The 217248-nt window shown below is 62.6% G+C and carries 184 protein-coding genes, 4 tRNA genes and 3 pseudogenes (1 of these 191 cut by a window edge); 86 read left to right on the plus strand and 105 right to left on the minus strand.

All coding sequences use genetic code 11. From position 1 onward, the window contains the following. Both ACIQYU_RS21050 and rfbC read right to left on the minus strand, forming a co-directional pair. Positions 1 to 1558, minus strand: partial view of an ATP-binding protein gene (locus tag ACIQYU_RS21050; RefSeq protein WP_063914472.1) — the 5' portion only. The gene continues 257 nt to the left of window position 1, outside the view; the window shows 1558 of its 1815 coding nt (coding positions 1-1558); its start codon is at positions 1556 to 1558; the stop codon falls past the left edge of the window. 42 nt (positions 1559 to 1600) lie between these two features. Continuing rightward, on the minus strand, positions 1601 to 2146 hold the full coding sequence (rfbC, locus tag ACIQYU_RS21055) for a dTDP-4-dehydrorhamnose 3,5-epimerase (protein WP_063914607.1): 546 nt from the start codon (positions 2144 to 2146) through the stop codon (positions 1601 to 1603). A gap of 280 nt (positions 2147 to 2426) precedes the next feature. Between rfbC and aguA the strand changes: the two genes are divergently transcribed. Together aguA and ACIQYU_RS21065 are read left to right on the plus strand one after the other, a co-directional pair. Next, positions 2427 to 3533, plus strand: coding sequence for an agmatine deiminase (gene aguA, locus ACIQYU_RS21060; RefSeq protein WP_233688064.1), 1107 nt, complete (start codon positions 2427 to 2429; stop codon positions 3531 to 3533). A gap of 186 nt (positions 3534 to 3719) precedes the next feature. Next, entirely contained in the window at positions 3720 to 3917 is a 198-nt protein-coding gene (locus ACIQYU_RS21065; protein ID WP_082888390.1) for a hypothetical protein, read from the plus strand. A 132-nt stretch (positions 3918 to 4049) separates the two neighbouring features. Here the strand turns inward: ACIQYU_RS21065 and ACIQYU_RS21070 are convergent, their stop codons facing one another. Continuing rightward, complete coding sequence (locus tag ACIQYU_RS21070; RefSeq protein ID WP_402801978.1) at positions 4050 to 6149, minus strand: TonB-dependent receptor; 2100 nt, start codon at positions 6147 to 6149, stop codon at positions 4050 to 4052. A gap of 505 nt (positions 6150 to 6654) precedes the next feature. Between ACIQYU_RS21070 and ACIQYU_RS21075 the strand changes: the two genes are divergently transcribed. After that, positions 6655 to 7974, plus strand: a complete 1320-nt coding sequence (locus tag ACIQYU_RS21075; protein ID WP_063914475.1) for an OprD family porin — start codon at positions 6655 to 6657, stop codon at positions 7972 to 7974. Between the two features lie 134 nt (positions 7975 to 8108). Here ACIQYU_RS21075 and ACIQYU_RS21080 read toward each other — a convergent pair whose 3' ends face one another. From ACIQYU_RS21080 to ACIQYU_RS21090, 3 genes and pseudogenes are all read right to left on the minus strand, one after another. Then, positions 8109 to 9773, minus strand: coding sequence for an FMN-binding glutamate synthase family protein (locus ACIQYU_RS21080; protein ID WP_402801982.1), 1665 nt, complete (start codon positions 9771 to 9773; stop codon positions 8109 to 8111). A gap of 115 nt (positions 9774 to 9888) precedes the next feature. Continuing rightward, positions 9889 to 11277 (minus strand): annotated as a pseudogene (locus tag ACIQYU_RS21085) (ATP-binding protein). Between the two features lies 1 nt (position 11278). Then, the gene (locus ACIQYU_RS21090; protein WP_207833154.1) at positions 11279 to 11998 is read right to left on the minus strand and encodes a response regulator; all 720 of its coding nucleotides are present in this window, start codon (positions 11996 to 11998) and stop codon (positions 11279 to 11281) included. 140 nt (positions 11999 to 12138) lie between these two features. Between ACIQYU_RS21090 and ACIQYU_RS21095 the strand changes: the two genes are divergently transcribed. Next, complete coding sequence (locus ACIQYU_RS21095; RefSeq protein ID WP_402801985.1) at positions 12139 to 14436, plus strand: TonB-dependent siderophore receptor; 2298 nt, start codon at positions 12139 to 12141, stop codon at positions 14434 to 14436. Positions 14437 to 14866: 430 nt separating this feature from the next. On the opposite strand, the gene ACIQYU_RS21100 is transcribed toward ACIQYU_RS21095, so the two are convergent. After that, on the minus strand, positions 14867 to 15073 hold the full coding sequence (locus ACIQYU_RS21100) for a DUF3079 domain-containing protein (RefSeq protein WP_135002100.1): 207 nt from the start codon (positions 15071 to 15073) through the stop codon (positions 14867 to 14869). A gap of 177 nt (positions 15074 to 15250) precedes the next feature. Between ACIQYU_RS21100 and ACIQYU_RS21105 the strand changes: the two genes are divergently transcribed. After that, a complete protein-coding gene (locus ACIQYU_RS21105; RefSeq protein WP_063914480.1) occupies positions 15251 to 15604 on the plus strand; it encodes a type II toxin-antitoxin system HigB family toxin in 354 nt (117 codons plus the stop codon). 46 nt (positions 15605 to 15650) lie between these two features. Further along, a complete protein-coding gene (locus ACIQYU_RS21110) occupies positions 15651 to 16124 on the plus strand; it encodes a type II toxin-antitoxin system HigA family antitoxin (protein ID WP_108481720.1) in 474 nt (157 codons plus the stop codon). A 430-nt stretch (positions 16125 to 16554) separates the two neighbouring features. On the opposite strand, the gene ACIQYU_RS21115 is transcribed toward ACIQYU_RS21110, so the two are convergent. The 5 genes from ACIQYU_RS21115 to ACIQYU_RS21135 form a co-directional block, all read right to left on the minus strand. Continuing rightward, on the minus strand, positions 16555 to 17622 hold the full coding sequence (locus ACIQYU_RS21115) for a hypothetical protein (RefSeq protein ID WP_402801993.1): 1068 nt from the start codon (positions 17620 to 17622) through the stop codon (positions 16555 to 16557). Between the two features lie 259 nt (positions 17623 to 17881). Further along, the gene (locus tag ACIQYU_RS21120; protein WP_402801996.1) at positions 17882 to 18514 is read right to left on the minus strand and encodes a hypothetical protein; all 633 of its coding nucleotides are present in this window, start codon (positions 18512 to 18514) and stop codon (positions 17882 to 17884) included. Continuing rightward, on the minus strand, positions 18489 to 19070 hold the full coding sequence (locus tag ACIQYU_RS21125) for a DUF6036 family nucleotidyltransferase (RefSeq protein WP_063914483.1): 582 nt from the start codon (positions 19068 to 19070) through the stop codon (positions 18489 to 18491). The genes ACIQYU_RS21120 and ACIQYU_RS21125 overlap by 26 nt, the downstream gene beginning before the upstream one ends. Before the next feature lie 198 nt (positions 19071 to 19268). After that, a tRNA-Thr gene (locus tag ACIQYU_RS21130) sits at positions 19269 to 19344 on the minus strand. Between the two features lie 98 nt (positions 19345 to 19442). Further along, complete coding sequence (locus ACIQYU_RS21135) at positions 19443 to 19691, minus strand: hypothetical protein (RefSeq protein WP_135003131.1); 249 nt, start codon at positions 19689 to 19691, stop codon at positions 19443 to 19445. 575 nt (positions 19692 to 20266) lie between these two features. On the opposite strand from ACIQYU_RS21135, the gene ACIQYU_RS21140 reads away from it, so the two are divergent. Further along, a complete protein-coding gene (locus ACIQYU_RS21140) occupies positions 20267 to 20557 on the plus strand; it encodes a DUF3077 domain-containing protein (protein WP_207833166.1) in 291 nt (96 codons plus the stop codon). Positions 20558 to 20908: 351 nt separating this feature from the next. Here the strand turns inward: ACIQYU_RS21140 and ACIQYU_RS21145 are convergent, their stop codons facing one another. The 5 genes from ACIQYU_RS21145 to ACIQYU_RS21165 all read right to left on the minus strand — a co-directional run bounded on the left by ACIQYU_RS21145 (position 20909) and on the right by ACIQYU_RS21165 (position 25217). Next, positions 20909 to 22114, minus strand: coding sequence for a methyltransferase (locus ACIQYU_RS21145; protein ID WP_402802003.1), 1206 nt, complete (start codon positions 22112 to 22114; stop codon positions 20909 to 20911). Between the two features lie 126 nt (positions 22115 to 22240). Beyond that, positions 22241 to 22930 carry an ABC transporter permease gene (locus tag ACIQYU_RS21150; RefSeq protein WP_063914486.1) on the minus strand — a complete coding sequence of 230 codons (690 nt, stop codon included), beginning with the start codon at positions 22928 to 22930 and terminating at the stop codon, positions 22241 to 22243. Next, positions 22930 to 23622: an ABC transporter permease gene (locus ACIQYU_RS21155; protein WP_063914487.1), complete on the minus strand. Its 693-nt coding sequence runs from the start codon at positions 23620 to 23622 to the stop codon at positions 22930 to 22932. The genes ACIQYU_RS21150 and ACIQYU_RS21155 overlap by 1 nt, the downstream gene beginning before the upstream one ends. A gap of 54 nt (positions 23623 to 23676) precedes the next feature. Beyond that, positions 23677 to 24432 carry an ABC transporter substrate-binding protein gene (locus tag ACIQYU_RS21160; RefSeq protein WP_402802008.1) on the minus strand — a complete coding sequence of 252 codons (756 nt, stop codon included), beginning with the start codon at positions 24430 to 24432 and terminating at the stop codon, positions 23677 to 23679. An 11-nt stretch (positions 24433 to 24443) separates the two neighbouring features. Continuing rightward, positions 24444 to 25217: an ABC transporter ATP-binding protein gene (locus ACIQYU_RS21165; RefSeq protein WP_003257472.1), complete on the minus strand. Its 774-nt coding sequence runs from the start codon at positions 25215 to 25217 to the stop codon at positions 24444 to 24446. A 664-nt stretch (positions 25218 to 25881) separates the two neighbouring features. On the opposite strand from ACIQYU_RS21165, the gene gabP reads away from it, so the two are divergent. After that, positions 25882 to 27267, plus strand: coding sequence for a GABA permease (gene gabP / locus ACIQYU_RS21170; protein WP_013970487.1), 1386 nt, complete (start codon positions 25882 to 25884; stop codon positions 27265 to 27267). A 179-nt stretch (positions 27268 to 27446) separates the two neighbouring features. Here gabP and ACIQYU_RS21175 read toward each other — a convergent pair whose 3' ends face one another. After that, positions 27447 to 27890 carry a hypothetical protein gene (locus tag ACIQYU_RS21175; RefSeq protein WP_402802012.1) on the minus strand — a complete coding sequence of 148 codons (444 nt, stop codon included), beginning with the start codon at positions 27888 to 27890 and terminating at the stop codon, positions 27447 to 27449. 239 nt (positions 27891 to 28129) lie between these two features. On the opposite strand from ACIQYU_RS21175, the gene ACIQYU_RS21180 reads away from it, so the two are divergent. Next, the gene (locus ACIQYU_RS21180; RefSeq protein WP_207833169.1) at positions 28130 to 28363 is read left to right on the plus strand and encodes a hypothetical protein; all 234 of its coding nucleotides are present in this window, start codon (positions 28130 to 28132) and stop codon (positions 28361 to 28363) included. Between the two features lie 56 nt (positions 28364 to 28419). Here ACIQYU_RS21180 and ppk2 read toward each other — a convergent pair whose 3' ends face one another. The 6 genes from ppk2 to ACIQYU_RS21210 form a co-directional block, all read right to left on the minus strand. After that, positions 28420 to 29400, minus strand: coding sequence for a polyphosphate kinase 2 (gene ppk2 / locus ACIQYU_RS21185; protein WP_233694729.1), 981 nt, complete (start codon positions 29398 to 29400; stop codon positions 28420 to 28422). A gap of 76 nt (positions 29401 to 29476) precedes the next feature. Then, on the minus strand, positions 29477 to 29605 hold the full coding sequence (locus tag ACIQYU_RS21190; protein WP_402802018.1) for a hypothetical protein: 129 nt from the start codon (positions 29603 to 29605) through the stop codon (positions 29477 to 29479). 220 nt (positions 29606 to 29825) lie between these two features. Continuing rightward, positions 29826 to 29901, minus strand: a tRNA-Phe gene (locus ACIQYU_RS21195). Between the two features lie 90 nt (positions 29902 to 29991). Beyond that, entirely contained in the window at positions 29992 to 30264 is a 273-nt protein-coding gene (locus tag ACIQYU_RS21200; RefSeq protein ID WP_003257478.1) for an oxidative damage protection protein, read from the minus strand. Further along, complete coding sequence (gene mutY, locus ACIQYU_RS21205) at positions 30261 to 31328, minus strand: A/G-specific adenine glycosylase (RefSeq protein ID WP_207838022.1); 1068 nt, start codon at positions 31326 to 31328, stop codon at positions 30261 to 30263. The genes ACIQYU_RS21200 and mutY overlap by 4 nt, the downstream gene beginning before the upstream one ends. Then, a complete protein-coding gene (locus ACIQYU_RS21210) occupies positions 31325 to 33571 on the minus strand; it encodes an AsmA family protein (protein WP_233694728.1) in 2247 nt (748 codons plus the stop codon). Before ACIQYU_RS21210 ends, mutY begins: the two co-directional genes overlap by 4 nt. Before the next feature lie 284 nt (positions 33572 to 33855). Between ACIQYU_RS21210 and ACIQYU_RS21215 the strand changes: the two genes are divergently transcribed. From ACIQYU_RS21215 to hisF, 6 genes are all read left to right on the plus strand, one after another. Then, positions 33856 to 35517, plus strand: a complete 1662-nt coding sequence (locus ACIQYU_RS21215) for an OFA family MFS transporter (protein WP_402802024.1) — start codon at positions 33856 to 33858, stop codon at positions 35515 to 35517. 246 nt (positions 35518 to 35763) lie between these two features. After that, positions 35764 to 36357, plus strand: a complete 594-nt coding sequence (gene hisB, locus ACIQYU_RS21220; protein WP_003255736.1) for an imidazoleglycerol-phosphate dehydratase HisB — start codon at positions 35764 to 35766, stop codon at positions 36355 to 36357. After that, the gene (gene hisH, locus ACIQYU_RS21225; RefSeq protein WP_063914495.1) at positions 36358 to 36996 is read left to right on the plus strand and encodes an imidazole glycerol phosphate synthase subunit HisH; all 639 of its coding nucleotides are present in this window, start codon (positions 36358 to 36360) and stop codon (positions 36994 to 36996) included. It begins immediately after the preceding gene. Beyond that, positions 36997 to 37257: a DUF2164 domain-containing protein gene (locus ACIQYU_RS21230; protein ID WP_046614499.1), complete on the plus strand. Its 261-nt coding sequence runs from the start codon at positions 36997 to 36999 to the stop codon at positions 37255 to 37257. A gap of 27 nt (positions 37258 to 37284) precedes the next feature. Continuing rightward, a complete protein-coding gene (hisA, locus tag ACIQYU_RS21235; RefSeq protein WP_003257484.1) occupies positions 37285 to 38022 on the plus strand; it encodes a 1-(5-phosphoribosyl)-5-[(5-phosphoribosylamino)methylideneamino]imidazole-4-carboxamide isomerase in 738 nt (245 codons plus the stop codon). A 10-nt stretch (positions 38023 to 38032) separates the two neighbouring features. Continuing rightward, positions 38033 to 38803, plus strand: a complete 771-nt coding sequence (gene hisF / locus ACIQYU_RS21240; RefSeq protein WP_025337372.1) for an imidazole glycerol phosphate synthase subunit HisF — start codon at positions 38033 to 38035, stop codon at positions 38801 to 38803. A 36-nt stretch (positions 38804 to 38839) separates the two neighbouring features. On the opposite strand, the gene choV is transcribed toward hisF, so the two are convergent. From choV to choX (ACIQYU_RS21255), 3 genes are all read right to left on the minus strand, one after another. Beyond that, the gene (choV, locus tag ACIQYU_RS21245; RefSeq protein WP_063914497.1) at positions 38840 to 40018 is read right to left on the minus strand and encodes a choline ABC transporter ATP-binding protein; all 1179 of its coding nucleotides are present in this window, start codon (positions 40016 to 40018) and stop codon (positions 38840 to 38842) included. After that, entirely contained in the window at positions 40015 to 40863 is an 849-nt protein-coding gene (gene choW, locus ACIQYU_RS21250; RefSeq protein ID WP_172827548.1) for a choline ABC transporter permease subunit, read from the minus strand. Before choW ends, choV begins: the two co-directional genes overlap by 4 nt. Positions 40864 to 40943: 80 nt before the next feature. Then, positions 40944 to 41891 (minus strand): choline ABC transporter substrate-binding protein, encoded by a 948-nt coding sequence (choX, locus tag ACIQYU_RS21255; RefSeq protein ID WP_063914499.1) that lies wholly within the window; start codon positions 41889 to 41891, stop codon positions 40944 to 40946. Between the two features lie 453 nt (positions 41892 to 42344). Between choX (ACIQYU_RS21255) and ACIQYU_RS21260 the strand changes: the two genes are divergently transcribed. Together ACIQYU_RS21260 and ACIQYU_RS21265 are read left to right on the plus strand one after the other, a co-directional pair. Next, positions 42345 to 43721: an L-serine ammonia-lyase gene (locus tag ACIQYU_RS21260; RefSeq protein ID WP_207838029.1), complete on the plus strand. Its 1377-nt coding sequence runs from the start codon at positions 42345 to 42347 to the stop codon at positions 43719 to 43721. Positions 43722 to 44219: 498 nt separating this feature from the next. Further along, the gene (locus ACIQYU_RS21265; RefSeq protein ID WP_025337376.1) at positions 44220 to 45326 is read left to right on the plus strand and encodes a GlxA family transcriptional regulator; all 1107 of its coding nucleotides are present in this window, start codon (positions 44220 to 44222) and stop codon (positions 45324 to 45326) included. 119 nt (positions 45327 to 45445) lie between these two features. Here the strand turns inward: ACIQYU_RS21265 and ACIQYU_RS21270 are convergent, their stop codons facing one another. From ACIQYU_RS21270 to choX (ACIQYU_RS21290), 5 genes are all read right to left on the minus strand, one after another. Then, positions 45446 to 45703: a hypothetical protein gene (locus ACIQYU_RS21270; RefSeq protein WP_046614493.1), complete on the minus strand. Its 258-nt coding sequence runs from the start codon at positions 45701 to 45703 to the stop codon at positions 45446 to 45448. 324 nt (positions 45704 to 46027) lie between these two features. Next, complete coding sequence (locus tag ACIQYU_RS21275) at positions 46028 to 46504, minus strand: thioesterase family protein (RefSeq protein WP_207838031.1); 477 nt, start codon at positions 46502 to 46504, stop codon at positions 46028 to 46030. Between the two features lie 10 nt (positions 46505 to 46514). Then, positions 46515 to 47480 (minus strand): L-carnitine dehydrogenase, encoded by a 966-nt coding sequence (locus ACIQYU_RS21280; protein WP_063914502.1) that lies wholly within the window; start codon positions 47478 to 47480, stop codon positions 46515 to 46517. Between the two features lie 18 nt (positions 47481 to 47498). Further along, positions 47499 to 48383, minus strand: coding sequence for a 3-keto-5-aminohexanoate cleavage protein (locus ACIQYU_RS21285; protein WP_063914503.1), 885 nt, complete (start codon positions 48381 to 48383; stop codon positions 47499 to 47501). Between the two features lie 121 nt (positions 48384 to 48504). Further along, a complete protein-coding gene (gene choX / locus ACIQYU_RS21290) occupies positions 48505 to 49449 on the minus strand; it encodes a choline ABC transporter substrate-binding protein (RefSeq protein ID WP_063914504.1) in 945 nt (314 codons plus the stop codon). A gap of 147 nt (positions 49450 to 49596) precedes the next feature. Between choX (ACIQYU_RS21290) and ACIQYU_RS21295 the strand changes: the two genes are divergently transcribed. Then, the gene (locus ACIQYU_RS21295; protein ID WP_233694675.1) at positions 49597 to 50541 is read left to right on the plus strand and encodes a GlxA family transcriptional regulator; all 945 of its coding nucleotides are present in this window, start codon (positions 49597 to 49599) and stop codon (positions 50539 to 50541) included. 97 nt (positions 50542 to 50638) lie between these two features. On the opposite strand, the gene ACIQYU_RS21300 is transcribed toward ACIQYU_RS21295, so the two are convergent. After that, positions 50639 to 51040 (minus strand): lysozyme inhibitor LprI family protein, encoded by a 402-nt coding sequence (locus ACIQYU_RS21300; RefSeq protein WP_087501963.1) that lies wholly within the window; start codon positions 51038 to 51040, stop codon positions 50639 to 50641. A gap of 286 nt (positions 51041 to 51326) precedes the next feature. Here ACIQYU_RS21300 and ACIQYU_RS21305 point away from each other — a divergent pair, with 286 nt between their 5' ends. The 7 genes from ACIQYU_RS21305 (at position 51327) to ACIQYU_RS21335 (ending at position 60568) form a co-directional block, all read left to right on the plus strand. Next, positions 51327 to 52304, plus strand: coding sequence for a dipeptidase (locus ACIQYU_RS21305; RefSeq protein ID WP_023382781.1), 978 nt, complete (start codon positions 51327 to 51329; stop codon positions 52302 to 52304). 77 nt (positions 52305 to 52381) lie between these two features. Continuing rightward, on the plus strand, positions 52382 to 52912 hold the full coding sequence (locus ACIQYU_RS21310) for a DUF5943 domain-containing protein (protein WP_046614486.1): 531 nt from the start codon (positions 52382 to 52384) through the stop codon (positions 52910 to 52912). A gap of 15 nt (positions 52913 to 52927) precedes the next feature. Continuing rightward, positions 52928 to 54988: a dimethylglycine demethylation protein DgcA gene (gene dgcA, locus ACIQYU_RS21315; protein ID WP_170027867.1), complete on the plus strand. Its 2061-nt coding sequence runs from the start codon at positions 52928 to 52930 to the stop codon at positions 54986 to 54988. A gap of 187 nt (positions 54989 to 55175) precedes the next feature. Further along, positions 55176 to 57128, plus strand: a complete 1953-nt coding sequence (gene dgcB / locus ACIQYU_RS21320) for a dimethylglycine demethylation protein DgcB (RefSeq protein WP_207837957.1) — start codon at positions 55176 to 55178, stop codon at positions 57126 to 57128. Continuing rightward, positions 57128 to 58360: an electron transfer flavoprotein subunit alpha/FixB family protein gene (locus ACIQYU_RS21325; RefSeq protein WP_233688035.1), complete on the plus strand. Its 1233-nt coding sequence runs from the start codon at positions 57128 to 57130 to the stop codon at positions 58358 to 58360. The genes dgcB and ACIQYU_RS21325 overlap by 1 nt, the downstream gene beginning before the upstream one ends. Before the next feature lie 10 nt (positions 58361 to 58370). Then, positions 58371 to 59141 (plus strand): electron transfer flavoprotein subunit beta, encoded by a 771-nt coding sequence (locus ACIQYU_RS21330; protein WP_343587662.1) that lies wholly within the window; start codon positions 58371 to 58373, stop codon positions 59139 to 59141. 683 nt (positions 59142 to 59824) lie between these two features. Continuing rightward, entirely contained in the window at positions 59825 to 60568 is a 744-nt protein-coding gene (locus ACIQYU_RS21335) for an RHS repeat-associated core domain-containing protein (RefSeq protein WP_402802042.1), read from the plus strand. Between the two features lie 46 nt (positions 60569 to 60614). On the opposite strand, the gene gbcA is transcribed toward ACIQYU_RS21335, so the two are convergent. Further along, positions 60615 to 61907 carry a glycine-betaine demethylase subunit GbcA gene (gene gbcA, locus ACIQYU_RS21340; RefSeq protein ID WP_207837965.1) on the minus strand — a complete coding sequence of 431 codons (1293 nt, stop codon included), beginning with the start codon at positions 61905 to 61907 and terminating at the stop codon, positions 60615 to 60617. Between the two features lie 294 nt (positions 61908 to 62201). Between gbcA and gbcB the strand changes: the two genes are divergently transcribed. Then, the gene (gbcB, locus tag ACIQYU_RS21345; protein WP_063914511.1) at positions 62202 to 63302 is read left to right on the plus strand and encodes a glycine-betaine demethylase subunit GbcB; all 1101 of its coding nucleotides are present in this window, start codon (positions 62202 to 62204) and stop codon (positions 63300 to 63302) included. Positions 63303 to 63437: 135 nt separating this feature from the next. Here the strand turns inward: gbcB and ACIQYU_RS21350 are convergent, their stop codons facing one another. After that, positions 63438 to 65063 carry a methyl-accepting chemotaxis protein gene (locus tag ACIQYU_RS21350; RefSeq protein WP_207837968.1) on the minus strand — a complete coding sequence of 542 codons (1626 nt, stop codon included), beginning with the start codon at positions 65061 to 65063 and terminating at the stop codon, positions 63438 to 63440. A gap of 275 nt (positions 65064 to 65338) precedes the next feature. Here ACIQYU_RS21350 and ACIQYU_RS21355 point away from each other — a divergent pair, with 275 nt between their 5' ends. The 4 genes and pseudogenes from ACIQYU_RS21355 to ACIQYU_RS21370 all read left to right on the plus strand — a co-directional run bounded on the left by ACIQYU_RS21355 (position 65339) and on the right by ACIQYU_RS21370 (position 67978). After that, positions 65339 to 65569: a hypothetical protein gene (locus tag ACIQYU_RS21355; RefSeq protein WP_025337390.1), complete on the plus strand. Its 231-nt coding sequence runs from the start codon at positions 65339 to 65341 to the stop codon at positions 65567 to 65569. Then, positions 65566 to 65868 carry a cell division protein ZapA gene (locus ACIQYU_RS21360; protein ID WP_402802047.1) on the plus strand — a complete coding sequence of 101 codons (303 nt, stop codon included), beginning with the start codon at positions 65566 to 65568 and terminating at the stop codon, positions 65866 to 65868. The genes ACIQYU_RS21355 and ACIQYU_RS21360 overlap by 4 nt, the downstream gene beginning before the upstream one ends. A gap of 217 nt (positions 65869 to 66085) precedes the next feature. Continuing rightward, positions 66086 to 67114: pseudogene (locus ACIQYU_RS21365) on the plus strand (cache domain-containing protein); the annotation flags it as partial. Between the two features lie 135 nt (positions 67115 to 67249). Further along, positions 67250 to 67978, plus strand: coding sequence for a methyl-accepting chemotaxis protein (locus ACIQYU_RS21370; RefSeq protein WP_402802199.1), 729 nt, complete (start codon positions 67250 to 67252; stop codon positions 67976 to 67978). Between the two features lie 106 nt (positions 67979 to 68084). Here ACIQYU_RS21370 and ACIQYU_RS21375 read toward each other — a convergent pair whose 3' ends face one another. Next, entirely contained in the window at positions 68085 to 69125 is a 1041-nt protein-coding gene (locus ACIQYU_RS21375) for a low specificity L-threonine aldolase (RefSeq protein WP_207837970.1), read from the minus strand. Between the two features lie 338 nt (positions 69126 to 69463). Here ACIQYU_RS21375 and ACIQYU_RS21380 point away from each other — a divergent pair, with 338 nt between their 5' ends. The 7 genes from ACIQYU_RS21380 (at position 69464) to fdhA (ending at position 78500) form a co-directional block, all read left to right on the plus strand. Beyond that, positions 69464 to 70717 carry a serine hydroxymethyltransferase gene (locus tag ACIQYU_RS21380; RefSeq protein WP_207837971.1) on the plus strand — a complete coding sequence of 418 codons (1254 nt, stop codon included), beginning with the start codon at positions 69464 to 69466 and terminating at the stop codon, positions 70715 to 70717. Between the two features lie 15 nt (positions 70718 to 70732). Continuing rightward, on the plus strand, positions 70733 to 71983 hold the full coding sequence (locus ACIQYU_RS21385) for a sarcosine oxidase subunit beta family protein (RefSeq protein WP_063914518.1): 1251 nt from the start codon (positions 70733 to 70735) through the stop codon (positions 71981 to 71983). 14 nt (positions 71984 to 71997) lie between these two features. Beyond that, positions 71998 to 72333 carry a sarcosine oxidase subunit delta gene (locus ACIQYU_RS21390; protein ID WP_039613194.1) on the plus strand — a complete coding sequence of 112 codons (336 nt, stop codon included), beginning with the start codon at positions 71998 to 72000 and terminating at the stop codon, positions 72331 to 72333. Beyond that, entirely contained in the window at positions 72330 to 75347 is a 3018-nt protein-coding gene (locus tag ACIQYU_RS21395) for a sarcosine oxidase subunit alpha (RefSeq protein ID WP_063914519.1), read from the plus strand. The genes ACIQYU_RS21390 and ACIQYU_RS21395 overlap by 4 nt, the downstream gene beginning before the upstream one ends. Positions 75348 to 75529: 182 nt before the next feature. Further along, the gene (locus ACIQYU_RS21400) at positions 75530 to 76162 is read left to right on the plus strand and encodes a sarcosine oxidase subunit gamma (protein WP_015268660.1); all 633 of its coding nucleotides are present in this window, start codon (positions 75530 to 75532) and stop codon (positions 76160 to 76162) included. Positions 76163 to 76173: 11 nt separating this feature from the next. Next, entirely contained in the window at positions 76174 to 77031 is an 858-nt protein-coding gene (purU, locus tag ACIQYU_RS21405; protein ID WP_207837974.1) for a formyltetrahydrofolate deformylase, read from the plus strand. A gap of 269 nt (positions 77032 to 77300) precedes the next feature. Continuing rightward, positions 77301 to 78500 (plus strand): formaldehyde dehydrogenase, glutathione-independent, encoded by a 1200-nt coding sequence (fdhA, locus tag ACIQYU_RS21410; RefSeq protein ID WP_039613198.1) that lies wholly within the window; start codon positions 77301 to 77303, stop codon positions 78498 to 78500. Positions 78501 to 78646: 146 nt separating this feature from the next. On the opposite strand, the gene ACIQYU_RS21415 is transcribed toward fdhA, so the two are convergent. From ACIQYU_RS21415 to ACIQYU_RS21425, 3 genes are all read right to left on the minus strand, one after another. Next, positions 78647 to 78916, minus strand: coding sequence for a DUF3077 domain-containing protein (locus ACIQYU_RS21415; protein WP_402802059.1), 270 nt, complete (start codon positions 78914 to 78916; stop codon positions 78647 to 78649). 150 nt (positions 78917 to 79066) lie between these two features. Further along, positions 79067 to 79306: a hypothetical protein gene (locus ACIQYU_RS21420; RefSeq protein WP_402802062.1), complete on the minus strand. Its 240-nt coding sequence runs from the start codon at positions 79304 to 79306 to the stop codon at positions 79067 to 79069. 90 nt (positions 79307 to 79396) lie between these two features. Next, positions 79397 to 80368 (minus strand): RHS repeat-associated core domain-containing protein, encoded by a 972-nt coding sequence (locus ACIQYU_RS21425; RefSeq protein ID WP_402802065.1) that lies wholly within the window; start codon positions 80366 to 80368, stop codon positions 79397 to 79399. Between the two features lie 169 nt (positions 80369 to 80537). Here ACIQYU_RS21425 and ACIQYU_RS21430 point away from each other — a divergent pair. Then, positions 80538 to 81392, plus strand: a pseudogene (locus ACIQYU_RS21430) (IS5 family transposase). Positions 81393 to 81462: 70 nt separating this feature from the next. On the opposite strand, the gene ACIQYU_RS21435 reads toward ACIQYU_RS21430, so the two are convergent. Next, entirely contained in the window at positions 81463 to 82413 is a 951-nt protein-coding gene (locus tag ACIQYU_RS21435) for an RHS repeat-associated core domain-containing protein (protein ID WP_402802068.1), read from the minus strand. Positions 82414 to 82577: 164 nt separating this feature from the next. On the opposite strand from ACIQYU_RS21435, the gene ACIQYU_RS21440 reads away from it, so the two are divergent. Then, entirely contained in the window at positions 82578 to 83153 is a 576-nt protein-coding gene (locus tag ACIQYU_RS21440) for a DUF2780 domain-containing protein (protein ID WP_207837976.1), read from the plus strand. Between the two features lie 77 nt (positions 83154 to 83230). Here ACIQYU_RS21440 and ACIQYU_RS21445 read toward each other — a convergent pair whose 3' ends face one another. Together ACIQYU_RS21445 and ACIQYU_RS21450 are read right to left on the minus strand one after the other, a co-directional pair. After that, positions 83231 to 84580, minus strand: a complete 1350-nt coding sequence (locus ACIQYU_RS21445; RefSeq protein WP_343582586.1) for an APC family permease — start codon at positions 84578 to 84580, stop codon at positions 83231 to 83233. Between the two features lie 245 nt (positions 84581 to 84825). Further along, on the minus strand, positions 84826 to 85713 hold the full coding sequence (locus tag ACIQYU_RS21450; protein WP_402802073.1) for an acyltransferase: 888 nt from the start codon (positions 85711 to 85713) through the stop codon (positions 84826 to 84828). Between the two features lie 182 nt (positions 85714 to 85895). On the opposite strand from ACIQYU_RS21450, the gene ACIQYU_RS21455 reads away from it, so the two are divergent. Then, a complete protein-coding gene (locus ACIQYU_RS21455; protein WP_003257529.1) occupies positions 85896 to 86396 on the plus strand; it encodes an ATP-dependent zinc protease in 501 nt (166 codons plus the stop codon). A 114-nt stretch (positions 86397 to 86510) separates the two neighbouring features. Here ACIQYU_RS21455 and ACIQYU_RS21460 read toward each other — a convergent pair whose 3' ends face one another. From ACIQYU_RS21460 to aceE, 5 genes are all read right to left on the minus strand, one after another. Further along, positions 86511 to 87134 carry a glutathione S-transferase gene (locus tag ACIQYU_RS21460; protein ID WP_402802077.1) on the minus strand — a complete coding sequence of 208 codons (624 nt, stop codon included), beginning with the start codon at positions 87132 to 87134 and terminating at the stop codon, positions 86511 to 86513. A 3-nt stretch (positions 87135 to 87137) separates the two neighbouring features. After that, entirely contained in the window at positions 87138 to 87806 is a 669-nt protein-coding gene (msrA, locus tag ACIQYU_RS21465; protein WP_402802080.1) for a peptide-methionine (S)-S-oxide reductase MsrA, read from the minus strand. Positions 87807 to 87971: 165 nt separating this feature from the next. Beyond that, on the minus strand, positions 87972 to 90662 hold the full coding sequence (locus tag ACIQYU_RS21470; protein WP_233694681.1) for a bifunctional diguanylate cyclase/phosphodiesterase: 2691 nt from the start codon (positions 90660 to 90662) through the stop codon (positions 87972 to 87974). A 494-nt stretch (positions 90663 to 91156) separates the two neighbouring features. After that, complete coding sequence (gene aceF, locus ACIQYU_RS21475) at positions 91157 to 92794, minus strand: dihydrolipoyllysine-residue acetyltransferase (protein ID WP_284382512.1); 1638 nt, start codon at positions 92792 to 92794, stop codon at positions 91157 to 91159. Positions 92795 to 92807: 13 nt separating this feature from the next. After that, on the minus strand, positions 92808 to 95453 hold the full coding sequence (gene aceE / locus ACIQYU_RS21480; protein ID WP_207833928.1) for a pyruvate dehydrogenase (acetyl-transferring), homodimeric type: 2646 nt from the start codon (positions 95451 to 95453) through the stop codon (positions 92808 to 92810). A 383-nt stretch (positions 95454 to 95836) separates the two neighbouring features. Between aceE and glnE the strand changes: the two genes are divergently transcribed. The 8 genes from glnE to ACIQYU_RS21520 all read left to right on the plus strand — a co-directional run bounded on the left by glnE (position 95837) and on the right by ACIQYU_RS21520 (position 105954). Next, a complete protein-coding gene (glnE, locus tag ACIQYU_RS21485) occupies positions 95837 to 98770 on the plus strand; it encodes a bifunctional [glutamate--ammonia ligase]-adenylyl-L-tyrosine phosphorylase/[glutamate--ammonia-ligase] adenylyltransferase (protein WP_402802084.1) in 2934 nt (977 codons plus the stop codon). Positions 98771 to 98993: 223 nt separating this feature from the next. Further along, positions 98994 to 100043, plus strand: a complete 1050-nt coding sequence (gene waaF / locus ACIQYU_RS21490) for a lipopolysaccharide heptosyltransferase II (RefSeq protein WP_063914530.1) — start codon at positions 98994 to 98996, stop codon at positions 100041 to 100043. After that, on the plus strand, positions 100044 to 101102 hold the full coding sequence (waaC, locus tag ACIQYU_RS21495) for a lipopolysaccharide heptosyltransferase I (RefSeq protein ID WP_207833956.1): 1059 nt from the start codon (positions 100044 to 100046) through the stop codon (positions 101100 to 101102). Further along, positions 101102 to 102226: a glycosyltransferase family 4 protein gene (locus ACIQYU_RS21500; RefSeq protein ID WP_013970538.1), complete on the plus strand. Its 1125-nt coding sequence runs from the start codon at positions 101102 to 101104 to the stop codon at positions 102224 to 102226. The genes waaC and ACIQYU_RS21500 overlap by 1 nt, the downstream gene beginning before the upstream one ends. Further along, positions 102223 to 103029 carry a lipopolysaccharide core heptose(I) kinase RfaP gene (gene rfaP / locus ACIQYU_RS21505; RefSeq protein ID WP_207833964.1) on the plus strand — a complete coding sequence of 269 codons (807 nt, stop codon included), beginning with the start codon at positions 102223 to 102225 and terminating at the stop codon, positions 103027 to 103029. Before ACIQYU_RS21500 ends, rfaP begins: the two co-directional genes overlap by 4 nt. Next, positions 103029 to 103763 carry a lipopolysaccharide kinase InaA family protein gene (locus tag ACIQYU_RS21510; protein ID WP_233688027.1) on the plus strand — a complete coding sequence of 245 codons (735 nt, stop codon included), beginning with the start codon at positions 103029 to 103031 and terminating at the stop codon, positions 103761 to 103763. The genes rfaP and ACIQYU_RS21510 overlap by 1 nt, the downstream gene beginning before the upstream one ends. After that, entirely contained in the window at positions 103760 to 104512 is a 753-nt protein-coding gene (locus ACIQYU_RS21515; protein WP_207833974.1) for a lipopolysaccharide kinase InaA family protein, read from the plus strand. Before ACIQYU_RS21510 ends, ACIQYU_RS21515 begins: the two co-directional genes overlap by 4 nt. Beyond that, a complete protein-coding gene (locus ACIQYU_RS21520; RefSeq protein WP_333957109.1) occupies positions 104512 to 105954 on the plus strand; it encodes a lipopolysaccharide kinase InaA family protein in 1443 nt (480 codons plus the stop codon). The genes ACIQYU_RS21515 and ACIQYU_RS21520 overlap by 1 nt, the downstream gene beginning before the upstream one ends. Here the strand turns inward: ACIQYU_RS21520 and ACIQYU_RS21525 are convergent. The 8 genes from ACIQYU_RS21525 to ACIQYU_RS21560 all read right to left on the minus strand — a co-directional run bounded on the left by ACIQYU_RS21525 (position 105915) and on the right by ACIQYU_RS21560 (position 117131). After that, positions 105915 to 108734 (minus strand): dermonecrotic toxin domain-containing protein, encoded by a 2820-nt coding sequence (locus ACIQYU_RS21525; protein WP_402802093.1) that lies wholly within the window; start codon positions 108732 to 108734, stop codon positions 105915 to 105917. The genes ACIQYU_RS21520 and ACIQYU_RS21525 overlap by 40 nt on opposite strands. 65 nt (positions 108735 to 108799) lie before the next feature. Beyond that, entirely contained in the window at positions 108800 to 108979 is a 180-nt protein-coding gene (locus ACIQYU_RS21530; RefSeq protein ID WP_063914538.1) for a hypothetical protein, read from the minus strand. Continuing rightward, positions 108976 to 110088 carry a PepSY-associated TM helix domain-containing protein gene (locus ACIQYU_RS21535; protein WP_402802095.1) on the minus strand — a complete coding sequence of 371 codons (1113 nt, stop codon included), beginning with the start codon at positions 110086 to 110088 and terminating at the stop codon, positions 108976 to 108978. Before ACIQYU_RS21535 ends, ACIQYU_RS21530 begins: the two co-directional genes overlap by 4 nt. A 56-nt stretch (positions 110089 to 110144) precedes the next feature. After that, positions 110145 to 112550, minus strand: a complete 2406-nt coding sequence (locus tag ACIQYU_RS21540) for a TonB-dependent siderophore receptor (RefSeq protein WP_402802098.1) — start codon at positions 112548 to 112550, stop codon at positions 110145 to 110147. A gap of 219 nt (positions 112551 to 112769) precedes the next feature. Continuing rightward, complete coding sequence (locus ACIQYU_RS21545; protein WP_402802100.1) at positions 112770 to 113726, minus strand: FecR domain-containing protein; 957 nt, start codon at positions 113724 to 113726, stop codon at positions 112770 to 112772. Continuing rightward, positions 113723 to 114241 carry an RNA polymerase sigma factor gene (locus tag ACIQYU_RS21550; protein ID WP_063914542.1) on the minus strand — a complete coding sequence of 173 codons (519 nt, stop codon included), beginning with the start codon at positions 114239 to 114241 and terminating at the stop codon, positions 113723 to 113725. The genes ACIQYU_RS21545 and ACIQYU_RS21550 overlap by 4 nt, the downstream gene beginning before the upstream one ends. Positions 114242 to 114486: 245 nt before the next feature. Then, positions 114487 to 115197, minus strand: a complete 711-nt coding sequence (locus ACIQYU_RS21555) for a PolC-type DNA polymerase III (protein ID WP_402802104.1) — start codon at positions 115195 to 115197, stop codon at positions 114487 to 114489. Then, on the minus strand, positions 115194 to 117131 hold the full coding sequence (locus tag ACIQYU_RS21560; protein ID WP_233688021.1) for a putative nucleotidyltransferase substrate binding domain-containing protein: 1938 nt from the start codon (positions 117129 to 117131) through the stop codon (positions 115194 to 115196). Before ACIQYU_RS21560 ends, ACIQYU_RS21555 begins: the two co-directional genes overlap by 4 nt. Before the next feature lie 116 nt (positions 117132 to 117247). On the opposite strand from ACIQYU_RS21560, the gene ACIQYU_RS21565 reads away from it, so the two are divergent. Further along, positions 117248 to 117787, plus strand: coding sequence for a response regulator (locus tag ACIQYU_RS21565; protein ID WP_207834010.1), 540 nt, complete (start codon positions 117248 to 117250; stop codon positions 117785 to 117787). A 147-nt stretch (positions 117788 to 117934) separates the two neighbouring features. Here ACIQYU_RS21565 and ACIQYU_RS21570 read toward each other — a convergent pair whose 3' ends face one another. After that, a complete protein-coding gene (locus ACIQYU_RS21570) occupies positions 117935 to 120112 on the minus strand; it encodes a malate synthase G (RefSeq protein ID WP_207834012.1) in 2178 nt (725 codons plus the stop codon). A 452-nt stretch (positions 120113 to 120564) separates the two neighbouring features. Between ACIQYU_RS21570 and ACIQYU_RS21575 the strand changes: the two genes are divergently transcribed. Continuing rightward, positions 120565 to 121083 carry a glycine cleavage system protein R gene (locus ACIQYU_RS21575; protein ID WP_207834021.1) on the plus strand — a complete coding sequence of 173 codons (519 nt, stop codon included), beginning with the start codon at positions 120565 to 120567 and terminating at the stop codon, positions 121081 to 121083. Between the two features lie 255 nt (positions 121084 to 121338). Here the strand turns inward: ACIQYU_RS21575 and rarD are convergent, their stop codons facing one another. The 5 genes from rarD to ACIQYU_RS21600 form a co-directional block, all read right to left on the minus strand. Beyond that, positions 121339 to 122226, minus strand: coding sequence for an EamA family transporter RarD (gene rarD / locus ACIQYU_RS21580; RefSeq protein ID WP_233688020.1), 888 nt, complete (start codon positions 122224 to 122226; stop codon positions 121339 to 121341). A 158-nt stretch (positions 122227 to 122384) separates the two neighbouring features. Continuing rightward, complete coding sequence (locus ACIQYU_RS21585) at positions 122385 to 124865, minus strand: hypothetical protein (RefSeq protein ID WP_207834026.1); 2481 nt, start codon at positions 124863 to 124865, stop codon at positions 122385 to 122387. Between the two features lie 374 nt (positions 124866 to 125239). Continuing rightward, a complete protein-coding gene (locus tag ACIQYU_RS21590) occupies positions 125240 to 126214 on the minus strand; it encodes a serine/threonine protein kinase (protein ID WP_207834044.1) in 975 nt (324 codons plus the stop codon). Positions 126215 to 126376: 162 nt separating this feature from the next. After that, complete coding sequence (locus ACIQYU_RS21595) at positions 126377 to 127141, minus strand: TOBE domain-containing protein (protein ID WP_207834053.1); 765 nt, start codon at positions 127139 to 127141, stop codon at positions 126377 to 126379. Positions 127142 to 127262: 121 nt separating this feature from the next. Next, entirely contained in the window at positions 127263 to 127994 is a 732-nt protein-coding gene (locus ACIQYU_RS21600; protein WP_233688019.1) for a ComF family protein, read from the minus strand. A gap of 89 nt (positions 127995 to 128083) precedes the next feature. Between ACIQYU_RS21600 and bioB the strand changes: the two genes are divergently transcribed. The 9 genes from bioB (at position 128084) to ACIQYU_RS21645 (ending at position 138646) form a co-directional block, all read left to right on the plus strand. After that, positions 128084 to 129142, plus strand: a complete 1059-nt coding sequence (gene bioB, locus ACIQYU_RS21605) for a biotin synthase BioB (protein ID WP_013970556.1) — start codon at positions 128084 to 128086, stop codon at positions 129140 to 129142. 1 nt (position 129143) lies between these two features. Continuing rightward, entirely contained in the window at positions 129144 to 130316 is a 1173-nt protein-coding gene (gene bioF, locus ACIQYU_RS21610) for an 8-amino-7-oxononanoate synthase (protein ID WP_207834057.1), read from the plus strand. Further along, complete coding sequence (locus ACIQYU_RS21615; protein WP_207834059.1) at positions 130309 to 131040, plus strand: alpha/beta fold hydrolase; 732 nt, start codon at positions 130309 to 130311, stop codon at positions 131038 to 131040. The genes bioF and ACIQYU_RS21615 overlap by 8 nt, the downstream gene beginning before the upstream one ends. Next, a complete protein-coding gene (gene bioC / locus ACIQYU_RS21620) occupies positions 131033 to 131851 on the plus strand; it encodes a malonyl-ACP O-methyltransferase BioC (protein ID WP_207834061.1) in 819 nt (272 codons plus the stop codon). Before ACIQYU_RS21615 ends, bioC begins: the two co-directional genes overlap by 8 nt. A 10-nt stretch (positions 131852 to 131861) precedes the next feature. Then, positions 131862 to 132542, plus strand: a complete 681-nt coding sequence (bioD, locus tag ACIQYU_RS21625; RefSeq protein WP_233688017.1) for a dethiobiotin synthase — start codon at positions 131862 to 131864, stop codon at positions 132540 to 132542. A gap of 230 nt (positions 132543 to 132772) precedes the next feature. After that, positions 132773 to 133069 (plus strand): hypothetical protein, encoded by a 297-nt coding sequence (locus tag ACIQYU_RS21630; RefSeq protein WP_025337434.1) that lies wholly within the window; start codon positions 132773 to 132775, stop codon positions 133067 to 133069. Positions 133070 to 133355: 286 nt separating this feature from the next. Further along, entirely contained in the window at positions 133356 to 135161 is a 1806-nt protein-coding gene (locus tag ACIQYU_RS21635) for a phenylacyl-CoA dehydrogenase (protein WP_133970035.1), read from the plus strand. Between the two features lie 299 nt (positions 135162 to 135460). After that, positions 135461 to 136744, plus strand: a complete 1284-nt coding sequence (locus ACIQYU_RS21640; protein WP_207834072.1) for a diguanylate cyclase — start codon at positions 135461 to 135463, stop codon at positions 136742 to 136744. A gap of 123 nt (positions 136745 to 136867) precedes the next feature. Continuing rightward, on the plus strand, positions 136868 to 138646 hold the full coding sequence (locus ACIQYU_RS21645) for an acyl-CoA dehydrogenase C-terminal domain-containing protein (protein ID WP_207834074.1): 1779 nt from the start codon (positions 136868 to 136870) through the stop codon (positions 138644 to 138646). A gap of 280 nt (positions 138647 to 138926) precedes the next feature. On the opposite strand, the gene ACIQYU_RS21650 is transcribed toward ACIQYU_RS21645, so the two are convergent. Beyond that, entirely contained in the window at positions 138927 to 139850 is a 924-nt protein-coding gene (locus ACIQYU_RS21650) for a LysR family transcriptional regulator (protein WP_004375209.1), read from the minus strand. 210 nt (positions 139851 to 140060) lie between these two features. Between ACIQYU_RS21650 and ACIQYU_RS21655 the strand changes: the two genes are divergently transcribed. Together ACIQYU_RS21655 and ACIQYU_RS21660 are read left to right on the plus strand one after the other, a co-directional pair. Further along, on the plus strand, positions 140061 to 141341 hold the full coding sequence (locus ACIQYU_RS21655) for an aspartate aminotransferase family protein (RefSeq protein WP_402802121.1): 1281 nt from the start codon (positions 140061 to 140063) through the stop codon (positions 141339 to 141341). Between the two features lie 139 nt (positions 141342 to 141480). Further along, on the plus strand, positions 141481 to 141639 hold the full coding sequence (locus ACIQYU_RS21660) for a YqaE/Pmp3 family membrane protein (protein ID WP_009681539.1): 159 nt from the start codon (positions 141481 to 141483) through the stop codon (positions 141637 to 141639). A 208-nt stretch (positions 141640 to 141847) separates the two neighbouring features. Here the strand turns inward: ACIQYU_RS21660 and ACIQYU_RS21665 are convergent, their stop codons facing one another. The 9 genes from ACIQYU_RS21665 to ACIQYU_RS21705 form a co-directional block, all read right to left on the minus strand. Beyond that, entirely contained in the window at positions 141848 to 143671 is a 1824-nt protein-coding gene (locus ACIQYU_RS21665) for a prolyl oligopeptidase family serine peptidase (RefSeq protein WP_402802122.1), read from the minus strand. After that, positions 143637 to 144797 carry a pyrroloquinoline quinone biosynthesis protein PqqE gene (gene pqqE / locus ACIQYU_RS21670; RefSeq protein ID WP_207834087.1) on the minus strand — a complete coding sequence of 387 codons (1161 nt, stop codon included), beginning with the start codon at positions 144795 to 144797 and terminating at the stop codon, positions 143637 to 143639. Before pqqE ends, ACIQYU_RS21665 begins: the two co-directional genes overlap by 35 nt. Further along, positions 144769 to 145044 (minus strand): pyrroloquinoline quinone biosynthesis peptide chaperone PqqD, encoded by a 276-nt coding sequence (gene pqqD / locus ACIQYU_RS21675; RefSeq protein ID WP_402802126.1) that lies wholly within the window; start codon positions 145042 to 145044, stop codon positions 144769 to 144771. The genes pqqE and pqqD overlap by 29 nt, the downstream gene beginning before the upstream one ends. After that, positions 145041 to 145796, minus strand: coding sequence for a pyrroloquinoline-quinone synthase PqqC (gene pqqC, locus ACIQYU_RS21680; RefSeq protein ID WP_003255592.1), 756 nt, complete (start codon positions 145794 to 145796; stop codon positions 145041 to 145043). The genes pqqD and pqqC overlap by 4 nt, the downstream gene beginning before the upstream one ends. Before the next feature lie 153 nt (positions 145797 to 145949). Continuing rightward, positions 145950 to 146861: a pyrroloquinoline quinone biosynthesis protein PqqB gene (pqqB, locus tag ACIQYU_RS21685; protein ID WP_061303871.1), complete on the minus strand. Its 912-nt coding sequence runs from the start codon at positions 146859 to 146861 to the stop codon at positions 145950 to 145952. Positions 146862 to 146939: 78 nt separating this feature from the next. Continuing rightward, a complete protein-coding gene (pqqA, locus tag ACIQYU_RS21690) occupies positions 146940 to 147011 on the minus strand; it encodes a pyrroloquinoline quinone precursor peptide PqqA (RefSeq protein ID WP_003243383.1) in 72 nt (23 codons plus the stop codon). 159 nt (positions 147012 to 147170) lie between these two features. Beyond that, on the minus strand, positions 147171 to 149471 hold the full coding sequence (gene pqqF, locus ACIQYU_RS21695; RefSeq protein WP_402802132.1) for a pyrroloquinoline quinone biosynthesis protein PqqF: 2301 nt from the start codon (positions 149469 to 149471) through the stop codon (positions 147171 to 147173). Positions 149472 to 149615: 144 nt separating this feature from the next. After that, the gene (locus ACIQYU_RS21700) at positions 149616 to 150410 is read right to left on the minus strand and encodes a carbon-nitrogen hydrolase family protein (RefSeq protein ID WP_207834118.1); all 795 of its coding nucleotides are present in this window, start codon (positions 150408 to 150410) and stop codon (positions 149616 to 149618) included. 14 nt (positions 150411 to 150424) lie between these two features. Further along, entirely contained in the window at positions 150425 to 152107 is a 1683-nt protein-coding gene (locus ACIQYU_RS21705) for a flavin monoamine oxidase family protein (RefSeq protein WP_402802135.1), read from the minus strand. A 601-nt stretch (positions 152108 to 152708) separates the two neighbouring features. On the opposite strand from ACIQYU_RS21705, the gene ACIQYU_RS21710 reads away from it, so the two are divergent. Then, positions 152709 to 152999, plus strand: a complete 291-nt coding sequence (locus ACIQYU_RS21710) for a hypothetical protein (RefSeq protein ID WP_233688014.1) — start codon at positions 152709 to 152711, stop codon at positions 152997 to 152999. A gap of 13 nt (positions 153000 to 153012) precedes the next feature. Here the strand turns inward: ACIQYU_RS21710 and ACIQYU_RS21715 are convergent, their stop codons facing one another. Continuing rightward, complete coding sequence (locus tag ACIQYU_RS21715; protein ID WP_015268712.1) at positions 153013 to 153474, minus strand: Lrp/AsnC family transcriptional regulator; 462 nt, start codon at positions 153472 to 153474, stop codon at positions 153013 to 153015. Between the two features lie 358 nt (positions 153475 to 153832). Here ACIQYU_RS21715 and ACIQYU_RS21720 point away from each other — a divergent pair, with 358 nt between their 5' ends. Further along, positions 153833 to 154360, plus strand: a complete 528-nt coding sequence (locus ACIQYU_RS21720) for a DUF2442 domain-containing protein (protein ID WP_233694695.1) — start codon at positions 153833 to 153835, stop codon at positions 154358 to 154360. 58 nt (positions 154361 to 154418) lie between these two features. Here ACIQYU_RS21720 and ACIQYU_RS21725 read toward each other — a convergent pair. The 10 genes from ACIQYU_RS21725 to rpsU form a co-directional block, all read right to left on the minus strand. Further along, a tRNA-Ser gene (locus ACIQYU_RS21725) sits at positions 154419 to 154486 on the minus strand. 287 nt (positions 154487 to 154773) lie between these two features. Next, on the minus strand, positions 154774 to 155700 hold the full coding sequence (locus ACIQYU_RS21730; RefSeq protein WP_402802140.1) for a hypothetical protein: 927 nt from the start codon (positions 155698 to 155700) through the stop codon (positions 154774 to 154776). After that, a complete protein-coding gene (locus ACIQYU_RS21735; RefSeq protein ID WP_402802143.1) occupies positions 155700 to 156800 on the minus strand; it encodes a DUF3696 domain-containing protein in 1101 nt (366 codons plus the stop codon). The genes ACIQYU_RS21730 and ACIQYU_RS21735 overlap by 1 nt, the downstream gene beginning before the upstream one ends. Further along, on the minus strand, positions 156793 to 157983 hold the full coding sequence (locus ACIQYU_RS21740) for a DUF262 domain-containing protein (protein WP_402802146.1): 1191 nt from the start codon (positions 157981 to 157983) through the stop codon (positions 156793 to 156795). The genes ACIQYU_RS21735 and ACIQYU_RS21740 overlap by 8 nt, the downstream gene beginning before the upstream one ends. Positions 157984 to 158407: 424 nt before the next feature. Then, the gene (locus tag ACIQYU_RS21745; RefSeq protein ID WP_402802149.1) at positions 158408 to 159307 is read right to left on the minus strand and encodes a tyrosine-type recombinase/integrase; all 900 of its coding nucleotides are present in this window, start codon (positions 159305 to 159307) and stop codon (positions 158408 to 158410) included. A 126-nt stretch (positions 159308 to 159433) separates the two neighbouring features. Further along, positions 159434 to 159510, minus strand: a tRNA-Ile gene (locus ACIQYU_RS21750). 16 nt (positions 159511 to 159526) lie between these two features. Continuing rightward, positions 159527 to 163270: an EAL domain-containing protein gene (locus tag ACIQYU_RS21755; protein ID WP_207834138.1), complete on the minus strand. Its 3744-nt coding sequence runs from the start codon at positions 163268 to 163270 to the stop codon at positions 159527 to 159529. 172 nt (positions 163271 to 163442) lie between these two features. Further along, on the minus strand, positions 163443 to 165293 hold the full coding sequence (rpoD, locus tag ACIQYU_RS21760) for an RNA polymerase sigma factor RpoD (RefSeq protein ID WP_207834148.1): 1851 nt from the start codon (positions 165291 to 165293) through the stop codon (positions 163443 to 163445). Positions 165294 to 165360: 67 nt separating this feature from the next. Next, entirely contained in the window at positions 165361 to 167343 is a 1983-nt protein-coding gene (gene dnaG, locus ACIQYU_RS21765) for a DNA primase (protein ID WP_241106186.1), read from the minus strand. 302 nt (positions 167344 to 167645) lie between these two features. Next, the gene (gene rpsU, locus ACIQYU_RS21770; RefSeq protein WP_003255575.1) at positions 167646 to 167861 is read right to left on the minus strand and encodes a 30S ribosomal protein S21; all 216 of its coding nucleotides are present in this window, start codon (positions 167859 to 167861) and stop codon (positions 167646 to 167648) included. A gap of 204 nt (positions 167862 to 168065) precedes the next feature. Here rpsU and tsaD point away from each other — a divergent pair, with 204 nt between their 5' ends. Next, entirely contained in the window at positions 168066 to 169091 is a 1026-nt protein-coding gene (tsaD, locus tag ACIQYU_RS21775) for a tRNA (adenosine(37)-N6)-threonylcarbamoyltransferase complex transferase subunit TsaD (protein WP_063914574.1), read from the plus strand. A gap of 3 nt (positions 169092 to 169094) precedes the next feature. Here the strand turns inward: tsaD and plsY are convergent, their stop codons facing one another. Next, entirely contained in the window at positions 169095 to 169664 is a 570-nt protein-coding gene (plsY, locus tag ACIQYU_RS21780; protein WP_063914575.1) for a glycerol-3-phosphate 1-O-acyltransferase PlsY, read from the minus strand. A 74-nt stretch (positions 169665 to 169738) separates the two neighbouring features. On the opposite strand from plsY, the gene folB reads away from it, so the two are divergent. Both folB and folK read left to right on the plus strand, forming a co-directional pair. Beyond that, on the plus strand, positions 169739 to 170095 hold the full coding sequence (gene folB, locus ACIQYU_RS21785) for a dihydroneopterin aldolase (RefSeq protein WP_009682799.1): 357 nt from the start codon (positions 169739 to 169741) through the stop codon (positions 170093 to 170095). Then, positions 170086 to 170595, plus strand: a complete 510-nt coding sequence (gene folK / locus ACIQYU_RS21790) for a 2-amino-4-hydroxy-6-hydroxymethyldihydropteridine diphosphokinase (protein WP_207834159.1) — start codon at positions 170086 to 170088, stop codon at positions 170593 to 170595. Before folB ends, folK begins: the two co-directional genes overlap by 10 nt. Positions 170596 to 170704: 109 nt before the next feature. On the opposite strand, the gene ACIQYU_RS21795 is transcribed toward folK, so the two are convergent. The 11 genes from ACIQYU_RS21795 to ACIQYU_RS21845 all read right to left on the minus strand — a co-directional run bounded on the left by ACIQYU_RS21795 (position 170705) and on the right by ACIQYU_RS21845 (position 184730). After that, positions 170705 to 171811 (minus strand): multifunctional CCA addition/repair protein, encoded by a 1107-nt coding sequence (locus ACIQYU_RS21795; RefSeq protein ID WP_207834168.1) that lies wholly within the window; start codon positions 171809 to 171811, stop codon positions 170705 to 170707. 55 nt (positions 171812 to 171866) lie between these two features. Next, positions 171867 to 173435 (minus strand): SpoVR family protein, encoded by a 1569-nt coding sequence (locus ACIQYU_RS21800; RefSeq protein WP_063914578.1) that lies wholly within the window; start codon positions 173433 to 173435, stop codon positions 171867 to 171869. After that, positions 173432 to 174706 (minus strand): YeaH/YhbH family protein, encoded by a 1275-nt coding sequence (locus tag ACIQYU_RS21805; protein WP_046614422.1) that lies wholly within the window; start codon positions 174704 to 174706, stop codon positions 173432 to 173434. The genes ACIQYU_RS21800 and ACIQYU_RS21805 overlap by 4 nt, the downstream gene beginning before the upstream one ends. A gap of 130 nt (positions 174707 to 174836) precedes the next feature. Next, positions 174837 to 176759, minus strand: a complete 1923-nt coding sequence (locus tag ACIQYU_RS21810; protein ID WP_015268718.1) for a PrkA family serine protein kinase — start codon at positions 176757 to 176759, stop codon at positions 174837 to 174839. Between the two features lie 283 nt (positions 176760 to 177042). After that, entirely contained in the window at positions 177043 to 177372 is a 330-nt protein-coding gene (gene glpE, locus ACIQYU_RS21815) for a thiosulfate sulfurtransferase GlpE (RefSeq protein WP_233694697.1), read from the minus strand. Between the two features lie 14 nt (positions 177373 to 177386). After that, positions 177387 to 178253, minus strand: a complete 867-nt coding sequence (locus ACIQYU_RS21820; protein WP_207834176.1) for a symmetrical bis(5'-nucleosyl)-tetraphosphatase — start codon at positions 178251 to 178253, stop codon at positions 177387 to 177389. After that, positions 178253 to 178633: a Co2+/Mg2+ efflux protein ApaG gene (gene apaG, locus ACIQYU_RS21825; RefSeq protein ID WP_207834185.1), complete on the minus strand. Its 381-nt coding sequence runs from the start codon at positions 178631 to 178633 to the stop codon at positions 178253 to 178255. Before apaG ends, ACIQYU_RS21820 begins: the two co-directional genes overlap by 1 nt. 206 nt (positions 178634 to 178839) lie before the next feature. Then, positions 178840 to 179640, minus strand: a complete 801-nt coding sequence (gene rsmA, locus ACIQYU_RS21830) for a 16S rRNA (adenine(1518)-N(6)/adenine(1519)-N(6))-dimethyltransferase RsmA (protein WP_196179102.1) — start codon at positions 179638 to 179640, stop codon at positions 178840 to 178842. Then, entirely contained in the window at positions 179637 to 180626 is a 990-nt protein-coding gene (pdxA, locus tag ACIQYU_RS21835) for a 4-hydroxythreonine-4-phosphate dehydrogenase PdxA (protein ID WP_402802163.1), read from the minus strand. The genes rsmA and pdxA overlap by 4 nt, the downstream gene beginning before the upstream one ends. Next, a complete protein-coding gene (locus ACIQYU_RS21840; RefSeq protein WP_207834189.1) occupies positions 180623 to 181942 on the minus strand; it encodes a peptidylprolyl isomerase in 1320 nt (439 codons plus the stop codon). Before ACIQYU_RS21840 ends, pdxA begins: the two co-directional genes overlap by 4 nt. Then, positions 181923 to 184730 (minus strand): LPS-assembly protein LptD, encoded by a 2808-nt coding sequence (locus ACIQYU_RS21845; protein ID WP_233694698.1) that lies wholly within the window; start codon positions 184728 to 184730, stop codon positions 181923 to 181925. The genes ACIQYU_RS21840 and ACIQYU_RS21845 overlap by 20 nt, the downstream gene beginning before the upstream one ends. A gap of 130 nt (positions 184731 to 184860) precedes the next feature. On the opposite strand from ACIQYU_RS21845, the gene ACIQYU_RS21850 reads away from it, so the two are divergent. From ACIQYU_RS21850 to ACIQYU_RS21860, 3 genes are read left to right on the plus strand one after another with little or no spacing between them, the layout of a single operon-like run. After that, on the plus strand, positions 184861 to 185880 hold the full coding sequence (locus ACIQYU_RS21850) for an aminoglycoside phosphotransferase family protein (protein WP_402802165.1): 1020 nt from the start codon (positions 184861 to 184863) through the stop codon (positions 185878 to 185880). Then, complete coding sequence (gene murU / locus ACIQYU_RS21855; protein ID WP_207834203.1) at positions 185877 to 186548, plus strand: N-acetylmuramate alpha-1-phosphate uridylyltransferase MurU; 672 nt, start codon at positions 185877 to 185879, stop codon at positions 186546 to 186548. The genes ACIQYU_RS21850 and murU overlap by 4 nt, the downstream gene beginning before the upstream one ends. Before the next feature lies 1 nt (position 186549). Beyond that, on the plus strand, positions 186550 to 187314 hold the full coding sequence (locus ACIQYU_RS21860) for a TerB family tellurite resistance protein (protein ID WP_207834212.1): 765 nt from the start codon (positions 186550 to 186552) through the stop codon (positions 187312 to 187314). 318 nt (positions 187315 to 187632) lie between these two features. On the opposite strand, the gene ACIQYU_RS21865 is transcribed toward ACIQYU_RS21860, so the two are convergent. Next, entirely contained in the window at positions 187633 to 188625 is a 993-nt protein-coding gene (locus ACIQYU_RS21865) for an alpha/beta hydrolase family protein (protein WP_207834214.1), read from the minus strand. A gap of 95 nt (positions 188626 to 188720) precedes the next feature. On the opposite strand from ACIQYU_RS21865, the gene ACIQYU_RS21870 reads away from it, so the two are divergent. From ACIQYU_RS21870 to trpE, 9 genes are all read left to right on the plus strand, one after another. Then, a complete protein-coding gene (locus ACIQYU_RS21870) occupies positions 188721 to 191108 on the plus strand; it encodes a PAS domain S-box protein (RefSeq protein ID WP_207834216.1) in 2388 nt (795 codons plus the stop codon). A 7-nt stretch (positions 191109 to 191115) separates the two neighbouring features. Beyond that, positions 191116 to 191748, plus strand: coding sequence for a response regulator transcription factor (locus ACIQYU_RS21875; protein WP_170929296.1), 633 nt, complete (start codon positions 191116 to 191118; stop codon positions 191746 to 191748). 295 nt (positions 191749 to 192043) lie between these two features. Next, positions 192044 to 193168: an ABC transporter ATP-binding protein gene (locus ACIQYU_RS21880; RefSeq protein WP_063914589.1), complete on the plus strand. Its 1125-nt coding sequence runs from the start codon at positions 192044 to 192046 to the stop codon at positions 193166 to 193168. A gap of 40 nt (positions 193169 to 193208) precedes the next feature. Next, positions 193209 to 194243 carry an ABC transporter substrate-binding protein gene (locus tag ACIQYU_RS21885; RefSeq protein WP_207834218.1) on the plus strand — a complete coding sequence of 345 codons (1035 nt, stop codon included), beginning with the start codon at positions 193209 to 193211 and terminating at the stop codon, positions 194241 to 194243. A 60-nt stretch (positions 194244 to 194303) separates the two neighbouring features. After that, entirely contained in the window at positions 194304 to 195551 is a 1248-nt protein-coding gene (locus tag ACIQYU_RS21890) for an ABC transporter permease (RefSeq protein ID WP_207834220.1), read from the plus strand. Positions 195552 to 195562: 11 nt separating this feature from the next. After that, positions 195563 to 196390, plus strand: a complete 828-nt coding sequence (locus ACIQYU_RS21895; protein WP_013970603.1) for an ABC transporter permease — start codon at positions 195563 to 195565, stop codon at positions 196388 to 196390. A 173-nt stretch (positions 196391 to 196563) separates the two neighbouring features. Next, the gene (rpe, locus tag ACIQYU_RS21900) at positions 196564 to 197238 is read left to right on the plus strand and encodes a ribulose-phosphate 3-epimerase (protein WP_038408593.1); all 675 of its coding nucleotides are present in this window, start codon (positions 196564 to 196566) and stop codon (positions 197236 to 197238) included. Further along, complete coding sequence (locus ACIQYU_RS21905) at positions 197235 to 198053, plus strand: phosphoglycolate phosphatase (protein ID WP_207834230.1); 819 nt, start codon at positions 197235 to 197237, stop codon at positions 198051 to 198053. The genes rpe and ACIQYU_RS21905 overlap by 4 nt, the downstream gene beginning before the upstream one ends. 69 nt (positions 198054 to 198122) lie before the next feature. Beyond that, positions 198123 to 199604 (plus strand): anthranilate synthase component I, encoded by a 1482-nt coding sequence (gene trpE / locus ACIQYU_RS21910; RefSeq protein ID WP_207834232.1) that lies wholly within the window; start codon positions 198123 to 198125, stop codon positions 199602 to 199604. 113 nt (positions 199605 to 199717) lie between these two features. On the opposite strand, the gene estP is transcribed toward trpE, so the two are convergent. Further along, complete coding sequence (estP, locus tag ACIQYU_RS21915) at positions 199718 to 201598, minus strand: esterase EstP (RefSeq protein ID WP_402802177.1); 1881 nt, start codon at positions 201596 to 201598, stop codon at positions 199718 to 199720. A gap of 371 nt (positions 201599 to 201969) precedes the next feature. Here estP and ACIQYU_RS21920 point away from each other — a divergent pair, with 371 nt between their 5' ends. From ACIQYU_RS21920 to ACIQYU_RS21935, 4 genes are all read left to right on the plus strand, one after another. Further along, entirely contained in the window at positions 201970 to 202563 is a 594-nt protein-coding gene (locus ACIQYU_RS21920) for an aminodeoxychorismate/anthranilate synthase component II (RefSeq protein ID WP_063914594.1), read from the plus strand. A 9-nt stretch (positions 202564 to 202572) separates the two neighbouring features. Next, positions 202573 to 203622, plus strand: a complete 1050-nt coding sequence (gene trpD, locus ACIQYU_RS21925; protein ID WP_013970609.1) for an anthranilate phosphoribosyltransferase — start codon at positions 202573 to 202575, stop codon at positions 203620 to 203622. Then, positions 203619 to 204452, plus strand: coding sequence for an indole-3-glycerol phosphate synthase TrpC (gene trpC, locus ACIQYU_RS21930; protein ID WP_063914595.1), 834 nt, complete (start codon positions 203619 to 203621; stop codon positions 204450 to 204452). The genes trpD and trpC overlap by 4 nt, the downstream gene beginning before the upstream one ends. Positions 204453 to 204617: 165 nt before the next feature. Further along, the gene (locus ACIQYU_RS21935) at positions 204618 to 205322 is read left to right on the plus strand and encodes a lipoate--protein ligase family protein (RefSeq protein WP_207834244.1); all 705 of its coding nucleotides are present in this window, start codon (positions 204618 to 204620) and stop codon (positions 205320 to 205322) included. On the opposite strand, the gene crp is transcribed toward ACIQYU_RS21935, so the two are convergent. Further along, entirely contained in the window at positions 205319 to 205963 is a 645-nt protein-coding gene (gene crp, locus ACIQYU_RS21940; protein ID WP_207834250.1) for a cAMP-activated global transcriptional regulator CRP, read from the minus strand. The two genes, ACIQYU_RS21935 and crp, sit on opposite strands and share 4 nt — an antisense overlap. A gap of 192 nt (positions 205964 to 206155) precedes the next feature. Here crp and ACIQYU_RS21945 point away from each other — a divergent pair, with 192 nt between their 5' ends. After that, positions 206156 to 206578, plus strand: a complete 423-nt coding sequence (locus ACIQYU_RS21945) for an OsmC family protein (protein ID WP_004376171.1) — start codon at positions 206156 to 206158, stop codon at positions 206576 to 206578. Positions 206579 to 206617: 39 nt separating this feature from the next. Here the strand turns inward: ACIQYU_RS21945 and ACIQYU_RS21950 are convergent, their stop codons facing one another. The 6 genes from ACIQYU_RS21950 to hemJ all read right to left on the minus strand — a co-directional run bounded on the left by ACIQYU_RS21950 (position 206618) and on the right by hemJ (position 211044). Continuing rightward, entirely contained in the window at positions 206618 to 207658 is a 1041-nt protein-coding gene (locus ACIQYU_RS21950) for a DUF2157 domain-containing protein (RefSeq protein WP_207834252.1), read from the minus strand. Between the two features lie 10 nt (positions 207659 to 207668). After that, complete coding sequence (coq7, locus tag ACIQYU_RS21955; RefSeq protein WP_025337477.1) at positions 207669 to 208316, minus strand: 2-polyprenyl-3-methyl-6-methoxy-1,4-benzoquinone monooxygenase; 648 nt, start codon at positions 208314 to 208316, stop codon at positions 207669 to 207671. Between the two features lie 65 nt (positions 208317 to 208381). Further along, positions 208382 to 208720, minus strand: coding sequence for a histidine triad nucleotide-binding protein (locus ACIQYU_RS21960; protein ID WP_063914599.1), 339 nt, complete (start codon positions 208718 to 208720; stop codon positions 208382 to 208384). 63 nt (positions 208721 to 208783) lie between these two features. Next, the gene (locus tag ACIQYU_RS21965; protein ID WP_207834254.1) at positions 208784 to 209566 is read right to left on the minus strand and encodes an SDR family oxidoreductase; all 783 of its coding nucleotides are present in this window, start codon (positions 209564 to 209566) and stop codon (positions 208784 to 208786) included. Positions 209567 to 209633: 67 nt separating this feature from the next. Further along, on the minus strand, positions 209634 to 210590 hold the full coding sequence (locus ACIQYU_RS21970) for a nitronate monooxygenase family protein (RefSeq protein WP_207834256.1): 957 nt from the start codon (positions 210588 to 210590) through the stop codon (positions 209634 to 209636). Between the two features lie 28 nt (positions 210591 to 210618). After that, positions 210619 to 211044 carry a protoporphyrinogen oxidase HemJ gene (hemJ, locus tag ACIQYU_RS21975; RefSeq protein ID WP_207834258.1) on the minus strand — a complete coding sequence of 142 codons (426 nt, stop codon included), beginning with the start codon at positions 211042 to 211044 and terminating at the stop codon, positions 210619 to 210621. A gap of 141 nt (positions 211045 to 211185) precedes the next feature. Between hemJ and argC the strand changes: the two genes are divergently transcribed. Further along, on the plus strand, positions 211186 to 212220 hold the full coding sequence (gene argC / locus ACIQYU_RS21980) for an N-acetyl-gamma-glutamyl-phosphate reductase (protein WP_025337480.1): 1035 nt from the start codon (positions 211186 to 211188) through the stop codon (positions 212218 to 212220). 146 nt (positions 212221 to 212366) lie between these two features. After that, the gene (erpA, locus tag ACIQYU_RS21985) at positions 212367 to 212717 is read left to right on the plus strand and encodes an iron-sulfur cluster insertion protein ErpA (RefSeq protein WP_015268740.1); all 351 of its coding nucleotides are present in this window, start codon (positions 212367 to 212369) and stop codon (positions 212715 to 212717) included. Positions 212718 to 212776: 59 nt separating this feature from the next. Here the strand turns inward: erpA and ACIQYU_RS21990 are convergent, their stop codons facing one another. Both ACIQYU_RS21990 and ACIQYU_RS21995 read right to left on the minus strand, forming a co-directional pair. Then, a complete protein-coding gene (locus ACIQYU_RS21990; RefSeq protein ID WP_241106194.1) occupies positions 212777 to 213868 on the minus strand; it encodes an anhydro-N-acetylmuramic acid kinase in 1092 nt (363 codons plus the stop codon). Positions 213869 to 213872: 4 nt separating this feature from the next. Then, on the minus strand, positions 213873 to 215294 hold the full coding sequence (locus tag ACIQYU_RS21995) for a peptidoglycan DD-metalloendopeptidase family protein (protein WP_207834262.1): 1422 nt from the start codon (positions 215292 to 215294) through the stop codon (positions 213873 to 213875). Between the two features lie 213 nt (positions 215295 to 215507). On the opposite strand from ACIQYU_RS21995, the gene tyrS reads away from it, so the two are divergent. Continuing rightward, positions 215508 to 216707, plus strand: coding sequence for a tyrosine--tRNA ligase (tyrS, locus tag ACIQYU_RS22000; protein WP_333957062.1), 1200 nt, complete (start codon positions 215508 to 215510; stop codon positions 216705 to 216707). The last annotated feature ends 541 nt before the right edge of the window (positions 216708 to 217248 follow it).

A 217248-nucleotide genomic window follows, 5' to 3' on the forward strand; every position in this document is an offset into this window, starting at 1 on the left:
CGCAGTCATCGCGCTGCTCGGCACTTAGCCACAGGCGGCGCGGGTTGGCCTTTTCGGTCAGGGCGTCGAGGGCATTGGCCAGCAGGTTGCCGAGCACCTGGCGCAGACGGGTCTCGCCGGCCTGTACCCACAAGGTGGCTTCCGGCAGGTCGCGGATCAGCTCGACGGCCATTGCCCGGCGGCGCTTGGCCAGTAGCGCCAGGGCGTCGTCCAGGGCCGGCTGCAGGGCCACGCTCTCCGGGGCGTGGCGGTCACGGCGGGCGAAGGCGCGCAGGTGGGCGATGATCGAGGCCATGCGCCCGGTCAGCTCGCCGATCAGCTTGAGGTTGCCGCGGGCGTCTTCGATACGCTGGTGGTCAAGCAGGATCTCGGCGTTTTCCGCATAGCTGCGGATGGCGGCCAGCGGCTGGTTGAGCTCGTGGCTGATGCTGGCCGACATGGTGCCAAGCACTGACAGCTTGCCGGCCTGCACCAGCTCATCCTGGGCGCGTACGGCCTCCTGTTGGGCGTTCTCGCGCTCCAGCACGGCGCTCTTGAGCCGGGTGTTGAGGCCTTCGAGGTCGGCGGTGCGCTCGGCCACGCGTTTTTCCAGTTCCTGGCGGCCACGGGCCTCGAAGTCGATGCGGTCGATATAGTGACGGCGCCGCTGCATCACCAGGCCGGCCAGCAGCATCAGCACCAGCAGGGTGGCAGCGCCGATGGCCATCACGGTTTGCACCGAACGGTCGACCAGCGTGCGCGGGGCGAGGATGCTGACCTGCCAGCCGGTTTCCTTGATGTCGCGGGTCTGGCTGATCCAGGCGTCCGGGCTGAGCACCAGCGGTTGCGGGGCCTGGGTCGGGTAGGGCTGGATGGCGATGATGGCCTGGCGCTCGGCATCGGTCAGCGCGCGGGTCGCGCGGAAGCGCCAGTCGGGCCGCGAGGTCAGGATGACCACGCCATTGTGGTCGGTCAGCAACAGCTGCTCGGGGGTGCGGCCCCACAGGGTTTCGGTGTGGTCGAGGTCGACCTTGACCACCAGTACGCCAACGATGCGTTCACGGTCATGCACGGCGGCGGCAAAGAAGTAGCCGCGCTTGGCCGATGTGGTGCCCTGGCCGAAGAAGCGCCCCAGGCGGCCGGCCATGGCTTCGTTGAAGTAGGGGCGGAAAGCGAAGTTGCGGCCGACGAAGCTGTCGCGTTTGTCCCAGTTGGAGGCGGCCAGGGTGTTGCCGTTGACGTCCATCAGGTACATCACCTCGGCGCCGGTCTGCTGGACGATGTCCTTGAGCAGGCGGTTGGCGTTGGTCACCGCTTCCAGGCGCAACGGGTCGGCCAGTACCCCGCGCAGCGCCGGCAGGTCGCCGAGTATCTGCGGCAAGGTTTCGTAGCGGTGCAGGGTACCGAGCAGGTTGGCGACGTACAGGTCGAGGGTCTGGCGGTTCTGCGAGGCCAGTTCTTCCTGGTAGTAACGTTCGGCCAGGTGATGCAGGGGCCACAGTAATGGGGCCAGGCACAGGGCCAACAGGGCCAGGCTGCGCCAGCGGGGACGGCGTGGGGGCGTGGGTTTTGCAATCATCACGTAAAGGCGCCAGATAAGTCTGACGCAATTATGCGCTAGTTAAGGCAGCAGTTCCGCCTCTGCCAACGGCAGGCCGCGTTTGTCCTTGTCCGACAGCACCGGAGGTTGCTGCAGCCGCCAGTCGATGGCCAGGGTCGGGTCATCCCAGCGGATGCAGCGGTCGGCGCCCGGGTTGTAGTAGTCGGTGGTCTTGTAGAGGAACTCGGCCGACTCGCTCATCACCGCAAAGCCATGGGCGAAGCCGGGTGGAATCCACAGCTGGCGATGGTTGTCGGCCGACAGCTGCACCGCGACCCATTGGCCGAAGGTTGGCGAGCTCTTGCGTACGTCTACCGCAATATCACGGATTTCCCCCTGCACCACGCGCACCAGCTTGCCTTGGGTGTTTTCCACCTGGTAGTGCAGCCCACGCAGTACGCCCTTGATGGAGCGCGAGTGGTTGTCCTGGACGAACTCGACATTCACGCCGGTTTGCCGGGCGAACTCGCGGGCGTTGAATGCCTCGAAGAAAAAACCACGGCTGTCACCGAAAACCTTCGGCTCGATGATCAGTACTTCAGGGATTGCGGTAGGGATGATGTTCATGGTGGTTCGCTGGCCCGTTTTGCCCACGTATTGACCCTAGCCGGTCTCGCCGGTTTTTTCCGCCTTGCGCTGTAACGGGGTTCACAAGGTCTGGCTATGGTAGATGTCATACCCTTTTGCTCCCCGGTCAAGGCTGTACTTGTATCGATTGTTATCGGGTTAAGTGTGTGAGAGATTGGTGTTGTTCCCGATTATCGGGCTTCAAATATCGATATATATCGGTTATAAATTGGCAAACGCCCCAGCACAGTCCGGCTCAGGGCCATCACAGAGGTCAACCATGAAAACCCTCAACTCCACTCCCCGTGCCGATGGTTTCCACATGCCCGCCGAGTGGGCCCCGCAAACCCAGGTGTGGATGGTCTGGCCGGAGCGCCCGGACAACTGGCGCCTGGGCGGCAAGCCGGCGCAGGCTGCCCATGTGACCCTGGCCAAGGCCATTGCCCGCTTCGAGCCGGTAACCGTCGCGGTTTCTGCTGGTCAGTACGAAAATGCCCGTCGTCAGCTCGACCAGCCGAACATCCGCGTGGTCGAGATCAGCAATGACGACGCCTGGGTGCGTGACACCGGCCCGACCTTCGTCATCAACGACCAGGGTGAAGTGCGCGGCGTGGACTGGGGCTTCAATGCCTGGGGCGGCTTCGATGGCGGCCTGTACGCACCGTGGAACCGTGACGAGGAGCTGGCGGCCAAGGTCCTGGAAATGGAGCGCTGCCAGCGCTACCACACCGAAGGCTTCGTACTCGAAGGCGGCTCGATCCACGTGGACGGCGAAGGTACCGTGATCACCACCGAGGAGTGCCTGCTCAATCGCAACCGCAACCCGCATCTGAGCCGCGAGCAGATTGAAGCGGTGCTGCGCGACCATCTGGCGGTGGATACCGTGGTCTGGCTGCCGGATGGCCTGTACAACGACGAGACCGACGGCCACGTCGACAACTTCTGCTGTTACGTGCGCCCGGGCGAAGTGTTACTGGCCTGGACCGATGATTCCAACGACCCCAACTATGCACGTTGCCACGCCGCCATGGAGGTGTTGAAGAACACCCGCGATGCCAAGGGCCGTGAGTTTATCGTGCACAAGATGCCGATCCCGGGCCCGCTGTTTGCCACCGCCGAAGAGTGTGCCGGTGTCGACCAGGTAGCCGGCAGCCAGGAGCGTGACCCATCGGTGCGCCTGGCCGGCTCTTACGTCAACTTCCTCATCGTCAATGGCGGCATCATCGCGCCGAGCTTCGACGACCCGGCAGACGCTGAGGCCAGAGCGATTCTGGCGAAGGTTTTCCCCAACCATGAGGTAGTGATGATCCCAGGCCGTGAACTGTTGTTGGGCGGTGGCAACATCCACTGCCTGACCCAGCAGCAGCCTGCGCCGGCAAGGCGTTGAGCGCACGCTGAATGAAGGGGCCCGTCACATGACGGGCCTTTTTTGTTTCCGGGGGCCGTCCGGAGGCCTGTGCTGGCATATGTTTTGTATTGTTTTCAGTTAGATAGCTCGGCCAGGCCGCGCTCTCGGATCTGTAACAACACTTACGTAAATTAGCCACTCACGGGCCAGGGAGTATGTGTAGAAATGAATGCAGCAAGTGAGTCGGCATTGCGCCCATCGGCAGTGAATCACCAATCGCTCAGGCTTGTGGCGAAGTGGTTGAAACACCATGGAAGCATCAGGGTCAGGACGACCGACACACGACGTCTGCTTGCCGGACGATACCCCCAAGGCTTGATCAGCGAAGCAGAAATGCAGGCGCTGATGGCGGTTTGGCACTGATCGATTGCTTGAACCTGTATCGGCCCCTTCGCGGCTGAAGCCGCTCCCACAGGGACACCACATGTCTCGAACCCTGTGGAGTACCTGTGGGAGCGGGCGAGCCCGCGAAAGGGCCGGTACAGGCAATAAAGATCAGAAGCTGTAACTGCCAGTCACCACCAGGCTGCGCGGGTCACCCACCTGGATCTGCGCCGCACTGGTCGCCGAACTGTAGTAGGTCTTGTCGGCGATGTTGCTCAGCGCCGCCCGCACATCCCAGTCATGCGTACGATACCCCGCCAATGCATCCCAGCGGCCATAGCCCGGTAGCACCGTGGTGTTCTGGTTGTCCGCGTAACGCTCACCCACCAGCGTCAGGCCGGTTTCGGCGTACCAGCCCAGCTCCGGTTTCCAGGTCACGAACAGGCTGCCATTACGCTTGGCCACGTCATTGATGCGGTTGCCTTCCTGGCCGTTGTTGTCCTTGACGATGGTCGCATCCTGCAGGCCGATCCCACCGCGCACGTACCAGTTGCCGACGATATTGCCGGTGGCGGTCAGCTCGATGCCGCGCGAGCGCTGCAAGCCGCTGAGCAGGATGTTTGCCGGGTTATGCGGGTCGCGGGTGCGGCGGTTGTACAGTTCCAGCTCGTAGATGGCCAGGGTGGTTGTCAGGCGCTGGTCGAGCCAGTCGCTCTTCACCCCGATTTCCTTCTGGCGGGTTTCTTCCGGCTTGGCGTCGTTACCGTTGCCCTTTGCGCCTGGGGTGATGCCGATCAGACCGCCACCTACAGGCGAGAAGGTCTTGCTCCACGAAGCGTAGAACGAATGGTCGCGCCACGGTGTGTAGACCACGCCCAGGCGTGGGCTGGTGCTATTGCTGTCCTGTGGTTCGCTGCGGCCATCCTTGTCGGTGGTCTGCACTTCGAACTGGTCGAAGCGTACGCCGGCAAGAACCTGCCACTGATCGTTCAGGCGGATCTGGTCCTGTAGGTAAAGGCCGCGGCTATCGACCACGGTATGGTTGTCACTAAACACCGTCATCGGGCCATTGTGCTGCTGGCTGCGGTCGGGGTTGCCAAGGTCAAGGCCTGGCACCGCCTGGCCACCTTCCTTGACAGGCAAGGTGGTGTACAACAATGGGTCACGTTTCTGGTTGCCGAACTCCAGGCCCAGCAACAGCTTGTGCTCCAGGCCAAAGGTGTCGAAGTCGCCCTCGGCCTCCAGGTTGTTGAACAGGTTGCGGGTGTTCAGGTCTTGCTGCCAACGCTGGCGGGTAACGGTGTTGTTACTGGCGTTGTAGCCCGTGACGTAGGTGTTGTCGAACTCACTGGCGAGCTTGAATAGACCCAGGGTATGGCGCAGCTGCCAGGTTTCGTTCAGCTGGTAGTTCAGGCGCGAGCGCAGCGACTGGGCGCGGTCGTCGATGTAGTCGCGCTGGGTATCGCCATAGGTGGTGCTGCGGCTGACATCGGCCGGGCGGCCGTTGACACCGGGGATGCCTCGGTCCGGGGTGCGGTTGTAGCGGCTGTATTCGTATTGCACCAGCCAGTTCAGGTCGGGGGTGACCTGCCAGCTGATCGACGGGGCGAACAGCTGGCGGCTGCCGTCGATGCGGTCGCGGAAGCTGTTGTTGTCCTGGTTGCCCATGTTCAGGCGCAGGCTGACGGTGTCGCTGGGGTCGGCACTGAGGTCGGCATACAGGCTGCGCAGGTCTTCGCTGCCGGCCTGCGCCTCGATGCTCGAACGGCGGCCGTGCTCCGGCGCCTTGCTCACCCGGTTGACGATACCGCCTTGGCTGCCACGGCCATACAGCACCGCTGCCGGCCCCTTGAGCACTTCGACCCGCTCGATGTTATGCAGATCGCGGATGTACTGGCTGTCGTCGCGAATGCCGTCCAGGTAAAAGTCGTTGCTGGCCTCGAAGCCGCGAATGCGCACGCTGTCGAAGCGGGTGTCGTCACCGCTGCTGACGTTGGGAATGCCTTCCAGCGCCTTGCCCAGGGTATTGCTGCCGTAATCGAGCACGTTGGCGGTCTTCACCGTGTCGATGGCCTGCGGCACATAGCGCACCGGCGTCGAGGTGCGGGTCGCAGTGCTTACCTCCTTGATCCGCGGGTTGTCCTTGTCGCGCTCGCTGTCTGCGGTAACCGACAGTTCCGGCAGGGTGGTGGTGGCGGCACTGGCCAGGCCGGCGCCGAACAGCAGCGAAAGGCCAAGTGTCAGGGGGGAAAGACGGCAAGGTACAAGCATGGGCACATCCGGATCGAGCAGGTGAAAAAGAGGTGCGGATGGTAATGCTTGTTATTTGCTATTGCTTGAGTATTTGTAAAGGGTTGTCATTACATCTGTGTCTGATTGTTACGGTTCTTGCTGCGGCGCGTCTTCCTGCAGGAGCAGCCTTGCGCTGCGAAAGCGCCCTCACAGGAAAATTGTCCATTCGATCAAAAGGACTTTTCGCACGCGAGATAAATTGCCCACTGATAGCGCCAACCGGTATGGAAATGCACTGGTACCGTCGGTGAATTTGGTTATATCAACCTGCATTTCACGACTTTTTGACATTTGTAATCGCACACGGCTAGGATTCGGCCAACGCCTGCTGGCCATGCTCTTGGCCATGCTGCTGCCAGAGGCCGCCGTGTGATTACCGGCAGGCCTTCCAGTCTGGATCCGCATAGCGTCGAACCTACGAAGGGGCGTTGGTTCCTGGCGTCATATTGCAGAGCGTTTTTGATTAAGAAATAAGGAAAACAACATGTTGAAAACCAGGATCAGCCTGGTCGCCCTGGCGATGATCGCCGCGACCCAGGCACAGGCCAATGATCAGGCCGACAGCAAAGGCTTCATCGAGGACAGCCACGCCAACGTTCTGCTGCGCAACGCCTACATCAACCGCGACAAGAAACACGGCACCGACGACCAGATCGAATGGGGCCAGGGCGTCATCGCCAACTTCTCCTCCGGCTTCACCCAGGGCACCGTCGGTGTCGGCGTCGATGCATTCGGCCTGTATGCCGTGCGTCTGGACGGCGGCAAGGGCCACAACGGTGGTGCCGGTGTCGACTTCTTCAAGCCTTCGGACTTCAAGGACGAGAACGGCAACGCCAACTCGCCGCACAACCTGGCCCGTGGTGGCGCTGCTGTGAAGTTCCGCATCTCCAACACCGTGCTCAAGTACGGTGACCAGATGCCGGCACTGCCAGTGCTGCAGTACGACGACGCGCGTCTGCTGCCAGAAAGCTTCACCGGTACCCTGATCACCTCCAAAGAGATCCAGGGCCTGGAACTGAACGCCGGTCGCTTCACCCAGGAAGCGCGCAAGAGCGCCGAGCGCCGTGACGGTGGTGGCCTGAAGTCGATCAACGTCCTTGGTGGCAGCTACAAGTTCACCGACAACTTCACCGCTTCGCTGTACACCGCCGACAACGAAGACGTGATGAAGAAGCACTACCTGGGCCTGAACTACGTCTTCCCGATCGCCAGCGACCAGTCCCTGACCCTGGACTTCAACGGCTACAAGTCGGACATCGACGACAAGTTCGTGAAATCCGCTGGCCTGAACGGCGACTCCAACACCATCTGGAGCCTGGCAGCCACCTACGCGTACGGTGCGCACTCGTTCACCATCGCCCACCAGCGCAGCACCGGCAGCACCGGCTACAACTACGGCTGGTACCAGAACGAGGGTGGCGTGGGTGACGGTGGTTCGACCATCTACCTGGCCAACTCGTACTGGTCCGACTTCAACGCCGAAGACGAGCGTTCCTGGCAGCTGGGCTACGGCCTGGACTTCGGTGCCTATGGCATCCCGGGTCTGACCTACAAGCTGGCTTACGTGGTGGGTGACAACATCAACACCCGCAACGTCGCCAACCCGCAGGGCTTCGGTGAAGGTAAAGAGCGCGAGATCTTCAACCAGATCCGTTACGTGGTGCAGGACGGCCCGGCCAAAGACCTGTCGATCAAGCTGCGTAGCTCGTTCGTGCGTACCAACAACGCCGTGCAGCAGAACGGTTACAACGACGACGGCAACGAAGTCCGCGTATTCGTCGAGTACCCGATCAGCATCTTCTGATCCTGATCTGATGGCTTAGGGGCTGCTTTGCAGCCCATCGCGACACAAGGCCGCTCCCACATTGATCGGCATGCGCAGGACCATTGTGGGAGCGGCCTTGTGTCGCGAAAGGGCCGCAAAGCGGCCCCCGGCTTTCACGCCGGCTCCACTGCCCTGCGCCGCACCCCGGCAACCTTCACCTCTCCCTCCCCAGTCTCCGGCGCAAAGCTGTCACTGCGCGCCATCCGCCACATCCGCGCATAAAACTCGCTTTCAATCGAGCCACTGAGCAATTCGCCCGGCTTGAGGAATGTGTGCAGGTCCGAGAGCAGCCCGATTTCGCTGGGGCTGATACGCCGCGCCAGGTGTTTGGGCTTGAGTTCCGAAGGGTGTTCCAGGCCCGCGGCAGCCAACATTTCGGCCAGCGCATGCAGCGTGTTGCGGTGGAAACTGGCCACCCGCTCGGCCTTGTCCGGCACCACCAGGGCGCGCTGGCGCAGCGGGTCTTGCGTGGCCACGCCGGTCGGGCATTTGTTGGTGTGGCAGCTCTGCGACTGGATGCAGCCGATGGCAAACATGAAACCGCGCGCGGAGTTGACCCAGTCCGCCCCGATGGCCAGCACGCTGGCGATGTCGAAGGCGCTGACGATCTTGCCTGCCGCGCCAATGCGGATGCTGGCGCGCAGGTTCAGGCCGACCAGGGTGTTGTGCACGAACATCAGGCCTTCGCGCATCGGCACGCCCATGTTGTCGCTGAACTCGCGTGGTGCCGCACCGGTGCCGCCTTCCTTGCCATCGACGACGATGAAGTCCGGCGTGATGCCAGTGGCCAGCATGGCCTTGGCAATGCCCATGAACTCCCAGGGGTGGCCCAGGCAGAATTTGAACCCCACCGGCTTGCCGCCCGACAGTTCGCGCAGGCTGGCCACGAACTGCAGCAACTCGACCGGGGTGCGGAAGGCGCTGTGCGCCGCCGGCGAGATGCAATCCTCGCCCACGCGTACGCCACGGGTGGCGGCAATCTCGGGGCTGACCTTGTGCCCCGGCAGGATACCGCCGTGGCCCGGCTTGGCGCCCTGGCTGAGCTTGATCTCGATCATCTTCACCTGCGGCGAGCGCGCCTGCTCGGCGAAGCGCTGCGGGTCGAAGCGGCCGTCCTCGGTGCGGCAGCCGAAGTAGCCACTGCCGATCTCCCAGATCAGGTCACCGCCATGTTCGCGGTGGTACGGGCTGATGCTGCCTTCGCCGGTGTCATGGGCAAAACGGCCCATGCGTGCACCGCGGTTGAGGGCAGCGATGGCGTTGGCACTGAGGGCACCGAAGCTCATGGCCGAGATGTTGAAGATCGAGGCCGAGTAGGGCAGGCGGCATTGCGGCCCGCCGATGGCGATGCGGAACGATGCCGGGTCTGGCGTGGCCACCGGCAACATGGAATGGCTGATGAACTCGAAGCCGGGCTTGTAGGCATCGTTGAGGGTGCCGAAGGCCTTCTCGGCGCTTTCGTTCTTGGCCCGGGCGTAGACCAGCGAGCGCTGCGAGCGGGAGAACGGCAGCTTGTCGTCGTCGCCCTCGATCAGGTACTGGCGGATTTCCGGGCGGATGGTTTCGATCAGGTAGCGGATGTTGCCCAGGATCGGGTAGTTGCGGCGCACGGCGTGATGGCTTTGGCGCAGGTCGTTCAGGCCGACCAGGCTCAGTAGCGCGGTGATCAGCGTTACAGGCCACAGCCAGGCATGCTGGGGTAGCAGCGGCAGGCTGGCGAAGGTGAACAGCAGGCAGAGGGCGAGGCAGGCGTAGCGGCTGGGTAGAGAGTGTTTCATGGGTCCATCGCAGGCAGGATGACCGGGCATAGGATAGGCAAAGGCGGGGAGGGGAAAACCTGGGTAATCGGTAAAAGACTGTTACCTGATCGTGTATTTCCAGGCTCATGCGCTCCTACAGCGGGGCGCGCAAAGGCTGATTGGGTAGCAACACGCTGACCCGCAACCCACCCCCCTCGCGGTTGGCCAGCAGCAACTCGCCCCCATGGCTGGCAGCAATCCGCTGGGCAATGCTCAACCCTAGCCCATACCCCCCGGAGGCCTGGTTACGCGACCCTTCGCCGCGCACGAACGGGTCGATGATGGTCGCCAGCAAGCCCGGTGCAATCCCCGGTCCGCGGTCGTCGATATGGATAAACACTCCCGTGGTAGCGCGCTCCAGCGTGACCGAAACCTCCTTGGCATAACGCAACGCATTGACCAGCAGGTTCTGCAGGCAGCGCTGCAGCAGCAGGGCATCGGCCCGCAGGCTGCCCGCCTGGCCATGCACCGGCAACGGCTCTTCGGCAGTGGCCAGCTCCGCGCACTGGCGCATCACCAGCCGGTCCAGGTCCACCTGCTGCAAGTTCTGCTGCTCCCCCGCGCGCAGGTAATCGAGCACCTGGCCGATCATGTCGTCCATCTGCGTGATGTTCTGCCGCAGGCGCTGCCGGTGTTCGTCGTCCGGCAGGCGCTCCAGGCGCAGGCGCATGCGCGTCAGCGGGGTGCGCAGGTCGTGGGATACAGCGGCCAGGAAGTAGGCCTTGTCGTTGACCATCGCAATCAGCCGCTGCTGCATGGCGTTGAAGGCCTGGGCCGCCTGGCGCACTTCCTCCGGGCCATCCAGCGCCAGGGGCGGCTGCTCGAGGTTGCTACCCAGGCCGCGCGCGGCATCGGCCAGGCGCCATAACGGGCGCAGGCACAAGCGCACCGCAACCAGGCACACCAGCAATACCGCGACGATGCGCAGCGCGTACACCCGCAACAGGTAATCGCTGATCAGCACCCACGCTGACTCGCCGCTCCAGCCTTGCAGTTCCTGGCCTTCGATGGTCAGCCAGTGCCCATCGGCCAACGGCACCGCGAACTGCAGATGCGCCTGGGCCGTGCGCAGGCCGAACAGGCTGCGCCAGACGATCGGCTGGCCCTGTTCATCGGTCAACTGCACCTTCATCAGGCGCACGTCCTGGGCATGCCCCAACTCGTACTCGAGGGCCTGGTGCAACAACAGTTCGATACGCCTGCGCCCACGACGCTCGTCCTGTACCGGCGTGGGCAGGGCTTCGCTGCAACGCAGTTGGTAATGCGCTGGTGCCTGCAGCGCACCAGCACGGCAGTCCGCCTAGGCGATCAACGGCGCGCTGCGTGCGGCAATCAGCCGGACAGGGGCCTCGAGTACCTGGGCAAAACGCACATCGAACCAGATACTGCTCGACATCAACTGGATCAGCACGGTGCCGCTGACCATGATCAGCAGCAACTGGCCGAACAACGTGCGTGGCCACAGCCGGCGAAGCCAGCGCATGTCAGGCATCGGCCCCGTTGGCGGCAATGCTCAGCAAATAGCCTTCGTTGCGGATGGTGAGGATTTGTGCGGCACCCGCCGGGGCGTGGCGCAGGTGCTGGCGCAGGCGGCTGACGCACATGTCCACCGAACGGTCGTCTGGCAGGTGGTCGCGGCCGAACGCACTGCGCGTCAGCTGATCGCGGGACACCACGCGACTGTTGGCTTCCAGCAGCTCGCGCAATACGCGGTAGTCGGAGCGGGGCAGGGTCAGGGTCTCGCCATCGGGGCGGGTGAGCAGGCGCTTCGCATGTTCCAGGCGGAAGCCGGCGAACAGCTGGGCTTCCTCTGCCGGCGCTTCGGCGGGGGCATCCAGGCGTTGCGGACGACGCAGCACGGCCTTGATCCGGGCGATCAGTTCGCGTGGCTCGAAGGGCTTGGCCAGGTAGTCATCGGCACCCACTTCCAGGCCGATGATGCGGTCCAGCGTGCTGCCCTTGGCCGACAGCATGATCACCGCCAGCCCAGGCGTGGCTTGCAACTGGCGGCACAGGCTCAGGCCGTCTTCGCCCGGCAGCATCAGGTCGAGCACCACCAGCTCCACCTTGTGCCGGGCCAGTTGTTCGCGCATCTGCTCGCCGTCGGCCGCTGCCAGCACGTTATAGCCGGCATCTGCCAGGTAATCACAAAGAAGTTCGCGGATCTCGTCGTCATCATCGACAACAAGCAGAGTTGTGCTCATGCGGAAAAACACCTGTTCGGTGAGGGCCGGTGGCGCTCGTTACGTTCGATTACATCCCCATACAAGCCGGGTCTGGAGCCCGGAGGGCCGATACCTAGAATCCTAACAAAAAATCATCTGCAAATACGAAGTCTTCCCAAATGAACGCCGAGAGCACCCCGAACGCCTTCCCTTCCATCAGCCGAGACGGCCCTCGCCTGAAACCGCTGGCCTTGTTCATCGCCGTAGCCGTCAGTGGTGGCGCGATGGCTGCCGACAGCAAGCCCCTGGAGCTGGACGCCACCCAGATCGAAGACAGCGCCCTGCTGCCTGCCGACGAAGCCGGCCAGCTGGGTTACACGGTCGAAAGCACCCGCAGCTCCACCGGCCTGGCCCTGACGCCGCGGCAGACACCGCAGTCGGTCACCACCATTACCCGGCAGCAGATGGATGACCGCGACATCCACACCATCGAGCAAGCGCTGGAAACCACCCCTGGGGTGACCGCGAGCAAGTCCGAAGTGGGCGGGCGTACCGACTACCGTGCCCGTGGTTATTCGATCAGCAACTGGAAGGTCGATGGCCTGCAGTTCCAGGGCGGCTCCGACTTCAGTGGTGGTGGCAACGCGCTGAACATGGACCTGTACGAGCGCATCGACATCGTGCGTGGCGCCAACGGCCTGCTGGGCGGCACCGGCGACCCGTCGGCCACCGTCAACCTGATCCGCAAGGCGCCGACCAGGACGTTCGGCGGCAGCGCCTATGCCACCTATGGCAGCTGGGACAAGCGCCGCCTGGGCGCCGACCTCAACCTGCCGCTGTCCGAAGACGGCCGCCTGCGTTCGCGCTTTGTGATGACCCAGCAGGACGCCAATTCATTCCGCGATAACCAGTCCGAACGCTCCCGCGCCGCGCTGGCCAACTTCGAATTCGACCTGGACGACGCCACCACCCTCGGTGCCGGCTACCAGTACGAGTACAACAAGATTGTTGGCGGTGGCTGGGGAGCGAACATCCCGATCTGGTACCGTGATGGCAGCAAGACCGACCTGCCGCGCAGCACCAACGTGGTACCTAGCTGGAGCTTTGGCGAGTACACCACCCGCACCGCGTTCGGCTCGCTGGAGCACCGCTTCGACAACGACTGGACCCTGGACCTGAAAGCCGCCCAGAGCACCGCCGAAACCCTCAACCACCGCGGCCTGGCCAAGGTCAACTCGGCAGGCCGTGGCAGCTACGGCGGCTACTGGGACCAGGATGGCAGCGGTGCCGTGCTCAACGGCCTGCACAGCTCCACCGACACCACCCAGCAGTCGGCGCAGATCGACCTGTCCGGCCCGTTCCAGCTGTTCGGCCGTACCCACCAGGCGATGGTCGGCTACAACGACAGCCGCACCGTGGCCTGGTCGCCGGAATACACCTGCACCATGGTTGGCGACGGCATGGCCAGTGCGCCTGCGCTGGGTTGCCAGTTCCGCGCCAACAACGGCTTCCCGCTGACCGACTGGCGCAATGGCGTGGATGACGACTACAACATCATCGCCTCGCGCACCGGCCGCCACAGCAAGACCACCACCCGCCTGCAGGGCATGTATGCGGCAACCCGCCTGAGCATCACCGACCCGCTGTCGGTCATCCTTGGCGTGCGCACCAGCAACTACTCAGCCACCACCCGCAGCGTGGCTGGCGCACGTACCAGCCAGGAAGAGAATGGCATCGTCACCCCGTACCTGGGCGCGGTGTACGACCTCAACGACAACTACTCGCTGTACGCCAGCTACACCGACATCTTCACCCCGCAAACCGCTGAAACCAGCAGCGGCAGCAAGGTCGAGCCGATTCGCGGGCAAAGCTACGAGACGGGTATCAAGGGTGAGTGGTTCGATGGCCGCCTGAACGCCTCGGCGGCCTACTTCCGCACCAAGCAGGAAAACAAGGCAGTGCTCGACGGCGACCTCACCACCCCGACCGGTGGCGATGCCTACAAGGCCGGTTCCGGCCAGGAAACCGACGGTATCGATCTGGAAATCGCCGGCGCCCTGACCCCCAGCTGGAACGTGTACGCTGGCTACACCTACCTGCACTTCCGCCGCGTCGACAGCGACGGCCGCAGCGACCCGTCACACCTGTTCAAGGCCTCGACCACCTACCGCCTTTCCGGCCCGCTCGACCGCCTGACACTGGGCGCCGGGGTGACTGCGCAGAGCAACATCCGCGCAATCTCCAGCCCGGCAGGCCAGCCGAGCAATGGTGTGAGCAACGGTGCCACTGACGTGAACTGGTCCGGTTATGCCATCTGGAATGCCATGGCCAAGTACCAGCTGACCGACGACACCAGCATCAGCCTCAACGCGAACAACCTGTTCGACAAGCACTACTACACCCGCTACGGGTTTTATGCCGGGGCGATCTACGGCGACCCGCGCAACCTGTCGCTGACGGTCAGCACGGCATTCTGATCAACCGCACCTGGGGCTGCTGCGCAGCCCATCGCCGGCAAGCCGGGCTCCCACAGGTACTTGGGAGCAACTAACAGGTGGCGCGATCCCTGTGGGAGCGGGCGCGCCCGCGAACACGGGCGAAGCCCGTGCCATCCACCGCAGCACCTGATTCGCTGGGTCGGCGCCAGGCTCAAACCATGCGCTGTACCTGTGGTAGATGGCCCAGCCCTTTGGGCTGCGCTGTCGCGTAGATAACTGAAATTGCAAGCAATCCGCGTCCCCTGTGGGAGCGGCTTTAGCCGCGAAGAATCCAACGCGGTGCATGGCACCGGCTGCGCCGGTGTTCGCGGCTAAAGCCGCTCCTACAGGCCCCCTGCTAACTCAATGAGTTATGTGCAGTTCTATGAGAGCCCGGCTTGCCGGCTATGGGCCGCAAAGCTGCCCCATTTCACCTGGGGCCGGCCTCTTGCACGCGATCAATCGGCTTCTCCAGCCGGTCCTCGAAACTGTCCCAGTCTTCACCAAACAGTTCCACCGGGTGCATGGTCCGACTAGCGCCATTGCCACAGGCCAATGCCTTGGCCGGGCAGTACAGGTCGCAGCCCCAGCAGATGCGCTCCGGGTGGCTGGGGTTTGTGGGGAATTTCTTGGCCATGGTCAGCTTCCCTCTGAACTATGTCCCCAACCTATACCTCGGTCCGCTATTCAGCTTGATCGGCATCAATGTCCCGGTGACCTTCAGCAGAGCGCATATTCCGGATCCAGATATCTGCTTGACAGATATCTGGATCCGGAATAATTTGTAGGCACCTTGGTACGCCGAGACAACACGATGCGAGTGATAACGAAAGCGGCGGTTACCAAAGCCATCGAAGCTCACGCCCAGTGGAAAGCCCCCCTGAGCCTGTGGCTCACGACCTTTGATAGGGCGACGCTGCGCTTCGAGTCTTTTGAGCAGCTAAGGGACACGTGGTCTACCGCCTCTGGCTGGAACGTTGACCGCATTCCTTGTTCAAAACTCAGGCCCGCCAGCCGAAAAGGGCCGCTTGATGTCTATGTGTTCGATATCAAGAAAAACGAATGCCGTCTGATCGCATGGCTCAACACACGAACGGGCACCCTCTATATCAAGGCCATTCTGTCGCACGCGGAGTACGACAAGTGGTGCAAGAGCGATGTCAGGTAGCCGCCTGGCACTTGCCCAAAACCTACCGATTCGACAGGTGACAACCATGAAGCGGGATAAAATCGAAGCCAATGGACTAGATGCCTTCATCGCTAATATTTCACCCATGCTGGATGGCCTGCACACCCAGATGGCAACCATGGCCCAGCTTCTTGCTGCCTGCCATGACCCCATCAAGGACGATGCTGAACTCCAGGCGCGGATGGCATTGATCGATGAGCTCTACTCGCATGCCGACAGCGAAGGTCACGCAGCAGCGCGCTTTGCAGAGATGGTGGCGGATCGTGTCTACGAGTATGAGAGTGAGTCGGTACTCGTGCCGTTTGCGAGCCAGGCCGAAGCATTGGCCTTCCTGCTGTCGGACAGGGGGGTGAAGCAGAAGGACCTTGCCTCGATAGCAACCCAGAGCGCGGTTTCAGAGATTTTGAACAACAAGCGGAAGATGACGGTTGCCCAGATAAAGGGCTTTGCTGAGTTTTTCAGCGTACCGGTTGAGTTTTTCATGCATGGGGTGGTTTGAAATCGGTAGGGTTGCTGGGATCGCGGGACACAGAAGGCAAAAAAGGCTCACCTTTCGGTGAGCCTTTTTTGATACTGCGTATGGTGCGGCACCAGACGAACGGTTGTAGGCCGTGAGGTCCCGATTTTTTCGGGATTGGAATTTGGTGGATTTTTTGACGCACCTCATAGGGTACCTATAAAAATCAGCTAGTTATGGCTTTATGTGGAATCGAGTCGGGAATTTTTAGACTCTTTTGATTGATGCTGTGCGAGAGGATGTCTGCTGCGGGATCCTGTTTCCCCTTCACTTAGAATTCGCAAGCTCAATAATTTCTTTTGGAGATGCAGGTGAGTTCTGTAACCGTAGGAGCCAGCCATGCTTGGCCATGAGCGGCAAAGCCGCCCCAAAGAATTGACTTTGTCACCAAATAAGCGCCGCTTCAGTCTGCTTAATTGGCCACGTGATCCCCTTTCCTAACAGCATATTCACCCGGACCTGAAGCGATTGCATCACTGTCGGTGCAAAATACGACATCCTGAAGATAATCTTTTACTACCGCCCACTCCGCTCGCTTATTCGCGAATCGAATTACGTTGGCGCTCGCAGTAACCGGATCTTGTGGCGCCGTAAGTCCTTGGGCTTTCCAGGAGGCAAGCTTGTCAGTCTGATGGTGTTGGTCGGTATCTTGGTGAGTATATGAATAAAACTGAATAACACGTCCTGACGGGCAAGCGGTCGACGGACTGAAATCGCGAAGAGTATGCCCGCGGGAGTAAGAATCCTGAATCACATGGAGTAGCGAACCCAATGCCATTTGCGAGGTGTATTTACGCTCCGAAAGACGATAGGTGGGAGCGAAAAGATAGTTTATTGTCCAACCCTGCTGGTGACTGAAGTGCTTTTGAAAGTCTGTTGTCTCCACATCTTTGAATTTTGTTTCTGCGTCAATCCGGCCAGTAGCAACCAAGTATGCAAATTCTGCCCACGAAAGAATGTCGGCCTGAGTTACTGCCGCAGGCTGGTTGTCCGAACTGGCCATTGCATGAAGAAACTGAAGGTCACCATAGTGTGAACGATACTGCATGTAATAGTTTTGGGTGATCTTGGCATCTTTTCCTTTATAGTTTCTTCCGGTTTTGGCGATCAGGTTGCCATCGCGCATCCATGCACTCCATTTGGCATGGCGGTAACCCCATCCAAATAAGAGTTGGTTTGGATCGTCATTCCACCAAACACCTCTAATCAGCGAGTCCTGCTTGTTGCCTTTTGGGTTTGCGCCGGGGGACGGGGTATCGGTGGAGCACTTGATGACAAGTAGTGCTGATCCGGTCTGTCCCTCTTCACATTCCCGAGCTCGATAGGTGAGCTCTTCATGCAGAGGCCAGTATACCTTTCCTGATATGTTGGAGCCTTTCCAGTATTTATCTGCTTGAGGGTTGATCTGATAAGAGTGCGCAATTCCGGAAAATCCGATGGTCACGACGATTGTGGTTATCTTTCCATAGATGTTCAGCAAAATATTCGCCCTCGGTAAGTGATGCCGAAAGGCTAGCATCGCAAAAGGGGGCACGCCAGGTTTTGAGGGATGAGGTGGTTTTGGAGAATCGTCTACCTCTCAGTGAAGCAAGATTTAGCCACCGGGTGCTTGCGAAATGTCGCCACCGTCAAACAGCTTGTAGGCGCGTTCGCGAGATTTCGCCGTACGGCATTTGAGGTCGCTGAGAGGAACGGTTAGGCGTGACACTACAAACCTCAACTGACCCAACATTACCGGATCAGTGGTGAGGGGAACGCGTTGCCAACTGTGCGTAGCCGTTCGGCAGATGATGGGCATCTACAAAGTGCCGGGTTTGCAGTTCTAGCACCATGTTCATCAGACTGGATACGGGCTCAGCCACGCCCCACGTAGCAGCAACCTTGTCGTAACGGTTTACCGCTTGCGCCTTTTCTACCAGTTTTCCATTCAGATCTTGAGACAGATCCTTCCAGCGGGTGACCAGCTTCTTCATCTGCTCGGCTTGTTCCGGCTTCATGCATGGAAAACGGCGAAGCCGGTCAACCAGATACATCAGGCGCCGCTTCCTTACGGGGGCGAGCCTTGGCATGTTCAAGCGATTTTCCAGTGCTTCACGCATATCCTCGTTTCTGTACCAGAACAGGAGAGCGAAGGTCTCGGCAACGGCCTTGTCGAGCTTGTCCAGCGAGGTTTTTGTAGCTTGAACGACCAAGTGCTCGAGTGCTTGACGGGCATGTTGATCAGAGGGGGGCATGTCAGAGGACACAAGCGCCCAGAGTTTTTCTAGCGAGTAATCGAGCGAGGAGGTGTCGCAATGCCGGGCCCCATGCGCCGTATTCGAGGGCACAGTCATCGCCTCACTGGTATTACTGGCCCCACTCTCGCGCTTCATCGAGAATCAACCTCAGGCAGCTGGTTACGGTGCTTCTATCACAGGGGTAATAGTCGATTGCCTCCTTGGCAAGCCTATCAAATTCCTTGAGATTCAGCTTGCCTGACCTGATAAGCAGATTGATGTCATCCTGGTCGCGTTCGGTGAATCTCCCGAGTTTTGAAATGGCGAGGTCGATCGGGTGAGCTATGAAAACCTGTAAAGGAGAACACTCCTGGCCGGGAAGGAGGATTGCCCGCGCATCGTAGTCTTCATGCAAGGGGCATAGCGAGTTATTGAATTGCTGGTCGAACACCACGGACAGGTCCTGACCATCCTGCTCGTAGTCTTCCGGCGCGGCATAAACTGCCTTGATCTCGTCCCTGAGCAGGTGTTCGCTGGCCTGAATCTCCGCATCGATATCCGCACTGCCCCGGGCATTCGTCAGCAGGTGCAAGGCGCACCCGCCAAAGACATAGATCTTGACTGTTCCCGAACACCGCCCAGCCAGTAGAGGCAAGGCTCTGTCGAAGAGCTGGCGCACGGCCTGCGCCAAAGGGGTTTGCAGGTGCAGCATGAGGCAGGGCTCCTGAGGTTGGCAGGGCACTTTACTCACGGATGGCGCCAGAGTTGTTTCGTTGAAACATCGCTTTGCAAAAAAGCCCTGGCTGTAGCGCATGCCTTCAGCGCCTGTTAGCACCGACGATTTCGGTGAGGACCTGCGGCGAAAACAAAAAAGGCCCACCTTTCGGTGAGCCTTTTTTGATACTGCGTATGGTGCCGGCACCAGGAATCGAACCCGGGACCTACTGATTACAAGTCAGTTGCTCTACCATCTGAGCTATACCGGCAATGGGGCGTCATTATAACGATCGGTTGGCGCCTGTAAACCACTTCGTTGCGAATGTTCGCAAATGACCTAAGTCACCGACCTGAAAGAAGAATTTTCCTACCAGCCGCGATGGATGGTGGTGACGCTCGGCTCGGTTTTGCCCGGGTTGAAGAACAGCTTGTCGTTGTCGCAGCCGCGCTTGCGGCAGGGGCTTTCGGTGCGCAGGGGCAGGCCGTTGTCGCCGCCCAGCTGCATGCCGGGGTGGTTCCAACCCAGGCTGCTGCTGGGGTGGGGAGCGGTGCCGCTGGCGCAGCCGGTCAGGGCCAGGGTGAGGGTCAGCAGGGCGAGGGGCTTGGTCTGGGTCACGATGGTCGGGTCCGTTAGTCCATGTCGGTTCTGGCGCAACGCCAGAAGGTCGCGGGGCTGGCGGGCAGCGCGCGACGTCACTTTTTAATGATTTGGGGGGCGGATGATACACCGTTGGGCGGGATCAGCGGTGGGGCTTTAGCTTTTTGTTGCCTGTGCTGGCCTCTTCGCGGGTAAACCCGCTCCCACAGGGATATCACTGTTCTCAAGCCTTGTGTGATTCCTGTGGGAGCGGGTTTACCCGCGAAAGGGCCATCAGCTGTACGAAGATTCTGAACTTTAGGGCTAACAGCTTCAGGGTTTGGTGGCTTCGGAACTATCCTACGCGCGCCGCCGAAGTATCGCTGTTGTCGGGGAAATGGCTCGCGGATACCGTTTTCGGGTCGCTGTGGCGACCGGGTGTGAGAACCCGATTTTGAACGTATCGGCTGCGTAATGGCGACCGTGCGCGGGCAGACCTTGGTCTGGCCGAGCTTCCTATGTTCACTCGGTTTCTCACCTCGTGCACGGTTGCCGCCTTTGTTCCGTGAGAAAGAATGAACACGGCAGCTCCTTTGAACTAGGGAGTTTGAAAATTGAAAACGATCGATACTGATCCCCGCAGCCCCAAGCCAATCACCACCGCAGGCGTGGAAACCTTCCTCGCAGCCGGCAACCCATCCCTCAATCTGCTACGCGTACAGCCCGGCGTCCCCGTCGATGCTGCCTACGAGCATGTCTCGATCCTGATGGGCTACATCAAGCACCTGGTGCGCGAGGGGGATATGGAGGATGACCATAAATTCCTGGGCGCCGCCGATTATCTGTGCGACATGGCCAAGGCGCTGATGAACGATATCGAGATTGCCAAGAACAAGGCGCATTGAAAGGTGTGGGAGTGGGCACGGCATTGCATGGCACGGGCTTCGCCCGTGTTCGCGGGCACGCCCGCTCCCACAGTAACTGCGCAAACCTGCAGATTTTTGAGCAAGAAAAAGAATCCACAAAGGCCCCGCAAACAATGCTTGCGCCAACCACAAGAAATGTTTATGCACAAGTGGCATCGGCGACTTGCGCGAAAGGCATGCCGGAGCGCTACACCGCCGGTCTTTGCGCAAACGCCTGTTTTTACTGGCCTTGACGGGCAAGCCGGAATAAGCCAAGCGTTTGAAATAGCGCTTGGATCCAACAGGTAATCACAAGCTTGTTCACAGAGTTATCCACAGGTTGTGCTGCGGCTAACGGTCTCGTTCGGCGAGGATGAGCAGGTTGCGTGGGGTAAGTGGGTAGTCGCAGAACAGGCCAAGGCGCACGTTGTAGCCTTGTTCTTCGAGGAACAGGGCGCGATCGAGTACCAACCACAGCTCCAGCGGCCGGCGGAACAGGTTGCGCACACGCTCCAGGTTGCGGACCTCGGCCAGGCGCTGCCAGCCGGCGGCTTCCAGGGCTGCCCAGTCCGGGTTGCCAGTCAGCTGCAATTGCTTGAGTTCGGCCAGGTCGCGGCAGTACTGATCGAAGGGCTTCTCCAGCCAGGCTACGGGTAGTGACGGTGTCGGCAGGTACTCATCGGTCTGGCGTTGCTGGCGCTGCAGCAGGTCGAAGCCCAGGCGCCTGGCCATCGAGGTGTCGCGCTGGCGCCGCACGCGGGCACCGGCGGTAACGGTTTCGCTCAGGGGCAGGCCCAGGTCGTCCAGTGACAGCCGCAGGCTGGAGGCTTGGGCGGCTGTGGATAACGCCTGGTACTGCTGCGCCGCGATGCGGTTGTAGCAGCAGGGCGCCACGGCCAGTTGCCGGCAACCTTGCTGGCTGGCCAGTTGCATCAGGCGTACATGCAGGTCGCCACAGGCATGCAGGGCGACCACGCTTTTGTCGCCAGCCAGGTGGCGGGCGCTGTCGTCGGCCATCACATCCTGGTGCACATGTTGCGCCGGCAAATGGTGGTGCGCGCTCAGGGCCTGGCCGGCGGCGACCAGCTCGGTGTCGTACTCCAGGCAGGTCAGCTGCTGGCCGGGTTGCAGCAGGCGGCGGCCCAGGTGGCCTTTGCCGGAGCACCAGTCCAGCCAGTGGCGGGGCGGTTCGCGGAAGGCCAGGTGGCTGGCGAAGGCTTCGATCTGCTGCCATTTGCGGCCGGGGACGGCGACGTCGAGGCGGTGCGCGGCGGTAGGCAGATCGGTTTTCGGGAGGTTACCGAGGGCCGCAAGCTGTCGGGCTTGCTGGGCCAGTTGCGGGAACGGGGCGGGCAACGTGGCCGCGGTGGTGTCGGTTTCGGCGTCTGCCAGGGAGCATTGGCGCAGGTGGGCGGCAAGCTCGGGGTGGGCGGTTTCCCAGGCCAGGTGCAGGGTGGTGAAGGGGCGGGGTTTCCACAGCTGCTGGTGCTCGATCAGGAACTGGTCGAGGGCCTGGAAGCGGGTGCTCAGGTGGGGGCTGTGGAGGTGGTTGGGCATGGGGAGGAAGTGTGTTGGGTTTTAGGGCCTCTTCGCGGGTGAACCCGCTCCCACAGGTATAGTGCACAGCTTGAAGGCCGTGGGGTCTCTGTGGGAGCGGGTTTACCCGCGAAGAAGGCTGGTGGTCTAGCGGCCCTGGCAGGCATCCACGCGCAACCAGCGCTCCAGCAGCTTGAAGCCTTGCACCAGTACGAACGAGATCACCAGGTAGAACACCCCGGCGGCAAAGAAGATTTCTACCGGCAGGTAAGTGCGGGCGATGATGGTACGGGCCATGCCGGTCAGTTCCAGCAGGGTCACGGTACTGGCCAGGGCGCTGGCCTTGAGCATCAGGATCACTTCGTTGCTGTACGCCGGCAGGCCGATGCGCGCGGCGCGTGGCAGCATGATGTAGAACAGCGTCTTGCCCCGCGACATGCCCAACGCCCGTGCCGCCTCGATCTCGCCCTTGGGGATCGCCTGCAGCGCGCCGCGCAGGATCTCGGCGATGTAGGCGGCGGTATGCAGGGTCATGGTCAGCACGGTGCACCAGAACGGGTCGCGCAGGTACGGCCACAGCGAACTCGAACGCACCATGTCGAACTGCGCCAGGCCGTAGTAGACCAGGAACAGCTGCACCAGCAGCGGCGTGCCACGGAAGAAGAAGATGTAGCTGAACGGCACGGCGCGCACGTACCAGTGGCGCGAGGAGCGGGCGATGCCCAGCGGGATGGCCAGGATCAACCCGGCAACTACCGCGATGGCCACCAGCTCCAGGGTCAGGGTCGCACCCTGGGCCAGGCGTGGCAGCCATTTGATGATGACTTCCCAATTCATTATTCGGCCCTCGCAAAGCCGCGAGCGGCGCGTTTTTCCATGAAGTGCATGCCGGTCATGGCAATGATGGTCAGGCTCAGGTAGATGCAGGCCGCGACCATGTAGAAGGTGAACGGCTCTTTGGTCACGGTCACGCCGATTTGAGCATGGCGCATGATTTCTTCCAGGCCGATCACCGACACCAGTGCGGTGTCCTTCATCAGGATCATGAACAGGTTGCCAAGGCCAGGCAGGGCGATGCGCCACATCTGCGGCAGGATGATCCGCGACAGGATGCGGCCCTTGGACAGGCCCAGTGCCAGGCCGGCTTCACGGTGGCCCTTGGGGATCGCCAGGATGGCGCCACGGAACACTTCGGTGGCATAGGCGCCGAAGCACAGGCCCAGGGCAATCACGCCCGCAGCGAAGGCGCTGAGCTCCAAGCCCGGCAGGTTCAGGGCTTCGCCGAGGGCGTTCATCAGCCCGACGGTGCCGAAATAGATAAGCAGTACCCAGAGCAGTTCGGGCACGCCGCGAACCAGGGTCGAGTAGAAGCCGCCAAGCCATTGCAGCGGCTTGATCGAGGAAGTCTTGGCCAGGGCGCCGAGCAGGCCCAGCACCAGGCCCAGCAGCAAGGCGCAAAGCGCCAGTTTTACGGTCATCAGGGTGCCGGCCATCATGGCCGGACCGAATCCGTGCAGGTCGATATTCATGGGCAGGTCATTCTAGGGACTGGCGCGCCGCAAGGGCGCGCCGGTCGGGGCGGATCATTCGATGCTGAACGGGAAGTACTTGTCGTTGATCTTCTTGTACGTGCCGTCGGCCTTGATTTCTGCCAGGGCCTTGTTCAGGTCGTCGCGCAGCTTGGTGTCACCCTTGCGCACGGCAATGCCGATCTTGTCGCTGTCCATCACCGGCTCGCCCTTGAACTCGAAGTTCGAGCCGTCTTTGCTCTTCAGCCACTCGTACTGCACGTACTTGTCGGCCAGGATGCCGTCGATGCGGCCGGAAACCAGGTCGAGGTAGGCGTTTTCCTGGGTGTCGTACAGCTTGATCTCTACGTCGTCACCGTAGTTGTCTTCAAGCCAGGTGCCAGCCAGGGTGGCGCGCTGGGTGCCGATCACCTTGCCCTTGAGCGAAGCCTTGTCGGTCTTGAAGTCGGCGTTTTTCGGCGCGATGAACTGCAGCTTGTTGGAGTAGTACGGCTCGGTGAAGTCCACCGCCTGCTTGCGCTCGTCGGTGATCGACAGCGACGACACCAGGAAGTCGAACTTCTTGGCGTTCAGGGCCGGGATGATGCCGTCCCAGTCGGAGGTGACGACCGAGCACTCGACTTTCATCTTGGCGCACAGGGCGTCGCCGATGTCTTTGTCGAAGCCGACCACGTTACCGCTGGCATCCTTGTTGTTGAACGGTGGGTAGGCGGCTTCGATACCCATGCGCATTTTTTCTGCGGCCAGGGCGTTGGCCGACATTACCAGCGTGGCAGCAGCTGCCAGGAGGAACTTCTTGTAAGTGTGCATGTATTGCTCCGTTAGCGGTGGCTGGACATGAATTGCTTGCAACGCGCCGAGGTCGGGTTTTCGAAGACCTGCTGCGGCGATCCCTGCTCTTCGACCAGGCCTTGGTGCAGGAAGACGACTTCACTGGACACATGGCGGGCAAAGCTCATCTCGTGCGTCACCAGCAGCATGGTACGGCCTTCTTCGGCCAATGCGCGGATAACGTTTAGCACTTCCTGGACCATTTCCGGGTCGAGCGCCGAAGTTGGCTCGTCGAACAGGATGACCTTGGGCTTCATGGCCAGGGTACGGGCAATGGCGGCGCGCTGTTGCTGGCCACCGGAAAGCTGGGCGGGGTAGCTGTGGCGCTTGTCGTAGATGCCGACCTTGTTCAGCAGGGCTTCGGCGGCTTCGATGGCTTCGGCCTTGCTCTGGCCGAGCACGCGGCGTGGCGCCTCGATGATGTTGTCGAGGATCGACATGTGCGGCCACAGGTTGAAGTTCTGGAAGACGAAGCCGATCTCGCTGCGCAGGCGGTTGATCTGGCGGTTGTCGGCGGCGACCAGGTCGCCGTTCTTGGCGGCCTTGAGCTTGAGGGCTTCACCGGCGACCAGGATTTCGCCCTGGTGCGGGTTCTCGAGCAGGTTGATGCAGCGCAGCAGGGTGGACTTGCCGGAGCCGGACGACCCCAGGATGGAGATCACGTCACCGTCGCGCGCGGTCAGCGAAATGCCCTTGAGAATTTCCTGCTCGCCGTAGCGTTTGTGCAGATTGCGGATTTCCAGCGCGGGCGTGGCCTGAGCCATGTGCGGTCCTCATGTGTACGGGTGCGTTCCCAGCTGTTGGCGGCCTTCCTGGCGTGCGCCAAGCTAGCATAGCGGCATTATGACGGCCAACAGGGTCGCTGGGCACTCGGGGCGCTGGTGGGGCAGTTTGTCGCATCGTTGCAGCGCAACGTCGCGCGGATGTCCGCGAAGGTGTCGCCCAGCACCAGAGCCTTGATGAAAAAAGGCGCGATGGTGCCAGCTTTGGCCCGCTCATGGAAGCGGTTTTAGACCTTTCGCGGGCACGCCCGCTCCCACAGGTTCTTTAAATAGCCCAAATGGTTGCACCTGACCTGTGGGAGTGGGCGTGCCCGCGAACGGGGGCGGCCAGGTCTTGAGGTTGTACCTGTAGGTTGCACTTTTTGGCATTGCAGTGGTGCACAGGTGTTACCTGGGAGCACCTTTGGTGCATTTGTAAGTGGGTATTTCAGTAATCCGATGATTTGGCGGCCTTTCGGTCAGTCACTGGCCGAAAGCCCTCCAAACCGCGTACTAAAAGGCCCGCCGACTTTTCTGACGAATGCATTCGGCACATGGCGCGCTTATTGCCAGTAGGAAACCGCCGATTGCAGCGACGCCCAGGTCAACCCCAGGCGCGCTCCGTAACCGCAGTCGGCGTGGTCCACTCCTTACAAAGGTAGTTTTAATGAGCGGTAACAATTCCAATGACCTCGCTCAGGGGCTCAAACAACGGCATGTGACCATGCTGTCCATCGCTGGCGTCATCGGTGCCGGTCTGTTCGTTGGCTCCGGCCACGCCATCGCTGCTGCCGGCCCTGCCGTGCTGCTAGCCTATGCTGCCGCCGGTACGCTGGTCGTGCTGGTCATGCGCATGTTGGGCGAAATGGCGGTCGCCTCGCCTGACACCGGGTCGTTCTCTACATATGCCGACCGCGCCATCGGGCGCTGGGCCGGTTTCACCATTGGCTGGCTGTACTGGTGGTTCTGGGTGCTGGTCATTCCGCTGGAGGCCAACGCCGCCGCGGCCATTCTGCATGCCTGGTTCCCTGCGGTTGACCTGTGGGCGTTCTCCCTGGTCATCACCCTGGCGCTGACCCTGACCAACCTGTGCAGCGTGAAGAACTACGGCGAGTTCGAGTTCTGGTTCGCCCTGCTCAAGGTGCTGGCAATCATCGGCTTCATCGCTGTGGGTTGTGCTGCCTTGTTCGGCTTTGTGCCGAGCAGCCAGGTAAGCGGTGCCAGCCACCTGTTCGACACCCAGGGCTTCATGCCTAACGGCCTGGGCGCGGTGCTGGCAGCCATGCTGACCACCATGTTCTCGTTCATGGGTACCGAAATCGTTACCATCGCCGCAGCCGAGTCGAAGGACCCGGGCAAGCAGATCAGCCGCGCCACCAACTCGGTGATCTGGCGTATCTGCCTGTTCTACCTGGTGTCGATCTTCCTGGTCGTGGCCCTGGTACCGTGGAACGACCCGGCCCTGGCCGAGACCGGTTCCTACCAGACCGTGCTGAGCCGCATCGGCGTGCCGAATGCCAAGCTGATCGTCGACATCGTCGTGCTGATCGCCGTGACCAGCTGCCTGAACTCGGCGCTGTACACCTCGTCGCGCATGCTGTTCTCGCTGAGCAAGCGTGGTGACGCCCCGGCCATTGCCCAGCGCACCACCAAGTCGGCTACCCCGCATGTGGCGGTTCTGCTGTCCACTGCTGCGGCGTTCCTCTGTGTGTTCGCCAACTTCGTGGCCCCGGCCCAGGTATTCGAGTTCCTGCTGGCCAGTTCCGGTGCCATTGCGCTGCTGGTGTACCTGGTGATTGCCGTATCGCAGCTGCGCATGCGTGCCCAGCGTGAGGCCCGCGGCGAGAAGATCACCTTCAAGATGTGGCTGTTCCCGGGCCTGACCTGGGCGACCATTGCCTTCATCATTGCCATTCTGGTGGTGATGGCGCTGCGTGAGGACCACCGCGCCGAAATCATCGCGACCGCACTGCTGAGCATTGGTGTGGTGGCGGCTGGCTTGCTGGTGCACCGCAAGCGTGAAGCTGCCGGGCGGGTGGCGCTGGATAACTGATCCGCGCTGGCTGAAATGAAAAGGCCGCGTCCTGTGAAGGGCGCGGCCTTTTTATTGCCTGTACCGGCCTCTTCGCGGGTAAACCCGCTCCTACAGGTACACCACATATCTCAATTGCGGTGATATCCCTGTGGGAGCGGGTTTACCCGCGAATGGGCGGGGCAGGTCACATGGCCCTGTCAGCCAAACTGCTTCTGCTGCTGTTGCTGCTTGGCAACCAGCTCCGAAGCGGCCACGTAGGCTGCCTGGAACTCATCGCTTTCCAGCCAGGCCATGGTGGCTTCTTCGTCGGCCCCATCCAGCCATTTGCGGTAGGCGTTGAACACCAGCACGATGTAGTCGGTGGCGTGTTCTTCCTTGTGCCCTTTGAGAACCAGGGCCAGCAGCGGGTCCACCAGGAACACCGAGATCATCGGCACCAGGCCGCCTTCCTGGGCTTCCTTCATTTTCTTGAACAGCGGGCCGTAGCTGCCCGACTCCATGGCCTTGTTGTACACCTGCTCGATGCTGGCGCTGTCGCCGGCACTGGCCTTGACTGCCTGGCCGCTGCGTACCATGCGGTTCTGCTTGGCCTTGCTGGCTGCGCGTTTGGCGCGTTTCTGTTGCTTGGTAGGGGTGGCCATGGGGCAATCCTTGGGTGTGTCTGAAAGTGCGCGTATTGAAGCGCAATTGCCCGAGAAACCCAAGCCGTGTGCCTAGGCAACGCAGGCTGGGGCGTTCTGCCATGGACATGCCTCCTGATTATGCCTGCCAGCCGGCCTGCGTAACGTCTCTCCCGCTGTCACCCATGTTCGGGTGGCGGCTCGACATTGCGCCAAATCGGCGTTTGCAGATGCGCACAGTTGCGCTGAAGGAGAGAGCGATGAAGCACTACTACCTTGTGACCCTGTACGGCTATGACGGGGAGGGTGAGCTTTTCTATTCGACGGGGTTCGCCAAATGCAACCGGCAGTCAATCACCAAGGCTGACCTTGAGGCGATTGTTCAAAAAGGCAAAGAGGACAGTGAGTTCGAACTCAAACTGCACGGAGTTTCCTATCTGGGCGAAATGACCGAGGATGCCTTCGAGCATCTCCGTTCCATGCAGGACGAATAAGATTCGCCCGCAGCCCGTCTTCGGGCTGCGGTGTCTGTCGAAGGCGGGTCGAGTTTTCAGGCTGCTGGCTGGGGTGCCTCGTCTTCTTCGAACCCGCGTGAAGCCCGACCTACCAGCAGAGGGTCGGGTGCATGTGCCACCTGAGGGTCCTTGCCCGGGTAGTCCAGCGCGTGCAGGAAATGCCGGATGCAATTGATCCGCGCACGCTTCTTGTCATCGGACTTGATCACTGTCCATGGCGCATCGGCCGTGTCGGTATGGAAGAACATCGCTTCCTTGGCAGCGGTGTAGTCGTCCCACTTGTCCAGCGACTTGATGTCGATTGGCGACAGCTTCCAGTGCTTGAGCGGGTCGTCCCGGCGCGAGATGAAGCGGCGCAGCTGCTCTTCGCGGTTCACCGAGAACCAGTACTTGAACAGCAGGATGCCGCTGTTGCACAGCATCCGCTCCAGGTCCGGGGCCTGGCGCATGAATTCCAGGTACTGCAGGGGCGTGCAGAAGTCCATCACCTTCTCGACCCCGGCGCGGTTGTACCAGGAGCGGTCGAAGAACACCATTTCACCCGCCGTGGGCAGGTGCTGGATGTAGCGCTGGAAGTACCACTGGCCTTTTTCCTGCTCGGAAGGTTTTTCCAGGGCAACGATGCGCGCACCACGAGGGTTGAGGTGTTCCATGAAGCGCTTGATGGTGCCGCCCTTGCCTGCGGCATCGCGCCCTTCGAACAGGATCACCACGCGCTGGCCGGTTTCCTTCACCCAGCTCTGTACCTTCAGCAACTCGATCTGCAGCGCGTGCTTGGCCTTTTCGTAGTCCTGGCGACGCATACGGGTGCGGTAGGGGTAGCTGGCCGGCAGGCGGGCCGAGGTGCTGTCTTCGTTGCTGCCCTTGGGGGCGGTGGCGACTTCCAGTGCCGCAGGTTGCTGGCTGATGCTGGTGATGGCCGGCTCCGGCTTGCGCTGGCGGGGGCGGCGCGTGCGGGCTGTGGTAATGGCGGGCTCGCTGGGGGCGGGGAGCAGGAGGGGGGATTCTTCGCTCATGGAGGTCCTTGCGAGGTCAGGTCGAATGTCCACCTGACATCTTAAGGATGAGCGATTGATAGCGTTTTGATGTTGGTCAACTTAGGCTGCCTGAATGAGCCATTCCTGCAGTGCAGGTGAGTTTTCTGGCGATCGCTTTCTTATTGCCTTTGGCAAACGCTATCGCGCTGTCCCATAGCTGTTGCTCTTCTGCCGTAAAAACCATTTGCCTCTCCTTTCAAGCGGGCCGCTTGGGGGAGGAGTCTCGGCTTGAGTAGTAACGGAATCCAGTGCCTTGTCATGACGGTATGTTGCAGTAGGAGGGGGGGGGGGGCGCTGGCCGGAGAGGTGGAACGGGTAGAAAACCACAGACAACAAAAAACCCGCACTAGGCGGGTTTCTTGTTGTCGCTTCGGGTAACTTTGCAACCACCAGAAGCTTGAAGGTGGTGCCCAGAGACGGAGTCGAACCGCCGACACGAGGATTTTCAATCCTCTGCTCTACCGACTGAGCTATCTGGGCGACGAGGTGAATTAAATAGACTTTCAGACCGCTCGTCAACGACTTTTTGAAAAAATTTTAAATTAATTCCGTCGCTTACGTTCCGTGGGGTCATTCCGAGGGTGGAACGTAGCCTTCCGCCTGGGCGTATTCTTCGCCAGCGAAAAACTTGTCCATCTCGCCCTGGAGGAATTTGCGGTCCTCGGCGTTCATCATGTTCAGGCGCTTTTCGTTGATCAGCATGGTCTGGTGCTTCTGCCAGTCGGCCCAGGCTTTCTGCGAGATGTGTTCGAAGATGTCCTGGCCCTTGGCGCCGGGGTAGGGCGGGCGCTCCAGGCCTGGCAGTTCTTCTTTGTACTTGCGGCACATCACGGTGCGGGTCATCGGGCGTCTCCTGCGATCAGTTCGTCGGCCGCGCGTTTGAGCAGCTTTTTCACCGGGGCGGCTAAGCCCAGGCGCGGCGGGGTGGCGAGGTTATACCAGAGCCAGTCAGCCTCGGCCACGTGCTGGCCGACCGGGTCGACGCGTACCAGCCAGGGTTCGATCGCCAGCTGGAAGTGGCTGAAGGTATGGGTCAGGCCTTCCATGACGCGGCTGTCAGCCAGGCGCAGGCCGTGCTGGTAGGCCAGGTCGTCGAGCTGGGCGATGTCGTCCAGCTCCGGCAGGCTCCACAAACCACCCCACAGGCCGCTGGACGGGCGGCGGTAAAGCAGGATGGCGCCTTCGTGGTTGGCCAGCAGCGGCATCAGGGTGCGCCGTTGCGGCAGTGCCTTGCGCGGCTTGGGCTCGGGGTAGCGGGTTTCTTCACCGTGCAGGTGCGCTTCGCAGCCGCGCTGCAGCGGGCAGATCAGGCAACTGGGCTTGCTGCGGGTGCACAGCGTGGCGCCCATGTCCATCATCGCCTGGGTGTAGTGGTTGGCCCGCAGTTGCGGAGTAAAGCGTTCGGCCGTGGCCCAAAGCTGGTTGGCCACCTTGGGCTCGCCGGGGTAGCCGGCCTGGGCGGTGTAGCGGGCCAGCACGCGCTTGACGTTGCCGTCGAGGATCGGTGCGCGGATGCCCATGCTGATGCTGGCGATGGCGCCGGCAGTGGAGCGGCCGATGCCGGGCAGCTCGGTGAGCTGCTCGACACTGCGCGGGAATTCACCACCATGCTGTTCGACCACGATCTTCGCGGCCTTTTGCAGGTTGCGCGCCCGGGTGTAGTAGCCCAGGCCCGTCCACAGGTGCAGCACTTCGTCCTCCGGCGCCTCGGCCAGGGCCTGCACGGTCGGCAGGGCCTGCATGAAACGGTCGAAGTAGTTGAGCACGGTGCTGACCTGGGTCTGCTGCAACATGATTTCCGACACCCACACCCGGTACGGGGTGATGCCCTGTTGCCAGGGCAGGTCGTGCCGGCCGTGTTCGTCATACCAATCCAGCACGGCGCTGGAGAACTGCTCGGGGCTCATCGCTTGAACAGCCCCTTGAGCACGTCTTTCACTTCCGGGCTCACTTTGTCTCCGAGTTTTTCATCGATCTTGTCTTGCAGGCGATTGCCGGCCAGCTTGGCGGCTACTTTGCCCAGGCCGTTCTGGTCCAGGCGGCAAGCCTTGGCGCCCAGCTCCAGCGGGCCACGGCAGCGCAGCGGTATTTCGACACCCACATAGCGTTCGTTGACCTGGCAGGCCGGGTCCGGCATGGCGCGCTGGTCGCCTTCGACGACCACGCCAACGTTGTAGTCCATGCCCAGCACGCGCAGGTCGAGGTCACCATGGCCGTTGACGGTCAGGCCCGGAATGCGCGCCTTGAGGTCCGGGTTGTTGGCGACGCCATTGCGCACCACCAGGCTGCCACGCAGTTCCTGGAACGGTGTGTCCTTGCCGCGTGGCTCGCCGTTGAGCGATTTGCGGTTCAGCGTGGCGATGGCCTGGCACAGTTGCTGTTCCAGGTTGGCATTGACCAGCACGCCGTCGTTGATGACGAAGTTGGCGTTGCCGTTGAGGGTGTCGACCAGGGCCTTCTGGCTGTTGCCGGTGGCCGTCAGGTCGCTGGTCAGGGTCAGCAGGCCTTTGACCGGTGGTGTCTGTTCCTTGCCCTCGGTCTTTATGAAGTGTTCCACCGGCACCCGCTGGATGCTGGTGTTGACACCCAGTTGCGGCACGGCAGGGCGCACATCGACAGTGCCCTTGGCCTCGAAGGTGCCGTTGTACAGCTCACCGCGCAGGGTTTGCAGGGTCAGCAGGCCGCCCTGGCCGATGGCCTTGAGCTGGGCGTCTTCGATCGGCAGTTTGTCCAGGGTCAGCGAGCCGAAGGCCAGGTCGGCCTGCAGGTCGAGGGCGCGCAGGCGGTCGACCGGCAGCAGCTTGTCGTCGCTCCAGGCCACCTGGGTCGGGGCGTTGGGCAGCGGCGTGGTGCCGGCACCGGCGACTGCGCTGGCCTCTTGTTGCTTGACTTCGGCCTGGCGTGCGGCGGTGGCGCCCTTGGCCTCTTCGCTCTTGGCCGGCAGGTAGCGGTCGGCGTCGAAGGTGTCGCCTTTGAGCTGCAGGCGCAGGGCCTGTCTGGCGAAGTCTTCGACGGCCACGCGGCCACTGAAGGTGCTGTCGTCCAGCTTCACCGCCAGGTCTTCCAGGGCCAGGCTGTTCGGCGTGCCCTGCAGGCGGGTGACCAGCTCCAGCTTGGCGAAGGCCGCCGGGTCGTTGGTGGCCGGCAGCGGGCGGCCGATGCTGTCGAGGAAGGTGCGCAGGTCGAACTGGGCGATGGACAGGCCACCGCTCAGCTGTGGCGCCTTGTCCAGGTCACGCAGGTTCAGTTCGCCCAGGGCGCGCAGCTGGTTGGCCGAGACTTTCAGGCCGCTCCATGAGGCGACATTGGCGGCCAGGTCGACCAGCAACTGGCCCTGGGCGGCGAAGGTCACGGCCTTGCCGCCGGTGGGTTCACCCGATGTTTCGCCCGACAGGCGCATGTCTTCGAAGTTGTAGCGCTTGAGCTTGCGGTCGAAGCGCAGCTCGCCGGCCAGTTCGGTGCGGGCCTTGATGTTCGGCTGGCTGGCACTGAGGAAGGCGCTGGCCTTGAGCGGAATGTTCGCCCCTTCGTGGACCGGGCCGGTGCTCAGCTGGATGCTTTCGGCGCTGTAGCTCTGGCCGGTCTTGGCATCGGTGTACTGCACGCGGGCGTTGTTCACGGTCAGGCTGTCGATGTCCAGCTTGACGGCGCGTTCGTTGCTGGCGGCCGGCGCCGACGCCTGTTCGGCCGGTGCCTGGGCTGGAGCACTGGCCTGCGCATCGGCGCTGGCGCCGTTCTGCGCGGGCAGCGGCTTGCCAATGTCTTCCCAGTTGCCATGGCCGTGTTCGTCACGGGCCAGGGTCAGGTTCAGGCCCTCGACGCGCACGTCGCTCATCTGCACTTCACGGCGCAGCAGTGGCAGCACCCGTACCGACAGGCCGAGCATCTGCAGGTCGGCGAATGGCTCCTTGGGTTTGTTCAAGGTGGCGATGCTCGCCTCGTGCAACTCCAGGCCCAGCCACGGGAACAGGCTCCAGCCAATGTCACCGTTGAGGGTCAGCTCGACGTGAGCCTTGTCACGTGCCAGCTGGCGAATCTCGTCTTTGTAGTCGTTGGGATCGAAGAGGTGGGTCAGGGCGAAGCCCAGCGCCACGATGATCAGCAGCAACCCGAGAAGCCCAAGTCCCAGGATTTTGCCGAACGCTTTCATGGGCGAGTCCTTGTAGTCCGTTATTGAAATTCAAGCGCCAGAGTATAGCGCCGCAGCCGTTGCCCCTGCGTATTCGTCTAGAGATACAGGGTGTTTCCTACGCGTACAGCAGATGGTACGGCTTTCGACAGTATTTTTGCTGTACGCGATCAACTGTGGACTTCAGAAAGAGGACCGTTTCAGCTGAGCAAAAATTAACGATATCAGATTGCTTTCATGCTACTTGGTGCTGCTACCCTTGCGCCGCTTTGCCTGCACCCTCCCTATAAGAAGGACCTAATCCTATGAGCAGTACCGTCGCGGCGGGGACCCTGGCCAGTGCGCCAGGCTTCCTGTCGAAGGAGCGCATCATCGCCCGCCCGGGCTTCAACCGCTGGCTGGTCCCGCCCGCCGCCCTGGCCATTCACCTGTGCATCGGCATGGCCTATGGCTTCTCGGTGTTCTGGCTACCACTGTCGCAAGCCCTCGGCGTCACCGCCCCGGTCGCCTGCGCGGCGGACATGGGCTTCATGGCCCGTATGTTCAGCGCCGAATGCGATTGGCCGATCTCCATGCTGAGCTGGATCTACACCCTGTTCTTCGTCTTCCTCGGATGCTCGGCGGCCGTGCTGGGTGGTTGGCTGGAACACGCCGGCCCGCGCAAGGCCGGCCTGGTGTCGGCGCTGTGCTGGTGCGGCGGCATGCTGATTTCGGCCCTTGGCGTGAAAACCCACCAGCTGTGGCTGATGTGGCTGGGCTCCGGCGTAATCGGCGGTATCGGCCTGGGCCTGGGCTACATCTCGCCAGTGTCGACCCTGATCAAGTGGTTCCCGGACAAGCGCGGCATGGCCACCGGTATGGCGATCATGGGCTTCGGCGGCGGGGCCATGGTCGGTGCGCCGCTGGCCACCGCGCTGATGGGCCACTTCGGCAATACGCAGGAAGTGGGTGTGTGGCAGAGCTTCGTCGCCATGGCGGCGATCTACTTCGTGTTCATGATCGCCGGTGCCCTGGCGTATCGCGTGCCGCCGACCGGCTGGAAGCCCGAAGGCTGGAGCGCCCCGGTGAAAAAGGCTGGCAACACCATGGTCACCGACCGCCACGTGCATGTCAGCGTGGCCTGGAAGACCCCGCAGTTCGCCTTGATCTGGCTGGTGCTGTGCCTGAACGTGTCGGCGGGTATCGGCATCCTCGGCATGGCTTCGCCGTTGCTGCAGGAAGTGTTCGCCGGCAAGTTGCTGGGCAACGAGCTGAGCTTCAGCGAGCTGAACAGCGCCCAGCTGGCGCAGATTGCCGCGATCGCCGCCGGCTTCACCGGCCTGCTGAGCCTGTTCAACATCGGCGGGCGGTTCTTCTGGGCGTCGTTCTCCGACTACATTGGCCGCAAGAACACCTATTTCGCCTTTTTCGCCCTGGGCGTGGGCTTGTACAGCCTGGTGCCGAACATGGGGCACCTGGGTAACGTGGCGCTGTTCGTGGCGGCGTTCTGCATCATCCTGTCGATGTACGGTGGTGGTTTCGCCACGGTACCGGCCTACCTGGCCGACCTGTTCGGCACGCAGATGGTCGGCGCCATTCATGGCCGCCTGCTGACTGCCTGGGCGGCGGCGGGGGTGCTGGGGCCGGTGCTGATCACCTACCTGCGCGAGTATCAGTTGGCGGCCGGGGTAGAGCGTGCGGCTGCTTATGACATGACCCTGTACATCCTCGCCGGCCTGCTGGTGCTGGGCTTTGTCTGCAACATGCTGGTGCGACCGGTGGCCGACAAGCATTTCATGAGCGATGCCGAACTGGCTGCCGAGCGGGCGTTGAGCCATGACAAAGGTGCCGACGGGGCGCGATCGCTGGAGTGGAAGGCGGCGCCGGGTAGCCTGCCGCTGGTGTTGCTGGCCTGGGCGGTGGTGGTCGTGCCGTTGGCCTGGGGGGTGTGGATTACCCTGCAGAAGACGGCTGTGCTGTTCCATTGATTGGGGGCGCTTTGCGCCCCTTTCGCGACACAAGGCCGCTTCCACAGGTGACCGCATGCCTCTGTGGGAGCGGCCTTGTGTCGCGATGGGCTGCAAAGCAGCCCCAGGTTACCCGGTTGTATAGACCTGTAGCGGTATCCTGCCCCCGTAATTGCTTGCTTTGCCATATGTCATCCGCGTTTCAAGCCGGCGCGTTCTAGGCCTATAATGAAGCCCTTTTCGCCTAATGATTTTGCGGAGCTGGTGATGGTCGAACGTAAGGCTTCCGTCGAGCGCAACACCCTGGAAACCCAGGTCAAGTGCTCGATCAACCTCGATGGCAGTGGCAAGGCCCGATTCGATATCGGTGTGCCTTTCCTTGAACACATGCTGGACCAGATCGCCCGCCATGGGCTGATCGATCTGGATATCGAGTGCAAGGGTGACACGCATATCGACGATCACCATACCGTCGAAGACGTCGGCATCACCCTGGGCATGGCATTCGCCCAGGCCATCGGTGACAAGAAGGGCATCTTCCGCTACGGCCACGCCTACGTGCCGCTGGACGAAGCGCTGTCGCGCGTGGTCATCGACTTCTCCGGTCGCCCGGGCCTGCAGATGCACGTGCCGTACACCCGCGCCAGCGTCGGTGGCTTCGATGTCGACCTGTTCCAGGAGTTCTTCCAGGGCTTCGTCAACCACGCCCTGGTGACCCTGCACATCGACAACCTGCGTGGTCACAACACCCATCACCAGATCGAGACCGTGTTCAAGGCTTTCGGCCGCGCCTTGCGCATGGCCATTACCCTCGACGAGCGCATGGCCGGGCAGATGCCTTCCACCAAAGGGTGCCTGTAAATGCAGACGGTAGCCGTAATCGACTATGGCATGGGCAACCTGCACTCGGTGGCCAAGGCGCTCGAGCATGTAGGTGCCGGTAAGGTGCTGGTCACCAGCGATGCTGCGGTTATCCGCGAAGCCGACCGTGTGGTGTTTCCGGGGGTGGGCGCGATTCGCGACTGCATGGCCGAAATCCGCCGCCTGGGCTTCGACAGCCTGGTGCGCGAAGTCAGCCAGGACCGCCCGTTCCTCGGCATCTGTGTGGGTATGCAGGCACTGCTTGACCACAGCGAAGAAAACGACGGTGTCGACTGCATCGGCCTGTTCCCCGGCCAGGTGCGTTTCTTCGGCAAAGACCTGCAGGAAGACGGCGAGCACCTGAAGGTGCCGCACATGGGCTGGAACGAAGTCGGCCAGACCAACGACCACCCACTGTGGCACGACATCCCCGACCGAGCGCGGTTCTACTTCGTGCACAGCTACTACATCAATGCCGGCAAGCCGGCCCAGGTGGTCGGCCGCGGCCATTACGGTGTCGATTTCGCTGCCGCGCTGGCCGATGGTTCGCGCTTTGCCGTGCAGTTCCACCCGGAGAAGAGCCATACCCATGGCCTGCAGCTGCTGCAGAACTTCGTCGCCTGGGACGGGCGCTGGTAAATGAGCAGGTCGAAGACCAAGGCCCCGGTCATCACCCTGGCCCCCGAGCAAGAGCGCGAAGCACTGCACACGCTCAAGCGCTTCCTCGAAGACCGTTTCGAGCTGGAGCTGGGGTCGTTCGAAGTGGCCGAGGTCCTCGAGCTGTTCAGCAAAGAAATTGCACCCCATTACTACAACAGGGCGATTGCCGATGTTCAGCTGCACCTCAAGGAGCGGTTCGAGAGCATCGAAAGTGATCTGTGGGCGCTCGAGAAGCCCTGAAACCCCAAGAACAGACAGGTTCCCAAGATGCTGATTATCCCCGCTATCGATCTGAAGGACGGTGCCTGCGTGCGCCTGCGCCAGGGCCGCATGGAAGACTCCACGGTATTTTCCGACGACCCGGTGAGCATGGCCGCCAAGTGGGTCGAGGGTGGCTGCCGCCGCCTGCACCTGGTCGACCTCAACGGCGCCTTCGAAGGCCAGCCGGTCAACGGTGAAGTGGTCACCGCCATTGCCAAGCGCTACCCGACCCTGCCGATCCAGATCGGCGGTGGCATCCGCTCGCTGGAAACCATCGAGCACTACGTCAAGGCTGGCGTCAGCTACGTGATCATTGGCACCAAGGCGGTCAAGCAGCCGGAGTTCGTTGCCGAAGCGTGCAAGGCCTTCCCGGGCAAGGTCATCGTTGGCCTGGACGCAAAAGACGGCTTCGTCGCCACTGATGGCTGGGCTGAAGTGAGCTCGGTGCAGGTCATCGACCTGGCCAAGCGTTTCGAGGCCGATGGCGTCTCGGCGATCGTCTACACCGACATCGCCAAGGACGGCATGATGCAGGGCTGCAACGTGCCGTTCACCAAGGCGCTGGCAGAAGCCACCTCGATCCCGGTGATCGCCTCGGGCGGCATCCATAACCTGGGCGACATCAAGGCCCTGCTGGACGCCAAGGCCCCGGGCATCATCGGCGCCATCACCGGCCGTGCCATCTATGAAGGCACCCTCGATGTCGCCGAGGCCCAGGCCTTCTGCGACAACTACCAAGGCTGAGGACTGAACCATGGCACTGGCCAAGCGCATCATCCCTTGCCTGGACGTGGACAACGGCCGGGTGGTCAAGGGCGTCAAGTTCGAGAATATCCGTGATGCCGGCGACCCGGTGGAAATCGCCCGTCGCTACGACGAGCAAGGTGCCGACGAAATCACCTTCCTCGACATCACCGCTAGTGTCGATGGCCGCGACACCACCCTGCATACCGTCGAGCGCATGGCCAGCCAGGTGTTCATCCCGCTGACCGTGGGCGGCGGCGTGCGCACCGTGCAGGACATCCGCAACCTGCTCAATGCCGGTGCCGACAAGGTTTCGATCAACACGGCTGCGGTGTTCAACCCGGAGTTTGTCGGCGAGGCAGCGGACCGTTTCGGTTCGCAGTGCATCGTTGTCGCCATCGACGCCAAGAAGGTGTCCGGGCCGGGTGAGCAGCCGCGCTGGGAGATTTTCACCCATGGTGGGCGCAAGCCGACCGGGCTGGATGCCGTTGAATGGGCGAAGAAGATGGAAGGCCTGGGGGCTGGCGAGATCCTGCTGACCAGCATGGACCAGGACGGCATGAAGAACGGCTTCGACCTGGGTGTTACCCGTGCGATCAGTGATGCGCTGGGTATTCCGGTGATTGCCTCGGGTGGGGTGGGTAACCTGCAGCACCTGGCTGACGGCATTCTGGAAGGGCACGCCAGTGCGGTGCTGGCGGCCAGTATCTTCCATTTTGGCGAGTACACCGTGCCGGAGGCCAAGGCCTACATGGCTTCGCGCGGGATCGTTGTTCGCTGATCCATTGATTGGGGCCGCAACGCGGCCCCAATTGCATCAACCGTGATTCTTGCCGAGCAAGGCGTGATACAGCTCGGTATCCCCAAGAATCCCCACCACCTTGTCGTTGTCCTGCAACACCAGCTTGTTACCGGTCTGGTAACGAATCTGTAGCGCGTCGCGCATGCCGATATCGGCATTTACCAACGTTGGGCGGCGGCCCAGCAGCTCCACATCCTGCCCTGGTGCCCAGTTCTGCAGGTCAAGCCCGTTCTGCCCTTGGCGTGCGCGCTTGATCGAGCCACCTTCGCCAAGGTCCAGCCACGAGTCGATGCCGGGATCGATGCACACCGAGCCATTCACCCGCTTGCAGTTGTCCAGGCTGCGCATCAGGCTGCGCCCGCACAGCACGTTCAGCGGGTTGGTATGGGCGACGAAGGTGCGCACATACTCGTCGGCCGGGTTGAGCACGATCTCTTCCGGCTTGCTGTACTGGATGATCCGCCCGTCCTTCATGATCGCGATGCGGCTACCCAGCTTCAGGGCCTCGTCCAGGTCGTGGCTGACGAACACGATGGTCTTGCTCAGCTTGGCCTGCAGGCCAAGCAACTCGTCTTGCAGGCCTTGGCGGATCAGCGGGTCCAGTGCCGAGAACGGTTCGTCCATCAGCAGGATGTCGGCATCCATCGCCAGCGCCCGGGCCAGGCCCACGCGCTGCTGCATGCCGCCAGACAGTTCGTCCGGCTTCTTGTTGCGCCACTGGGTCAGGCCCACCAGTTCGAGCTTCTCGTCAACCAGCTTGCGCCGTTCCTTCTCGGGGCGGCCCTGCATTTCCAGGCCAAAGCTGATGTTCTCGCGCACCGTCAGCCAGGGCATCAGGGCGAACTTCTGGAACACCATGGCAATGCGCTTGGTGCGCATCATCTTCAGCTCGGCCGGGGTGCAGTGGGCAATGTCGATGTGCTTGCCTTCGTGCTCGACGAACAGCTTGCCGCGGCTGACGGTGTTGAGGCCGTTGATGCAGCGCAGCAAACTCGACTTGCCCGAACCGGACAGGCCCATCAGCACGCAGATCTCGCCCTTCTGGATATCCAGGTTGGCCTTCTCGACACCCACCACCAGGCCGGTCTGCTTGAGGATCTGCTCGCGGGTCTGGCCCTGGTCGAGCAGGGCCAGCGCTTCGCGCGGCTTGTTGGAGAAGATGACGTCGACGTCTTCGAAACGAATGATGCTCATGCTTCACCCCTTACCGGCAGGTCCGGTTGCTTGCAGATACGGTCGAGCATGATCGCCAGCAGCACGATCGCCAGGCCCGCTTCGAAGCCCAGGGAAATATCGGCGGTGTTCAGTGCGTTGACCACAGGTTTGCCCAAGCCGTCAGCACCGACCAGGGCGGCAATCACCACCATCGACAGCGACAGCATGATGCACTGGGTAACGCCGGCGGCGATGCTTGGCATCGCGTGCGGCAGTTCAATCCGGGTGAGCAGCTGGCGTCGCGAGCAGCCAAAGGCCTTGCCGGCGTCCATCAGCTCTTGCGGGACGTCGCAGATGCCCAGGTAGGTGAGGCGGATCGGCGCGGCGATGGCGAACACCACCGTCGAGATCAGCCCCGGCACCACACCCAGGCCGAACAGGGTCAGGGTGGGGATCAGGTAGACGAAGGTAGGTACCGTCTGCATCAGGTCGAGTACCGGGCGCATGGCGGTATAGAACATCGGTTTGTGCGCGGCGACGATGCCCAGCGGCACGCCGATGGCCACGCACACCACCGTGGCGAAGGTGACCTGCGCCAGGGTTTCCATGGTTTCCTGCCAGTAACCCAGGTTGAGGATCAGCAGAAACGACAGGGCAACGAATGCGGTCAGCGCCCACTTGCGCTGGATGAAGTGCGCCAAGGCGGCGAACAGAGCGATGAGCACGAACGGATTGAAGAAAGTCAGGGCACTGGTGACGCCATGGATCATGAACTCCAGGCCTTGCGCGATGGCGTCGAAGTAACTCGCGCCGTTCTGGGTCAGCCACTCGACGAACGACGCGATGTACTGGCCCAGAGGTATTTTCTGATCGATAAGCATGATAGCGAGCTTCCACCTGCATAGATTGAAATCACCCGGGGCAGGCACGGGCCTGCCCCGAGGTAGCGCTATTGCGTATTTCGTTATTGCGTCAGCTTGGCCTTGGCCGCCTCAAGGCCGGGTTTGCCATCCACGGTGGTAACGCCGGCCAGCCAGGCCTCCAGTTTGCCTGGGTTGTCCTTGAGCCACTTCTTGGCAGCCGCCTCGGGTTTCATCTTGTCGTCCAGGACATAGCCCATCATGGTGCTTTCATCCTTGAGCTCGAACGACAGATTCTTCAACAGCTGGCCAACGTTGCTGCATTCCTGCACATAACCCTTGCGGGTGTTGGTCAATACGGTCGCCTTGCCGAAGTCGGGGCCGAAGAACTCGTCCCCGCCAGTCAGGTACTGCATCTTGAAGCGGGTGTTCATCGGGTGCGGTTCCCAGCCGAGGAACACCAGCGCCTCGCCGCGTTTCTGCGCGCGGTCGACCTGCGACAGCATGCCGGCCTCGCTGGACTGGACGATCTTGAAGCCGGCGTCCTTCAGGCCGAAGGCGTTCTTGTCGATCATGCTCTGGATGGTGCGGTTGCCATCGTTGCCGGGTTCGATGCCGTAGATCTTGCTGTCGAGTTCTTTCTTGAACTTGGGAATGTCGCTGAAATCCTTCAGGCCCTTGTCATACAGCGCCTGGGGCACCGCCAGGGTGTATTTGGCGTTTTCCAGGTTGGCGCGCACGGTTTCTACAGTGCCGGCGTCGCGGTATTGCTTGATGTCGTTCTCCATGGTCGGCATCCAGTTGCCGAGAAACACGTCCAGGTCCTTGCCGGTGGCCAGCGACTTGTAGGTCACCGGTACCGAGATCATGGTGGTGTGGGTCTTGTAACCCAGTGCTTCGAGCACAACGCTGGTGGTCGCGGTGGTGACCGTGATGTCGGTCCAGCCGACATCCGAGAACCGTACCGTCTGGCATTGCTCGGGTTCGGCGGCCTGTGCCAGCAAAGGCGCGGACAGCAACGCAACCAGCAAAAGCGATGGTGAACCTTTCATGGATGGACTCCTGTGATTTTGTCTTCGGGTTCGCTTGGGTCGCCGGGCTTTCTCAGGGTCCGGTCGACCAGGCCTGCAGAGGGCAGGATGCGTGGCCGTGCTTTACGAGTCGCTTTCGATAATCCTCCAGCGCTGGGCAATCGCCTACTGGTGGGGTCGTAACCAGTACGGAACGGGTCGTATCCAGTATGGGCGATGTCGCTTATGGATTTTTCCACCCCTTCAGCCGCATTTTTACGTCACCAGGCCGCCGGAAAGCGGCGAGGCGAGGGCAGCTCCACACGTAAAAACAGCGCGGCGCTGCTGGACAAAAGTACGTCGGTTGCAGACGGCGAGGGGGGCGGTAAAAGCCCGATGATGCGTGCATTCAAGGCGGCCCGCTGTTTCAGCCTAGCAGCTGCCCCGCCCTGCGCATGGCGCGCAGAGACAAGCCCAGCAAGAGGTGATTCGATAATGGCCATCAGCGTGTTCGACCTGTTCAAGATCGGTGTCGGGCCCTCCAGCTCCCACACCGTCGGCCCCATGCGTGCTGGCGCCCTGTTCGTCCAGGGCCTGCGCGAACGCGGCGAGCTGGAACGTGTGCAGCGGATCGAAGTGCGCCTGTATGGCTCGCTGTCGGCCACCGGTATCGGTCACGGCACCGACAACGCCACCATCATGGGCCTGATGGGCGAATGGCCTGACGCCATTGACCCGACCCAGATCGTGCCGCGTATCGCCGACCTGCGTGAAACCAACACCCTGCAGCTGGACAACCGCCTGCCCATCGAATTTGTCTGGGCCCGCGACATGCTGCTGCTGGACGAGAACCTGCCGTACCACCCCAACGCCATGACCCTGATTGCCGAAGGCGAGCAGGGCGAGCTGCACCGCGACACTTACTACTCGGTGGGTGGCGGTTTCGTGGTCGATGCCGCCCAGGCCGCCAGCGGCGTGCTGGATGCCGACCAGACGGTGCTGCCGTACGACTTCAACAGCGCTGCCGAACTGCTGCGCCTGTGCAAGCAAAACGACCTCAGCGTGTCGCAATTGATGATGGCCAACGAGAAGGTCTGGCGCAGCGAGGAAGAGATCCGTGCCGGCCTGTACAAACTCTGGGAGGCCATGCAGGAGTGCGTCAACAATGGCTTGAAGTACGAAGGCACGTTGCCCGGCGGCCTGAACGTGCGCCGCCGTGCTGCCAAGCTGCACCGCAGCCTGCAGGAAATCGGCAAGCCCAACGTGATCGGCTCGACCATGAGCGCCATGGAATGGGTCAACCTGTTCGCCCTGGCGGTCAACGAAGAGAACGCCGCCGGCGGGCGCATGGTCACTGCGCCGACCAACGGCGCTGCCGGCATCATTCCGGCGGTGCTGCATTACTACATGCGCTTCAGTGATGCGGTGAACGAGTCCAGCGTGGTCGACTTCTTCCTCGCCGCTGCGGCAGTGGGCATCCTGTGCAAGAAGAACGCGTCGATTTCCGGTGCCGAGGTTGGCTGCCAGGGGGAAGTCGGCTCGGCCTGTGCCATGGCCGCTGCCGGGCTGGCCGAAGTGCTGGGGGCTACGCCGCCGCAGGTGGAGAACGCCGCTGAAATTGCCCTGGAACACAACCTGGGCCTGACCTGCGACCCGGTCGGCGGGTTGGTGCAGGTGCCGTGCATCGAGCGCAACGCGATTGCCGCGGTAAAGGCCATCAACGCAGTGCAGATGGCCCTGCGTGGTGACGGTGAGCATTTCATTTCCCTCGACCAGGTAATCCGCACCATGCGCGATACCGGGGCCGACATGCACGACAAGTACAAAGAGACCTCGCGCGGTGGCCTGGCGGTCAGCGCTATCGAATGCTGATAGTTTGATCTGGCCTCAAGGCCCCCTTCGCGGGCACGCCCGCTCCCACAGGAACTGTGCAATCCCTGTGGGAGCGGGCGTGCCCGCGAAGGGGGCCTTGAGATTGAAACAGGTGCAGCACAGCTACAAATGTCTCTTTATGGTGCAAACGACGCATACCGATCGTCGGGTGTCGTTATCAGTGTGGGCGTTGTCGGTGACACTCAAGAGTGTCGTTTCTGGGCATCCTACACTGCGCGTGTCACCAAATTGCTCAGCCGTTACACGCACAACGCCTAGCACGCCTGTTTTGCGAAGATTGGCCAACTCGGTCAAAGCACCTGATTTGCCTAACAAAGGCGTCGTTTTCAGTTTTTTTTGGATAGCCGTTCAATTTCAGGCACGGCGTTTGCGTTGAGATTGGCACCAAAGCCCCTGCACATGAAACCGGGGCCATACATAACAAGAAATCAGTGCCCGCCTGAGGCACACCCTGCATTTGTGTGAGGAGAAATCGCGATGACGTCGTACACCTCCGGGAACCCAACCCAGAACCGCACAGCCCCCCAGTCCATCGGGTTTCTCCTATTGGACAATTTCACCCTGATTTCCCTGGCGTCGGCCGTCGAGCCGCTGCGCATGGCCAACCAGCTGTCCGGCCGTGAGCTGTACCGCTGGCACACCCTCACCGCCGATGGTGGGCAGGTGTGGGCCAGCGATGGCTTGCAGATAACCCCTGACGCCGCCATGCACAGTGCGCCCCCCATCGATACCGTGATTGTCTGTGGCGGCGTGGGCATCCAGCGCAGCGTTACCCGCGAGCATGTCACCTGGTTGCAAACCCAGGCCCGTCAGTCGCGCCGTCTGGGCGCGGTATGCACTGGCAGCTGGGCCTTGGCCTGTGCCGGGCTGCTGGATGGTTTCGATTGCAGCGTGCACTGGGAATGCCTGGCGGCCATGCAGGAGGCCTACCCGCGGGTCAACATGAGTACCCGCCTGTTCACCCTCGACCGTAACCGCTTCACCAGCTCTGGCGGCACTGCGCCGCTGGACATGATGCTGCACTTGATCAGCCGCGACCACGGTCGTGAACTGTCGGCGGCGATCTCCGAAATGTTCGTCTACGAGCGCATCCGCAACGAGCAGGATCACCAGCGCGTGCCACTCAAGCACATGCTTGGCACCAACCAGCCGAAGCTGCAGGAAATCGTTGCGCTGATGGAGGCCAACCTCGAAGAGCCGATCGACCTGGACGAACTGGCGGTATACGTGTCGGTATCGCGCCGGCAGCTCGAGCGCCTGTTCCAGAAGTACCTGCACTGTTCGCCGTCGCGTTACTACCTGAAGCTGCGCCTGATCCGCGCCCGGCAGCTGCTGAAGCAGACGCCGATGTCGATCATCGAAGTGGCGTCGGTGTGCGGCTTCGTGTCGACCCCGCACTTCTCCAAGTGCTACCGCGAGTACTTCGGCATTCCGCCGCGTGACGAGCGCGTGGGTTCCAACACTGCGCAGCAGGTGGCGATGATGCCGATCCCGCAGGCCATGACCCTGTCGCCGCACAGCGGGCCGATGGCGGCCCTGAGCCAGGCGCGCAACGAGTCGACCTTTGCCAGTGTAAGGCTCTGAAACAGCACTGGCCTCTTCGCGGGTAAACCCGCTCCCACAGGTACTGCACTGAATTCAAAAGCAGTGCAGTACCTGTGGGAGCGGGTTTACCCGCGAAGAGGCCAGTACAGGAAAACGAATCAGGCGCGCTTGTTGAACTGCGCCAACGCCGGCAACAGCTGTTTGTCGATGGCCTGGCGCACCGCCGGCAGGATCGTCGCACTGCCGGTATACATCTGCTCCACCATCCCCTTCAGCGCCCGTGCATTGGGCTCGGTCAGCCCACGCACCACCGCTTCGCAGGCCTGCTCGGCAGTAGCTCCGGCCGGAATCTCGAACCCCCGCGCGCGCAGGTGGCCTGCCAGATCGTCCTGGTCAATCAAATCCGCATGCATCATGGCTGTTGTCCCTTTTATCGCTAAGAGAGTGCTGCTGTGATTTACGACCGATTCTGTGACGCTGGCGACATGCCCGCAACAACAGAATGGCGCCATGGCTGCTTTGGCTAAGAACAGGTCGTTTCCGGCTAAATCCACCGTTCGGGAAGTGCGCACACTCAAGCCATCTACCGCAACGAAGGGTTTGGTCACCCACGTTAGTGCATGGATGTTGCTCGCTCTTGGCCCCGGATGCTCACGGCTTTCCGGGGTTATTTTTTTCAAGCCGGAATATATGACCTGTGGGAGCGGGCACGCCCGCTCCCACAGGTTATGTGCTTTTTCTCACTTTGCTGCAGGCAGGCCTATTACCCGGCCCACGAACTCGGCCGGCGGCAGATCCTGTTGTTGCTCCACCAAGCCTTGCAGCAACCCGACACTCTGCTCACTGAACGGCGCCGACTTCGGTCCCGCCAGGTCCACATGCAGCAGCATCTGCTCACTGGCCGCCAGCGCCTCGTCGAACCCCGCCCGGTGCAGGCTGTGGTAGACATGCAGGCGCTTGCGGTCGAAGCCGATGATCTGCGTCTGCACCCACACCTCGGTGCCCAGCTTCACTTCGTGCAGGTAGTTGATGTGTGCCTCCAGGGTGAACAGTGAATTACCGCTCTGCCCACGGCTGTCGGCATCCAGGCCGATGCGCTCCATCAGCGCATCGGTGGCATAGCTGAAGATCAGCAAGTAGAAGGCATCGCGCAGGTGCCCGTTGTAGTCGACCCAGTCCTCCTGGACCGGGGTGCGGTAGGTAATCAATGCGGGCATCGCGGTCTCCTCAGTCGCCGAAAGCCATACCGTGGCTGGCCTTGCTGGTCTTCACCGCTTCCAGCACTGCCAGCAGGGTGTCATCACGATAGCGCTCCAGTGCGGCGATGCTGCGTTCGCCCAGTTGCTCCGCGGTGCCTTCGACCACATCGTCGATCAGCTTGTCGGTGAGCTCCGGGGCTGGCAGGTAGGTCCACGGCAGCTTCAGCGCCGGGCCGAACTGGGCCATGAAGTGGCGCATGCCAGCATCGCCACCGGCCAGGGTGTAGGTGAGGAAGGTGCCCATGAACGACCAGCGCAGGCCGGCGCCGAAGCGGATGGCATCGTCGATCTCGCCGGTGCTGGCCACGCCGTCGTTGACCAGGTGCAGGGCCTCGCGCCACAGGGCTTCGAGCAGGCGGTCGGCGATGAACCCGGGCACTTCCTTGCGCACGTGCAGCGGGCGCATGCCCAGGGCGGTGTAGATGGTCCTGGCAGCTTCGATGGCCTCGGGGGCGGTGCGGTTGCCGCCGACGATTTCCACCAGCGGCAGCAGGTACACCGGGTTGAACGGGTGGCCGACCACGCAGCGCTCGGGGTGGGTGGCCGACTCGTAGAATTCGCTGGGCAGCAGGCCCGAAGTGCTGGAGCCGATGATCGCGTCGGGTTTGGCGGCAGCGCTGATCTTTGCGTGCAGGTCGAGTTTCAGGTCCAGGCGCTCAGGTGCGCTTTCCTGGATGAAGTCGGCGTCGCGGACGCATTCCTCGATGGTGGCGACGAACTTCAGGCGGTCTTGTGATGCGCCCGGCGCCAGGCCTTGCTTCTCCAGCGCGGGCCAGGCGTTGGCGATGCGCTTGCGCAAGGCCTGCTCGGCGCCGGGTGCCGGGTCCCAGGCGACCACGTCCAGGCCGTGGGCCAGGGCGCGGGCGACCCAGCCGCTGCCGATCACGCCACTACCCAGGGCGGCGAAGGTCTTGATCTCGGTGATGAAGGTCATGTTGGTCTCCTGAAGGGATCAGCGGCGTTTGAGGTTCATCTTTTCCCGGCCCTCGGCCGGGGTCAGTACACGGGCGCCAAGACGCGAGATGATTTCCACTGCGCGCTCGACCAGTTGGCCGTTGCTGGCCAGTACGCCACGGTCCAGGTACAGGTTGTCCTCCAGGCCTACCCGCACGTTGCCGCCAAGCAACACGGCCTGTGCTGCCATCGGCATCTGCATGCGGCCGATGCCGAACCCGGCCCAGGTGACGTTGGCCGGCAGGTTGTCGACCATCGCCTTCATGGTGGTGGTATCGGCCGGCGCGCCCCACGGGATGCCCAGGCACAGTTGGAACAGCGGATCATCCAGCAGGCCTTCCTTGATCATTTGCTTGGCGAACCACAGGTGGCCGGTGTCGAAGATTTCCAGTTCGGCTTTCACCCCCAGTTCAGTGATGCGCTTGGCGCCGGCGCGCAGTTGCGCCGGGGTGGAGACGTAGATCGAGTTGCCGTCGCCGAAGTTGAGGGTGCCGCAGTCGAGGGTGCAGATTTCCGGCAGCAGTGCTTCGACATGGGCCAGGCGCTCCAGTGGGCCGATCAGGTCGGTGCCCGGGCCGAACTCCAGCGGTGTTTCACCCGGGCCGATTTCCAGGTCGCCACCCATGCCGGCGGTAAGGTTGACGATGATGTCCACGTCGGCTTCGCGGATGCGTTCCATGACCTCGCGATACAGCGCCACGTCGCGGCTGAAGCGGCCGGTTTGCGGGTCGCGGACGTGGCAGTGGACCACGGTGGCGCCGGCCTTGGCGGCCTCTACGGCGGACTCGGCGATCTGCTTGGGGGTGACTGGAACAAGGTGGCTTTTCGAAGCGGTGTCGCCGGCGCCGGTCAGGGCGCAGGTGATGATGACGTCGTGGTTCATGGCGGGGTTCCTTGTGGTGTCTGGTGGCCTTTTCGCGGGTAAACCCGCTCCCACAGGGGACGATGTTGCCCCTGGCATGTGCATGACTTGTGGGAGCGGGTTTACCCGCGAATGGGTCGGATCAGTTGGCGCTGAGGTTGAGGTTGTCGGCAGCCGGCTTGCCATCGAAGGTGGTCACACCCTCCAGCCAGCGGGCCTTGTCCTCGGGGTGGTCCTTGAGCCACTGGCGGGCTGACTCCAGCGCATCCTTGTGGTCGAGCAGCGGCTGCATCATGCGGCTCTCGTCCTCGGCGCTGAAGTTCAGGTTGGCCAGCAGGCGGTGGGCGTTGGGGCAGCGTTCGGCGTAGTCCGGCGCGGTCACTGTCCACACTGTCGCGCGGCCTTCGTCAGGGCCCAGGGCATCCTGGCTGTCGCCCAGGTAGACCATGTCGATGTTCACGTTCATCGGGTGCGGCGCCCAGCCGAAGAACACCACGGCCTCGTTGCGCCGCACCGCGCGGTCGACGGCGGCGAGCATGCCGGCCTCGCTGGACTCGACCAGCTGGAACTTGCCCAGGCCGAACTGGTTCTTGGCAATCATCGCCTTGATCTGGGTGTTGGCGCCCGAACCCGGTTCGATGCCGTAGATCTTCCCGCCCAGTTCCTTTTCGAACTTGTGGATGTCGGCGAAGGTCTTCAGGCCCTTGTCGGCCAGGTACTTGGGCACCGCCAGGGTGGCGCGGGCGTCTTCCAGGCTGGGCTTGTCGAGCACCTTGACCTGCTTGGCGTCGACGAACGGGGTAATGGTCTGGGTCATGATCGGGTTCCAGTAACCCAGGAACATGTCCAGGCGTTTGTCGCGAATACCTGCGAAGATGATTTGCTGCGAAGCGCTGGTCTGCTTGGTCTGGTAGCCCAGCCCGTCGAGCAGCACCTGGGCCATGGCGCTGGTGGCGATGACGTCGGTCCAGTTGACCACGCCCAGACGGACGTTCTTGCAGGCCGCAGGCTCGGCGGCGAATAGTGGGGAAGCGGCGATGCTACTCAGAGCAAGGGTCAACAGGCTGCGGCGGATCAAGCTGTGCATGGTGGCTCTCCATCGGCAGTGCATATTGTTATTGGGGTTCGACCTCTCTGGGTCGTATGAAGAAGCTACGCTGCTGTCAGGGTGGAAAATCGCACCCTGGCGACCAACATTTGCACGGAGGCGACCACCTTTGCCGTGGAGCATGCAATGCCGCAAATCATTCACTTTCTGTTGTTGCCCGGGTTCTCGGCCATGGGTTTCATCAGTGCCCTGGAGCCACTGCGGGTGGCCAACCGCTTCAAGGGCCCGTTGTATCGCTGGCAGGTATTGAGCCTGGATGGCGGGGCGGTGCAGGCCAGCAATGGCATGTCGGTGAACGCCGACGCCGCACTGGCAGCGGGCGAACCTGGCGGCACCCTGCTGATCGTCGCCGGCTTCGAGCCACTGGCCTGTTACGGGCCGACGCTGCAGCAGGCGCTACGCCGCCTGGACCATGAGGGGGTGATTCTGGGTGGCATTGATACTGGCGCGGTGGTGCTGGCCGAGGCTGGCCTGCTCGACGGCCACCGCGCCACCGTGCACTGGGAGGCGCTGGAGGCGTTCAAGGAGAATTACCCGAGCCTGCAGGCGACCCAGGAGCTGTTCGAGATCGACCGGCGGCGCATCACCTGTGCCGGTGGCACCGCTTCGATCGACCTGATGCTCGACCTGATTGCCCAGGCCCACGGTAGTGAACTGGCGGTGCAGGTGTCGGAGCAGTTCGTGCTCGGACGTATCCGCCAGCGACAGGACCACCAGCGCATGCAGATCGCCAGCCGCTATGGCATCAGCAACAAGAAGCTGGTGAAGGTGATTGGCGAAATGGAGCGCAACACCGAGCAGCCGCTCAATACCCAGGTGCTGGCCGAAGCGGTGCAGGTGACCCGGCGCCAGCTGGAGCGGCTGTTTCGCGTGCACCTGGATGACACCCCCAGTGGGTTCTACTTGCGACTGCGCCTGGACAAGGCACGGCAGTTGTTGCGCCAGACCGACATGAGTGTGCTGGAGGTGGGGGTGGCGTGCGGGTTCGAGTCGGCTTCGTACTTTACCCGCTGCTATCGGGCGCGTTACCAGCGTTGCCCGCGGGAGGACCGCTTGGCCCGGGTGGTTTGATTTCCCCCTGCACCGGCCTCTTCGCGGGCACGCCCGCACCCACAGATTGCGCAGTACCTGTGGGAGCGGGCGTGCCCGCGAAGAGGCCGGTACAGGCTTACTGCTGGCCGATGGACTGCAGGTACTCCGAGCGGTCATCACTGCGCTGCGCCACGCAGGTATCCCACGCCGCCTCGAACGCCTTGCTCCCGGGCTTCTCGGCGTAGGTCTCGACCTTGCAGTCGGCATCGCGCAGCTGCGCCCACAGCTTCTCGGCCGCGTCCATGCGCCCGACCAGCGCAGTGGCCTGGTCGCTTTCATCGGCATACTGGTCGCGGATGCGCTGGATCAGCTCGTCATACGCCGCTTTCAGCTCGCGCTCGGCGGTCTGCTTGTTGAACGCAGCGCAGGCGTAGGTCTGCTGGTCGGTCTCGACGTTGTCGCACGGGGTGCTTTCTTCCTCGCCGGCCTGGGCGCCCGATACGACAGCCAGCAGTACCAGCCATGCCATTGATTTCATCCGTTTTCTCCTCAACAGGCTGACGAATCGCTGGGATTCTCGCTCAGCCGACGGCAAGGCGGTAGCTCCCTGACGAAATGTTCATAAAGCCGCCGGAAACGTCGTTATCGAGACTGTCTCTCATCGCCAGACACCGCGCCAGAAGGCCTGTTGTCGCGCATTGACGCTTTCGGCAAACCCCCTGTCGTTTTTGCATCGGGGCGCCTTTGGGCACAGGCATATGCTGGCCCCAAAGCGCCGGCAATAAGGTTTGGCGCAAACCCATTCAATAAAAGGGGACAGCCTGATGAGCCCAGCCGAACTTCACGCCGACAGCATCGTCATCGACGGCCTGATCATTGCCAAATGGAACCGCGAGCTGTTCGAGGACATGCGCAAAGGCGGGCTGACTGCGGCCAACTGCACGGTGTCGGTCTGGGAAGGCTTCAAGGCGACCGTCGACAACATCGCTGCCAGCCAGAAGCTGATCCGCGAAAACAGCGACCTGGTGATGCCGGTGCGCACCACCGCCGACATCCGCAAGGCCAAGGAGCTGGGCAAGACCGGCATCCTCTTCGGCTTCCAGAACGCCCATGCGTTTGAAGACCAGATCGCCTACGTCGACGTGTTCAAGCAGTTGGGCGTGGGCATCGTGCAGATGTGCTACAACACCCAGAACCTGGTCGGCACCGGTTGCTACGAGCGTGATGGCGGCCTGTCGGGCTTCGGCCGCGAGATCGTCGCCGAAATGAACCGTGTCGGCATCATGTGCGACCTGTCCCACGTCGGCTCCAAGACTTCCGAAGAAGTCATCCTCGAGTCGAAAAAGCCGGTCTGCTACTCGCACTGCCTGCCGTCGGGCCTGAAAGAGCACCCGCGCAACAAGTCGGACGAAGAGCTGAAGTTCATCGCCGACCACGGTGGCTTCGTCGGCGTGACCATGTTCGCGCCGTTCCTGGCCAAGGGCATCGACTCGACCATCGACGACTACGCCGAGGCCATCGAGTACACCATGAACATCGTCGGTGAAGACGCCATCGGTATCGGTACCGACTTCACCCAGGGCCACGGCCAGGACTTCTTCGAGTACCTGACCCACGACAAGGGTTATGCCCGTCGCCTGACCAACTTCGGCAAGATCATCAACCCGCTGGGCATCCGCACCGTGGGCGAATTCCCCAACCTCACCGAAACCTTGCTCAAGCGCGGCCACTCCGAGCGCGTGGTGCGCAAGATCATGGGCGAGAACTGGGTCAACGTCCTCAAGGACGTGTGGGGCGAGTAAGCCGCTCTCCAAGCCTGAAAGCCCCTGCCAGCAACGCCGGGGCATCCCGATAAAAAATTTTATGGAGTTGAGTTTCCATGGCCAAGATCGCCCCGCAATTGCCAATCGAAGTCGACAGCGAGACCGGTGTCTGGACCAGCGACGCCCTGCCGATGCTGTATGTGCCACGCCATTTCTTCGTCAACAACCACATGGGCATCGAAGAAGTCCTGGGCGCTGACAAGTACGCCGAGATCCTCTACAAGGCCGGCTACAAGTCCGCCTGGCACTGGTGTGAAAAAGAAGCCGAGTGCCATGGCCTGGAAGGCGTGGCGGTGTTCGAGCACTACATGAAGCGCCTGAGCCAGCGCGGCTGGGGCCTGTTCGAGATCCAGGACATCGACCTCGACAAGGGCACCTGCAGCGTCAAGCTCAAGCACTCCGCGTTCGTGTACGTCTATGGCAAGTGCGGTCGCAAGGTCGACTACATGTTCACCGGCTGGTTCGCCGGCGCCATGGACCAGATTCTCGCTGCCCGCGGCAGCTCGATCCGCACCGTGGCCGAACAGGTCTATGGCGGGTCGGAAGAAGGCCACGAAGATGGCCTGTTCGTCGTCAAGCCGTTGTAAGCCGGAGATAGCGTCATGGCATTCGAAGCAATGTTCCAGCCGATCCAGATCGGCAAACTGACCATCCGCAACCGTGTGCTCAGCACCGCGCACGCCGAGGTCTACGCCACTGACGGCGGCATGACGACCGACCGCTACGTGAAGTACTACGAAGAAAAGGCCAAGGGCGGTATCGGCCTGGCGATCTGCGGCGGCTCGTCGGTGGTGGCCATCGACAGCCCGCAGGAATGGTGGTCGTCGGTCAACCTGTCGACCGACCGCATCATCCCGCACTTCCAGAACCTGGCCGACGCCATGCACAAGCATGGCGCCAAGATCATGATCCAGATTACCCACATGGGCCGTCGCTCGCGCTGGGACGGCTTCAACTGGCCGACCCTGATGTCGCCGTCGGGTATCCGTGAGCCCGTGCACCGCGCCACCTGCAAGACCATCGAGGTGGAAGAGATCTGGCGCGTGATCGGCAACTACGCGCAAGCTGCCCGCCGCGCCAAAGAAGGCGGCCTGGATGGCGTGGAACTGTCGGCCGTGCACCAGCACATGATCGACCAGTTCTGGAGCCCGCGTGTAAACAAACGTACCGACGAATGGGGCGGCACCTTCGAAGGCCGCATGAAGTTCGGCCTGGAAGTATTGAAAGCCGTGCGTGCCGAAGTCGGTGACGACTTCTGCGTGGGCATGCGCATCTGTGGTGACGAGTTCCACCCCGATGGCCTCAGCCACGAGGACATGAAGCAGATCGCCGCCTACTACGACGCCACCGGCATGATCGATTTCATCGGCGTGGTCGGCTCGGGTTGCGACACCCACAACACCCTGGCCAACGTCATCCCCAACATGAGCTACCCGCCGGAGCCGTTCCTGCACCTGGCCGCCGGCATCAAGGAAGTGGTCAAGGTCCCGGTGCTGCACGCGCAGAACATCAAGGACCCGAACCAGGCCACGCGCATCCTGGAAGGCGGCTATGTCGACATGGTCGGCATGACCCGTGCACACATCGCCGACCCGCACCTGATCGCCAAGATCAAGATGGGCCAGATCGACCAGATCAAGCAGTGCGTCGGCGCCAACTACTGCATCGACCGCCAGTATCAGGGCCTGGACGTGCTGTGCATCCAGAACGCCGCGACCTCCCGTGAATACATGGGGGTGCCGCACATCATCGAGAAAACCACCGGCGCCAAACGCAAGGTGGTGGTGGTGGGTGCCGGCCCTGCCGGTATGGAAGCGGCCCGCGTGGCTGCCGAACGCGGCCACGACGTGACCCTGTTCGAGAAGAAGGACCAGATCGGCGGGCAGATCACCATTGCTGCCAAGGCGCCGCAGCGTGACCAGATCGCCGGTATCACCCGCTGGTACCAGTTGGAACTGGCGCGCCTGAAGGTCGACCTGCGTCTGGGTACCGCTGCCGACGTGGCGACCATCCAGGACCTGCGTCCGGACATCATCGTGCTGGCGGTGGGCGGGCATTCGTTCCTTGAGCAGAACGAGCACTGGGGCGCCGCCGAAGGGCTGGTGGTCAGCAGCTGGGACGTGCTCGACGGCAAGGTTGCGCCGGGCAAGAACGTGCTGGTGTACGACACCATCTGCGAGTTCACCGGCATGTCGGTGGCCGACTTCATCGCCGACAAGGGCAGCCAGGTCGAGATCGTCACCGACGATATCAAGCCGGGCGTGGCCATGGGCGGTACCAGCTTCCCGACCTACTACCGCAGCATCTACCCGAAAGAAGTGATCATGACCGGCGACATGATGCTGGAAAAGGTCTACCGCGAAGGCGACAAGCTGGTGGCGGTGCTGGAGAACGAATACACCGGCGCCAAGGAAGAACGCGTGGTTGACCAGGTGGTGGTGGAGAACGGCGTGCGTCCTGACGAGCAGCTGTACTACGCACTGAAGGAAGGTTCGCGCAACAAAGGCCAGATCGACGTGGAGGCGCTGTTCGCCATCAAGCCACAGCCGATCCTCAGCCAGCCGGGCGAAGGCTACCTGCTGTACCGCATCGGTGACTGCGTGGCCCAGCGCAACGTGCATGCGGCGATCTATGACGCCTTGCGCCTGTGCAAGGACTTCTGATCGCACTGGCATGAACACCGCCCCCGAGGGCGGGATTGGCCCCCTGTGGGAGCGGGTTTACCCGCGAATGCGTCAGCACTGACAACACCGTTGCCTGACCGGACGCATTCGCGGGTGAACCCGCTCCCACAGGGTCCGCGCCGCGCTTGAGAGTGGCGCAAGAATCCAGCTGTTGTGGGAGCCTCCCATGTTGAACACCCTTCTACCCATCCTGCTGTTCGCTGCCCTCGGCCTGGCGGTGCTCGGCGCCCTGCGCCGGGTGCGCATGTGGCGGCGTGGCCGGCCGTCCAAGGTCAACCTGATCGGCGGCCTGCTGGCCATGCCGCGCCGCTACCTGGTGGACCTGCACCATGTGGTCGAGCGCGACAAGTACATGTCCAAGACCCACGTGGCCACCGCAGGCGGCTTCGTGCTGTCGGCCGTGCTGGCCATCCTGGTGCACGGCTTCGGCCTGCAGAGCAAGATCCTCGGCTACGCGTTGCTGGTGGCCACGGTGATCATGTTCTGCGGCGCCATCTTCGTCTTCAAACGCCGCCTCAACCCGCCTTCGCGCCTGTCCAAGGGCCCGTGGATGCGCCTGCCGAAAAGCCTGCTGGCGTTCGCCGTCAGCTTCTTCGTCGCCACCTTGCCGGTCGCCGGCATCCTGCCGGCCAATACCGGTGGCTGGGTGATGGTCGGCATTCTCGGCCTGGGTGTGCTGTGGGGCGTGTCGGAGCTGTTCTTCGGCATGACCTGGGGCGGCCCGATGAAACACGCCTTCGCCGGTGCCCTGCACCTGGCCTGGCACCGTCGCGCCGAACGCTTTGGCGGCGGCCGCTCCACCGGCCTCAAGCCGCTGGACCTGGAAGACCCGAATGCGCCGCTGGGCGTGGAAAAGCCGGTGGACTTCACCTGGAACCAGCTGCTGGGCTTCGATGCCTGCGTGCAGTGCGGTAAATGTGAAGCCATGTGCCCGGCCTTCGCCGCCGGCCAGCCGCTGAACCCGAAAAAGCTTATCCAGGACATGGTCATCGGCCTGGCCGGCGGCACCGACGCGCAGTTCGCCGGCAGCCCGTACCCGGGCAAACCGATCGGCGAACATGGTGGCCACCCGCACCAGCCGATCGTCAATGGCCTGGTCGATGCCGAAACGCTGTGGTCGTGCACCACCTGCCGTGCCTGCGTCGAGGAATGCCCGATGATGATCGAGCACGTCGATGCCATCGTCGACATGCGCCGTCACCTCACCCTGGAAAAAGGCGCCACCCCGAACAAGGGCGCCGAAGTGCTGGACAACCTGATCGCCACCGACAACCCGGGCGGCTTCGCCCCCGGTGGCCGCATGAACTGGGCCGCCGACCTCAACCTGCGACTGCTGTCGGAGGTGAAAACCACCGAGGTGCTGTTCTGGGTCGGTGACGGTGCCTTCGACATGCGCAACCAGCGTACCCTGCGCGCGTTTGTCAAAGTGCTCAAGGCTTCGGGCGTGGACTTTGCCGTGCTCGGCCTGGAAGAACGCGACAGCGGCGACGTGGCACGCCGCCTGGGCGACGAGGCGACCTTCCAGCAATTGGCCAAACGCAATATCCAGACCCTGGCCAAGTACAAGTTCCAGCGTATCGTTACCTGCGACCCGCACAGCTTCCATGTGCTCAAGAACGAGTACGGCGCCCTGGGCGGCGACTACCAGGTGCAGCACCACAGCACCTACATTGCCGAACTGATCGCGGCCAACAAGCTCAACCTCGGCCAGCACAAAGGTGGCAGTGTCACCTACCACGACCCGTGCTACCTGGGCCGTTACAACGGCGAGTACGAAGCCCCGCGTGCCGTGCTCAAGGCGCTAGGCATCGAGGTGCGCGAAATGGAGCGCTCGGGCTTCCGCTCGCGCTGCTGCGGCGGTGGCGGCGGTGCGCCGATCACCGACATCCCGGGCAAGCAGCGTATCCCCGACATGCGCATGGACGACATCCGCGAGACCGAGGCCGAGCTGGTGGCCGTGGGGTGCCCGCAGTGCACCGCGATGCTCGAAGGTGTCGTCGAACCGCGCCCACAGATCAAGGACCTGGCCGAGCTGGTGGCCGACGTGCTGATCGAAGAGGACGCGCCCTCTGCCCCAAAGCCGCAAACGGCCAAACGTGAACCTGCGGAGGTGCACTGATGAGCGACATTATTCGCCGCGACCCACGCGCCGAGTGGATCGCCCGTAACCGTCTGCACCCGCTGCATGCAGCGATGCAGACGCAGCAGACCAGCTGGATGGGGCCCAACGGCCTCATCCGCAAGAACCCCCATGCGATCGCCGCAGGCTTCATCGGCCCGGCCGGCATCAAGCGCATCGACCGCAGCGGCGCCCAGCAGGGCACCGCCGTGGGCGGGCGGCGCACGGCGGCGGCCGAGGTCAAGCTGCCGCTGCACCAGGTGCCGGCGCCGGCGTTCTACATTGCCGTGGTACCGGACATGGTCGGCGGCCGCCTGAGCAGCCACGACCGCGACTTGCTCGGCCTGGCCCACAGCCTGGCCGGCAGCGACGGTGCGGTGCTGGCGGTGGTGTTTGGCGAACACAAGGAAAGCAACTTTTCCACAGCCGGGGTCGACCGCCTGCTGGTCATCGAGGGCGAGGCTTTCGAAGGTTATGCACCGGAGCAACTGGTACAAGGCCTGCGGGCTGTGGATAACCAGTTCACTCCGCGCCACTGGCTGCTGCCCGACAGCCGCACTGGTGGCGGCGAACTGGGCCGGCGCCTGGGCGCAGCCCTGGGCGAGCGCCCGGCGACACGGGTATGGCAGGTCAAGGACGGCCAGTGCATCGGCCGTGCCGGTGCCGGCCAGCAAGACCTGCAGCGTGCCGTGCCACGCCTGATCCTGGCGGCGGCCGAGTGCGCCGAGCCGGTCAGCGAAACCCGTCACGAAGCCTTGCCCGTGGAGTTGTCCACAAGCGTGGCGCGCAGCCTGTCGCGCATCGAAGACCTCGGCTCGGTGGCCGTGGACCCGGCCACCATTGCCATGGCCGAGGCCGAGTTCATCGTTTCGGGCGGCAACGGCGTCAAGGACTGGGACCTGTACCACAAGGCTACCGCGGCCCTGGGTGCCACCGAGGGCGCCTCGCGGGTGGCGGTGGACGACGGTTTCATGCCGCGCAACCGCCAGGTGGGTGCTACTGGTACCTGGGTCACTGCGCGGGTCTACGTGGCTGTGGGTATCTCGGGCGCGATCCAGCACCTGCAGGGCATCGGCGCCTGCGACAAGGTGGTGGCGATCAACATGGACCCGGGCTGCGACATGATCAAACGGGCCGACCTGTCGGTGATTGGCGACAGTTCGGCGATTCTCAAGGCACTGATCGAGGCTGTGGACAACTACCGCAGCGGCGGCCAGCGCGACGCGGCATAAGGGCACGAGCATGAGTACGAAAGTGATCAGCCTGGTTTCCATCGGTGCCCACCCCAGCTCCGGTCGCGCCCGCCGCGCCGAGCAGGATGCCCGCGCCGTGGAGTTGGGTTTGCAGCTGGCTGGGGATAACTTGCAGGTGGTGCATGCTGGCGACCCACGGGAAGAGGCGCTGCGCGCCTACCTGGGCATGGGCCTGGACCATCTGGACGTGCTGGAGCAGCCGGCCGGTGCCGATGTGCTGGGCGTGCTCGGGGATTACCTGCACGATGCCGGGGCCCAGCTGGTGCTGACCGGTAGCCAGGCCGAGACCGGCGAGGGGTCGGGCATGTTGCCGTTCCTGCTGGCCGAAAAGCTTGGCTGGCCGTTGATTGTGGGGCTGGCCGAAGTGGAGTCGATCGACAACGGCACCGCCCAGGTGCTGCAAGCTTTGCCGCGTGGTCAGCGGCGTCGGCTGAAAGTGCGCCTGCCGCTGCTGGCGACTGTGGATAACGCAGCGCCCAAGCCGCGCCAGAGTGCTTTCGGGCCGGCGCGTCGGGGTGTACTGGCGGCGCGCAATGTGGCCATCGTCGAAGACGAACTGCTGGCCGAAGCCGAGCTGCAACCGGCCCGCCCACGGCCCAAGCGCTTGAAGGTGATCAAGGCCAAGAGCGGCGCTGACCGGATGAAGGCGGCAACCGCCAAGGCCAGTGGGGGCGGTGGCAAGGTGCTGAAGGACGTTTCGCCACAGGAAGGCGCCGAGGCCATCCTCAAGCTGCTGGTGGAAGAGGGCGTGTTGCGCTGAAAGCAGAGGCTTGGAGGTCTCTTTGTGGGAGCGGCCTTGTGTCGCGAAAGGGCCGCGCAGCGGCCCCAGCCATTTCTGCAGTGATGCAAAAACCTGGGGCTGCTGCGCAACCTTTCGCGACACAAGGCCGCTCCCACATTCCATACACAGTATCGACCGAATGCTTTTGCCCACCAAATCTGTTCGCCAAGGTGTGGATAAAGTGTTGGCGCATGGCTGCAGCCCTTGTATTTCGTGCTCTTCAAGATATTGATCAAAAAACGATCAAGCATTCTCCCAGCCTTCGCAGGCGTGCGCATCAGCATCCTCCTGATTTTGCCCACAATCGCTGTTAGCCGGTCTGTGGATAATCTGTTCGGTATCTGCTGTAAGCCACGCAGTCAAAGGTCTTGAAAGATTTGCTCAAAAAATGATCAATCTTGCCTGAATGCTGCTCGATCCTTGAAAATCCGGGCCTTGAGACGTTTATCCACAACCAGGTGGCAGAAAATTCATCGGTTGCTCACAAACTCTGTTGGTGTCTCTGTGGACAAGGTGTATGAACTCCGCTGCAGCCCAGTGAACATGAGGCCCTGGCCCATATGATCAAATAGTGATCAGTAGCCTGCCTGACATTTTTGCCAGTACGCAAATTTCCAACCAGCCATTACCGTGTCTGCAACTCTTCGTATTGTGGATAACTCATGGCAACACTTTTCGGCCCGCGTGCCTATTCGCCTTACGGCGCCATGAACGCAGCCCTCGCTCCTGGGCTGGCTTTTTGTGGACAGTATCGGGATCCATTGACTGGGAATTACCCGTTAGGAACCGGTCATCGCTTCTACAGCCCGACTCTGATGCGATTTCTGAGCCCTGATAGCCTCAGCCCATTTGGCCGCGGGGGCATCAATGTCTACGCATACTGTGGTGGTGAGCCAGTCAACCGGCACGATCCGACAGGCCGGTTTTTCGAAACGGCGGCCCTGACTTTACGAGGCTTGGGGATGGCATCGAATGCACTGACCTTGGGGTACAACTTCCTGGGGCCTTCACCAACCAATCGTGTTGGGCTTAACGCTGCACGAACGAGTACATTCGGCTCACTCTTGAGCTTGGGAAGTGCTGCGGCGCAATTCGCAGGCGTGGAGAGTGCAATTTTTGGGGCGAATGTCGGTACGGCGATAAGTCTGGCGGCAACCGGTGCACGCGCTATCAACGCTGCGGTCGGCCCTGGTAGCAGTCCCTTGAGGCAGGTAAAGAAGAACTTCGATTTACTGGCAGGGGGAATGCCGGCTGAGGTTGCTGCGGAAATTGCACTGGAAAGCGTGCAGACCCCACCTCAGCGTGAACTGTCGGTGCGGCAATCTGGAATCAACCGTCCTGCTCCGGATGCATGGGGTTTTCAGGGCGATACGATGGGGGTTAGGCGACGACGGCATTCGAGGTGAATTGGAGGGGTCGTGTTTCAACCCCTCCACAGTTCAGTGCAATCGCTTACTGCGCCTGCACTTCCTTCAGATACGCCGCCGGCTCCGCCCCCAGGTTGTTCAGCAGACGCTGGCTGTACCAGTCAATGAAGTTGACCACGCCAAACTCGTAGGTCTTCGAGTACGGCCCTGGCTGGTAAGCGGTGGAGTTGATACCACGCTGGTTCTCTTCGGCCAGGCGACGGTCCTGGTCGTTGGTGGCGTCCCACACCTTGCGCATGCGCTCCGGGTCGTAATCGACACCTTCCACGGCATCCTTGTGCACCAGCCACTTGGTGGTGACCATGGTTTCCTGGGCGCTGATCGGCCACACGGTGAACACGATCATGTGGTCGCCCATGCAGTGGTTCCACGAGTGCGGCAGGTGCAGGATGCGCATCGAGCCGAGGTCCGGGTTCTTGATGCGGCCCATCAGCTTCTGGCAGGCCTGCTTGCCGTCCATGGTCATCGACACGGTGCCCTTGAGCAGCGGCATGCGCACGATGCGGTTACGCAGGCCGTGGCTCTTGTGCAGGTACGGGATCTTCTCGGCTTCCCAGGCGGCAGCGGAGGCGGCCACGTGGTCCTTGAATTCCTGGCTGGCGCGTGGGTCGTTGGTGTCGTCCCATTCCAGCAGGGTTTGCAGCAGCTCCGGGTGCGAACCGTTGCAGTGGTAGCACTCGCGGTTGTTTTCCAGCACCAGCTTCCAGTTGGCCTTTTCCATCAAGGTGGTTTGCACCGCCACCTTGGTGTTTTCCATGTCGTACGGTTCCATGTAGTGCTCGAGGGTAGCCAGGAACTCGTCGATGGCCGGCGGGTTTTCCGCCAGGCTGATGAAGATGTAGCCACCGGCGACCTTCACGTTCACCGGCTTCAGGCCGTATTGGTTCATGTCGAAGTCGGCACCCATTTCGGTACCGGCGAACAGCAGGCGACCGTCCAGTTCGTAGGTCCACTGGTGGTACGGGCAGACCAGCTTGGCCACCTTGCCCTTGTCGCTGACGCACAGACGCGAACCACGGTGGCGGCAGACGTTGTGGAAGGCATGCACTTTACCTTCGGCGCCACGCACCACGATGATCGGGTTCTTGCCGATCTGCAGGGTGATGTAGTTGCCCTTGGCCGGGATCTCGCAGGTCATGCCGGCGATCAGCCACTCCTTGTGGAAGATCTCCTGCATGTCGATCTGGAACAGACGCTCGTCGTTGTAGAAAGGCTGGGGCAGCGAGTAGGTGCGCTCGCGGGTCTGCAGCATCTCGGCGGTGGCCTTGCGTGCAGGTTCCAGTGGATCGCCCAGGCTCAGGGTTGCGGTGACGTCCATCGTGTATTCCTCGGGGCCGTGTGCGGCCGGCAAAAGGTGGCTAATCGTTGTTGTGGTGCCGCAAGGCTGCTCATCAAGAAACAGCATGTTCTTTTGCCGTGGAGTGTGCGTCCGAAGGCGCCATGAACCGTATCCATGGGCGACATGGCCGATTTGAATTACGACGCGCCAGCCCTTGCAGCACGGGGCTGGTCGCGATGAGCACGCCGATGTCGCTGGCAGGAATGTACGTCGTCTTCAGCTTGCGCATTATCCAAGCCATAAAAGGCCAATAGTCGGCTGCTGGAGATGAACATGTCCGATACCTTCCTCAATCCGGTCACTACCCAGACCTGGGCCAACGGCCGCCACATCGTGCGCTGCGTCAAGGTCATCCAGGAGACCTGGGACGTGCGCACGTTCTGCTTCATGGCCGACCAGCCGATCATGTTCTTCTTCAAGCCAGGGCAGTTCGTCACCCTTGAGCTGGAGATCGAAGGCAAGCCGGTGATGCGCTCCTACACCATCTCCAGTTCACCGTCGGTGCCCTACAGCTTCTCGATCACCGTCAAGCGTGTACCGGGCGGGCTGGTGTCCAACTTCCTCCACGACACCATGCACGAAGGCGCCGAGCTGCCGGTGCACGGCCCGGTGGGGCTGTTCAACGCCATCGACTTCCCGGCACAGAAGGTGCTGTACCTCTCGGGCGGTGTCGGTATCACCCCGGTCATGTCGATGGCGCGCTGGTTCTACGACACCAACGGCAATGTCGACATGGTATTCGTGCACAGCGCCCGTTCGCCGAAGGACATCATCTACCACCGCGAGCTGGAGCAGATGGCTTCGCGCATCCCCAACTTCAGCCTGCACATCATTTGCGAAAAGCATGGCCTGGGCGAGCCGTGGGCGGGTTACCGTGGCTACCTGAACCAGCGCCTGATGGAGCTGATCGCGCCGGACTACATGGACCGCGTGGTGTTCTGCTGTGGCCCGACACCCTACATGACTGCGGTCAAGCGCATGCTCGAAGCGGTCGGCTTCGACATGAAGAACTACCACGAGGAGTCGTTCGGTGCGACGCCGGCCGAAGCCAAGGCCGATGCGGTGGAGCACGCCGAGCAGGCAGCTGACGCGCCGGAGCTGGATGCGGCCGACCTCAACCTGGTGGAGTTCATCGGCAGCGAGAAGAGCATCCGCATCGCCCCGGGCGAGACCGTGCACGCGGCGGCGGCCAAAGTTGGCCTGATGATCCCGAAAGCCTGCGGCATGGGTATTTGCGGTACCTGCAAGGTGCTCAAGCTGGGCGGTGAAGTGGAGATGGAGCACAACGGCGGCATCACCGAAGAGGACGAAGCCGAGGGCTACATCCTGTCGTGCTGCAGCGTGCCGAAAGGGGATGTGCGGATCGATTACTGATCCGGGAATGCAGGGGGCTGCCTTGCAGCCCTTTCGCGACACAAGGCCGCTCCCACAAAGGCCCCGGTTACGCCGGTCAATGTGGGAGCGGCCTTGTGTCGCGATGGGCCGCAAAGCGGCCCCGGCTATCTGAAGTCAGGTGCGGAAGCGCGCCACCAACCCATTCAGATCCACAGCCAACCGCGACAACTCCGCACTCGCCGCACTGGTCTGATGCGCCCCGGTAGCACTCTGCACCGACAGGTCATTGATGTTCACCAGGTTGCGGTCCACTTCCCGCGCCACCTGCGCCTGCTCTTCCGCCGCACTGGCAATCACCAGGTTGCGCTCGTTGATCTGCGCCACCGCTCCGGCAATGGTGTCCAGCGCCATACCCGCGCCACGGGCAATATTGAGGGTGGACTCGGCGCGTTCTGTGCTGGTGCGCATCGATTCCACTGCCTCTTCCGTCCCCCCCTGAATACTGCCGATCATCCGCTCGATCTCACTGGTCGACTGCTGGGTACGATGAGCCAGCGCCCGTACCTCATCGGCCACTACGGCAAAACCACGGCCCGCCTCACCAGCGCGCGCTGCCTCGATCGCGGCATTGAGTGCCAGCAGGTTGGTCTGGTCGGCCAGGCCACGGATCACATCGAGTACCTTGCCGATATCACGCGACTGCTCAGCCAGGTGGGTGATCAGCGTGGCGGTGGCCTGCACGTCGCCGCTCATGCGTTCGATGGCGCCCACGGTTTCCATGACCAGGTCTCGGCCATCGCCGGCCGAGCGGCTGGCCTCGCTGGACGCTTCCGAAGTGCTCACTGCATTGCGCGCCACTTCTTCCACGGCACTGGTCATCTCGGTCACGGCGGTGGCTGCCTGCTCGATTTCGTTGTTCTGCTGCTGCAGGCCACGGGCGCTTTCGTCGGTGACGCTGTTGAGTTCTTCCGCCGCCGAGGCCAGCTGGGTGGCGGAGCCGGCAATCAGCTGCAGCGTGTCGCGCAGATTTTCCTGCATGCGGGCCATGGCCCGCAGCAGGCGGGCGGCTTCGTCGGTGCCTTCGGCGCTGATGATGTGGGTCAGGTCACCATCGGCGACTTGCTCGGCGCTCTTGAGTGCTTCTTCGATCGGTTTGACGATGCTGCGGGTCAGCAGGAAGGCGCAGAGCAAGGTCAGCACGGTGGCGGTGACCAGCAGGCTGATGACCAGGGTGAAGGCGGTGCTGTACTGGCTGGCAGCTGTCTGGTTGGTGGCGCGGGTCTGCTCGGTGTTGATGCGCACCAGGGTCTCCATGATCTTGTTGATCTGCTCGGAGTTGGCCAGCAGGTCGCGGTTGAGCAGGTCGCGCAGTTCGTCGAGGTTGCCGGCCTGGCTCAGGCTGCGCATGCGTGACTCCAGCTGGCGGTACTGGGTGAGCAGCTGGACGTACTGGTCGTACGCGGCCTGTTCGTCGGCGGCGCTGATCAGCGGCAGGTACGCCTGGCGGGCACGGTCGATCTCGAGGTTGCGCTGGTCCAGCAGGTTCAGGGTTTCCTGCTGGGTTTGCGGCTCGCGGTTCACCAGCAGGCGGTAGGAGAGGCTGCGCAGGCGCAGGTTCAGCGCACTGATCTCGTCGAGGACCTTGATGCTGGGCACGCTGATCTGCTCGATGACCAGACCGGCCTGGCGGATGTTGCCCATCTGCACCAGGGAGAAGATACCGAGGCCGAGCATCAGCAGGCCGATAAGGGCAAAGCCGAGCAACGCGCGCGGGGCGATATTCATGTTGCGTAATGACATGGTTTGGGCAGATCCAGGCTAGTGAAGGTGACGCACCCAGTGCGACGGAATATGACTCTCAGGGGTATCGGTCAGGTCGAGGCACGCTTGAGTGCGCTTGGCGAAAATTGTGCGACTGCTGTCGTTTCCTGACCGGCGGTTGACCCAGGTCGGAACAAGGGGGTGGTTCCTCTGTCAATCTGCGGGTTAGACACCTCGTGAATCCGATATTTAATGGCGATGGGCCGCACTTTTCTTTATCGTGTGCGCCCCTCGCAACAACCTGAGATAGACCCATGCTGGAAGCTTCCCTGAATCAAATCGAGCAACTGGTCAGCGACCTGATGCAGAAGAACGCTCAACTCACCGAGCAGAACACCGCCCTCGGCCAGGAACTGGCCCAGGCCAAGGAAGAGAACGAAACCCTGCAGCTGTCGCTGATGGAGCAGGAAGAGAAGAACGGCAGCACCGCCGCACGCCTGCAGGCGCTGCTCGAGCGCGCCAACGCCGGCGTCGTAGGCGCATGACACTGCGAGCGCAACCGATCAATGTCGCGTCGATCCTCGGCAACGACTATTCGATCAAGGCGCCTGAAGGCCAGGAAGCTACCCTGGCCCAGGCGGTGCAAATGCTCAACACGGCGCTGGCCCAGACCAAGCGTCAGTACCCGACCCTGATCGGCGACAAGCTGCTGGTGCTGGCCGCGCTGAACCTGTGTTCGCGACAGATCGAGTTGCAGGATGAGCACCGCAGGACGCTGGAGCGTACCCAGGCGCAGATTGACGCCACGGTGGACGCCATCGTGCGGACCATTGCCGAACAATAAGGCCCTGCACTGGCCCCTGTGGGAGCGGGTTTACCCGCGAGTGGCTTCACCATCGCATTCGCGGGTGAACCCGCTCCCACAGGGGCGGCGGATTGCTTCAGAGCACTGGATTAACTGGATACGCAAGTGTATACACTTTTCCGCAAAACAATAATGTGCGGGGAGTAGGGGCATGCGTATCTGGCGTAAGAGCATCCAGTGGCAGTTGATCACCAGCATGGGCGCCGCCTTGCTGGCGAGCATCCTGGTGGTGGTCATCATCTTCACGGTGGCGCTCAACCGCCTCACCGAACGCTACCTGGTCGATACCGCGTTGCCCGCCAGTATCGAGGCCATACGCAATGATATCGAACGCATGCTAGGCCAGCCGCTGGTGGCGGCGGCGGACATTGCCGGCAACACCCTGCTGCGCGACTGGCTTGCCGCCGGTGAAGACCCTGACCAAGCCGCTTCATTCATCGAGTACCTGGCCGCCGCCAAGCAGCGCAACCAGGCCTTCACCACTCTGTTCGTCTCGACCGAAACCGGCCATTACTACAGCGAGAATGGCCTGGACCGCACCCTAAGTCGCAGTAACCCGAAGGACAAATGGTTCTACGGCTACATCGACAGCGGCGCCGAGCGCCTGATCAATATCGACATCGACGGTGCCACGGGTGAGTTGGCGCTGTTCATCGACTATCGCGTGGAAAAGAATGGCCAACTGGTCGGCGTGGCCGGCATGGGCCTGCGCATGACCGAGCTGTCGAAGCTGATCCATGACTTCAACTTTGGCGAGCACGGCAAGGTGTTCCTGGTGCGTAACGATGGCCTGATCCAGGTTCACCCGGACGCTGCCTTCAGCGGCAAACGCCAGCTCACCGAACAGCTCGGCGCGGATGCGGCCAAGGCGCTGATGACTGGCGGCGAAGGCCTGCGCAGCAGCCGCTTCAGCCGTGATGGCGAAAGCTACCTGGCGCTCGGCCTGCCCCTGCGCGACCTCAACTGGACCTTGGTGGCCGAGGTGCCGGAGGGGGAGATCTACGCACAAATGCATCAGGCGGTATGGCTGACCAGCCTGATCGGTGGTGCCGTGGCGCTGGTGTCGCTGCTGCTGGTGGTGGTGCTGGCGCGTGGCCTGGTGCGGCCGATCCGGCGCGTCACTGCGGCGTTGGTGCAGATCGGCAGTGGCGCGGGTGACCTCAGCCACCGGCTGGACGATTCACGTCAGGACGAACTGGGCGACCTGGCGCGTGGTTTCAACCGCTTCCTCGACAGCCAGCGCCGGCTGATCGGCGAGGTACTGCACACCTCCGAGCGGCTGCACCAGGCGGTCGAGCAGGTGACGCAGGTGGTGGACAACACCGCCGAGCGTTCCGGGCGTCAGCAGGAAATGACCGAAATGGTCGCCACTGCCGTGCACGAAATGGGCTTGACCGTGCAGGACATTGCCCGCAACGCCGGCGATGCGGCGCAGGCCTCGCAGTCGGCGCGGGATGAAGCGTTGCAGGCGCGTGAGGTGGTGCAACGCTCGATTCGGGGTATCGAGGGTATGTCGGGTGATATCGGCAAGGCGGCCGATGCGGTCAGCCAGTTGGCCGACGAAGTAGCCTCGATCGATGAAGTTCTCGCGGTAATCCGTAGCATTTCCGAGCAGACCAACCTGCTGGCGCTGAATGCCGCCATCGAGGCGGCCAGGGCGGGGGAGATGGGCCGCGGGTTTGCCGTGGTGGCTGATGAGGTGCGTACGTTGGCCCGGCGCACGCAGCTGTCCACCGACGAAGTGCAGCAGATGATCCAGCGCCTGAAACAGGGCGCAGGTTCGGCGGTGAGCTCGATGCAGGCGGGGCAGCAGGCAACCGGTACCGGGGTGGAGTCGAGCCAGCGCACCGGGGCGTCATTGGGGGCGATCACTGACCAGGTGGAGCACATCAGCGACATGAACCATCAGGTGGCCACGGCGACCGAGGAGCAGTCGGCGGTGACCGAGGAGATCAACCGTACGGTGCAGGGGATTTCCGACCTGGCGCGGGAGACGGCGGCAGAGGTGCGGGGATGCCGCGAGGAATGCCAGGCGTTGCGTGGCTTGGCGGATGACCTGGCGCGGCAGATGGGTGGGTTCAGGCTTTAGATCAGTGTTGGCTTCTTCGCGGGTAAACCCGCTCCCACAGGTTCATCACAGGCCTTGAAACCTGCGCGATCCCTGTGGGAGCGGGTTTACCCGCGAATGCGGCCTGTCAGGCGCCGATGATGCTGCGGATATCCGCCGCCAGCTCGCGCACCCGTTCTTCCTCGGTATCCCACGAGCACATGAACCGCGCCCCGCCGCTTCCAATGAAGGTATAGAAGCGCCAGCCCCTGCCGCGCAGTGCTTCGATGGCGTGCTCCGGCATCTGCAGGAACACCCCGTTGGCCTCCACCGGGAACATCAGTTCCACCCCCGGCAAGTCACTCACCAGCGAGGCGAGCAACTGCGCGCAATGGTTGGCGTGATTGCCATGACGCAGCCAGGCGCCATCTTCCAGCAGGCCCACCCAAGGCGCCGACAAGAAACGCATCTTCGACGCCAGTTGCCCGGCCTGCTTGCAGCGGTAGTCGAAGTCCTCGGCCAGTTGGCGGTTGAAGAACAGGATCGCCTCGCCCACCGCCATGCCGTTCTTGGTGCCGCCAAAGCACAGCACATCGACGCCGGCCTTCCAGGTCAGCTCGGCCGGGCTGCAGCCCAGGAACGAGCAGGCATTGCTAAAGCGCGCGCCGTCCATGTGCAGGTTAAGGCCCAGCTCCTTGCAGGTGGCGCTGATCGCCTTCAGCTCGTCGGGGCGATAGACGGTGCCCACCTCGGTGGCCTGGGTAATGGTCACGACCCGTGGCTTGGGGTAGTGGATGTCCTGGCGCTTCAGCGCCACTTCGCGGATCGACTGCGGCGTCAGCTTGCCGTTGACGCTGGGCGCAGTCAGCAGCTTGGAACCGTTGGAGAAAAACTCTGGTGCACCGCACTCGTCGGTTTCGACGTGGGCGGTCTCGGAGCAGATCACGCTGTGGTAGCTCTGGCACAGCGAGGCCAGGGCCAGGGAGTTGGCGGCGGTGCCGTTGAAGGCGAAGAACACCTCGCAGTCGGTTTCGAACAGGTTGCGGAAGTATTGCGCGGCGCGTTCGGTCCACTGGTCGTCGCCGTAGGCGCGGTCGTGGCCGTGGTTGGCCTTCTCCATGGCCGCCCAGGCTTCGGGGCAGATACCGGAATAGTTGTCGCTGGCGAATTGTTGGCTCTTATCTGTCATGACACTGTCCTGTGAACGACGCAGAGCAGCACTCTAAACCATCGATTCAGCAGTTGCCTATACAAGCGGTGCAGCGTTTGATTTCGGCATTGCCTGTACTGGCCTCTTCGCGGCTAAAGCCGCTCCCACAGGGATATTGCAAGCATTGAAGCACCGCCGTACCTGTGGGAGCGGGTTCACCCGCGAAAGGGCCGGCACGGGCGACACAAAAGCGAATGTCGTAAACGCGCCATTGCAAGGCGTGCGCAGGCATCTGACCTGCCCCGGCCAGTCATAACATCGCCACAAAGGGCCGCAGTGCCCCACGACAAAAAACGATCGCTGCCGGGAGATACACGATGTTCAGCAAGCAAGACCAGATCCAGGGTTACGACGATGCACTGCTGGCGGCGATGAATGCCGAAGAACAGCGCCAGGAAGACCACATCGAGCTGATCGCCTCGGAAAACTACACCTCCAAGCGCGTGATGCAGGCCCAAGGCAGCGGCCTGACCAACAAGTACGCCGAAGGCTACCCGGGCAAGCGCTACTACGGTGGCTGCGAGCACGTGGACAAGGTGGAAGCCCTGGCCATCGAACGCGCCAAGCAGCTGTTCGGTGCCGACTACGCCAACGTCCAGCCGCACTCCGGCTCCTCGGCCAACGGTGCCGTCTACCTGGCCCTGCTGCAGGCCGGTGACACCATCCTCGGCATGAGCCTGGCCCACGGCGGCCACCTGACCCACGGCGCCAAGGTGTCGTCCTCGGGCAAGCTGTACAACGCTGTGCAATACGGCATCGACACCACCACCGGCCTGATCGACTACGACGAAGTCGAGCGCCTGGCTGTCGAGCACAAGCCGAAAATGATCGTTGCCGGCTTCTCGGCCTACTCCAAGACCCTCGACTTCCCGCGCTTCCGCGCCATCGCCGACAAGGTCGGTGCGCTGCTGTTCGTCGACATGGCCCACGTAGCCGGCCTGGTTGCCGCTGGCCTGTACCCGAACCCGATCCCGTTCGCCGACGTAGTCACCACCACCACCCACAAGACCCTGCGCGGTCCGCGTGGTGGCCTGATCCTGGCCAAGGCCAACGAAGAGATCGAGAAGAAGCTCAACGCCGCCGTATTCCCGGGCGCCCAGGGTGGCCCACTGATGCACGTGATCGCCGCCAAGGCCGTGTGCTTCAAGGAAGCGCTGGAACCTGAGTTCAAGAGCTACCAGAAGCAAGTCATCGAAAACGCCCAGGCCATGGCCCAGGTGTTCATCGACCGTGGCTATGACGTGGTCTCCGGCGGTACCGACAACCACCTGTTCCTGGTCAGCCTGATTCGCCAGGGCCTGACCGGTAAGGATGCCGACGCAGCCCTGGGCCGCGCGCACATCACCGTCAACAAGAACGCCGTGCCGAACGACCCGCAGTCGCCGTTCGTCACCTCGGGCCTGCGCATCGGCACCCCGGCCGTCACCACCCGTGGCTTCAAGGTCGCGCAATGTGTAGCCCTGGCCGGCTGGATCTGCGACATCCTCGACAACCTCGGTGACGCAGACGTCGAAGCCGATGTGGCGAAGAACGTCGCGGCCCTGTGCGCAGATTTCCCTGTTTACCGCTGAGTGGAGCCACACACCATGCAACGTTACTCGGGCTTCGGCCTTTTCAAGCACTCCCTCAGCCACCACGAGAACTGGCAGCGCATGTGGCGCACGCCAACCCCTAAAAAGGTCTACGACGTGGTTATCGTCGGCGGTGGCGGCCATGGCCTGGCCACGGCCTACTACCTGGCCAAAGAACACGGCATCACCAACGTTGCCGTGATCGAGAAGGGCTACCTGGGCGGCGGCAACACCGCCCGTAACACCACCATCGTGCGTTCCAACTACCTGTGGGATGAGTCGGCGCACCTGTACGAGCACGCCATGAAGCTGTGGGAGGGCCTGTCCCAGGACCTCAACTACAACGTGATGTTCTCCCAGCGCGGCGTGTACAACCTGTGCCACACCCTGCAGGACATGCGTGACTCCGAGCGCCGCGTCAGCGCCAACCGCCTGAACGGCGTGGACGGCGAGCTGCTCAACACTGCCCAGGTCGCGGCCGAGATCCCGTACCTGGACTGCTCGAAGAACACCCGCTATCCGATCCTCGGTGCCACCGTGCAGCGCCGTGGCGGCGTGGCCCGTCACGACGCCGTGGCCTGGGGCTTCGCCCGTGCCGCCGACGCCTTGGGCGTGGACCTGATCCAGCAGACCGAAGTGATCGGTTTCCGCAAGGAAAACGGCGCGGTCATTGGCGTGGAAACCAACAAAGGCTTCATCGGCGCCAAGCGCGTCGGCGTGGTCACTGCCGGTAACTCCGGGCACATGGCCAGGCTGGCCGGCTTCCGCCTGCCGCTGGAGTCGCACCCGCTGCAAGCACTGGTATCCGAACCGATCAAGCCGATCATCGACAGCGTGATCATGTCCAACGCCGTACACGGCTACATCAGCCAGTCCGACAAGGGCGACCTGGTGATCGGTGCCGGTATCGACGGCTGGGTTGGCTACGGCCAGCGCGGTTCGTACCCGGTGATCGAGCACACCCTGCAGGCCATCGTCGAGATGTTCCCCAACCTCTCGCGCGTGCGCATGAACCGTCAGTGGGGCGGTATCGTCGATACCTCGCCGGACGCCTGCCCGATCATCACCAAGACCCCGGTCAAGAACATGTTCTTCAACTGCGGTTGGGGTACTGGCGGCTTCAAGGCGACCCCGGGTTCGGGCAACGTCTTCGCCGCGAGCCTGGCCAAGGGCGAAATGCACCCACTGGCCGCGCCGTTCTCCATGGACCGTTTCTACAGCGGCGCACTGATCGACGAACACGGCGCTGCCGCCGTCGCCCACTAACCGGAGACACCGTCATGTTGCATATTTTCTGTCCCCACTGCGGCGAGCTGCGCTCCGAAGAAGAGTTCCACGCCTCTGGCCAGGCGCACATCGCCCGCCCGCTGGACCCTAACGCCTGCTCCGACGAGGAGTGGGGTACCTACATGTTCTACCGTGACAACCCACGCGGTATTCACCACGAACTGTGGGACCACGTTGCCGGCTGCCGCCAGTACTTCAACGTCACCCGTGACACCGTGACCTACGAAATTCTGGAAACCTACAAGATTGGCGAGAAGCCGCAAGTGACCGCCAGCGGCAAGCAAAGCAGCGCTGCGTCGACCGTCAAAGGCCAAGGGGAAAAAGTATGAGCCAGACCTATCGCCTCGCCAGCGGCGGCCGTATCGACCGCAGCAAGGTCCTGAACTTCAGCTTCAACGGCAAGACCTACCAGGGTTATGCCGGTGACAGCCTGGCCGCCGCGTTGCTGGCCAACGGCGTCGACATCGTCGGCCGCAGCTTCAAGTATTCGCGTCCACGCGGCATCATCGCCGCCGGTACCGAAGAGCCGAACGCCATCCTGCAGATCGGCTCCAGCGAAGCCACCCAGATCCCCAACGTGCGTGCCACCCAGCAGGCGCTGTACGCAGGTCTGGTAGCCACCAGCACCAACGGCTGGCCGAACGTCAACAACGACGTCATGGGCATCCTTGGCAAGGTGGGCGGCAGCATGATGCCGCCGGGCTTCTACTACAAAACCTTCATGTACCCGAAATCGTTCTGGATGACTTACGAGAAGTACATCCGCAAAGCCGCCGGCCTTGGCCGCGCGCCGCTGCAGAACGACCCGGACAGCTACGACTACATGAACCAGCACTGCGACGTGCTGATCGTCGGCGCCGGCCCTGCTGGCCTGGCCGCCGCACTGGCCGCTGCCCGCAGCGGTGCCCGCGTGATCCTGGCTGACGAGCAGGAAGAGTTCGGCGGCAGCCTGCTCGACACCCGCGAAACCCTCGACGGCAAGCCTGCTACCGATTGGGTCAACGCCGTGGTCAAGGAGCTGGAAAGCCTGCCGGAAGTGACCCTGCTGCCACGTGCCACGGTCAACGGCTACCACGACCATAACTTCCTGACCATCCACGAGCGCCTCACCGACCACCTCGGCGACCGCGCCCCGATCGGCCAGGTTCGCCACCGCGTGCACCGCGTGCGTGCCAAGCGCGTAGTGCTGGCTGCCGGCGCTCACGAGCGCCCGCTGGTGTATGGCAACAACGACGTGCCGGGCAACATGCTGGCTGGCGCCGTTTCCACCTACGTACGCCGTTACGGCGTGGCCCCGGGCCGCAAGCTGGTGCTGTCGACCAATAACGACCACGCCTACCGCGCCGCGCTGGACTGGCACGACGCCGGCCTGCAAGTAGTCGCCATCGCCGACGCCCGTCACAACCCGCGTGGCTCGCTGGTTGAAGAAGCGCGTGCCAAAGGCATCCGCATCCTCACCTCCAGCGCCGTGATCGAGGCCAAGGGCAGCAAGCATGTTACCGGCGCCCGTGTGGCCGCCATCGACGTGCAGGCACACAAGGTCACCAGCCCTGGCGAAACCCTCGAGTGCGACCTGATCGCCACCTCCGGCGGTTACAGCCCGATCGTGCACCTGGCTTCGCACCTGGGCGGTCGCCCGGTATGGCGTGAAGACATCCTCGGCTTCGTGCCGGGCGATGCTCCGCAGAAACGCGAATGCGTGGGTGGCATCAACGGCGTCTACGCCCTGGGCGACGTGATCGCCGATGGCTTCGAAGGCGGCGTTCGCGCAGCCACCGAAGCAGGCTTCAAGGCCACCGTTGGCAGCCTGCCGAAAACCGTTGCACGCAAGGAAGAGGCTACTGTGGCGCTGTTCCAGGTGCCGCACGACAAAGGCACTGCCCGTGCACCCAAGCAGTTCGTTGACCAGCAGAACGACGTCACCGCAGCCGCCATCGAACTGGCCACCCGCGAAGGCTTCGAGTCGGTCGAGCACGTGAAACGCTACACCGCGCTGGGCTTCGGTACCGACCAGGGCAAACTGGGCAACATCAACGGCCTGGCCATTGCCGCCCGTTCGATCGGCATCACCATCCCGGAAATGGGCACCACCATGTTCCGTCCCAACTACACGCCGGTTACCTTCGGCGCGGTAGCGGGCCGTCACTGTGGTCACCTGTTCGAGCCCGTACGCTTCACCGCCCTGCATGCCTGGCACGTGAAGAACGGCGCCGAGTTCGAAGATGTCGGCCAGTGGAAGCGCCCATGGTACTTCCCGAAAGCCGGTGAAGACATCCACGCCGCCGTGGCCCGTGAATGCAAGGCCGTGCGCGACAGCGTGGGCCTGCTGGACGCCTCGACCCTGGGCAAGATCGACATCCAGGGCCCGGATGCGCGTGAGTTCCTCAACCGCATCTACACCAACGCCTGGACCAAGCTCGACGTGGGCAAGGCCCGCTATGGCCTGATGTGCAAGGAAGACGGCATGGTCTTCGACGACGGCGTAACCGCCTGCGTCGGCGACAACCACTTCATCATGACCACCACCACTGGTGGCGCCGCCCGCGTGCTGCAGTGGATGGAGCTGTACCACCAGACCGAATGGCCGGAACTGAAGGTGTACTTCACCTCGGTCACCGACCACTGGGCCACCATGACCCTGTCCGGCCCGAACAGCCGCAAGCTGCTCAGCGAGCTGACCGACATCGACATGGACAAGGAAGCCTTCCCGTTCATGACCTGGAAAGAAGGCAACGTCGGCGGCGTACCGGCCCGGGTGTTCCGAATCTCGTTCACCGGCGAGCTGTCGTACGAAGTCAACGTACAGGCCAACTACGCCATGGGCGTGCTGGAACAGATCATCGAGGCAGGCAAGAAGTACAACCTGACCCCGTACGGCACCGAGACCATGCACGTACTGCGTGCCGAGAAGGGCTTCATCATCGTTGGCCAGGACACCGACGGCTCGATGACCCCGGATGACCTGAACATGAGCTGGTGCGTGGGCCGCAACAAGCCGTATTCGTGGATCGGCCTGCGTGGCATGAACCGCGAAGACTGCGTGCGCGAAAACCGCAAGCAGCTGGTGGGCCTGAAGCCGGTCGACCCGACCAAGTGGCTGCCGGAAGGCGCCCAGCTGGTGTTCGACCCGAAACAGCCGATCCCGATGGACATGGTTGGCCACGTCACCTCCAGCTACGCGTCCAACTCCCTGGGCTACTCGTTCGCCATGGGTGTGGTCAAGGGCGGCCTCAAGCGCATGGGCGAGCGCGTGTACTCGCCACAGGCGGATGGCAGCGTGATCGAGGCGGAGATCGTGTCTTCGGTGTTCTTCGATCCGAAGGGTGAGCGGCAGAACGTTTGAGGCTTCACCGGTAGCTCTGATTGGAATGCGACCTCTGTGGGAGCGGGTTCACCCGCGAATGCGATGGTGAATTCACCGCCCTCTTCGCGGTTAAACCCGCTCCCACACTGGGTCTCCTCAGTCTGTGACTACAGGTTCTACCTCAGGTCTTCGCGATCAACAGAATTCAAGGCAGGTAAGAAATGAGCGCTATCAACGTCTTCCAGCAAAACCCCGGCGCCGAGGCCAAGGCCCAGTCGCCACTGCACCACGCCGACCTGGCCAGCCTGGTTGGCAAAGGCCGCAAGAACGCAGGCGTGACCCTGCGTGAACGCAAGTTCCTCGGCCACCTGACCCTCCGTGGCGACGGCCACGACCCGGAATTTGCCGCCGGCGTGCACAAGGCCCTGGGCCTGGAGCTGCCAGTGGCCCTGACCGTGGTCGCCAACAACGAAATGTCGCTGCAATGGATGGGGCCGGACGAGTGGCTGCTGATCGTCCCGGGGGGCCAGGAGTTTGCCGTCGAGCAGAAGCTGCGCGCGGCCCTCGAAGGCCAGCACATCCAGGTGGTCAATGTCAGCGGCGGGCAGAGCCTGCTGGAGCTGCGCGGCCCGAACGTGCGCGAAGTGCTGATGAAGTCCACCAGCTATGATGTTCACCCGAACAACTTCCCGGTGGGCAAGGCTGTCGGCACCGTGTTCGCCAAGTCGCAACTGGTGATCCGCCGTACCGCCGAAGACACCTGGGAGCTGGTGATTCGCCGCAGCTTCGCCGACTACTGGTGGCTGTGGCTGCAGGACGCTTCGGCCGAGTACGGCCTGAGCATCGAGGCTTAAGGAGAGCGAACATGAGTCGGGCACCGGATACCTGGATTCTCACCGCCGACTGCCCGAGCATGCTCGGCACCGTCGACGTGGTGACGCGTTACCTCTTCGAGCAGCGCTGCTACGTGACGGAGCACCACTCCTTCGATGACCGGCTGTCGGGGCGTTTCTTCATTCGCGTGGAGTTCCGCCAGCCGGACGATTTCGACGAGGCAGGCTTCCGTGCCGGCCTCGCCGAGCGCAGCGATGCGTTCGGCATGGCGTTCGAGCTGACTGCACCGAATCACCGGCCCAAGGTGGTGATCATGGTGTCCAAGGCCGACCACTGCCTGAACGACCTGCTGTATCGCCAGCGCATCGGTCAGTTGGCCATGGACGTGGTCGCGGTGGTGTCCAACCACCCTGATCTGGAGCCCCTGGCGCACTGGCACAAGATCCCTTACTACCACTTCGCCCTCGACCCCAAGGACAAGGCTGGGCAAGAGCGCAAGGTACTGCAGGTGATCGAGGAAACCGGCGCCGAGCTGGTGATTCTTGCGCGTTACATGCAGGTGCTGTCGCCCGAGTTGTGCCGGCGCCTGGATGGCTGGGCGATCAACATTCACCACTCGTTGCTACCAGGGTTCAAGGGCGCCAAGCCGTACCACCAGGCGTACAACAAGGGCGTGAAGATGGTCGGTGCCACGGCGCACTACATCAACAACGACCTCGACGAAGGGCCGATCATTGCCCAGGGTGTCGAGGTGGTGGACCACAGCCATTACCCCGAAGATCTGATTGCCAAAGGGCGGGACATCGAATGCCTGACCTTGGCGCGAGCGGTGGGGTATCACATCGAGCGGCGGGTGTTCCTCAACGCCAACCGGACGGTCGTTCTCTAGCGCCTGTTCCGGCCTCTTCGCGGGCGCGCCCGCTCCCACAGGTAAAGTGACCGTCCTGAAGGTTACGCAATACCTGTGGGAGCGGGCGTGCCCGCGAATGGCCCCACCATTTTTCCCTTGCCGCTAAAAGGCATCTCCCTGTCGCTCCCAGTCAGTGCATCCCGCCCCATCAGGCCCACAATTCCCCTCATTCCAGAAACACATGCCGCCCACGGATGGCGGCGCGTTCAACCACCGCTGCATAAATATAAATCAAGCGAGGTAAGAGCATGTCTGGCAATCGTGGAGTGGTATATCTCGGCGCCGGCAAGGTCGAGGTGCAGAAGATCGACTACCCGAAAATGCAGGACCCACGCGGCAAGAAGATCGAGCACGGCGTGATCCTGAAGGTGGTCTCCACCAACATCTGCGGCTCCGACCAGCACATGGTCCGCGGCCGCACCACTGCCCAGGTCGGCCTGGTCCTGGGCCACGAAATCACCGGTGAAATCGTCGAAAAAGGCCGCGATGTCGAGCGCATGCAGATCGGCGACCTGGTCTCGGTACCCTTCAACGTCGCTTGTGGCCGTTGCCGCTCCTGCAAAGAGATGCACACCGGTGTCTGCCTCACCGTCAACCCGGCCCGCGCCGGCGGTGCCTACGGCTACGTCGACATGGGCGACTGGACCGGTGGCCAGGCCGAATACGTGCTGGTGCCGTACGCCGACTTCAACCTGCTGAAACTGCCTGAGCGCGACAAGGCCATGGAGAAGATCCGTGACCTGACCTGCCTGTCCGACATCCTGCCGACCGGCTACCACGGTGCCGTGACTGCCGGTGTCGGCCCGGGCAGCACCGTCTACGTCGCCGGTGCCGGCCCGGTTGGCCTGGCCGCCGCTGCTTCGGCGCGCCTGCTGGGCGCTGCCTGCGTGATCGTTGGCGACCTCAACCAGGCCCGCCTGGCCCACGCCAAGTCCCAGGGCTTCGAAGTGGTCGACCTGTCCAAGGACACCCCGCTGCATGAGCAGATCGTCGACATCCTCGGCGAGCCGGAAGTGGATTGCGCCATCGACGCCGTAGGCTTCGAGGCCCGCGGCCATGGCCACGAAGGGGCCAAGCATGAAGCGCCGGCCACCGTGCTGAACTCTCTGATGCAGGTTACCCGCGTTGCCGGCAACATCGGTATCCCGGGCCTGTACGTGACCGAAGACCCGGGCGCGGTGGATGCTGCCGCCAAGATCGGCGCGCTGAGCATCCGCTTCGGCCTGGGCTGGGCCAAGTCGCACAGCTTCCACACTGGCCAGACCCCGACCATGAAGTACAACCGCCAACTGATGCAGGCGATCATGTGGGATCGGATCAACATTGCCGAAGTGGTGGGAGTGCAGGTGATCAACCTGGATCAGGCGCCGGAAGGGTATGGCGAGTTTGATGCGGGTGTGCCGAAGAAGTTTGTGATCGACCCGCACAAGATGTGGGGGGCGGCGTAACAACCGTCGTTTGACAAGAGCCCCTCGTATCGAGGGGCTCTTTTATGGCAGTTCGGGTCTCACAGGAGAGTTACAAACCTCAAGCCTGACGCCGTACCTGTGGGAGCTGGCTTGCCGGCGATGGGCCAACCCTGCCACCCCATCTCTTAGCGAATCATCCCCAACTCAGCATCATCCTTCAGCGTCTTGGCCAACGCGCTCAGATAATGCGAAGCCCAAAGCAACTGCGGCTTGTTGTCAATCAGTCCGTCAATGGTCATATCCCGCACATACCCCATCAGCTCCGAAGCCTGGTCACGGGCATCCAGGCAAGGAATACCAGGGGCGATACAGAACAGCGCGTGGGTCTTGTTCTCCCCCTGATAAAACATGGTCTTGCCGACGGTGGTGTTGGGTTCTCTTTCGTCTGTTGTCATTGTTCTATTCCCTTGAGAATGGCTGTGCCTGTCCAGACATATTCGCGGGTTTGCCCGCTCCCACAGGTACTGCCCTCAGGTACGGCGCAGTACCTGTGGGAGCGGGCGAGCCCGCGAAGAGGCCCGAACAGGCAACACGCCAATCAAGCCTCAGTGCATCACCCGTGTCTCGGCCGGCATCTGTACCTGCACCAACACAGCCTCAAGCAGCTCCCGCAGCGCTTCCAGTTCATGCACCGAAGCCATCATCAGCATCGCAACCGGTGACTTAGGCTGCAGCCCAATCGCCTGCTGCGCCACCGCCTGGGCGCACTGGGTGTACTCCGTGGCCTGGAGGATGGTGTCTTCAAGGGAATGGAAATCTCGGTCAAGCCGAGATGTACAACTCACACATCAAGCAGTTCTACAGGTGAAGCGTACAATCTGATAGCTGGAATTTACGATTATCTATCATGACTTTTGAAACGCCATGGCCTGTTTTTAAATCGATTGTCGCGTGCTTATCATGCGGCGGCCAAGACCTTGTAAGAGTGTAAGGCGTGCTGCTTCGCGGACACGCTCCTGTATTTGTTCTGGTGTTAGCTCGATGTCGAGTGAATGTTGGGAGCTTGTAGTGGATTCGCTTGATGAACGAGACCGCATGCGCGCTATCGCAGTGTTAAAACTGGGTAGTCTACCTTCATAAATTTCAGCGTATGACGGAAGGTCTGCGCTATTAGGACTATTTCTCGGAGCTGGCCTCGGAGGCGAGTCAAATACATTGAAAGATGAGCGAGGTGTGCTTACAGGCGTTAGTTGGATTCCAATTGGCTCTGAGCTGTGGCTCTGCGAAAGAGAAGCTATGTCGGCTCGTGCTTCTGCCAACTGTGGAGAGCCTTGTGTCCGTCTGGCTGAGGGCGTTCTAATATGCAGTCTATTTGCTACGCCTTTTGCAAGGCTGCGTATAAAATGTGGGACGTGGCCAGAAGGATCATGATAGTTGACCGGGTCTCCCAAACAGTAAATGTATGAATTTAGTCCGCCTGTGCCAAAAGGGCTGAGAGAGTCCGGGCTAAGAAAGCGATGCAAGGTTGTACTCAACGCTCTGTATCCGTTGCCTAGTGGATACCCTTTAGTTATGTGGTCAAACCATTGACCATTGAACGCAAGTAGCGTTGTCACCTTGTTGCTATCCAGATATCCGTAAGGTGAATAAGCCATTGACTCCGTAGGTGTGCCGAGAATGGAATTGGTGCGATCGCTTTTTAGAATCTTGACCGATGTCCTCTGGTCGCCTTGAACTACTGGTATGTCTTGTGCCCACAGCACATGACGAGTGCCTTGGGCAGATATCTCAGTTGTCATGTGATTATTTTTGTAAAAATGAAGGGCTCCACCATTGACTATCCTTTTCAACCTCCTCATGGGCTCGGACGGAGCCTGCCCGTTTATGCATCTTGAATTGGTAGCCATGACATACTATCTCCGAGAGTGCTTGAAGGCTAACTCTGCGCATCCTTGCTAACGACAGCAACTAGCAGTTTTACTAGGCTCTGTACGAAATCCTAAGAAACCCAATCGGCGCCCTTCGGAAGCTGAAATTCTGTAGGGTTCCCGGCCATCTACGGAAAGGAATTCTGTGATGGCAAAGCGTTACGAACTCTCGGATGAGGCCTGGGGTGTGGTCGCCGATCTCTTCATCGAAACTCATGGTCGAGGGCGACCGCGCCTGAGCGATTGTCTGATGCTCGATGGCGTGCTCTGGGTGCTCTGCTCGGGTGCTGCATGGCGAGATATGCCGGAGCGCTTCGGCCCATGGTCAAAGGTGTATCAACGGTTTCGCGGCTGGCGAAATCAGGGGACATTCGATCAGATGCTCAAACGCTTGCACCTGAAATTGAATGAGCAAGGCTTGATCGATCTGCAAACCTGGATGATCGACTCAACCGCCGTGCGCGCAACCCGAGCCTCATCTGGCGCTCGGAAAAAAGGGGGCTGATGAGCCTGCCGATCACGGCCTAGGTCGCAGTCGAGGTGGCCTGACAACCAAAATCCATATGCTCTGCGATGCCAACGGGACACCGTTGCGCTTCCTCCTCTCTGGCGGTCAAGCCAGTGACATCAGCTATGCCCAGCCATTGCTGGACGACGTCAGCATTCCATCAAGCCAACCTGGCCGCCCGCGTAAACGCTGCAAATGGTTGCTTGCTGACAAGGGTTACGACGCCGAAGCGCTACGCTGCTACTGCGACCAATATCGAATGCAGCCCGTCATCCCGATGCGCTCGATGAAGCGCAAACCCAAGCCTGGTTTACCCAGACTGTTTGATCGGCCTAAGTACCGACAGCGCAACATCATCGAGCGCATGTTTGGCTGGCTGAAAGAGAAACGCCGCATCGTGACACGCTTCGACAAGCTCGCGAAAAGCTATGCCGTCATGGTCTCACTAGCTTGTTCCATGTGTGTTTGCGACATCTCTTTTCGTACAGAGCCTAGGAGAAGCCCCTCGAGTGAGGGGCTTTTTAGAGGATCTAATTACCTGAATACTGTTTCTAATGTGAATCGCTCAAAGTCCCAAACTCACGAAATTTCTAATTTTCTTGAGCTCGCTTTGAAAATGAGCCACGGTGTGACGAAGTTTTTTTTCTCTTGCGGCTATTTCTCCTGATAAGTATTTTACATGATTTTGTGCAGCTAGTAATTGGCCATTCGCCTCTTCAACCGCTCGATCCAGCTGGTTGTTCATGGCCTTGACGCGTCTTGCATCAGCCCACTCATGAGGGTCTGCAACATAATGGACGTTTTTGCTTTTCGCTTCATTCGCAGCCTGTTCTAAGTTTGGCAGATCTTTTCGGTATCTGGCCAATCTCTTGGTGTCTATTGCTATATCGTGTGCTAATTCGTAGGCATCGATATCTAAGTTCGATGCTTCTCTGTATAGCTTTGTGGGGTGTATGTCTTTTATGTAATTCTGAGTTCTGCTTCGAGAACTGATGGCGCGTGGGACCCCGCGAATAAGTTTGGAGTGGCCCGAAGGGTCAGTAAAATTGATTGGGTCATTTTCACAATAGGCATAAGCACTAAGACCTCCCCTATCGAACGGGCTAAGCCTGTCGGGGCTGTTAAAGCGCATGCGTACAGGGCTGAAAAGCCTATGCCCACTGCCCAGCACGTATGCGTGCGACGACAAATCTAGGCATTGTCCATTGAATGCAATAAGCGCTGCATTTTTTTTTGATTCCAAGAAGCCATAAGGCGAATATGTCGCCATATCAAATGGCAGGCCGAGTACAGAGCTTGCCTGGTCAACTTTTAATATCTTGGCTGTCTGTTCTTCTCCAAGCTGAGTGATCGGTGTTTCTTTTGCCCATAGCACACAGCGATGACCCTGCTCCGATAGCTGGGCAGAGAGGTAATTGTTCTGATAAAAATACATGGCGCGGTGGTTCACTGAACGGCTCTTCACCTGCAAGAGTGCGTCATTCGATCTGATGCTGTTTTTCGCTTGGTTCGTCATGATTCGCCACCTGAGAAAGGTCGTAGTAACGACTCACTCTGAGTCTCCTCGCAATTGGCATCAACTAGCAGTTCTGCTAGGTAACGTATGGTAGGAACAAACCTGCAAAACGTCAGTCAGATGTCTCGTTTCCCCGGCCATCCCGGCCCACGAGGTCCCTCCCGATGAAAGCATTCACCCTGGCAACCCTGATGACCCTGGCCGCAAGCCCGGTGTTCGCCTTCAACCTCAGCGACGCCGCCAACGCCGTGTCTGCCATGCAGAACCAGCAACAGCAAGGCCAGGTGCAGGCGCCCGAGGCGCAGGCCAATTTGCTCAATACCTTGGGCAGCCAATTGAATATCACCCCCGAACAGGCCATTGGCGGGGCAGGGGCGATGTTGGGGCTGGCGCGCAATAACCTGAGCAGCGATGACTATGGGCAATTGACCAAGGCGGTGCCGGGGCTGGACCTGCTTGCGGGGGCCAATGCACTGGGTGGCTTGAGTGGCCTGGGTGAGTTGCTGGGCAAGAACAGCGGGAGCCAGTCGGCCTTGAACAATGCGCTGGGCAGCAATGTGGAAAACCGCAGCGACCTGGACAATGCGTTCAAGGCGCTGGGGATGGATACCGGGATGATCGGGCAGTTTGCGCCGTTGCTGCTGCAGTACCTGGGGCAGCAAGGGATTGCCGGGGCGTTGTTGCAGAACCTGGGCAGCTTGTGGACTACCCCGGCGCCATTGACCCAACCTTCGGTCTGATCATTTTCTAACACCAGTACCGGCCTCATCGCCGGCAAGCCGGCGATGGGGCCAGCACAGCCAGCGCAATTTTCAGGTCATGTAGCTTCGGTGAAGTCCACCAACCGCACTGGGCGACGGAAGCCGGCGGTCAGCACAGCCAGGTACGCCAGGCCCAGCGCAAACCAGCACAGGCCAATGACCAACGTCAGCGCCGACAGGCTGGTCCACAGCCACAAGGTCAGCGCCAACCCTACCAGCGGCACCAGGCCATAGCTCACCAGCCCTTTGAGGCTGCGCTGCGAGGCATCGTCCACCAGATGGGTCTTAACCACCGCCAGGTTCACCGCCGAAAACGCGACCAGCGCACCAAAGCTGATCAGCGAGGCAAGGGTCGCCAGGTCGATTACCAGTGCCAGTAACGAGAACGCCGAAACCAGCAAAATGGCGAACACCGGCGTGCCAAAACGCGGTGACAGGTAGCCGAAAGTGCGTTGCGGCAGCACCTTGTCGCGCCCCATGGTGAACAGAATACGCGACACCGCCGCCTGCGAGGCCAGCGCCGAGCCCAGGCTGCCAGCGACATACGCAGCTGTGAAGAAGTTGGCCAGGAACTGCCCGCCCGCCTTGAACATCACTTCGTTGGCCGCCGCGTCGGCATTGGCAAAGGTGGTGCCCGGCAGCACCAGCTGGCTGACGTAGGCCAGCACGGTGAACAGCAAGCCGGCGAACAGGGTGGTGAGGATGATGGCGCGTGGCACATCGCGGCGGGCATCGCGGCATTCTTCAGCCAAGGTCGAGACAGCATCGAAGCCGAGGAACGACAGGCACAGCACTGCAGCCCCTGCCATCAGGGCGCCAAAGCCCGGCTGCGAACCGTCGCCCAGCAGCGGCGACAGCAGGTCGAGCGGCTGGCCAGCCAGAGACTGGCAGGACAGGGCGACGAACACCACGATGAAGATGATCTGCGCGCCAACGATCAGGTTGCTGGTCTTGGCCACCGAGTGAATGCCGACCACGTTGAGCACCGTGACCAGGGCAATCGAGGCCAGCGCGATCGACCACGCGGGGATGGCCGGAAAGGCAATGTTGAGGAACAGGCCGATCAGCAGGTAGTTGATCATCGGCAGGAACAGGTAATCCAGCAGCAGCGACCAACCGGCCAGGAAGCCGATGTTCGGGCCGAAGGCCATGTTGGTGTAGGAGTACGCGGAGCCCGCGACCGGGAAGCGCTTGACCATGAAGCTGTAGGAGGTGGCGGTGAACAGCATGGCCACCAGCGTCACGATATAGGCGCCGGCAGTGCGGCCACCGGTGAGTTCGGTGACGATGCCGTAAGTGGTGAAGATGGTCAGCGGGACCATGTACACCAGGCCGAAGAACACCAGGGCAGGCAGCCCGAGGACACGGCGGAGCTGGGCGGGGGTGGAGCTGGGTGGGTTGGCCATCGTTCGATCCAGAGCATTTTTGTAGTTGTGCTTTGGTCGATTTTTATCCACTTAGGTGGGGGATGACAAAAAAGTAATCCTTATGCTGATTATTAGCCTGGGTTCTAATCGGATTCTTGCAGTGCCTGTTCCGGCCTCTTCGCGGGTAAACCCGCTCCCACAGGGGACCCACAGGTATTGAGTGCTGCGCAGTACCTGTGGGAGCGGGTTTACCCGCGAAGAGGCCAGTACAGGCAGTAAAGATCTCAGCCCATCTCCACCCGCAGCTGCTCGATCCGCTGGTCCTTCTCCACCCACAACTGGTTCACCCAGGCCTGCACGGTCTGGCGGAACTCGGGATCATTCTCGTAATCCCCCGACCACAGCACCGGGTCAAGCTCCCGTACGCGAATGTCGATAATCACCCGGTTGATGGTGCCATTGAGCAAGTCCCAGAACCCCGGTGCCTTGTTGCCGGGGTACACGATGGTCACGTCCAGCAAGGCATCCAGCTGCTCCCCCAAAGCCGCCAGCACGAACGCCACGCCACCAGCCTTGGGCTTGAGCAGGTAGCGATACGGCGACTGCTGCTGCTGACGCTTGGCTTCGGTAAACCGCGTGCCTTCCAGGTAGTTCACCACAGTCACCGGCTGACGCTTGAACAGTTCACAAGCCGCCTTGGTGATTTCCAGGTCCTTGCCCTTCAGCTCCGGGTGCTTCTCCAGGAAGGCCTTGCTGTAGCGCTTCATGAACGGGTAATCCAGCCCCCACCAGGCCAGGCCCAGCAGCGGCACCCAGATCAGCTCCTTCTTCAGGAAGAACTTGAAGAACGGTGTACGGCGGTTGAGGCTCTCGATGAGTGCCGGAATATCGACCCAGGTCTGGTGGTTGCTGACGGCCAGGTACGAAGTGTCCTTGCGCAGGTTCTCGACGCCGCGGATATCCCACTGGGTAGGGATGCAAAAGGCAAAGATGGCTTTGTCGATCTCCGACCAGGTCTCGGCCACCCACATCACCGCCCACGAGGCATAGTCACGCCCACGCCCCGGCAGCACCAGTTTGAGCAGGGCGAAGACCAGCAGCGGGCAGATCAACACCAAGGTGTTGAGCAGCAGCAGGGTAGTTGTGAGGATGCCGGTCAGCAGGCGACGCATAAAGAGACTCTTGTTGTGGGAGATAAACGGTTGGCAATGATAAGCAGGGCCGTGGCCTTCGCCAAATTTCCAATGCCCTTCGGCAGGGACAAATGTTTCACATTATGTTGGTTAGGCTTGTGACAGCGAACCTATCCTGCCAGTGCAGTCTAAGCACTGACCTTTCTCAAGGAAGCCTGCCTGTGAAACCTCTGCTTGCCCTGTTGTCGTTGCTGGCGCTGCCGGTGATGGCCGCCGAACCCACTATCTACGGCCGTTACGAGAACATTGCCCTGCCCGAACTGGGCGAAACCCTGAAAGCTAAGATGGACACCGGTGCCTTCACCGCGTCGCTGTCGGCCAAGGACATCGAACTGTTTACCCGCGATGGCGACGAGTGGGTACGCTTCCGCCTGGCGACCAAGGACTCGGACGGCAAGGTTTACGAGCACAAGGTCTCGCGCATCAGCAAGATCAAGGGCCGTGCCGATGAAGAGGAGGAAGGCGATGCACCGGAAATCTCCAAACGCCCGGTGGTCGACCTGGAGCTGTGTCTGGGGGACGTGAAGCGCACCGTGGAGGTCAACCTGGTGGACCGCAGCAGCTTCAACTACCCGCTGCTGGTGGGCTCCAAAGCGCTGCGCGAGTTCAAGGCGGCGGTCAACCCGGCCAAGAAGTTTACCGCTGGCAAGCCTGACTGCTGATTTCGGCTGGCTTTACTGGCCCTTTCGCGGGCAAGCCCGCTCCCACAGGTATCGCGCAAGTCTAAAGCTGTGCGCCGTATCTGTGGGAGCTGGCTTGCCGGCGATGGCGGCCTTTCAGGCTACTGGAGAGGTAGCGACCATCGACGGCCGCTTGACCACCTCGGCATACCACGCCGCCAACCCAGGCTGGCGCTCACGCCAACCGAACTCCGGCTGACGCAAATCCAGGTACCCCAGCGCGCAGGCCACGCCAATCGCCGCAAGGTCGAACCCGGACATCAACTCGGGCAAATGCTCCTGCTCCAGGTTGGCCAGGCTACGGCGAATCTTGTCGCCCTGCGCCTGCAACCAGCCATCCCAGCGTTTCTCCTCGGGCCGCAGGAAGCTTTCATAGCGCGATGACACCGCCGCATCCATGATCGCATCAGCCTGCGACACAAGGGTCATGCGCCGCCAGCGCGCCGAGCCTTCGCGCGGTAGCAGCGGCAGGCCGACGTGCTGCAGGTCGAGGTATTCGCAGATCACCCGGCTGTCGTGCAGTATCGTGCCGTCTGCCAGGCGCAGGGCCGGGATCTTGCCGATCGGGTTGTCCTGGTTCAGTTGCGGGTCGCCGCTGATCGGGCTGATGTTCACCGGCTGCAGCTGCACACGCTCAAGCTGGCCGGTCTCGTGCAACACCACCATCACCTTGCGCACGAATGGTGAAAATGGCGAGTGGAACAGGGTCATCGTGCTCATGCGTCAGTTACCCTGCAGGCTTGGTGGCAGGCACACGCCGGTACCGCCGATGCCGCAGTAGCCGTCCGGGTTCTTGGCCAGGTACTGCTGGTGGTAGGCCTCGGCGAAGTATACGGTCGGTGCCCGGTCGATCTCGGTGGTGATCTCGCCGAAGCCGGCCTTGGTCAGCTCAGCCTGGAACGCGTCGCGGCTGGCCTTGGCCTGTTCCAGCTGTTCAGGGCTGGTGCAGTAGATGGCCGAGCGGTACTGGGTGCCGATGTCGTTGCCCTGGCGCATGCCCTGGGTCGGGTTGTGCAGTTCCCAGAACATCGCCAGCAGCTCGCGGTAGCTGACCTTGTCCTTGTCGAATACCACCAGCACCACTTCGGTATGGCCGGTCAGGCCCGAGCAGACTTCCTCGTAGGTGGGGTGGGGGGTGAAGCCGCCGGCGTAGCCGACCACCGTGCTGACCACGCCTTCACGCTGCCAGAAGCGGCGTTCGGCACCCCAGAAACAACCCAGGCCGAAGATGGCGAAGTCGATGGCGCCCTCGAAGAAGGGCCCGAGCAGTGGCGTGTCTTTGAAGACATAATGGAACTCGGGCAGGCTCATTGGCGTTTCGCGGCCAGGCAGGGCCTGTTCCGCGGTAGGCATGACGTTTTTGTTCACCAGGATTTCCGAACGCAGGACCATGGCCGTTCCTCTGTAGATCTTTGAGATGGGGGCTGGGGCATTCGCGGGTAAACCCGCTCCCACAGGTCCTGCACAGATTTCGAATATTGTGGTGTACCTGTGGGAGCGGGTTTACCCGCGAAGGGGCCCGTATGAGCGCTATAGTGCCCGAGGTTTATGCGGCTGTCAGGCCACAGGACCACGCGGGTAGCGCTTCAGTCGTTCGGCCAGCTCCCGCCCCGGGATCGGCCGGTCGAACAGGTAGCCCTGGCCCACGTCACAGCGGTGCCGGCGCAGGAACGCCAGTTGCTCCGGCGTCTCGATACCCTCGGCCACCACTTTCAGCTTGAGGTTGTGGGCCATGGCCACCACCGCCGAGGTGATTTCCATGTCGTCCTGGTTGTCCGGGATTTCATTGATGAAGCTGCGGTCGATCTTGAGGATGTCGATCGGAAACTTCTTCAGGTAGCTCAGCGACGAATAACCGGTGCCGAAGTCGTCCATGGCCAGGGTCAGGCCCAAGTCCTTCAGCTCATCCAGCTGGCGGTGGGTATCTTCGGTGGCCTCCAGCAGCAGGCCTTCAGTCAGTTCCAGCTCCAGCAAGTGCGGGGGCAGGGCTTCTTCCTTGAGAATGGTGCTGATCGACGCCACCAGGTCCGGGTCGGAGAACTGCTTGGGCGACAGGTTGATGGCCACATGCAGGTTGCCCATGCCGGCCTCGCGCAGCTGCTGGCTCATGCGGCACGACTGGCGTACCACCCATTTGCCGATGGGGATGATCAGGCCGGTCTCTTCCGCCACGCTGATGAACTGGTCCGGGCGGATCATGCCACGCTCGGGGTGGTTCCAGCGCAGCAGTGCTTCCAGCCCCAGCAGGCGGCCGCTACGCAGGCACAGCTTGGGCTGGTAGAACACCTCCAGCTCGTTCTGGGTCAGGGCACGACGCAGGTTGTTCTCGACGAACAGCTTGTAGCTGGCTTCGGCATTGAGCACTTCGGTAAACACCTGCACCTGGTGCTTGCCGTTGGCCTTGGCCTTGTGCAGCGCGAGGCCGGCGTTCTTCATCAGGCTGGCCGGGTCGGCGCCGTGCAGTGGCGCGCAGGCCAGGCCCACCGAGGCGGTGACGTTGATCAGCTGGTTATCGACGAACATCGGCTTGTCGAGGGTGCGCAGCAATTGCTGGGCGACGCCCTGGCCATCTTCCAGGCTGGTGTCGTCGAGCAGCACGGCGAACTCGTTACTGGCAAAGCGCGCCAGGATACCGCCGGTGTGCAAGCTGTTGCGCAGGCGCCGGGCCAGGCTGATCAGCAGCTTGTCGCCGGTCTGGTGGCCGAGGCTGTCGTTGATGCGCTTGAAGTTGTCGATGTCCACCAGCAGCAGGCACATCGAGTTCTCGCCATCGCGGGCAAAGCGCTCGTCCAGGCTGCGGATGAACGCCGGGCGGTTGCCCAGGTTGGTCAGGTTGTCGGTGTAGGCCAGGCGCTCGATGCGCTGCTGGGCCAGCTTGGTCTGGGTGACGTCTTCGTAGATGCCGATATAGTGGGTCAGCTCACGGTTGTCGCCGTAGACCTTGGAAATCGACAACTGGCCCCAGTAGGGCTCGAGGTTCTTGCGCCGGCTCTTGAACTCGCCCTGCCAGCTGTTGCCCATGGCCAGGCTCGACGGCGAGTCGAACAGCAGCTCGCTCAGGTTTTCCAGCGCCGGCAGCTCGCCCAGGTGGCGGCCTTGCACTTCCTCGGTGCTGTACTGGGTGATGGCGGTAAAGCTGGGGTTGACGTACTCCACCACGCCGTCGCGGTTGACCAGCAGGAAGGCGTTGGCGCTCTGCTCGACGGCACGCTGGAACAGGTGCAGGGCGCTGGCGGCGGTGCGCCGGTTGTGGTTGGTGATGACCTGGGCGAACTGGTCGGCCAGCTCGCCGGCAAAGGCGATTTCGTCCGATTGCCAGGCCCGTGTCTGGCCGGTCTGCTCCAGGCACAGCACGCCGACTACCTGACCATCGACGCGAATACTGGCATCCAGCATCGCCTTGTTTTCCGGGTACAGGCTTTGTGCCAGGGCGCGGGTGCGCGGGTCGTGGCCGGCATTGTGAGCGTCGATGGCGCGGCTGGCGTGCAGCGCGTCGAGGTAGTCGGGGAAGCGGCTGGCATCGATGGCTTCGGGCTGGCGGTACTCCTGCGCTTCCCGGTACCAGGCGGTGATCGGCTCCAGGCGCTGGTCTTCCAGGTGCCAGATGCTGGCAATATCGACCTTGTAGATCTCGCAGGCGCTGCGGGTAATCAGCTGGGCGGCTTCCCGCAGCGAGTTACCGGCGCTGTAGCGCTGACGGGCCAGGCGCAGGATCAGGTCCTGCTGGCCGCGTACCCGTTCCAGATGCTCGAATTGTTCCTGCTGCGCGCGCTGGTTCAGTTGCAGTGCCAGTTGCAGGCGGTTGTTGCGCGACTCCAGGTCGCTGGCACCGGCCTCGCCGGTATCCTCGGGCTGCTCGTCGAACACGCTCAGGTAGCCGCGTAACAGGTGGCGGTTGTGCTGCTTGTAGGCTTCACCAGCTTCCAGCAGGCGTAGCGATGCAGCTGGCGTGTGCAGGGTGTAGCGCACGCGGTAGTAGCCGCGCTGGGCCAGTTGCAACTGGATCTCGTCGTGCAGCCGGTAGCGGGCCTCGGGCTCCATCAGGCTGGCATAGGGCGCGTCTACCAGGGCGCACAGGTCGCTGGCGTGCAGGCCGAACTGGCGCTCGCAGGCCGGGTCGAGGTAGAGCATGGACCAGGTGGCTTCGTTGAGCCTTTCGAAACGCAGCATGCCGAGCCGCGAGGGCACGGGTAACTGCGTGACGACCTCGGCCACCACACGGCTGGTGGCATCGGGTTGGCTTTTCATCGAAGACTCGCTTGAAGAGGTGACGCTGCTTTGGGGCGGCGGCGGATCTGGCAAGGTTGCATCATGTCCCGGGGGCTGGCAAGCAGCCATGCGTGATGCTGTGGACGGGTTATCGGCAAATCTTGGATCGCCTTGAGATTTTTGGCGTCTGGGCGGTCGAGCGCCGCCCGCGCGGCGCATCGCGAGCAAGCTCGCTCCTACATCTGTTTCGGGCCAGTCATGCCTGTGACAGGCGCGCGCGACCGCCTTGCTTCTACGACGCGATATCGAGCCATACGCCAAGGGTTCGCGCGCAAATCCCACAGGAAAAATTGGCCAGAAACAGATGTAGGAGCGAGCTTGCTCGCGATGCGCCGCGCGGGGGGCGCTCGATTTCACAGGCGCCAAACCTCTATCGGCAGGTAAAAAAAAGCCCCGCCAATCGACGGGGTTGAGGTACGAGCGTGGCAGCTCGAAAGGGTACTGCCCCTCGCAAGGAGGGGCAGTGTGCTGCCTTACAGCAGCATGGTGCGGATATCGCCCAGCACGTCGCCCAGGCGCTTGGTGAAGCGTGCGGCGGCAGCGCCGTTGATCACACGGTGATCGTAGGACAGCGACAGCGGCAGCATCAGCTTCGGCTGGAAGGCCTTGCCATCCCAGACCGGCTGCATGGTCGCCTTGGAGACGCCCAGGATAGCCACCTCCGGCGCGTTGACGATCGGCGTGAAGCCGGTGCCGCCAATGTGGCCGAGGCTGGAGATGGTGAAGCAGGCGCCTTGCATCTCGTCGGCCGACAGCTTCTTGGTGCGGGCTTTTTCGGCCAGCGCAGCCGCTTCGGCAGCCAGTTGCAGCAGGCTCTTCTGGTCGACGTTCTTGATCACAGGGACCAGCAGGCCGTCCGGAGTGTCCACGGCGAAGCCGATGTGCACGTACTTCTTGCGGATGATGGCCTTGCCGCTTGGCGCCAGCGAGCTGTTGAAGTCCGGCAGTTCCTTGAGCAGGAAGGCGCAGGCCTTGAGCAGCAGTGGCAGCACGGTCAGCTTGACGCCAGCCTTCTCGGCCACGGCCTTCTGCGCAACGCGGAAGGCTTCCAGCTCGGTGATGTCGGCGGAGTCGAACTGGGTGACGTGCGGCACGTTCAGCCAGCTGCGGTGCAGGTTGGCAGCACCGACCTGCATCAGGCGGGTCAGGGCCACTTCTTCCACTTCGCCGAACTTGCTGAAGTCCACGGCAGGGATCGGCGGGATGCCGGCGCCACCGGTTGCACCGGCGGCTGCCGGGGCTTCCTTGGCCTTCTGCATCATCGCCTTGACGTAGACCTGCACGTCTTCTTTCAGGATGCGGCCGTGCGGACCGGTCGCGGCAACCGCGCCCAGGTCGACACCGAATTCACGAGCCAGCTGACGAACCGCCGGGCCGGCGTGAACCTTGGCATTGCTGCCGGCAGCCGGTGCGGTGGCAACCGGTGCAGGAGCAGCAGCCGGGGCTGCAGCGGCAGGTGCGGCGGCCGGAGCAGCCTCAGCCTTGGCCGGGGCAGCAGCAGCGGCAGGTGCCGGAGCGGCAGCCGGCGCAGCGCCTGCAACTTTCAGCTTGAAGATCAGGTCGCCAGTGCCGACTTCGTCTTCCAGCTTGCACAGGACTTCTTCGACCACGCCGGCAGCCGGCGACGGGATTTCCATGGAGGCCTTGTCGGACTCCAGGGTAATCAGCGACTGGTCGGCTTCGACGGTGTCGCCGACCTTGACCAGCACTTCGATGATCTTGGCCTTGCCCGACGAACCGATGTCCGGTACGTGGATGTCCTGCACGCTGGCGGCAGCCGGCGCTGCTGCCGGCGCAGGGGCAGCTTCGGCGGCAGGCGCTGGTGCAGCAGCTGGAGCCGGAGCGGCAGCCGGGGCCTCAGGGGCCGCAGCAGCGGCGCCCTCGGCTTCCAGAACCAGCAGCTCGTCGCCTTCTTTCAGGCGGTCGCCCAGCTTGACCTTCAGTTCCTTGATGACGCCGGCTTTCGGGGCCGGGATCTCCATGGAGGCCTTGTCGGACTCCAGGGTCAGCAGGCTCTGGTCAGCCTCGATACGATCACCGACCTTGACGAACAGCTCGATGATTTCACCTTCACCGCTGCCGATGTCAGGTACGCGAATGAGTTCGCTCACTTAAAAATACTCCTCAGCAGTCCAGTGGGTTGCGCTTGTCCGGGTCGATACCGAACTTGACGATAGCGTCTGCAACAACCTTGGGTTCGATCTCGCCACGGTCAGCCAGGGCTTCCAGGGCAGCCAGCACCACGAAGTGACGGTCGACTTCGAAGAAGTGACGCAGCTTCTTGCGGCTGTCGCTGCGACCGTAACCGTCGGTACCCAGGACCTTGAATTCTTTGCTCGGCACCCACTGGCGAATCTGCTCGGCGAACAGCTTCATGTAGTCGGTGGAGGCGATGACCGGGCCCTTGCGACCGGTCAGGCACTGCTCGACGTAGGTCTGCTGTGGCTTCTGGCCAGGCTTCAGGCGGTTTGCGCGTTCCACGGCCAGGCCGTCGCGACGCAGTTCGTTGAAGCTGGTGACGCTCCACACGTCGGCACCGACGTTGAACTCTTCACGCAGGATCTTCGCCGCTTCGCGGACTTCGCGCAGGATGGTGCCGGAGCCCATCAGCTGTACATGGTGCGCGGCTTCGCGGGTGTCTTCTTCCAGCAGGTACATGCCCTTGATGATGCCTTCCTCGACACCGGCCGGCATGGCTGGCTGCTGGTAGGATTCGTTCATCACGGTGATGTAGTAGAAGATGTCCTGTTGCTCTTCGGTCATCTTCTTCATGCCGTCCTGGATGATCACCGCCAGCTCGTAGCCGTAGGTCGGATCGTAGGTGCGGCAGTTCGGGATGGTGCCCGCCATCATGTGGCTGTGACCGTCTTCGTGCTGCAGGCCTTCACCGTTGAGGGTGGTACGGCCGGCGGTACCGCCGATCAGGAAGCCACGGGTGCGGCTGTCGCCAGCGGCCCAGGCCAGGTCGCCAATGCGCTGGAAGCCGAACATCGAGTAGAAGATGTAGAACGGCAGCATCGGCTGGTTGTGGCAGCTGTACGAGGTACCAGCAGCGATGAACGACGACATGGCGCCGGCTTCGTTGATGCCTTCCTCGAGGATCTGGCCCTTCTTGTCTTCGCGGTAGAACATCACCTGGTCTTTATCGACTGGCTCGTAGAGCTGGCCGACCGACGAGTAGATGCCCAGCTGGCGGAACATGCCTTCCATACCGAAGGTACGGGCTTCGTCCGGGATGATCGGGACGATGCGCTGGCCGATTTCCTTGTCCTTGACCAGCTGCGCCAGAATACGCACGAAGGCCATGGTGGTGGAGATTTCGCGGTCGCCCGAGCCGTCCAGGATCGCTTTCAGCGTTTCCAGTGGCGGGGTCGGTACGCTGAAGCTCTTGGCGCGGCGCTGTGGCACGAAACCGCCCAGGGCAGCACGGCGCTCGGCCAGGTACTTGGCTTCGGCAGAACCTTCTTCCGGCTTGAAGAACGGCAGGTTCTCCAGGTCGGCATCCTTGACCGGGATGTCGAAGCGGTCACGGAAGTGACGCAGGCTGTCGACGTCGACCTTCTTGGTGTTGTGTGCGGTGTTCTTGGCTTCGCCGGCACCGGTACCGTAACCCTTGATGGTCTTGGCCAGGATGACGGTAGGCTGGTCCTTGTGGTTGACCGCCTGGTGGTACGCCGCGTAGACCTTGTACGGGTCGTGGCCGCCACGGTTGAGCTTCCAGATCTCTTCGTCGGACAGGTCTTCGACCATGGCCTTGAGCTCTGGGGTGTTGAAGAAGTTCTCACGAACGTACGCGCCGTCTTTGGCTTTGTAGTTCTGGTACTCGCCGTCGATGACTTCGTCCATGCGGCGCTGCAGGGCACCGTTGGTGTCCTTGGCGAACAGTGGGTCCCAGAAGCGGCCCCAGACGACCTTGTTGACGTTCCAGCCACCGCCACGGAACACGCCTTCGAGTTCCTGGATGATCTTGCCGTTGCCGCGAACCGGGCCGTCGAGGCGCTGCAGGTTGCAGTTGATGACGAAGATCAGGTTGTCCAGCTTCTCGCGGCCGGCCAGGGCGATTGCGCCCAGGGATTCCGGCTCGTCGCACTCGCCGTCGCCCATGAAGCACCAGACCTTCTGCTTGCCGGCCGGGATGAAGCCGCGGGCTTCCAGGTACTTCATGAAGCGTGCCTGGTAGATGGCCTGGATCGGGCCCAGACCCATCGATACGGTCGGGAACTGCCAGAAGTCAGGCATCAGCCATGGGTGCGGGTACGAAGACAGGCCGTTGCCGTCCACTTCCTGACGGAAGTTGTTCATCTGGTCTTCGCTGATGCGGCCTTCCATGAAGGCACGGGCGTAGACGCCTGGCGAGGCGTGGCCCTGGAAGAAGATCAGGTCGCCGCCGTGTTCTTCGGTCGGTGCCTGGAAGAAGTAGTTGAAGCCGATGTCGTACAGGGTGGCGCTGGAGGCGAAGCTGGAGATGTGTCCGCCCAGGTCCGAGTCTTTCAGGTTGGTACGCATGACCATGGCCAGAGCGTTCCAACGCACCATCGAGCGAATGCGGCGTTCCATGAACAGGTCGCCAGGCATGCGTGCTTCGTGGGTGACAGGGATGGTGTTGCGGTATGGCGTGGTGATCGCATACGGCAGCTGGGAGCCACTACGGGTGGCCAGCTCGCCCATACGGGTCATCAGGTAATGAGCGCGGTCTTCGCCTTCTTTGTCGAGGACCGACTCCAGGGCATCCAGCCATTCCTGGGTTTCGATTGGATCGAGGTCTTGCATGGCTTGCTCCAGGGCGGAAAGGCAACCAGAATCGATTGCCTGAAGTTGCGACTGGCCTTATGGGCAGACGTCGTGAATTCTTGGATTACCGGGGTGTCCTCCGGCGCCGTGTAGTTTTACTACATTTGCTTTCGCATTTCATGCTTTTACACGACACGGGTAGTAGTAAAACTACATTTGTGCGACGTTTCGTCGCATGCTGGCTTGTGAGGAAAAACGTTCATGTTGGTTGGCGTTGTGTCGCGAGCGGGTAATTCTTGATGGTTGTTGCCATTTTTTCGTTCATTTCAGCTATTTCCAACTTTTGTACGACAGTCCAACCGTGGTCCGGCTTCCCCTTGGCCGCTTCTTCCCCTCTATTTCACGCCGATCAAGGATAGACCATGCGCCTACCTTTGCCGTCCGATCTGCCCGCTACCCTGCAACCACTGGTCGCGCGCAACCAGCAATTCATCAGCGATGCCGTGGCTGCCCACCCGGAACTCGACCTGCAGGCCTGGAGCCCGCTGCACCGGCAACAGTTCGACCAGGTTGCCGCCGCCAGTGACTTCGTGCTCGGCCTGGCCCGGCGCGAGCCGGCCATGTTGTTCGGCCTGCTGGCCAGTGGCGAGCTGGACCGGCGTTACGCCGCAGGCGAACTGCGCGGTCACATCGCGGCAGCCGCCCAGGCGGCGCAGAGCGAGGACGAGCTGGCACGCAACCTGCGCCGCGAGCGCAACCGCCAGCAGATGCGCATCATCTGGCGCGACATCACCCGCCAGGCCGCGCTGGGCGAAACCTGCCGCGACCTGTCCGATCTGGCCGATGCCGCCATCGACGAAGCCTACCAATGGCTGTACCCGAGCCACTGTCAGCAGTTCGGTACGCCTGTCGGCAACCGCAGCGGCCAGCCGCAGCACATGGTGGTGCTGGGCATGGGCAAGCTGGGCGCGGTGGAGCTGAACCTGTCGTCGGACATCGACCTGATCTTCGCCTTCCCCGAAGGCGGCGAAACCGAAGGGGTGAAGCGCTCGCTGGACAACCAGGAGTTCTTCACCCGCCTGGGCCAGCGCCTGATCAAGGCACTGGACCCGGTCACCGTCGACGGCTTCGTGTTCCGTGTCGACATGCGCCTGCGCCCGTACGGCTCGGCCGGCGCGCTGGTGCTCAGCTTCAATGCCCTGGAGCAGTACTACCAGGACCAGGGCCGTGACTGGGAACGCTACGCGATGATCAAGGCGCGGGTGGTGGCCGGTGATCAGGCGGCCGGTGCGCAGTTGCAGGAGATGCTGCGGCCGTTCGTGTACCGCCGTTACCTGGACTTTTCCGCGATCGAAGCGCTGCGCACCATGAAGCAGCTGATCCAGCAGGAAGTGCGGCGCAAGGGCATGGCCGACAACATCAAGCTGGGTGCCGGGGGCATTCGCGAGGTGGAGTTCATCGCCCAGGCCTTCCAGCTGATCCACGGCGGGCGCGACCTCAGCTTGCAGCAGCGGCCTTTGCTGAAAGTGCTGGCCACCCTTGAAGGCCAGGGCTACCTGCCACCGGCCGTGGTTGCCGAACTGCGCGAAGGTTATGAATTCCTGCGTTATGCCGAGCACGCCATCCAGGCCATTGCCGACCGTCAGACGCAGATGCTGCCGGACAGTGAGACCGATCAGGCGCGGGTGGCCTACATGCTCGGTTATGCCGACTGGCAAAGCTTCCATGACCAGCTGACGCACTGGCGTGGCCGCATTGACTGGCACTTCCGCCAGGTGATCGCCGACCCGGATGATGAAGACGGCGAGGGCGAACTGGTGGTGGGGGGAGAATGGTCGCCGCTGTGGGAGCAGGCGCAGGATGAAGATGCCGCTGGCCGCCAGCTGCAAGAGGCCGGTTTCCAGCAGCCCGCCGAAGCCCTGCGGCGCCTGGCCGCGCTGCGCTCCAGCCCGCAGCTGCGTTCCATGCAACGGATCGGGCGTGAACGCCTGGACGCCTTTATCCCACGGCTGCTGGCCCAGGCTGTGGAACATGACAACCCCGATCTGGTGCTCGAGCGCGTGCTGCCGCTGGTCGAGGCCGTGGCACGGCGTTCTGCCTACCTGGTGTTGCTCACCGAAAACCCCGGCGCCTTGCGCCGCCTGCTGACCCTGTGCGCCGCCAGCCCGTGGATTGCCGAGCAGATTGCCCGTTACCCGCTGCTGCTCGACGAACTGCTCAACGAAGGCCGCCTGTTCAGCCCGCCACTGGCGCCGGAGTTGGCCAGCGAGCTGCGCGAGCGCCTGACGCGCATTCCCGAGGACGACCTGGAACAGCAAATGGAGGCGCTGCGCCACTTCAAGCTGGCCCACAGCCTGCGCGTGGCCGCCTCGGAAATCAGCGGCAACCTGCCGTTGATGAAAGTCAGCGACTACCTGACCTGGCTGGCCGAAGCCATCCTCGACCAGGTGCTGGCCCTGGCCTGGCGCCAGACCGTGGCTCGCCACGGCCAGCCCAAGCGTAGCGACGGCAGCCTGTGTGACCCAGGCTTCATCATCATCGGCTACGGCAAGGTGGGCGGCCTGGAGTTGGGCCACGGTTCTGACCTGGACCTGGTATTCATCCACGATGGCGACCCGCAGGCCGAAACCGACGGCGCCAAGCCCATCGACAGTGCGCAGTTCTTCACCCGGCTGGGCCAGCGTATCATTCACCTGCTGGCCACTCAGACCAACTCGGGCCAGCTGTATGACGTGGACATGCGCCTGCGCCCGTCGGGGGCCTCGGGCCTGCTGGTGAGCTCGCTGGGCGCGTTCGAGCGCTACCAGCAGAACGAAGCCTGGACCTGGGAGCATCAGGCCCTGGTGCGCGCCCGGGTACTGGTGGGCTGCAAGCAGGTGGGCGCTGCATTCGAAGGCGTGCGCGCCAAGGTGCTGGGCCAGGCCCGCGACCTGGAAAAGCTGCGCAGCGAAGTGAGCGAAATGCGCGCCAAGATGCGCGATAACCTCGGCACCAAGGCTACCGCTGCCGGTACCGCGGCCAATGCCTTCGAGGCCGGTGTACCGTTCGATATCAAGCAGGATGCGGGCGGTATCGTCGATATCGAATTTATGGTGCAATACGCCGCTTTGGCCTGGTCTCACGACCATCCGGCCATACTTCGATGGACCGATAACATCCGCATTCTGGAAGAGCTGGAGCAGGCAGGGTTGATGCCGGCCAGTGACGCGGTGCTGTTGCGTGAAGTGTACAAGGCGTTCCGCTCGGCCTCGCACCGCCAGGCCCTGCAAAAGCAGGCCGGGGTGATCGATGCGGCGCAGTTTGCCGATGAGCGCCGCGAAGTGCGGCGGATCTGGGGTGAACTGGGCCTTACCTGAAGGCCCCGCCAACCCTGTGGGAGCGGGTTCACCCGCGAAGAAGGCCACGCGTTGCCTGGCACCGGCTTCGCCGGTGTTCGCGGGTAAACCCGCTCCCACAGGGTCTGCAATCAGCGACGGATATGCCTGAGTGGTACACTGTCCGCCACATAGCCTGAATATAAAGAGGGGAGGCCAGGCTGTACCGCAGCCTGCAGCCTCCCCGAGCGTTTCTGGACTAAGCATGAGAATACTGATCATTGGCCCCAGCTGGGTCGGCGACATGGTGATGGCGCAGACCCTGTTCCAGTGCCTGAAACAGCAGCACCCCGACTGCGTGATCGATGTGCTGGCCCCCGAGTGGAGCCGGCCGATCCTCGAACGCATGCCCGAGGTCCGTCAGGCCCTGAGCTTCCCGCTCGGCCACGGCGCGCTGGAACTGGCCACGCGGCGACGCATCGGCAAGTCCCTGGCCGGCCAGTACGACCAGGCCATCCTGCTGCCCAACTCGCTGAAGTCGGCGCTGGTGCCGTTCTTCGCCGGTATCCCCAAGCGTACTGGCTGGCGCGGCGAAATGCGCTTCGGCCTGCTCAACGACGTGCGCAAGCTGGACAAGGCCCGCTACCCACTGATGATCGAGCGCTTCATGGCCCTGGCCTACGCGCCCGGCGCCGAGCTGCCGCAGCCGTACCCGCGCCCCAGCCTGCAGATCGAAGCGCAAAGCCGTGATGCTGCCCTGGCCAAGTTCGGCCTGGAGCTGGACCGCCCGGTGCTGGCGCTGTGCCCCGGTGCCGAGTTCGGCGAGGCCAAGCGCTGGCCGGCCGAGCACTACGCCACCGTGGCCGATGCGATGATCCGCCAGGGCTGGCAGGTGTGGTTGTTCGGCTCGAAGAACGATCACCCGGTCGGTGAGCAGATCCGCGATCGGCTGATCCCGGGCTTGCGAGAAGAATCGTCCAACCTGGCCGGCGAAACCTCGCTGGCCGAGGCCATCGACCTGATGTCCTGCGCCCATGCCGTGGTGTCCAACGACTCCGGGCTGATGCACGTGGCCGCCGCGCTGAACCGCCCGCTGGTGGCGGTGTACGGCTCGACCTCGCCAGGCTTCACCCCGCCGCTGGCCGAGCACGTGGAGGTGGTGCGCACCGGCATCGAGTGCAGCCCGTGCTTCGACCGCACCTGCCGCTTCGGCCACTACAACTGCCTGCGCCTGCTGGAACCGGGCAAAGTCATTGCCGCCCTGCACAGCCTGAGCGGGCCGGACCTGATCGATACCGTGGCCGAGGTCGACTAAGTGCGGGTACTGATCATCAAGACTTCGTCGCTGGGTGATGTGATCCACACCTTGCCGGCGCTTACCGATGCCGCCCACGCTATCCCGGGCATCCGCTTCGACTGGGTGGTGGAAGAAGGCTTCGCGGAAATCCCCGGCTGGCACCCGGCGGTCGACCAGGTGATCCCGGTGGCCATCCGCCGCTGGCGCAAGAACCTCTGGCAAACCATCAAGAGTGGCGAGTGGAAGGCGTTCAAGCAGCGAGTACGCGAGCGCAAGTACGACCTGGTGATCGACGCCCAGGGCCTGGTCAAGTCGGCCTGGCTGACCCGCTACGTGAAGGCGCCGGTAGCTGGCCTGGACCGCTACTCGGCCCGTGAAGGCTGGGCCAGCCGCTTCTATGACCGGCGCTTGTCGGTTGCCACCGGGCAGCATGCGGTGGAGCGGGTGCGCCAGCTGTTTGCCATGGCCCTGGCCTACGACCTGCCGGAAGGCATCGGCAACTACGGCCTCGACCTCGAGCGCCTGCAATTACCGCCAGCCGCCCCCTATGTGGTGTTCCTGCATGGCACCACCTGGGCGACCAAGCACTGGCCCGAAGCCTACTGGCGCGAACTGGCCGAACGCATGGGCCGGCGCAAGCTGGAGGTGCGCCTGCCGTGGGGTAACCCGGCCGAAAAGGCTCGGGCCGAGCGCATCGCCCAGGGCTTGAACAATTGCCAGGTACTCCCCAAATTGAACCTTGCCGGCGTCGCTCGCGTGTTGGCGGCGGCAAAAGCCTGCGTGGCGGTCGATACCGGCCTTGGCCACCTGGCGGCGGCACTCGATGTGCCCACCATTTCGCTGTTCGGCCCGACCAACCCGGGCCTGACCGGCGCCTACGGACGGACCCAGATACACCAGGCCAGTGACTGGCCCTGCGCGCCCTGCCTGCAGAAGAAGTGCACCTACAAACCGAGCGCCGACGACCTGCGCCGGTTCGATCTCAAACGCGAGTGGCCGCTGTGCTTCACTCGCCTGAATCCCGAGCATGTGGCGAGCCGCTTGAGCGCGTTGCTGCTGGCTGAGGATGTCCGTTGATGCAACTGGCTTTCGTGCTTTACAAGTATTTCCCCTTCGGCGGGCTGCAGCGCGATTTCATGCGCATTGCCCTGGAATGCCAGAAGCGGGGCCACCAGATTCGCGTGTACACGCTGATCTGGGAGGGTGACATTCCGCCGGGCTTCGAAGTGCTGGTGGCGCCGGTGAAGGCGATTTTCAACCACCGCCGCAACGAGAAGCTCAGCGCCTGGATGGCCGCCGACCTGGCCAAGCGCCCGGTCGACCGCCTGATCGGCTTCAACAAGATGCCCGGGCTGGACGTTTACTACGCCGCCGACGGCTGTTTCGAGGACAAGGCGCAGACCCTGCGTGGCGGCCTGTACCGCCGCTGGGGCCGCTACCGGCACTTTGCCGAGTACGAACGTGCGGTGTTCGCCAAGGACGCCCATACCGAAGTACTGATGATTTCCGAAGTGCAGCAGCCGCTGTTCATCAAGCACTACGGCACCCCTGTGGAACGTTTCCACTTGCTGCCACCGGGCATTTCCCAGGACCGCCGCGCGCCGGCCAACGCCGGCGAAATCCGAGCCGAGTTCCGCAAGGAATTCAACCTGGGCGATGACGACCTGCTGCTGGTGCAGATTGGCTCGGGCTTCAAGACCAAGGGCGTGGACCGCAGCCTCAAGGCCCTGGCCGCACTGCCATCGGCCCTGCGCAAGCGCACCAGGCTGATGGTGATCGGCCAGGATGACCCCAAGGTGTTCCAGCTGCAAAGCGCTACCTTGGGCCTGGGCGAGCAGGTGCAGTTCCTCAAGGGCCGCAGCGACATCCCGCGCTTCCTGCTGGGCGCCGACTTGCTGATTCACCCGGCGTACAACGAGAACACCGGCACGGTGCTGCTCGAAGCGCTGGTGGCTGGCCTGCCGGTGCTGGTCTCCAAGGTGTGTGGCTACGCCCACTACATTGCCGAGGCCGACAGCGGCCTGGTGCTGGACGAGCCGTTCGAGCAGGAACAACTCAATGGCTATCTGCAGCGTATGCTCGAAGACCAGCAGGCCCGCGCCAGCTGGTCGCGCAACGGCCTGGCGTTTGCTGAAACCGCCGATCTGTACAGCATGCCGCAACATGCTGCCGACGTGATCCTGGGGCAGGAGTCTGCATGAAGCTGATACTGGCCGAACCGTTCAAGCGCCTGTGGGCCGGGCGTGATGCCTTCGACGCCGTGGAGGCGCTGCAAGGCGAGGTCTATCGCGAGCTGGAAGGGCGTCGCACGCTGCGCACCGAGGTCGCTGGCGAGGGCTTCTTCGTCAAGATCCACCGCGGCATCGGCTGGGGTGAGATCTTCAAGAACCTGCTAACCGCCAAGCTACCGGTGCTCGGCGCCGGCCAGGAATGGCAGGCCATCCAGCGTCTGCACCAGGTTGGCGTACCGACCATGACTGCCGTCGCCTATGGCGAGCGGGGCAGCAACCCGGCCGCTCAGCACTCGTTCATCATCACTGAGGAACTGGCGCCGACCATCAGCCTGGAAGACTTCAGCATCGACTGGGTCAGGCAGCCACCGGAGCCACGCCTGAAGCGTGCGCTGATCGCCGAGGTGGCGAAGATGACCGGCGGCATGCACCGCGCCGGGGTCAACCACCGCGACTGCTACATCTGTCACTTCCTGCTGCACACCGACCGCCCGGTGACGGCGGAAGATTTCAAACTGTCGGTGATCGACCTGCACCGCGCGCAGACCCGGGCGAAAATCAGCCGCCGCTGGCGCGACAAGGACCTGGCCGCGCTGTACTTCTCGGCCCTGGACATCGGCCTGACCCAACGCGACAAGCTGCGCTTCCTGCGCGGCTACTTCCAGCGCCCGCTGCGGCAGATCCTGAAAGAGGAAGCCGCGCTGCTCGCCTGGCTGGAGCGCAAGGCGCAGAAACTCTACGACCGCAAGCAACGCTATGGGGATGCACTCTGATGGCGGGGTGGACACTGGCGCCGGGCTACGAACACCTGGCGGTGGACTTCGGCAGCCTCGATGCGGTATTTGCCCTGCAAGGCGAACGCCTGACCCGCGACCCGCTCAGCGAGGTGGTGCGGATCACGCGTGAGGGGGTCAATTACTACGTCAAGCGCTACACCGGGGCCGGCAAGCACATGCGGCGCTACCTGGGGCGGCCGCGAATCAAGGCCGAATGGCAGAACCTCAAGCAGTTCCACAAGTGGGGCATCCCCACGGCCGAGGTGGTGGCCTGGGGCCTGGAGCGCAATGGCCTGGCCTTTGGCCGGGGCGCGATGATCACCCGCGAACTGCCGCGCACCGAAGACCTGTCGGCACTGGCCGAGCGCAACGATGCACGCCTGGCCGACCGTGCCTGGGTCGGGCATGTCAGCAGCCAGCTGGCGCGCCACACCCGGATCATGCACCAGCACCATTTCGCCCATAACGACCTGAAGTGGCGCAACCTGCTGGTCGACGATCAGGGCACGCTATTCTTCATCGACTGCCCCACCGGCGATTTCTGGCGCGGCTTCATGTGGCGGCACCGGATGATCAAGGACCTGGCCTGCCTGGACAAAGTGGCCAAATACCACCTGTCGGCAACCCAGCGTCTGCGTTTCTACCTGCAATACCGCGGCCGCGACCGATTGAATGTGCGTGACAAGAAGCGCATTCGCCAGGTGGTGAGCTTTTTCGAGGGAAGGGAATGACCGATTACCTGGCCAGCGCGGACCTCGCGCTGCTCAAACGCCATGGCCTGGACGACTTCGAGGCGCTGTGGGCGCTGCAACTGGATGCCGTGGACGAACCGAACACCGGTCGCGGTGGCTGGAGCAGCGTGTTTCGCCTGGAGCTCGAAGGCAAGGGCTACTACCTCAAGCGCCAGAGCGACTACCTGACCCGTACCCTGCACCGGCCGTTCGGCGAGCCGACCTTCGCCCGCGAATTCCGCAACATCAGCCGTTACCAGAAGCTGCACATTCCGGCGTTGCAGGCGGTGTTCTACGGCGAGCGCAAGCAAGGCGGCACGCACCGGGCGATCCTGATGACCCGCGCCCTGGACGAATGGGCCGACCTCGACAGCCTGCTGGCCCGGTGGCCACAACTGAGCGATGCTGAACGCAACGGCGTGCTGCAGGCCTGCGGCCAGCTGGCGCGCACCCTGCACAGTGCCGGCCAGGTGCATGGCTGCTTCTACCCCAAGCACATCTTCCTGCGCCAGCGCCGCGATGGCTGGGACGCGCAACTGATCGACCTGGAAAAGACCCGACCCCTGCTGTTCGGCATGCGTGACCGCCTCAAGGACCTGGAGCCGCTGCTGCGTCGCGCCCCGGCCTGGAGCGAAGGCGATGTGCGTACATTGCTGGCCAGCTACCTGGCGCAGCCGGCCGATGGCACGCTGGTCGATACCTGGCTGCAACGCCTGACGCAACGCCGTCGTGAAAAAGAGGCCCGCTGATGCGTTTGTCTGAATTGAAAGAGGCCGGGCGCAACCCCTCGTTGCCCCTGAGCATCACCCTGGCCGATGCCGCCGGCACGGCTGACCTGCAATTGCTCAGCCTGCTGCGCGTGCTGCCGGGCCAGCGCTATGTGGGCGCCGGCGTTTGGCGCGGGACCCCAGTGCTGGCCAAGCTGCTGGTCGGTGGTAACGCTGCCCGGCATTTCCAGCGCGAACTGCAAGGCGTGAAGCTGCTGGCCGAGCAGGGCCTGACCACGCCGAAGCTGTTGGCCGACGGCCTCAAGGAAGGCGAAGGCGGCTGGCTGTTGTTCGAGTTCCTCGACGGTGCCGAAAGCCTGGCCGATGCCTGGGCGGCAGTGGAAAACCTGCCGGTGCTTGCCGACGAGCAGCACCTGGTGCTGGGCGAAGCGCTCACTGCGGTGGCGCACATGCATGCCCAGGGCCTGTGGCAGGAAGACCTGCACCTGGACAACCTGCTGCGCCACGGCGGCAAGCTGTACCTGATCGACGGCGCCGGGATCAAGGCCGAAACACCTGGGCAGCAGCTGTCGCGCCCGCGTGTGCTGGAAAACCTTGGGGTGTTCTTCGCCCAGCTACCCAAGCGCCTGGAGCCGTTCATCGAAGAACTGCTGGTGCACTACCTGCTGGCCAATGCCGAGCATGCGTTGCCGCTGGAAGCCTTGCAGAAGCAGGTGGACAAGGTGCGCAGCTGGCGCCAGAAGGACTACCTGGAAAAGGCTGGCCGTGAATGCAGCCTGTTCAGTGTCGAGCGCAGCCTTTCCGGCCTGCGGGCGATCCGCCGCAGCGAGGTCGAAGCCATGCTGCCGGTGCTGGAGCAGGCCGACGCATTGATCGACCAGGGCCACCTGTACAAGACCGGTGGTGCGGCCAGTGTGGCGCGCATCGAGGTTGGCGGGCGCACGCTGGTGCTCAAGCGTTACAACATCAAGAACACCGCACATTGGTTCAAACGCTTCTGGCGCCCGAGCCGTGCCTGGCATTCATGGATCGAAGGCCACCGCCTGGAATTCCTCGACATCGCCACGCCGCGTCCGCTGGCAGTGCTGGAGCAGCGGGTGATGGGTTTGCGCAGCCGTGCCTACCTGGTCACCGAGTATGTCGATGGCCCGGACCTGGCCGAGTGCTTCGCACCCTACGTGGACAACGGTGATGCGCCCGAGGAGCAGGTGGATGCCTTGGTGCATGTGATGCAGCAACTGATTCGCGAGCGCATCAGCCACGGCGACTTCAAGGGCCACAACCTGTTCTGGCACAACGGCCAGTGGTCACTGATCGACCTCGATGCCATGTGCCAGCACGCCACCCAGCTCAGCTTCGCCCCGGCCTACGCCCGTGACCGGGCGCGGCTGCTGCGCAACTGGCCGAGTGGCAGTGCCTTGCATCAGCGGCTGGACCGGTTGCTGCCCAAGCTGGCCGAGTAGTCCGCCGGCAGTGCCAGCCAGTCGCTGCTGCGGCCGGGTTGGCGCACGCGGATGCGCCACTGGCCATCCTGCTGGCGCAGCACGGCCCAGGCCTTGACCGTGCTCAGGGCCTGCCCGGCGATTTGCAGGTGATAGTGGCCGGCCAGCAGATGCCGGCGCACCGGCAGCTGATTGTCGGCCAACTGCAGGTAGAGCTGGCCGTTGGCGTCAAACAGGTCTGCTTCACTTTCGACTGGCACACCTTCGCGCGGTGGGGCCAGGCGGCAGTCCGCTAACAACTGCTCGATGTCGGGCAAGCCGTCGTACCAGAGCACGGGCGAATCGACCACCCAGGAACCGTCGGCCAGGCGTTTGACTGGCAGCTGTACGTAGGCGTCAGGCTGTCGCGGGTCGAGTGCACGCCAGCGCTGGCCGTCGAAATGGACGTTGTACACCCGGCCTTGGCTGTCCTTCACGAAGTACCGATCGGGCCCGGGTGTGGCACTGATGTACTCATAGACCTGTTCGCCATGTACCCCCTCTATCCGGTAGCGCAGCTTGGCCAGGTCGACGGTTGCCGCATGGGTTTGTGGCAATGGCCTGGGCGGTTGTGGCGGCAAACCACGAAGGGCCCGGCGCATCAAGGTAGAGCCGGCAAAACTGTTGAGACCGTCGCTGGCATGGCTGAGCGCCGCGATGGCGTGGTGCAGGGTTGCCTCATGGTCGTTCTTTTCCATGGCCTCGAAGCCGTCCCATATGGAAATGCCCATGCGTCCGAACGCCAGCGCCGACATGGCAGGTGCCGGCAGTACCAAGCTGACCAGGTCGAGTATGAGGCGTAGCGTGGCCAGGCCGAACTCGCCCAGCACTTCTCGATTGCTGCGGCTGTTGGTGTCCGCCTCGGCGATCAAGGCATGTACCTCTGCCCGGTAAAGGGCATTGAACAGATTGCCGGGGATGATCGGCCTTTGCACATGCGGCCCCAGGCGCCCCTTGCTGAACAGCGTTTCAAGGCGCCTGGCATCGGCGCCAGGGGCGCGCTGGATGAAATACTGTTGCAGTGCGGGGTTGCCACGCACTGCCCGCAGCATGTCGCGGGCATTGCGGAATTCGCGCCAGGCACGCCGGTCTGGTGCATCCGGCGTGTAGATCACCAGCGAAGGTTGATTGGGGCTTTCGGCATTGAGCAGCAGCACGCCTTGCAGCGTATGCCCGTCCACAACCAGCTGGCGAACGACGATGTGCTGCCCGTCGATGGGCGGGCGGCGGCTGCTGTCGGGGTAGTCGACAACTGCCTTGGCCCAGTGGTAACCCTGCTCCTGCTGGCCGGGCAGGAAGTGCCCGACGTAGCGAGCCTTGGCCGCCTCGGCGCGCATGCGTGCCCGGTTGATGTTGCCGTGGGCCTCCATTCGCCAGTTGGCCGATGGGGAGTCCAGCAGGTGTGTGCGCAGGTAGCGCTCATAGCCGCTGCCGGCATCGAGCTTGCGCACCAGTGTCCTGACCTGTTCGGGGGACAGGTTCGCCAGTGCGGCGCCAGTGTCGTCGTGTACCCGTGCCGTCAGCCAGTAATCCACGTCGAACCAGCTGATGTTGAGCAAGGCCAGTTCGTCCAGGCGGTAAGTGACCGCCACCATTTCGACGGTGTCGCCCACTTGCGGGCGGGCGGCGGCGGCGATGTAGCTGGACGGTGACAGGGGATTGAGCAAAGGCCCGCGCCGACGAGCCAGGGTGACACTGATGCAGATGCGCTGCGGCGGTATGCTGATGGCCAGTGTTCGTGCCAGCTGTTTGGCGAGCCGCGCACGCACCCAGGCCTGCAAGTGGTGGCGTTCGCGAAACTGGTCCAGGGTCAGCAGCCCTGGTGCGGCGGCCTGGGTGATAGCCCCGGCCAGTTCCTGCATGGTTTGCATGATATGCGCCAGGCCTTGTGGGGGCGTATTGCGCAGCCATGCTGGCAGGTGCTTTTCGAGCAGCAGGGCGTAACGTGTAGCCAGGGCGTGCTTGCTGCTCATCAAGCCGGTGAGCGACTGCTGGCTGGCCAGCGTTGCTCCGAGCTTGTCCAGGTCAGGTAGCTGGGCATGTTGCCATGCGGCTTGCCAGGCCAGTGTCAGCCGCTGGTGCTGGCAGTCTGTCAGGTCGCGTACCTGCTGCGCCACCAGATCGTCGGCAAACCACTCATAGCGCAAGCGGTCGGCTTGCATCAGCCATTGCTGGTCCTCCGTGCGTGGCAGCATTTGCAGGAAGGGCTGGATTTGCAGCCAGTCGTCGAGGCGCTCGCAGAGTTCGACATGCAGCTCGGCAAGGCTGTCAAACCCTTCGATGCCGTGGGCGAGGCTGCAGAGCAGCGCCTTGCCGGTGACTTTGCCCGGGATGGCATCGCTACCTTCGGGGCCGTCGGCTACCAATATCAATGTGCCTGGCAGGGCCAGCCTGCGCTGGGGGCTGAGGCTGCTGAATACCGGTCGGTAAGCCTGTGCCTTCAACTCGCTGGGCAAATGTGGTCGCTGCCAGGGCAACGGCAATTCGAGGTAGGTGCGCAGCAGGCTGATGTGCTGATAATCCAGGGTCTGGTCGGCCAGGCGCAATTCCAGTTCCGCCAGCAATTGTTCCTGACGCAGCTTGTGTAACCGTTGGCGCCTGCTCTGGCTGCCTCTGGGGGCTTCGTTCCAGAACAACGCCAGGTCGTTGAAGAAACGTTGGCGTAACCGGGCGGGCGCCAGCCCGGCCACAAGGGTGGGTTGCCCGTGGTGCAGCGCACTGATGCTGGCATCCAGGGTTTCGAGGCGTTGCAAAGGGGTCATGGCAGGGCTCCGTGATCAAGGGAGCCAACCATGGCGGCCCGCTGCAACGCAGCGGTGGTAGCGGGCTACCGACGCGGCAGCAAGCCTTTGAGGCCCAACCCCGCCGAGACGCCAAGGCCAAGCCAGGCGAGGCTGTCCCACAGGCCGTCGCCTAGCAAGGCGGCGAACAACCCGGTGAAGCTGAGCAGGGCGATCAGTGTGGGCCAGGCGAAAATGTGCCGAGAGGATCGTGACCGGTGGCTCATGCCCTTGCCTCCCGGGGTTTGCGCTGTTTGCCCCACCACAGGTAGAGCCCGCTGCCGAGCACGATGATGGTGAGCACGTCGAGCACTGCCCAGAGGATTTGCATCGGTCTACCGCCGTAGTCGCCGAAGTGCAGCGGTTGCGAAAGGCCCATGGCGTCCATGTACCAGGGGCGTTCGCCGACGGCTGTAACCGCCAGGGTGCGGGCATCGATCAGAACCGGTGTGAACAGGTGCGAACTCAGGTGCGTGGCGCCGTTCATGAACACTGCATAGTGGTGCTCGCTGGAGAAGCGCGTGCCGGGGAAGGCGATGAAGTCCGGGCGCATGCCTGGGGCGGCCTGTTCGGCAATCTCCAGCAGGCGTGAGGCTGGTGCGCGCTGGGTGAGCGGTGGCGCGTCGCGGTAAGGCGCGACCATGGCGGCCAGGCTGTCGTTGCGCCAGGCCGCGATGACCAGGTCGGACAGGGCACTGATCACACCGGTTACGCCTACCGTCAATGCCCAGGCCAGGGTCACCACGCCGATCAGGTTGTGCAGGTCGAGCCAGCGCAGGCGACGGGACTTGTCGTGGCGCACCGTGGCGAAGTCCAGGCGGCGCATGAACGGCGCATAGAGCACGGTGCCGGAGATGATCGCCACGACGAACAGCACGCCCATGAAGGCCAGCAGCAGCTTGCCGGGCAGGCCGGCGAACATGTCCACGTGCAGGCGCAGCATCACCATCATGAAGCCGCCATTGGCGGCCGGCATGGCCACCGCCTCGCCGGTACGGGCATCGAGCATGAAGGTGTGCGACAAGTTGGGGTCGGTGCCGGCGGTGGCGGCGGTGATGGCGACCACGCCGTTGGGTTCTTCCTTGTCATGGCCGAAGTACTGCATGACCTCGCCAGGGCGGTGCTGTTCGGCTTTGAGTACCAGTTGCTGCAAGTCGAGATGTGGCGTGCCTGCTGGCATTTCACGCAGTTCGGGTGCGTCGCCGAGCAGGTGTTCGAGTTCGTGGTGGAAGATCAGCGGCAGGCCGGTGACTGCCAGCAACAGCAGGAACAGGGTGCAGACCAGGCTGCTCCAGGTGTGGACCACGGACCAGCGGCGGATGGTTGGGCTTTTCATCACGGTACCGATTAATGCCTGATGGGCACAGGGGCCGCAAAGCGGCCCCCGTTCACTCAGAACTTGTAATTGACACTGGCCACCACGTTGCGCTCGTCGCCGTAGTAGCACCAGTAACCGTCACAGTTGGCCAGGTAGTCCTTGTTGAACAGGTTCTTCGCCTCTACGGCTACCGTCAGGCCTTTCATGCTGTTGTCCAGGCTACCCAGGTCGTAGTGCACCGAGGCGTCATACACCGTGTACGAGCCCACATGGGCCAGTTCGGTGTTGGCGGTATTGCCGTAGGTGTCACCCACGTAGCGCACACCGCCGCCAATGCCGAAGCCGTCCAGTGGCCCGCTGTGCCAGGTGTAGTCGGCCCACAGGGTTGCCTGGTTGCGCGGGATCAGCGCCATGCGATTGCCTTTGTCGTCACCCTTCAGGATCTCGGTGTCGGTATAGGTATACGATGCGATCGCCTTGAGGTTCTCGGTAACCTGGGTGGAGGCTTCCAGTTCCAGGCCGCGAACCTGCAGTTCGCCCACCTGGCGGGTGATGCTGCCTTCCGTGACGCTGACGTTCTGCTGCTTCAGGTCATACACCGCTGCAGTGAGCAGGGTGTCAGTCCCGACGGGCTGGTATTTCACACCCACTTCATACTGACGGCCTTCGGTCGGTTTGAACGACTCCGTGGAGTTGAAGTTGGCACCACTGGCCGGCTGGAACGACTCGGTGTACGAAAAGTACGGCGTAATGCCGTTGTCGAACACGTAACTCAGGCCGACGTTGCCGCTGAAGGCTTTGTCGCGCTGGGTATTGGTGGCGTCGTTGCTGTTATGGAACACAGCGCCGGTGTGTATCCAGTCTTCACGACCACCCAAGGTCAGGCGCCAGTTGTCGAGCGACATCTGGTCCTGGACGTAGGCGCCTGTCTGGTGGGTTTTCTGCTGGAAGTCCTGCATGGCGAAGTAGGTGACGTTCGACAGGTCGGCGCCATACACCGGGCGGTTGACGTTGATCGGTGGCACGCCCATGCCATACAGCCACTGATAGTTGGTATTCGAACGCTGATGGTCCAGGCCCAGCAGCACGGTGTGGCTGATGTCGCCGGTCTGGAAGTCGGCCTGGAAGTTGTTGTCGACGGCGAACTGGCTGATGTCTTCGTTGACGATACCCGACTCGCGGTTGACGTTGCCATCGGCGTCGATGCTGTTGACGGTTGCCACCTGCACGGCCTGGAACGACAGGTCGCTCTTGGTGTAGCGCAGGTTCTGGCGGAACTGCCAGGTGTCGTTCAGGCGGTGCTCGAAGGCATAGCCCAACGCGTAGTAAGTGCGGTCGTAGAAGTCCCAGTCCGGTTCGCCAAGGTTCTTGTGGTGGGAAATCTTGCCGGTCGGTCCGTCCAGTTTGGTGCCTTGCAGCGGCAGGAACTGGCCGGTGATACCAGTATCGTCCCGGGTGTACTGGGAGATGAAGGTCAGCTTGGTATCGTCATCGATGTTCCAGGTCAGGCTAGGTGCGATGTTGTAGCGCTTGTCCGGGATGTGGTCGACGGGTGAGTTGCTGTCACGCACCACACCACTTACGCGGTAGAGAAACTTGCCTTCATCGTCGATCTTGCCGGTGCTGTCGAAGTTGATCTGCTGGTGTTCGTTGCTACCCACCTGGGCTTCGATCTGGTGCGCACTTTCAAATTGCGGCCGGCGGCTGACCATGTCGAGCAGGCCGCCCGGTGGTGTCTGGCCATACAGCGACGACGCCGGGCCGCGCAGCACGGTAATGCGTTCGAGGTTCCATGGCTCGACCTTGGGGTTGGCGAACGAGCCCTTGGGCAGCGGCAGGCCGTCAAGGAACTGGGTCGGCTCGAAACCGCGTATACGCAACCAGTCGGTGCGCGAGTCCGAACCGTAACCGCTGCTTTGCACGCCTGCGGTGTAGCGCAGGGCGTCATTGAGGTTGAGTACCTGGCGATCATCCAGTTGCTGGCGAGTGATGACGGTCATCGAACGTGGGGTCTCGACGATTGGTGTGTCGGTCTTGGTACCCGCGGCAGTGCGTGTGGCCACGTAGCCGCTGGAGCTACCCCAGGCGCTTTCATAGCTGGAAGTCGCATTGATAGCAGTCTCCGGTAGCGCCAGTGTCCCTTCTGGCGTGGCCACCAGGCTGTAAGTGCCCACGCTGCTTTGCTGCAGCTGCAGGCCAGTGCCGCGCAGGGCCGCCTGCAGGGCGCCGAGGCCATCGTAATGCCCGCTTACCGGGGCCGAGGTGCGGCCGCTGACCAATGCCGGGTCGATGGCCAGGGCGATGCCGGCCTGGCTGGCGATCTGGTTGAGGGTGGTGGCCAGGGGGGCGCCGGGCAGGTCGTAGGCGTGTGGAGCGGATTGCTCGGCGGCGAACAGGGCAGGGCTGGCCAATGGCGCGGCCACGGCGATGGCCAGGGCCATCAGGCTGGGGCGCAGGATACGATCAACAGCACGGGACATGCAGCGGCTCCTCGACGGATAAGTGCGTTCTGCTTCCTTGCCGAGCGAGATTTGAAAAGTGACAGGGTGAATCTGAAAAAAAGTGAGAATTATTTGAAGTTGGTTTTTGCCTGTACCGGCCCTTTCGCGGGTAAACCCGCTCCCACAGGGATCGCGGAGGCTTTGAGGCTGGTGCAATCCTGTGGGAGCGGGTTTACCCGCGAAGAGGCCGGTGCAGGACTACTTGGGACCGACGGTCACCCACCACTGGGTATGTCGCTCGACCTTCACCGGCAGTGCCGGCACCAGCGACGCCAGCGCCAGGTCGGTGTCGGTCAGCGGGAAGCTGCCGGTGACACGCAAGTCGGCGACCTCGTCGTCTACCCCGAGGTAACCGCTGCGGTACTGGCCAAGCACGGCCAGCAGATCGCCCAGGCGCACGTTGTCCACCACCAGCATGCCGCGGGTCCAGGCGTCGGCACCGGCGGGGACCGCGCCGATTCGGCCGAGACCATTGGTGTTCATCAGCACCTGCTGGCCTTCACGCAGCACCTGTTCGTCGCCGCTGTTCAGCGGCATGGCGGCGACCGAGGCTTGCAGCACCTCCAGGCGTGTACCGCCGTCCTCACGGCGCACCAGGAAGCGCGTGCCCAATGGGCGCAGGCTGCCATCCTCGGTGCGTACCAGCAGCGGGCGCGAGTCCTGGTGGCCGGTTTCGACCGAGATCTCGCCCTGGTGCAGCACGATCACCCGTTGCTCGCCTGCGTAGTCGATATCCACGGCAGTGTGGCTGTTCAGGCTCAGTAAGGTGCCGTCTTCCAGGCGCAGGGTACGCAGTTCGCCGGTGGCGGTGCGCTGGTCGGCCAACCAGTAACTGGGTGCCAGCGATGGTGCGCCGACCCAGGCCAGCAGCGAGCCCAGTAGAAACATGCCGGCCAGCCCGCTGCCGACCTTGCCGATACGTCGGCGCAGGCCGGCGCGCGATTGCAGCAGGGCCTGGCGTGCGGGAACTGCAGCGGCGCTGACGCGCTGGTCCATGGCGCCGAGTTGGCGCCATGCGCGGGCGTGCTCCTCGCTGGCTGCATGCCAGCGCATGAATTCGCTGCGCTCATCAGGTGTACCGCTGCCACTGTCGAGGCTGAGTTTCCAGGCAATGGCGGCTTCCAGTACCCGGGACGAAACCGGTGCACTGCTCACGTCGGCTCCCCGTACAGGGCCACGTAGCACTGGCGCATGCCCTGGGCGATGTACTGGCGCACCCGCGACACCGAAACCCCCAGGCGCTCGGCGATTTCGGCATGGCCCATGCCGTCCAGGCGATTGTGCAGGAATGCTGCGCGGGCCTTGCTCGACAGCTTGCCGAGCAGGCGGTCGATGGCCTTGAGGTCTTCGAGGATCAGGTGCTGCACTTCTGGGGACGGTTGTTCGGCTTCCGGCATCAGTGCCAGTTCGGCCAGGTAGGCCTGTTCCAGCGCGGCGCGGCGGAAGTGGTCGAACATCAGGCCCTTGGCCACGGCGGCCAGGAAAGCACGGGGCTCGCGGGGCCTGACCAGTTGCTCACGGCCGAGCAGGCGCACGAAAGTGTCCTGGCTCAGGTCTTCGGCACGTTGGCGGCAGGCCATGCTGCGTTGCAGCCAGGCAAGCAGCCAGCCGCGGTGGTCGCGGTACAGCGCACCGACCAGATCGGCGTGTGGGCTCTGTGCAGAAGACAAGCAGCGTTCCCCCCGGAACGTAGGTATTAACTAACGATAATTATTCGCGATTGTTGCAGAGGGGAGGGTGTGGGTGCAATGGACGCTTATCGGATGGCTAGCATCCAAGGTCATGCAGATTTGTTGCCTGTGTTGGCCTCTTCGCGGGTAAACCCGCTCCCACAGTATTTCCAGGGTTTCAAAGGTAGTGCAGTCCTTGTGGGAGCGGGTTTACCCGCGAAGAGGCCAGCAAGGGCAGCGCAAAGCTACAGGCCGTGATTGTGCACCTTGCGCCTGCGCCACCCGCGCAAGCGCTGCTCCAGCTGCAACGGGCTGTCCAGCTGTTGGCGCCGGGCCTGGCTGAACAGGATCAGCGCCAGCTCGGCGGTCACCAGGGCATCGGCGCTGGCATGATGGCGCTCCTCCACCTGAAGGCCAAACCGCGTCACCCAGTCATCCAGCCCGGCCTCGCGCAGCACGGTGTCGGGGTTGAGCATCGGCGCCAGCTCGGCAACATCGAGGAAGGGCGACTGCAAGCGATAGCCCAGGCTTTCCTTCAGCGCCCTGGCCAGCATGCGCTGGTCGAACGGTGCATGGAATGCCAGCACCGGGCTATTGCCAATGAAATCGAGCAAATCGAGCAAGACCTCGGCCGGGTCGCATCCGGCAGCCAGGGCACTCGGGCCCAGGCCGTGGATCAGCACGCTGGCGTTGGTCTTCTGCAAAGGTCGGTGCAGGGTGCGTTCGAACTGTTGGGCAAAATCGATGGCGCCATCTTCGATGGCCACGGCGCCAACCGACAGCACCTGGTCACGGTTGGGGTTCAGGCCGCTGGTCTCCAGGTCGAGCACCACCCAGCGCTGCTCGCGCAGGGTACACACCCCCAGTGGCGCGGCCTTGGGCAGCCGGGCCAGGCGCTGGCGTGTGGCATGGTCCAGTTCGGGTGCACTGGGGCGCAGCCAGGCAAACAGGCTCATAGCTGGTACCGCAAGGCCAGGCTGCTTTGCAGGCGCTGGGCCTGGCGCAGGGACTCGCGCAGGATGCGCCGGTCCAGGTGGTTGAGGCTGTCCGGGTCCAGGCGGTTGGAATAGGGCAGGTTGTCGCGGGTCTGGCGTTGGTGCTGCTGCATGCGGGTTTGCTGGATAAAGTGGTAGGCCTCTTCGTACGCTGCGCCGTCCAGTGCCTCGATCACGCCCTTGGCCACCAGCTGGCGCAGGCGTTCCAGGGTATTGCAGGCACCGATGCCGTTGGCCAGGGCCAGCAGCCGGGCGCCATCGACGAAGGGCGTCAGGCCCTGGACCTTGAGGTCGAGGGTGGCGGCCTTGTCGTTGCCCTGACGGGTCAGCACGAACTCGCGCAGGCGGCCCACCGGCGGGCGTTGGCGCAAGGCGTTGTCAGCCATCATGCGCTGGAAGATGCGGTTATCGGCCACCTGGTCCAGCAGGCCCTGGCGCAGTTGCTCGCAGCCTTGCTCGTCGCCCCACACCACGCGCAGGTCGAAATAGATGCTCGAGCCCAGCAGGTTCTCCGGGCTGGCTTCGCGGACAAAACCGGCAAAACGCCGCGCCCATTCACTGCGCGACAGGCACAGCTCGGGGTTGCCGGCCATGACGTTGCCCTTGCACAGGGTGAAGCCGCACTGGGCCAGGCACTGGTTGATGTATTGCGCCAGCGGCAGCAGGCGGACGCGGATGGCGTCGGCTTCGGCGCTGTCGGCGGCTTCGAAGAGGATGCCGTTGTCCTGGTCAGTGTGCAGGGTTTGTTCACGTCGACCTTCGCTGCCAAAGCACAACCAGCTGAACGGTACGCCCGGGTCACCGCGTTCGGCCAACGCCAGCTCGATCACCCGGCACACGGTGTGGTCGTTGAGCAGGGTGATGATCTGGGTGATCTGTGTGGACGAGGCGCCGTGGGCGAGCATGCGTTCGACCAGCTGGCTGATTTCGCCGCGCAGCGATACCAGGGTGTCCAGGCGTGGCGCATGGCGGATGGTACGCGCCAGGTGCACCAGGTCTACCCGTTGCAGGGAGAACAGGTCGCGCTCCGAAACCACGCCGCACAGGCGCCTGTTTTCAACCAGGCACACGTGGGCGATATGCCGTTCGGTCATGGCCATGGCTGCGTCGAAGGCGCTGGCCTGGGGGCTGAGGTAGAACGGCTGGGCGGTCATGTGCCGCGCGATGGGTGCGCCCAGGTCGGCATCGGCCGCAGCCACCACCTGGCGCAGGTCGCGCAGGGTGAAGATACCGGTGGGGTAGCGCTGCGGGTCGACCACCACGATACTGCCAACCTGCTGCTCATGCATCAGCCGCACGGCATCGCGCAGGGGCGTGTCGGCGCTGCACACCACCGGGTGGCGCATGGCCAGTTCCCCCAATGGCGTGTTCAACGAATACTGGGTGCCGAGGGTTTCCACCGCGCGCTGGCGTACCTGCTGGTTGACCTGGTCGAGCAGGCTGCTGACCCCGCGCAGGGCAAAATCCCGAAACACTTCGGACATCGAGAACACGCGGATGAACGCAGGCTTGTTCAGCTGCAGGCAGAAGGTGTCCTCACCGGCCAGGTGCTCGGTGCGGGTCGCCCGCTCGCCGAGCAGGGCAGCCAGCGGGAAGCATTCGCCGCTGGTAATTTCGAAAGTGGTCTCCACACCAGGCTTGACCAGGTGCTGGCGCTCGCCTACCACGCGGCCCTGCTTGACGATGTAGAAGTGCTCGACCGGCCCGTCGGCAGGTTTGACGATGCTCTCGCCGCTGGCATAGAAGCGCAGCTGGCACTGTTCGACCAGGTAGGCCAGGTGGCTGTGTTCCATCTGGTTGAACGGCGGAAATCGCTGCAGGAACTGCAGGGTGCCCTGGATGTTCTGCAGCACTGCTGTCCTGCCCGCCTGGCTGTAGGCGTCCTTTTTGCTCATGAAACTGACCGTATCGCTGTGCCGAACTATATATATCTATATATAGGTGCCGACCATGTTGTTCTCTGCCTCCATGGTCGGCTTGCAGCGGGGTGGTGCCCATTGGACGTAAGTCTATGAGCGCCCCTGTCAAAAACCCGACAAAAGGCAAACCGGGTTACGCAAGTTCTGTGGTCCTAATGCTGAAGCGGAATTTTTTTGACGAGATGAGCATGCCTGAGCAACGCGACATCCTGAGCGACGCCGAGCGCGAGGCACTGGCCGTGGCGAGCGCGCCCGTGGCTGCCAAGCCGTTGGTGCTGGTGGTGGATGACAATGCGGTGAACCGTGAGGCGTTGATCCTGTACCTGAAAAGCCGGGGGATCGACTGCGTCGGGGCGGATGGGGCCGAGGAAGCCAGGCTGTACCTGCACTACCAGCAACGGATTGGCTTGATGATTACGGATTTGCGTATGCAGCCGGAGGATGGCCTGGACCTGATTCGCAAGATTCGTGAATCAGAGCGGGCGGCGTTGTCGATCATCGTGGTGTCGGGCGACACCGACGTGAAAGAGGCGGTGGACGTGATGCACCTGGGGGTGGTGGATTTCCTGTTGAAGCCGGTGGACCTGGACAAGCTGCTGGAGCTGGTGAAGAAAGAACTGAAGATCGAGTAGGGCAGGAGTGGGGCTGCTTTGCAGCCCTTTCGCGACACAAGGCCGCTCCCACAAGTACCGCGCCAAACCTCAGCCTTGCGCGGTTCCTGTGGGAGCGGCCTTGTGTCGCGAAAGGGCCGCAAAGCGGCCCCCTGTCGCAGATGTCGCTTACAACCCGTTACGCGCCTTGAACTCGCGGCGACGGCGGTGCAGTACCGGCTCGGTATAACCGTTCGGCTGCTTGCCACCTTCCACCACCAGCTCCACTGCCGCCTGGAACGCGACGTTGTCGTCGAAGTTCGGGGCCATCGGGCGGTACAGCGCGTCACCGGCGTTCTGCTGGTCAACCACTACAGCCATGCGCTTGAGGCTCTCCAGCACCTGCTCCTGGCTGACCACGCCGTGGCGCAGCCAGTTGGCCAGCAGCTGGGCCGAAATACGCAGGGTGGCGCGGTCTTCCATCAGGCCGACGTTGTTGATGTCCGGCACCTTCGAGCAACCCACGCCCTGGTCGATCCAGCGCACCACGTAGCCGAGGATACCCTGGGCGTTGTTGTCCAGTTCGTTGCGGATCTCTTCGGCCGACCAGTTGGTGTCGGTGGCCAGCGGGATGGTCAGGATATCGTCCACCGACGCCGGGGTACGCGAAGCCAGTTCACGCTGACGCGCCTGTACGTCCACCTTGTGGTAGTGCAGGGCGTGCAGGGTGGCGGCGGTCGGCGACGGTACCCAGGCGGTGTTGGCGCCGGCCAGCGGGTGGGCGATCTTCTGCTCGAGCATGGCCGCCATCAGGTCCGGCATGGCCCACATGCCTTTGCCGATCTGCGCACGGCCTTGCAGGCCGGTGGCCAGGCCGACGTCGACGTTGTTGTTCTCGTAGGCACCGATCCATTTCTCGTTCTTCATGGCGCCCTTGCGCACCACGGCGCCGGCCTCCATCGAGGTGTGGATTTCATCGCCGGTACGGTCGAGGAAGCCGGTGTTGATGAACACCACGCGCTCGGCTGCAGCCTTGATGCACGACTTGAGGTTGACCGTGGTGCGGCGCTCCTCGTCCATGATGCCGACCTTGACGGTATTGCGCTTCATGCCCAGCAGGTCTTCGACCTGGCTGAAGATCTCGGCGGCGAAGGCGACTTCCTCCGGCCCGTGCATCTTCGGCTTGACGATGTACACGCTGCCGCTGCGGGTGTTCTTGCGGCTGGTGTTGCCGTTGAGGTTGTGCAGGGCGATCAGGTTGGTGAACAGGCCGTCCTGGATACCTTCGGGGATTTCGTTGCCCTGGGCGTCGAGGATCGCCGGGTTGGTCATCAGGTGGCCAACGTTGCGCACGAACAGCAGCGAACGGCCGTGCAGGGTCACGCTGCCACCGTTGGGTGCGGCGTACTCGCGGTCCGGGTTCATGGTGCGGGTGAAGGTCTTGCCACCCTTGGTCACGCTTTCGGCCAGGTCGCCTTTCATCAGGCCCAGCCAGTTGCGGTAGACGATCACCTTGTCGTCGGCGTCGACGGCGGCAACCGAGTCTTCGCAGTCCATGATGGTGGTCAGCGCCGATTCCATCAGGATGTCTTTGACGCCGGCGGCGTCGGTGCTGCCGACCGGGGTGCTGGCATCGACCTGGATTTCGAAGTGCAGGCCGTTGTGCTTGAGCAACACGGCGGTCGGCGCGGCGGCATCGCCGTGGAAGCCGATCAGCTGGGCGTCGTCACGCAGGCCGCTGTTGCTGCCGCCTTTCAGGGCGACGATCAGCTTGCCGCCTTCGATACGGTAGCCGGTGGAGTCGACGTGCGAGCCGGCTGCCAGTGGTGCGGCTTCGTCGAGGAAGGCGCGGGCGAAGGCGATGACCTTGTCGCCACGCACCTTGTTGTAGCCCTGGCCTTTCTCGGCGCCGCCTTCATCGCTGATGGCATCGGTGCCATACAGCGCGTCGTACAGCGAACCCCAGCGGGCGTTGGCGGCGTTCAGGGCGAAGCGGGCGTTCATCACCGGAACGACCAGCTGCGGGCCGGCCATGTGGGCGATTTCTTCGTCCACGTTCTGGGTGGTGGCCTGGAAATCGTCGGCTTGTGGCAGCAGGTAGCCGATTTCCTGGAGGAAGCTTTTGTAGGCTGCGGCGTCGTGGGCCTGGCCTTTGCGTGCCTGGTGCCAGGCGTCGATCTTGGCTTGCAGCTCGTCGCGCTTGGCGAGCAGGGCTTTGTTCTTTGGAGCGAGGTCATTGATGATCTTCTCTGCACCCGCCCAGAACTGCTCGGCGACGATGCCGGTCCCGGGGATGGCTTCGTTGTTCACGAAGTCGTACAGGACCTTGGCGACCTGAAGGCCACCGACTTGAACGTATCCAGTCATTGCTTGCCTCACTCTGCTCAGCTATTTCGCTCTTCTGTATTAAGCCTGTAGCGCTTCTCTAAACACGGCACCAGTGCATGCCCCCGAGTAAAGCCCCGAGCGCGGCTGGGTGCGGCCTGCCAGACCGGCTGGCAGACAGTGTGCGTATTTTCACAGGCGCCTTGGCAGACATCCAAACGACGTTTTGTAGTCCGCGCCACGGGATACTACATGAAGCAGTAGGCGGGGCAAAATCAGACTAAAAGCGCCGTTATGCGACCCGTTGGTCGCGTATGGTCACGCTGGGAGTGGGTATGTTCGCAAAAAACAGGTGGATTGTTCCAGATAAATCTTGAAACAGTACACGATTCGTTATGCAGATTGCCCTGCGGCAGGTTGCCGCGCCTTGCCTATACTGAGTCGATCCCCCGATTTTCTGCCGCCCGGAAGCGGTCCGACACGAGGAAGGGCTTGTGGATCATCTTGTACTGACAGTGATTGCCCCCGACAAGGCGGGCCAGGTCGAGCGCATTGCCCAGTGCATCGCCGACCACAGTGGCAACTGGCTGGAAAGCCGCATGTCGCGCATGGCCGGGCAGTTTGCCGGCATCCTGCGGGTGGCGGTGCCGGCGGAAAACTACGACGAGCTGGTGGCCTCGCTGCAGGGGTTGGTCCGCCATGACATTCGCGTGCTGATCGCCGAGAGCGGCATCGAGCCGTCGTGCACCTGGAAGCCGATTGCCATGGAGCTGGTAGGGAATGACCGGCCGGGGATCGTGCGTGACATCACCCGCTTGCTGGCGGACCTGGGGGTGAACCTTGAGCGGTTTACCACTGAGGTGCGGCCGGCGCCGATGAGCAGCGAGCCGCTGTTCCATGCCGATGCCTTGCTGGCATTGCCGTTGACCCTGTCGCTGGACGACTTGCAGCAGAAGCTGGAGAGCCTGGCGGACGACTTGATGGTGGAGTTGAAGCTGCGGCCGGAGGAGTAATCCGGGATTGCCGGCGAAAGGGCTGCAAAGCAGCCCCCCTGCGGTTATCCCGATATCACGGGGAAGGCCCTGTGGATAACCTGGGGGTGTACCTCTCCAGCCCAATAACTGCGCGCCTTCCACAGCTTTGCTCAAAAAATGCTCAAAAATCAGCAGCTTGTGCACAAAGTACGGGGACCAGGGTGTGGATAACCTTTGGAGATGTCTCTGCAGGCCAAGAATCACATGGCCTGCAGAGGTTTGTTTGTTTTTTGATCAGCTGCGCTTGCGCAAACTCAGCCACGCATCGACGCTGTAAATCGCCAAGCCCGCCCAGATGAACATGAACGCCACCAGGTTGCTCGATGACAGATGCTCATCGAACAGCAGCACCGCCTGCAGCAGCACCAGGGTCGGCGCCAGGTATTGCAGGAAGCCCAGTGTGGTGTACGGCAAGTGGCGCGCGGCCGCGTTGAAGCACACCAGCGGCACCAGTGTCACCGGCCCCGCGGCCATCAACCACAACGCTTCGCTGCTGGTGTAGAACGCGCCCTGGGCACTTGTCGCCGCCGGGTGCAGCAACAGCCAGCCAAGCGCCAGCGGTACCAGCATCCAGGTTTCCACCACCAGGCCCGGCAGTGCCGCCACCGGTGCCTGCTTGCGAATCAGCCCATAGAAGCCGAAGCTCAGTGCCAGCACCAGCGACACCCAGGGCAGGCTGCCCACCTGCCATACTTGCTGGGCTACACCCACGGCAGCCATGGCCACGGCCAGCCACTGCAGGCGGCGCAGGCGCTCGCCAAGAATCAGCATGCCCAGCAGCACATTGATCAGCGGGTTGATGTAGTAGCCCAGGCTGGCCTCGAGCATGCGCCCGTTGTTCACCGACCAGACGTAGGTCAGCCAGTTACCGGCGATCAGCGCCCCGCTCAGGGCGAGGATGCCCAGCCGGCGCGGATTGTTGCGCAGTTCACGCCACCAGCCGGGGTGTTTCCACACCAGTAGCAGCAGTGAGCCGAACAGTGCCGACCACAGTACCCGGTGGACAATGATCTCCACCGCCGGGACGCTCTGGATCGCCTTGAAGTACAGGGGGAACAGGCCCCAGATGATGTAGGCGCTGAGGCCCAGTAGGTACCCGCGACGCGGGTTTGCGGCGTGCATGCAGAATCCTTGCTTAGGTAGCTAAATAAAGCGCAGGGCTATTTCAGCACAGGTTGGCGAGTTGTGCTGGCACTTATGAAACGCGAAAACCAGGGCATGGCCCTGGTTTTCGCGTCAACGGCACGGGGAGTCTGGCCGTCAAATGCACACCCAACCGATCATTCCCGGTTTATGCGCGCCCTACGCGAATTGTCGCTAGCTTCAACGGATGCATAAAGAGCCAGGAATTTTTCAGCACTGACAAAGGGAATGGGCAGAATCAAACTGGCGTATTGAGGTACGAATTGCCCGTCATGGATCGCCACGATGACAATGTACTCATCGTCCGGCCTGGAAGGGTGTGGCGTGTAGATACCGTCGTCGATTGTGCCATTGCCGACACGCACATGCCATGAGGTTTGTTCCTTTGGTACTTGCTGCTCCGGCCTGCCATTGGGCTTCACCCAGAATTCAAGCTCCACACCTGCTTGCCCCTGCTTTGGCTTCAGCCAATAAGCGCCTTCCATTTCAACAGGCAAGAGTATATGGACGGTCTTGGTGAAAGTCTTACTGCTGACCACTACTTTATCAAGACGCAGTACCGAATCAACTTTGGGCATGCCTTCTTCCCACTCTGGCACCTGTTTGGGGGGGAGGTAGCGTTTGTTTACCTGACCTAGAGGGTCGGGGTCGGGCGCGTCGACCAGGTCACCCAGCCCTTCGACTTTCATGCTGATGTCATTTCTGTTCATTTCGCCAGCGACTATATCGGTATAGGCGTTCAGGTTTACGGTCGCGATGGAGGGGTAGATACTGATACTGGTTCGCAGAACGCTCACCAGTACATGAGAAACCGCACTGCCTATTTGAGCGCTAACGATGACCTTGATGTGACTGCCTTCGAATTGGTCGGCAGCGGGCGCGGAGTAAGTTCCGGTACTCGGGTGGATTGTGCCTGTAGGGTTGTCACCGTTGTAATCAGGGAGGTGACGTACGCTCCATGTTACGCCTCCGCTGGCGGCTTCGGTCTTGAAGGTTATGCTCCCGCCGGGCAGTACGCTGGTTTCACCGTTGTCGATCGGTTTGTCGTCGCTTCTGGTAATTGTGAGCTTGTTTCGCTCAGGCGCCAGTTGACCCAGGGCGGTCACGTCATTCGGCCAATGTGCCGACTCAAGGGTGACTTGCGAGTTGCGGAACAGTAGTGACGAAAGGATGAAGGTGTCTACTTCAGTACTTATACCGGCGAAGGAGTCATTTACACCAAACAGGAAGTCATCGAAGTTTTTCTTCAAGCGCTCTTCAATAAAGTCCCTGATATGTTGGTTTTTATCGTCAAGGGCCTCGTCCAGTTTGTCAGATACGTACCAGTTGAAGGACCCGCTTCCTCCAACTCGCGAAAGAACCAGTTTGTGTCGGCCTTCCTGGTCGTCTACTGAGAATTTATACTGGTGCTGGAAGTTCCAGACTGTGGTCAGTCTGCCGTCAGTTACGCCCGGATTTTCATCATAACCCCAGGTTACTCGTGCATATCTGTCGGTGGTTCCAATCCACTCAATGATCAGTCGGTCTTTATCGTGCTTTATCCTGAGCTTCTCTTTGGTATTACCCTCGGCGGGTGCGATATAGTCAAAGGCTTCCGCATGGAATCTGATGTAGTCCTGGCCGACTTTGCCGTAATTCATTTCGGCAATTTTGAATTTTCCAGCAGCTATGTATTCAATGTTATTCGAGGTGTTGATATGCATGGCTTTCCAGTCAAGCAGGCGAACAGACGAATCGCTAGACTTTAACTTCGGAATTATCAGGTTTGCTATAATGAAATTCGAGTGCAGCAGCACGTTGGCACTGAGGCCCTCCGGTAAAAGATAAGGGAGCTTTCTATTCTCGTCTGGCGGGCTAGCGTCATCACTGTCGAACCCTTCCAGTTCGACAAATAGAACGACAGCACCGTCGCCAAAGCCTTCCGTGTTTACACGTCCTGCTCCGGGGGCACCATGGGTACGTATTGCAAATCTATGTGGCTTTAGTGGAGAGTTCGCCAGATTCGAAAGCTGGCCCAATGTGTACTCGATTCGAGCCCTTTCCTCAGGCGCTTCAGCGTAGTCGTTAAAGAATCGACTGAAATGTTGCCCAAGTTTTTCGATTTCAAATGATGTTACGCCGCCATAAAAGTAATAGTTACTTTTGGTGATAAAGCTGAAATAGGCTCTACCCTCCTTGGAAACCTCTCCCCTATCACTTATCAAGTCGACGTCAAATACCAGAGACGGGCCATTGACAGGTGTTGCCTCCGCCAGTCGCGTAACCCGCCTGCGTGTGCTACCTATCGACTGGCTTAACTGAATCTGTTTGCCTCGCACACTTCGCATCATTAACTTGGCTTTGGAATTACTGAGGTCTGAATTCTCAAATGATAGCCTGGGTTCATCCAGGCAGAAATCCTGAAGCTGGTGATAGGAAAGGCCTGCTTCAATATCAACCTCGCTATTCATCGGGTCCAGAAACAGTCCGCCCGCATACCGCTCGATAAATTCTTGCTTCAATACATGGTTTGCAGTTTTTCGATCAAATGCCACAATTACCGGGTAGCCAAAATTCTTACGTACTTTGGCTAGTTCTTCCAGGAACTGTTCGAGCGACTGTTTTGTAGAGCTGTTCATGAGTTTCTCGCTTGGAAGGGTTTATGAGTTCGAGCGCTATCGCCATGGAATATTGTGATTGGCCATGGTTCACTGGGTTTTGGTGCTCGCATTAATTGCGGTGCCGGGTCGAACTTAATGCTTGAAGTGGACTTTATTGTGATGGAGGGATTTGGCCGGAAGCATGCGCCCGATCAGTACGCCACGGTTTGCTTTATTCATTGCTGAAAATCCCGCATTGCCTCGGGAGTTTTTTTACACCCAGCCTCCCGCCTTGCCTACTGGCAAAAATGCTAGGTTCAGCATGTAAGGAAGTTGCGGGAGAGGGCCGACATTTGCGTTTGCCGGCTTGCGCGATGGGGTGTCTGCCAGGTCGATTCTTTCTGACGCAGAACTTAGAACAACTTCAACGGCGGCTCATCCAGCGCGGCCATCTGTTCGCGCAGGGCAAGAATCTGGTCACCCCAGTAGCGCGGTTGGCCGAACCAAGGGAAGCTGGGCGGGAACGCCGGGTCGTCCCAGCGCCGTGCCAGCCAGGCGCTGTAGTGCAGCTGGCGCAGGGCGCGCAGGGGTTCGATCAGCGCCAGTTCGCGCGGGTCGAAGTCGTGGAATTCGTTATAGCCGTCGATCAGCTCGGCCAGTTGCCCCAGGCGCTCCTCGCGGCTGCCGGCCAGCATCATCCACAGGTCCTGCACCGCCGGGCCCATGCGGCAGTCGTCGAGGTCGACCACGTGGTACACCTCGTCGCGGTGCATCAGGTTGCCGGGGTGCAGGTCGCCGTGCAGGCGAATGAGCTGGTGCGGCGTGCGGGCATAGATGTCCTCCACCCGCTTGAGCAGGTCGCGCGCCACCGATTCGAAAGCCGGCAGCAGCTCGCGGGGGACAAAATCGCCTTCCAGCAAGGTATTCAGCGAGGCGTGGCCGAAGTTGTCCACAGCCAGCGCCTCGCGGTGCTGGAATGGTTTGCTGGCGCCGACGGCATGCAGGCGGCCGAGCAACTGGCCGAGGCGGTAGAGCTGGTCGAGGTTGCCTGGCTCCGGGGCGTGGCCGCCGCGGCGGGGGAACAGGGTGAAGCGAAAGCCCCGGTGTTCGAACAGGGTGCGGCCGTCGTGCTGCATTGGCGCAACCACCGGCACTTCGCAGTCGGCCAGTTCGGCTGTGAAGGCGTGTTCTTCGAGGATGGCCGCATCGCTCCAGCGGCCTGGGCGGTAGAACTTGGCGATCAGCGGTTGCGCGCCCTCGATGCCCACCTGGTAGACGCGGTTCTCGTAGCTGTTCAGCGCCAGCACCCGGGCATCGCTGAGAAAGCCCAGGCTTTCCACTGCGTCCAGGACCAGGTCAGGGGTGAGGGTGTCGAAGGGGTGGGACATGGTGGCTCCGGGGATAGGCGGCGTGGGGGCCATGGTAACGCGTTATGCCTGTACCGGCCTCTTCGCGGGTAAACCCGCTCCCACATGGACGGCGCAGCCGCCAGGGAAACGATGCACCTGTGGGAGCGGGTTTACCCGCGAACCGCGCAAAGCGCGGCCAGGCTATGCAGGAATCCCAAGCAATACATAGGAGGGATGAAACTGAACCCGCACCGAACTGCCAGCTGCCACCTGCTGCCCAGCCAACCAATCCGCCTCGGCAAACGCACACAACGTCTGCCCATTCCCCAACGCCAACCTGACCTCACCAGGCCCATCAGCCTCCGCCAGCACCTCCTCCACCGTCGCCCGCAGGCAATTACTCCCCGCTTCGGCCTCTTCCTCGTCGGCCAACAACCTCACCCACCCCGCCTTGAGCAGCGCCACCACCATCGTGCCCAGGGTCAGCTCAAGCCGCGCGGTGCTGTCGGGGGTGATCAACGCCTCGATCTCCAGCCCACCGCCCAACGCCAGGCTGACACGATCATGCCGACCCTCACGACGCAGGCCGCTGACCTGGCCCTGCAACTGGTTGCGCGCGCTGGTACGCAGCATCAGCCGACCGAGCAGGTCGAGGTCACTGGACTCTTCCGCTGCTTCGAGGATTTGCGCCTGCAGGACCTGCAGCCTCTGATACAGACGCAGTACTCGCTCGCCTTCCGTTGACAGGCGGGCACCACCGCCGCCACGCCCGCCGGTGCTGCGCTCGACCAAGGGCTGGCGAGCCAGATTGTTGAGTTCGTCAATGGCGTCCCAGGCAGCCTTGTAGCTGATGCCCGCGGCCTTGGCGGCGCGGGTGATCGACCCTTCTTCGGCAATGTGCTGCAGCAGCGCAATGCGCTGGGGCCGGCGGGCGATGTGCTGGGTGAGGAGGGGGGGCAGGGACATGGGCATTCAGTCTTGTGGGGCCTGAGGATGGATAGTGTGTAGGAGCAACTGTCTTGCTCAAAATTTAAATGTACATGCGCTCACTCTGGGAGCTGGCTTGCCGGCGAAGAGGCCCTTGAAATCACAGATGACCCGGCTTGGGCGTACGCGCCAGGCAGTACACATCCACCCGCTGCGCCCCGGCCTTGCGCAGCACCTGGGCAATGGCTTGGGCTGTGGTACCGGTGGTCAGCACGTCATCGACAATGGCGACGTGCTTGCCCGTCAACTCGCCCGTGACCGCAAACGCCTGGCGTAGGTTGCGTCGCCTGGCCTTGGCATCCAGTTGTTGCTGCGCAGGCGTCTCTCGTGTGCGCAGCAACAACCGCTCGTCGCAACGTACCCCCACGTGCGTCGACAGCCAGCGTCCGAGCATCCCCGCCTGGTTGAACCCCCGCTCCCGTAGTCGACCTTTGGCCAAGGGCACAGGCAACAACAGGTCGGGGCGCGGCAGCCCTTCGGCAAAGCGGTGCAACAGCCCATGCCCGAGCAATTCGGCCATCAGGCGGCCCAAAGGCCACTGGCGGTTGTGCTTGAAACGGCTGATCAGCGTGTCCACCGGAAAGCCGAAATGCCACAGTGCAATCACCTGCTCGAAGGCCGGTGCGCGGCGGCAGCACGGGACGCAGGTCAGGCCGGCCATGGGCAACGGCAGGGCGCAGCGCAGGCACTGGTCGCCCAGCCAGGGCAGTTCCTGCTCGCAGGCGATGCACAGCGGGTAGGGCTGATCGGCAGGCTCATCGCACAGCAAGCACGTTTGATTAATAAGTGAGCACTTGTAAACCAGTCTTTTCAGCTGTGGTTGACAGTTCATAGGCCTTCCATGACTATGCGAGCTATCCGTGATGCGCTGGCGGGCTTTCCTGTCCCGGCGCCAGCTTCAGCCTAAACAAGGAAACGCCAATGAGCGCCAGCACAACTGCAACAACACGTCACGACTGGTCCCTGGCCGAGGTCAAGGCGCTGTTCCAGCAACCGTTCAATGACCTGCTGTTCCAGGCGCAAACCGTGCACCGCGCGCATTTCGACCCGAACCGCGTTCAGGTTTCGACCCTGCTGTCGATCAAGACCGGCGCCTGCCCGGAAGATTGCAAATATTGTCCACAGTCCGGTCACTACAACACTGGGCTGGAAAAACAGAAGCTGATGGAAGTGCAGAAGGTGCTGGAAGAAGCTGCCCGCGCCAAAGCCATCGGTTCTACCCGCTTCTGCATGGGTGCGGCGTGGAAGCACCCGTCGGCCAAAGACATGCCCTACGTGCTGGAGATGGTCAAAGGCGTGAAAGCCATGGGCCTGGAAACCTGCATGACCCTCGGCAAGCTCGACCAGGAGCAGACCAAGGCTCTGGCCCAGGCCGGCCTGGACTACTACAACCACAACCTCGACACTTCGCCGGAGTTCTACGGCAGCATCATCACCACCCGCACCTACAGCGAGCGCCTGCAGACCCTGGCCTACGTGCGCGATGCCGGGATGAAGATCTGCTCCGGCGGCATCCTTGGCATGGGCGAGTCGCTGGACGACCGCGCCGGCCTGCTGATCCAGCTGGCCAACTTGCCCGAGCACCCGGAGTCGGTGCCGATCAACATGCTGGTCAAGGTGGCCGGCACGCCGCTGGCCGAGGAAGAGGACGTCGACCCGTTCGACTTCATTCGCATGCTGGCCGTGGCCCGTATCCTCATGCCCAAGTCGCACGTGCGCCTGTCCGCCGGCCGTGAGCAGATGAACGAGCAGATGCAGGCCCTGGCCTTCATGGCGGGCGCCAACTCGATCTTCTACGGTGAAAAGCTGCTGACCACTGCCAACCCGCAGGCCGACAAGGACATGCAGCTGTTCGCACGCCTGGGCATCAAGCCCGAAGCGCGTGAAGAGCACGCCGACGAAGTGCACCAGGCGGCGATCGAGCAGGCGCTGGTCGAACAGCGCAGCAGCGAGATGTTCTACAACGCCGCGACGGCCTGAGATGGCCTTCGACCTGGCGGCGCGTCTGGCCGAACGGCGTGCTGCAGACCTGTATCGGCAGCGGCCATTGCTGGAAAGCCCGCAGGGGCCGGAAGTAGTGGTCGATGGCCAGCGCTTGCTGGCCTTCTGCAGCAATGACTACCTGGGCCTGGCCAACCACCCTGAAGTAGTCGCTGCCTGGCAGGCCGGCGCCGAGCGTTGGGGTGTCGGTGGCGGTGCCTCGCACCTGGTGATCGGCCACAGTACGCCGCACCATCAGGTGGAAGAGGCCTTGGCCGAGCTCACCGGGCGCCCGCGTGCGTTGCTGTTCTCCACAGGCTATATGGCCAACCTGGGCGCCATCACCGCGCTGGTGGGGCAGGGGGACACGGTGCTTCAGGACCGTTTGAACCACGCTTCGCTGCTGGATGGCGGGCTGCTCAGCGGCGCCCGTTTCAACCGCTACCTGCACAACGACCCGGCCAGCCTGGCCAGTCGCCTGGACAAGGCCGTCGGCAATACGCTGGTGGTGACCGACGGCGTGTTCAGCATGGATGGCGACCTGGCCGACTTGCCGGCGCTGGCCGCTGTCGCCCGCGCCCGCGGCGCCTGGTTGATGGTCGACGATGCTCATGGCCTGGGTACCCTCGGCACCCGGGGCGGCGGTATTGTCGAGCACTTTGGTCTGGGCGTGGATGACGTGCCGGTGCTGATCGGTACGTTGGGCAAGGCCTGCGGTACCGCTGGCGCCTTTGTGGCCGGCAGCGAAGAGCTGATCGAAGCGCTGGTGCAGTTCGCCCGCCCGTACATCTACACCACCAGCCAGCCACCGGCCCTGGCCTGTGCCACGCTCAAGAGCCTGGAACTGCTACGCCGTGAGACCTGGCGCCGCGAGCATCTGGCAGCGCTGATCCGCCAGTTCCGGGAAGGCGCGCAGCAGATCGGCCTGGTATTGATGGACAGCCCGACACCGATCCAGCCAATCGTCATCGGCGACAGCGCGCAGGCCCTGCGCCTGTCACGCATGCTGCGTGAGCGCGGCTTGCTGGTTACGGCCATCCGCCCGCCCACCGTGCCAGCGGGCAGCGCGCGCCTGCGGGTGACATTGAGCGCGGCGCACAGCGAGGCGCAGGTGCAGCTATTGTTGAATGCATTGGCCGAGTGTTATCCACAGTTGGAGAGCGCCGATGCGTAATCGACTTGTTCTGTTGCCTGGCTGGGGCCTGGGCACTGCTTCCCTGGAGCCGCTGGCCGCCAGCCTGCGTGCCCAGGACGCCCGCCTGCAGGTGGAGCTGATGCCCTTGCCGGAACTGCCCCACAGCGATGTGCAGGCCTGGGTCGACCACCTCGACCGCAAGCTGCCGAGCGATGTCTGGCTGGGCGGCTGGTCGCTCGGCGGCATGCTGGCCAGCGCCCTGGCGCACAAGCGCGGCGACCATTGCTGCGGCCTGCTGACCCTGGCCAGCAACCCTAGTTTCGTAGCTCGCCCGGACTGGCCCCACGGCATGGCCGAAGACACCTTCGGCACCTTCCTCGACGGCTGCCGCAACCATACCCAGGTCACCCTCAAGCGCTTCCGCACACTGTGCAGCGATGGCGCCCTGCAACCCCGCACATTGTTACGCCAGCTGGGTGTCGGCGTACCGGATACCGACCCGCTGTACCTGGCCACCGGCCTGGAAGTGCTGGCCAGGCTGGACACCCGCGAAGCCCTGCAGGCCTACGGTGGCCCACAGCTGCACCTGTTCGCCGGCAGCGACGCGCTGGTGCCGGCCGAGGCGGCAAAAGCGCTGAGCGAGCTGCTGCCCGATGTGGAGGTGGGCCTGGTCGAAGACAGTTCCCACGCGTTCCTGCTGGAGTATCCGCAGGAACTGGCGGCGGGCATCAAGAGTTTCCTGCATGAGAGTGGCGATGACTGACCTTTCCCGTCCGACCCTGCCCGGCGCGCTGCCCGACAAGCGCCAGGTGGCGGCCTCGTTCTCCCGCGCCGCGGCCAGCTACGACAGCGTGGCAGCCTTGCAGCGTGCGGTGGGTTCGCACCTGCTGGAGCAGTTGCCGGAAGGCTTGCAGCCGTCACGCTGGCTGGATCTGGGCAGCGGCACCGGTCATTTCAGCCGGGCGCTGGCCGAGCGGTTCACCCAGGCCAGCGGCGTGGCGGTGGATATCGCCGAGGGCATGTTGTGCCATGCTCGCAACGAACAGGGCGGGGCGCACTATCATGTGGCCGGTGATGCCGAGCGTTTGCCACTGCGTGATGCCAGCGTCGACCTGGTGTTTACCAGCCTGGCCGTGCAGTGGTGCGACCAGTTCGCAAGCGTGCTGGCAGAAGTGCTGCGAGTACTGCGCCCGGGCGGCGTGCTGGCCTTCAGCAGCCTGTGTGTGGGTACCCTCGATGAACTGCGCGCCAGTTGGCAGGCGGTGGATGGCCTGGTGCACGTGAACCGCTTCCGCCGTTTCGAGGACTATCAGCGTCTGTGCGCCGCCAGCGGCTTCGAACAGCTTGGGCTGCAGCGCTGCCCGCACGTGCTGCACTACCCGGATGTGCGCAGCCTGACCCATGAACTCAAGGCCCTCGGTGCCCACAACCTGAACCCTGGCCGGCCTTCCGGGCTTACCGGCCGGGCCCGCATGCAGGGCCTGCTGCAGGCCTATGAGGCATTTCGCCAGCCCGAGGGGCTGCCAGCCACCTACCAGGTGGTCTATGGTGTGTTGCGCAAGCCACAGGCGTAAGGGGAGCGAGATGAGTCAGGCCTATTTCATTGCCGGTACCGATACCGATGTTGGCAAGACCACCATCGCTGCCGGGCTGTTGCATGCGGCACGGTCGCAAGGCTTGAGCACGCTGGGGGCCAAGCCGGTGGCCTCCGGGTGCACGATGACGCCGAAAGGCTTGCGCAACAGCGACGCTCAGGCGTTGATCGATGAAAGCTCGATCAAGCTGCCCTACGAGCAGGTCAACCCGTTTGCTTTCGAGCCGGCCATCGCACCGCACGTGGCGGCGCGCGAGGCCGGGGTGACGCTTGCCGTGCCGGAGCTGCTGGCGGCGATGCGCAATGTGCTGCAACAAAATGCCGACTTCACCCTGATCGAGGGGGCCGGTGGCTGGCGCGTGCCATTGTCGGGACAAGCCAACTTGTCCGACCTGGCCATTGCCCTCAAGCTGCCGGTGATCCTGGTGGTGGGGGTGCGGCTGGGGTGCATCAGCCACGCCTTGCTCAGCGCCGAGGCGATTGCCCGTGACGGGCTGCAACTGGCGGGGTGGGTGGCAAACATCATCGAGCCGCGTACTTCGCGCCTGGAAGAGAACCTGGCCAGCCTGGCCGAACGCTTGCCGGCGCCTTGCCTGGGGCGGGTGCCCAAGTTGAAGCAGGCCAGTGCCGACATGGTGGCTGAACACCTTCAGCTGGATCTGCTGGATTAGCCGTTTCCAGGCCTGGCCCTTTCGCGGGTAAACCCGCTCCCACAGGTACTGCACAAGTCTCAGAAAACATGGAGATCCTGTGGGAGCGGGTTTACCCGCGAAGAGGCCGGTGCAGGAATACCCATGGCCTATCAACTGGCACCGGGCCATTAGGGATTTAAACGGGCCTTTTCGCCCCGGGCCTGTTTTAATTGGCCCTGTTCGTCATCCAGCGTCAATGGAGTCCTGACATGGAAATCACCGGTAGCTCCGCCTATTACGCGGGCCTGAGCGCAATCCAGACCGGCCAGAACCGCGTCGATCAGGCCGCCAGCCAGATCGCCAATACCACCGCCGAACGTACCGCCACCAGCCAGTCCAGCGATTTTCAGGCCGAACGCCTGCGCGCGGTCGACCGCAGCCAGCAGATGGACCTGGCCACCAGCACCGTGCAGCTGGCGGTGGGCAAGCTTGAAGTCGAGCTTGGCGCAAAGGTAGTCAAGGCATCCGACGAAATGCTCGGCCGGATCATCGACACCTACGCCTGATACGGCGGCTCTCCCGAACCTGTCGCTATCCCTGTGGGAGCGGGTTTACCCGCGAATGCGTCCGCCCGGACACTTCTGTTTTCCGGGCTGGTCCATTCGCGGGTAAACCCGCTCCCACAGGTGTATGTATCATGGCTTGTCAGTTTTGCCATTTTTCGTGGCGTAAATGGCACCATAGTCCATCCTTGACATCAGGCGGAGCTAAACGTAAGTTTCAAACAACTGTTTGATCGACGACCGCCAAGCGCGGGTCACCTCCACAGAACTCACCTAGAGGTTCATCGCAATGCCTGATTACAAAGCCCCCTTGCGTGATATCCGCTTCGTTCGCGACGAGCTGCTCGGCTATGAGGCGCACTATCAGAGCCTGCCGGGTTGCCAGGACGCCACGCCCGACATGGTCGATGCGATCCTCGAAGAAGGCGCGAAGTTCTGTGAGCAGGTGCTGTCGCCGTTGAACCGCGTGGGTGACCAGGAAGGCTGCACCTGGAGCGAATCGGGCGTGAAAACCCCGACCGGCTTCAAAGAGGCCTACCAGCAGTTCGTCGAAGGTGGCTGGCCGAGCCTGGCGCATGACGTCGAGCACGGCGGCCAGGGCCTGCCAGAGTCGCTGGGCCTGGCCCTGAGCGAAATGGTCGGCGGTTCGAACTGGTCGTGGGGCATGTACCCGGGCCTGTCGCACGGTGCGATGAACACCATCTCGGCGCACGGCACCGCCGAGCAGCAGCACACCTACCTGACCAAGCTGGTATCCGGCGAGTGGACCGGCACCATGTGCCTGACCGAGCCACACTGCGGTACCGACCTGGGCATGCTGCGCACCAAGGCCGAGCCACAGGCCGACGGCAGCTACAAGGTGTCGGGCACCAAGATCTTCATTTCGGCCGGTGAGCACGACATGGCCGACAACATTGTCCATATCGTCCTGGCCCGCCTGCCGGACGCACCGGCCGGCACCAAGGGCATCTCGCTGTTCATCGTGCCGAAGTTCCTGCCCAACGCCGAAGGCGGCGTGGGCGAGCGCAACGGCGTGAGCTGCGGCTCGATCGAACACAAGATGGGTATCCACGGCAACGCCACCTGCGTGATGAACTTCGACGGCGCCACCGGCTACCTGATCGGCCCGGCCAACAAAGGCCTGAACTGCATGTTCACCTTCATGAACACCGCTCGCCTGGGCACTGCGCTGCAAGGCCTGGCCCACGCCGAGGTAGCCTTCCAGGGTGGCCTGAAGTACGCCCGTGAGCGCCTGCAGATGCGCTCCCTGACTGGCCCGAAAGCACCGGACAAGGCCGCTGACCCGATCATCGTCCACCCGGACGTGCGTCGCATGCTGCTGACCATGAAGGCTTTCGCCGAAGGCAACCGCGCGATGGTGTACTTCACTGCCAAGCAGGTGGACATCGTCAAGTACAGCCAGGATGAAGAAGAGCGCAAGAAGGCCGATGCCCTGCTGGCGTTCCTGACCCCGATCGCCAAGGCGTTCATGACCGAAGTCGGCTTCGAAGCCGCCAACCACGGCGTGCAGATCTACGGCGGCCATGGCTTCATCGCCGAGTGGGGCATGGAGCAGAACGTGCGCGACAGCCGCATTTCCATGCTGTACGAAGGCACCACCGGTATCCAGGCCCTGGACCTGCTCGGCCGCAAGGTGCTGATGACCCAGGGCGAAGCGCTGAAGGGCTTTACCAAGATCGTGCACAAGTTCTGCCAGGCGCAGGAAGGCAACGAGGCGGTCAAAGAGTTCGTCGAACCGCTGGCAGCGCTGAACAAGGAGTGGGGCGAGCTGACCATGAAAGTGGGCATGGCCGCCATGAAGGACCGTGAAGAAGTGGGTGCGGCCTCGGTCGATTACCTGATGTATTCCGGCTACGCCTGCCTGGCCTACTTCTGGGCCGACATCGCCCGCCTGGCGGCCGAGAAACTGGCTGCCGGTACCAGCGAAGAGGCGTTCTACACCGCCAAGCTGCAGACCGCGCGCTTCTACTTCCAGCGCATCCTGCCGCGTACCCGTACCCATGTGGCGACCATGCTGTCGGGTGCCAACAACCTGATGGCGATGGACGAAGAGAACTTCGGCCTGTCGTACTGATCCTACCGCTGTACGCGAAACCCGCCTGCCTTCACCGGCAGGCGGGTTTTTTGCATTCTGGGGTGGGCACAATTCCCGTGTTTTACACGATCATTGTGGGAGCGGGTTTACCCGCGAAGAATGCGACACGGTATATGGCACCGGCTTTGCCGGTGTTCGCGGGTAAACCCGCTCCCACACTGATCGCGTGCAACCCGGAATTTCGTGTTCACTCCATCCGCATATTCAACTGTTCATGTGCACTGCCGATGAAGTAAGGGCACAATGCCATTATTGATCTGCCGGGTCGGAGATTACCCTTGTTTCGTCTTAACGCTGTTCGCGCAAGCCACTTCCTGCCGTCGCTGTTCTTGTTGCTGGCAGGGCTCGCCGCAGCCTATGTGAGAGACCTCAGTGTCTTTTTCACATCGCTGTTCAATGTCCTGCCTACCTTGGTCCTGCTGCTGGGCGGCGCCTATTGCGCGGTGTACCGCCGCCAGCGCGAGCTGTTCCTGATGCTCACGGTGTATATCGCCTACTTCCTGCTCGATACCCAGACCGACTTCTACCGTGACCATGGCCGCGTGCGCGAAGACGCGGCGGTGATCTTCCACTTGGTGTGCCTGCTGCTGCCCGCCCTGTTCGGGTTGTATGGTGCCTGGCAGGAGCGCACCCATCTGCTGCAGGACCTGGTCGCCCGTGGCGCCGTGCTGTTTGCCGTCGGCAGCGTGGCGGTGGCCCTGGAGCAAAGCTACCCCGAGGCGTTGCTGACCTGGTTGGCGGAAATCCGCTGGCCAACCTTGCACGGCCAATGGATGAGCCTGATCCAGATGGTCTACCCACTGTTCCTCGGCGTGTTCATCCTGCTGGTGGTGCAATACCTGCGCGCGCCACGGCCGCTGCACGCAGCGTTGATCACAGGGCTGCTGGGCATCTTCTGGATGCTGCCGCAAACCTTCATCCTGCCGTTCACCCTGAACATCATGTGCAGCCAGGTAATGCTGATGATCGCTGCGGCGGTGGCGCACGAGGCCTACCAGATGGCCTTCCGCGACGAGCTGACCGGCCTGCCGGGGCGCCGTGCGCTGAACGAGCGCATGCAGCGCCTGGGCCGCAACTATGTGATCGCCATGACCGATGTCGACCACTTCAAGAAATTCAACGACACCCACGGCCACGATGTGGGCGATCAGGTGCTGCGCCTGGTCGCCAGCCGCCTGTCCAAGGTCACCGGCGGTGGTCGGGCCTACCGCTATGGCGGCGAGGAGTTCGCCCTGGTGTTTGCCGGCAAGACCGCCGAGGAATGTGTGCCGCATGTGGAAGCCGTGCGCGAAGTGATCGCCAACTACGTGATGCACCTGCGCGACCAGCACAACCGCCCGCAGGACGATACCACCGGGCGCCAGCGGCGAGCGGGTAGCAGTGGCGGCACGGTATCGGTCACCATCAGCATTGGCGTGGCCGAGCGCCAGACCGATCATCGTAACCCCGAGGCCGTGTTGAAATCCGCCGACCAGGCGCTGTACAGCGCCAAGGGCGCGGGGCGCAATTGTGTCATGGTACATGGGCAACAATCGCAGCGTGGGGCAGTGCGCACGGCGTGACCGGAATAGACTATATAGTCTAGTGATGACCCTATGTCTCGTAAAAGTTGTTCGGTTACACTGCCTGTAACCCAGTGTCGCGGTTCCCCGAGACCGCCCCGACCCGACTAGCGAGAGGTTGTCATGGCTGAATATAAAGCGCCCCTGCGCGACATGCGCTTCGTACTGAATGAAGTCTTCAACGTGGCCGAGCAGTGGGCGCAGTTGCCCGGGCTGGGCGAGGTTGTCGATGCCGACACGGCCATGGCGGTGCTGGAAGAAGCCGGCAAGGTCACTGCCAGGTCCATTGCGCCGCTCAGCCGCGCTGCGGATGAAGAGGGCTGCCACTGGGACAACGGCGCGGTACGCACACCGGCCGGTTTCATCGAGGCCTACAACACCTACGCCGAAGGCGGTTGGGTAGGCGTGGGCGGCGATCCGCTGTTTGGCGGCATGGGCATGCCCAAGGTCATTTCGGCCCAGGTCGAGGAAATGGTCAACGCCTCCAGCCTGTCCTTCGGCCTGTATCCGATGCTGACCGCCGGCGCCTGCCTGTCGATCAATGCCCACGCCAGTGAAGCGCTGAAGGAAAAGTACCTGCCGAACATGTACGCCGGCGTGTGGGCCGGTTCCATGTGCCTGACCGAGCCGCACGCCGGTACCGACCTGGGCATCATCCGCACCAAGGCCGAGCCCCAGGCCGACGGCAGCTACAAGGTCAGCGGCACCAAGATCTTCATCACCGGCGGCGAGCACGACCTGACCGAGAACATCATCCACCTGGTGCTGGCCAAGCTGCCGGACGCACCGGCGGGGCCGAAAGGCATTTCGCTGTTCCTGGTGCCGAAGTTCCTGGTTAACGAAGACGGCAGCCTGGGCGCACGCAACCCGGCCACCTGTGGCTCGATCGAGCACAAGATGGGTATCCAGGCTTCGGCCACTTGCGTGATGAACTTCGACGAAGCGGTCGGCTACATCGTCGGTGAGCCGAACAAGGGCCTGGCGGCCATGTTCACCATGATGAACTACGAGCGCCTGGGCGTTGGTATCCAGGGCCTGGCCTCGGCCGAGCGCTCCTACCAGAACGCCGTTGAGTACGCCCGCGACCGCCTGCAGAGCCGTGCCCCAACCGGGCCGCAAGCCAAGGACAAGGTCGCTGACCCGATCATCGTCCACCCGGACGTGCGCCGCATGCTGCTGACCATGAAGGCGCTGATCGAGGGTGGCCGCGCCTTCTCCAGCTACGTGGCCATGCAACTGGACAGTGCCAAGTTCAGCGAAGATGCCAGCGTGCGCAAGCGCAGCGAAGAGCTGGTGGCACTGCTGACGCCGGTGGCCAAGGCCTTCCTCACCGACCTGGGCCTGGAGTGCGCGGTGCACGGCCAGCAGGTGTTCGGCGGGCATGGTTACATTCGCGAGTGGGGCCAGGAGCAACTGGTGCGCGATGTGCGCATTACGCAGATCTACGAGGGCACCAACGGCATCCAGGCCCTCGACCTGATGGGGCGCAAGGTGGTGGCCAGCGGTGGTGCGTACTATCGGCTGTTCTCCGACGAGATTCGCCAGTTCATTACCAGCGCGGGTAGCGAACTGGATGAGTTTGCCAAGCCGTTGGCGGCCAGCCTCGACCAGCTCGACGGGTTGACCGAGTGGGTACTGGAACAAGCCAAGGGCAACCCGAATGAAATTGGCGCGGCTTCGGTCGAATACCTGCATGCCTTTGGTTATGTTGCCTATGGCTACATGTGGGCACTGATGGCGCGGGCGGCCAAGGCGGGTGAGGGGGACGAGGCGTTCTACTCGGGCAAGCTGGGTACGGCGCGGTTCTACTTTGCGCGGTTGCTGCCGCGGGTGGATTCGCTGGTGGCCTCGGTGAAAGCGGGGAGTGAGTCGCTGTACCTGCTGGATGCCGAGCAGTTCTGACGGATTTTGGGGCCGCAAAGCGGCCCCAATTCCAGGCACATCTGGAAGTGAATCCTCCTGTGTAAGCTTTTTCCTACACAACGTGGTGACTTTTCACCACTGTTCTCAGATTGGATCCACGGTTAATCTTTACCACATGGACGTTGCGCAGGAAGCGCAAAGGACAGATCAAGGATGACGACGAAGGACACCTGCCAGGATGGCGGGGCGATACGGATGTCACAGGGAAACAGTCTGGAAAACCCCGCTTCGGCGGGGTTTTCTTTGTGCGCGTGTTTTTTCAGCCCAGCACATCCAGCGGCGATGCGCCCAACAGGCGAGCGTCCGTCTCTTCCTCCAGCAGCGTGCGCAGCAGCTCCACAGAGGCCTGCTGGCGCTGGGCATCGCGGAATACCAGGCCAACCTTCAGCGGTACCCGCGGCTCGCTCAATGGCTTCCACAGCAGCCCCTGATCATCCTCGGCGGCCTCCTTGGCCCGCCCCGGCAGGATGGTGGCCAGCGCGGTATGGGCCAGGCTGTCGAGAATCCCCGCCATGTTGTTCATCTCGGCCTGCACCTGCGGCCGACGCCCCTGGCTGGCCAGCTGTGCCTGCCAGATCTGGCGGATCTGGAATTCCTCGCCCAGCATCAGCATGGGCAGCTCGGCGGCCTGGCGGATGGATACCTTCTTGAAGTCCTTCAGCGGGTGGGTAGCGGGGATGACCAGTTGCAGCTCGTCTTCGTACAGCAGCAGGCCATGCAGCCCCGGCTGACGTGGCGGCAGGTAGCTGATACCGATGTCCAGGCTGCCGTTGAGCAGGCGCCGTTCGATCTCCAGCCCCGACAATTCGTAGATCTGCACCACGAGGTGCGGCTGTGCCCTGCGCAGGCGTTCCAGCAACTGCGGCACCAGGCTCGGCCGCACGGTCTGCAGCACGCCGATGGCCAGTGTACGCAGGGACTGGCCCTTGAAGTTGCGCATGGCCTCGTGGGCGCGCTGCAGGCCGTCGAGCAGCGGTAGGGCATGGTTGTACAGGGTATGAGCGGCCAGGGTCGGCAGCAGGCGTTTGTTGCTGCGCTCGAACAGGCTCAGGTCGAGGCTGTGTTCCAGCTGGCGGATCTGCTGGGAAAGCGCCGGCTGGGACAGCGACAGGCGCTCGGCGGCGCGGCCCACGTGGCCTTCTTCATACACCGCGACGAAATAACGCAGTTGGCGGAAATCCATAAGTAACACTTATCGAAAATGCTGGAAAAACGAAATGGTCGAAAACCCTCGCGAGGCCTAGTCTATCGCCGTATTCCAGCGGGTTACAGCGATCAATCGATCGATTGTTACCCCGGATGAAAAACACTTTTGATAGGCAAGGCAAAATATCGAGTGCCGGCACCCAGACCGCACCGTGGCCGCCCTTTACCGTGATTGGTTGGAGCCCTGATGAACCTGTTCAACCTGCGCCGCCCGGCCCCTGCCGCCGTCGCCGAGCCCAAGCGTGCGCCGGTGATCGTGCCGGAAGCGCCGCAGCTGTCGCGTGAGCGCCTGATGTCCAGCACCGAACGCGCAGCGCAAGTGTTCGTGCGTGGCCAGGGCTCCTGGTTGTGGGACAACGAAGGGCACGCCTACCTGGACTTCACCCAGGGCGGTGCGGTCAACAGCCTGGGGCACAGCCCCAGCGTGCTGGTGAAAGCGCTGGGCAACCAGGCCCAGGCGCTGATCAACCCGGGCTCGGGCTACCACAGCCGTGGCCTGCTGGGGCTGGTCAACCGCCTGTGCCAGAGCACCGGCAGCGACCAGGCCTACCTGCTCAACAGCGGTGCCGAAGCCTGCGAAGGCGCGATCAAGCTGGCGCGCAAGTGGGGCCAGCTGCACCGCAACGGCGCCTACCACATTATCACCGCCAGCCAGGCCTGCCATGGTCGCAGCCTGGGCGCGTTGTCGGCGTCCGACCCGCTGCCGTGCAACCGCTGCGAGCCGGGCCTGCCGGGCTTCAGCAAGGTGCCGTTCAACGACCTGGCGGCGCTGCACGCCGAGGTGGACTCGCGCACCGTGGCAATCATGCTCGAGCCGATCCAGGGCGAGGCGGGTGTCATCCCGGCCACGCAGGAGTACCTCAAGGGTGTGGAAACGCTGTGCCGCGAACTGGGCATCCTGCTGATCCTCGACGAGGTGCAGACCGGCATCGGCCGCTGTGGCGCGCTGCTGGCTGAAGAAATCTACGGCGTGCGCGCCGACATCATCACCCTGGGCAAGGGCCTGGGCGGTGGCGTGCCGCTGGCAGCCTTGCTGGCCCGGGGCACGGCGTGCTGCGCCGAGCCTGGCGAACTGGAAGGTAGCCACCATGGCAACGCGCTGATGTGCGCCGCCGGCCTGGCTGTGCTGGATACCGTGCTGGAGCCTGGTTTCTTCGCCCAGGTGCAGGACAACGGCCGCCACCTGCGCGAAGGCCTGAGCCGGCTGGCCGGGCGTTACGGCCAGGGCGAAGTGCGCGGGCAAGGCCTGCTGTGGGCCCTGCAGCTGAAAGAAAACCTGGCCCGCGAGCTGGTGGCGGCGGCCCTGGACGAAGGCCTGCTGCTTAACGCACCGCAGGCGGATGTGGTGCGCTTTTCGCCGGCGTTGACCGTGAGCAAGGGCAACATCGACGAAATGCTGCTGCGCCTGGCCCGCGCCTTCGCCCGCCTGCACACCCGGCAGCAGGCCCGCCGGGAAGTACCGGCCTGATCCGAATTTTACGAACCGTCTGGCGTTCCTGCGCATCGCCCCTGGCCTGTTTCATTCGGCCCGGGGCGTTTTTTTTTGCCAGTGGAACCTCTGCCACGCGGGTCTAGTCTGTGAAGTAACCCCTTCAGGAGAGACTCGCATGGACTTCATTCGCATCATCATCGCCATCATCCTGCCGCCGCTCGGCGTGTTCCTGCAGGTGGGGTTTGGCGGGGCGTTCTGGCTGAATATCCTGCTGACCTTGCTGGGGTACATTCCGGGGATCGTGCATGCGGTGTATATCATCGCCAAGCGGTGACATTGCTGGGGCTGCTCTGCAAACACATAAATAATTGAGTTAGCAGGGCTCTGTGGGAGCGGGCGTGTCGAGGCGTCGAACCGCCGCGAACACCGGCGGAGCCGGTGCCATACACCGGGTTGGCCGTTTCGCGGGCGCGCCCGCTCCCACAAGGGAATGTGACACGCTCTCGAACATTGTTCCCTGTGCGACAGCGCAGCCCAAAATCTCAGCTCCCCAACACCCGGCAATAGAATTGCCATTCTTCTTCCAGCGCATGCGCCAGGTTCTCCGCCTTGCGGAACCCATGCCGCTCCCCGGCATAGAAGTGCCCTTCGGCCTCGATCCCGTTAGCCTGCAGCGCCGCCAGCATCGACCGCGTCTGCTCCGGCACTACCACTGCATCCAGCTCGCCCTGGAAGAAAATCACCGGCACCTTGATCTGCCCCGCATGCAGCAGCGGCGTACGCTGGCGATAGCGCTCGGCGTCCTGCAGCGGGTCGCCGATCAGCCAGTCCAGGTAGTCCCCTTCGAACTTGTGCGTGGCCCGGCCAAGGGCAAGCGGGTCGCTGACCCCGTACAGGCTGGCGCCCGCGCGGAACACATCATGGAACGCCAGGGCGCACAGGGTGGTGTAGCCCCCCGCACTACCGCCGCGGATGAACGCCTTGCGGCGGTCGATCAACCCACGTCCGGCCAGGTAATCTACCGCCGCGCAAGCATCGGCCACATCGCTTTCGCCCCAGCGCAGGTGCAGGGCCTGGCGGTATTCCCGGCCATAGCCGGTGCTGCCCCGGTAGTTGAGGTCGGCGACGGCGAAGCCGCGTTGGGTCCAGTACTGGATGCGCGGGTCGAGCACGGGATAACAGGCTGAGGTCGGGCCGCCATGGATGAACACCACCAGCGGTGCAGCCCCTTGCGACCGGGCGGCCGGGTAGAAGAAACCATGGGCGCGGTGACCGTCACTGCCATAGTGGATCGACTGCGGCAGGCTGATATGCGTTGCCGGCAGCACGTCGGCACCACCGGCCAACACGCTGACCTCGTGGTTGCTGCGGGTAATGGCGATGACCGCTGGCGGGCTGATCGGCGAGGCGGCAATGGCGTACAGGTGTTCGCCATCCATGGCCAGGCTGCGAAAGCGCGTGTAGGCGCTGGCGAAGCGCTCCAGGCGGCCATCGGTAGTACGCAGCCCCAGTTGCCCGAAGCCGTCTTCGCACCAGCTGGCCAGATAGCTTTGCGGCCCCAGCGCCAGCCAGGTACTGGCGCCCAGTTGCCAGGGCGCCGCAGCGTGGTCCGCGGGCTCGGCAGGCAGGGCCTGCCAGCGGCCATCGATCTCACCCCAGGGCTGCCAGAAGCCTTTGCGGTCGGACAGGCAGTAGAGTCGGCCTGCGCTATCGAAGCGCGGCTGTTGCAGCGATTCGTCAGCGCCGGCCACACATTGCGCCGGCCCCCAGTGGCCACTTGCATTACGTGTGCGGCACATCAGCCGGGTGACGGTCCAGGGTTGTGCCGGGCGGTCCCATTCGACCCACGCCAGGCGCTGGCCGTCGGCACTCACCGTAGGCGAGGCATAGAAGTCGGCACCTTCGGCGAGCACCTCGCGGGTATGTTCACCCAGGGCGACCAGACGATGCTCGACCCGTTCGCCATGCTGTTCCTCGACCGCCAGCACCAGGCCGTCGTGCCATTGCACATCGCCGTAGCGACAGCTGGGATCATCGGTCAGGGCACGTGGTGCCATACCTTCCAGGGCCTGGGTATAGACCTGCTGGTCCTTTTCGTTGACGAACAGCAGCCCGTCACCACCCAGGCAAAAACTGCCGCCGCCGTATTCGTACACCCGGCTACGCGCGCTGAAACCATCGGGGGTCAGGCAGCGGGCCTGCTGGCGCTGCCAGTGCCAGATACGGCAGGCGCCATCGGCTGGGCGGAATTCATTCCAGAACAACCCGGCGGCGCTGACCTTGATTTCTGCAAAGTCGGTGCCGGCGGCAACCGCCTGGGCCGCGCTGAACTCAGCCGCGGGCGATGACACGGGAGTTTCGTTCATTGCGGAAGGTCATCTGTTCAATGGCGAGCTGGGCGCTTTCCGCCTCCTCGCGGGCTTTGAGGATGATGCCGTGGTCGGCCGACTTGGCGCACACCGGGTCGGCGTTGCTGGCATCGCCGGTGAGCATGAAGGCCTGGCAGCGGCAGCCGCCGAAGTCCTTTTCTTTCTCGTCGCAGGAGCGGCAGGGTTCGGGCATCCACTCATAGCCACGGAAGCGGTTGAAGCCGAACGAGTCGTACCAGATGTGGTGCAGGTCGTGGTCGCGCACGTTGGGGAACTGCACCGGCAGCTGGCGCGCGCCGTGGCAGGGCAAGGCGGTGCCGTCCGGGGTGATGGTCAGGAACAGGCTGCCCCAGCCATTCATGCAGGCCTTGGGGCGCTCCTCGTAGTAGTCCGGGGTGACGAAGATCAGCTTGCACGGGTTGCCCTCGGCCTTGAGCTTGTCCCGGTATTCGTTGGTGATGCGTTCGGCCCGCTCAAGCTGTGCGCGGGTCGGCAGCAGGCCCAGGCGGTTGAGGTGAGCCCAGCCGTAGAACTGGCAGGTGGCGAGTTCGACGAAGTCGGCCTCCAGGGCGATGCACAGCTCGATGATGCGGTCGATCTTGTCGATGTTGTGCCGGTGGGTGACGAAGTTGAGCACCATCGGGTAGCCATGGGCCTTCACCGCACGGGCCATTTCCAGCTTCTGCGCAAAGGCCTTCTTCGAGCCGGCCAGCAGGTTGTTGACCTGTTCGTCGCTGGCCTGGAAGCTGATCTGGATATGGTCCAGGCCGGCCTTCTTGAAGTCGGCGATGCGCGCCTCGGTCAGGCCGATGCCCGAGGTGATCAGGTTGGTGTAGTAGCCCAGCCGGCGGGCCTCGCCGATCAGCTCGGCGAGGTCCTGGCGTACCAGCGGTTCGCCGCCGGAAAAGCCGATTTGCGCGGCACCCATTTCCCGGGCTTCGGCCATTACCTTGAACCACTGTGCGGTGCTCAGCTCCTGGCCCTGGGCGGCGAAGTCCAGCGGGTTGGAGCAGTACGGGCACTGCAGCGGGCAACGGTAGGTCAGCTCGGCCAACAGCCACAGTGGCAGGCCGACTGCGGGCGTGGGCGGTAACTCAGGCGAGGACGATCCAGTGTTCGGCACGGGCCACCTCCATGAACTGCTCGATGTCATCGGCCACTTCCGGGACACCGGGGAACTGTTGTTCGAGTTCGGTAATGATCGCGGCAACGTCACGTTGGCCGTCGATCAGGCCACCGATCAGGGCCGCGCTGTCGTTGAGCTTGATCATGCCCTCGGGGTACAGCAGCACATGGCCCTTTTGCGCCGGCTCGTACTGGAAGCGGTAGCCGGGGCGCCAGTTCGGCACTTGTTTACGGTTGAAACTCATAGGGTGATCCCTTTGTGCCACACCCGTTCCTGGGTGACGGAGTGATAGGGCGGGCGGTTCAGCTCGTAGGCCATGCTCATGGCGTCGAGCATGCTCCAGAGAATATCCAGCTTGAACTGCAATATTTCCAGCATACGCTCCTGGCCCGCGCGGGTGGTGTAGTGCTGCAGGGTAATCGCCAGGCCGTGCTCCACGTCACGCCGGGCCTGGCCCAGGCGAGTGCGGAAGTACTCGTAGCCGGCCGGGTCGATCCACGGGTAGTGCTGCGGCCAGCTGTCCAGGCGCGACTGGTGGATCTGCGGGGCGAACAGCTCGGTCAGCGAACTGCTGGCCGCTTCCTGCCAGCTGGCGCGGCGGGCGAAGTTGACGTAGGCGTCCACGGCAAAGCGCACACCGGGCAGTACCAGCTCCTGGGAGCGCAGCTGGTCCGGGTCCAGGCCCACGGCCTGGCCCAGGCGCAGCCAGGCTTCGATACCACCGTCCTCGCCGGGCGCGCCATCGTGGTCGAGCAGGCGCTGGATCCACTCGCGGCGCACTTCGCGGTCCGGGCAGTTGGCGAGGATCGCGGCATCCTTCATCGGGATGTTGACCTGGTAGTAGAAGCGGTTGGCCACCCAGCCCTGGATCTGTTCGCGGGTGGCGCGGCCCTGGTACATCGCCACGTGGTACGGGTGATGGATGTGGTAGTAGGCGCCCTTGGCGCGCAGGGCCTGCTCGAACTCGGCAGGGGACATTGGCAGTGCGTCGCTCATTCGGCTGGCTCCTGTAAAGCTGAGTCTCGGCTCGATCCCTGTGGGAGCGGGTTTACCCGCGAACACCGGCGAAGCCGGTGCCATACACTGTGTGGGATTCTTCGCGGGTGAACCCGCTCCCACAGGGGCTGTGTTGCTTGTGCGATCTGGCTGTTACAACTCGATACTCATGCCATCGAAGGCCACTTCCACGCCCCGGCGCAGCACTTCGGCACGCTCGGGCGAGTCTTCGTCGAGTATCGGGTTGGTGTTGTTGATGTGGATAAGTACCTTGCGCTGGCGCGGGAAGCCATCGAGCACTTCCAGCATGCCGCCGGGGCCGTTCTGCGCCAGGTGGCCCATCTCGCGACCGGTGCGGGTACCCACGCCACGGCGCTGCATTTCATCATCTTCCCACAGGGTACCGTCGACCAACAGGCAGTCGGCGCCATGCATCATCGTCAGCAGCTTCTCATCCACCTGGCCCAGGCCCGGGGCGTAGAACAGCTTGCCGCCGGTGCGGGTGTCCTCGACCAGCAGGCCAAGGTTGTCGCCCGGGTGCGGGTCGAAGCGGTGCGGCGAGTAGGGCGGCGCGGCGCTGCGCAGGGGGAACGGGGTGAAGCGCAGGTTGGGGCAGGCGTCGATGACGAAGCTGCCTTCCAGCTCGATGCGGTTCCATTGCAGGCCGCCGTTCCAGTGGCTGAGCATGTTGAACAGCGGGAAACCGGTGGTCAGGTCCTGGTGGACCATGTCGGTGCACCACACCTGGTGCGGGCAGCCTTCGCGCAGGCTGAGCAGGCCGGTGGTGTGGTCGATCTGGCTGTCCAGCAGGATGATGGCGTTGATGCCGGTGTCGCGCAGGGCACGGGCCGGCTGCATCGGGGCAAAGGCCTGGAGTTGGGCGCGAATGTCGGGCGAGGCATTGCACAGCACCCAGTGCACGCCATCGTCGGACAGGGCGATGGAGGACTGGGTGCGCGGCGTGGCCCGCAAGGTGCCGTCACGCAAGCCCTTGCAGTTGACGCAGTTGCAGTTCCACTGGGGGAACCCGCCGCCGGCGGCGGAACCGAGAACCTGGATGTACATGGCCACTCTCTCTGCAGAAACCGTAGCGAAAAAACGAAAACGCCCCGGCAGGCCGAGGCGTTGAACCGTAAGCCGGGCTTAGCGGTTGGCGAAGTACATGGTGACTTCGAAGCCGATGCGCAGATCAGTGTATGCAGGTTTGGTCCACATGGAATTACTCCTTCCGGATGAGGGTTGGGTTTGTCAGCTAATACTAGGGTACCGCCATTGGCTGGAGGTTCCCATGATTCGGGATTGCGCTATCTTACAAGAAATAGGTGTACCGAAAGGTTAATTATTAGAAAAGTGCCCTTGCAGTTCGCGTAATAATCACTCGGTTGAGGTAATCCAGGAGCTATCTGGCGCGGCAGCGTTGGCCAGGCACAGCCACCTGGAGCCGGTATCGAGCAGGTGGATCAGCAGCTGGTCCAGGTCCGCCTGCCGCGTGGTCAGGATAGCCCTGCCTAGCGTTTCCAGCCCGCCAGGTTGTGTAGCCAGGCATGTCTGCCATGCCCATTCGGCGACTGCGTCGTTGGCCATCGCCGGTTCATCGAATTGCCCGGCCAGTGCCTGGCGAGCGCCTGGATCGAAGGTAATGCCCTGGCGTAGCAAGGTGAGCAAGTGGTCGAGTATCTGCGCCTGGCTGGCGTGGGGCGACTGGACTCCGAACAGCAGGCCACCGACACCCTCGACCTGACGAAAGGTACTGAATACCGCATAGCCGAGTTGCAGTTCTACCCGCAGTCGTTGGTAGACCGGCCCTTGCAGCAATTGGGCGAGCAGGCGGCCAGCGGCTTCCATCGCCGCCGGCAAAGGGCAGAACAGCAGCAGGGCATGTTCACTGCCGGATACTTTGGCATGTTGCCAACGGTGGTTGGCCCAGGTAGGCAGAGGGCCAGGCGCCGAGCCTTGGCCAGGGCAGTGCTGCAACGCAGTGCCCAATGCGTTGAGGGCGTCATCGTCGAAGCCTGCAGCCAGGCCGTGCCAGCGTGCGTGCTGCCACAGGCTGTCGAGTTGCGTCTGTGTCAGGGGGCATTCCGGAACCGGTGCAGGCGTGGCGCCCAGCACGGCGTCGGGCAGTTGCTTGAGCAGGGCGCGGATGGGGATCAGAGCCGGTGGCTGCACCGAACAAGGCAGCCAGCTGCTTGCCGGGGGCTTGAGCATCAGTACCAAGGCCTGTTCCACAGTGCGCAAGACTGCTGCGGGCAGCCCGGCGCAGCGCAACTGCCAGTATTCGCCAGCGGCACTGAACTGCAGCTGCACCGATACGCGCTCGCAGCGCTCCTGCAGGGGGTGCAAGGCGCGTTCGAGCAGCGCATGCAGGCGCTGGCGCAAGGGTGAAGGGACATGCCAGCGCAGGTACAGCACCGCGTACTGACGGGCGCCAGGCAGCTGGTCGCTGACCTTCAGTGCCGCTGGCAGCGGCTGCTTCCTGACATCAGGTACATCCGCCAGTAGCAAGGGGTCGACAGTGGGCAGTTGCCAATGCCCATGCTCGCGGCCCGGCAGGCCTTCCAGCAGGGCACGGAGGGCCTGCAAGCCTTGTGTATCCAGACCGGCGAACGGCTGGCCGGCGCTGTCCCGGCGGGCCAGCTCAAGCGCGCTGGCGCTGCGTTCGCGGCTTTGCTGCAGCAGTGCGAACTCGGCATTCAATTGCTCAGGTACGGCCTGGCGGATGAAGCCGAACCAACCCTGCAACAGGGTATTGGCCTCCTCTGGGCTGGCGTCTTCGCTGAGCTTCAGGTCGATGTGCCACAGCAACTGCCCGGCGAAGGCATACAGCACTTCGGCCTTGAAGCCTTGCAACCAGCCACGTTGGCGAAGCGCATCCAGCCAGGTGCCCGGGCGGTTATCGCTGAGGCAGGTGATCAGCAACTCAAGGGCCTGCTCGGCTCCTGCCGGGAGGTTTTCGTGGCTGAAGAGCAGGTGCGTGTCGGTCGCCGACAATGGCGGTGGCAGAGCTTGTGGAACCCGTTCACCCGTTGCGAACAGCTCGGCATGCTGCCGGCCCAGCAGTTCCAGTTCATCCAGCGATTGTGGGCCGCACAGGTTCAAGGTGACCTGGCCGCCTTGGTAGAAGCGCTGGTGAAAGCCATGGAGCGCTTGCTGGAAGGCGGGATCCTGCAAGGCCAGGGTGTGCCGGTTACCGGCATGAAAAGCGCTCAACGGATGGCCGGGCGCTGCGGATTGCAGCAAGGCGAACTGTTGCTGGGCCTGCGGATTGCGCGACCAGGCAATGAACTCGGCATGGATGACTTCGCGTTCGCGGCGTTGGCGCTCGATGCCCAGGTCTGGCTCGGCCAACATCTGGCACAGGCGCTCCAACCCCCCGGCCAGGGCGTTGGGTGGGACCTCGAAGAAAAAGTCGGTGGTGCGTTCGCGGGTGCTGGCATTGACCTGGCCGCCGAGGGCCTGCACGTAGCGCATCAGGCCGTCGTCCAGCGGGAAGCGCGGGGTGCCGAGGAAGAACAGGTGCTCCAGGAAGTGGGCCAGGCCGGGCCATTTGGTTGGCGCGTCGTGACTGCCTGCGTGCACCCGCAGTGCGGCGGCCGAACGCTTCAGGCGCGGGGCGTGGCGCAGGGTCAGCTGCAGGCCGTTGGCGAGGGTGAGGTGGCGGGTGGCGTCAGGCATGGGGGCTCCGGTAACTGCTGTCCATGCTACCCCATTTGTTTGCAGGCCCGGCCTCTTCGCGGGCACGCCCGCTCCCACAGGTATGGCGCAGGTACGAAAGGCAGCGCAGACCCTGTGGGAGCGGGCGTGCCCGCGAAAGGGCCATCAGCCCTTACGCAGATGCAACTCCTGGCGCAAATCGGTGAGGTAAGGAAACGCCTCCCGCCCCTGCACCACCCGCTCATGCTCCAGCTCTGCCAGCAACTGGCACTCATCTCGTCCGGCCATGGCCAGCAGGCTACCGTCCGGGCCGATGATGCTGCTCTGCCCGCAATACTGGATCTCGTCTTCCGAGCCACAATAGTTGGCATACACCAGGTAGCACTGGTTCTCCTGCGCCCGCGCCCTTACGGTCACCTGGCAGATGAAGTCGTAAGGGGTCATGTTCGCCGTCGGCACCAGGATCAGCTCGGCACCGTCCAGCGCCAGGCGTCGGGCGTTCTCCGGGAACTCGATGTCATAGCAGATCAGCAGGCCGACCTTCCAGCCATCTAGCTCCACCACCGGGAAGTGATCGGAACCTGGACTGAACATCGAACGGTCCAGTTCACCGAACAGGTGGGTCTTGCGATAGTTGCTCAGGCTGCGGCCGTGCGCATCGATCAGCTGCACACTGTTGTAGATCGCGCCATCATCGCCGCGCTCCGGGTAGCCGTAGACGATGGCGATGCGGTGCGCCTGGGCGATCTCCACCACCTCCATGGCCGCCGGGCCATCGTCGGCCTCGGCCAGGCGCTCGACCTGGGCCAGGCCGATGTTGTAGCCGGTCAGGAACATCTCCGGGCATACCAGCAAGCGGGCGCCGCGTTCGGCTGCCAGTTGCGCCTGGTGGCGCAACCGTTGCAGGTTGCCGGGCACGTCCAGTGGCTTTGGAGCGCCCTGGAACAGAGCGATGCGCATGTTGCCTCCTTGTCTCAGTCCGGCAGGGCGATCGGGCCGATTTCGTCGAACACGTCGCCTGGGCCGGGGTTGTCCGGGTGGGTGCGACCACCGAAGTGATTCATGATACCCCACACCGCATTCAGCGATGTCTGTACCGCGCCTTCCACCCAGGCCGGCGTCCACGACACGTCGTCACCGGCGATGAACATGCCGCGCTGCTCGGCAGGCATGTCCTGCTGCATGAAGTGCGCGTACATGCGCTGGTTGTAGCGGTAGTGGCCCGGCAGCGCGCCCTTGAAGGCGCCGAGGAAGTGCGGGTCGGCTTCCCAGGAAACAGTGATCGGGTCGCCGATGATGTGGCCGGCGATGTCGGTCTTCGGGTAGATCTTCTTCAGTGCGTCCAGGGCCAGCTGCACGCGTTTTTCCACCGGGTGCGGCAGCATTTTCAGCGCGTCGCTCATCCACGAGTACGACAGGCAGATCACCCCCGGCTTGTCGTTGCCGTTGTCGAACAGGTAGGTGCCGCGGGTGAGACGATCGGTGAGGGTCATGCTCATCAGATCGCGGCCGGTTTCCGGGTCCTTGTCCTTCCAGAACGGGCGGTCGACCATGACGAAGGTCTTCGACGACTGCATGTAGCGGGTGCGGTCCAGGGCCATCCACATCTTTTGCGAGAACAGCGATTCCTCACAGTCGATCTGGGTGGTCAGCAGCCAGGTCTGGCAGGTGGCGAGCACGGCGCTGTAGTGACGGGTGTCGCCCCAGTTGTCGGTGACTGCCAGGCGGCCATCGGCGGCGCGGGCGATGCGCTTGACCCCGGTGCGCGGCGCACCGCCATGCAGTGCGCTCAGGCTGGTGCCTTCCGGCCAATGCACGCAGCGCTCCGGTACATGGCGCCAGATGCCTTGCGGTACCTGCTCCACACCGCCGACCACCAGGTGCTGGTGGTCATCGCAGTTGGTCATCACCACGCGGAAGATTTCCAGCATCGAGTTGGGGAAGTCCGAGTCCCAGCCGCCGGTGCCGAAGCCGACCTGGCCGAACACTTCGCGGTGCTGGAAGCTCAGCTTGGCGAACGAGCGCGAGGTGGCGACGAAGTCGTAGAAGGTGCGGTCGTCCCACAGCGGTACCAGTTTGTTCCACAGCGCTTTCAGGCGTGGTATGTCACGGTCGCGGATAGCCTGCTGGATGTCGGCGAACTGGGCGCCGCTTTCCAGCGCGTCGGCCCAGGCATCGGCCACTTCGTGGAACAGCTTGGGCAGGTCGGTGGGTTTTTCGGCGTAGTAGGTCTGGCCTTCCAGGTCGATCACCGTGCTGCCCGAGGCCGGGGTCAGCGGGTTGGGGAACGGCTTGGTCTCCAGGCCCAGCTTGTCCACGTAGTGGTAGAAGGCAGTGGACGACACCGGGAAGCGCATGCCACCCAGTTCGGCGATGATCCCGTCGGTGCCGTTGAAGGCTTGCGAGCGTAGCCGGCCACCCAGCTTGGAGGCTTCGTACACCACCGGCTTGAGGCCCAGCTTCATCAGCTCGTAGGCCGCCACCAGGCCGGCGATACCGGCGCCCACGATTGCCACTTCCTCACCATGGTGCTCGGGCGGGATGCTGCCCAGGCCTGCGGGGTGTTCCAGCCAGTCGTCGAAGGCGAAGGGGAAGTCCGGGCCGAAGATGGTGACGGGTTTTTTGCCGTCGGCGGGGTGGCGGTTTTTCTTGTTCATGGAGTGACCTTGCCAGAGAGGCTGCGCAGCGGGCGGAGCCTGAGTATAGGAGATGCCTGGGGGCCATTTTAGGGAGTGGAGTGTTCGTTATTAAGGTGCAGATTGTTGTCTGAATGTAGCTTGTGTCGTCGAAATGTATAAGCCAGATATCTTTATGACGAGCAGGAAGCCTACCAATCTCAAGCACAGCATCGGCCCCCTGTGGGAGCGGGCGAGCCCGCGAAGAAGCCCCGCGGTGTAGGGCACGGGCTGCGCCCGTGTTCGCGGGCTCGCCCGCTCCCACAGGATGTGATCAGACAGTTCCTACACCCATGCCATGAATTAAAGAATTACCCTACGCTCGCTATCGCCTCGGTCTGGCTGCGTGGGAAACGCCTCATCGTTAACTTCACTGGGTCGCCGCTGTTCGGGTGACTGGGTGTGAGAACCCATCCTCCAACTTCGCACCAAGGCTTATGTCATGGCAGCCGTGCGCGGGCAGGCTTTCGCCTGGCCGGATTTCCAAGTTGGCCGGTTCTCACCCCGTGCATGGCTGCCACCTATTTCCCGTGAGAAGGAGTTGGTAGGCGGTTTCCTCAAGACTCAATTTGGAAATTGCATCATGAAGAAGACAGATTCTGACCAACCCGAAAAACTGAAACCCACCGCAGAAAAAACCTTCTGCAACTGCGAAGCCAGCCACCCGCCGTTATTCGCCATACGCTCCGGCATCGACGCCGCAGACGCCCTGGTCCACGCCTGCCTGCTGGCCCGTGGCCTCAATCAGATCGCCACCGACTACGCCCAGCATCACGCCCCCGAGCGCAGCCGTGACATCGTCTGGTCGATGCAGCATTGCGCCGAAAGCCTTTCGGCGATTCTGGAAGGCCTGCTCGACGGCCAGGAAGCTTGACCGCCAGCCGAGTTCAGAGCGGCTGCCCGCGGTCCACCTTGCTGCTGAGAATGATCGACGTGGTGGTCTTCTCCACCCCGTCGACACTGCCGATCTGGTCGAGCAACTGGTCCAGTTGCTCGGGCGAATCCGTACGCAGCCAGGCCACATAGTCGAACTCGCCGCTCACTGCGCACAGCTGCTGCACCTGGCCCATTGCACTCAGGCGGCGCACCACCTCCTTGCCCGAGCGTGGCTGCACCTTGATCCCCACATACGCCTGCAGACCACCCCCCATCACCCGCTGGCCCAGGCGTACGCCATAGCCGGAGATGACCTTGTTCTTCTCCAGCCGCTCCAGGCGCGAGTTGACGGTGGTACGGGCGATGCCCAACTGGCGGGCGAGGGTGGCGACGCTTTCGCGGGCGTTGATCTGCAGCAGGGCGATCAGCTGGCGATCGATTTCATCCAGCGTGATGGAGCGGGAATCCGACATGGCGAGTCTCTACGGTTGGCCCGCTAGCCTAGCCAGCCAGTGCAGGCCAGGGCAAGGGCAGTCACAGCTGGCTGCGCTGACGCGATCCCTTGTGGGAGCGGCCTTGCGTCGCGAAAGGGCTGCGCAGCAGCCCAATATTTGGCACTAACTCGGGGGGAACGTAACTAAACGGGTTACATTTTTTGGGCTGTGAGCAGGTTGGTCGAATGGTACTGTTTGGTGCAACCATTGCACTGTATGATCAGCCCATGCCCACGATCCATCGGTTGTCCAATTGCGTAATCTGCCTCTATGCAAATGACCATCTACCACCGCAGAACAGGGCTCGACTACTAGCAATCTGGGAGCAGCTGAATTCATGACCAGCAAACATTTCCAACTGACAGGGGTCGCTGTCACGGCCCCCAGCACCTTGCTACTGACCTTTGCGGACGGGCAGCAATTCACCGTGGCTCTGGATGAAGTCATCGAGCAACACGCGACGCTGGGCCCGCTTGCGAATCCAAAGGTGTTTGCAACGGCTGCAATTGGTGAGTGGAAGGACACGGTCATTTGGGCCGATGACGACAATCTGGAGCTTGCTGCCGACAACCTGCGTGCACGGGCGGTGGAGCAGGCTGGAGAGTGTTCACATGAGCTCATCTGGAACTGGATGGCCAAGCATGAGCTGACGTTGGATCGTGCAGCTCGGGAATTGGGCTTGAGCAGGCGCATGTTGGCTTACTATCGTAGTGGCGAAAAACCTGTGCCGAGGACGGTCGCTTTGGCGATGAAGGGATGGGAAGCACTTCGAATGGCTGACGTGGAGGTGAGCCGTGTGCCCCGTCACCTGCCTGGAAGTTTCGCAAATGAGGCGGCCGGGCATGCCCCGAAGAAACGAGCGTGATTCACCGCCTGAACGACAGACATGAAAAAGCCGCGCAATCGCGCGGCTTTGTCGTATCTGGTGGGCCCACACGGACTCGAACCGTGGACCAAAGGATTATGAGTTACCAAGATAACCTATAAGCTCAGTAAAGTCGTAGTTAGCTTGGCGTAAGTACAGTTAACGAAATGGTGCCGCTAACTGATGTTGAACGTATCTCGGCGAAAGTAATGGGTACTAGTCGCTGTACCTCAATTGTACCATTAGGGTGAATGTTGAGCTTCGGAGGATCCACCTTGCGGTCCCGCGAGAAACGATCTGTTTCCTTGGCAACCCACGCACTCCACTGAGCGATTAGTGGAGCGTGGCGTTCATTCCCCCTGGCTACGTTATCCACCGCAGAGTAAGCCAAGTCTTGTCATCATCTTGATGCATCAGAGCTTCAGACCAATGTGAGCTACGATCAGTCGAGGCCCGACAGGGTTCAATCGGAAATGAAGTCGGCCAGCGTGAGGTGTGAACCGAGCATGTTGGTCGAAACACCGCGTTTCCCCGTCGAGGTCGATAAAATCGCATAGGCGCCGACGTTGCTGATGTTCGCCAGTCACTCGGCTTCGCCACTGTGGCTCTGGTGATGCAGTAGGATCCCACTCCACCATTGCCTCCTGCAACTCGTCAAGTCTGCCAAAGATAGCCCCCCACCAAGGATCGGTCGGCTCTATTGCTCTGAGCTGATCAAGCGCACGTCCGAGAAAGTCTAGATTGGCGAGCCGGTCGGTTCGATTGGCCTCGAAATCAGCGAAATCTTCAAAAGGGGGCTTTCCTGCGGTGTCCAGCCAAGGTCGGTGCGAGTCAACGTCATCAGGTGTACATGCGTTGCGCACATCAATGTTTGTTGTGACAAGCTCCAACTCTCCCTCGGGCGTTTCCACGACCTCCGTGCGCTCAACGCTTAGGAAACGCTGTCGCCAGCGCATATGGCTAAAGCTCAGCGCTAAGCCGTCGAACAAATCGGCAAGCCCCAAAGCCTCGGTGACTTGCTCGCCACACCGGAATTCAAGGTCACCATCGGCGTCGCGCGCCATCGCCAATCCGTGTCTTAGTGGTGCCCTATTTACCGCACCTAGTAACAAGCGTGCTTCTTCTCTGGTGCGCGCGTCGCGCAAAAAATCACCAAACCCGTAATTTTCCCCAAACCGCCAACTTGGGATCGGGGTTGAGGTTTGCAGAGCAAAGTCTTGGCGCCAACGACGCACTGACTTGACTGATCTGGCAAGCTGAAGAAGCTGCTCACTCACCATCTCACGTGGTGAGTCATCAGCAGGTGTGGAGAGCTCATTTAAAAATCCGAGCAACGGCATTAGCTACACAGATCCATCAAGGCATTATCCCATTGGTCGAAGAAGCCTTCTGGCCAGAATGTGAGTCTTCCATCCGGCTGTATGCCAGGGCTAACGAATGTGCTTCGGCGAAGCGCTGGGTCCCGACTGAAGAAGTGCATATTCACGTCCGTAGAATTGAGCTCGCCGTGCTTCACCGCCAGTCGAACTCCATTAAGAAGGTGATCGCTGTGGGTCTCCACTATCATTTGAATTCCCGCAGATGCGGCTAGAGCTACAAGTCGCCCCATCGCCATCTGGCCACGCGGGTGGAGATGAGCTTCAGGGTTCTCGATGAGGACGAGGCCGCCCACAGGCGTAGCTAAGCACGCAATGACAATGGGTAGGCTGTAAGCGAGGCCAAATCCCACGTTGGTGGAGCGATACGCGTTGGACTCGCTAATACCCGAGCCAAACGCGAAGCTTAGCCGAACGAAGTCAGTTCCAGCGACATCATGGACATCGACGCGCACGCCGGGGCTAAACTCCTGCATCCACGCGTTTACTTGGCTCAATAATCCCGGAGTAGCCTCAGAAGCTACTGGGTAGCGGATTTTTACCGGCACTTGTTGATCACGGAAAATGGCCAGAAAATGGGCTGCAAACTCCCCTTTGGCGCCAAGCGACTTTTTCTGGCTTACAGCGTGGCGAGACTTAGCTGAAATGGTCTGAGGATTGACCCTATCTGCGCGTAGGAATTGGAAGCGATCCGAAAATGGGACAGCTGACCAGTCACTCTCCGAAGGAACCGTACTCGCCTCTAGGACATCGGCTTGCTGACTATAAGCGACAGTCCAAGCAAAGTGGACGCCGTCTTGAACGAAGCCAATGCCAAGCTCTTCAATATCGTTGTCTTCATGTAGGACATCGGAACCTACCCCAAGCTCGACAAAGGGGCCATTTAATAGCCAACTTCCAGTGCTCAAGAAGCCAGCGTCAACAGACTGCCGAAGTATCCCTAACGACTGCAACACTGTGCTTTTGCCGGAGCTATTCAGCCCCGATAGCAAAGTGAGTGGCGCAAGCGGGATTTCAGTAGACTTGAATCCTTTGAAATTCGTTAGGGTCACTGCCTCAAGCATTTGCCACACTCCGGAATAACTGTTTGATCCGATCAAAGCGGAGCCGCACCTTCGCTTGGTCACCCGTACCTTGCGAAATAGCGCGCTCGAACTCACGGTCACTCATCAATTCAATGAAGCCATCCTTTACTTGATCGCTCCTTTTAATTAGCAGGTTCTGCTTATCGGCTGGCAATTCTGACAAGTTAACGGCCACGGATTCAAATAATGCTTTGTTGATAGGGAAGCGAGCATCGCCTTTCCTGTACCGTTTACGAAATGCATCATCGCCGAAGATCTCTGTAGCAACCTCCATTGCCCTATCGAAGGCTTCCTTCTGCAGTAGAAGTTCCTTTTCGTCCCAAGTGTTGACCGCTCGCATTGCCTGTCCTAGGAAACGATCAAAGTCTGTCGGGCGGAAGTTGGCGGCCTTGGTCAGCCTGAAAGCGATGAACCGTAGAATTAGTTCTCGGTCGCTCATTCGATCATCGCTGATAGCGTTAGCGGTAGCCTTGAGGAAGCGCTCGTCTTTGGCCCAGTCCCTTAAGAGTTTTCGGGCTTGACCGCCGATGAGGGCATGGCGCAACTCCTGCGCTGTTAGAGGGATACCTCCCGTGTTAATCCTCGCAAAGATGTTGTGTTTCACCACCTCTGGGGTGCCGTGACGAATCACATGGACGACGATTTCAGTTTCCTCCAAACGCCGCATCATTTTGGGCGTGAGGTCCTTGAACGTCTTTCCGTCAAACTGCGGGGCAAGGTACTCAAGGCCGGTCAGATAGAGTTGGCCATCGTCTATCGTACTCGGCTCGATGAAGCGAGCGATAGCGGTTAATCGCTGGATGCCATCTACAATCGCCCAACCCTCCTCTTCGTCCTCGGCAGCATAGAAGGTTGGCAGCGGTATCTTAAGCAAGATGGATTCGATAAGTCGGCTTTGGCGAACGTCTGTCCAGATGCCTCTGCGACGCTGGAACTCCGGATCGAGATCAACCGCCTTATGGCGCAGTCGCGAAATCATCAGTCCGATCGTCATAAGTCGAGTCTGGACCTCGATCAGTTCAGGATCGAATGGTTCTCCAATTTCGACCGGAGAATCAGAGCGGTCTTCACGCTCGAGCTCCACGCCAATGTTTTCCCCGAGTTGGTTTCGTTCCTCGGAAATCGACGGCGTGGGGGCATATGGGGTATCAACGGTCGTCATCGTAATTCCTGCGTTAGGCTCTCACTCTGCGCCATACGTGCTAGCGGCTCGGTAGTTACAAGGCGCTGATTAACTGAAGGGAGATTTTACCAATCTTGCCGTTTTTTCGACAGTCATTCCGCAGGGGAAGGGTGAGAGGCCAAGAGGCCTGGCGATCGTGCTGGGATGCAGGGCGGTTTACGTGACGCTTGAACGGTAGCGAGAATGGCGGGCCTGCGAGGATGGGGGAGAGATCATAGCCACGACGGTGCAATGTCTGAGCACTCTGTTATGACCGGAATTTTTTATCTGTCCTTCGGTCCGCCATCAAAGCAGGCGGGGAATAGGCCGAATTCGCCATAATTCGTCGATAGTTAGAAAAAGTTGTCAGGCGGATATCAGATAGAGGTGGCTTAGGATGGCCAACAGAGCGAAGTTGGTCAATCTAACCTTGGTGGGCTACATGTCTTGATTCGCAGATGGCATAAAGGTGGTTTTCTCCTGTCAAGTAAGCGCTTTGTGTAGGTGATGTGTAACCAGTAAGCTTCTTTGTTAAAGAGGATTCAAAGGGGCGAACTGGATTGGCAAGTGCTTCGCGAAATACAGCGGCTGCTTCGGTGGTCAAAGGCACGGTACGGGGCTGGGTGTTCTTGGTTTCGAGCAGGCGGACAATGCGGCGGGGAAGATCGACCTGGCTACGGCGCAGAGACGTGATTTCTGATGAGCGCATACCTGTTTCCAGCGCTATTCGCACGATCCACCCGAGCATTGGGTTGCTGTGCTTTTTGACTGCAGTGATGAGTTTAAGCTCTTCGTCTGGATCAAGGCGGCGATCTCGCCCTTCGCCTGGACTTGGTTTTCTGATGTTTAATACAGGATTGAATGTCAGGCCCAATCCCCATTCCTGAATAGCCACCGTGAAAAGATGGCTAAGCAATGCCAATTCAAGACGAACCGTGTTGTTGCTGGTCGATTGGCCGCGTGCGGTTGATGTCGAAAGGCGCTTATCTCGGTAATCAGCAATCACCTCTGCGGAAAGGGCAACAAGGGAGTATTTCCCGAGCAGCTTGATAAGCTGCTGCGCTTTGGATTTTTCCGCTCGTTGAGTTGTTGGTTTCTTCGTTGGGGTGATTTCGCTTAGATAGCGTTGCAGAGCTTTCTCGAGCGTCAAGCGCTCAGACCCGCTGCGCTGAATGTAAACACCCCGCACCATTTCATCCTCGGTGCGTCGTGACCAATCTTCGGCGTCGCGTTTGGTGCGGAAGGTTTTGGCGTTGGTCGGCCATCCGGTTTTGCGGATAACGGCCTTCCAGGTGCCGGCAGGGGTTTTAACGATTGTGGCCATCTGAAGGACTCCAAAGGCGTGCAAGCGAAGCCGCACTGTACCTAATTTGTACCTTCGGACCATAGGACTGATCCGGCTACCACAAACCCAAAAAGCCGAAAGCCGCGTAGTACGCGGCTTCAAGGTTGGTGGGCCCACACGGACTCGAACCGTGGACCAAAGGATTATGAGTCCTCTGCTCTAACCGACTGAGCTATAGGCCCTCAGTAAGTGGCCGGATTATAACGAGGGTTTCGCACCTGTGCCATCTGAAAGATCCGATAGTGCTATGCGAAGAAACGTCGCCGCGAACTCGTCCGGGGGCAGGGGCAGGCTGACGATGTAGCCCTGGATCTGCTCGCAGCCTTCAGCCGCCAGGAACCTTTGCTGAGCCTGGTTTTCCACGCCCTCGGCAATGATGGTCAGCTGCATGCTGCGGCCCAGGGCGATGATCGCGCGGGCGATGGCGGCGTCGTGGGGGTCGTCGGGCAGGCCGCGGATGAACGACTTGTCGATCTTGAGAATGTCCAGCGGCAGGCGCTTGAGGTAGCTCAGGGATGAATAACCGGTGCCGAAGTCATCGATGGCCAGCTGCACGCCCAGTTTCTTCAGTTGGTACAGCACGGCCAGGGCTTCTTCTGCCTGGCTCATGATGAAGTTTTCGGTGATTTCCAGCTGCAGGTCGCCGGCCTTGAGTTGGTATTGCTTCAGCAGCTGTTCGATGCGCCGGGCCAGGTGCGGGTGACGCAGCTGGGCGCCGGCGAGGTTGATCGACAGCGGGCCGAAGGGTTGGTAGTGCTTCTTCCAGGCCTGCATCTGCCGGCAGGCCTGCTCCAGTACCCAGTCGCCGACCTGGAGGATGGTGCCGTTCTCTTCCGCCAAGTGGATGAAGTGCTCGGGCGGAACCTCACCAAAGGTCGGGTGGCTCCAGCGGATCAGCGCTTCGGCGCCGACCAGGCTCTGGGTCTTGAGGCTGAGCTTGGGCTGGAAGCACAGGCTCAGTTCGTTGCGTTCGATGGCGCGGCGCAGTTCGTGCTCCAGGGCAATGCGTTCGCTGGCCTGAGTGGTGAGGTCGAGGGTGTAGGCTTCGACGCGGTTGCGGCCCTTGGCCTTGGAGCGGTACATGGCGGCGTCGGCGTTGCGAATCAGTGTGGCAACGTCGGTGCCGTCTTGTGGATAAAGGCTGATGCCGATGCTGGCGCTGGTGAAGAACTCGTGCTCGCCGGCCTGGAACGGCGCGTTGAAGCAGGCCAGCAGCTTGTTGGCGATGGTGCTGGCGTCACTGGGTTTGTGCAGGCCGGGCAACAGGATGATGAACTCGTCGCCGCCCAGGCGGGCCACGGTGTCGACGTCGCGCACTTGCTCCTTCAGGCGCTGGGCGATGCCCTTGAGCAGCAGGTCGCCGACCGGGTGGCCGAGGCTGTCGTTGATGTGCTTGAAACGGTCAAGGTCCAGGAACAGTACCGCGCCCTTGCGGTTGGACACCTGCGAGCAGGTGAGCGCAGCCTGCAGGCGGTTCTCGAACAGGGCGCGATTGGGCAGGCCGGTCAGTGGGTCATGGTGGGCCTGGTAGTCGAGCTTGGCCTGGGCGTGCTTGAGGCTGGAGATGTCGGCAAAAACGGCGACGAAGTGGGTAATTTCGCGCTCGCTGTTGCGCACGGCGCTGATGGTCAGCCAGCCGGGGTACAGCTCGCCATTCTTGCGCTTGTTGTAGATTTCGCCTTGCCAGTGGCCTTCATCGGTCAGCTGATGCCACATGGCGACATAGAACGCGCTGTCGTGCTGGCCGGAGGCGAGCAGGCGTGGGGTCTGGCCGAGGGCTTCGATCTCGCTGTAGCCGGTGATTTCGCTGAAGGCGCGGTTGACGGCACTGATGCGCTGGTCGATGTCGGTGATCAGCACGCCTTCGGCGGTGTTCTCGAACACGGTGGCGGCCAGCTGCAGCTTTTCCTGCATAAGGTGGCGTTCGGTGATGTCGCGGGCGATGGTCAGCATGCAGTCTTCGCCAGCAATTGGCAGCGGCCGTGCAGAGAGCTCGCAGAGGCGAATCTGCCCATCGCTGCGGCGCAAGTGGCACGTGAAGTCGCGCACGAAGCCATCGCGGTTGAGCTGTTCGACCAGGCGCTTGCGTTCGTTGAGGTCGACCCAGATGCCCAGGTCCAGCGAGGTCTGGTCAAGGGTCGGGCTGAGGTCATAGCCGGTGAGGCGGCAGAAGCCCTCGTTCACTTCGAGCAGCAAGCCGTCGCTCTGGCGCGACAGCAACAGGCCGTCGGGCGAGGCGTGGAAGGCCTTGGCGAATTTCTCTTCCGAGGTTTGCAGCTGCTCCTGGGTTTCCTTGAGCTGGCTGATGTCGCGTACCGCCACCACCAATGCGAGGTTGCCGTCGAGCTCGAAGGTTTCGGCCGAGGTCAGGCCGGTGAACAGCTGGCCGTTGCTGCGGCGGAAGCTCATTTCCAGGTTGCGGATACCGCCCTGATGCAGGCGTTCGAGCAGCCGCGGGCCGGTGCCTTCGACGCCCCACAGGTTGAGATCGGTGGCAGTGCGGCCGATGACCTGGCCCGGGGAGAGGCCGATCTGCTCTTCGAAGGCTTCGTTCACCTCCAGCAGGCAGCCGTCGCTGTGGCGGGCGATCAGCAGGATGTCGGGGCACTGCTGGAACACCGAGGCGAACTTCTGCTCGGACAGGCGCAGGGCGTCCTCGGTGCGCTTGGTCTCGCTGATGTCGATCATCAGCCCGCGCATCACTGGCTGGTGGCCATGCTCGATCATGCTGACGATGTTGCGCACCCACAATGGCTGGCCATCGGCCCGGATCACCCGGTAGTCGAGGCTGTGGTCGCGCCCGGCGGCAGTTTCGCTGTCGCAGTAGGCCTGGGCCCAGAGGGCATCCTCCGGGTGCAGGATGCTGCGCCAGAAGCCGGGCTTGAGCCAGTCGGCCAATGGGTAGCCGAGCAGGCCTTCGGCGTGGGGCGAGACGTAGCTGTAGGTGAAGTCGTTGGCGTCGGCCTCCCAGGCGATGGCGGACAGGCTCTCGACCAGGCTGCGATAGTGGTACTCGCTGCTGCGCAGCTCCTGTTCCAGGGCGATGCGCCGAGAAATTTCCGAACTGAGTCGGCGGTTGATGCGGATGACCACTGCCAGCACGGCCATCAATACCAGCACCGCGGGCAGGCCATACACCAGCAGGTCGGACCAGAACATCCGTTGGTCGACCACATAGCCCACCCAGCGTTGCTGGATCTGGCTGACTTCGCCACTGCTCATGTCGGCCATCACTTTGTCGAGAATGCCGACCAGTACCTTGTTGTCGCGCGGGGCGGCCATGGCCAGTTGGTAGCGGTAGGGCGTTTCGCCGCTGACGTAGAGGCCGTCGAGCTTGAGCTGGCGCAGGCTCCAGATGCTTGAAGCGAGGTCACCGACCACCGCGTCCACTTCGTCGGTGGCAAGGGCCTGCAGGGTGGAGCTGACGTTGGGCAGGGCCACCAGATTGAGGTCCGGGTGGTGGGTGCGCAGCAGTTCGTGCGGAGCGTAGTTTTCGACCACGGCAATCTTCAGGCCGTACAGGTCTTTCAGGTTGCGCGGTTGTGCGCCGCCTTTATGGGCGAGGATGACGATGGGGAAGTCGAGGTACGGCCGGGTGAAGGCCAGGTAGCCTTGGCGTTCGGGGGTAGACATGATGCCGGGCAGCAGGTCGATGCGGCTTTCGCGGGCTTGCGCCAGTACCTCGGTCCAGCTGCTTGGTTCGACCGGTTTGAGCGTCACCCCCAGGCGTTGCTGGATCGTGGCGATGTAATCGGCGGCCAATCCCTGGTACCGGCCCTCCTGGTCGCGAAACTCGAACGGTGGCCAAGAGGCGTCTACACCCAGGCTCAGCTGCGGGTGGGCAGCCAACCAGGCTTTCTCCTCGTCTGTCAGGGTAAGGGCGCCGGCCGTTGTGTTCCACAAAATCAGGAGCAGCAACAGAATGGCCGGCATCGGGTGCATAGCGGCCTCGCATTCAGGGGGTCTGAAGTCGAGTGTAGACGGGCATTGCTGCCGGTGTGCGATGGATGGCGGGCTTTGTGTGGTTGCGGCCGGCAGGGGGAGGCGATGAGGCCAGAACAGGCAGTGGAAGGGGCGGAAAAGAAAAACCCCGGCCTGGGCCGGGGTTTTGTCATCACTCGTCGAGGAAGGAGCGCAGATGCTCGCTGCGAGTCGGGTGGCGCAGTTTGCGCAACGCCTTCGCTTCGATCTGACGGATCCGCTCACGGGTCACGTCGAACTGCTTGCCTACCTCTTCGAGGGTGTGGTCGGTGTTCATGTCGATACCGAAACGCATGCGCAGCACCTTGGCTTCGCGTGCGGTCAGGCCCGAGAGCACGTCACGGGTGGCTTCCTTGAGGCTTTCGACCGTGGCCACGTCGATCGGGGACTGCATGGTCGAGTCCTCGATGAAGTCGCCCAGGTGCGAATCTTCGTCGTCACCGATCGGGGTTTCCATGGAGATCGGCTCTTTGGCGATCTTCAGTACCTTGCGGATCTTGTCCTCAGGCATTTCCATGCGCTCGCCCAGCTCTTCCGGGGTCGGTTCGCGACCCATTTCCTGCAGCATCTGGCGGGAAATACGGTTGAGCTTGTTGATCGTCTCGATCATGTGCACCGGAATACGGATGGTGCGCGCCTGGTCGGCGATCGAACGGGTGATCGCCTGGCGAATCCACCAGGTAGCGTAGGTCGAGAACTTGTAGCCGCGACGGTATTCGAACTTGTCCACCGCTTTCATCAAGCCGATGTTGCCTTCCTGAATCAGGTCGAGGAACTGCAGGCCACGGTTGGTGTACTTCTTGGCGATGGAGATCACCAGACGCAGGTTCGCCTCGACCATTTCTTTCTTGGCGCGGCGGGCCTTGGCTTCACCGATCGACATGCGACGGTTGATTTCCTTGATCTCGGCAACGGTCAGGCCGGTTTCGGTCTCAAGGTCGATCAGCTTCTGCTGGCAAGCGACGATGGCGGCGTCCTTTTCACCCAGGGCGGCAGCCCACTTGGTGTTGCGCTTGGCCAGGTCACCGCTCCAGGTCTGGTCGGTTTCGTTGCTCGGGAACATGCGCAGGAAGTCGGCACGCGGCATGCGGGCGTCACGCACGCACAGCTGCATGATGGCGCGTTCCTGCTGGCGCAGACGGTTCAGGGAGTCACGAACACGCTCTACCAGTACCTCGAACTGCTTGGGTACCAGCTTGATCGGCATGAACAGGTCGGCCAGGGCCTGCAGGGCCTCGACGCTGTCCTTGTGGGTGCGACCGTTCTTCTTCAGGACCTTGTTGGTGGCCTGCAGCTGGTCGTTGACCGCACCGAAGCGCTGGCGGGCGACTTCCGGGTCCGGGCCGCTCTCGGCCTCTTCCTCGTCGTCACCGCTTTCGGACTCTTCCTCGTCGTCGTCGGACTCTTCCTTCGCGGCGGCGGCCTTGGTGCCCGGGATCGGCACTTCTTCGGTCGGCGCGGCGATATTGTCGTCAGGGTCGATGTAACCGCTGAGAACGTCCGACAGGCGGCCACCTTCGGTGGTGACACGGTCATATTCGCCGAGAATGTAGTCGACAGTGCCCGGGAAGTGGGCGATGGCGCCCATGACTTCACGGATGCCTTCCTCGATACGCTTGGCGATTTCGATTTCGCCTTCGCGGGTCAGCAGCTCGACGGTACCCATTTCGCGCATGTACATGCGCACCGGGTCGGTCGTGCGGCCGATATCGGTTTCAACTGCCGCCAACGCAGCAGCGGCTTCTTCGGCCGCGGCTTCGTCGGTGTCGGCTTCCGCCAACAGAAGGGCATCCGCATCCGGAGCACTCTCGAATACGTTGATCCCCATGTCGTTGATCATGCGGATGATGTCTTCCACCTGTTCCGGATCTGAAATATCCTCAGGCAGGTGGTCGTTGACCTCCGCGTAAGTCAGGTAGCCCTGCTCACGACCGCGGGTGATCAACTCTTTGATACGAGACTGCTGTTGCGCTTTTCCGGACATAACACCCTATCCACTGAAGGTCTTGGCGGGCAAAAAACAAGCCGAGGATTATACCCGAGCATGGGCCTCACGCGCCAGATGAGGTCGGCGTTTGTGCGGGAACATTCCGGCTCAGCAGGGCGAGGAGCTGGGTTTTTTCCTCGCTGGTCAATTCGCTTTGACGTGATTTCCTGAGCAGTTGTTCCAGGCTGCGCTCGCGTTGGCGGGCGGACAAGCTAGTTATAGTGTCGAAAAACTGTTGTTCAAGGTTGTCGGCCACGATCAGCCATTCCTTTTCCGCCAGGGCTCGCAGCAGGCGCCCCTGTTCGGTGCCGTGCCAACGCGCGATCAACTGCATTGAGCTTAGCCCAGGATTTTTCTGCGCGGCTTCGATCAGTGCTACCAGCAGCTGGCTGTACAGGTGCTCTTCGTCGGCGAAGTGGCTGGCATCTTCCACCTTGCCGGCCAGCAGCGGGTGGTGCAGCAGGGTGCGCAGGGCGGCCAGGGTGGGCGGCTCGACCGGGGCCGGCACGCGGGGTGGCGCTTCGTCACGTTGCTGCCAGGGCTTGCCACCCTTGCGGTTCTTGTCCCAGGGCTTGTCGCTCCACTGCTTCTTGCCAGCGCCCTTGTTCGGCTTCCACTCCTGTTCCTGATGAACGGGGGCGTAGTCGTGCTGCGGCATGTCGCCGTAGTCGGGGGTGTAGCTGGCCATGGCGTCGTAGTCGTAGCCAGGGTCGTAGTCCGGCACGCTGCTGGAGGCCGGGGCGTGTTGCGTCAGTTGCTCGACCTGCTGCGGGTCGAGGCCGGTGATTTCCTTCAGGCGGTTGCGCATCAGTTGGCGCAGGTTGGCGCCGGGGATCTTTTCGATCAGCGGTGCGGCCAGGGTCGCCATGTGCGCCTTGCCTTCCAGCGAGCGCGGGTCGGCTTCGACGCTCAGTTGCTCGAAGAAGTAATCGGCCAGCGGCTGGGCGTGCTGGTTGATGCGGGCCATGAAGGCATCGGTGCCTTCGGCGCGCACCAGGCTGTCCGGGTCTTCGCCTTCGGGCAGGAACAGGAAACGCGCGCGGCGACCGTCCTGCAGGTTCGACAGGGTCGATTCCAGGGCGCGCCAGGCCGCCTTGCGCCCGGCCTGGTCGCCGTCGAAGCAGAACAGCACGCTGGGTACCACGCGGAACAGGCGCTTGAGGTGCTCTTCGCTGGTGGCTGTGCCAAGGGTGGCCACGGCGTTGCGCAGGCCTTGCTGGGCCAGGGCGATGACGTCCATGTAGCCTTCGACGACGATGATTTCGTCGAGGTTGCGGTTGTGCTTGCGCGCCTCGTAAAGGCCGTACAGTTCCTGGCCCTTGTGGAATACCGGGGTTTCCGGGGAGTTCAGGTACTTGGGCTTGTCGTCGCCGAGCACCCGGCCACCGAAGGCGATGATGCGTCCGCGGCTGTCGCGGATCGGGAACATTACCCGGTCGCGGAAACGGTCGTAGCGCTTGCCGCTTTCGGCGTTCTCGATCAGCAGGCCGGCATCGATCATCACCTTTTGCTGCAGGGTGTCGGCACCCAGGTGCTTGAGCAGGTTGTCCCAGCCTGGCGGGGCGAAGCCCAGGCCGAAGTCGCGGGCGATTTCCCCGGACAGGCCGCGGCCCTTGAGGTACTCCACCGCCGCTTTGCGGGTCGGGTGGCTGCGCAGGGCCTGGCGGTAGAACTCCGAGGCGGCGTCCAGTAGCGGGTACAGCGGCGAATCGGTTGGCTGGCGCGGCTTGTGGTCGCGGCGGCCTTGCTCGCGGGGCACTTCCATGCCGGCGGCGCGGGCCAACTCCTCGACGGCCTGGGGGAAGTCCAGGTTGTCGTGGTCCATGACGAAGCCCAGGGCGTTGCCGCCGGCACCGCAGCCGAAGCAGTAGTAGAACTGCTTGTCGGGGCTGACCGTGAAGGAAGGGGTCTTTTCCTTGTGGAACGGGCAGCAGGCGGAGTAGTTCTTGCCGGTTTTTTTCAGCTGGACGCGCGAACTCACCACGTCGACGATGTCGAGGCGGTTGATAAGGTCGTCAATGAAACTCTGGGGAATCAGCCCGGCCATGGCAGTCTCGTCATCTGGCAACTGGCAAGTCTAATCGCTCACGCGCCGAATGGGGCGAGTGCCGCTTGGGGAAGTGCGAGGGAATGTGTGCTCGTCGCCAGCCCCTGAGGGCCCGTCAGTCGGACGTGCACGTCTGGTCATACAGCAAGGAGGACCAGCTCTGACGTTTCAGGCAGGTTGCCCATGTGCAGTTCGCATGAAGCTTGTGCAGGGCCTTGAGCTAGCTGCTCAAGTTTGAAGCGACCACTGCCATCGCCCGGCGGTTAGCCGGGCAGGCAGAAGCTTTGCGTAGAACGTCTGTATTAGTACAGACGAACGGCGCGGCGCTGTTCGCGCTGAACTTTCTTGGCGTGACGCTTAACAGCAGCAGCTGCTTTGCGCTTACGCTCGGCGGTCGGCTTCTCGTAAAACTCGCGGCTACGAACTTCAGCCAGTACACCGGCTTTTTCGCAGGAGCGCTTGAAACGACGCAGAGCTACGTCGAAGGGTTCGTTCTCTTTAACTTTGACGGCTGGCATCCAGGGCTACCTTAATTCATTACCGGGGTAGACGTGCTCCTGGCAAAACAAAGGTGTGCTGGAGAACGTCGGTTTTCAAGGGTTGCGGATGTTAACCCTTAGCAAGCCGGAATGCAAAGCCTCTGATCGAAAACCGCTGGTCGGCATCCGACACGGGGACTATCATGCGCGGCTTCGAATTCAGCCCCCACAAGGGACGAACCCATGCTAGTACTGGGATTGGAAACATCCTGCGACGAAACTGGCGTCGCATTATACGACAGCGAGCGCGGTTTGTTGGCCGACGCGCTGTTCAGCCAGATCGACCTGCACCGCGTGTTCGGCGGTGTGGTGCCAGAGCTTGCCTCGCGTGACCACGTCAAGCGCATGCTGCCGCTCATCCGCCAGGTGCTGGACGAGGCCGGCTGCGTCGCCACCGAGATCGACGCCATTGCCTACACCGCGGGCCCGGGCCTGGTCGGTGCATTGCTGGTGGGGGCCTCCTGCGCCCAGGCGCTGGCCTTTGCCTGGGATATCCCGGCGATTGGCGTGCACCACATGGAGGGCCACCTGCTGGCGCCCATGCTGGAAGAAAACCCGCCGCAGTTTCCGTTCGTCGCTTTGTTGGTTTCCGGTGGCCATACCCAGCTGGTGCGGGTCGATGGCATCGGCCAATACGAGCTGCTGGGCGAGAGCCTGGACGACGCCGCCGGCGAAGCGTTCGACAAGACTGCCAAGCTGATCGGCCTGAACTACCCCGGTGGCCCGGAAATCGCCCGCCTGGCCGAGCGCGGCGTGCCTGGCCGCTTCGTGTTCCCGCGGCCGATGACCGACCGCCCGGGCCTGGAGTTCAGCTTCAGCGGCCTGAAAACCTTTGCCCTGAACACCTGGCAGCAGTGCCGCGATGCCGGCGACGACAGTGAGCAAACCCGTTGCGACCTGTCCCTGGCATTCCAGCAGGCGGTGGTGGAGACTTTGACCATCAAGTGCAAGCGGGCGCTCAAGCAGACCGGCCTCAAGCGCCTGGTGATTGCCGGTGGCGTCAGCGCCAACAAGGCCCTGCGCGCGTCCCTCGAGGACATGCTCGGCAGCATCAAGGGCAACGTGTACTACGCGCGCCCGCAGTTCTGCACCGACAACGGCGCGATGATCGCCTACGCTGGCTGCCAGCGGTTGTTGGCCGGGCAGCAGCAGGACCTGGCAATCAGCGTGCAGGCACGCTGGCCGATGGAGCAGCTGCCGCCGGTTTAAGCGTCAGAAGTGCCGTTCGCGCCCGGCAAACAGGTCGCGCAGGTTGCTGCGGTGGCGCCACACGATCATCGCCGTCAGCACGGTGATTGGCAGCAGGGCCTCGGGCTCGCGCCAGGCCAGCAATGGCAAGGTCAGTGGTGTGGCGATCAGCGCCGCCAGCGAGCTGGTGCGGGTAAGGTAGAAGGTCAGCAGCCAGGCGCCGATGGCCAGCAGTGCGGCCGGGAAGTAAAGAGCCATGAGCATGCCGGCGGCGGTTGCCACGCCCTTGCCGCCCTGGAAGCGGAAGTACAGCGGGAACAGGTGGCCCAGCACCGCGCACACGCCAACCCAGGCCTGCGCGTGCAGGTCCAGCCCGGCAAGGCGGGCGAGCAATACTGGCAACAGGCCCTTGCACAGGTCGCCAAGCAGGGTCAGGATCGCCAGTTTGCGGCCTGCCAGGCGTAGCATGTTGGTGGCGCCGGCATTGCCTGAGCCGCTGGAACGCGGGTCCGGGCTGCCCGTGAGGCGGCTGAGGACGATGGCGAAGGACAGCGAGCCGAGCAGGTAGGCGAGCAACGCCAGTAACCAAAACATGCTAACTATTCCGGGCGAGGACGCCCTGATTCTAACGGCGCCAGTCGCCCTTGTCGTGCTGTGGAGAGAAGTGCTTGGACAGAGTGTTCATCGAAGGCCTGGAAGTCGATACCGTCATCGGTGCCTATGACTGGGAGCGGGATATTCGCCAGTGCTTGCGCCTGGACCTGAGCTTTGCCTGGGACAACCGCCCGGCAGCGGCCGGTGACGACCTGAACCTGGCCCTGGACTATGCCAGCGTGTCGGCGCGCATCCAGGCGTTTGCCGAACAGGCCCGTTTCGAGTTGGTGGAAACCTTCGCCGAGCGCCTGGTGGCGGCATTGATGGAAGAGTTCCACATCCCGTGGGTGCGGTTGAAACTGACCAAGCCGGGTGCGGTGCCTGCGGCCCGTGGTGGTGTTGGCGTGGAGATCGAGCGCGGATGTCTCTGAGCACGGTTTACCTTGGCCTTGGCAGCAACATCGAGCGCGAGGCGCACTTGTGCGCCGGGCTCGATGCGTTGGCCGGCATCCTGACCGATATACGCTGTTCGCCGGCGTTCGAAAGCCAGGCGGTGGGGATCAAGAGCGGGCCGTTCATCAACTTCGTGGTGACCGGGCAGACTGCGTTGCCGTTGATCGAACTGGACCGCCGGCTGAAGTTCATCGAGGCCGACAACGGCCGCTATGCGCCGGACCGCAAAGGGCTGCCGCTGGATATCGACGTGCTGATGTATGACGATTTGCACGGCACGTTCGATGGGCTGGTGTTGCCTCGGGCCGAGATCCTGAAGAATGCCTTCGTCCTGTGGCCGCTGTCGCTGCTGGCGCCGGAGCTGGTGCATCCGGGGGTAGGCAAGACGATGGCGCAGTTGTGGCAGGAGGCGCGGATCGATCAGGTGTTGGCGCCGGTTGCCTTTGAGTGGCGTGGGTTGCAGCTGACTCCGGCATAAGCCTGTACCGGCCCTTTCGCGGCTAAAGCCGCTCCCACAGGGATCGCATGATGCCAAATGTTGTGCGATCCCTGTGGGAGCGGCTTTAGCCGCGAAGGGGCCGGTATGCTCAACCGAGCTTGTAAGCCTCGAGGGCTTTCAGCCGCTCACCTTTGAGCGCTTCGCCCAAGGCCTGGCCAGTCAGCCCTGCCTGCACCAACGGCTTCACATCCACCGCCCGCGCCGCCGCCGCTGCCCCGCGCAGGTAATCGGCCTGTGGATAACCCGATTTGCCCTCGCCTAGCGCGGTCATCTCGCAAGCGATCAGGAAGTCCTCGAACCGCTGCGGTCGCCGGTACACATCGAACTTCTGCAACAGCTCCAGCAATGCCGTGGCAGGCAGCTCCAGCGCCTGGTTGCCTTGCGCCAGGCACTCACCCGTCAGTAACGCCAGCTCCTGGCACTCTCGCGGCGCCTTGAGGCGCTGGTTGACGGCTTTGATCGCGGCTGGGGCCAGCGCCCGCAACAAGCAGGCCCAGCGTACATGCAGGGGCTGTTCGTGCAATGCCGCCTGTTCCAGCGCTGCCAGGGCCTGGGGAGCGTCATCAAGCTCAGGCAACAGCTGCTGCAGGGCGCCACAAGCATGCAACACCTGGAAGAACACCTGCGGCTGCGCCTCCATCAGCGCCCGCTCGATTTCCTTCCAGCTGCGCTCGGCAGTCAGCGCCTGCAATTCGCCAGAGGCGCTGATCTGGCGCATCAGCTCAAGTGTCTCATCGGCAACCCGGAAACCCAGCGGTGCATAACGGGCAGCAAAGCGTGCTACGCGCAGCACGCGCAAGGGATCTTCGGCGAATGCCGGGGAAACATGGCGTAAAAGGCGCTGATCGAGATCGTCCTGGCCATGATAAGGGTCGTACACCGTACCCGCCTCGTCCTCGGCCATCGCATTGATGGTCAGGTCACGGCGGATCAAGTCCTCTTCCAGGGTTACATCGGGGCTGGCGTGGAAGGTGAACCCGCCATAGCCACGCCCGCTCTTGCGTTCGGTGCGCGCCAAGGCGTATTCCTCGCCGGTTTTCGGGTGCAGGAACACCGGGAAATCAGCGCCGACCGGTCGAAAGCCCTTGGCGTGCATTTCCTCGACCGTGGCGCCGACCACCAGCCAGTCGATATCGCTGACAGGGCGGCCGAGCAAGCGGTCGCGCACGGCGCCGCCGACTTTGTAGATGTGCATGTGCAACTCTCCATAACTGCCGACAGGATACCCTGTCGGCAGTCGTGGCGTGGCACTAGAGGTGGTGGATCACAGCCAGGTCCATGCGGCCGTAGTCGCCGTTTTCGCCGTGTTCGCCGCGTGGTGGCATGTGGTGGGTCTTCATTACCTGCTCGCCCTGTACGGTCTCCAGATGGATGTCGAAGCCCCACAGGCGGTGCAGGTGCTTGAGCACTTCATCGGTCGAGTCGCCCAGCGGTTTGCGGTTGTGTTGCTGGTGGCGCAAGGTCAGCGAGCGGTCGCCGCGGCGGTCGACGCTCCAGATCTGCACGTTCGGTTCGCGGTTGCCCAGGTTGTACTGCGCCGCCAGCAGTTCGCGAATGGTCCGGTAGCCAGCCTCGTCGTGGATGGCAGGTACATACAGGTCGTCGCGCTGGTCGTCATCGAGGATGCTGAACAGCTTGAGATCGCGCATGACCTTGGGCGAAAGATACTGCAGGATGAAGCTCTCGTCCTTGAAGCTGCTCATGGCGAACTTGATGGTAGAAAGCCAGTCACTGCCGGCAATGTCGGGGAACCAGCGGCGATCTTCCTCGGTCGGGTTTTCGCACATGCGGCGGATGTCGGTGTACATCGCAAAGCCCAGTGCGTAGGGGTTGATGCCGTTGTAGTAGGGGCTGTCGAAGCCGGGCTGGAACACCACGCTGGTGTGCGACTGCAGGAACTCCATCATGAAGCCTTCGGTGATCAGCCCTTCGTCGTACAGGTCGTTCATCAGCGTGTAGTGCCAGAACGTCGCCCAGCCCTCGTTCATCACCTGGGTCTGACGTTGCGGGTAGAAATACTGGGCGATCTTGCGCACGATGCGCACCACCTCGCGCTGCCACGGTTCCAGCAACGGGGCGTTCTTCTCGATGAAATACAGGATGTTTTCCTGCGGTTCGGCGGGGAAGCGCGCATCATCGCGATCATTGCCCTTGTCGGCGCTTTTCGGAATGGTCCGCCACAGGTCATTGATCTGCCGCTGCAGGTGCTCCTCGCGCTCCTTCTGCCGGCGCCGCTCCTCTTCGGCGGAAATCGGGTAAGGCCGCTTGTAACGGTCGACGCCATAGTTCATCAGGGCATGGCAGGAGTCGATCAGGTCTTCCACGGCATCGATGCCATGGCGCTCTTCGCACTGGGCGATGTACTGCTTGGCGAACACCAGGTAGTCGATGATCGAGCTGGCGTCGGTCCAGGTGCGGAACAGGTAGTTGCCCTTGAAGAAGCTGTTATGGCCGTAGCAGGCATGGGCGATCACCAGTGCCTGCATGCACATGGTGTTTTCTTCCATCAGGTAGGCGATGCACGGGTCGGAGTTGATCACGATCTCGTAGGCCAGGCCCATCTGGCCGCGGCTGTAGGACTTTTCCGTGCTGAGGAACTGCTTGCCGTAGGACCAGTGGTGATAACCCAGCGGCATGCCGACCGAGGCATAGGCGTCCATCATCTGCTCGGCGGTAATCACCTCGATCTGGTTGGGGTAGGTGTCCAGGGCGTAACGCTCGGCCAGGCGGCTGATTTCCCGGTCGTAGGTCTGGATCAGTTCGAACGTCCACTCGGACCCGGTGGAAATGGGTTGGCGTCTCTGTGCTCTGGCGGTCATGTGGCTAACCTGCGCTGGAAGAGTTCACGGAAGACCGGGTAGATGTCGCCGGCCGATACCAACTGCTGCTGGGCGAACGTGTCGGGGAAGGCTTCGCCGATGCGCTCGTATTCGTACCACAGCGCCTGGTGCTCTCGCGGGGTGATTTCAACGTAAGTGTAGTACTGCACATGCGGCATGATCTGCTTGGCCAGGATGTCGCGGCAGATCGGCGAGTCGTCATTCCAGTTGTCGCCGTCGGAGGCCTGGGCGGCGTAGATGTTCCAGTCGCTGGCCGGGTAGCGTTCGGCCATGACCTCCTGCATCAGTTTGAGTGCGCTGGAAACGATGGTGCCGCCGGTTTCCCGCGAATAGAAGAATTCTTCCTCGTCGACCTCACGAGCGCTGGTGTGGTGGCGGATGAAGACCACTTCGATGCGCTCGTAGTTACGCTTGAGGAACAGGTACAGCAGGATGAAGAAGCGCTTGGCGATGTCCTTGGTGGCCTGGGTCATCGAGCCGGACACGTCCATCAGGCAGAACATCACCGCCTTGGAGCTGGGGTTGGGCTGCTTGACCAGCAGGTTGTACTTGAGGTCGAAGGTGTCGAGGAAGGGCAGGCGGTTGATGCGTGCCTTCAGGCGTTCGATCTCATGTTCGACTTCCTGGATATCGGTGAAGTTGTCTGGTTCCTCGACCTTCAGGCGGGCGAGTTCCTTCTGTGCTTCGCGCAGCAGGGCGCGGCTGCTGCCGGTCAGGGCGATGCGTCGGGCATGGGCCGAACGCAGGGTGCGCACGATGTTGATGCGTGACGGGTTGCCTTCGTTGGCGATACCGGCGCGCACGGTCTTGAAGGTGTCGGCCCCGGTCAGGTGACGTTTGACCAGGTTGGGCAGCTCGAGGTCCTCGAACATGAACTCGAGGAATTCTTCCTGGGTGATCTGGAAGACGAAGTCGTCCATGCCCTCGCCGGAGTTGCCGGCCTTGCCACGGCCGCTGCCACCACCGCCGCCGCCTTGCGGCCTGGGGATGTGTTCACCGGCGGTGAACTCCTTGTTGCCTGGGTGCACGATGGTCTGTTTGCCCCCACGACCATGGTGCAGCACCGGTTCGTCGATGTCGCGCCCCGGAATGCTGATCTGCTCGCCATGTTCCATGTCCATGATGGAACGGCGGCTCACCGCCTCTTCGACGGCTTTCTTGATGTGCTCGCGGTACCGCCGCAAGAAGCGCTGGCGGTTCACCGTGCTCTTGTTCTTGCCGTTCAGGCGTCGATCTATAACGTAGCTCATGGTCCCTCCGGTAGCTGGGAACAGCTGCACGCTTCAAGCTACGAGCCGCTTCACGTAAAGGCAGCAAAGCAGCTGCCGCCGCCCAAGGCTGGTGTAGCAGCCTTGGGCGCGCGGTGGGTAGCTTGTCGCTTTATTGCGATTTCCTGACCCGCAGGTACCATTCCGACAGCAGACGAACCTGTTTGTCGGTATAACCACGCTCCACCATGCGCGTGACGAAGTCGTTGTGTTTCTGTTGGTCCTCCTTGCTGGCCTTGGCGTTGAAGCTGATGACCGGCAGCAGGTCCTCGGTGTTGGAGAACATTTTCTTCTCGATCACCACCCGCAGCTTTTCGTAGCTCAGCCAGCTCGGGTTCTTGCCATTGTTGTTGGCTCGGGCACGCAGCACGAAGTTGACGATTTCGTTGCGGAAATCTTTCGGGTTGCTGATGCCGGCCGGCTTCTCGATCTTCTCCAGTTCTTCGTTGAGGGCGATACGGTTGAGGATTTCGCCGGTTTCCGGGTCGCGGTATTCCTGGTCCTGGATCCAGAAGTCGGCGTACAGCACGTAGCGGTCGAAGATGTTCTGGCCGTATTCGCTGTAGGACTCCAGGTAGGCGGTCTGGATTTCCTTGCCGATGAACTCGATGTAGCGCGGGGCCAGGTACTCCTTCAGGTAGCGCAGGTAGCGTTCGCGCACTTCGGCAGGGAACTGTTCCTGCTCGATCTGCTGTTCCAGCACATACAGCAGGTGCACCGGGTTTGCGGCCACCTCATGCGGGTCGAAGTTGAACACCTTGGAGAGGATCTTGAAGGCAAAGCGGGTCGACAGGCCGTTCATGCCTTCGTCGACGCCGGCGGCGTCCCGGTATTCCTGGATCGACTTGGCCTTCGGATCGGTGTCCTTGAGGTTTTCTCCATCGTACACCCGCATCTTCGAGTAGATGTTGGAGTTTTCCGGCTCTTTCAGGCGCGACAGCACGGTGAACTGGGCGAGCATCTTCAGCGTGTCGGGTGCGCAGTGGGCCTTGGCCAGCGAACTGTTGATCAGCAGCTTGTCGTAGATCTTGATTTCGTCGCTGACGCGCAGGCAGTACGGCACCTTGACGATGTAGATCCGGTCGATGAACGCCTCGTTGTTCTTGTTGTTGCGGAAGGTATGCCATTCCGATTCGTTGGAGTGGGCCAGCAAAATCCCGGAGTAGGGGATGGCGCCGAGGCCTTCGGTACTGTTGTAGTTGCCTTCCTGGGTGGCGGTGAGCAACGGGTGCAGGACCTTGATCGGGGCCTTGAACATCTCGACGAATTCCATCAGGCCCTGGTTGGCCCGGCACAGCGCGCCCGAATAGGCGTAGGCGTCAGCGTCGTTCTGCGGGAATTCCTCGAGCTTGCGGATATCCACCTTGCCGACCAGGGCCGAGATGTCCTGGTTGTTCTCGTCGCCGGGTTCGGTCTTGGCGATGGCGATCTGGTTGAGGATCGACGGGTACAGCTTGACCACCTTGAACTTGCTGATGTCGCCGCCGAACTCCTGCAGGCGCTTGGTGGCCCAGGGCGACATGATGGTGTTCAGGTAGCGCCGCGGGATGCCGAACTCTTCCTCGAGAATGGCCCCGTCTTCGGTGGCGTTGAACAGCCCCAGGGGCGACTCGAATACCGGCGAGCCCTTGATGGCGTAGAACGGTACCTTTTCCATCAGCTGCTTGAGTTTTTCGGCAAGCGACGATTTACCACCGCCAACCGGGCCCAGCAGATAGAGGATCTGTTTCTTTTCTTCCAGGCCTTGGGCGGCGTGGCGGAAGTAGGACACGATCTGGTCGATGCACTCTTCCATGCCATGGAAGTCGGCAAAGGCCGGATAGCGGCGGATAACCTTGTTGGAGAAGATTCGCGACAGTCTGGAGTTGGTTGAGGTGTCGATCAGCTCCGGCTCACCGATGGCCAGCAACAGCCGTTCGGCCGCCGATGCGTAGGCACTGCGATCCTCTTTGCACAGCTCGAGGTACTCCTGCAGCGAGAGTTCTTCCTGGCGCGTTGACTCGAAACGTTGTTGGAAGTGGCTAAAAATACTCATGACGTCACCTCGCTCGATACGTGGAGACGACGCCGGATCAGTCAGCTGATGCTGGCATGCAACCGGGTCCGCCGGCTGCTGTATACCCCCCAGAACACCCTGTAACGCTACCGATGACCCGCACGCCGGTGTACCGGCTCTCCCCTTTTTCTGGATGGCCTGCGCTTAAGAATAGTTGGTTATCCGCAAGGTCAAGGGCGAGGGGCGGAGAAGTTGCGAACGACCGTTCGTCAGATAAGCCGCAAGCCCGCACGGGGCGCGGGCTGCAGTAAAAATGAAAAAATTATTCGGCAGTGCCCTGGGCGGTCTCGGCCGGGTAGGTAGTGCGCCACAGCTCAAAGCCGCCGTCCACGCTGTACACGTCGGAGAAGCCCTGGTTCACCAGGTAGGCGGCAGCGCTCTGGCTGGAATTGCCGTGGTAGCACACCACCAAGGTCGGGGCATCGAGGTCGGCATTGCGGATGAACTCGGCGACCGAATGGTTATCCAGATGCCTGGCGCCGGTGATGTGGCCGGCGGCAAAGGCCTGCGGGTCGCGAATGTCGACGACTACCGCACCTTGCGCGCGCAGGGCCAGGGCCTGTTCGGGAGGGATGCGCTTGAATTCGCTCATGGGTACGGCTTCCTTCAGGGTTGATCGTTCAGTGTAGGCGTTTGGGTGGGGAGGCGTAAGTTGCCGTCGTCGCTGCAGTCACAGCGGTGGTATTCGCCGCTGTCGACGTTGTACAGGGTCATGGCGCCGCCCCACACGCAACCGGTGTCCAGGGCGATGATGCCGGGCTCGTTCACCTGCCCCTGCAGGGCGGCCCAGTGGCCGAAGATGATCTTCACATGGCGTGAGCGGCGGTCCTTGTGCGCGTACCAGGGCTTGTAGCCTTTGGGCGCGGTATCCAGGCCTTCCTTGCTCTTGAAGTCGAGCTTGCCCTCGGGGGTGCAGAAGCGCATGCGCGTGAGGCAGTTGGTGATGACCCGCAGGCGTTCGATGCCGCTGAGGTTCTTGTTCCACTTGTTCGGCTCGTTGCCGTACATGCCGTCCAGGTACAGCTTCAGGCGCTCATCGTCGCGCAGCACTTCCTCGACCTCGGCGGCCAGCGCCAGGGCTTTGCCCAAGGTCCATTGCGGCGGAATGCCGGCGTGTACCAGGGCGATGCCACGGGGCTCGTCGTAATGCAGCAGCTTTTGCTGGCGCAGCCAGTCGAACAGCTGGTCAGCGTCCGGCGCTTCGATGATCTCGCGCAGGGTGTCGCTTTTCTTCAGGCGTTCGACGTTGTGCCAGGCGGCCAGCAGGTGCAGGTCATGGTTGCCCAGCACGCACACCAGCGACTGGCGGATGGAATAAAGGAAGCGCAGGGTTTCCAGTGACTCGGGGCCGCGGTTGACCAGGTCGCCGACCAGCCACAGGCGGTCGACGGCGGGGTTGAAGTTGACCCGTTCGAGCAGGCATTTGAGTGGCTGCAGGCAGCCCTGCAGGTCACCGACGGCGTAGGTAGCCATCAGTGCAGCGCTCCGGGCACCGCCAGGCGGAAGGGGGCGATCTCGGCATCGAAGCGTTTGCCGTCCTCGGCGAACATCTGGTAGCTGCCCTGCATGGTGCCCACGCGGGTGCTGATGACCGCGCCGCTGCTGTAGGTGTGGCTCTGGCCTGGGTCGATATCGGGCTGTTGGCCAACGACACCGGCACCGCGCACTTCCTCGACCTCGCCGTCACCGTTGGTGATCAGCCAGTGACGAGACAGCAGCTTGGCCTTGAGCGAGCCATTGTTCTGCACGGTAATGGTGTAGGCGAAAGCGAAGCGACTGTTTTCGGGGTCGGATTGTTCTTTGAGGTAGCGGGTCACGACGCTGACGTCGATCTGATAGCGGGGGTCGGACATGCAAGGGCCTTGGGCGAGCTGACGCAATAATGCAGTCTAGGCCATTGAGAGGGGGGAGGGCCAGCGGTGCAGGGGCTTGAGGTCTTTGTTGCCAGTACCGGCCCTTTCGCGGGTAAACCCGCTCCCACAGGGATCACACAGATTTCAAGGGTTGTGCAATTCCTGTGGGAGCGGGTTTACCCGCGAAAGGGCCGATACAGGCGATATCAGGCTTGCTGATCGGCCAACTGGTCAGCCAGGCGCACGAAGGCGGCCAGGTCCAGCTGTTCGGGGCGCAGGCTGCCGTCCACGCCAGCCGCTTCGATGGCCGCGCTGTCGAGCAGGCCTTTCATGGTGTTGCGCAGGGTCTTGCGGCGCTGGTTGAAGGCTTCGCGTACCACCTGCTCCAGCAGCTTTGCATCCTTGGCCGGGTACGGCAGCACTTCGTGCGGCACCAGGCGGACGATGGCCGAGTCCACTTTCGGTGGTGGGTTGAAGGCGCCAGGGCCAACGTTGAAAAGATGTTCGACCCGGCAGTGGTACTGCACCATGATCGACAAACGCCCCCAGTCACCACCGCCGGGGCCGGCGGCCATGCGCTCGACCACTTCCTTCTGCAGCATGAAATGCATGTCGCGGATCAGCCCGGCATGGCTGAGCAGGTGGAAGATCAGTGGGGTGGAGATGTTGTAGGGCAGGTTGCCCACCACCTTGAGGCTGCGCGCTGGCACGCCCAGCTGGTTGAAGTCGAACTTCAGGGCGTCGCCCTGGTGCAGGCGGAAATTGCTGCGGCCGGCGAACTTGTGCTGCAGGATCGGCACCAGGTCCTTGTCCAGTTCCACCACGTCCAGCTGTGCGCCGCTACCCAGCAGGCCTTCGGTCAGGGCGCCCTGGCCCGGGCCGATTTCCAGCAGATGTTCGCCAGCCTTGGCGTTGATGGCACGCAGGATGCGGTCGATGATGCCGGCGTCATGCAGGAAGTTCTGGCCGAAGCGCTTGCGCGCCCGGTGTTGGTATTGCTCGTTCATGGTCGGTTCTCGGCCATCTGGTAGGCGGTTTCCAGCGCGACGCGCAGGCTGCCGGTGTCGACCTTGCCAGTGCCGGCCAGGTCCAGGGCGGTGCCGTGGTCGACCGACGTGCGGATGATCGGCAGGCCCAGGGTCACGTTGACCGCAGCACCGAAGCCTTTGTACTTGAGTACGGGCAGGCCCTGGTCGTGGTACATCGCCAGCACTGCATCGCAGTGCTCCAGATATTTGGGGGTAAACAGGGTATCGGCCGGCAGCGGCCCGCGCAGGTCCATGCCTTCGGTGCGCAGGCGGGCCAGGGTCGGCTCGATGATGTCGATTTCCTCGCGGCCCAGGTGGCCGCCCTCACCCGCGTGCGGGTTGAGGCCGCACACCAGGATGCGCGGGTTGGCAATGCCGAACTTGTCGCGCATGTCGGCATGCAGGATACGGGTTACACGCTCGACGCGCTCGGCAGTGATGGCGTCGGCAATGTCGCGCAGCGGCAGGTGCGTGGTCACCAGGGCCACGCGCAGGCCCCGGGTAGCCAGCATCATCACCACTTGCGCGGTGTGGGTGAGTTCGGCGAGGAATTCGGTATGCCCGGAGAAGGCGATACCGCTTTCGTTGATCACGCCCTTGTGCACAGGGGCGGTGATCATCCCGGCGAAATGCCCGTCCAGGCAGCCTTGCCCGGCTCGGGTCAGGGTATCCAGCACGAACGCCGCATTGGCCTTGTCGAGCTGGCCCGGCACTACCGGGGCTGCCAGGGGGGTATCCCAGACGTACAGGCTACCCGCTGGCGCCGGCTGCTCGGGCCATTGGCCCGGTGCTACCGGCAGCAGGTTGACGGCCAGCCCCAGCTGCGTGGCCCGCTCGGCGAGCAGGTCACGGCTGGTGATGGCGATCAGGGGGTGGGGCTGGGCGCCTGCGGCGAGCAGCAGGCACAGGTCGGGGCCTATGCCGGCCGGCTCGCCGGGGGTGACGGCGAAGCGCAGGGGCTTCACTGGGTGGCCTGGTCAGCGCCAGGCAGCTTGATTTCAACGTAGGCCTCGTCGCGGATCTGGCGCAGCCAGGTCTGCAGCTCTTCGTCGTACTTGCGGTTGCGCAGAACGTTCATGGCCTGCTGTTCCCGAGCCTGCTCGGTGCTGTCGGTAGCGCGGCGGCCGAGCACTTCCAGGACATGCCAGCCGTACTGGGTCTTGAACGGACGGGTGACTTCGCCCTGGGCGGCGTTGGCCATCTGCTCGCGGAACTCCGGTACCAGGCTGTTCGGGTCAACCCAGTTGAGGTCGCCGCCGTTGAGCGCCGAACCCGGGTCTTCCGAGAAGCTCTTCGCCAGTTCGCCGAAGTCTTCGCCGTTCTTGATGCGATCGTACAGGCGCTCGGCCAGTTGCTCGGTGGCCGCATCGCTGCGGATTTCGCTTGGCTTGATCAGGATGTGGCGCACATGCACTTCGTCACGCAGCACGTTCTCGCTGCCACCGCGCTTCTCCTCGAGCTTGAGGATGATGAAGCCGTTGGGGATGCGAATGGGCTGGGTGATGTCGCCCACCGCCATGCTGCTGAGCATCTTGGCGAAGTCTGGCGGCAGCTGGCCGGCTTTACGCCAGCCCATCTCGCCGCCTTCCAGGGCGTTTTCGCTGGCGGAGCGGGCAATGGCCATCTGGCCGAAGTCCGCGCCCTGCTTGAGCTGCTGGTACACATCGCCAACCTGGCGCGCGGCGGCCTGGATGGCCTCCGAGTTGGCTGCTTCCGGGGTCGGGATCAGGATGTTGGCCAGGCGGTACTCTTCCGACATCTGCATCTTGCCAAGGTCGGAGTTGAGGAAGTTCTTCACTTCCTGCTCGGACACCTGGATACGCTCGGCCACGCGGCGCTGGCGTACACGGCTGATGATCATCTCGCGCTTGACCTGTTCGCGGGCGTCGTCGAATGACATGCCGTCACGGGCCAGGGCGGCGTGGAACTGCTCCAGCGACATGCCGTTGCGCTGGGCAATGGTGCCCATGGCCTGGTTCAGTTCCTCGTCGGTGATGCGGATGCCGGAGCGCTCGCCGATCTGCAGCTGCAGGTTTTCGACGATCAGGCGCTCCAGTACCTGCTGGTCCAGCGCGCCGGCAGGCGGCATGCCGCCGCCGCGCTTGGCGATGGTTTGCTGGACCTCGCGGACACGCTGGTCCAGCTGGCTTTGCATGACCACGTCGTTGTCGACGATGGCCACCACGCGATCAAGAGGTTGCACCGCGGCATGCACCGCGCCACTCAGCAATGCAACGCCCAGCAACGCTGGGCGCAGTCGATCAATAAGCTTGGTCTTCACGTTCACGGTAACCTTGAATGCCTTGGTCGAGGAAAGATTCGACCTTGTTGCCGACTACACCACCGAGGCCTTTCAGGACGATCTGAAGGAAGATGCCGTGGTCGCCTTTTTCGTTTGTCGGAAGGGCTTGGCTGAAGTCGTCGTAATCGATCCAGTAGCGGTTGATCAGGCGCAGCTTCCAGCAGCAGTTGTCGTACTCGAAACCACCCATGGCTTCCAGGGTGCGGTTGCGGTTGTAGTCATGCTGCCAGCGAGCGATGACGCTCCACTGCGGAACGACCGGCCAGATGACCGAGAAATCATGCTGCTGGATCTTGTAGTAGTCCTTCACGTAGTTAGGACTGCCCGGGGTGCCATAGTCGCCGCCGCCCACTTTCCAGGTACCGGTCGTGGAGTCGTAGGAGATGGTGTCGTTACGGTAGCGATAGCCGAGGTTGACCACCTTGTTCGGGTTGTCTTCAGGCTGGTAGTGGAACATCGCGCTGCCCGAGCGGGTGCTGCGGCTGTCCGGGTCCCAGTTGAAGTCCGAATTGAAGCGCCAGTCGCGGTTGAAGTAGTAGTTGTAAAGCAATGCGTACGGCGAAACGTCGGACTGCGAGTCTTTGCGGTCCTTGTAGTTGATGCCTGGCAGCTGGACCTTGCGATCCTTGAAGTAGTACGCCTGACCGATGCTGAAATTCTGGCGTTCGAAGCCGTTTTCTTCAATCCAGCGGGTAGTTACGCCCAAGGACAGTTTGTTTTCATCGCCGATGCGGTCGGTGCCACTGAAGCGGTTGTCGCGGAACAGCGAATCATAGCTGAACAGGGTTTCGCCCGAGTCGAACAGTGGTATGTCCCTCTGGTCCTTGTAGGGGACGTAAAGATAGAACATGCGCGGTTCGAGAGTTTGCTTGTAGTTGGTGCCAAACAACGACGTATTTCGGTCGAAGTACAGTCCGCTGTCCACGCTGAAAATTGGTACATCACGGTTCACCGTACTGCTGTAAGTGCCGTATGCCACCGGGTCCAGATTCTTGAGGTTGATCGCGCCGGCTTTGCCTTTGCTGTCCAGATCAAGATCGTAGTGTGTATAGGCGTATTTCAGTTTTGGTGTCAGGTAGCCATAACTGGCTTCCATTGGCAGGCTGATCGATGGGGCGAAATTCAGGCGTGTGCCGTTAGCGCGGGCGATGCCTGCGACATTTTCATCAAGACGCTCGCCGTTGGGGCCAGCTGTAGTGTCCAATATCCCATCTTCGTTATAGACCGGACCTGTTTTCAAGTCGCGATCGAAGCGAACGGCCTCAGTCTCATACGCAAGGTTCAGCCCGCCCGGCTCATACGGCAGCTTACCGTTGAAGGTAATCTGCGGCAGACGATCATACGGCGTGATCTTCGAGATGGTCGCCATCTCGTAGGCATGCACATTCAACCGCGCGGTGTAGTTGTCACCACGGTAGGTCAGTGCACCCTGCTGGTTCAGCAAGTCCTGGGTTTCAACACCGATCTGGTCGGATTCCAGGTCCTGGAAGTAGAACGGGTCGCTGATGTCGGTGTAGTCCACCTCGGCCATCAGGCGCTCGTCCAGCCCGCCCTTGTGCTGCCAGTTAACCATCCAGCGCTGCTCTTTGTAGTCAGTCTGGTCTTTGCGGTCGTCGTTCTTGTCGTTGAGGTACGCGCCACCGAACTGGCCTTCGCTGGAAGGCGTCAGGTAGCGGAACTCGCCTTCCATCAGCAGGCCGCGCTTGGTCATGTAGCGCGGGTACAACGTGGCGTCGTAGTTCGGCGCCAGGTTGAAGTAGTACGGCGTGACCAGCATGAAGCCGGTGTCGCTGGTGCTGCTGAACGATGGCGGCAGGAAACCGGACTGGCGACGGTCGTCGATCGGGAAGTAGATGTACGGTGTGTAGAACACCGGGAAATCCTTGACCCGCAGCGTAACGTTGGTCGCGGTACCGAAACCGGTGGCCGGGTTCAGGGTGATGTTGTTGCCCTTCAGCTGCCAGGCGTTGCTGCCCGGTTCGCAGGTGGTGTACGTACCGTCCTTGAGACGGATGATGGCGTTTTCGCCACGCTTGGCGTACAGGGCACTGCCGCGGATGTGCGACTTGTGCATCACGTATTCGGCGTTGTCGACCTGGGCTTCGCCCGTGTCGAGCTGGATCTGTGCCTCGTCACCGACTACCAGCGAACCGTTGTCACGGATCTTGACGTTGCCCTTGAGCTCGCCACGGTTTTCGGTCTGGTAGAGGTTGGCCTCGTCGGCTTCGGCCTGCATGCTGCCCTGGCGCATCACCACGTCACCGGCGAGGGTAGCGATCTGCTGCTCTTGCTGGTACTTGGACACCTTGGCGTTAATGTAGGTCGGCGACTCGTCCTTCGGCGTGGTGTCGGCCATGCCTGGGCGGGTTGGCTCGATGTACGCGCCACCGCAGTACGGGCCGGTTTCGGCCAGTTGCGCGGCGGTGAGCTTTTCACGCGGAACCCAGTCCAGGTGGCTGTAGTCTTCGCTGCGCGACTTCAGGGCGCGGCCCTTGGCTTCGGTGACCAGCACCGGCCGGTCCGCAGTTTCGCCTTCGCTCGCGGCTTCGGTGCCGGTGCTGACGGCAGCACCCTCGTGCACCGGGCGCGGCGGCAGGTTGTTGACTGGGGTCTTGGGCTTGCAGTCCCAACCACCGGAGGCGGACACTTGGCAGTCGAACTGTTCGGCTGCCACCACGTAAGACGTGGCCAGAGGTTGCAGGGCCAGCAGACCGCCGGTTACCAGCAACGGAAACTTTCTACGAAACGCGGGGGATTTCAATGCCATCTTATTAGTCCGGGCTTCCTGCGTGCCATCTGCCCGCGTGTGGGGCCGCACGCCTCTCGATGGTCTGAAAAAGATGCTGGATAATAAAGCATGACCCGCTTGACGGCTAGGGCCGTCGGAGACCCTTGTAATGCCTGAACACGATGTACGCCTGCAACAACTGACGGTCTGGCTCGATGAGCAGCTCAATGATCTTTTCCGGAAAAACGCCTGGGGCGATGTGCCCGCAGGCAGCCTGACCGCGGCCAGCAGCGATGCCAGCTTCCGCCGTTATTTCCGCTGGCAGGGCGCCGGCCACAGCTTCGTGATCATGGATGCGCCTCCGCCGCAGGAAAACTGCCGACCGTTCGTCGCCATCGACCACCTGCTGGCCAGCGCCGACGTGCATGTACCGCTGATCCACGCCCAGGACCTGGAGCGCGGCTTCCTGCTGCTGGGTGACCTGGGCCACCAGACATACCTCGACATCATTGATGCCGACAACGCCGACGGCCTGTTCGCCGATGCCATCGACGCGCTGCTGGCGTTCCAGCGCCTGCCGATGGACGCGCCGCTGCCCAGCTACGACGATGCGCTGCTGCGCCGTGAAGTCGAACTGTTCCCCGAGTGGTACGTGGGGCGTGAACTTGGCGTTACCTTCAGCGAAGCCCAGAAAGCCACCTGGCAGCGTATCAGCCAGATGCTGATCGACAGCGCCCTGGCCCAGCCCAAGGTGCTGGTGCACCGCGACTACATGCCGCGCAACCTGATGCAGAGCACGCCCAACCCCGGCGTGCTGGACTTCCAGGATGCGGTGTACGGCCCGGTCACCTACGACATCACCTGCCTGTTCAAGGACGCCTTCCTCAGCTGGCCGCAGGCGCGGGTCGAAGGCTGGCTGCGCAACTACTGGCAGAAGGCGCAGGCCGCCGGCATTCCGGTGCAGGCCGAGTTCGAAGCGTTCCAGCGTGCCAGCGACCTGATGGGGGTGCAGCGCCACCTGAAGGTGATCGGCATCTTCGCCCGTATCTGCCACCGTGACGGCAAACCCCGTTACCTGGGCGACGTGCCGCGCTTCTTCGCCTATATAGAAGAAGTGATCAGCCGCCGGCCCGAATTGGCGGAGCTGGGTGAGCTGATTGCCGAGTTGCAGGCCGGAGCGCGTGCATGAAGGCAATGATCCTGGCAGCGGGTAAAGGCGAGCGCATGCGCCCGCTGACCCTGCACACCCCCAAACCGCTGGTCCCGGTCGCCGGCCAGCCACTGATCGAGTACCACCTGCGGGCCCTGGCTGCGGCGGGCGTCACCGAGGTGGTGATCAACCATGCCTGGCTCGGCCAGCAGATCGAGGACCACCTGGGCGACGGCAGCCGTTTCGGCCTGAGCATTCGCTATTCGCCCGAAGGCGAGCCGCTGGAAACCGGCGGCGGCATCTTCAAGGCCCTGCCATTGCTAGGGGATACGCCGTTCCTGCTGGTGAACGGCGATGTCTGGACCGACTACGACTTCGCGCGCCTGCAGGCCCCCCTGCAAGGCCTGGCTCACCTGGTGCTGGTCGATAACCCTGGCCATCACGGCCGCGGCGACTTCCGCCTGGTGGGCGAGCGGGTGGTCGATGGTGACGATGCGCCCGGCACGCTGACTTTCAGCGGCCTTTCGGTACTGCACCCGGCACTGTTCGAAGGCTGTCAGCCCGGTGCCTTCAAGCTGGCGCCGTTGCTGCGCCAGGCCATGGCGGCGGGCCAGGTCAGTGGTGAGCACTACCGCGGGCACTGGGTGGATGTCGGTACGCTAGAACGCCTGGCCGAGGCCGAGCGCCTGATCGGCGAGCGCGCCTGACATGTGGTGGCCAAGCACGGTGATTGCTGCCGGTGCCGGCTTTGCCGTTGCCAGCATCCCCGGCGCCCTGCTCGGCGCTTTGCTCGGGCAGGCCATTGACCGCCGCCTGCGTTTGCAAGGCTGGGAGGACATGCGCGAACGCCTGGGCGGGCGGCCGGCCTTGCAGGATGACGAGTTGCTGTTCGTGATGCTCGGGCGCCTGGCCAAGTGCGATGGCCGGGTGGGTGAGCAGCATATCCAGCAGGCGCGTCAGGAAATGGTGCGCCTGGACCTGGCCGAAGCGGCCCGGCTGCGCGCGATTGCCGCGTTCAACCGTGGCAAGGCGGGCAAGGACCGGCTGGGCGGGCACCTGCGGCGCATTCGCCAGCAGCCACATGCGGCCGAGGGCACCCTGCGTGCCTGCTGGCGCATGGTCTGGGCCGACGGCAAGATGGGCAACAAGGAGCGTGAGCTTTTGCTGGACTGGGGGCAGAAGCTGGGCCTGAGCCGACGGCAGGTGCAGGCCATGTCGCTGGAGTACGAGCCGCGCAAGGCGGGGCCAGAAGGGGTGGCCATGACCTATGCGGCGGCGTTGCGCTTGCTGGCAGTCGAGGCGGACACCGATGGCGACAAGATCAAGCAGGCGTATCGTCGGCTGGTCAGCCGGCACCACCCGGACAAGCTGGCGGGCACTGGCGCCAGTGAGGCACAGGTGCGGGAAGCGACCGAGCGGACCCGGGAGTTGCATCAGGCTTATGCCATGATCCGCAAGCGGCGGGGCCTTTAAAGGGTACCTGGCTTGAGTTTTGAGGTGATGCGTAAGTCGAGCGCCGCCCGCGCGGCGCATCGCGAGCGAAGCTCGCTCCTACATTTGTTTCGGGCCAGTTAATCCTGCGGCAGAGGCGCGCGGCCCTTTGGCGTTCACCTCGATATCGTGTCGGGCAAACAAGGCGGTCGCGCGCGCTGGCGCAGGCGTTACTGGCCCGAAACAGATGTAGGAGCGAGCTTCGCTCGCGATGCGCCGCGCGGGCGGCGCTCGATCTCACTGGCGCCACACAACCCACGACAAGCATAAAAAAGCGCCCCCGGCGATTTCAGATCAACCCTACAGGCTCATCCACCCCCGCACCCGGCGGAACAGTTGTTCCTGCTCGGCCGCCTTGTTCCCCGGCATGCCAATCAGCGACAACTGCCGGTACTGGCTGTCCTTCTGCCGCTTGCTGGCCTGCAGGCGCTGCGCGGCCGCATTGCGGTCACCGCTGCGGGTGGCGTAGTAGATGTCGGCAGTCGGCACTCTCAAGGTCGGGGCCAGGCTTGTCAGGTCATGCTCCACCCGCGCCGGTGTCTGCGCGGCGACCATTACCAGTTTCTGCACCTGCGGCGGCTGTTTCTCGCTCAGGTAACGGGCCGCCCAGTACGCGCCGCTGCCATGGCCGATCAGCACGATGCTGCGGGCATTGTGTTGCTGGGCAAAGGCCACCGCGGCATCCAGGCGGGCGAAAACGCGCTCGGCATCGGCCGGGTCGGTTTGCTCGCTGGCCTGTTTGGCGTCAGTGCTTTCTGCGGTGTCGGCATCGGCCGCCGTGGCCTGGGCAACGTTGGCATTGGCATCGGCCGGCACGTCCTTGGCCGGCGCGCTTTCGCCCTTGTCTTGCTCCGGCTCGGCAGCCGGCCTGGCTTCGACCCGCGCCTGCGGGCTGTCGGCGAGCAGGTCGGGCAGGCTGATGCTCAGGCTGTGCCAGCCGATATCGGGGAATTTCTGCCGCAATGGGCCGACTGCATTTGGCCAGTCGGCCGTTTCGCCGGCACCGGGGACGATGATGACCGCCCCTTGCGGGTCGCTGTCGTTGGCCGGTTTCCACAGGGCCAGGAAGCTGTCGGCACCGGCCTGCAGGGTCTGCTGCTCGGCCTTGGGCACCAGCCGTTCGAGCGCCTGGGCATCCTCCTGGCTGCGTTCCAGCAGCGGCGGGCGCTGGGCTTGGGCCGCGGGTGCCTCGGTGGTGGTGGATGGTTTTTCGGCATCGGCGGCAAGGGCGCCGAGAGGAAGGATCGAGGCCAGGCAGCACATTGCCAGCGTCGTGCGATAAAGTGTGGACATGAGTCAACCCGGGGCCAGAATGATACCGGCAGCCTAATAGTATTTGCCCGTGACGGCCATGCTGCATGGCCGCCTTTGCCAAGACGAGCGTATAGATGAAGCGAGTGCGTCGCCTGTTGGTTATCGGCTGCTTGTGGCTGCCCTTGATTGCATTGGCCAGGCCCGAGACGGTGCCCACGGTTTCCCTGGAACCGGCCCAGCAGCAATGGCTGGATACGCACCGCAGCCTGCGCGTCGGCCTGGTGTTGCAGGCGCCCTACGCTCAGTTCGACCGGCGCCTGCAGCAACTGTACGGGGCCAACGTGGAATTGGTGAGCAGCCTGGCGCAGGTGCTGCGCCTGGACCTGACCTGGCGCAACTTCACCGACCAGGCCAGCCTTGAGCATGCCCTGCAGGCCGGCGAAATCGACTTTGCCCCAGGCCTTACCCAGACCCCCGCCAGCCTGCGCCTGTGGTTGTTCAGCGACCCTTACATGCGCGTGCCGCAACTGGTGGTGGGGCCGCGCACCGGGACCATGGCCGTGGAACTGGAAACGCTCGGGGCCGAGCAGCGGGTGGCTGTGCGCATGCCCAGCCAACTGGCGGACTACCTGCGCGGCAACTACAGCAACCTCAACCTGCAAGGGGTGCCCAGCGAGCGCGAGGCCCTGCAATTGGTGGTAGGCGGCCAGGCCAGTTTCGCCGTGCTGGATGAAGCCCAGCTCAGCCGCCTGTCGCGCGAAAGCGAGTTCGGCGAGCTGGCGGTGGTCGGCGATATCGGCCTGCCGCAACTGTTGCGCATCGGTTCGCGGCGCGACTGGCCGCTGCTGGCCGATGTGCTCGAGCGTGGGCTGCAGGCGCTGCCGGCCAAGGAACTGGAACAACTGCACCAGCGTTGGTTGCAGCCAAAGTACCCACGTCTGAGTGAGTCGACTGGTTTCTGGCAGAACCTGGCCTTGCTGTCCGGCCTGCTGCTGTTGTGCGCGCTGGCCACCCTGGTGTGGCAGCGTCGGCAGCAGCGCCAACTGGAGCGCAGCCTGCTGGCCACGCGAGAAAGCCTGGTGGAGCGGCAAGTGCGTGAAGAAGCGTTGCGTCTGAGCCAGTTCGCCATCGACCAGAGCACGGTGGGCATCCTCTGGGTCAACTGGGACAGCCACGTACGGTACGCCAACCATGCCGCCGAGCGCATGCTGGGCTACGGTGAAGGCGCGCTGCTGGAGCGGCCGCTGAGCGACTTTGAACCCAGCTTGAGCATGGACCGCTGGCTGGAGCTGTGGAAGGGCGCGCGCACCGGGTCGGGCGGTGTCGGCCAGTTCGAGACGCAGTGCCGTCGGGCTGATCAGAGCCTGCTGCCGGTCGAGCTGTCGCTGAGTTTTCTGCGCTTTCGTGATTCCGAGTACCTGGTGGTCTACCTCGCCGATGTCACCGAGCGCCACCGCGCCCTGGCGGCCCTGCGCGAAAGTGAGGCGCGGCTCAAGGGCATTGCCGGCAACGTGCCGGGGCTGGTGTTTCGCCTTGAGCGCGACCCGGCCGAGGGCGACCTGGAGTTCCCCTACATCAGCGAGGGCAGCGAGGCCCTGGTGGGTTATGCGCCTAGCGAGATCCAGCACCCGCAGATGGGCCTGCGCAACCTGGTGCATCCCGAGGACCGCGCCGATTACCACCGGGTGCAGGACCTGGCCCTGGCCAGCGACCAGGACTGGTCCTGGCAGGGGCGTATCCTCACCCGCCAGGGTGAACAGCGCTGGGCCGACATCAAGGCCAGTACCCGGCGCCTGGGCAACGGCCAGGTGGTGTGGGACGGCGTGGTGTGGGACATCACCCAAGGCAAGCGGGCCGAGCTGGCGCTGGCCAGGTCCCAGGAGCAGCTGCGCGAACTGTCAGCCCACCTGGAAAGCGTGCGCGAGGAAGAAAAGGCCCGCATCGCCCGGGAAGTGCACGATGAACTGGGGCAGATGCTGACTGTGCTCAAGCTGGAGGTGTCGATGTGCGAGCTGGCCTTTGCCGAACTGGACCCAGGCCTGAACGAGCGCCTGGCCAGCATGAAGCGCCTGATCGCCCAACTGTTCCAGCTGGTGCGCGATGTGGCCACCGCCTTGCGCCCGCCGATTCTCGATGCCGGCATCGCCTCGGCCATCGAATGGCAGGCGCGGCGCTTTGAAGCACGCACGCAAATCCCCTGCCTGGTACAAGTACCGGATAATCTGCCAGCATTGAGCGATGCCAAGGCCATCGGGCTGTTCCGTATCCTCCAGGAGGCGCTGACCAACGTGATGCGCCACGCCCAGGCGCACAGCGTGGAGATCGAACTGGTGCGTGAGCACGGGCAATTGCGCATGACCGTCAGCGATGACGGCCAGGGCTTTTGCCGCGACCAGCCCCGGCCCACCTCGTTTGGCCTGGTGGGGGTGCGTGAGCGGGTGCTGATGCTGGGCGGCAGCATGGTGCTGGACAGTGAACCGGGCGAAGGCACCAGCCTGAGCGTGGCCATACCCTTGGAGTAGGAGAGCGATCGTGATTCGAGTGCTGGTGGCCGAAGACCACACCATTGTCCGTGAGGGCATCAAGCAGTTGATTGGCCTGGCCAAGGACATGCAGGTGGCGGGGGAGGCCGGTAATGGCGAGCAGTTGCTGGAAACCCTGCGCCACACACCGTGCGAAGTGGTGTTGCTGGATATCTCGATGCCGGGCGTGAATGGCCTGGAGGCAATCCCGCGTATCCGCGCGTTGCACGACGCCCCGGCGATCCTGATGCTGTCGATGCACGATGAAGCGCAGATGGCGGCGCGGGCGCTGAAGGCCGGGGCGGCGGGCTATGCCACCAAGGACAGCGACCCGGCGCTGTTGCTGACCGCGATTCGCCGGGTTGCCGCTGGCGGGCGCTATATCGACCCGGCGTTGGCCGACCGCATGGTCTTCGAAGTAGGCCTGACCGAGTCGCGGCCGTTGCACACGCTGCTGTCGGAGCGGGAGTTTTCGGTGTTCGAGCGCCTGGCCCAGGGCGCCAACGTCAACGACATCGCCCAGCAGCTGGCACTGTCGAGCAAAACCATCAGCACCCACAAGGCGCGCCTGATGCAGAAGCTGAAAGTGAACTCGCTGGCGGAGTTGGTGAAGTACGCCATGGAGCACAAGCTGGTCTGATTGCGACATGCACTTCCTGCAGTCTGTAGCGAGTCCTTGTGGGAGCGGGTTTACCCGCGAAAGGGCCTGACCTGCCATCTGCGGTGCCTGGGCCGGCCTCTTCGCGGGTGAACCCGCTCCCACAGCGGGCGCCGGAGGGCTGAAGGGAGCATTCCAAAACCGCCATCTTTGTAGGGGAATCCCTACAAAAAATCTTCCATCCGGATGATGGCATTCTCTCAGCACCCCCGATTTTCCGGCGCTTGCCGCTTGTCTAGTCTTTGCCTACGCAGTCATCCAACAAGAAGGTGCAGGCATGAGCGAGGCGAAGTCGAACGCTGCAACCAGCGAAACGCTGGTCAGCTTCCGTGGTGTGCAGAAGAGCTACGACGGCGAGTCGCTGATCGTCAAAGACCTCAACCTGGATATTCGCAAGGGCGAGTTCCTTACCCTGCTTGGCCCGTCCGGGTCGGGCAAGACCACCAGCCTGATGATGCTGGCCGGCTTCGAAACCCCCACCGCCGGTGAGATCCAGCTGGCCGGGCGCTCGATCAACAACGTGCCGCCGCACAAGCGCGACATCGGCATGGTGTTCCAGAACTACGCGCTGTTCCCGCACATGACCGTGGCCGAGAACCTGGCCTTCCCGCTGACCGTGCGCAACCTGAGCAAGACCGACATCAGCGAGCGGGTCAAGCGGGTACTGAACATGGTCCAGCTCGACGCCTTCGCCAAGCGCTACCCCGGCCAGTTGTCCGGCGGCCAGCAGCAGCGTGTGGCCCTGGCCCGGGCACTGGTGTTCGAGCCGCAGCTGGTGCTGATGGACGAACCGCTGGGCGCCCTCGACAAGCAGCTGCGTGAACACATGCAGATGGAGATCAAGCACATCCACCAGCGCCTGGGCGTGACCGTGGTGTACGTGACCCACGACCAGGGCGAGGCGCTGACCATGTCCGACCGCGTGGCGGTGTTCCACCAGGGCGAGATCCAGCAGATCGCCGACCCGCGCACGCTGTACGAAGAGCCCTGCAACACCTTCGTCGCCAACTTCATCGGCGAGAACAACCGCATCAACGGCACCCTGCTGGGCAGCGATGGCAAGCGCTGCCAGGTGCAGTTGCCGCGTGGCGAGCGGGTCGAGGCGCTGGCGGTGAATGTCGGCCAGGCCGGCGAGCCGGTGACCCTGTCGATTCGTCCGGAGCGCGTGCGCCTGAACGGCCACAGCGAAAGCTGCGTGAACCGTTTCTCGGGCCGGGTGGCCGAATTCATTTACCTGGGCGACCACGTGCGGGTGCGCCTGGAGGTTTGCGGCAAGGGCGACTTCTTCGTGAAGCAGCCGATTGCCGAGCTCGACCCGGCCCTGGCCGTGGGCGATGTGGTACCGCTGGGCTGGGAGGTGGAGCACGCCCGCGCGCTCGATCCGATTGCCGAAGCCCATTGATGGATTGCTTCACCAACCCTGTACTGTGGAGAGAATAATAATGCGCAAGCAGTTGAAACTGACCGCCCTGGCCCTGGGGCTGTTCGCCGCTGGCCAGGCCATGGCCGCAGACCTCACTGTGGTCTCGTTCGGCGGTGCCAACAAGGCGGCCCAGGTCAAGGCGTTCTACGAGCCCTGGGAGAAGGCCGGCAAGGGCAAGATCGTCGCTGGCGAGTACAACGGCGAAATGGCCAAGGTCAAAGCCATGGTCGACACCAAGAGCGTGTCATGGAACCTGGTGGAAGTGGAGTCACCGGAGCTGGCCCGCGGTTGTGACGAGGGCATGTTCGAAGAGCTCGACCCGGCGCTGTTCGGCAACGAGGGTGACTACGTGCCGGGCGCCATCCAGCCTTGCGGTGTGGGCTTCTTCGTATGGTCCACGGTGCTGGCCTACAACGCCGACAAGCTGAAGACCGCACCGACCAGCTGGGCCGATTTCTGGGACACCAAGAAATTCCCCGGCAAGCGCGGCCTGCGCAAGGGCGCCAAGTACACCCTGGAATTCGCCCTGATGGCCGACGGTGTGGCGCCGAAGGACGTGTACCAGGTGCTGGGCACCAAAGAGGGCGTGGACCGCGCCTTCAAGAAACTCGACGAACTCAAGCCCAGCATCCAGTGGTGGGAAGCCGGCGCCCAGCCGCCGCAGTACCTGGCCTCGGGTGACGTGGTCATGAGCTCGGCCTACAACGGCCGCATCGCTGCCGTGCAGAAAGAGAGCAACCTGAAGGTGGTGTGGAACGGCGGCATCTACGACTTCGACGCCTGGGCCATCCCGAAAGGTGCCAAGGATGCCGACGAAGCGAAGAAATTCATCGCCTTCAGCGTGCAGCCCGAGCAGCAGAAGACCTACTCCGAGAACATCGCCTACGGCCCGGCCAATTCCAAGGCCGTGAGCCTGCTGTCGGACGCGGTGAAGAAGGACATGCCGACCACGCCTGAAAACATCGCCAACCAGGTGCAGATCGATGTGGCCTTCTGGGCTGACAACAGCGAGCAGCTGGAGCAACGCTTCAACGCCTGGGCGGCGAAGAAGTAAACGACCAGTGTGTGGGGCTGCATTGCAGCCCCCATTTCAGCCTGTATCGCGGAGTTCGCCATGGCCATTGCAGTGCCCCTCAAAGAAGGCGCAGGTCCAAGTCTCAAGCAGCGCCTCAAGCACGCCGAGCGGGTCAACCGCTGGAAGGCGCAGGCGTTGATCGCGCCGCTGGCGCTGTTTCTCCTGCTGGTGTTCCTGGTGCCGATCGCGGCGCTGCTGTACAAGAGCGTCGGCAACCCGGAAGTGGTTGGCGGCCTGCCGCGCACCGTGGGCGTCATCACCCAGTGGGATGGCAAGAGCCTGCCGGGCGAGGACGTGTACAAGGCGTTGAGCCAGGACCTGGCCGAATCGCGCAAGAACCAGACCCTGGGCGACCTGTCCAAGCGCCTGAACATGGAGCTGGCCGGCTACCGCAGCCTGTTGGCCAAGACCGCGCGGGCGCTGCCGTTCAAGAGCGAACCCGCTTCCTATAAAGATGCCTTGCAGGCCCTCGACGAGCGTTGGGGCGACCCGGCCTACTGGCAGGCGATCCGCCGCAACACCAGCACGGTCACCCCGTTCTACCTGCTGGCTTCGCTCGACCACCGTATCGATGACCTTGGCGAACTGGCCAAGGCCACCCCGGACCAGGCCATCTACCTGGACATCTTCGCCCGCACCCTGTGGATGGGTGTGGTGATTACCGCCATCTGCCTGGTGCTGGCCTACCCGCTGGCCTACCTGCTGGCCAACCTGCCGACCCGGCAGAGCAACCTGCTGATGATCCTGGTGCTGCTGCCATTCTGGACCTCGATCCTGGTGCGGGTGGCGGCGTGGATCGTGCTGCTGCAGTCGGGTGGCCTGATCAACAGCGCGCTGATGGCCATGGGCATCATCGACCAGCCGCTGGAACTGGTGTTCAACCGTACCGGCGTGTACATCTCGATGGTGCACATCCTGCTGCCGTTCATGATCCTGCCGCTGTACAGCGTGATGAAGGGCATTTCACCCAGCTACATGCGTGCGGCGATCTCGCTGGGCTGCCACCCGTTCGCCAGCTTCTGGCGGGTCTACTTCCCGCAGACCTACGCCGGCGTTGGCGCCGGTTGCCTGCTGGTGTTCATCCTGGCCATCGGCTACTACATCACCCCGGCACTGCTGGGCAGCCCGAACGACCAGATGGTCAGCTACTTCGTGGCCTTCTATACCAACACCAGCATCAACTGGGGCATGGCCACCGCGCTGGGCGGGCTGTTGCTGCTGGCGACCGTGCTGTTGTACCTGATCTATAGCTGGCTGGTCGGCGCCAGCCGCCTGCGCCTGAGCTGAGGAGCCTTGTCATGCTGAGCCCTTACATGTCGCCCGTGGAGCGGGTGTGGTTCTACAGCCTGCGCATTCTTTGCGGCCTGATCCTGCTGTTCCTCATTCTGCCGGTTCTGGTGATCGTGCCGCTGTCGTTCAACAGTGGCAGTTTCCTGGTCTACCCGCTGCAGGGCTTCTCGCTGCAGTGGTACCAGGACTTCTTCGGCTCGGCCGAATGGATGCGGGCCTTGAAGAACAGCATCATCGTCGCCCCGGCGGCCACGGTGCTGGCCATGGTGTTCGGCACCCTGGCAGCCATCGGCCTGACCCGTGGCGACTTCCCGGGCAAGTCGCTGGTGATGGCGCTGGTGATTTCGCCGATGGTGGTGCCGGTGGTGATCATCGGTGTGGCCAGCTACCTGTTCTTCGCCCCGCTGGGCATGGGCAACAGCTTCACCTCGCTGATCCTGGTGCATGCTGTACTGGGCGTGCCGTTCGTCATCATTACCGTTTCGGCGACCTTGCAGGGCTTCAACTATAACCTGGTGCGCGCTGCGGCCAGCCTGGGCGCCTCGCCACTGCTCACGTTCCGCCGGGTGACCCTGCCGTTGATCGCGCCCGGGGTGATTTCGGGGGCGTTGTTCGCCTTTGCCACGTCGTTTGACGAAGTAGTGGTGACCCTGTTCCTGGCCGGGCCGGAGCAGGCGACCCTGCCGCGGCAGATGTTCAGTGGTATTCGCGAAAACCTGAGCCCGACCATTGCCGCGGCGGCGACCTTGCTGATTGCCTTCTCGGTGGTGTTGCTGCTGACCCTGGAGTGGTTGCGCGGGCGTAGCGAGAAGTTGAGAACCCAGCAGCCCGGTTGAAGGTATGTTGCCTGTGCTGGCCTCTTCGCGGCTAAAGCCGCTCCCACAGGGTTTGTGCACCTGTGGGAGCGGCTTTAGCCGCGAAGAGGCCAGTACAGGTTGATGCTAATCAGCCTTCATCCGCTTCCCTGGGTTACAATGCGCGCCACCGTGATTCTGCCAACAGGTGCGCCATGCAGCCCTACGCTATTGCCCCCTCCATTCTCTCCGCCGATTTCGCCCGCCTGGGCGAGGATGTCGACAAGGTATTGGCCGCGGGTGCCGACATCGTCCACTTCGATGTCATGGACAACCACTACGTCCCCAACCTGACCATCGGCCCGATGGTCTGCACCGCCCTGCGCAAGTACGGCGTCACCGCTCCCATCGACGTGCACCTGATGGTCAGCCCGGTCGACCGCATCATTGGTGACTTCATCGAAGCTGGCGCTACCTACATCACCTTCCACCCGGAAGCCTCGCAGCACATCGACCGTTCGCTGCAGCTGATCAAGGACGGTGGCTGCAAGGCCGGCCTGGTGTTCAACCCGGCCACCAGCCTGGATGCCCTGAAGTACGTGATGGACAAGGTCGACATGGTGCTGCTGATGAGCGTCAACCCAGGTTTCGGCGGGCAGAAGTTCATCCCTGGTACCCTCGACAAGCTGCGCGAGGCGCGTGCGCTGATCGATGCCAGTGGCCGTGATATCCGCCTGGAAATCGACGGTGGCGTCAACGTCAACAACATCCGCGAGATCGCTGCCGCTGGCGCCGACACCTTCGTGGCCGGCTCGGCGATCTTCAACGCCCCGGACTACCAGGAAGTCATCGCCAGGATGCGCGCCGAACTGGCTCAGGCCCGCCCATGAGCGGCTTCGAGCAGCTGTTCCCGGGGACGCTGCCCAGGCTGGTGATGTTCGATCTGGACGGTACCCTGATCGATTCCGTGCCAGACCTGGCCGCCGCCGTGGACCGCATGCTGCTCGAACTGGGGCGCCCGCCCGCCGGCCTTGAGGCGGTGCGCCACTGGGTGGGCAACGGCGCCCAGGTGCTGGTGCGTCGGGCGCTGGCCGGTGGCATCGACCATGCCGCCGTGGACGATGCACTGGCCGACCAGGCGCTGGCGCTGTTCATGGACGCCTATGCCGAGAGCCACGAACTGACCGTGGTCTACCCCGGTGTGCAGGACACCCTGCGCTGGCTGCGCAAGCAGGGCGTGGAGATGGCGCTGATCACCAACAAGCCCGAGCGCTTCGTCGGCCCGTTGCTGGACCAGATGAAGATCGGCAACTACTTCCGCTGGATCATCGGCGGCGACACCCTGCCACAGAAAAAGCCCGACCCGGCGGCGCTGCTGTTCGTCATGCAGATGGCCGGCGTTACCCCGCAACAGTCGCTGTTCGTCGGCGATTCGCGCAGTGACGTGCTGGCGGCCAAGGCGGCTGGCGTGCAGTGCGTGGGCCTGACCTACGGCTACAACCACGGGCGGCCGATCCACGACGAATCCCCCAGCCTGGTGATCGACGACCTGCGCGCATTGCTGCCCGGTTGCGCAGACCCGGCCACTGGGATAACGTTGGCGGACCTTCAAGCCTCACAAGACAGAGAGTCCACCGTGGCGGTTACTGGCAAATTCTGGATGAAAGTCATCAAGGCCCTGGCCCGTTGGCGTTGGCGCGCCTGACTTTTGCCTGCCGGCGCGTGCCGGCCCGTCCGTTTGCCTGACCTATTGCTGCTTGCCACGAGGCTACCCATGACCCGCGAAGAATTCCTGCGCCTGGCCGCTGCCGGCTACAACCGCATTCCCCTGGCCTGCGAAACCCTGGCCGACTTCGACACGCCGCTGTCGATCTACCTGAAACTGGCCGACCAGCCCAACTCGTACCTGCTCGAATCGGTGCAGGGCGGCGAGAAATGGGGCCGTTATTCGATGATCGGCCTGCCGTCGCGCACCGTGCTGCGTGTGCACGGTTACCATGTCAGCATCCTGCAGGATGGCGTGGAGGTGGAAAGCTTTGAGGTCGAAGACCCGCTGGCCTTCGTCGAAACCTTCAAGGACCGTTACAAGGTTGCTGATATCCCCGGCCTGCCGCGCTTCAACGGCGGCCTGGTCGGCTACTTCGGCTACGACTGCGTGCGCTATGTGGAAAAGCGCCTGGGCGCCAGCCCCAACCCGGACCCGCTGGGCGTGCCGGATATCCTGCTGATGGTGTCCGATGCGGTGGTGGTGTTCGATAACCTGGCGGGCAAGATGCACGCGATCGTGCTGGTCGACCCGGCTCAAGAGCAGGCATTCGAACAGGGTCAGGCACGCCTGCAAGGCTTGCTGGAAACCCTGCGTCAGCCGATCACCCCACGCCGTGGTCTGGACCTGAGTGGCCCGCAGGCTGCCGAACCGGAATTCCGCTCCAGCTACACCCGTGAGGATTACGAGAACGCCGTCGGCCGTATCAAGGAATACATCCTGGCCGGTGACTGCATGCAGGTGGTGCCGTCGCAGCGCATGTCGATCGACTTCAAGGCCGCGCCTATCGACCTGTACCGTGCGCTGCGCTGCTTCAACCCGACGCCTTACATGTACTTCTTCAACTTTGGCGACTTCCATGTGGTCGGCAGCTCGCCCGAGGTGCTGGTGCGTGTCGAGGACAACCTGGTCACCGTGCGCCCGATTGCCGGTACCCGCCCGCGTGGTGCTACCGAAGAGGCCGACCGCGCGCTGGAAGACGACCTGCTGTCGGACGACAAGGAAATTGCCGAGCACCTGATGCTGATCGACCTGGGCCGTAACGATGTGGGCCGTGTGTCCTCGACCGGCAGCGTGCGCCTGACCGAGAAGATGGTGATCGAGCGTTACTCCAACGTGATGCATATCGTGTCGAACGTCACTGGCCAGCTGCGTGAAGGGCTGACGGCAATGGACGCGCTGCGGGCAATCCTGCCGGCCGGTACGCTTTCGGGGGCGCCGAAGATTCGTGCGATGGAGATCATCGACGAACTGGAGCCGGTCAAGCGTGGGGTTTACGGTGGGGCGGTCGGTTACTTCGCGTGGAACGGCAACATGGATACCGCGATTGCCATCCGTACTGCCGTGATCAAAGACGGTGAGCTGCATGTGCAGGCTGGTGGCGGCATCGTTGCCGACTCGGTGCCGGCGCTGGAGTGGGAAGAAACCATCAACAAGCGCCGGGCGATGTTCCGTGCGGTCGCGCTGGCCGAGCAGACTTCCGCCAAATAAATTGATTGGGGCTGCTTTGCAGCCCTTCGCGGGCACGCCCGCTCCCACAAGGCCTGTGCAATACCTGTGGGAGCGGGCGAGCCCGCGAAGGGCCGCAGAGCGGCCCCATCAGTTCAGAAGTCGACGCTGACATCCAAACTCACTCCCTGCTGCGTCAACTCATCACTCTTGCGCCAGTTGTAGGACCCGCGCAAATGCACCCCCGCCACCACTTCATGGCTCACCCCCAGGCTCGCCCGGGTCAGGTCGCTGTGCGGCGTATACCCGGTCAGGGTGAAGTCGTTCGCCGGCAGGCTGGTCAGGTGCATCGTCACATCCTGCTGGTCATCCTCGAACTCATGCTCCTGCGCCATCTCGGCGAACAGCCGGGTACTCGGCAGCACCTGCACACTGCCCAGCAACCCCACGCCCAAACGGCGTGATGTACGTTCCTGGTCATCGAAGCCCAGTGCCGTCGAGCGCCCGCTCTTCTCGTCATAGCCATCCACCTTCACCCGCGCATAGTCGGCGCCGATGAACGGCGCCAGCTGCCAGCTGCTGCCCTCGACCGCCAGGTTGTAGCCCAGCCGAGCCGACATCGCCCAGGCCTCGCCATTGGTGTCGCCCTTTTCGCTGCGGTCGTTCACGCCAAGGGCGAAGGTGCGCTTGAGGTCGCTGTAGTCCAGGTGCCCGGCGGTGAGCGCTGCATCGGCCCACCAATGGTCCTCGCGGTACTGGGCGAAGGCGCTGGCCAGGTAGCTGTCCAGCTTGTAGTTCGAGTCCTCTGCGCCGGCTTCCAGCTTCTGCCGGTACACGCCGCCGGCCAGGCCCAGGCGCCAGGCATCGTTCAGGCGGTAGCTGCCGCCCAGGGTAAGGTTGTAGCCGCGGCCATCGCCGCTGGCAGCGCTGCGCTGGCCGTCGAAGTCCAGGTCTTGGGCGCCGCTGGCGACGAAGGACTGCCACTGGCCAACTGCCTGCCAGGGTGTCTGCCATTGGTTGCGTAATTCGTCCTGGTGGGCGCGCAAGCTGGCGTGGGCCATCTCTGGCAACAGGGTCAGTTCCCACGGGGCGGAAAGGATCGAGTAGCCGTAGTCGGCAATCAGTTGCTGGCCGGCAATGGTCGGGTGCACCGAGTCGTTGAACAGCAGCTTGGTCGGGTCCGGCGTGGTGCCGTTGATGCCATACACCGGGTTTTCCACGCAGCCTTCGCCGCTGTAGCAGGTGCCGACCAGGTTCTGGCCACTGGCCAGGCCGAACTGCTCGGGGCTGGCCAGCGCTTCGCTCAGCAGCATGGGGATGTTCAGTGGAATGATCTCGGCATCGATCTGCCGCAGTTGGCCGAGCAGTGACTGGTTGAAGGCACCGGACAGCAGCGACAGCGGGTTCTGCTGCGGCGTACCGCTGAAGTTCGGCGTCTGGCCGAGATCGGGCAGCAGCCAGACCATGATATAGCGGGCACCGCCTTGCTGCAGGGCCTGGGCGCTGGCGGCCAGGCGGGCGCCAGCGGCCACGGCATCTGCCGGGCTGCTGACCAGGCCTTGCAGGAAGTCGTTGCCGCCACCGGTCAGGTAGTACAACGCGTTGGGGTCGGCGCGCAGGCCGTTGGCCAGGTAGCCCGGTTTTTCTCGCAGTACCTGCCCGGCGCCGGGGCGCCCGGGTGGGATGACCGTCTTGGACGTAGTGGTGATCGAATCCAGGATCTGCTGGGTGGTATAGCCGCCAACGGCCCAGTTGTTGCCGTCGGGAATCCCCAGTGCCGGGTTGATGGGGGATGTGGAAGGGCCCAGCGCTGTCGGGTCTACCCCGAGCTTCCCACCAAGGATCATCGGCGACACCGGCGCATAATTGCCATCGGCATCGCGGTTGGTAAAGCGCACGCCGCCAAACTGTCCCGCGTCGCTGAGGCTGTCGCCAAACACGATCATGCTGGAGTAGGGAGAGGGGGCGGCGAAGGCTTGGCTGCAGGCTAAGCCCAAGGAGGCGAGGGTAAAGCGCAATAACGGTGCTTTTCGCATCTGGGAATATCCTTTTCTTTGTTTTTTTATGAAGGACAACCCGATCGACCTTAGCAAATCGCAGTGCATCCCTCCCAAGTCCATTCGTTTCCCCGTGTTTACGGGCATATTGCGCCCGCCGCCCCGGTAGGCTACTGTGCCGTGACGTATGAGCGAGACCTATCCTGTGTTGATCGTCAGCAAACTCTTGATGCGCGTAATCAAGGCCCACGCCCGTTGGCGTTGGCGCGCCTGACTTTATCTCCTGCCGGCCCGTCCGGCCCGCCCCCGTTTGCCTTCCTGTCTACCGCCCCTTGTGGCAAAGCCGCGCCTGTTGGCGGGTGCAGAAAGGTTCGAATTCTGAAGTCAGTAGATTCAAGAGGTTTAACCCGATGTTACTGATGATCGACAATTACGACTCATTCACTTACAACGTCGTTCAGTACCTTGGCGAGCTGGGTGCCGAGGTCAAGGTCATTCGCAATGACGAAATGACCATCGCCCAGATCGAAGCCCTCAACCCCGAGCGCATCGTCGTATCTCCAGGCCCGTGCACGCCGAGCGAGGCGGGCGTGTCGATCGAGGCCATCCTGCATTTTGCCGGCAAGCTGCCAATCCTCGGCGTGTGCCTGGGCCACCAGTCCATCGGCCAGGCCTTTGGCGGTGACGTAGTGCGTGCCCGCCAGGTGATGCACGGCAAGACCAGCCCGGTCCACCACCGCGACCTGGGTGTGTTCGCCACTCTCAACAACCCGTTGACCGTGACCCGTTACCACTCGCTGGTGGTAAAGCGCGAAACCTTGCCCGAGTGCCTGGAAGTGACTGCCTGGACCGCCCATGCTGACGGTTCGGTCGACGAGATCATGGGCCTGCGTCACAAAACGCTGAATATCGAAGGGGTGCAGTTCCACCCCGAGTCGATCCTGACCGAACAGGGCCACGAACTGTTCGCCAACTTCCTCAAGCAGACCGGCGGCCGCCGCTAAGGATCGAACATGGATATCAAGAGTGCGTTGAGCCGTATCGTCGGCCAGCTGGACCTTTCCACCGAAGAAATGCGTGACGTCATGCGCCAGATCATGACCGGCCAGTGCAGCGAAGCGCAGATCGGTGCCTTCCTGATGGGCATGCGCATGAAGAGCGAAAGCATCGACGAGATCGTCGGTGCGGTGTCGGTGATGCGCGAGCTGGCCGACAAGGTCGAACTGCAAAGTCTCGATGGCGTGGTCGATATCGTCGGCACCGGCGGTGATGGTGCCAACATCTTCAACGTATCCACCGCCTCGTCGTTCGTCCTGGCGGCGGCGGGTTGCACCGTGGCCAAGCATGGCAACCGCGCGGTATCGGGCAAGAGCGGCAGTGCCGACCTGCTGGAGGCCGCCGGCATCTACCTGAACCTGACGCCCACCCAGGTGGCCCGCTGCATCGACAGCCTGGGCATCGGCTTCATGTTCGCGCAAAGCCATCACTCGGCCATGAAGCATGCTGCCGGCCCGCGTCGCGACCTGGGGCTGCGTACCCTGTTCAACATGCTCGGCCCGCTTACGAATCCGGCCGGAGTGAAGCATCAGGTGGTCGGTGTATTCGCCCAGACCCTGTGCCGCCCGTTGGCTGAAGTATTGCAGCGCCTGGGCAGCAAGCACGTGCTGGTGGTGCACTCCAAGGACGGCCTGGACGAGTTCAGCCTGGCCGCGCCGACTTTCGTCGCCGAACTGAAGAATGGCGAAATCACCGAATACTGGGTCGAGCCGGAAGACCTCGGCATGAAGAGCCAGAGCCTGCACGGCCTGGCCGTCGAGAACCCGCAGGCATCGCTGGAGCTGATCCGCGATGCGCTGGGCCGACGCAAGACCGAGAACGGCCAGAAGGCCGCCGAGATGATCGTGCTCAATGCGGGCGCGGCGCTGTATGCCGCTGACCATGCCATGAGCCTGAAAGCCGGTGTGGAACTGGCCCACGACGTACTGCACACCGGGCTGGCCTGGGAGAAGCTGCAGGAGCTGGGTGCCTTTACTGCAGTATTCAAGGTGGAGAACGAAGCATGAGTGTGCCGACGGTGCTGGAAAGGATCATTGCCCGCAAGTTCCAGGAAGTGGCCGAGCGCAGTGCGCGCGTCAGCCTCGCCGAACTGGAGGGTCTGGCCAAGGCTGCCGATGCCCCGCGTGGCTTTGCCAAGGCCCTGATCGAGCAAGCCGGGCGCAAGCAGCCGGCGGTAATTGCCGAAATCAAGAAGGCTTCGCCGAGCAAGGGCGTGATTCGCGAGCATTTCGTGCCGGCGGAAATTGCCGTCAGCTACGAGAAGGGCGGGGCGACTTGCCTTTCGGTGCTGACCGATGTGGATTACTTCCAGGGTGCCGACGAGTACCTGCAGCAGGCCCGCGCGGCGGTGTCGCTGCCGGTGATCCGCAAGGACTTCATGGTAGACCCGTACCAGATCGTTGAAGCCCGGGCCCTGGGCGCGGACTGTGTGCTGCTGATCGTGTCGGCGCTGGATGACGTGAAAATGGCCGAACTGGCGGCCACGGCCAAGGATGTCGGCCTCGACGTGCTGGTGGAAGTGCACGATGGCGATGAGCTGGAGCGTGCGTTGAAAACCCTGGATACACCGCTGGTGGGGGTGAACAACCGTAACCTGCACACCTTCGAGGTCAGCCTGGAAACCACCCTCGACCTGCTACCGCGTATTCCGCGTGATCGCCTGGCGATTACCGAGAGCGGTATCTTGAACCGGGCCGATGTGGAGCTGATGGCGATCAACGAGGTCTACTCGTTCCTGGTGGGTGAGGCGTTCATGCGCGCCGAGCAGCCAGGGCTTGAGCTGCAGCGGTTGTTCTTCCCGGATCAGGTGAAGAAGACTGTTCAGCAACTGGACTGATCGAAGCGAAGCCGGCATTGTCGCCGGCTTTTTTGTATGCCTGCCATGCCCCCTTCGCGGGCTCGCCCGCTCCCACAGGATGATCACTGCCTTTGGCATCTGTGGAATCCCTGTGGGAGCGGGCGAGCCCGCGAAGAGGCCGGTAAAAACGACATAGGTGGATCAATGACCGATCAACCCCTGGCCCTGACCGTAGAACAAGGCCTGCACGCCGAACAGGAACTGCTGGCCGCCGTCTGCCGCGGCGAACGCGACAGTGGCGTGCTGTTCTGGCGCCCGACCGACCACGCCCTGGTCATGCCTCGGCGCATGAGCCGACTGGAAAACTTTGAAGCCGCCTGCTCGGAGCTGGCAATCGCCGGCTGGCCGGTGCTGCTACGCGAAACCGGTGGTGAGCCGGTGCCGCAGTCTCATTCGACGGTGAACGTTGCCCTGGTCTATGTCGCCCCCCGCAGTGAAGGCGACCACGGCCGTATCGAGAACGCCTACGAGCGCCTGTGCCTGCCGCTGTGCGATGTGCTGCGCGAGTGGGGCGGGGTGGCGTCGGTGGGCGAAATCGACGGCGCTTTCTGCGATGGCCGCTACAACGTCAACCTCAATGGCCGCAAGCTGGTGGGCACTGCCCAACGCTGGCGCCAGGGGCTGGGCGGCAAGCGCCCGGTGGTGCTGGTGCACGGTGCGCTGCTGCTGGATAACGAGCGTGAGTCGATGGTGGCGGCGGTCAACCGCTTCAACGAGTGCTGCGAGCTGGAGCAGCGCTGCCGCGCCGATGCGCACATCGCCCTGCACGAAGTGGCGCCCGCGGCGCCCTGGTTCGAGCGGCTGTCGCAGGCCTATGCCAAGGTGCTGGCTGACCTGCCCAAGGACTAGCGGGTACCGTAGACCACCATGGTCTTGCCTTTGACCTGCACCAGGCTGCGCTCTTCAAGGTCCTTGAGGACGCGGCCGACCATTTCCCGGGAGCAACCGACGATACGGCCGATTTCCTGACGGGTGATCTTGATCTGCATGCCGTCGGGGTGGGTCATGGCGTCGGGTTGCTTGCACAGCTCCAGCAGGCAACGGGCGACGCGCCCGGTAACGTCGAAGAAAGCCAGGTCGCCGACCTTGCGCGTGGTGTTGCGCAGGCGCTGGGCCATCTGGCTGCCCAGGGCGTACAAGATTTCCGGGTCCTGGCGGGCCAGTTCGCGAAACTTCTCGTAACTGATTTCGGCTACTTCGCATTCGGTCTTGGCGCGCACCCAGGCACTGCGCTGTTGTTCACCCTCGACCGGTTCGAACAGGCCCAGCTCGCCGAAGAAGTCACCGTTGTTGAGGTAGGCGATGATCATTTCATGGCCGTTGTCGTCCTCGATGAGGATGGTGACCGATCCCTTGATGATGAACCACAATGTCTCGGCCCGGTCGCCGGCGCAGATGATGTTGCTTTTGGCGGTATAGCGGCGACGCTGGCAGTGCGCCAGCAGCTTGTCGATGTTCTTGATCTTGGCGGGTAGGGCAGAGGCAACCATCACGAAATCCTGTTCGATACGACGCATAGGCCTTTTTATAAAGGTTGGCTGGCGGTGTGCGCCAGTCATTTGGCGCCAGCTTATCAGACACTACAGGATGTTTCGGTACTAAACCGACACGACTCGTACTTTTCCCGCAGCCATACAAGGTCTAAGCTGACACCCTTTTTCGAATATCAGGAGTCCGGGTAGATGAAGGCACGTATCCAGTGGGCCGGTGAGGCGATGTTCCTCGGCGAATCGGGGAGCGGCCATGTCGTCGTGATGGACGGCCCGCCCGAGGCCGGCGGCCGCAACCTGGGTGTGCGCCCGATGGAAATGCTGTTGCTGGGCCTGGGTGGCTGCAGCAGCTTTGACGTGGTCAGCATTCTGAAGAAGTCGCGCCAGGCAGTGGAAAGCTGCGAGGCTTTCCTGGAGGCCGAGCGTGCCAGCGAAGACCCGAAGGTGTTTACCAAGATCCACATGAACTTCGTGGTGAAGGGGCGTGGGCTGAAAGAGGCCCAGGTCAAGCGTGCGGTGGAGCTGTCGGCGGAGAAGTATTGCTCGGCTTCGATCATGCTCGAGCGTGCCGGGGTAGAGATTACCCACGGGTACGAGATTGTAGAGCTGGGTTGAGCCCCGGATTTTTGGGGCTGCAACGCAGCCCCGACAATTTCAGCTGCGAAGCGCCGGCAGTGCAGCCCGCACCCATCCCGGCAAGCAGCCCCGCATCACCCGGCTCAACCGCTCCCGCCGCTTCTGGTAAACCAGCCCCAGCCCGATAACCCCAAGCCCGATCAGGGTCACCACCAGCGGGAACAGCAGCGAGTCGGCAAACACCTCGTACGACAGGTACCCCAGGTAAGCCGCCACGCCCAGCGCCCCGAACACCATGAACACCGGCCGACGTAACAGCACCGCCATGCCCATCAGTACAATATTGATCAGGCAGTACAGGGCCTTGCCCAACTCGCTGCCGCTGTCCACCAGCGTCAGCCCGCCCCAGAATGCCGCCAGCCCGGCCAGGTAGCCCCAGTGGGCGTAGTCTTCGCGGGTGCGACCATCCACCCCGACGAACACCACCAGCAACCCCAGCCCGAACCACAACGAAACCTCGCGGCGTTGCTCCCAGCTGAATGGCGAGCCGAAGAACCATTCGCTCAGGTCCATCGACATGAACCACAAGGCCACGGCAATCGGCATGACGATGAACGGGTAGGGGATCAGCCGCAGCATCAACAACCCGGCAAGCACCGTGGCCGCTTCCATTGCCAGCCAGCCGCCCTGCACGTAGGTGTAGTACTGGTGATAGTTCGCCTGCGCATCATCCATCGGCCACCAGCCGGCCAGCCGTTCGATGGCGAACACCGCCAACGGCACGATGCTGACCGCCACCGCCGCCAGCACCCCGGCCGCGACGGGCTGTACGCGCCGTTGCAGGTTAACGGCGAACAGCGTGAGCAGCAGAATATAGAGGCTGGCGATGACCAGCAGCGCCCAGTCGCCGATGCGCATCCAGGCTTCGGTGAGCAACCAGCCCATGGCTGCCATGATCAGCATGGCGCCGAAGTAGAAAGCGACATGGGCCAGCTGGAAGCTGCCACGCTGTGCCGGTTGCTGGCGCAGGAACGCCAGCAGGGCCTGGTCCTGGCCCGGCTGGAGAATGCCGGCTTGCACGGCGCGCGCCAGGTCCTTGGCGTCGAAACGGTCCGTCATGGTGATGCCTTCAGATACGGTAGGTGCTCTTGGTCATGACCTTGGCCAACAGGCTCATGCCAAAGCGAACCGGGGCGGGGAAGCGATATCCGCCGGCTTCCAGCGCAGACTCGGCGTGCTGTTCCTCATCGATGCGCATTTGCTCGAGGATGGCCCGGGATTTTTCGTCTTCCTGCGGGATCTGCTCCAGGTGCTCGTCGAGGTGCTTGCAGACCTGGTGCTCGGTGGCAGCGACGAAGCCCAGGCTGACCTTGTCACTGACCAGCCCGGCGAGTGCGCCGATGCCGAACGACATGCCGTAGAACAAAGGGTTGAGTACGCTGGGGTGGCTGTTCAGCTGGCGAATGCGCTGTTCGCACCAGGCCAGGTGGTCCACTTCTTCCTCGGCGGCGTGTTCCATGGCCTTGCGCACTTCGGGCAGCTTGGCGGTCAGGGCCTGGCCCTGGTACAGCGCCTGGGCGCAGACTTCACCGGTGTGGTTGATGCGCATCAGCCCGGCAACATGGCGCGCCTGCTGCTCGTCCAGGTCGACGTCCGGCTGGACGATGGCCGGCGATGGGCGGGCGGGTTGGCCGCTGAAGGGCAGCAAGGTGCGCATGGCGGTATCGGCCTGCAGCAACAAGCGGTCGAGCGGCGAGTAGTGACGTTCGGTAGCCATCGGGCACCTCCGCAAGAATGTGCCCGACAGTTTACCGCAATAGTGGCAGGGTCGCTTGCCGTGGATCAGCCCGGTGGCCAGTGCATCTGGCGCTGGCCAAGCACGTGCATGTGGATGTGGTAGACGGTCTGGCCGCCCTGCTCGTTGCAGTTCATGACCACGCGGAAGCCGTCCTCGCAGCCAAGTTCCTTGGCCAGGCGCTGGGCGGTGAACAAGATGTGGCCAGCCAGGCCTTTGTCTTCTTCGGTCAAGTCATTGAGGGTGCGGATGTGCTTTTTCGGGATGACCAGAAAATGCACCGGCGCCTGGGGGGCGATATCGTGGAACGCCAGTACCTGGTCGTCCTCGTAGATGATCTTCGCCGGGATGTCCCGGTTGATGATCTTGATGAATAAATCGTCCACAGCACTTGCTCCATGGTGAGGGTCGGGCCGAGTGTACTCAGCCGGGCGCCGCTCGCCCAGTGGCTATTCCATGCCGACCGGGCAATAGCGGCGGTGGATGACCCCGGCCAGCTTGCGCACCAGCCAGCGCGGCAGCAGGCGCGGGGCGAACGCCAGCCAGCGGTTGCGCCGACCGGGCAGGATCAGCGCGCGGTTCTTGTCCAGCGCGCGCACGGTGTACAAAGCCACTTCCTCAGGGCTGAGGCAGCGTGGTTTGCCATGCAGCCGCGGAATGCGACGGCGCGCGGAGCGCACCGGGCCGGGGCACAGTACCGAAACCTTGATGCCGGTGCGCTTGAGTTCTTCACGCAAGGCCTGGGAGAAACTCAGCACATAGGCCTTGCTGGCGGCATAGGTGGCCATCCAGGGGCCAGGCGCCACCCCGGCCAGGCCGGCGACGTTGAGGATCTGCCCGCCGCCCTGTACGGCCATCAGGTTGCCGATGGCGTGGCACAGGCGGCTCAGGGCCAGCACGTTGACTTCCAGCAGGTCCTGCTCGTCGGCCCACTCATGGGCCAGGAATGGCCCGTAGGTGCGCAGGCCGGCACAATTGACCAGCAGGTCGATGCGCCGCTCGCCTTCTTCCAGCTCCAGCACGAAGCCCGACAGGCGCAGCGGCTGGCTGAGGTCGCAGGCACGGAACAGCACCTCGACACCGAAGCGTTGGGTAAGCTCGATGGCCACCGGCTCCAGCGTTTCACGCTGGCGTGCCACCAGGATCAGGTTGCGCCCGCGCCGCGCCAGGGCTTCCGCCAGGGCCAGGCCCAGGCCGCTGGAAGCACCAGTGATCATGGCGTAACGGGTCATGCAAGGCTCCTGGGGGCTGAAGAGGGCGCCTAGTGTACAGCTTGGCCGGGCAAGGTGTTGCCTTTTGCTACAAGGTCCGCGCGCGCAGGGCCTGGCAGCGTTCCAGGGCGTCCCGGTACTCGTCATGCAGCCGGCCGATCAGCGCGCTGGCGCTGGGCAGGTCGTCGATACCGCCGACCCCCTGGCCCGCCGACCACACGGTCTTCCAGGCCTTGGCTTCGTCGTCGATCGGCTTGAGCTTGCCTTGTTCGTGGCCGCGCTTGAGGGCGTTCATGTCATAGCCAGCCTGCTCCAGGCTCGGGCGCAGGAAGCTGGCAGGCACGCCGGACACCGCCGGGGTGTGGATGATGTCGGCGGCATGGGCATCGAGCAGCATCTGCTTGTAGGCGCCCGGGGCCTGGCTTTCTGCGGTGGCGATGAAGCGGGTACCCATGTACGCAAGGTCCGCACCCAGCATTTGCGCGGCGAGGATCTCGTGGCCGTGGTTGAGGCAGCCGGCCAGCAGCAGTGTCTTGTCGAAGAACTGGCGAATTTCCGCGGCCAGGGCGAACGGGCTCCAGGTGCCGGCATGGCCGCCTGCGCCGGCGGCGACGGCGATCAGGCCATCGACACCGGCTTCGGCGGCTTTCTCGGCATGGCGGCGGGTGGTGACATCGTGGAACACCAGGCCGCCGTAGCCATGCACGGCATCGACCACTTCCTTCACCGCGCCCAGGCTGGTAATGACGATCGGCACGCGGTGTTCCACGCACAACGCCAGGTCGGCCTGCAGGCGCGGGTTGGTCGGGTGGACGATCAGGTTCACGGCATAGGGCGCTGGCGCCTGCAATTGCGCCATGCCTGTCTCGATTTCCTCCAGCCAGGCCTTGAAACCGGCGCTGTCACGCTGGTTTAGGGCCGGGAAGCTGCCGACCACGCCGCTGGCGCAGCAGGCCAATACCAGCCTGGGGTTGGAGATCAGGAACATCGGTGCGGCAACCACGGGCAGGCGCAGGCGTTGTTCGAGGGAGGCAGGTAGCGACATGGCAAGGCTCCTTGAGCGAGTGGCTATGTCAGAACGGTTTGACCACCACCAGAATTACGATACCCAGCAGGAACAGCACGGGTACTTCATTGAACCAGCGATAGTAGACGTGGCCGTGGGTGTTGCTGCCGCTGGCGAAGCGTTTGCGCTGGGCGCCGCACATGTGATGGTAGACGGTCAGCAGGATGACCAGGGTCAGCTTGGCATGCAGCCAGCCCTGGCTGAGCCAGCCGGGTGTGAGGTAGAGCATCCACGCGCCGAACACGTAGGTGGCGATCATCGCCGGGTTCATGATGCCGCGAAACAGCTTGCGCTCCATGGTCACGAAGCGTTCCTGGCTGATGCTGTCCTGGCTTTGGGCGTGGTAGACGAACAACCGCGGCAGGTAGAAAAGGCCGGCGAACCAGCAGACCACGCTGACGATATGCAGCGCTTTGATCCATAGGTAAAGCATGGGGGAGTTCCTTCAGGTATACACGGTCGTCAGATAGTAGTGGTCAAGCGCCCGAAGGGTCACCCGAAGAGTTGTTACAGGCGCCTTGCGCCCCTATTATCGTGCGCTTTCCAGACGGCTCGTTGATAAGGGGCAAGCGTTATGATCAAGGTCGGTATCGTCGGCGGCACGGGTTACACCGGCGTCGAACTGTTGCGTCTGCTGGCACAGCATCCACAGGCCGAGGTGGCGGTCATCACTTCGCGCTCCGAGGCGGGCGTTGCAGTGGCGGACATGTACCCGAACCTGCGCGGCCACTATGACGGGCTGGCGTTCAGCGTGCCGGACAGCAAGACCCTGGCCGCCTGTGACGTGGTGTTCTTCGCCACTCCGCACGGTGTAGCCCATGCCCTGGCCGGCGAGCTGCTGGCGGCCGGTACCAAGGTGATCGACCTGTCGGCCGACTTCCGCCTGCAGGACGCCGCCGAGTGGGGCAAGTGGTACGGCCAGCCGCACGGTGCGCCAGAGCTGCTCAAAGACGCGGTGTACGGCCTGCCTGAAGTCAACCGCGAGAAGATCCGCCAGGCGCGCCTGATCGCAGTGCCGGGTTGCTACCCGACCGCCACCCAGCTGGGCTTCCTGCCGCTGCTGGAAGCTGGCCTGGCCGACCCGTCGCGCCTGATCGCCGACTGCAAGTCGGGCGTCAGCGGCGCTGGCCGTGGTGCGGCGGTGGGTTCGCTGTTCTGCGAAGCCGGTGAAAGCATGAAAGCCTACGCGGTGAAGGGCCACCGCCACCTGCCGGAGATCAGCCAGGGCCTGCGCCTGGCCGCTGGCAAGGATATCGGCCTGACCTTCGTGCCACACCTGACGCCCATGATCCGTGGCATTCACGCGACCCTGTACGCTACCGTCGCCGACACCTCGGTCGACCTGCAGGCGCTGTTCGAGAAGCGCTACGCCGATGAACCGTTCGTCGACGTGATGCCGGCGGGCAGCCACCCGGAAACCCGCAGCGTGCGCGGCGCCAACGTCTGCCGTATTGCCGTTCATCGCCCGCAGGGTGGTGACCTGGTAGTCGTACTGTCGGTGATCGACAACCTGGTCAAGGGCGCGTCCGGCCAGGCGGTGCAGAACCTCAACATCCTGTTCGGCCTGGACGAGCGCATGGGCCTGTCCCACGCGGGCTTGCTGCCGTAAGCAGCCAGCGTTCGAAAAGGCCCGCGTCGTGCGGGCCTTTTTGTATGTCGCGACTAAAGCCGCACAATTCTTGACCGATTTTCTCGGGAAAGCGGATAATGCGCGTCATCGAGTTTTATGGCGGCTACCGCGCCGGGAGAATCAACATGAGCGTCGAAACCTTCACCCCCACGGCTTTGGAATTCACCCACGGCGCTGCACAAAAGGTGAAGAACCTGGTTTCCGAGGAAGGCAACGATCGTCTGAAGCTGCGCGTGTTCGTCACCGGTGGCGGCTGCTCGGGCTTCCAGTACGGCTTCACCTTCGATGAAGACGTGGCCGAAGACGACACCATCGTTGAGCGCGAGGGTGTTTCCCTTGTGGTCGACCCGATGAGCTTCCAGTACCTGGCTGGCGCCGAAGTGGATTACCAGGAAGGCCTGGAAGGTTCGCGCTTCGTGATCAAGAACCCGAATGCTGCTACCACCTGCGGCTGCGGCTCGTCGTTCTCGATCTGAGGCCTGGCTATACGAAAACGCCGCGCAATTGCGCGGCGTTTTGCTTTCTGGCGTAGCGCTCAGGCCGGGTAGATTGCGCCGAGTACACGCAGGCCCTTGGCCGCTGTCACGCTAGGGCGGTTGGCGGCGATGCCCTCCAGGCAGCAGTGGGCCAGCCAGGCGAAGGCCATGGCTTCGACCCAGTCCGGGTCCACGCCATGGGCACCGGTGCTGGCGACACGGGCGTCGGGCAGCAACTGGCCGAGGCGCGCCATCAGGGCGCCGTTGCGCGCACCGCCACCGCAGACCAGCAACGCTTCGGTGTCTTGCTGGGCGTTGCTCAGCGAGTCGATGATGCTGCGTGCGGTCAGCTCCAGCAATGTCGCCTGCACGTCCTCGTCGCGGTAAGCGGGCAAGCGGGCCAGGTGGCCATCCAGCCAAGGCAGGTTGAACACTTCGCGGCCGGTGCTCTTCGGGCCGCTGCCGGCGAAGAACGGGTCGGCCAGCAGTGCGCTGAGCAAGTCGGGCTGCACCACACCCGAGGCAGCCCACGCCCCATCCGCATCGTAGGCCTGGCCGCGCTTGCGCTCGATCCAGGCATCCAGCAGCACATTGCCCGGGCCACAGTCGAAGCCGTGGACCGGCTTGTCGTGTTCGATCAGGCTGAGGTTGCTGAAGCCGCCCACGTTGAGAATGGCCAGGCGCTGGCCGAGGTGGCTGAACAGGGTTTCATGGAAGGCCGGCACCAGTGGCGCACCTTGGCCACCGGCCGCCACATCGCGACGGCGGAAGTCAGCGACCACGCTGATACCGGTAAGCTCGGCCAGTAGCGCCGGGTTGCCGATCTGCACGGTAAAACCGCGTGCTGGTTCGTGGCGGATGGTCTGGCCGTGGCTGCCGATGGCACGGATGGCATCGGCCTGCAGCCCTTGCCTGGCCAACAGTTGGCGGATGCCTTCGCCTGCCAGGCTGGCCCAGCGGTTTTCTGCCAGTGCGGCGCGGGCGATCTCGTCAGGGCCGCTGCTGCAAAGGCTCAGCAGTTCCTGGCGCAGGTCGCCGGGCATGGGCAGGTAGTGGGTGGCGAGCAGTTCGAGCTGCTCGCCTTGTTTGATCAGGGCAATGTCCAGGCCATCGAGGCTGGTACCGGACATCACCCCCAGGTAGAGCGCCATGGGCTTAGCGCTTGTTCGCTGCGAGCAGGGTGGCCTTTTCCTGATCCATGCGGGCGATCAGGGGCTGGCTCTGCTGCAGGAAACGCTGGCGCTCGTTCCTGGCGATCGGGTCGGCCATCGGCACTTTCTGGCTCAGCGGGTCGACGTGTACACCGTTGACCTGGAACTCGTAGTGCAGGTGCGGTCCGGTGGACAGGCCGGTGGTGCCGATGTAACCGATGATCTGGCCCTGCTTGACCGAGCTGCCGGTCTTGATGCCCTTGGCAAAGCCCTGCATGTGGCCGTACAGCGTCTTGTAGCGGTTGCCGTGCTGGATGATCACGGTGTTGCCATAACCACCGCGGCGCCCGGCCAGTTCGATGCGGCCGTCACCGGCTGCCTTGATCGGCGTGCCGCGTGGGGCGGCATAGTCGACGCCTTTATGGGCGCGGATCTTGTTCAGAATGGGGTGCTTGCGGCCGGCGGAGAAGCGTGAGCTGATGCGGGCGAAATCGACCGGGGTACGGATGAAGGCCTTGCGCAGGCTGTTGCCATCGGCGGTGTAGTAGTTGGTATTGCCCTGCTTGTTGGTATAGCGCACGGCGGTGTAGGTCTTGCCGCGGTTGGTGAAGCGTGCGGACAGGATGTTGCCGGTGCCGACCACCTTGCCGTCCATCACTTTCTGCTCGTAGACCACGTCGAATTCGTCGCCCGGGCGAATATCCTGGGCGAAATCGATGTCGTAACCCAGCACGCGGGCCATGTCCATGGTCATGCTGTGGGACAGGCCGGCGCGCTGGGCCGAGGCCGACAGCGAGCTTTTGATCACGCCGTGGGCGTAGGCGGTACGCATTACCGGCTTGCTGATTTCGCGGTTGAAGGTGTAGCCCTTGGCGGTCTTGGTCAGGCGAATGGTTTCGAGGTTGCTGACCTTGCTGTGCAGGCTGGCCAGCTGGCCATCCTTGTCGAGCTCGAACTGCAGTACCTGGCCGTGCTTGAGCTGGCTGAACTGCTTGGCCTGCTTGTTGCTGGCCAGCAGGTCATGCACCGCATTGGTCGGCAGGCCGACCTTGGCGAACAGGGTGGACAGCGTATCACCACGGGCCACGGTGACTTCGCGGTGGCTGGGTTCCTTGGCGGCTTCGACGACCGGTTCGGCAGCAGGCGCCTCCTGTTCGGCCTTCTGGGTCTCGGGGGCGGCGTCTTCGATCTGGGCGAATGGCGAGCTTTGCTCGGTTTCTGCCTGCACCAGGGGCGCAGCGCGGGATTCGTCCTTCAACTGCTCGGCAGGGCTCTCCAGCTCGAGGTTGAGGGTGGTTTTCTTGGCTTCCACTTCGCTGGAGGGAAACACCAGCAGGGCCAGGCTGAGCAGGGCGGCGATGCCGCTGGCGGCCAACAGATGGCTTTTCGGATAAAGCGGGGGCGCTTTAGGCGGTTCGTTGGTCATGGGCAAGGTGACTTTGAAAAAGGTGAAATGGAAAAGATGAATGACATGATGAAGATGAAATAACTGTATAAAATATAACCAAATCCATTTTCACGCAAGGGCGCGTAGACGCCGCAAGCCTGTGTTCGGGTCACATTCCTTTGCGAAACTTGTAATTGACGGCCGATCTTGTATGGTTGGCTCCCCCTGAATCTGAGCCTTGCGGGTTTGTCTATGAAGTCGGTTGAAGAGCAGCTGGCGCTTATCAAGCGCGGTGCGGAAGAAGTACTGGTCGAGTCGGAACTGGTGGAGAAGCTCAAGCGCGGCCAACCTCTGCGCATCAAGGCCGGCTTCGACCCGACCGCGCCTGACCTGCACCTTGGGCACACGGTGCTGATCAACAAGCTGCGCCAGTTCCAGGATCTGGGGCACCAGGTCATCTTCCTGATCGGTGACTTCACCGGCATGATCGGCGACCCGAGCGGCAAGAGCGCCACGCGACCGCCGCTGACCCGCGAGCAGGTGCTGGAAAACGCCGAGACCTACAAGCAGCAAGTGTTCAAGATCCTCGACCCGGCCAAGACCGAGGTCGCGTTCAACTCCACCTGGATGGACAAGCTGACCCCGGCCGACTTCATTCGTCTGGCGTCGCAGTACACCGTGGCGCGCATGCTCGAGCGCGATGATTTCGACAAGCGCTACACCACCAACCAGCCGATCGCCATCCACGAGTTCCTGTACCCGCTGGTGCAGGGCTATGATTCGGTGGCGCTGAAGGCGGATGTCGAGCTGGGTGGTACTGACCAGAAGTTCAACCTGCTGATGGGGCGCGAACTGCAGCGCGCCTATGGCCAGGAAGCGCAGAACATCGTGACCATGCCGCTGCTCGAAGGGCTCGACGGTGTGAAGAAGATGTCCAAGTCGCTGGGTAACTATGTAGGTATCCAGGAAGCGCCGGGGGTGATGTACAGCAAGCTGGTATCGATCCCGGATACGTTGATGTGGCGCTACTTCGAGCTGCTGAGCTTCCGTTCGATGGAAGAGATCGAGCAGTTCCGTGCCGATGTTGCCAATGGCGCCAACCCGCGCGACATCAAGATCAAGCTGGCCGAAGAGATCGTTGCGCGCTTCCATGGTGAGGAGGCTGCGGCCAATGCTCACCGTGCTGCGGGTAACCGTATGAAGGAAGGTGAGCTGCCGGAAGACCTGCCGGAAGTCGAAGTGGCTGCGGCGGAAAGCCTGCCGATTGCTGCCGTGTTGAACCGGGCTGGCCTGGTGAAGAACTCGGCGCAGGCGCGGGACTTGCTGAGTGGTGGTGCGGTCAAGGTTGATGGTGTGGTGGTTGATCGCGATTTCATGTTTGCGCTGGGTGCGACGCATGTGTGTCAGGCGGGCAAGAAGTCGTTTGCGCGGGTTACCTTGAAGGCTGAGTGATTGGCTTTGGGTGTAGCTATATAGAAGCGGGGAGGCCGGTAGGCCTCCCTGTTTTGTTTTTGGGGTTTGGCTTTTGGTTGTGGGGCGCTGAAGGTGTTGTGGCGAGCACCTGGCGGCCCTGATGCGGTCTTCTCCAAAAAGATTCTAAATTATTGAAATTAAAGGTTGACCTCCTGAAAAGCCGCCCTATAATGCGCACCACTCCAACACGGTAGCGAAGCAAAGCCAGCCACCCTGTTGAGTCAAGTGTTTGAAGCTAAACGAGTTTCTCGCAAAAAACTTCAAAATAAACGCTTGACAGCAAATGAGGAAAGCGTAAAATGCGCGCCTCGGTTGAGACGAAAAGCTCTTGACAAAACGCTCTTTAACAAATCGAATCAAGCAATTCGTGTGGGTGCTTGTGAGTACGGACTGATAGTCACAAAGATTATCAGCATCACAAGTGGCCATGCGAGAAATCACATAGTCATTTGAGATTGCTGAGCCAAGTTTAGGGTTTCTTAAAAACCCAAGCAGTATTGAACTGAAGAGTTTGATCATG

The sequence above is a fragment of the Pseudomonas sp. NPDC096925 genome, from assembly GCF_044762545.1.
GTDB lineage: Bacteria > Pseudomonadota > Gammaproteobacteria > Pseudomonadales > Pseudomonadaceae > Aquipseudomonas.

Bases quoted from the DNA above. Each gene is read 5' to 3' on its own strand.
- ACIQYU_RS21325 (WP_233688035.1), top strand. From the start codon at position 57,128: ATGAGCGACATTATTCGCCGCGACCCACGCGCCGAGTGGATCGCCCGT.
- ppk2 (WP_233694729.1), bottom strand. From the start codon at position 29,400: ATGAGCGAAGAATCCCCCCTCCTGCTCCCCGCCCCCAGCGAGCCCGCC.
- estP (WP_402802177.1), bottom strand. From the start codon at position 201,598: ATGCGAAAAGCACCGTTATTGCGCTTTACCCTCGCCTCCTTGGGCTTA.
- ACIQYU_RS21630 (WP_025337434.1), top strand. From the start codon at position 132,773: ATGGAAATCACCGGTAGCTCCGCCTATTACGCGGGCCTGAGCGCAATC.
- ACIQYU_RS21335 (WP_402802042.1), top strand. From the start codon at position 59,825: ATGGCAACACTTTTCGGCCCGCGTGCCTATTCGCCTTACGGCGCCATG.
- ACIQYU_RS21385 (WP_063914518.1), top strand. From the start codon at position 70,733: ATGCAACGTTACTCGGGCTTCGGCCTTTTCAAGCACTCCCTCAGCCAC.
- rfaP (WP_207833964.1), top strand. From the start codon at position 102,223: ATGAAGCTGATACTGGCCGAACCGTTCAAGCGCCTGTGGGCCGGGCGT.
- ACIQYU_RS21590 (WP_207834044.1), bottom strand. From the start codon at position 126,214: ATGTCCCACCCCTTCGACACCCTCACCCCTGACCTGGTCCTGGACGCA.
- choX (WP_063914499.1), bottom strand. From the start codon at position 41,891: ATGAAAGGTTCACCATCGCTTTTGCTGGTTGCGTTGCTGTCCGCGCCT.
- coq7 (WP_025337477.1), bottom strand. From the start codon at position 208,316: ATGGCTACCGAACGTCACTACTCGCCGCTCGACCGCTTGTTGCTGCAG.
- crp (WP_207834250.1), bottom strand. From the start codon at position 205,963: ATGGTTGCCTCTGCCCTACCCGCCAAGATCAAGAACATCGACAAGCTG.
- ACIQYU_RS21370 (WP_402802199.1), top strand. From the start codon at position 67,250: ATGGTCGCCACTGCCGTGCACGAAATGGGCTTGACCGTGCAGGACATT.
- ACIQYU_RS21520 (WP_333957109.1), top strand. From the start codon at position 104,512: ATGCGTTTGTCTGAATTGAAAGAGGCCGGGCGCAACCCCTCGTTGCCC.
- ACIQYU_RS21645 (WP_207834074.1), top strand. From the start codon at position 136,868: ATGGCTGAATATAAAGCGCCCCTGCGCGACATGCGCTTCGTACTGAAT.
- ACIQYU_RS21150 (WP_063914486.1), bottom strand. From the start codon at position 22,930: ATGAATTGGGAAGTCATCATCAAATGGCTGCCACGCCTGGCCCAGGGT.
- argC (WP_025337480.1), top strand. From the start codon at position 211,186: ATGATCAAGGTCGGTATCGTCGGCGGCACGGGTTACACCGGCGTCGAA.
- rsmA (WP_196179102.1), bottom strand. From the start codon at position 179,640: ATGAACGAGCAATACCAACACCGGGCGCGCAAGCGCTTCGGCCAGAAC.
- erpA (WP_015268740.1), top strand. From the start codon at position 212,367: ATGAGCGTCGAAACCTTCACCCCCACGGCTTTGGAATTCACCCACGGC.
- ACIQYU_RS21210 (WP_233694728.1), bottom strand. From the start codon at position 33,571: ATGAAAGCGTTCGGCAAAATCCTGGGACTTGGGCTTCTCGGGTTGCTG.
- ACIQYU_RS21555 (WP_402802104.1), bottom strand. From the start codon at position 115,197: ATGAGCCTGTTTGCCTGGCTGCGCCCCAGTGCACCCGAACTGGACCAT.
- gbcB (WP_063914511.1), top strand. From the start codon at position 62,202: ATGTCCGATACCTTCCTCAATCCGGTCACTACCCAGACCTGGGCCAAC.
- ACIQYU_RS21280 (WP_063914502.1), bottom strand. From the start codon at position 47,480: ATGACCTTCATCACCGAGATCAAGACCTTCGCCGCCCTGGGTAGTGGC.
- hemJ (WP_207834258.1), bottom strand. From the start codon at position 211,044: ATGCTTTACCTATGGATCAAAGCGCTGCATATCGTCAGCGTGGTCTGC.
- ACIQYU_RS21065 (WP_082888390.1), top strand. From the start codon at position 3,720: ATGAATGCAGCAAGTGAGTCGGCATTGCGCCCATCGGCAGTGAATCAC.
- ACIQYU_RS21160 (WP_402802008.1), bottom strand. From the start codon at position 24,432: ATGCACACTTACAAGAAGTTCCTCCTGGCAGCTGCTGCCACGCTGGTA.
- gabP (WP_013970487.1), top strand. From the start codon at position 25,882: ATGAGCGGTAACAATTCCAATGACCTCGCTCAGGGGCTCAAACAACGG.
- ACIQYU_RS21860 (WP_207834212.1), top strand. From the start codon at position 186,550: ATGTGGTGGCCAAGCACGGTGATTGCTGCCGGTGCCGGCTTTGCCGTT.
- trpE (WP_207834232.1), top strand. From the start codon at position 198,123: ATGACCCGCGAAGAATTCCTGCGCCTGGCCGCTGCCGGCTACAACCGC.
- ACIQYU_RS21175 (WP_402802012.1), bottom strand. From the start codon at position 27,890: ATGGCCACCCCTACCAAGCAACAGAAACGCGCCAAACGCGCAGCCAGC.
- ACIQYU_RS21820 (WP_207834176.1), bottom strand. From the start codon at position 178,253: ATGGCTACCTACGCCGTCGGTGACCTGCAGGGCTGCCTGCAGCCACTC.
- plsY (WP_063914575.1), bottom strand. From the start codon at position 169,664: ATGTTTTGGTTACTGGCGTTGCTCGCCTACCTGCTCGGCTCGCTGTCC.
- ACIQYU_RS21995 (WP_207834262.1), bottom strand. From the start codon at position 215,294: ATGACCAACGAACCGCCTAAAGCGCCCCCGCTTTATCCGAAAAGCCAT.
- ACIQYU_RS21570 (WP_207834012.1), bottom strand. From the start codon at position 120,112: ATGACTGGATACGTTCAAGTCGGTGGCCTTCAGGTCGCCAAGGTCCTG.
- rpoD (WP_207834148.1), bottom strand. From the start codon at position 165,293: ATGTCCGGAAAAGCGCAACAGCAGTCTCGTATCAAAGAGTTGATCACC.
- ACIQYU_RS21895 (WP_013970603.1), top strand. From the start codon at position 195,563: ATGCTGAGCCCTTACATGTCGCCCGTGGAGCGGGTGTGGTTCTACAGC.
- ACIQYU_RS21440 (WP_207837976.1), top strand. From the start codon at position 82,578: ATGAAAGCATTCACCCTGGCAACCCTGATGACCCTGGCCGCAAGCCCG.
- bioC (WP_207834061.1), top strand. From the start codon at position 131,033: ATGACTGACCTTTCCCGTCCGACCCTGCCCGGCGCGCTGCCCGACAAG.
- trpC (WP_063914595.1), top strand. From the start codon at position 203,619: ATGAGTGTGCCGACGGTGCTGGAAAGGATCATTGCCCGCAAGTTCCAG.
- ACIQYU_RS21450 (WP_402802073.1), bottom strand. From the start codon at position 85,713: ATGCGTCGCCTGCTGACCGGCATCCTCACAACTACCCTGCTGCTGCTC.
- purU (WP_207837974.1), top strand. From the start codon at position 76,174: ATGAGTCGGGCACCGGATACCTGGATTCTCACCGCCGACTGCCCGAGC.
- ACIQYU_RS21935 (WP_207834244.1), top strand. From the start codon at position 204,618: ATGACCGATCAACCCCTGGCCCTGACCGTAGAACAAGGCCTGCACGCC.
- dgcB (WP_207837957.1), top strand. From the start codon at position 55,176: ATGTTGAACACCCTTCTACCCATCCTGCTGTTCGCTGCCCTCGGCCTG.
- rfbC (WP_063914607.1), bottom strand. From the start codon at position 2,146: ATGAACATCATCCCTACCGCAATCCCTGAAGTACTGATCATCGAGCCG.
- ACIQYU_RS21705 (WP_402802135.1), bottom strand. From the start codon at position 152,107: ATGAACAAGAAAAACCGCCACCCCGCCGACGGCAAAAAACCCGTCACC.
- ACIQYU_RS21350 (WP_207837968.1), bottom strand. From the start codon at position 65,063: ATGTCATTACGCAACATGAATATCGCCCCGCGCGCGTTGCTCGGCTTT.
- hisH (WP_063914495.1), top strand. From the start codon at position 36,358: ATGCAGACGGTAGCCGTAATCGACTATGGCATGGGCAACCTGCACTCG.
- mutY (WP_207838022.1), bottom strand. From the start codon at position 31,328: ATGAGCCCCGAGCAGTTCTCCAGCGCCGTGCTGGATTGGTATGACGAA.
- waaF (WP_063914530.1), top strand. From the start codon at position 98,994: ATGAGAATACTGATCATTGGCCCCAGCTGGGTCGGCGACATGGTGATG.
- ACIQYU_RS21635 (WP_133970035.1), top strand. From the start codon at position 133,356: ATGCCTGATTACAAAGCCCCCTTGCGTGATATCCGCTTCGTTCGCGAC.
- ACIQYU_RS21120 (WP_402801996.1), bottom strand. From the start codon at position 18,514: ATGAAGCGCGAGAGTGGGGCCAGTAATACCAGTGAGGCGATGACTGTG.
- rpsU (WP_003255575.1), bottom strand. From the start codon at position 167,861: ATGCCAGCCGTCAAAGTTAAAGAGAACGAACCCTTCGACGTAGCTCTG.
- ACIQYU_RS21920 (WP_063914594.1), top strand. From the start codon at position 201,970: ATGTTACTGATGATCGACAATTACGACTCATTCACTTACAACGTCGTT.
- ACIQYU_RS21165 (WP_003257472.1), bottom strand. From the start codon at position 25,217: ATGGCTCAGGCCACGCCCGCGCTGGAAATCCGCAATCTGCACAAACGC.
- ACIQYU_RS21395 (WP_063914519.1), top strand. From the start codon at position 72,330: ATGAGCCAGACCTATCGCCTCGCCAGCGGCGGCCGTATCGACCGCAGC.
- ACIQYU_RS21500 (WP_013970538.1), top strand. From the start codon at position 101,102: ATGCAACTGGCTTTCGTGCTTTACAAGTATTTCCCCTTCGGCGGGCTG.
- ACIQYU_RS21460 (WP_402802077.1), bottom strand. From the start codon at position 87,134: ATGAGCACGATGACCCTGTTCCACTCGCCATTTTCACCATTCGTGCGC.
- ACIQYU_RS21275 (WP_207838031.1), bottom strand. From the start codon at position 46,504: ATGCCCGCATTGATTACCTACCGCACCCCGGTCCAGGAGGACTGGGTC.
- ACIQYU_RS21330 (WP_343587662.1), top strand. From the start codon at position 58,371: ATGAGTACGAAAGTGATCAGCCTGGTTTCCATCGGTGCCCACCCCAGC.
- hisF (WP_025337372.1), top strand. From the start codon at position 38,033: ATGGCACTGGCCAAGCGCATCATCCCTTGCCTGGACGTGGACAACGGC.
- rarD (WP_233688020.1), bottom strand. From the start codon at position 122,226: ATGCACGCCGCAAACCCGCGTCGCGGGTACCTACTGGGCCTCAGCGCC.
- ACIQYU_RS21070 (WP_402801978.1), bottom strand. From the start codon at position 6,149: ATGCTTGTACCTTGCCGTCTTTCCCCCCTGACACTTGGCCTTTCGCTG.
- ACIQYU_RS21660 (WP_009681539.1), top strand. From the start codon at position 141,481: ATGGACTTCATTCGCATCATCATCGCCATCATCCTGCCGCCGCTCGGC.
- ACIQYU_RS21125 (WP_063914483.1), bottom strand. From the start codon at position 19,070: ATGCTGCACCTGCAAACCCCTTTGGCGCAGGCCGTGCGCCAGCTCTTC.
- ACIQYU_RS21890 (WP_207834220.1), top strand. From the start codon at position 194,304: ATGGCCATTGCAGTGCCCCTCAAAGAAGGCGCAGGTCCAAGTCTCAAG.
- ACIQYU_RS21950 (WP_207834252.1), bottom strand. From the start codon at position 207,658: ATGACGGACCGTTTCGACGCCAAGGACCTGGCGCGCGCCGTGCAAGCC.
- ACIQYU_RS21945 (WP_004376171.1), top strand. From the start codon at position 206,156: ATGAAGGCACGTATCCAGTGGGCCGGTGAGGCGATGTTCCTCGGCGAA.
- ACIQYU_RS21180 (WP_207833169.1), top strand. From the start codon at position 28,130: ATGAAGCACTACTACCTTGTGACCCTGTACGGCTATGACGGGGAGGGT.
- ACIQYU_RS21305 (WP_023382781.1), top strand. From the start codon at position 51,327: ATGAGCCCAGCCGAACTTCACGCCGACAGCATCGTCATCGACGGCCTG.
- tsaD (WP_063914574.1), top strand. From the start codon at position 168,066: ATGCTAGTACTGGGATTGGAAACATCCTGCGACGAAACTGGCGTCGCA.
- ACIQYU_RS21710 (WP_233688014.1), top strand. From the start codon at position 152,709: ATGAAGAAGACAGATTCTGACCAACCCGAAAAACTGAAACCCACCGCA.
- ACIQYU_RS21560 (WP_233688021.1), bottom strand. From the start codon at position 117,131: ATGAGCAAAAAGGACGCCTACAGCCAGGCGGGCAGGACAGCAGTGCTG.
- ACIQYU_RS21650 (WP_004375209.1), bottom strand. From the start codon at position 139,850: ATGGATTTCCGCCAACTGCGTTATTTCGTCGCGGTGTATGAAGAAGGC.
- ACIQYU_RS21700 (WP_207834118.1), bottom strand. From the start codon at position 150,410: ATGCGCATCGCTCTGTTCCAGGGCGCTCCAAAGCCACTGGACGTGCCC.
- ACIQYU_RS21965 (WP_207834254.1), bottom strand. From the start codon at position 209,566: ATGACCCGTTACGCCATGATCACTGGTGCTTCCAGCGGCCTGGGCCTG.
- ACIQYU_RS21870 (WP_207834216.1), top strand. From the start codon at position 188,721: ATGAAGCGAGTGCGTCGCCTGTTGGTTATCGGCTGCTTGTGGCTGCCC.
- ACIQYU_RS21355 (WP_025337390.1), top strand. From the start codon at position 65,339: ATGCTGGAAGCTTCCCTGAATCAAATCGAGCAACTGGTCAGCGACCTG.
- ACIQYU_RS21100 (WP_135002100.1), bottom strand. From the start codon at position 15,073: ATGGCCAAGAAATTCCCCACAAACCCCAGCCACCCGGAGCGCATCTGC.
- ACIQYU_RS21155 (WP_063914487.1), bottom strand. From the start codon at position 23,622: ATGAATATCGACCTGCACGGATTCGGTCCGGCCATGATGGCCGGCACC.
- ACIQYU_RS21360 (WP_402802047.1), top strand. From the start codon at position 65,566: ATGACACTGCGAGCGCAACCGATCAATGTCGCGTCGATCCTCGGCAAC.
- ACIQYU_RS21145 (WP_402802003.1), bottom strand. From the start codon at position 22,114: ATGCCCAACCACCTCCACAGCCCCCACCTGAGCACCCGCTTCCAGGCC.
- gbcA (WP_207837965.1), bottom strand. From the start codon at position 61,907: ATGGACGTCACCGCAACCCTGAGCCTGGGCGATCCACTGGAACCTGCA.
- ACIQYU_RS21740 (WP_402802146.1), bottom strand. From the start codon at position 157,983: ATGACGACCGTTGATACCCCATATGCCCCCACGCCGTCGATTTCCGAG.
- ACIQYU_RS21105 (WP_063914480.1), top strand. From the start codon at position 15,251: ATGCGAGTGATAACGAAAGCGGCGGTTACCAAAGCCATCGAAGCTCAC.
- ACIQYU_RS21540 (WP_402802098.1), bottom strand. From the start codon at position 112,550: ATGTCCCGTGCTGTTGATCGTATCCTGCGCCCCAGCCTGATGGCCCTG.
- ACIQYU_RS21850 (WP_402802165.1), top strand. From the start codon at position 184,861: ATGCCTGAACACGATGTACGCCTGCAACAACTGACGGTCTGGCTCGAT.
- ACIQYU_RS21565 (WP_207834010.1), top strand. From the start codon at position 117,248: ATGAGCGCCCCTGTCAAAAACCCGACAAAAGGCAAACCGGGTTACGCA.
- murU (WP_207834203.1), top strand. From the start codon at position 185,877: ATGAAGGCAATGATCCTGGCAGCGGGTAAAGGCGAGCGCATGCGCCCG.
- ACIQYU_RS21990 (WP_241106194.1), bottom strand. From the start codon at position 213,868: ATGGCGCTCTACCTGGGGGTGATGTCCGGTACCAGCCTCGATGGCCTG.
- trpD (WP_013970609.1), top strand. From the start codon at position 202,573: ATGGATATCAAGAGTGCGTTGAGCCGTATCGTCGGCCAGCTGGACCTT.
- ACIQYU_RS21260 (WP_207838029.1), top strand. From the start codon at position 42,345: ATGGCCATCAGCGTGTTCGACCTGTTCAAGATCGGTGTCGGGCCCTCC.
- pqqC (WP_003255592.1), bottom strand. From the start codon at position 145,796: ATGAGCGACGCACTGCCAATGTCCCCTGCCGAGTTCGAGCAGGCCCTG.
- ACIQYU_RS21190 (WP_402802018.1), bottom strand. From the start codon at position 29,605: ATGGTTTTTACGGCAGAAGAGCAACAGCTATGGGACAGCGCGATAGCG.
- ACIQYU_RS21745 (WP_402802149.1), bottom strand. From the start codon at position 159,307: ATGGCCACAATCGTTAAAACCCCTGCCGGCACCTGGAAGGCCGTTATC.
- ACIQYU_RS21075 (WP_063914475.1), top strand. From the start codon at position 6,655: ATGTTGAAAACCAGGATCAGCCTGGTCGCCCTGGCGATGATCGCCGCG.
- ACIQYU_RS21525 (WP_402802093.1), bottom strand. From the start codon at position 108,734: ATGACCCCTTTGCAACGCCTCGAAACCCTGGATGCCAGCATCAGTGCG.
- ACIQYU_RS21755 (WP_207834138.1), bottom strand. From the start codon at position 163,270: ATGCACCCGATGCCGGCCATTCTGTTGCTGCTCCTGATTTTGTGGAAC.
- ACIQYU_RS21415 (WP_402802059.1), bottom strand. From the start codon at position 78,916: ATGACAACAGACGAAAGAGAACCCAACACCACCGTCGGCAAGACCATG.
- bioD (WP_233688017.1), top strand. From the start codon at position 131,862: ATGAGTCAGGCCTATTTCATTGCCGGTACCGATACCGATGTTGGCAAG.
- ACIQYU_RS21270 (WP_046614493.1), bottom strand. From the start codon at position 45,703: ATGATGCATGCGGATTTGATTGACCAGGACGATCTGGCAGGCCACCTG.
- glnE (WP_402802084.1), top strand. From the start codon at position 95,837: ATGCGCCTACCTTTGCCGTCCGATCTGCCCGCTACCCTGCAACCACTG.
- bioF (WP_207834057.1), top strand. From the start codon at position 129,144: ATGGCCTTCGACCTGGCGGCGCGTCTGGCCGAACGGCGTGCTGCAGAC.
- ACIQYU_RS21300 (WP_087501963.1), bottom strand. From the start codon at position 51,040: ATGAAATCAATGGCATGGCTGGTACTGCTGGCTGTCGTATCGGGCGCC.
- ACIQYU_RS21735 (WP_402802143.1), bottom strand. From the start codon at position 156,800: ATGCTTGAGGCAGTGACCCTAACGAATTTCAAAGGATTCAAGTCTACT.
- folK (WP_207834159.1), top strand. From the start codon at position 170,086: ATGTCTCTGAGCACGGTTTACCTTGGCCTTGGCAGCAACATCGAGCGC.
- ACIQYU_RS21585 (WP_207834026.1), bottom strand. From the start codon at position 124,865: ATGAACAGCTCTACAAAACAGTCGCTCGAACAGTTCCTGGAAGAACTA.
- bioB (WP_013970556.1), top strand. From the start codon at position 128,084: ATGAGCGCCAGCACAACTGCAACAACACGTCACGACTGGTCCCTGGCC.
- ACIQYU_RS21800 (WP_063914578.1), bottom strand. From the start codon at position 173,435: ATGACCGCCAGAGCACAGAGACGCCAACCCATTTCCACCGGGTCCGAG.
- ACIQYU_RS21445 (WP_343582586.1), bottom strand. From the start codon at position 84,580: ATGGCCAACCCACCCAGCTCCACCCCCGCCCAGCTCCGCCGTGTCCTC.
- ACIQYU_RS21970 (WP_207834256.1), bottom strand. From the start codon at position 210,590: ATGTCGCTACCTGCCTCCCTCGAACAACGCCTGCGCCTGCCCGTGGTT.
- ACIQYU_RS21515 (WP_207833974.1), top strand. From the start codon at position 103,760: ATGACCGATTACCTGGCCAGCGCGGACCTCGCGCTGCTCAAACGCCAT.
- ACIQYU_RS21200 (WP_003257478.1), bottom strand. From the start codon at position 30,264: ATGACCCGCACCGTGATGTGCCGCAAGTACAAAGAAGAACTGCCAGGC.
- ACIQYU_RS21470 (WP_233694681.1), bottom strand. From the start codon at position 90,662: ATGAAAAGCCAACCCGATGCCACCAGCCGTGTGGTGGCCGAGGTCGTC.
- ACIQYU_RS21230 (WP_046614499.1), top strand. From the start codon at position 36,997: ATGAGCAGGTCGAAGACCAAGGCCCCGGTCATCACCCTGGCCCCCGAG.
- ACIQYU_RS21090 (WP_207833154.1), bottom strand. From the start codon at position 11,998: ATGAGCACAACTCTGCTTGTTGTCGATGATGACGACGAGATCCGCGAA.
- aguA (WP_233688064.1), top strand. From the start codon at position 2,427: ATGAAAACCCTCAACTCCACTCCCCGTGCCGATGGTTTCCACATGCCC.
- ACIQYU_RS21310 (WP_046614486.1), top strand. From the start codon at position 52,382: ATGGCCAAGATCGCCCCGCAATTGCCAATCGAAGTCGACAGCGAGACC.
- ACIQYU_RS21110 (WP_108481720.1), top strand. From the start codon at position 15,651: ATGAAGCGGGATAAAATCGAAGCCAATGGACTAGATGCCTTCATCGCT.
- ACIQYU_RS21805 (WP_046614422.1), bottom strand. From the start codon at position 174,706: ATGAGCTACGTTATAGATCGACGCCTGAACGGCAAGAACAAGAGCACG.
- ACIQYU_RS21265 (WP_025337376.1), top strand. From the start codon at position 44,220: ATGACGTCGTACACCTCCGGGAACCCAACCCAGAACCGCACAGCCCCC.
- dnaG (WP_241106186.1), bottom strand. From the start codon at position 167,343: ATGGCCGGGCTGATTCCCCAGAGTTTCATTGACGACCTTATCAACCGC.
- msrA (WP_402802080.1), bottom strand. From the start codon at position 87,806: ATGGTCCTGCGTTCGGAAATCCTGGTGAACAAAAACGTCATGCCTACC.
- ACIQYU_RS21880 (WP_063914589.1), top strand. From the start codon at position 192,044: ATGAGCGAGGCGAAGTCGAACGCTGCAACCAGCGAAACGCTGGTCAGC.
- hisB (WP_003255736.1), top strand. From the start codon at position 35,764: ATGGTCGAACGTAAGGCTTCCGTCGAGCGCAACACCCTGGAAACCCAG.
- ACIQYU_RS21295 (WP_233694675.1), top strand. From the start codon at position 49,597: ATGCCGCAAATCATTCACTTTCTGTTGTTGCCCGGGTTCTCGGCCATG.
- choX (WP_063914504.1), bottom strand. From the start codon at position 49,449: ATGCACAGCTTGATCCGCCGCAGCCTGTTGACCCTTGCTCTGAGTAGC.
- pqqF (WP_402802132.1), bottom strand. From the start codon at position 149,471: ATGCCTGACGCCACCCGCCACCTCACCCTCGCCAACGGCCTGCAGCTG.
- choV (WP_063914497.1), bottom strand. From the start codon at position 40,018: ATGAGCATCATTCGTTTCGAAGACGTCGACGTCATCTTCTCCAACAAG.
- ACIQYU_RS21885 (WP_207834218.1), top strand. From the start codon at position 193,209: ATGCGCAAGCAGTTGAAACTGACCGCCCTGGCCCTGGGGCTGTTCGCC.
- ACIQYU_RS21435 (WP_402802068.1), bottom strand. From the start codon at position 82,413: ATGACGAACCAAGCGAAAAACAGCATCAGATCGAATGACGCACTCTTG.
- ACIQYU_RS21810 (WP_015268718.1), bottom strand. From the start codon at position 176,759: ATGAGTATTTTTAGCCACTTCCAACAACGTTTCGAGTCAACGCGCCAG.
- ACIQYU_RS21510 (WP_233688027.1), top strand. From the start codon at position 103,029: ATGGCGGGGTGGACACTGGCGCCGGGCTACGAACACCTGGCGGTGGAC.
- ACIQYU_RS21400 (WP_015268660.1), top strand. From the start codon at position 75,530: ATGAGCGCTATCAACGTCTTCCAGCAAAACCCCGGCGCCGAGGCCAAG.
- pqqD (WP_402802126.1), bottom strand. From the start codon at position 145,044: ATGAGTTTCAACCGTAAACAAGTGCCGAACTGGCGCCCCGGCTACCGC.
- apaG (WP_207834185.1), bottom strand. From the start codon at position 178,633: ATGTCCGACCCCCGCTATCAGATCGACGTCAGCGTCGTGACCCGCTAC.
- hisA (WP_003257484.1), top strand. From the start codon at position 37,285: ATGCTGATTATCCCCGCTATCGATCTGAAGGACGGTGCCTGCGTGCGC.
- ACIQYU_RS21380 (WP_207837971.1), top strand. From the start codon at position 69,464: ATGTTCAGCAAGCAAGACCAGATCCAGGGTTACGACGATGCACTGCTG.
- dgcA (WP_170027867.1), top strand. From the start codon at position 52,928: ATGGCATTCGAAGCAATGTTCCAGCCGATCCAGATCGGCAAACTGACC.
- ACIQYU_RS21595 (WP_207834053.1), bottom strand. From the start codon at position 127,141: ATGTCCCTGCCCCCCCTCCTCACCCAGCACATCGCCCGCCGGCCCCAG.
- ACIQYU_RS21730 (WP_402802140.1), bottom strand. From the start codon at position 155,700: ATGCCGTTGCTCGGATTTTTAAATGAGCTCTCCACACCTGCTGATGAC.
- pqqB (WP_061303871.1), bottom strand. From the start codon at position 146,861: ATGTACATCCAGGTTCTCGGTTCCGCCGCCGGCGGCGGGTTCCCCCAG.
- ACIQYU_RS21665 (WP_402802122.1), bottom strand. From the start codon at position 143,671: ATGAACGAAACTCCCGTGTCATCGCCCGCGGCTGAGTTCAGCGCGGCC.
- ACIQYU_RS21215 (WP_402802024.1), top strand. From the start codon at position 33,856: ATGAGCAGTACCGTCGCGGCGGGGACCCTGGCCAGTGCGCCAGGCTTC.
- ACIQYU_RS21600 (WP_233688019.1), bottom strand. From the start codon at position 127,994: ATGAACTGTCAACCACAGCTGAAAAGACTGGTTTACAAGTGCTCACTT.
- ACIQYU_RS21425 (WP_402802065.1), bottom strand. From the start codon at position 80,368: ATGGCTACCAATTCAAGATGCATAAACGGGCAGGCTCCGTCCGAGCCC.
- ACIQYU_RS21080 (WP_402801982.1), bottom strand. From the start codon at position 9,773: ATGAAACACTCTCTACCCAGCCGCTACGCCTGCCTCGCCCTCTGCCTG.
- ACIQYU_RS21095 (WP_402801985.1), top strand. From the start codon at position 12,139: ATGAACGCCGAGAGCACCCCGAACGCCTTCCCTTCCATCAGCCGAGAC.
- ACIQYU_RS21655 (WP_402802121.1), top strand. From the start codon at position 140,061: ATGAACCTGTTCAACCTGCGCCGCCCGGCCCCTGCCGCCGTCGCCGAG.
- ACIQYU_RS21795 (WP_207834168.1), bottom strand. From the start codon at position 171,811: ATGCACATCTACAAAGTCGGCGGCGCCGTGCGCGACCGCTTGCTCGGC.
- ACIQYU_RS21535 (WP_402802095.1), bottom strand. From the start codon at position 110,088: ATGAAAAGCCCAACCATCCGCCGCTGGTCCGTGGTCCACACCTGGAGC.
- ACIQYU_RS21865 (WP_207834214.1), bottom strand. From the start codon at position 188,625: ATGTCCACACTTTATCGCACGACGCTGGCAATGTGCTGCCTGGCCTCG.
- ACIQYU_RS21285 (WP_063914503.1), bottom strand. From the start codon at position 48,383: ATGAACCACGACGTCATCATCACCTGCGCCCTGACCGGCGCCGGCGAC.
- glpE (WP_233694697.1), bottom strand. From the start codon at position 177,372: ATGAGCGAATTCAAGCGCATCCCTCCCGAACAGGCCCTGGCCCTGCGC.
- ACIQYU_RS21720 (WP_233694695.1), top strand. From the start codon at position 153,833: ATGACCAGCAAACATTTCCAACTGACAGGGGTCGCTGTCACGGCCCCC.
- ACIQYU_RS21715 (WP_015268712.1), bottom strand. From the start codon at position 153,474: ATGTCGGATTCCCGCTCCATCACGCTGGATGAAATCGATCGCCAGCTG.
- ACIQYU_RS21845 (WP_233694698.1), bottom strand. From the start codon at position 184,730: ATGGCATTGAAATCCCCCGCGTTTCGTAGAAAGTTTCCGTTGCTGGTA.
- rpe (WP_038408593.1), top strand. From the start codon at position 196,564: ATGCAGCCCTACGCTATTGCCCCCTCCATTCTCTCCGCCGATTTCGCC.
- ACIQYU_RS21905 (WP_207834230.1), top strand. From the start codon at position 197,235: ATGAGCGGCTTCGAGCAGCTGTTCCCGGGGACGCTGCCCAGGCTGGTG.
- ACIQYU_RS21530 (WP_063914538.1), bottom strand. From the start codon at position 108,979: ATGAGCCACCGGTCACGATCCTCTCGGCACATTTTCGCCTGGCCCACA.
- aceE (WP_207833928.1), bottom strand. From the start codon at position 95,453: ATGCAAGACCTCGATCCAATCGAAACCCAGGAATGGCTGGATGCCCTG.
- ACIQYU_RS21615 (WP_207834059.1), top strand. From the start codon at position 130,309: ATGCGTAATCGACTTGTTCTGTTGCCTGGCTGGGGCCTGGGCACTGCT.
- ACIQYU_RS21375 (WP_207837970.1), bottom strand. From the start codon at position 69,125: ATGACAGATAAGAGCCAACAATTCGCCAGCGACAACTATTCCGGTATC.
- fdhA (WP_039613198.1), top strand. From the start codon at position 77,301: ATGTCTGGCAATCGTGGAGTGGTATATCTCGGCGCCGGCAAGGTCGAG.
- ACIQYU_RS21390 (WP_039613194.1), top strand. From the start codon at position 71,998: ATGTTGCATATTTTCTGTCCCCACTGCGGCGAGCTGCGCTCCGAAGAA.
- tyrS (WP_333957062.1), top strand. From the start codon at position 215,508: ATGAAGTCGGTTGAAGAGCAGCTGGCGCTTATCAAGCGCGGTGCGGAA.